This window comes from Apilactobacillus sp. EABW-1NA, from assembly GCF_030398685.1.
GTDB classification, from domain to species: domain Bacteria; phylum Bacillota; class Bacilli; order Lactobacillales; family Lactobacillaceae; genus Apilactobacillus; species Apilactobacillus waqarii.
In genome coordinates this window covers 1-162,220 of the sequence record NZ_JAPDKO010000001.1, presented here as the reverse complement: position 1 = coordinate 162,220, position 162,220 = coordinate 1, and the positions used below count along the sequence as shown (strand labels likewise).

Annotated in this window: 79 protein-coding genes and 1 pseudogene; 49 read left to right on the top strand and 31 right to left on the bottom strand. The window is 39.5% G+C overall.

Annotated elements, in window-relative coordinates:
- Positions 1-3: 3 nt before the first annotated feature.
- A complete protein-coding gene (locus OEZ61_RS08120) occupies positions 4-84 on the top strand; it encodes an IS3 family transposase (protein WP_225349253.1) in 81 nt (26 codons plus the stop codon).
- A gap of 69 nt (positions 85-153) precedes the next feature.
- Here OEZ61_RS08120 and OEZ61_RS00395 read toward each other — a convergent pair whose 3' ends face one another.
- Positions 154-441, bottom strand: a complete 288-nt coding sequence (locus OEZ61_RS00395) for a hypothetical protein (RefSeq protein WP_290046562.1) — start codon at positions 439-441, stop codon at positions 154-156.
- Between the two features lie 69 nt (positions 442-510).
- Positions 511-1,368 (bottom strand): aldo/keto reductase, encoded by an 858-nt coding sequence (locus OEZ61_RS00390; protein ID WP_141000030.1) that lies wholly within the window; start codon positions 1,366-1,368, stop codon positions 511-513.
- Positions 1,369-1,462: 94 nt separating this feature from the next.
- Between OEZ61_RS00390 and OEZ61_RS00385 the strand changes: the two genes are divergently transcribed.
- Positions 1,463-3,814 carry an HAD-IC family P-type ATPase gene (locus tag OEZ61_RS00385; RefSeq protein WP_290046559.1) on the top strand — a complete coding sequence of 784 codons (2,352 nt, stop codon included), beginning with the start codon at positions 1,463-1,465 and terminating at the stop codon, positions 3,812-3,814.
- Positions 3,815-3,867: 53 nt separating this feature from the next.
- Entirely contained in the window at positions 3,868-4,365 is a 498-nt protein-coding gene (locus OEZ61_RS00380) for a DUF1836 domain-containing protein (protein WP_034530989.1), read from the top strand.
- Positions 4,366-4,409: 44 nt separating this feature from the next.
- On the opposite strand, the gene OEZ61_RS00375 is transcribed toward OEZ61_RS00380, so the two are convergent.
- Complete coding sequence (locus OEZ61_RS00375; protein ID WP_290046557.1) at positions 4,410-4,982, bottom strand: hypothetical protein; 573 nt, start codon at positions 4,980-4,982, stop codon at positions 4,410-4,412.
- Positions 4,983-4,994: 12 nt separating this feature from the next.
- Positions 4,995-5,627: a hypothetical protein gene (locus OEZ61_RS00370; protein WP_290046555.1), complete on the bottom strand. Its 633-nt coding sequence runs from the start codon at positions 5,625-5,627 to the stop codon at positions 4,995-4,997.
- Between the two features lie 142 nt (positions 5,628-5,769).
- Between OEZ61_RS00370 and OEZ61_RS00365 the strand changes: the two genes are divergently transcribed.
- Complete coding sequence (locus OEZ61_RS00365) at positions 5,770-6,411, top strand: HD domain-containing protein (RefSeq protein WP_290046553.1); 642 nt, start codon at positions 5,770-5,772, stop codon at positions 6,409-6,411.
- Positions 6,412-6,423: 12 nt separating this feature from the next.
- On the opposite strand, the gene OEZ61_RS00360 is transcribed toward OEZ61_RS00365, so the two are convergent.
- Positions 6,424-6,921 carry an aminoacyl-tRNA deacylase gene (locus OEZ61_RS00360; protein ID WP_034530987.1) on the bottom strand — a complete coding sequence of 166 codons (498 nt, stop codon included), beginning with the start codon at positions 6,919-6,921 and terminating at the stop codon, positions 6,424-6,426.
- 118 nt (positions 6,922-7,039) lie between these two features.
- On the opposite strand from OEZ61_RS00360, the gene OEZ61_RS00355 reads away from it, so the two are divergent.
- From OEZ61_RS00355 to OEZ61_RS00340, 4 genes are all read left to right on the top strand, one after another.
- On the top strand, positions 7,040-7,603 hold the full coding sequence (locus OEZ61_RS00355; RefSeq protein ID WP_290046551.1) for a cadmium resistance transporter: 564 nt from the start codon (positions 7,040-7,042) through the stop codon (positions 7,601-7,603).
- Between the two features lie 11 nt (positions 7,604-7,614).
- A complete protein-coding gene (locus tag OEZ61_RS00350; protein ID WP_034534118.1) occupies positions 7,615-7,944 on the top strand; it encodes a metalloregulator ArsR/SmtB family transcription factor in 330 nt (109 codons plus the stop codon).
- A 67-nt stretch (positions 7,945-8,011) separates the two neighbouring features.
- Positions 8,012-8,731: a GntR family transcriptional regulator gene (locus OEZ61_RS00345; RefSeq protein ID WP_041152844.1), complete on the top strand. Its 720-nt coding sequence runs from the start codon at positions 8,012-8,014 to the stop codon at positions 8,729-8,731.
- Positions 8,732-8,972: 241 nt separating this feature from the next.
- Positions 8,973-11,363 carry a phosphoketolase family protein gene (locus OEZ61_RS00340; RefSeq protein ID WP_041152843.1) on the top strand — a complete coding sequence of 797 codons (2,391 nt, stop codon included), beginning with the start codon at positions 8,973-8,975 and terminating at the stop codon, positions 11,361-11,363.
- Between the two features lie 76 nt (positions 11,364-11,439).
- Here the strand turns inward: OEZ61_RS00340 and OEZ61_RS00335 are convergent, their stop codons facing one another.
- Positions 11,440-12,330, bottom strand: coding sequence for an RluA family pseudouridine synthase (locus OEZ61_RS00335; RefSeq protein WP_290046549.1), 891 nt, complete (start codon positions 12,328-12,330; stop codon positions 11,440-11,442).
- An 86-nt stretch (positions 12,331-12,416) separates the two neighbouring features.
- Between OEZ61_RS00335 and OEZ61_RS00330 the strand changes: the two genes are divergently transcribed.
- Positions 12,417-12,797, top strand: a complete 381-nt coding sequence (locus OEZ61_RS00330) for a hypothetical protein (RefSeq protein WP_290046548.1) — start codon at positions 12,417-12,419, stop codon at positions 12,795-12,797.
- Between the two features lie 18 nt (positions 12,798-12,815).
- Complete coding sequence (locus tag OEZ61_RS00325) at positions 12,816-13,349, top strand: hypothetical protein (protein WP_290046546.1); 534 nt, start codon at positions 12,816-12,818, stop codon at positions 13,347-13,349.
- 222 nt (positions 13,350-13,571) lie between these two features.
- Here OEZ61_RS00325 and OEZ61_RS00320 read toward each other — a convergent pair whose 3' ends face one another.
- Complete coding sequence (locus OEZ61_RS00320; protein ID WP_290046544.1) at positions 13,572-14,414, bottom strand: SAM-dependent methyltransferase; 843 nt, start codon at positions 14,412-14,414, stop codon at positions 13,572-13,574.
- A gap of 210 nt (positions 14,415-14,624) precedes the next feature.
- On the opposite strand from OEZ61_RS00320, the gene OEZ61_RS00315 reads away from it, so the two are divergent.
- Positions 14,625-15,953, top strand: coding sequence for an ammonium transporter (locus OEZ61_RS00315; RefSeq protein WP_034530975.1), 1,329 nt, complete (start codon positions 14,625-14,627; stop codon positions 15,951-15,953).
- Positions 15,954-15,998: 45 nt separating this feature from the next.
- Here OEZ61_RS00315 and OEZ61_RS00310 read toward each other — a convergent pair whose 3' ends face one another.
- Positions 15,999-16,430, bottom strand: coding sequence for a helix-turn-helix transcriptional regulator (locus OEZ61_RS00310; protein WP_034530974.1), 432 nt, complete (start codon positions 16,428-16,430; stop codon positions 15,999-16,001).
- A 116-nt stretch (positions 16,431-16,546) separates the two neighbouring features.
- Here OEZ61_RS00310 and OEZ61_RS00305 point away from each other — a divergent pair, with 116 nt between their 5' ends.
- Both OEZ61_RS00305 and rny read left to right on the top strand, forming a co-directional pair.
- On the top strand, positions 16,547-17,500 hold the full coding sequence (locus tag OEZ61_RS00305) for an alpha/beta hydrolase (RefSeq protein WP_232347952.1): 954 nt from the start codon (positions 16,547-16,549) through the stop codon (positions 17,498-17,500).
- Between the two features lie 172 nt (positions 17,501-17,672).
- Positions 17,673-19,265, top strand: coding sequence for a ribonuclease Y (gene rny / locus OEZ61_RS00300; RefSeq protein WP_057197372.1), 1,593 nt, complete (start codon positions 17,673-17,675; stop codon positions 19,263-19,265).
- Between the two features lie 57 nt (positions 19,266-19,322).
- Here the strand turns inward: rny and OEZ61_RS00295 are convergent, their stop codons facing one another.
- The gene (locus OEZ61_RS00295; protein ID WP_290046537.1) at positions 19,323-20,882 is read right to left on the bottom strand and encodes a bifunctional UDP-sugar hydrolase/5'-nucleotidase; all 1,560 of its coding nucleotides are present in this window, start codon (positions 20,880-20,882) and stop codon (positions 19,323-19,325) included.
- 245 nt (positions 20,883-21,127) lie between these two features.
- Here OEZ61_RS00295 and spx point away from each other — a divergent pair, with 245 nt between their 5' ends.
- Positions 21,128-21,526 carry a transcriptional regulator Spx gene (gene spx, locus OEZ61_RS00290; protein ID WP_034534086.1) on the top strand — a complete coding sequence of 133 codons (399 nt, stop codon included), beginning with the start codon at positions 21,128-21,130 and terminating at the stop codon, positions 21,524-21,526.
- 64 nt (positions 21,527-21,590) lie between these two features.
- Positions 21,591-22,394 (top strand): Cof-type HAD-IIB family hydrolase, encoded by an 804-nt coding sequence (locus OEZ61_RS00285; protein WP_290046532.1) that lies wholly within the window; start codon positions 21,591-21,593, stop codon positions 22,392-22,394.
- Positions 22,395-22,434: 40 nt separating this feature from the next.
- Here OEZ61_RS00285 and OEZ61_RS00280 read toward each other — a convergent pair whose 3' ends face one another.
- Positions 22,435-23,397: a nucleoside hydrolase gene (locus OEZ61_RS00280; protein ID WP_290046530.1), complete on the bottom strand. Its 963-nt coding sequence runs from the start codon at positions 23,395-23,397 to the stop codon at positions 22,435-22,437.
- 212 nt (positions 23,398-23,609) lie between these two features.
- Entirely contained in the window at positions 23,610-24,389 is a 780-nt protein-coding gene (locus tag OEZ61_RS00275) for an alpha/beta hydrolase (protein WP_051592184.1), read from the bottom strand.
- 81 nt (positions 24,390-24,470) lie between these two features.
- On the opposite strand from OEZ61_RS00275, the gene OEZ61_RS00270 reads away from it, so the two are divergent.
- Positions 24,471-25,460, top strand: coding sequence for an NAD(P)/FAD-dependent oxidoreductase (locus OEZ61_RS00270; RefSeq protein WP_041152830.1), 990 nt, complete (start codon positions 24,471-24,473; stop codon positions 25,458-25,460).
- Positions 25,461-25,464: 4 nt separating this feature from the next.
- Here OEZ61_RS00270 and OEZ61_RS00265 read toward each other — a convergent pair whose 3' ends face one another.
- Complete coding sequence (locus OEZ61_RS00265; protein ID WP_053791421.1) at positions 25,465-26,226, bottom strand: potassium channel family protein; 762 nt, start codon at positions 26,224-26,226, stop codon at positions 25,465-25,467.
- Positions 26,227-26,335: 109 nt separating this feature from the next.
- Positions 26,336-28,429 (bottom strand): LTA synthase family protein, encoded by a 2,094-nt coding sequence (locus OEZ61_RS00260; RefSeq protein WP_171823641.1) that lies wholly within the window; start codon positions 28,427-28,429, stop codon positions 26,336-26,338.
- Between the two features lie 219 nt (positions 28,430-28,648).
- Between OEZ61_RS00260 and OEZ61_RS00255 the strand changes: the two genes are divergently transcribed.
- Positions 28,649-28,915, top strand: a complete 267-nt coding sequence (locus tag OEZ61_RS00255) for a hypothetical protein (RefSeq protein WP_290046519.1) — start codon at positions 28,649-28,651, stop codon at positions 28,913-28,915.
- A gap of 61 nt (positions 28,916-28,976) precedes the next feature.
- Entirely contained in the window at positions 28,977-29,642 is a 666-nt protein-coding gene (locus OEZ61_RS00250; protein WP_034534072.1) for a histidine phosphatase family protein, read from the top strand.
- Positions 29,643-29,705: 63 nt separating this feature from the next.
- On the opposite strand, the gene OEZ61_RS00245 is transcribed toward OEZ61_RS00250, so the two are convergent.
- A complete protein-coding gene (locus tag OEZ61_RS00245; protein WP_034534070.1) occupies positions 29,706-30,173 on the bottom strand; it encodes an NlpC/P60 family protein in 468 nt (155 codons plus the stop codon).
- Between the two features lie 248 nt (positions 30,174-30,421).
- On the opposite strand from OEZ61_RS00245, the gene OEZ61_RS00240 reads away from it, so the two are divergent.
- The 7 genes from OEZ61_RS00240 to OEZ61_RS00210 all read left to right on the top strand — a co-directional run bounded on the left by OEZ61_RS00240 (position 30,422) and on the right by OEZ61_RS00210 (position 36,505).
- On the top strand, positions 30,422-30,874 hold the full coding sequence (locus tag OEZ61_RS00240) for a MerR family transcriptional regulator (protein ID WP_290046518.1): 453 nt from the start codon (positions 30,422-30,424) through the stop codon (positions 30,872-30,874).
- Positions 30,874-31,551, top strand: a complete 678-nt coding sequence (locus tag OEZ61_RS00235; protein WP_290046516.1) for a glucosaminidase domain-containing protein — start codon at positions 30,874-30,876, stop codon at positions 31,549-31,551. Before OEZ61_RS00240 ends, OEZ61_RS00235 begins: the two co-directional genes overlap by 1 nt.
- A gap of 80 nt (positions 31,552-31,631) precedes the next feature.
- Positions 31,632-32,366 (top strand): TerC family protein, encoded by a 735-nt coding sequence (locus OEZ61_RS00230; protein WP_034531009.1) that lies wholly within the window; start codon positions 31,632-31,634, stop codon positions 32,364-32,366.
- A 4-nt stretch (positions 32,367-32,370) separates the two neighbouring features.
- Positions 32,371-32,691 carry a thioredoxin gene (gene trxA, locus OEZ61_RS00225; protein WP_054449632.1) on the top strand — a complete coding sequence of 107 codons (321 nt, stop codon included), beginning with the start codon at positions 32,371-32,373 and terminating at the stop codon, positions 32,689-32,691.
- Between the two features lie 415 nt (positions 32,692-33,106).
- Complete coding sequence (gene nhaC / locus OEZ61_RS00220) at positions 33,107-34,489, top strand: Na+/H+ antiporter NhaC (protein ID WP_290046514.1); 1,383 nt, start codon at positions 33,107-33,109, stop codon at positions 34,487-34,489.
- 507 nt (positions 34,490-34,996) lie between these two features.
- Positions 34,997-35,479, top strand: a complete 483-nt coding sequence (locus tag OEZ61_RS00215) for a LysM peptidoglycan-binding domain-containing protein (RefSeq protein ID WP_051592183.1) — start codon at positions 34,997-34,999, stop codon at positions 35,477-35,479.
- Between the two features lie 378 nt (positions 35,480-35,857).
- Positions 35,858-36,505, top strand: a complete 648-nt coding sequence (locus OEZ61_RS00210) for a LysM domain-containing protein (protein ID WP_239642218.1) — start codon at positions 35,858-35,860, stop codon at positions 36,503-36,505.
- Positions 36,506-36,598: 93 nt separating this feature from the next.
- Here the strand turns inward: OEZ61_RS00210 and OEZ61_RS00205 are convergent.
- A pseudogene (locus OEZ61_RS00205) lies at positions 36,599-36,748 on the bottom strand (IS3 family transposase); the annotation flags it as partial.
- A 62-nt stretch (positions 36,749-36,810) separates the two neighbouring features.
- Complete coding sequence (locus tag OEZ61_RS00200) at positions 36,811-37,248, bottom strand: hypothetical protein (RefSeq protein ID WP_290046513.1); 438 nt, start codon at positions 37,246-37,248, stop codon at positions 36,811-36,813.
- A 592-nt stretch (positions 37,249-37,840) separates the two neighbouring features.
- Between OEZ61_RS00200 and OEZ61_RS00195 the strand changes: the two genes are divergently transcribed.
- The 6 genes from OEZ61_RS00195 to OEZ61_RS00170 all read left to right on the top strand — a co-directional run bounded on the left by OEZ61_RS00195 (position 37,841) and on the right by OEZ61_RS00170 (position 46,027).
- Positions 37,841-38,779 (top strand): aspartate carbamoyltransferase catalytic subunit, encoded by a 939-nt coding sequence (locus OEZ61_RS00195; RefSeq protein ID WP_248595913.1) that lies wholly within the window; start codon positions 37,841-37,843, stop codon positions 38,777-38,779.
- The gene (locus OEZ61_RS00190; RefSeq protein ID WP_034534052.1) at positions 38,763-40,031 is read left to right on the top strand and encodes a dihydroorotase; all 1,269 of its coding nucleotides are present in this window, start codon (positions 38,763-38,765) and stop codon (positions 40,029-40,031) included. Before OEZ61_RS00195 ends, OEZ61_RS00190 begins: the two co-directional genes overlap by 17 nt.
- Positions 40,032-41,111 (top strand): carbamoyl phosphate synthase small subunit, encoded by a 1,080-nt coding sequence (locus OEZ61_RS00185; protein ID WP_034534050.1) that lies wholly within the window; start codon positions 40,032-40,034, stop codon positions 41,109-41,111.
- 1 nt (position 41,112) lies between these two features.
- Entirely contained in the window at positions 41,113-44,289 is a 3,177-nt protein-coding gene (gene carB / locus OEZ61_RS00180) for a carbamoyl-phosphate synthase large subunit (RefSeq protein ID WP_290046509.1), read from the top strand.
- Positions 44,290-44,300: 11 nt separating this feature from the next.
- The gene (locus OEZ61_RS00175) at positions 44,301-45,245 is read left to right on the top strand and encodes a dihydroorotate oxidase (protein WP_034534047.1); all 945 of its coding nucleotides are present in this window, start codon (positions 44,301-44,303) and stop codon (positions 45,243-45,245) included.
- 122 nt (positions 45,246-45,367) lie between these two features.
- Positions 45,368-46,027 carry a class A sortase gene (locus OEZ61_RS00170; protein ID WP_034534045.1) on the top strand — a complete coding sequence of 220 codons (660 nt, stop codon included), beginning with the start codon at positions 45,368-45,370 and terminating at the stop codon, positions 46,025-46,027.
- Between the two features lie 42 nt (positions 46,028-46,069).
- Here OEZ61_RS00170 and OEZ61_RS00165 read toward each other — a convergent pair whose 3' ends face one another.
- A complete protein-coding gene (locus OEZ61_RS00165; RefSeq protein ID WP_034535337.1) occupies positions 46,070-47,035 on the bottom strand; it encodes a GMP reductase in 966 nt (321 codons plus the stop codon).
- Positions 47,036-47,050: 15 nt separating this feature from the next.
- On the bottom strand, positions 47,051-48,343 hold the full coding sequence (locus OEZ61_RS00160; RefSeq protein ID WP_034530947.1) for an adenylosuccinate synthase: 1,293 nt from the start codon (positions 48,341-48,343) through the stop codon (positions 47,051-47,053).
- A gap of 230 nt (positions 48,344-48,573) precedes the next feature.
- Here OEZ61_RS00160 and purB point away from each other — a divergent pair, with 230 nt between their 5' ends.
- From purB to OEZ61_RS00145, 3 genes are all read left to right on the top strand, one after another.
- Positions 48,574-49,869, top strand: coding sequence for an adenylosuccinate lyase (gene purB / locus OEZ61_RS00155; RefSeq protein ID WP_034530946.1), 1,296 nt, complete (start codon positions 48,574-48,576; stop codon positions 49,867-49,869).
- A gap of 82 nt (positions 49,870-49,951) precedes the next feature.
- Positions 49,952-50,500, top strand: a complete 549-nt coding sequence (locus tag OEZ61_RS00150) for a hypothetical protein (RefSeq protein WP_290046502.1) — start codon at positions 49,952-49,954, stop codon at positions 50,498-50,500.
- Between the two features lie 95 nt (positions 50,501-50,595).
- The gene (locus OEZ61_RS00145) at positions 50,596-51,288 is read left to right on the top strand and encodes a hypothetical protein (protein WP_041152805.1); all 693 of its coding nucleotides are present in this window, start codon (positions 50,596-50,598) and stop codon (positions 51,286-51,288) included.
- Positions 51,289-51,333: 45 nt separating this feature from the next.
- Here the strand turns inward: OEZ61_RS00145 and OEZ61_RS00140 are convergent, their stop codons facing one another.
- Both OEZ61_RS00140 and OEZ61_RS00135 read right to left on the bottom strand, forming a co-directional pair.
- Positions 51,334-52,272 (bottom strand): alpha/beta hydrolase, encoded by a 939-nt coding sequence (locus OEZ61_RS00140; RefSeq protein ID WP_094750589.1) that lies wholly within the window; start codon positions 52,270-52,272, stop codon positions 51,334-51,336.
- 20 nt (positions 52,273-52,292) lie between these two features.
- Entirely contained in the window at positions 52,293-53,075 is a 783-nt protein-coding gene (locus OEZ61_RS00135; protein ID WP_217304404.1) for a tyrosine-protein phosphatase, read from the bottom strand.
- A 463-nt stretch (positions 53,076-53,538) separates the two neighbouring features.
- Between OEZ61_RS00135 and OEZ61_RS00130 the strand changes: the two genes are divergently transcribed.
- The 5 genes from OEZ61_RS00130 to OEZ61_RS00110 all read left to right on the top strand — a co-directional run bounded on the left by OEZ61_RS00130 (position 53,539) and on the right by OEZ61_RS00110 (position 142,260).
- A complete protein-coding gene (locus OEZ61_RS00130; RefSeq protein ID WP_290046500.1) occupies positions 53,539-76,116 on the top strand; it encodes a DUF5776 domain-containing protein in 22,578 nt (7,525 codons plus the stop codon).
- 211 nt (positions 76,117-76,327) lie between these two features.
- A complete protein-coding gene (locus tag OEZ61_RS00125) occupies positions 76,328-90,067 on the top strand; it encodes a DUF5776 domain-containing protein (protein WP_290046499.1) in 13,740 nt (4,579 codons plus the stop codon).
- A 208-nt stretch (positions 90,068-90,275) separates the two neighbouring features.
- Entirely contained in the window at positions 90,276-115,304 is a 25,029-nt protein-coding gene (locus OEZ61_RS00120) for a DUF5776 domain-containing protein (RefSeq protein WP_290046498.1), read from the top strand.
- Between the two features lie 327 nt (positions 115,305-115,631).
- Positions 115,632-132,620, top strand: coding sequence for a DUF5776 domain-containing protein (locus tag OEZ61_RS00115; protein WP_290046497.1), 16,989 nt, complete (start codon positions 115,632-115,634; stop codon positions 132,618-132,620).
- 250 nt (positions 132,621-132,870) lie between these two features.
- Positions 132,871-142,260 carry a DUF5776 domain-containing protein gene (locus OEZ61_RS00110; protein WP_290046496.1) on the top strand — a complete coding sequence of 3,130 codons (9,390 nt, stop codon included), beginning with the start codon at positions 132,871-132,873 and terminating at the stop codon, positions 142,258-142,260.
- A gap of 42 nt (positions 142,261-142,302) precedes the next feature.
- Here OEZ61_RS00110 and OEZ61_RS00105 read toward each other — a convergent pair whose 3' ends face one another.
- Together OEZ61_RS00105 and OEZ61_RS00100 are read right to left on the bottom strand one after the other, a co-directional pair.
- Positions 142,303-143,817, bottom strand: coding sequence for a glycosyltransferase (locus tag OEZ61_RS00105; protein WP_290046495.1), 1,515 nt, complete (start codon positions 143,815-143,817; stop codon positions 142,303-142,305).
- A 2-nt stretch (positions 143,818-143,819) separates the two neighbouring features.
- A complete protein-coding gene (locus tag OEZ61_RS00100; RefSeq protein ID WP_290046493.1) occupies positions 143,820-145,454 on the bottom strand; it encodes a glycosyltransferase in 1,635 nt (544 codons plus the stop codon).
- Positions 145,455-145,609: 155 nt separating this feature from the next.
- Between OEZ61_RS00100 and OEZ61_RS00095 the strand changes: the two genes are divergently transcribed.
- Complete coding sequence (locus tag OEZ61_RS00095) at positions 145,610-145,840, top strand: hypothetical protein (RefSeq protein ID WP_290046491.1); 231 nt, start codon at positions 145,610-145,612, stop codon at positions 145,838-145,840.
- Between the two features lie 57 nt (positions 145,841-145,897).
- Here the strand turns inward: OEZ61_RS00095 and OEZ61_RS00090 are convergent, their stop codons facing one another.
- The gene (locus tag OEZ61_RS00090) at positions 145,898-146,335 is read right to left on the bottom strand and encodes a hypothetical protein (protein WP_053791454.1); all 438 of its coding nucleotides are present in this window, start codon (positions 146,333-146,335) and stop codon (positions 145,898-145,900) included.
- Between the two features lie 22 nt (positions 146,336-146,357).
- Positions 146,358-147,761: a 23S rRNA (uracil(1939)-C(5))-methyltransferase RlmD gene (rlmD, locus tag OEZ61_RS00085; RefSeq protein ID WP_143444120.1), complete on the bottom strand. Its 1,404-nt coding sequence runs from the start codon at positions 147,759-147,761 to the stop codon at positions 146,358-146,360.
- Between the two features lie 162 nt (positions 147,762-147,923).
- Between rlmD and OEZ61_RS00080 the strand changes: the two genes are divergently transcribed.
- Complete coding sequence (locus tag OEZ61_RS00080) at positions 147,924-149,693, top strand: hypothetical protein (protein ID WP_198178101.1); 1,770 nt, start codon at positions 147,924-147,926, stop codon at positions 149,691-149,693.
- Positions 149,694-149,729: 36 nt separating this feature from the next.
- Here OEZ61_RS00080 and OEZ61_RS00075 read toward each other — a convergent pair whose 3' ends face one another.
- Positions 149,730-150,236: a hypothetical protein gene (locus tag OEZ61_RS00075; RefSeq protein WP_041152792.1), complete on the bottom strand. Its 507-nt coding sequence runs from the start codon at positions 150,234-150,236 to the stop codon at positions 149,730-149,732.
- 149 nt (positions 150,237-150,385) lie between these two features.
- Between OEZ61_RS00075 and OEZ61_RS00070 the strand changes: the two genes are divergently transcribed.
- Positions 150,386-150,949 (top strand): hypothetical protein, encoded by a 564-nt coding sequence (locus tag OEZ61_RS00070; RefSeq protein ID WP_198178100.1) that lies wholly within the window; start codon positions 150,386-150,388, stop codon positions 150,947-150,949.
- Between the two features lie 38 nt (positions 150,950-150,987).
- On the opposite strand, the gene OEZ61_RS00065 is transcribed toward OEZ61_RS00070, so the two are convergent.
- A complete protein-coding gene (locus tag OEZ61_RS00065) occupies positions 150,988-151,422 on the bottom strand; it encodes a GNAT family N-acetyltransferase (protein ID WP_290046481.1) in 435 nt (144 codons plus the stop codon).
- Between the two features lie 166 nt (positions 151,423-151,588).
- Here OEZ61_RS00065 and OEZ61_RS00060 point away from each other — a divergent pair, with 166 nt between their 5' ends.
- The 3 genes from OEZ61_RS00060 (at position 151,589) to OEZ61_RS00050 (ending at position 152,643) form a co-directional block, all read left to right on the top strand.
- Positions 151,589-152,092, top strand: coding sequence for a sigma-70 family RNA polymerase sigma factor (locus tag OEZ61_RS00060; protein ID WP_198178098.1), 504 nt, complete (start codon positions 151,589-151,591; stop codon positions 152,090-152,092).
- Positions 152,093-152,175: 83 nt separating this feature from the next.
- On the top strand, positions 152,176-152,376 hold the full coding sequence (locus OEZ61_RS00055) for a hypothetical protein (RefSeq protein WP_198178097.1): 201 nt from the start codon (positions 152,176-152,178) through the stop codon (positions 152,374-152,376).
- Positions 152,377-152,397: 21 nt separating this feature from the next.
- Positions 152,398-152,643 carry a DUF2922 domain-containing protein gene (locus OEZ61_RS00050; protein WP_198178096.1) on the top strand — a complete coding sequence of 82 codons (246 nt, stop codon included), beginning with the start codon at positions 152,398-152,400 and terminating at the stop codon, positions 152,641-152,643.
- A gap of 35 nt (positions 152,644-152,678) precedes the next feature.
- Here OEZ61_RS00050 and OEZ61_RS00045 read toward each other — a convergent pair whose 3' ends face one another.
- The 3 genes from OEZ61_RS00045 to OEZ61_RS00035 form a co-directional block, all read right to left on the bottom strand.
- On the bottom strand, positions 152,679-153,572 hold the full coding sequence (locus OEZ61_RS00045; protein WP_034531417.1) for a LysR family transcriptional regulator: 894 nt from the start codon (positions 153,570-153,572) through the stop codon (positions 152,679-152,681).
- Positions 153,573-153,730: 158 nt separating this feature from the next.
- On the bottom strand, positions 153,731-154,036 hold the full coding sequence (locus OEZ61_RS00040; protein WP_053792429.1) for a hypothetical protein: 306 nt from the start codon (positions 154,034-154,036) through the stop codon (positions 153,731-153,733).
- A 72-nt stretch (positions 154,037-154,108) separates the two neighbouring features.
- Positions 154,109-154,366: a hypothetical protein gene (locus OEZ61_RS00035; protein WP_053792430.1), complete on the bottom strand. Its 258-nt coding sequence runs from the start codon at positions 154,364-154,366 to the stop codon at positions 154,109-154,111.
- Between the two features lie 173 nt (positions 154,367-154,539).
- On the opposite strand from OEZ61_RS00035, the gene OEZ61_RS00030 reads away from it, so the two are divergent.
- The 4 genes from OEZ61_RS00030 (at position 154,540) to OEZ61_RS00015 (ending at position 160,534) form a co-directional block, all read left to right on the top strand.
- Positions 154,540-155,901 (top strand): hypothetical protein, encoded by a 1,362-nt coding sequence (locus OEZ61_RS00030; protein WP_290046473.1) that lies wholly within the window; start codon positions 154,540-154,542, stop codon positions 155,899-155,901.
- Positions 155,902-156,017: 116 nt separating this feature from the next.
- The gene (locus OEZ61_RS00025; RefSeq protein ID WP_290046472.1) at positions 156,018-156,884 is read left to right on the top strand and encodes a DNA/RNA non-specific endonuclease; all 867 of its coding nucleotides are present in this window, start codon (positions 156,018-156,020) and stop codon (positions 156,882-156,884) included.
- A gap of 15 nt (positions 156,885-156,899) precedes the next feature.
- The gene (locus OEZ61_RS00020) at positions 156,900-158,666 is read left to right on the top strand and encodes a hypothetical protein (protein WP_290046470.1); all 1,767 of its coding nucleotides are present in this window, start codon (positions 156,900-156,902) and stop codon (positions 158,664-158,666) included.
- A gap of 65 nt (positions 158,667-158,731) precedes the next feature.
- Positions 158,732-160,534 (top strand): hypothetical protein, encoded by a 1,803-nt coding sequence (locus tag OEZ61_RS00015; protein WP_290046469.1) that lies wholly within the window; start codon positions 158,732-158,734, stop codon positions 160,532-160,534.
- A 3-nt stretch (positions 160,535-160,537) separates the two neighbouring features.
- Here the strand turns inward: OEZ61_RS00015 and OEZ61_RS00010 are convergent, their stop codons facing one another.
- Positions 160,538-161,260 (bottom strand): hypothetical protein, encoded by a 723-nt coding sequence (locus tag OEZ61_RS00010; protein WP_290046468.1) that lies wholly within the window; start codon positions 161,258-161,260, stop codon positions 160,538-160,540.
- 87 nt (positions 161,261-161,347) lie between these two features.
- Positions 161,348-161,947 carry an SGNH/GDSL hydrolase family protein gene (locus OEZ61_RS00005; protein ID WP_290046467.1) on the bottom strand — a complete coding sequence of 200 codons (600 nt, stop codon included), beginning with the start codon at positions 161,945-161,947 and terminating at the stop codon, positions 161,348-161,350.
- Between the last annotated feature and the right edge of the window lie 273 nt (positions 161,948-162,220).

The following is a 162,220-nucleotide window of genomic DNA, read 5'->3' as shown; positions in this document are numbered from 1 at the left end:
TGGATTGATTATTACAATAATCATCGTATTAAAACAAAACTAGGCGGAAAGTCACCGGTTCAATACCGGAAACTTTCCGCCTAGGAAAAACAATATAATAATGTACAACTTTTGGGGTGCACATCATGGGCGTCTTTTTTGTGGATGTGTTGGTTATTGATTTTTATTTTGACTGCGAGCAATTTCTTCTCGTTTGCGTTGGTTTTCTGCTTTTAGTAGTTCCGTTCTTTGTCGCATTTCTTCGTTTTCAGCTTTAAGTTGTTGAGTCATTTGCCGAAATCTTTCAGTGCTTCTTTTTGTTTCTTCATTTGCTCTTCTTCGTTCATCACGATCGAAGAACAAACTGATTAACCAAACGATGAATAGACAACCATAGACAATCACGTAACCAAATCCGAGGAAAATCCCCATTGCTAGCAAAGCGACAATTATATAACCCATAACCAAAACTCCTTAATATGTATTGTTAGTAAGTAATTATACACTTAGTACAATTACTTACTAATTTTTTTACTTGTGACGAGGGTATTGGTGTTCAATTTCGTAAACAACTTCTGGATCGTCACCAGTACGGAAGTCTTGATTTAAGTCGTCAATTAGCTTCATTTCGTGGTCTGATAATTCAAAATCATACAAATCAGCATTTTCGGCAACTCTTTGTGGAGTGCTGGACTTAGGAATGATTGTGACACCGTTTTGTAAGTGCCATCTTAAGATGATTTGTGCACTGGACTTACCATGAGCCTTAGCAATTTCTTGGATGGTGTCATCGTTTAGAGTAGCACCACGACCCATTGGACTCCATGCTTGGGTTATGATTCCTTCGTCTTCATTGGCCTTTAGCATTGATTTTTGGCTTAGGTAAGGGTGCACTTCGATTTGGTTTACGACTGGCATTTCGTTAGCCTTAGTCTTTAGTAAATCCAAATGAGTTTGGTGGTAGTTACTTACCCCAATTGACTTGACCTTACCGGCTTTCTTGGCGTCTTCAAAAGCTCGCCAAGTTTCAAAGAAGTGTGAACGAACTGGCCAGTGAACTAGTAATAAGTCGATGTAGTCAGTTTGTAGTTTGGCAAGTGATTCATCAATCGCGTCTAAAGTTGATTGGTAACCTTGCTTTGGTTCTGGGATTTTAGTGGTAATAAATATTTCATTTCTGTTAATTTGTAGCTTTTTAATTGAATTACCTAGTAGTTCTTCATTATTATAGAATTGTGCAGTATCGAATAATCGATATCCAGCTTCATATGCGGACTTAATTGCTGCATCCATGCTATCTTGATCAGCTAGTTTGTAGGTTCCAAAGCCTTCTACAGGCATTTGGTTTCCATCTCTTAGCTTGACGGTATCTTTAATTGAGTTAGGCATAATAACGGCCTCCTTTGATTATTTAAGTACCACAATTAATGATAGTCCATAAAAACCAGATAAATCAAATTTTTTACATGTTAGGGGTGTCTTTTTGCAATCACGAATTGACAGTCAAAGGGGACTGACTACCAAACAAGCCAAACGTCTATATGATCAAGGCTTGCATAACACCAAACGGAAGGGTTTTACCAAGACCATTCCACAAATTTTACAGGGAAATGCATTCACATTATTTAACTTTATCAATATCGTTTTGGCAGCAATGGTTTTTTACACTGGCGACTACAAAAACCTATTGTTCTTAGTGATTGCGGTTTCTAACACCATTATCGGAAGTATCCAAGAAATCAGATCCAAACGCCAATTAGATAAGATGGCCATCTTGTCTCAAGGTTTGATTAGAGTCGTGCGCGACGGCCAAATCAAAGAAGTCGAAGATGACCATATCGTCTTAGGGGACGTCTTGTTAATCGGACACGGGGACCAAATTCCAATCGATGGAAAGGTCTTAACCTCAGACTCCCTTCAAGTTGACGAATCACAAATCACCGGTGAAACCAACTCAATTGAAAAGAATCATGGTGACGCCGTTACTTCTGGTAGTGTCGTTTTAAGCGGGAGTGCCAGAATTGTGGCGACCGAAGTCGGTGAGGATACATTCGTTAATAGAATGGAATTTGAAGTTAGTCGTACCAAGAAGGATTCCGACAGCAGGATGTTAAAGACCATCAACAAGATTATTAAGTGGCTAACATTTGTGATTGTGCCACTGGGTGCTTTGTTGTTGTACACCAAGATTATGCGTGGGGATGACATCGACCAAGCGATGCTGGGAACTGTTGCTGCGATGATTGGAATGATTCCAGAAGGACTGGTTCTATTGTCATCAGTTACACTGGCGGTTTCGGCTGCCAAGTTGGCGCGCCACAAGGTCTTAGTGCGTGAACTACCAGCGATTGAAACGTTGGCGCGTGTTGACACCATCTGTTTGGATAAGACTGGGACGATTACATCTGGCAAACTCAAGTTTGAGGATGTACTACCTTTTAACAATCATTCCAGGGATGAATTAAAACACGTCTTAGGTAGCTTGGTATATGCGTTTGAAGACGATAACGAAACATCTTCAGCTATCAAGCAAGCAATCGCAAATCCTAACGTGAATGTCGTAAAGAGTTTTCCATTTTCTTCCGACAAGAAGTGGAGTGGGGTCGATACCGATGAAGGTAACTTCATCATGGGTGCACCTCAGTTCATTATCGAAAACATGAGTAAAGAAGTTTCAGACACCATTAGCGACTATGCTAACCAAGGATACCGTGTCTTGGCATTGCTACAAAGTCACAAGGATTTAACCGAAGATTTAGACGATGCAGAATTACTAGGGTTAATTCTAATCAGTGATGAAATCAGATCGGACGCGAAGAGCACTCTTCAATACTTCGTTGAACAGGGAGTTAGTCTAAAGGTGATTTCAGGTGATGATCCTAAGACCGTTAGTGCGATTGCTAAACGAGTGGGGCTAAAGGACAGCGACAAGATTGTCGACATGACTGAAGTTCCGTTTGACGCTGATTACCAAGAATTGGTAAAGGATAACGCGGTCTTTGGCCGTGTGACCCCACAACAAAAGAAGCGCTTAATCCGTTCATATCAATTAAACGGTAATACCGTCGCCATGACTGGAGACGGGGTTAACGATATGTTGGCGATGAAACAAGCCAACTGTGGAATTGCGATGGCTTCCGGTAGTGAAAGCACCAAGGGAATTGCCGACTTCGTTTTGATTAACTCGAACTTCTCAGCAATGATCGATGTCCTAGCCGAAGGACGCCGTGTTATCAATAACATCGGAAGTGTGGCCTCGCTATACTTGATTAAGACGATGTTCTCATTGTCATTAACCATCTTGTTTATGTTTAGCATTCACAGCTACCCATTCCAACCAATCCAATTGACACCAATCAACACCTTTATGGTTGGACTACCATCCTTCCTATTGGCGTTGGCACCTAACTATCAAAGAGTTACCAACCAGTTTAGTACCAAGATATATAACATTGCGTTGCCAGCAGCGATGACGATTGTCGGCTACGTCGTGTTGATTATCTACATTGGAAAGGCATTCCACTTTGGTTTCGTTCAAAGAGCGACAATCAGTGTCTTGGTTACCGGATTCATCTACTGGATTGCCTTGTTTAAGGCATCACGTCCACTTAATAAGGTGAAGTTATCCATCATTGTGCCATCAATCGTGATATTTGCGGCCATCTTCTTATTCTTCCCATCGTTATTTTCACTGGTGGATGTATTTACGATGCCAATCTTCATTCCAGCTGCACTTGTCGTTGTGACTGCAGTACCAGTATTTATCGTGATGTCATCAGTCGTTCGTCGCATCTTGATTAAGATTAACCCAGAAAAATTTGACGACTCCATTTAAGCTAGTATATAAAACTACTTGATGTGGTATAATAATGACATTGAGGTGATCTAATGAACAGCAAATATACCAAGTGGCAGGACCAAATGAAAGAAGTTACTTTGCCAAAATGGGAAGAACTTCCTAAGTTTGATTTATACATGGATCAGCTAGTGGCCGTTGTCAACGAGGCGATTGGACCACTAGGGATGGATACTGTAACTAAGTCCATGGTCAATAATTACGTAAAAAACAAGGCGACATTTGCGCCGGTTAAAAAGAAATATCAAACTGTCCACGTGGCAGACATTATAATTATCAGTCTATTGAAACCAGTCTTTTCAATTAAGGACATCAGACGTGGAATTGACGAAATTACTAAGCAACAATTTCCTAAACAAGCCTATGATGAATTCATTGAAATGTTGGTTCAAAAGCTACACCATATCGCAGACGGCAAGTCAGTCGCTAACAATGATTCAGAAATTGAACAACTATTAAGTTCAATTGCGGATACAATTGTTAACCGTTTGATTGCTAATGAAATCTTTGAAGATATGATTTATGAATAATAAAAAAGGCATCCTACGTTTGTAGGATGCTTTTTGTTTAGATTTTATTGTAAGTATCCGTAGTTGAAGTGCGGAAATTTCTTATGAGCATATTTCTTTGCTAATTTATCTGTTCTGAAGTAATGGTATGATTGTCTAGGTCCACCAGCGGCAGAGGTCAGAACTACATTGTGATTAAATTTATGAACATTTAAAAATCCAGGTGCACTATCACCATCCATGTTAAGAGTAACCATTTTTAACCATTTGTAATGTAAGGCATGTGTATATGTTCCTACATAGTAATTTGAATATCTTGCGCCATCATTTGCATCAAGAGCAGCTTTGATTTGTTTCTTAGTTAAAGGCTTATGCAGTGTGCTTTTAACTGTATATGTGCCACCATAATCAGAGATGGTTGATTTAATAGAATGTTTAGTGATGACTAGCTTAGATTTAAATTTACCATAAAAGTTCGTTCTAGAATACCAAGTACCACGCATGTTTTTTGGGATTGTAAGAATGATCTTTTCTTTATTTCGAGCTTTCGCATTAGCGCTAGTTGAATTGCTAAAGTTAAATGCGGTGAATGCCAGAACTGCAACTAATGATACTAAAACGTATTTAAATTTTTTCATATCAATTCTCCTTTAGAATACTTCATAGGTGAAATAGTAACCATTGCTACTATTGAAATCTTTGTGATATTTAAATCCTTTGAATTTCTTACCTTGAATTTGTTTAGCTAATTTTTTTGTTTTTGTGAAATGCAATGGTCCTAAAAATGGATCATGTTCTGATCTAACCTTTTGAATGTATGAAAGAACTGTGTGACCATTCACTTTAGATACATTTACCATTCCCATATGTTGCCCGCTTTGATAGAGCCTTTGAATTATGTATAGCCATTTATGACCATCTTTTTTGATATAGTGTCCATGAACTGAATCAATAGCGGAGGTGTATTTTTTAAATCTCTTTTCAGAATTACCGTAGTTTGAAACGTAACCCAACTGCTTATTAGTAAGTGGCTTCCTTAATTTGAAAATCAAATGTTTGTTATATTTTTCACCATGGTTTAATTCCTCAAAACCATCTTTAGTGATAAAGATTCTAGATAAACCGTACTTCTTGGTATATGCATACCAAGTACCGCGCATAGATTTAGGAAAGGCTGTTACGTACTTTGTCTTGGCACTGGCAGTGTGATTTTGGTTTGCACCATAGATTGCGAATGTCATGACTGCTAATGTAGCAATCAAGGCTAAGCGTATTTTTTTCATATTATCCCCCCAGATAAAATATAAATTAATAATAAAATAATTATGATTTAATTATACATAAAGATTTATAAAAAACGTTTTTGAAGAAAAATATTCTTAAATAATATAAAATGAACTATAAATAAACAGTGGGGTAAATAGAATGATGAAAATTAATCATTTAAAGCAATATGTAAGTGAACAACTAGTCAACGACACTACCGGACACGACTACACCCACATTCAACGAGTGGTTGCATTGGCCAAGACAATTTGTGAAAAAACAGAAAACGCTGATTTATTAATTGTCTTAACTGCTGCATACTTACACGACGTGATTGACGACAAGTTAGTCGACGATACATATGACAAACAAAAAGAGGTGCAATCCAAGTTAGTACAACTGGATTACACCTCAGCACAAATTGATGAAGTGATGGATATTATCACGCACATGTCTTACAGTGCGAACCTAAAACATCACTATGAATTATCGATTAATGGGCAAATCGTCCAAGACGCCGATCGACTAGATGCGATTGGCGCAATTGGCGTTGCCAGGGCTATGTACTTCGGAGGTCATTTTGGTGATACCATCTATGACCCCGAACAAATGCCTCGCAATGATATGGACAAAAGTCAATATCGTGAGCATACAACGGTCATTAATCATTTTTATGAAAAGTTATTCAAATTACCTGATTTAATGAATACGCCGGCTGCCAAAGAAATGGCGGACAGACGTAATCAATATATGCACGATTTTGTGAGGGAATTTAAGGATGAATGGCAAGGCATTCACTAATTAGATACGTAATTACTTTACGATATCAACGAAGTGACCGTGAACTAAGTTAACTAAGTCAGTTGCATCTAGTTCAACGGAGCGACCAACTTGTCCGGATGATACCAGAATTTGCCCTTGGCGCTTAGCTTCGTTATCAATGTAGATAGGGTAGTGGAACTTTTCATAGATTCCAACAGGTGTGTTTGCACCATGGACATACCCAGTGGTCTTCAATAGGTCCTTTAGTGGAACCATGTTGACCTTCTTATTGCCAGATTCTTTGGCAAGTCTCTTTTCGTCTAAATGTTGATCCAAGGGCACCACGCCAACAACTGGACCAGTTTCTTTACCTTCAAGCACTAATGTCTTGTAGATACGATGTTGATCCATGTCTTCTTCGACTTCTAGTTGAGCGACGTTATTTTCGTCGTGTGTTGCGAATTGGTGTTGGATATAAGAAATGTTATTTTTATCAAGAATTTGTTCGACTAATGTCTTATGAACTTTATTTTTCTTCTTTTTTCCCATTTCAAAATCACCTCGGTAATCATTTTAGCATAGAATTGACAACCGATTAACGTTAATGTATTATATACCGAAAATGATATATATCTAAAAAGGTATATTATGAAATGGGGAATATGATATGAATTGGTTATTAATTTTAATTACGTTTTTAGGGGTGAATCTAGATTTCTTTTTCATCCTCCTTCTATTGTTGAAAAAGCATAAACTAGGTTCAGTTATGATGGGGTATTTAATTGGACTATGGGTACTACTAATCATAAGTTTCAGTGTTGGTCAAATCCTAGACCGTTTTCTACCGGAATGGGTATTAGGTTTGCTGGGAATTCTACCTATCTACATGGCGTTGAAGGATGAAGACGAAGATGCAAAAGATGTGAACCACAAGTCACCAGTCGTGATTACATTAGTTACATACCTATCAGTATGTGCGGGATGCAACCTGGCATTATTCTTACCGGTATTATCCACTATTAGTGCGATTCAAATTATGGAAGTGATTGCAGTCCTAACTGCTTTATCAATTCTAGTGATTTTGATTATCAAATGGATAGGTAACATTAAACCAGTCAATGATTTGATGGAAAGATACGGCGAGATTTTGACAAAGGTTGTCTACATCGGTGTCGGAATCTATGTATTGTTTGATAGTGGTTTAATTGCCCACGTAATTTCTTGGGTCTAGGGGATGTTTAAATGCAGGATAAAATGAAAATCATTGAGGAAGTCGCAGCCATCTACAAGGTGTTGAGTAATGAGCGCAGAATTTTAATCATTACTTCCTTGATGGATGCGGACAAATCATTAAGTGTTAATCAGATTTGCGAAGAGACTAAACTCGATCAACCGGTGGTTTCAAAACAACTTGGTATCCTATATAAGTATCAAATTGTTTGTAAGGAAAAAGTTGGGACCAGCGTGTTATACGGTGTCGACGATCCGCACGTCGTAGAGATGATTTCGGACATGATTCAACACGTTAAACATGAGATGGTGGGTAAACCACATCCAAAGAATTTATTTTAATTTTGCAAAGTTAACGTGATAAATCTGTTATACTGATTTTTAGAAAATTAATCGCAAGGAGTAGAAAATGGCTGATTTAGTTTACAGGAGAGTGTCATCCGACTTAAAGCAAAAGATAGTCGATAACAAATTTCCTAACAAGCGCTTGCCCGACGAGCGAACATTAAGTGAGACATACCACGTAAGCCGCAGTTCAGTGAAACGGGCGTTGAAAGTGTTAGCTGATGACGGCATTATTTTCAAAAAACGTGGTTCAGGGACTTTTATTAATCCACTATTTATGAAGAATAAGACTATTTTTCATTATGAAGGTTCTAACCTAGGGATTACTGACAGTATGAAGAGTCAGGGAAAAGTTCCCAAGATTAAGCTATTGAGTTTCAAGGTTGTGCCTGCCAGCAAAGAAATTCAACAAGACTTATTCTTAGCCGACGGAGATTTCGTGTACGAAATTCAACGACTTCGTTTGTTTGATGACAAACCGTTCATGATAGAAACAGGATACATTCCAATTAAGATTGCTCCTGAACTAACACAAGAGATTGTTGAAAAGTCCATCTTTAACTATGTTGAAGACACGATCAACAAGAGTGTCACACGTTCATTCTTATCAATCTTGGCTAGTCCATCGAATGAACAAGATCAAGAACTACTTAATCTAAAACCAACCGAACCAGTTGGTGTCATGGAAGGGATTTTCTTCCTAGATGACGGGACTCCATTTGAGGTCTCAAACATGCGTCTGCACTATCAATATTTGCGTTACAATACTTTCGTTATGGTGTAGAAATTTAATACAAAAAAGTTATGAAAATCATTGGACTATTATCAAAAAATCGTTCATAATAATGACGATGTAATAATGGTTTAATTGCAATGAAGAAATTGGACCGTATCAATTTGCAAAAAGGTTGACTTTTTGTGAAAAGTCTTTATTATATTCATTGTAATTAAAATTATCGGGCGTAGTCTGATGATTTTTCCATTATTAATTTCAATAGTTTTTATTTTAAAAGGAGTGTTAATTAATGGCTCAAGATTTCGATTCCAAGCAATACTTGGAAGAATTAGATAAATACTGGCGTACTGCTAACTACTTATCAGTAGGTCAACTATATCTAAAAGATAACCCATTATTAAAGAGAGAATTAACATCAAGTGATGTTAAAGTTAAGCCTATCGGTCACTGGGGTACTATCGTATCTCAAAACTTTATTTACGCACATTTAAACCGTGTTATTAACAAGTATGACCTAAACATGTTCTACATTGAAGGTTCAGGTCACGGTGGCCAAGTTATGGTATCTAACTCATACATTGATGGTAGTTACTCAGACATTTACCCAAACATCTCACAAGATGAAAAGGGTATGGCTAAATTATTCAAACAATTCTCATTCCCTGGTGGAGTTGCATCACATGCTGCCCCTGAAACTCCAGGTTCAATTCATGAAGGTGGAGAATTAGGTTACTCACTAGCCCACGGTGTTGGTGCTATCTTTGATAACCCTGATGTAATTGCCGCTGTTGAAATTGGTGATGGTGAATTAGAAACTGGTCCTCTAGCTGCAAGTTGGTTCTCAGACAAGTTTATCAACCCAGTTAAAGATGGTGCCGTTCTACCAATCATTAACTTAAACGGTTTCAAGATTTCTAACCCAACTATCATGGCTCGTATGTCAGACCAAGAAATTACTGACTACTTCAAGGGTATGGGCTGGAAAGCTTACTTCGTTGAAAACGAACAAGACTTCGATGATCACATGGCTTACCACGAAAAGATGGCTAAGGTTATGGACGAAGCTGTTCAAGAAATTAAAGACGTACAAAAGAATGCACGTGAAAACGAAACTGCTGACACTGCTAAAGAACCAGTATGGCCAGTTATCGTTGTTAGAACTCCAAAGGGTTGGACTGGTCCTAAGTTTGACTTAGACGGTAACCCAATTGAAAACTCATTCCGTGCTCACCAAATCCCAGTTGATGTTTCATCAGACAAGATGGAACACGCTGACTTAATCGTTAACTGGTTGAAGTCATACAAACCAGAAGAACTATTTAACGATGATGGTACTATCAAGGATGACATTAAGGCTCTAGCACCTAAGGGTGACAGAAGAATGTCAGTTAACCCTATTACTAACGGTGGTATCGATCCTAAGCCACTTATCTTACCAGACGTTAAAGAATTTGCTGTTGACGTTAAGACTCCAGGTGAAACTGTAGCCCAAGATATGGCTGTATGGAGTAACTGGTTAGGTGCCGTTATGAAGGCTAACCCAGATAACTTCCGTGCATTTGGTCCTGATGAATCAATGTCAAACCGTCTATTCGGTGTGTTTGCTGAAACTAACCGTCAATGGATGGAAGACATCATGGAACCAAATGACCAATACGTAGCACCAGAAGGTCGTTTAATCGATTCACAACTTTCAGAACACCAAGCTGAAGGTTGGCTAGAAGGTTACGTATTAACTGGTCGTCATGGTTTCTTCGCAACTTACGAATCATTCGGTCGTGTTGTTGACTCAATGTTAACTCAACACTTCAAGTGGTTACGTAAAGCTGCTGACCAACCATGGAGAAAGAAGTACCCATCATTGAACTTTGTTGATACTTCAACTGTATTCCAACAAGATCACAATGGTTACACTCACCAAGATCCAGGTATGTTAACTCACTTAGCTGAAAAGAAACCAGAATTCATTCGTGAATACTTACCAGCTGATGCTAACACATTATTAGCTGTTGGTAACGTTGCTTTCGCCAGCCAAGAAAAGATTAACTTAATCATTACTTCAAAACACCCACGTCCACAATGGTTCTCAATTGAAGAAGCTACTAACCTTGTAAACAATGGTTTAGGTTACATCGACTGGGCTTCAACTGACCAAGGTCAAGAACCTGACGTAGTTATTGCTGCTGCTGGTACTGAACCAACTTGGGAATCACTAGCTGCTATCTCATTACTACACGACGAATTCCCAGAAATGAAGATCAGATTCATCAACGTTGTTGACTTCTTGAAACTACGTTCACCTAAGGTTGACCCTCGTGGTTTAACTGATGAAGAATTTGACCGTCTATTCACTACTGACAAGCCAGTTGTATTCGCATTCCACGGATTCGAAGGTCTTGTTAAGGATGTATTCTTCGATCGTCACAACCACAACGTTCACGTTCACGGTTACCGTGAAAACGGTGATATCACTACACCATTCGACATGCGTGTATTGAACCAACTAGATCGTTACGACCTAGCTAAGGAAGTTGTAAACGACATTCCAGAATACTCTGTTAAGGGTGCATCATTCGTACAACGTATGAACGACATGGTTGACAAGCACAACGCTTACATCCGTGAAGTTGGTACTGACTTACCAGAAGTTAACGAATGGCAATGGAAACCATTAAAGTAATTAGATAATTTATCTGATTTACTTATGGTCAAACCATAAAGAAAAGAACCGTATCTTTTGATACGGTTCTTTTTGCTTACATAAATTTTCTAAACGAATCGGGAAGTGGCGACTCAATCTCGATTTGATCCATATAATAAGGTCTAATTAGCGTTAACTTCCAGGAATGAAGTAGCATATCATCATTGTCTGAATTAGGGTTATACAAAGGGTCGCCCACAATTGGGTGACCAATGGATGCTAAATGGACCCTAAGTTGATGGGTGCGCCCAGTATGCAGCGATAATTCGACCAAAGATTGGTTGTCAGTGGTAGATTGCACCATGTAGTCGGTTTTTGCCTGAAGCGGTTTGATACCATCAATTTTTCGTTTGCGTTTATCATCTGGGTCAAAACCAATTGGTTTATCAATTGTTCCAGTGGGTGGAGTGATGATGCCATCTGTCCATGCCAGGTAGTTTCGATGGATAATCTTATCCTTGATTAGACGAACCAGAATTGGGACAACCGCAGGATTCTTACCGACGATGATTGCGCCTGATGTGAATTGATCCAAACGGTGAATCATAAACGCGTGTTGGTTGGTTTCATTAAGGTAGGCCTCACAGAAGTTCAATAGTGTGTTGGTTTCACCGGGTTGATTAGGGTGGGTCTTGAACCCACGTGGTTTATTGATCACCAATAAATCTGCATCTTCGTATAAAATGTCTAGTTTGATTGAATCGTCAGGGATTAGGTTTTGTACCGGTAGTGAAAAATCATCCTCAATAAATGTGAGGTGAATTTTATCGCCGTTTTTAATCGCGAAATTCATGGGTAGATACTTGTTGTTGACCAAGACACGTTCATTGGTCCTCAAAGAGAAGATGAGGTGCTTAGGGATTAATAATTGCTTCTGTAGGTATTCTCGCAAAGATATTTCCTCTTTACTGCTTGAAACGGTTAGTTTATATTCCCATTTTTGCATTTTTTCACCTCTTTTAGTCAAATGTGTTACTATATTTAGTCGAGTTGTGATAAGGTGTAAATAGTAATTTTAAACCGGAGGGCATTATGGATAAAAAGATTATCAGCCTTTGGAGTCTCTTATCACTAGTAATGTTTATTATATGTGATTTTTTAATGGGTGAAAATGCCCAAGAGCTAATCAAGACAATTATCGTTGCCACAGTATTATATCTACTTCTAATTATAGGTGGTTTACTTAAGTGGCGTCTAGCTTACCACTTCCTATTATTCGTTGTGGGTATCTATACTTTAGCAATGATTAGAATTGTATTTATTTTTGCGACCCAAAGCCATAGTGGTGTTTCAGTACTGGCAGTTGTATTTGCGGTACTAGGAATTATTGTGAACTTATTGTGGTATCGAATCGCCGCAAAACAAATTAAAAGCGACTACGTAAGAATCGTGAAAAAGAATGTAAAAAAATAAGATAGGTGTTTTAATAATATGGAAATGGATGCACAAAAATTTATTGATGATGTAACTGCTGAAAACTTTGAAACATACTCAGCTGAAGTATCTTTAGCAGATTTGAAGAAGGATACTGCAAAGGCATTTCAACCATTGATGGAATTCATGGAAGAACAAGTAAACAGCGGCCGTTTGGCTTCTGCATTACTACAAGTGAAGGGCGAAGACATTAGTTTTTACCTACAAAACAACATCGTGAACTTACCATTTAGATACATCAAGAATATCTCAAAGATGATGAGTGATGAAACTAACTGCCCACTAAACGTCTACATGTTCGTAGAATCACCTGATGTGAACCGTTCAAAGATGCGTATTGATGAATTATCATCACAAGACGACTTTGCGGTTAACGCAGATTTAAGCGCTAAATTGGGTGCATGGGCTAACGACCAACTTGCTGCAATCGAAGAAAATCAAAAGATTGAACAAGAAGATGCCGAAAAGACAGATAAGAAAAAGTCAGCTGCTAAGAAGAAAACTACTAAAAAGACTACCAAGAAAAAATAGTCTAAATTAATCTTATGTGTTATACTACTTGTTGCGATGAGTCGAGGAGATCGCGCAACTACGGTTGTATTCACAAGATGTGATTAAGCGATATTTTCGAAGGGGACACATTATGCGGACGTAATTCGCGTGTCTGATATGTTGGTGATGTGAACACCACTTATCCGTCTACTTAGTAGATGCCAAAAAGAGCGTAACTTCATTTGAAGTTACGCTCTTTTTTTATTTAACTAAGTATAGTTCATCTTCAATTAAATCAAATGGTTTGTGGTGACGGTTTAAGTTTTTAACGTCATCGTTTTCGATGAATTCAGCGCTGTCCCAGAATTGTTTAGAATCTGTGGCACCATATTTTTCACCAATGGCGATTAGTGGAATATCCTTACCTGATTCACGGATGGCTGATAGTAACTTCCAGTCGATATCGACACCATCAGGTGACCAGCACATGATGATGTAGTCGATGTCGTTCTTGTACTTATTGAAGGCATCGATTGCGTCTAAGGATTCAACATCGGTAACTAGGTGCTTACCGGTTTCATTTTCCTTTTTCCATGCCAGGTTGTCGGTACAAATAACATCAGCGCCGTTTTCACGTAATCCCTTTGAGATGTATCCATTTCCGGCCATTACTTCCAATGCCTTTTTACCCTTTAAGAACTTGGCGATGTCATTGGTGAATGGGGCAGAGATGTATGCCCACATACCGTATTGTTCTTCTAGGTAGTCGCGGAATTCACGCAGGTCTTGATCTAGTTTAGGTAATTGATCGACGAATTGGTTCCAGACGGCATCTCCCTTAGGATCGCCCATTGGGTATTTTTCGTTCACGTAGGAGAAGATGGTGTCTTGGATGTCGTCTGGTAATAATAATACCGGTAAGTCCTGTGGCAATTGGTTTTGTTGCAATAAACGGTCCGCTTCTAAAACGTTATTGATTAAATATTTAATATCAGAAAAATCACTGAATAGGTCATAGTACTTCTTCATTCTTTCGATGTATGAAGGTTTACGGGTGATTTTTTTATTTTTCTTCATTTTCTTGAGTAGTTTCTTTTTATCCATTGTCTAACTCCCTTGAGATGGTTAATTATTATTTTATGGGAAAACCGATATGAATGCAAAAAGCGGGTATTATGTTATATCATGTAACATAATACGCCGTTATTTTGGATTTGAATTCAAATTAAAGACAATTAACCCTGTACTTATTTAATTTTAATGCTATAATATGTTACATGATATAACATTATAAGGAAATGAAGGTAGATATTGATGGATTTAGCAAGTACTGGATTTGTTTTTATTTCAAGTATTTTAGTTCTGTTTATGACACCGGGTCTAGCATTCTTCTATGGGGGCCTAGTTTCAAAGAAAAACGTTGTTAACACTACCATGTCAGTATTCATTATGACAGGTTTAGCGGTTATTCTTTGGGTTGTATTTGGTTACAGTCTTTCATTCTCAGGTGATATAGGTGGATTTATTGGAAACCTAGCCCATCCATTTATGAATGGAATTGATCTTACATCACTAACACCAACTAAGATTCCAGTAAGCATTTACTCAATCTTTGAAATGATGTTTGCGGTTATCACTCCAGCGCTATTCGTTGGTGCGATTGTTGGTCGTATTCGTTTCAAGTTCTTATTATGGTTTGTAATCCTATGGTCAATTATCATTTACTACCCAATGGTACACATGGTATGGTCACCAACTGGATTCTTAGCAAAGCTAGGTACTTTAGACTTTGCTGGTGGAACTGTCGTACATATTAATGCAGGGGTTACTGCGTTGGTATTATCAATTTACCTAGGTAAGCGTCTAAACTTCGGTAAAGAAACTAAGCACTACAACCTTTCATGGGTATTGCTAGGTACTACCATTCTTTGGATTGGTTGGTATGGTTTCAACGCTGGATCAGCTCTAGGTGTCAACAATGTCGCAATGCAAGCTACCATGACATCAACTGTTGCTGCCGCAACTTCAATGATGGTATGGATGCTATTAGACATGCACTTTGTTGGAAAGCCACAATTAGGTGGTATCTGTACTGGTACACTTTGTGGACTTGTTGGTATCACTCCAGCAGCTGGTTTCGTAACTATCGCCGGTGCTTTTGCAATCGGAATTGTTGCTACTCTAGTAAGTTACTTCTACGTAAACGTGCTAAAGGCTAAAGTAGGTGCCGATGACACACTTGATGCATTCGGTTGTCACGGTGTTTCAGGAATGGTCGGAAGTATCATGACTGGTTTATTTGCTACTAAGGCGGTAAACAGCTCAGTTGTAGACAACGGTCTATTCTACGGTGGTGGTTTCAAGTTATTCCTAACTCAAATTATCGCTACTTTAGTAACAATCATCTTCGTTGCAGTGGCTTGCGCAATTATTATTTCACTACTAAAACTAGTAATGCCAATGCGTGTAACTGAAGAAGAAGAAAGAGCCGGACTAGATATCGTAGAACACGGTGAAGCTGCCGATTACATGGTTTCATACGGTGAAACTGGTAAGGATCATAGCAAGGATATCGAAGTTAACGCCGACGAGTTTAAGGGGCAAATTAACCACTTAGACAATCCAAATCTACCAAAAGATTAAAAATATTAATTACGAAAAAAACTCCAGAAAATATTCTGGGGTTTTTTACATTTTATAATCATCAAAATTTAAATTAAGTTCTTCTTGGTATGCTTCTGGTTGTTCACCGTCTTCTAAGTATTGACGGTCCTTGCCATGAAGATAACCATTGATAAGTTGATATACTTCGTATCGATCTTGTTGATCCAAAGTGTGGTTACCAAAGGTTAGTTCATTTTTTTCCATCAAGACGCTACCTAGATTAAAATGTTCAACAGAAGTTCTTCCTGTCAAATAATCCATGCTGACGTTGAAGTACAATGCCAGTTTTTTGATTTCGACATAGGAAGGTGAACGAATCCCGCGTTCCCAATTACCAATTTGTGAAGGGGTATTTTTGTGTTCATCTTCTGGAAATCTTTCGTTTAGATTGTTTGCAAGTTGGTTCATACTGATATGTTGCCCTTTACGAAGAGCTCTTAATCGAATCGGAAACATTTACAACACCTCTACGCATATTATAACCGAAAAAGCGTCAAATTGGCGGGTAGTTGCTTTTTATTTATTGAAACTCTATACTCGAATTATTAAATACCGAAATGGAGAGCACTATCTTGAAAAAGAAAACCAAAATTTTATTAGCGACCGTGATTACTTTAATCGTATTAACGGTCGTTGGTTTTGTGAGTGCGGGGATGTACTTCTACAACGTTGCCGTGGTTCCTTCACACAAGACCTTTTTAAGTAACGATAAAATTAAGAAGAATTCACCACTATATGCGGGTACCAAGTGGTACTACAACGTCAAAAAGATTCACTGGACCCAAAAGTCTGCGACCGGTAACTTAAAGCTGGTAGCTAACTACATTCCAGCCGATAAGAAGACCAACAAGACCGTAGTCATTGCTCACGGTTACATGGGAAGTAAGGAAAAGATGGCTCCTTATGCCTACATCTTCCATCAAATGGGTTACAACGTTTTAACTCCCGATGATAGAGGCCAAGGCCAAAGTGAGGGTAACTACGTTGGTTACGGTTGGCCTGATCGTTTAGATTACATTAAATGGATGAAAAAAGTCATCAAGTACCAAGGGCCAAAGACCGAGATTGTGATGTTTGGTGTCAGCATGGGGGGAGCTACTACCATGATGGTATCAGGTGAAAAAGACGTTCCACACCAAGTTAAGGCATTTATTGAAGACTGTGGTTACACCAGTGTTTCTGATGAAATTAATTATGAAGCCGGTCAACTTTACCACATGCCAGCATTTCCACGTTGGCCATTGGTTCCAATTCTAAGTGGAATTACCCACGTTAGAGCCGGATACAGCATGTACGAAGCTTCGTCACTAAATCAAGTGAAGAAGAACCATCGTCCAATGTTATTCATCCACGGAGCTGACGATAAGTTTGTACCAACTCGCATGGTTTACCCACTATACAAGGCTAGCAAGGGTCCCAAACAATTACTAGTTGTTAAAAATGCAGCCCATGCAGCTTCATATGAAACCAATCCAAAGTTGTATGTTGATACAATTAAGGGATTTTTGAACAAATATTTTAAATAATATTAAGGGCGTTAGATGTTGAATCTAGCGTCTTTTTCGTAATTTTAAAAACTTTCAGTGTATCAAATAGGGGGTTAAATGTTATTATAGATAGTGTGTAATAACACCATCAAACAATACGTTTAATATTCGTTAAAAAAATAACTAAAAAAATCAGAAAGGAGGACGCTTTTTGATTGAACTAGCCGCATTAGTATTTTTAATTGCTGGTGCTTTATTAGGGTTTTGGGTTAGTGATATGCGCATCAAGGGTCAAGTTGACGCCGCCAAAAGCAAGGCCGAACAACATCTTCAAAAGACCGCTGATGATACTGCCATTAAGGCTAAGCAAATTATTGCCGATGACAAAGAAGACATTATGCAATACCAAAAGATTGCAGACGATGAAATCGAATCTCAAAAAGAAGAAAACATCACTCGTGAAAACCGTTTGAACCAACACGAAAAGTACTTGGAACAAATGAAGAACCGCCTAACTAAATATACTAATGATTTAAATGAACGCAGCGATGAACAAGCTAAGGTCCAAGATGATATCGATGACGTCATGCACCAAGCCGAAGACATTTGGCAACAACGTGAATTGACGCTTCAATCAATCAGTCATATCGACAAGAACTATGCTCGTCACGCTGTGTTGAATCATACCGAAAACGCTCTTCGTCGTGAAAAAGACATCGAAGTTAAGTACAACTTGTCCGAAAGCAAGGTTGCCGCTAACAAGATTGCTAATGACTTAGTAATCGAAGCCATTCAAAGAGGCCCTAGGGATGAACCTAGAAGTCACATTGAAAGAAACATTGCCTTGCCAAGTAGCGACATCAAATCCAAGTTAATTGGTAAGGATGAACAACATGTTCGTCTACTACAAACCCTAACTGGAACTGATTTAATCTTTGATGAAGACTACCCATTACTACTTCACATTGTTACTCATGATCCAATTAGAAGAGAAATTGCTCGTACAACTATTGAAAGTCTAATTATTTCTCGTCACTTTACCAACAGCAACATCGAGTATCTGGTTAATACCACTACCCAAAAGGTAAACGCAGCTTTACGTGAAACCGGTGAAACAGTTGTTCACTCACTACACGTTGGACGTGTTCATCCTGACTTGATGAAGATTATTGGTAAGTTGAAGTTTAGAACTAGTTATGGTCAAAACGTTTTATACCACTCAATTGAAACTGCTCAATTGACCGGTGCTTTGGCTGCTGAATTAGGTTTGAATACCCAATTAGCCAAGCGTGCTGGATTACTTCACGATATTGGTAAAGCCATTGACCACGAAGTTGGTGGTACCCACGTTGAACTAGGGGTAAAACTAACTGAGGCCTTTGGTGAAAATGAAGTTGTAGTTAACTCAATTGCTTCTCACCACGGTGACGTTGAACCAACTGACCCAATCGCCATTCTAGTTGCCACTGCCGACGCCATTTCCGGTGCACGTCCAGGAGCTAGAAGTGAATCAATTGAAGAATACGTCAGTCGTTTACGTAACCTAGAAAACATTGCTAACCAACACAAGGGTGTACGTGATAGTTATGCAATCCAAGCTGGACGTGAAATCAGAATTATTGTAAATCCTGAAATGCTAAATGATGATAACAGTAAGTTATTGACTAAGCACGTTAAGGATCAAATTCAAGATGAATTGACTTATCCAGGTAAGATTAAGGTTACTACCATTCGTGAACTAAAAGCTGTTCAATACGTTGGTAAGAATAAGAAACGCAATCATAATACAGTTAAAGAAGCTTAATGCTATTATTGTTAAACTAAAAAGAGTCCCAAAACATGAAGTTTTGGAACTCTTTTTTTATGGTCTGTAGATGACCTTGAAGTTATGATTGTTTTCTGCCTTAATGGTCTTGTGTTCTCTTAAGTAATCAGCAATTAATTGGCTCATCATGCGATCATCAGATTTGATAATCTTGTCTTGAGAAAACATTTGGTAGTTTCCACCACCGACGGCACGATAGATGTTTAACACGATTTTTAATTCGGCGTCGTCATCGATTGGCTTGCCATGGTAGGTTAAGTCTTCGATGCGATGACCAACTGGTTTAGCGACGTTAATCACGTAGTCGACACCTTCATACATATCGTAGTTATAGTGTTTTAGCTTAGGGAAGATGTAGTCATGGTTCACCCCAATCTTACCGTTTTGATAATCAAAGTACTTCGCGCTAGTTTCCATGGCGGCCTTTAATTCGGCACCGGTAATCTTTAGCACGGATAGACTGTTAGGGTAAACGTAGTTAGTGATGATATTTCTCATTGTAATCGGATTTTCAAAACCGTGAGCTTCATCATTAAATAGGGCGGTTGCCGAAATATCGACTCCCATAGTTTGCATCTGAATGTTTTGAATGAACTGGATGAAACTAGTCTTGTGTAGACGGGCTTCAAAGGCGTTATCAAAGTCCATTGAACCTTCGATATGAGCCATTGGTTCATCTAACCACTTGTTGATTTGTTCTTGAATGTCGTTCAACTTATCGGCGATTTCATGATCAACAGGGTACTTCTTAGTCGGAATTAATTCAGATTCACTTGATTGCACAAAGTATTTACCGTTGTCATCTTGTTGAACATCTAATTCAATGTGACCGATGTATTGGCCTCGATGACCTGGTTGAATGATTGGCACACCCAATAGGTGACCGGCAATCTTTCTGTGTTGGTGACCGGTGATAATGGCATCGACACCTTTAACGTGCGCTAGGATGTCGTATGTTTCGTTTTCACCGTTTAAGACTTCGGTTGGGACACCTTCTTCATCTCGTTCGATTCCGCCATGATAAACGATGACGTTTAAATCGGTTTTTTCGGCCATTTCAGGGATGTATTTGGCTGCGGTGTCCTTGGCAGAAAGAAAGGTTAGACCGGCTAAATGGGAGTTCTTTTCCCATTTAGTGGTGCCTTGGGTGGTTAGACCTAAGAATCCGACTTTCACACCATTAATATCTTTAATTTCATATGGGTTACCAAATGGGTGGTTACCGTCTTGATCGATAATGTTGGCACAAAGAAAATGGCGAGTGCTCTCATTTATGGTGTTGTGTAAGTATGATAGTCCGTAATTAAACTCATGATTTCCTAATACTCCAAAATCATAATCAACAGCATTAAATGTGTCGTTAATTTGTTTCGGTGCGGATTGTTTTTTGATTTCGGCAATGTAATAAGCTAGTGCTGAACCTTGCAAGAAATCTCCATTATCGATGGCTACGACGTTATCCAGCCTGGTTCTGAGATCCTTAATTGCTGTAGCACAACGAAGCATCCCAAAGGGTTTATCGTCCTTTAAGTTTACATAGTTAGTTGGGAACAAAAAGCCGTGTGTATCACTTGTCTCTAAAAGATTTATTTTCATCGAGCCACCCCCATCTTAAATTGTTATGATTCTTCCGTTTCTTTTGTTGTGTATATTTTATCACTTTTTTTAAAATGAAAAATTAAGATTTGATTAACATTTACCTATTCTTAATAAAAATTTAAATTGATTTATCTTATAGGTATGTTAAGATAATTACAGTTAATTGTATTTACATTTAGTAAGTACTACTAACCTAACCATAATTGTTTTTATAAAAATTAAGCGATTAAGGGGTGATATAAATGTTGAATCTTTACGTAGCACCAAGTAGTGCATCCAGTCGTAAAGCCAGAGCCTGGTTAAAGGGCCACGATATTGCTTTCCGCGAAAGAAATATCAATTCTAACCCATTGAATGCGGACGAAGTAAAACAAATCTTACGTCTTACTGAAAATGGGAGCGAAGACATCATTTCAACAAGATCCAAAATTTTCAAGAAGCTAAACATCGATTTTGATAGCTTGTCACTATCAGATTTGGTAGATTTAGTTGTCAAGTATCCAGACCTTATCAAACGTCCTATTGTGTTTGATGACAAACGTTTGGAAGTTGGGTACAATGAGGAAGAAATTCGTCGTTTCTTACCCCGTTCCATTCGTGAAACTGAACTAAAAGAATTAGAATCACAGTTGGAAGCTTAATATTTTAGAGTGACGGCATTACTTTGTAATGTCGTTTTTTTATTCACTCAAAAGGAGTCACATTATGATAAAAATGATTGCACTGGACTTAGACAATACACTATTGAATTCAGCAAAAGAAATTAGTGATGAAAATGTTTCAACACTACAAAAATTACATAAAAAAGGAATCGCCGTTGTCCTATGTACCGGTCGTCCGATTAATGCGGTTTGGCCATATGTAAAACAACTGGAGCTAACTGAAGAAAATGATTACACCATCACTTTCAACGGTGGCATGGTAATTCGAAACCATGATCAAAAGGTGCTAAATCAAAAGGGACTAACCTTAGATGACTTTTCATTGATTCACCAATACGCATTGGATAACGATTTACCATTGGACATCTTAGACTTTGAAAAGGTTTATGAATTAACCGACTTGGTCAAATCAACCTATAAGGAAGTCTTGAATTCACCACTTGAATTCGTTCCAATTGATTTCAAGAAATTAGATGATAAACCATACAGTAAGGCTATCATGTCAGAACAAATTGCGACATTGGATAATGCGCGTGCTAATTTCCCTTCAGAAATTACTGACCATTATAAAATCGTCCGTTCTCAGCCCAAAATCATGGAATTTTTGCCATTAAACATGAGTAAGGCTTACGGTTTAAATATCTTGTTAAAGCACTTAGAAATGGATTTTTCCAATCTGATGGCATTTGGTGATGCAGAAAATGATTACGAAATGATTGAAGCTGCCAATGTCGGGGTTGCGATGGGCAACGCCTCCGATGAAATTAAGTCAATTGCCACAGATGTGACCGTCGATCACAATGACGATGGAGTCGCAGTATTCTTACACAAATACTTTAATGAATAAATAAAAAAGGACTTAAACCAGAAGTTTAAGTCCTTTTTGTTTACTTGTTGTTTGCGAATAAGTAGTTCAAGTATTCCATAAATGTCTTTAGGTAACGCTTCTCATCTACTTGGATAGCAACACTTGCAGTAGGGTTTGGATCGTCTAGGTGAGCAGTATCACCGGTAGTACGTCCGTAGTTTAATTCACCAGTGTGAACCAATAGGTCTAAGTCCAATGTTTGAACGAAGCTTGGGTCACAAGCAACACCAACGGCTAATGGGTCGTGTAGTGAACAACCACCTAGGTGTGGGTACATTTCATCGTAAATATCGATGTAGTAGTCAACGATATCAGCGAACTTTTCACCAGCAACAGTACCTAAGTCACGCCATTGTTGAGTTTCTTTTTTAGTTAGAAGAGTTCTTAATGTAACGTCTAGACCAACCATAGTATCGTGTAGTGGGCTTCTGAATACTTCGTTTGCAGCAGTTGCATCTTGGTTGATGTTTGCTTCAGCAGCATCAGAAACGTTACCAGGAACAGTCAAAGCACCACCCATTAGAGTAACGTTACCGATTAAGTCGGCAATTGATGGGTCCTTACGTAGTGCTAAGGCTAGGTTGGTAAGTGGACCAGTAGGGATGATTGTTAAATCTTTACCGTACTTGTGAGCGGCTTCGATGATGAAGTCGACACCAGATTGTTCTTCCACTTGGCGGCTACTTGCTGGTAATTCAACTTCACCAACACCGTTAACACCATGAATATGAGCTGAAACTTCCATTACTTCGAAACTGTCAGTTTCTAGTGAATGTGGTTCACCTTCAAATACTGGTACGTCAGTAGCACCTAATAGGTCTAGAATTTCTAGTGAGTTCTTAGCGGCTTGTTCTACCAATACGTTTCCGTATGAGTTAACAACACCTACTAAATCGGCGTTAGGGGCAGCGACAGCGTAGGCGATAGCCATTGCGTCATCGACACCTGTATCAACGTCTAAGATAATTTTTTGCTTTGCCATAATGAAAAACCCTCCCAATATTAATTCCCCTCACGGATCTTTGTCCGTGAACATTTTTCATTAACTTTAATTATATGGGCTTTTCGTCCAAAATAAAAGGGGATACTAAGAAGTTTTTAAGGAAATGATATATAAATACGAACAAATTTAACAAAAATTAGAAATTTGTTAATAAAAAATCTCGACTTATAAACGAAATCGAGATTTGGTTGCTAGTTTCTAAATAGGAATTCAGCAATTGTTTTATCCAATGTTGGGTTTTCGTGTAACATTGAATGTTCAGCAGAAATTGGATCTCCACGGTATAGGTAGAATTGGTAGCTCTTAACGTAAGGCTTAACTAGTTTACCCATTGGTTTAACGATATCAACGGCTTCTTCACCATCGGTACCAACGTTGTAAATTTCACCAGCAATGTTAAAAATCTTTAGGTTACGTGGTAAGTTCTTAGCACGTTTGTCACCAGCTGGGTAGTCGTTGGCGATACTTACGAACTTGTTAATCTTAGGAGCGTTCTTTTGGTTAGGGTTTCTAACCATGTATTCGTAGGCGATTTGACCACCTGATGAATGTCCTAAGAAGTTAACTGATTTAATGTGATAAGTCTTGTATAGGTAAGTCATCACGTTCTTCATTTGTTTAGCTTCTTTGATTGGGTGAGTGTTGTCTTCAAAGATTAATTGAACTAATGGGTTGTCAGCTGAAATCTTCTTGACATATTTCTTCATGGTAGTAACCTTACCCTTACTAGAAATATGAATACGAAGAGCACGCTTAGCAATGCCATGATCGTTGAATTGATTAATGAAGTCATCGGTTGAAACGGCGTTACCACCATAACCGGGGATGAAGATAGTTGCAGTTCTTGTCTTATCTACCTTCACATCATTTAGGACACGACCTCTGAAAATCCATGAGGTAGTGATGAATAGGGCAATTGCTTCAATAATCAAAACAATCCCAATGATAATTTTTCTGCGTTTGCTGTGCATAATTGTTCTTCCTTTGCTAAAGTATAATTATAAGATACATAATATATTAAATAACACCAAAATAAAAGGAGTTAAAATAAAATGTCAGATGAAATCTATGATATTACGATAATTGGAGGAGGTCCCGTTGGAATGTTCGCCGGTTTTTATGCCGGACTACGTACCGCCAAATTCCAAATCATCGAAAGTCTTTCAGAACTAGGGGGACAAGTAAATGCATTATATCCAGAAAAAACGATTCTAGATATCCCAGCCTATCCTGCGATTTCAGGTCGTGATTTAGTGGCTAACTTGAAGAAACAACTTGCCACCATGGATGGTGACATTAAGTTGAATCAAACAGTAGTCAACGTTGAGAAAGACGACGACGTTTTCAAGGTTACCACAAATAAGGGAATTACCAAAACTAAAGCCATCGTTGTGGCGGTTGGTAACGGAGCATTTAACCCACGTAAACTAAGCGCTGATGGTGTCGAAACAATCTCAGACCAACAACTAGTATACACCGCTTCGGACCTAGATGCCTTTAAAAATAAAAAAGTTTTAGTCGCAGGTGGTGGTGATTCAGCAATCGATCAAGCACTAATGCTAGAAGATATTGCCGATGAAGTCTACTTGTTGCACCGTAGAAACGAGTTTAGAGGACTAGAACACACCGTTAACTTATTGAAGCAATCAAGCGTCAAACTAGTTACTCCTTACTTGATTAAGTCATTAGAAAACGTGGACAACAACCAAGTTAGAGTCCACGCTAAGAAGATGAAGACAGATGATGAATTCATCGATATTGATGTTGATAAGATTCTGGTAAATTACGGCTTCATTTCTAATAATAAAGACATGCAAGGCTGGAATGTAGATATCGAAGAAGACCACCATGCCACAAAGGTTGATGGCAATCTTCAAACTAATATCAAAAACATTTATGCCGTGGGTGATCAAGCCAAATACGATGGTAAACAAACTATCATCGCGACTGGATTCGGTGAAGTTCCAATCACAATCAATGCGATTATGAACGACCTATACCCAGGAAATCGAGCACCAATTCACAGTACTCAATTATCATAAAAAACTATTTTTTCTTAGCATCCTTTGATGGGGTGCTATTTTTTTTGACCGTCTTTTCAAGACTTTGAACTTCCTTAGTCAAAGCTTCGATTTGTTTGGTTAATTGATCGATTTTATCGTCTGTTTCGTCCTTATCTCCATGGGTGAAGAAGTCGGTAATAGTAGATGTCAACAAACCAATAAAACCAATTCCACCGAACATTAGGAATGCGGCAATTAGTTTACCACCAGCAGTTTGGGGAGAAATATCACCGTAACCAACGGTAGTGGCGGTTGTAATTGCCCACCATAATGAAGTGGATAAATCATGTTGTTCGAAGTGTGAGTAAATCAAAGCACTGAAGATTAAAATCACGATACTGATTGAGAATAGGTAGATAAAACCAGTGTCGTAAATGAAACGGTGGATTCCACCGGTCACTTTTCCGTCCCAACCAAATTTCCAGAATAGGTTGTAGTGACGGACGATTCTAATCACACGGTATAGACGAAATACCACGAAAATCGGATGGGCTGGAATTAGTGAAATCAAGTCCAACGATGTTTCTAATAAGAATTGCTTGTGGTTCTTGGCCAATAGAAAGCCGGATATGTAATCAATAATGTAAAAGATCCAGATACCATAGTAGATATTTCCTAAAATACCATGATAGATGTTGATAACGCCGAAGTAGTCTAGACCGACCATCGCAACGGATGAAACGGCGATGAAAATAATAAACAGACTATAAATCAATTCGACGGTTTTATTTTTAAATTGTTTCATTATTTCAACTCACTTTTTCTCTATCTCTTAATCCAATTATAATCATTTTACCTTTAAGTTAGTTTAAAGCAAACAAAAAACGACCAATCTTTCGATTGGTCGTTTTCTTTTAGTTATCTTCGTTATTGTTCTTGGAGATCCGAGATGATCCACCTGAATGGTTTAATTCTGGTGCATCAGTCTTGTATAGGGATTGAGTAGATTTCTTCTTAAGTTTGTCGTACAAACTAGTAGACTTTTTACCTAATTCCGTTTCAGCTCCAAGTTCCTTTTGAAATCCATTTTGGTAATTGTAATCCTTAGGATTTACTGGAGTGAAACCGCTAGGGGTGTAAAAACGAAGTAAGTTTTGTTCGTTTAGTTCATCAGAGAATGATAACTCGGTGTTAACGCGAGCTTGCATCTTATTGAAAACTTTTCTTTGATGAGGGGTAGGGTGAATTACCTTACCGGTCTTGTTGCTGTAGATGGTACCACTGATGGATGTGTACTTAGTACTTACCCAATCACGGTTTCTAAATGCAACGACAGTATCATGTTTCTTGGAGAATAAGTCGGTCCCGAATTGAATGTATTGTTTTGTGTTGACACCTAAAAGGTGAAGTAGAGTAGGTAAAACATCAATTTCACCACCGTAGGTATTATCAATGTATCCCTTTTTCATGCCAGGAATGTTAAACATCAATGGAACACGTTGAAGTTGAGCGTTATCAAAGTCGGTCCAGTCATTAGGGTTCTTACCAAGTGCTCTGGCAAGACTTAAGTTTTCAGAGTTAGAAATACCATAGTGATCTCCATATAGCATGATGATTGATTTCTTCAACAAGCCTGATTTTTGTAGGTATGCGTAGAATTCTTGGATGGCTTGATCTAGGTAATGAGCAGTCTTGAAGTAGTTATCAACCTTGGTGTCACCGGTGTTAGTAGTCTTAAAGTTACTATCTTCGCTATCGATTGAGTAAGGGAAGTGGTTAGTAACAGTGATGTACTTAGCGTAGAAAGGTTGTTGTAATCTTTCAAGGTACTTAACGGAATCCCTGAATAATAGTTTATCCTTCAAACCATAACCAAGTGCTTTATCGCCGGAAGTATCATAGTAACTTTCGTCGAAGAAGTATTGGTAACCCATGTTCTTGTAAACATTGTTTCGGTTCCAGAAACTAGCAACGTTTCCGTGGAATACCGCTGAAGTGTATCCCTTATCTTGTTTCAAAATAGCAGGAGCTGCTTGGAAGACGTTGTCACTTCCAAATTGGGTAAACATTGACCCTTGAGGTAATCCATAGGTGCTGGTTTCTAGCATGTTTTCAGCATCAGATGTCTTTCCTTGTCCCACTTGATGGAAGAAGTTAGAAAAGGCAATCGTCGACTTACTATGGTAGAGACTGTTCAAGAATGGAGTTACTTCTTGGCCATTTACCTTCTTATCGATTAGGAATTGTTGGAAACTTTCCAAGTGAATGATGATTACGTTTTTACCCTTGGCTAATCCAAACATGGATCTTTCAGGAGCAGCGTAATGCTTGTTGATGAACTTTCTAACGTCATTCATTTCTGACTTGGTAGCCATTGCACGCAAGTCCTTAGTGTGTTGAGTTGAGATGGCGTCATAGACTGTAAATGAATCGACACCAAGATACTTAACGATGTATGTACGGTCGAAAGTTCTAGTTAGAAGTTGTGGTCTGGCCATTTCACCAAATGATAGGTTGGCGGTGAAGATTAACACAGCAACCGAAGTAATGGCGAATGCACCCTTACCACCGAACTTCTTGTTATCGATGCGAATTACTCTAAATAATAGTAGAAGTAATACTAAAACGATATCTAACCAGTAGAAGACATCATGTGGCATGGTAAGTGCTAGTGATGATCCGCTAAGTCCTTGGTTAACCTTTGAGTAACCGGTCATGGTACTTACTGTCATGAAGTCGGTAAATTCACGGTAATAAATAACGTTTAAATATAGTAGTAAAGTGTTTAACCCATCAATCAATAGAATGATAGGGTAAAATAATCGACTTGATTTAATGTACATTGCAAGTCCAAACAATAGCATGGTCGTTGCGATTGGATTAATGAATGCTATGAAGTATTCAAACGGATTTGCAAGTCCTAATTGGAAATCAGTGAAATATGCGTATATAGTTTTAGCCCAAAATAAAACAACTAGTAGAATGAAGAATCCTAACCTAGTGGACATTTTAGAGCGCAGATAATTTATCGCTTTCAAAATGAAGAGCTCCTTTGATATAATTCATATTTAATATTAACAGACCGAAGTCAAAAAGGCATGTTTTTTTCGTATCATAAAAGCATCACCACAATATGTGGCAAAATAAAAAATAGTAATCACCATATATAGTTGCAAAATTATACAAATGTTGTAAAATAAAGTTAAATCAGTAGGAGGATGACGGCATTGCGAAAAGGTAATACTAAAAAATTAAATGTTCAGTTAAGTGATGGACAAATAATTGAATTCATGCCAGAGATGGTCCATAGCGACTTGCTAGCTTTGACTAGTAACCAAGAGATTATCAATCGTACTGAAAGATTAATCTTAGTCCAATTGAGTTCCTACACTATCATTAAACTACACGAACTACAAATGATAATTTATAAGACGCTAGATAAATTGCGCTACCACAAGATTGCGTCTAAATACTATAATACTGAATTAAGTTAGGCAGAATGTTGTCTAACTTTTTTTATTAGTGATATTCTATTATTACCAGTTTAAAAAGGGGATGAATGTTATCACATTTAATCTATACGTTGTCCGTCACGGACAAACATACTTTAACGTTTACAATCGATTACAAGGGTGGACTGATGCACCTTTAACCGATAAGGGTATATCAGGTGCTGAGAAAACTGCAGAGAAATTAGCTAATATGCATTTCACAGCTGCTTACTGTAGCGATACTACCAGAGCTATGAAAACTGCAAAGATTATTTTAGATAAAAACACCGCTGATTCAGTAAAAGAACCAACTGTATCTAGTTATCTTAGAGGAGAATTTTATGGTTATTATGAAGGAAGCGATTTAGAACAATCATGGTATGCAGCTGGTGCTCCACACGGATTACCAACATTTAAGGATATTGTATCTAAGTATTCTTTGGGGAAGGCTATGGATTTTTTAAAAGAAGCCGATCCTTTCCATCAAGCTGAAAGCAACGAAGAATACTGGAAACGTTGGGACCAAGGACTAGACCTAATCAGAAACGATAAGAACATTCATGATGGCGATAATGTCCTATTAATTAGTCACGCTAATGCGGTATTAAGTTTGGTCGAACGTTTCGGTGAAGGAAAATACGACGTCACTGAACCACCTGCCAATGGTAGTCTAACTAAGCTACAAGTTTCAGATGATCAAGTCAAGATTACAGATTACAACGTTCAATAAGAAAATATTAAAAAAGACGATTACATTTAGTAATCGTCTTTTTTTGGATTTTAAGAGATTAAATTAAGCTACTCGACCGTAAGCTACTACGTGCCACCATGGAGCATGGATGCTTTCACGGATAACGCCACGGTTTTGAGCGTCAATCATCTTACCGCCACCGATGTACATACCAACGTGGTAAATGCTCTTCTTTGATGAACCGATAAATACTAGATCACCTTTTTTAAGGTGCTTCTTACCAACTTTTTTAGAGTAGTGGTATTGTTGTTGTGCAGTTCTAGGTAAGTTAACACCTAGACCGTGTCTGTATATGTATTTTGTAAAACCAGAACAGTCAAAAGTACGTGAACCTTGTGAGCCGTAAACGTAACGGTCACCTAGTTTTGACTTAGCAACACGATATACTGAAGTAAATTGGGTATTAGTATCAGCATGGGCAGTGTTGTTGTTACTTGCAGCGGCACCTGCAAATAGTAGTGAAGTAAACGCGGCTGCGGTTATAGCAATTTTAGTAATCATTTTTTTCATCTCTCAAAATCCTCTCTCTTATAAAAAAATCTCTCTCGTTTTTTCTCTATCTCAATATATTTCATATGATAAGGGATTAATATTTCAAGAATGTAACAAAGTAATTTCAAATTAATTAAAACTTTGCAATTTTAATGTAATCTTTATAATTATAGTGTTTAATATTTACTGTACCCAATTAAAGTAATGAAAGGGTTCCAAATTTGTGGTAAATTTATTATGTAGATTACACGAAAGGAACCGTTGAAATGTCGGGCTTAAAGAAATTATTTCCCCAAAAAATCGACCTTAATCGTCTAATTTTTAAAATCGGGGAAGTCAGCAAGATGATGGACGTGTCAACACGTCAACTTCGTTACTGGGAACAAAAAGGTTACATTACCTCAATTAGGGACGATAAGAGTAGATCTCGCGTTTTTAATATGGAAAACTTAAATAAAGTAACATTAATTAAGCATTACTTAGATAAGGGATTCACCCTTACAGCTGCCAACGAGACAGCTTCTGAAAATATTGCTAAAATGCGCTATCTAAGAAGGTTCATGATGAATGCTTTTGAAGATGTTGAGACAATCGATGGTCAACCAGTTGTTAATCTGGGTTACTTTAATAAGGAAAAAACTTCCATATTATATGCCTCAGTTGATGAGAATGACGAAATAAAATATCGTGTTGTCGATATAAAAAAGAAGGATAAATGATGAGAAAACAGAAAATGAGTTTAACTAAGAAAATTGTCTGGTTAGTTGTTATTGTGATTGTGTTATTTGGTGGATACAAAGTTGCAAAACAAATTCACAGTACAATCAGAGAAAACCAAATTCAAAAATCTGATCAACAAAGAATTGAAGATGCACAAGAAGAAGCAGCAAAGAAACGTCATGAGTTTGCTGAAACAATTGCTAAACCAGCTGTTCAGGTATGGAATAAACAACACGTTGTATTACCAAGTGTTGTGGTTGCCCAAGCTATTCAAGAATCTAACTGGGGACAATCAGAACTATACAAGAAGGCATACAACATCTTCGGTGTGAAGGGAACATACAAGGGACAATCAATCCAATACTACACTGATGAATACGTAAGTAACGATACACCAGTAGGTAAGGGTGTTAAGGTTGTCCGCGAAGGTGACAAGAAGAAGATTTCAATTCCTGCTACCTTCAGAAAGTATCCCAGCGTCTATGATGCGGTTGAAAACCACAGTACTGTTACAGCTCTTAACTTCATTAAGCAAAAGAACGTGATGAGCTATGAAGAACAAGCTAAGATGCTTCAAAAGAATGGGTACGCAACTGATCCTAACTACGCAAAGAACTTAATTGCATTAATCAAACAATATAATTTATCTAAGTACGATGATCAAATTAGTAAATAATAAAATTTAATAGTTAAAACTATATTTTCAAAAATTTATCTTATATAATAGTAGAAAAATAGAAGAGGAGACTTTAGGTGATACCATTATTAAGTAAATTATATGGTCCGTTTTTTGATTTGAATAACTGGCATAACGTAATTTTTTCTGAGGATGCATGGATTGTTATCCTATCCCTAGTGCTAATTGAATGTTTACTGTCAGTTGATAATGCGGTGGTGCTAGCCACGCAAGCTCAAGTTTTACCAACTAAAAAAGAACAGGAAGAATCATTATTTTATGGTCTTTGGGGTTCTTACATCTTTAGATTTATCATTATTGGATTAGGGGTATTCCTAATTCATATTTGGGAATTAAAGGTTGTTGGTGGATTATATCTTTTCTACTTAGTCTATGCGCACTTCGCTCATTCTGACAAACAGAAAAAATCCATGTTCAAGCAATCTGCCAACGAATCCAATCGGAAGCGTTTTTGGATGACAGTATTACAAATTGAATTTATGGATATTGTCTTCTCCGTTGATTCCGTGCTAGCCGCTCTAGCAATTTCTGAGAATCCAGTAATTGTTTTATTGGGTGGGTTAATTGGAATTCTATGTATGAGAGGAATCGCCGAAGTCATCATGTTAGTGATGAAGAAGGTACCAGAGTTAAAGACAATGGCATACTTCTTAATCGCAGTGATTGCTTTGAAGCTAATCCTTTCAATCCCAATGATTGATATTGAAATTGAACCACTTCACTTTGGTTTAATTGTATTGGTTACATTCATCGTAACCTTCATCATTCATTTTATTCGCAAAGCAAAGAGGTAATAAAATGGCAACAACAATTACAAGGGAAAACCTTGCACAAGAAACAGATAACAAAATGACTGTCATCGACTTTTGGGCACCATGGTGTGGTCCATGTAAGATTATGGATCCAGTGCTTGAAGCAATGGAAGAGGAATTCGGGGACCGCATTCACTTTGGTAAGATGGACGTCGACAATAATGAAGACGTGGCAAAACAATACAAGGTGATGGGACTACCAAGCATCGTTTTATTCAAAAATGGTAAGGCAGTCGAAAAGGTGACTGGAGTATATCCAAAGGAAAAGATGGCGCATTATCTAAACCGTAAACTTGAAGAAATATAAATTTTAGTTGACGGATTAAATCTGTAGTGCTAATCTTAATTTAATCAAATAAAGCAAAACAATTATTCCAAATTAAGTAACGAATTAGCTGGGTGTCAGGAAGTCGGTGGTTGCTGCGAACCGATCAGGCTAATCTCGATGAAATACATTGGATAGTGTCTACCCAAGAACGGTAACTAGAGTCGTTATTTCTAGAGAGTGAGTGACCACTATGTGTGGTTACTAATTTGGGTGGTACCACGGTAAAAAATACAAATAAGTCGTCCCTGTTGTTTTAGACAACAGGGACTTTTTTTATGGAAAGAAGACGAAAAGATGATAATTGCTAACTGCGGAGGATTAATCCGATATCAAAATGAATAAAAGACTACATATATTATAGAATAAAAATTACGTTATTTTGAGGAGAGATATTATGCAAGAAGAAAAGAAACCGACAGTCACTCTGGCTGAGGGAATTATTATTTTAATTGTAATGATGGCAATTATGTCATTCGGTGTTATTGGTTTAGGGATTTCACCAGAAGTGCCAATCCTAACAGGAATTATGCTTTTGGTATTCTGGGGTCGTTTTAAAGGTTTCAAATGGGATGACATCGACGAAGGATTCGTCACTGGAATCAAAAATGGAATTGTTCCATTATTTATCTTCCTATTAATTGGTTCATTAATTGGTGTTTGGATCGCCTCAGGGGTTATTCCTTCACTAATGGTTTTTGGTTTCCACTTGATTAATATCAATTGGTTCTTACCATCAATCTTTCTAGTATGTGCCTTAGTTGGTACATTCATCGGTAGTGCGTTTACTGTTATCTCTACTTTAGGGATTGCCTTTATGGGAATCGGTATCACGATGGGGATGAACCCAGCAATGATTGCCGGTGCCGTTATCTCAGGTGCGGTCTTCGGTGATAAGTCATCACCACTATCAGCAACTGTTAACTTAGCCGCTGCTGTATCAGGTGCTGACTTGATTGCTCATATCAAGAATTTGATGTGGTCAACAATTCCTGCCATGATTGGTTCATTCATCATCTTCGTGTTCTTAAACCACAGTGATGGTAAAGCCAACTTAGCAAACGTCGACAAGACAGTAAACGTATTGAACAGTAACTTCCACATTTCATTCTTATCAATTATTCCAATCGCACTACTACTTATCTGTGCATGGAGTCACATTCCAACAATTCCTACATTATTCATTAACATCATGGTTTCAATCGGATTAATGGGAATTCAAGATCATAAGCTTTCACTACTAAAGATTAACGACCTAATCACTAGTGGATTCGTATCAAAGACTGGCAACAAGTCAGTTGACCTTCTTCTATCAAGAGGGGGTATCAGTTCAATGATGGGGACTCTAGCATTAATCATGATTGCCTTAGCCTTTGGTGGACTATTGATGCACCTAGGAATCATCGATGCCGTTGTGCAACCACTTACTAAGCATCTAAACAGCGATGCTAAGTTAATCATCGCCGTAATTTTCACTGCCATCGGGGTAAACGTATTCGTTGGTGAACAATTCCTATCAGAAATTCTACCTGCCAACGCATTTAAGAAGGTCTTCCACCAAGCTGGATTAGCACCAGTAGCACTAAGTCGTGCGATTGAAGATGGTGGTACCGTAATTAACTACTTGATTCCATGGGGTGTTGCCGGAGCATTTATTTCAGCAACATTAGGTGTTCCAGCAAGTCACTTTGCTCCATTCCTATTCCTAAGTATCTTGTCTCCAGTGTTCTCAATTCTAAGTGCAGTCACAGGAGTTGCTATTAAACATAATAAAGATTAACTAATGTTTAGAATAATTTAATGCTATTAAGAAAAAGTTAAAAAGCCTATCATAAAGCGATTTGTAGTAGGCTTTTTGTTTGCGATTTTTACGTTGCACATCACTTTAAATGAAACATATTTGAGTAGTTTTGAAAAAAATTTGAAATTTTTTTGCGAAAATTGATCAAAAATTGCCTATATATTGTACACGATTATTAAAACCAGAAAGCCGATTTATTAGTCATTGTGTTCATTTATATTTCAATAAGTTACATTAATGTTACTATGTTACAAAACGAACGATGAATGTAACGTTTGTGTAATGGTTGTGTAATGTTAAGTGGATAGAATATGCATTCGTTGTTGAATGACAACCAACGCAATTTTTTATTTTTTAATTTTATATAGGAGTGTTTCAGTTATTAGATATAAATTTCATGTTTTATTTTTTGTAATCGCAATCTCGTTCGCGGGATTACTTTCTATTTACCGAAATGCTACTGTAGATACCAATGCGAATACAGTAGTGACTGTGAAGTCTGGCGATACACTAGAAAACTTGTCAGATAAGTACAATGTTTTCATGTCTGTTTTGGAGCATGCTAACGGCAAGTATAGTGATGATGATTTATTAGCTGGTGATCAAATCGTGGTTCCAGATAATAATAATGATGCAAAAGACGACAAGAAGGTTCAAAAGCAACACTCGACTAAGTCAAACAAACATCATTCTACTTCTAAGAAACAAAATCAATCACAATACAATGCTCAATCAGAATGGAACAAAGCAAATGCCGAAGCAAAGGCATGGATTTCTTTCCATGAATCTACCAATTCATACTCGGCTCAAAATGGTCGTTACTATGGTAGATATCAATTAGATAGTAGTTACCTTGATGGTGATTACTCACCAGCTAATCAAGAACGTGTCGCAGAACAATATGTTGCTAATCGATATGGTTCTTGGGTCAACGCCAAACAACATTGGGTTGCCAATAACTGGTATTAAAAAAGAGACGTTGAAAGTTTTACTTTCAACGCTTTTTTTTATAGATTTTTTGATTCATTTGAGCATTGCAAGGCTTATTTTAAATTTTTTAGCACACTTTTTTGCCAAATTAGAAACAATTTTAGAATAATTTAAGCTGTATGTAACGTTTAAAAAGCTTTAACCACGGGGAATGTGGCGTTTTTGATGTCATATTGTTACAGCGTAACGACAATGTTACGAAAAAGCCAAAACTTTTAACGTGCATGATATGGTCATGTAATGGATACGATGTAGTATATATCACAGTTAATCAAATCGATTAACACTTTCGACGATACAGAAATACAGAATTATAGATTTTTATAGGAGTGAATTATTATCGTTAAATTAAATAGTATGAAGTCAATGTTATTTGCTACTGCCGCAGTAGCTGGATTATTTGTAGCTGGTGGCGCAAATGCCAACGCAGATCAAACTGCTAATGCATCTGCACAACAACCACAACAACAAGCTAAAGCATCAGTTAAGAAGACTGTGACTGTTCAAAGTGGTGATACTCTATGGGGATTATCACAAAAATACAACGTTTCATTAAGTTCACTTAGAGCAGTTAACAATCGTGTTAACACAGATTTAATCTATGTAGGTGAAAAGATAACTTTACCTTCAAGTGCAACTGTATCTACTGATCAAAAGACTGTTGCCTCAGCAACAACTGCTCAAAGTACTACTAACCAACAATCAGTAGCACAACCACAACAACAAGCACAAACTCAAAGCACAACTAATTACAGCCAATCACAAAGCTCAAGCTACACTGGATCAAGCAGTTATGCTAAAGAATGGATTGCTAACCGTGAATCTGGTGGTTCATACACTGCCTCAAACGGTCAATACTATGGTAAGTACCAACTAGGTGCTGCTATGCTACACGGTGACTACTCAGCTGCTAACCAGGAAAGAGTTGCTGATCAATATGTTGCTGCCCGTTACGGTTCATGGGATAACGCTAAGTCATTTTGGTTACAACACGGTTGGTACTAAGATCTTAGCCGATTTATTCAATCTATATTTATATCTACAAAAAGACGCCTTTTGATGTGCACCCAAAAGTTGTACATTATTATATTGTTTTTCCTAGGCGGAAAGTTTCCGGTATTGAACCGGTGACTTTCCGCCTAGTTTTGTTTTAATACGATGATTATTGTAATAATCAATCCATATTTTCATTGAAGAAATCAAATCTTCTTTAAAGTCATAATGACAGTCCATGATTTCAGCTTTCATATTTATATTTAGACACAAAAAACACCCCAAAGTTTGTAAAAAACTTTGGGGTGCAGTGCACTTTATTGGCGTCTTTTTTTGTCGGTTATTTCTTCACCAATTTTTACTAATTCATACCACGAAATGATTGTTAAAATAATTAGTGGTAGTTCAATGCAATAAATAAAAGCTAAGATAATATTAGCATTGGTAAAACTAGTATTATCATCCATGATTTTAATTCCACCATATATAATGGAAATGACCGTAAAGGAATTTTTGAGCATTTCTAAAATAACCTTAGGTAAAAAATATTTAGCTCGAAAACTATTTAGATTAGGATTGTTTGTTTGGGTGTGGCGATAATAAAATATGGTTATGATGATTGAAAAAAATAGTAAAAGAATAATGACAAATGATAAAGATGATGTAATGTAATAATCAATAATTGATATTTTTGGATGAAAGAAGCTTAAAAAATTAAATGTTCCTAGACATGCAAGCTGAGCAAAAATAATCATATCTATAGAAATGATTAACATCTGTTCGCCATTTCTCACTCTTACTATGATAAGAAATAATAACGGTACGCATATTGAAGAATAAAAAAGGTTAAACAGTTGTGATATATGGCCAAATAATGCACCTACTATTATTAGGGACGCCACTAAAGATATTTTTAATATAAATATTGTGGTAAATTTTGTTCTGAGAGATGGTTTCATCTAATCACTTCCAAATTATAAAGTTATTTATTTACTGTCATTATACAAACAAAATGTCATGATAATTGAGATATTAGTAATCTTAAGAATGTTTTTAAAATTTGACTTGTTATATTTCACAATTGTGATATATTAGAAACAACATAAAAAGAGATTTGCCTTTAAGTATTGACCAGAGAGTCAGACAAGGCCTATGCGTAGAAACTATACGCCATCAGTGTAAACAACAGACATTGAGGGACTTTTCTGACACGGTCAGGGAAGTCCTTTTTTATTATCTTGGTTTCAATTAAGCAACTCCAGAGAGGGTGCATTGGAATATTACGCAATCAGTCCATTCCAAGCACCCACTCCATCGAGTTGGGTGCTTTTTTAGGAGGATGGATACATGCAAACACATTTTTTAGATCTTAATCTGCTAGACGATGACGAAATCATGGAACTACTCAAGTTAGCCATTGATTACCGAGACGGCAAGGTTGTGCAACTAAAACGTCCGGTATACTTCGCTAACATGTTTTATGAAAACAGTACGCGTACCCACACATCGTTTGAAATGGCTGAACGTAAGTTAGGAATCACCCCAATTAATATCGATCCGAAGAATAGTTCAGTACAAAAAGGTGAAACGCTACCGGATACAATCAAAACGCTACAAGCAATTGGAACCGATGGGGTAATCATCAGACATAAGACGACAGGATGGTATGAACCACTAATCGATGATGAAAGAATTCAGACATCATTGGTAAACGCCGGGGATGGTAGTGGTCAACACCCATCACAGAGCTTGTTAGATTTACTTACCATCTACGATGAATTCAAGAAGTTTAAGGGTTTAAAGATTGCCATCGTCGGAGACTTACTTCACTCAAGAGTCGCAAGGTCGAACGCTGAAATTCTAAAACGACTTGGAACAAAGTTATACTTCGCTGGACCAGATGAATGGTACCCAAGCGATTTTGACCAATTTGGTGAGTTCACCAACATCGACACTATTGTCGGTAAAGTTGATGTCATGATGATGCTGAGGGTGCAACTAGAAAGATTAAATGAAGATGCCCGTGAAAGTTTCACTGCCGTCGAATACGCCAACATCTTTGGCCTAACCGTAGAACGCGGCAACAAGATGAAGGAAAAAGCCATTATTATGCATCCGGCACCGGTTAATCGAAACATTGAAATTGCCGATTCTCTTGTGGAAGCCCCACAATCTAGAATTTTTCGACAGATGCAAAACGGGGTTTTTGCCAGAATGGCTATTCTAACATCAATCCTAAAGAGTAAAGACTTAATTGTGGAGGACGATTATGAAGACATTAATTAAAAACGTATATGTAGACAATCAATTACAATCCATCCTAATTGAAGATAAAAAAATCAAGGCCATCGGAACCAACCTAGGAGAAAAGTTCAATCAAGTGATTGACGGAAACGGAGCGACTGTACTACCCGGACTGGTAGACGTTCACGTCCACTTTAGAGATCCAGGACTAACATACAAGGAAACCACAGAGACCGGAAGTAAGGCCGCTGCACACGGTGGATTTACTAGCGTCTGTGTGATGCCAAACGTCAAACCGGTTGTGGACACTCCACACGAGTTACGAGAACAATTAAGTCTAAACCAACGCGAGAGTGTGGTGCATGCCTACCAATACGCTGCCATCTCCAAACAACTAATCGCATACAAGCCAACTGACTTTACACAAATGGCCAAGATGGGTGCCATTGCATTTACCAACGACGGGCATGGGGTTCAAAACGCTGAAACAATGTATCTTGCAATGAAGGAAGCACAAAAATTAAATAAACCACTAGTTGCCCACGTCGAAGACGACTCGTTAATTAACGGTGGGGTGATGAATGCGGGTGACAAGGCTGACGAACTTGGCTTGCCAGGGATGTCACCACTATCAGAATCATCACAACTAGCTAGAGACCTAGTCTTAGCCAAGGATACTGGAGTGCACTACCATGTTGCTCATATCTCCACTAAGGAATCAGTGGAACTTGTTAGAAGGGCTAAACAACGTGGAATTAACGTGACTGCCGAAGTTTCACCACATCATTTATTATTGGATGATTCAATGATTAACAGTGATAATCCAATGATGAAGATGAACCCACCACTAAGAAGCCCAGAAGATAGACATGCACTAATCGCCGGACTATTGGACGGCACAATCGACATGGTAGCAACCGACCATGCTCCACACAGCGAAAAGGAAAAATCGGGATCGATGAGAGACGCGGCTTTTGGAATTGTTGGAATTGAAACAGCATTCAGCTTAATGTACACCAGCTTTGTTAAGTCAGGATTGGTTGACTTAAAGACATTGGTTAAATGGATGAGCAAGAATCCTGCTGAAATTTTTCATTTACCAGCGGGAAGGTTAGAAGAGGGGCAAACAGCTGACTTAACCTTGATGGCTTTAGATGATGAATATGAAATCGATGCTAATGACTTCTTCTCAAAAGGTAAGAACTCGCCATTCATTGGTAAAAAGGTATATGGCAAGACAAGACTAACATTAGTTGACGGCGACATTGCATATCAAGATGGGAGCGTGGAATAGATGCAATCACGGTACTTAGTATTAAAGAATGGATCAACTTACGAAGGAATTGGCTTTGGTTCCAAGAAGGTAGTTCATGGTGAATTGGTTTTCTCGACGGGAATGACTGGTTACCAAGAAAGTATGACCGATGCAAGTTATGATGGGCAGATGTTAGTGTTTACCTACCCACTAATCGGAAACTATGGTGTTAACAGAGACGACATGGAAAGTTTGCATCCATCCGTTGCAGCTATCATAGTAAATGAAATCGCTAGATTGGTTGGTAACTGGCGTAGCAACATGACGCTAACTCAATACGCTGAACTAGAAGACCTTCCTGGAATTTCACAAATCGATACCAGAGCACTAACCCAAGAATTACGCGACGAAGGTTCGATGGAAGCTGTCATCGTCGATGATTTAAAACCAGAAACCATCAAATCAGCATTCGACCAACCACTAGAAAGCACCTCCGCACAAAACGCTTCAACTAGCAGCGTCTACCAAGCACCTAACACTGGTTTGCGTGTCGCATTAATCGACTTTGGACTAAAGGATTCCATCCTACGTTCACTAGCGAAACGTAATCTAAACGTGACCGTCTTCCCATCCACCAGCACTGCAGAAGAAATTCTATCCAGTCATCCAGATGGCATCCTATTATCAAACGGACCTGGAGACCCAAAAGAACTAGAATACGTTCTACCAGTCATCCGTCAACTAGAAGAACAACTACCCATCCTAGGAATTTGTCTAGGACACCAACTATTTGCCTTGGCAAACGGCGCTAACACCTACAAGATGAAGTTTGGTCACCGTGGTTTCAACCACGCGATTGCAGAAGCGGGGAAGGAACAAACTTACTTCACTTCACAAAACCACGGATACGCGGTCGACGCTAAATCAATTCCATCAACTGACCTAGAAATTACCCAAACAGAAATCAACGACGGAACTGTTGAAGGAGTGCGTTTGAAGAATCGACCGGCATTCTCAGTCCAATATCACCCAGATGCATCACCTGGACCACACGATGCTGAATACGTCTTTGACGACTTTGTAAAAGCAATGCAAGATAACCAGAAAGCGGGGATTTAAGATGGAAAAACGAACTGACATTAATAAGATTTTAGTAATTGGATCCGGCCCAATCATCATCGGGCAAGCTGCTGAATTCGACTACTCAGGCTCACAAGCTTGTCTAGCCTTGAAGGAAGAAGGATACGAAGTTATCCTAATCAACTCCAATCCGGCGACTATCATGACTGACACTACCATCGCCGACAAAATTTTCGTTGAACCAATCACATTGGAATTCATCAGTAAAATCATCCGCCAGGAATTACCCGATGCCATCTTACCAACATTGGGTGGGCAAACTGGTTTGAACATGGCCAAAGAACTAGCCGACAGTAACATCCTAGACGAATACAACGTCGAACTACTGGGTACCAAGCTAGACGCCATCGAAGAAGCTGAAGATAGACTTCTTTTTAAAAACCTAATGAAAGAAATCGGTGAACCAGTTCCCGAATCAAAGACCGTCGAAAACATGGCAGACGCGATTGCTTTCGCCAAAGAAATCGGATTCCCACTAGTCATTCGTCCCGCCTACACACTTGGTGGAACCGGTGGTGGATTCGCACACAACATGGCCGAATTCGAAGAAATCATGGAAAACGGATTACGCCTATCACCAATCAGTCAAGTCCTAGTGGAACGCTCAATCGCTGGATACAAGGAAATCGAAATGGAAGTAATGCGAGACCAAATCGATAACGCCATGATTGTCTGCTCAATGGAAAACGTCGATCCAGTCGGGGTCCACACCGGAGACTCAATCGTCGCCGCGCCGGTCCAAACATTATCTGACCGCGAATACGAAATGCTACGTGACGCCGCATTAAAGATTATCAGAGCCCTTCACATCGAAGGGGGATGTAACGTGCAAATGGCACTAAGTCCAACTTCAATGAAGTACTACATCATCGAAGTGAACCCCCGTGTCTCACGTTCATCTGCGCTAGCTTCAAAAGCGACCGGATACCCAATCGCCAAGATTGCCGCCAAGATTGCAGTTGGTATCAATCTAAACGAAATCAAAAACCCGGTAACACAAATCACACTAGCGCAATTCGAACCAGCATTGGATTACGTTGTAACCAAGATTCCGCGCTGGCCCTTCGATAAGTTCCCACAAGCAGATAACCATCTAGGAACTCAAATGAAAGCTACTGGTGAAGTCATGGCCATCGGTCGAAACTTCGAAGAATCTTTATTAAAGTCAGTTCGTTCTTTGGAAATCGACCAACGCTACTTTGACCCAGCCGAATACGAAAATGTCGACACCGCCGACATGCTTCAAGCGATTGAAGCCCCAACTGACGATCGACTATTCATGATTGCCGAATTAATCAGAAGAGGGGCTACCATTGAACAAATCAACGCCCGCACTCAAATCAATTTATTCTTCCTAGATAAAATCCAACACATTGTTGAAATTGAAACAGAGTTAGCAACCGACCAATCACTTTCAATGTTGAAGATGGCCAAACGTTACGGTTTCTCAGACGAATGGATTGCTAAAATTTGGAATACAGATGAAAATTCAGTTCGTCAAATTCGTAAAGATAACCAAATCACACCAGTTTACAAGATGGTAGATACATCTGCTGGTGAAATAAAAGCCGCAACTCCATATTTCTACAGCACGTGGGGCCAACACAGTGAATCAGAAGTATCTGGTCAGAAGTCAGTCCTAGTACTAGGTTCGGGTCCAATTAGAATCGGTCAAGGAGTCGAATTCGATTACGCTACAGTTCACGGTGTGCAAACCCTACAACAATTGGGTTATGAAGCCATCATTATGAATTCCAATCCAGAAACAGTTTCAACCGACTTCTCAATGTCAGACAAGCTATATTTTGAACCGCTAACTATTGAAGATGTGCTAAATGTTATCGATATTGAAAAACCGGAAGGAGTTATCGTCCAATTCGGGGGTCAAACTGCTATCAACTTGGCGGAACCACTTCAAGAAGCAGGGGTTAAGGTGTTAGGAACAACTGTAGAAGACATTAATCGAGCCGAAGATCGTCATGATTTCGACCAAGTTATCAAGCAATTAAAACTACCGCAACCACAAGGTGATACCGCTACAAACATCGATGAAGCCATAAAAATTGCCAATGAAATTGGTTACCCAGTCATGATTAGACCATCATATGTGTTAGGTGGAAAGGCGATGGAAATCGTCCACGACGATGATGAGCTACATCGCTACATGACCAAAGCGGTTCATGCATCAAATGACCATCCCGTTCTAATTGACCAATACTTATTAGGATCAGAAGCCGAAGTTGATGTCGTATCAGACGGTGAAACTGTTGTTATTCCTGGAATTCTTGAACATATCGAGAGAGCCGGGATTCATTCTGGTGACTCAATGGGGGTATACCCACCACAAATCATGTCTAAAACTGTCCAAGACCAAATTGAAACGGCAGCGGTGGAATTGGCCAAGGCATTAAACACCAAGGGATTAATGAACGTTCAATTCGTTATTAAGGATGACGTGTCCTATGTCATCGAAGTTAATCCAAGAGCATCAAGAACGGTTCCATTCATGTCAAAGGTTGCCCACGTCCCAATGGCTGACCTAGCCACCCGAATCATGGCCGGGGAAAAACTATCAGACCTTGGATACAAGTCAGGGGTGGTTACACCAGCTAGACGTATTAGTGTGAAATTACCTGTGTTTAGTTTCTCCAAACTACCACTAGTCGATAACACGTTAGGACCTGAAATGAAGTCCACAGGTGAAGCAATGGGTTCAGATACAAGTTACGCTAAAGCATTGTACAAGTCATTCATCGCATCTGGAATTACTATTCCAACATCAGGGAATGTCTTATTCACTGTCTGTGATGAAGATAAGCAAGAAGCATTAGATTTAGCCAAGCGTTTCAGAAGATTAGGGTTCCAAATTAAAGCAACTGAAAATACGCATCGCTTTTTCCAAGAAAATGGTTTAGACAACGCCTTAATCCACAAGTTCTCAGAAGACGATGATAATAACCCGGTCAGCGAATTAAATAAGCAACATCTAAAACTAGTCGTTAACACTATCGACTCAACGGAAGCGACTTTCGACGATGAAGCACAAATCAGGGCTGCAGCGATTGAAAATGCAGTGCCTTTGTTCACAGCATTAGACACTGTCGCATCATTGTTAACAGTACTAGAAGATCAAACACTAACCGTCAATGCACTTTAGGAGGAATTCAAATGTCAGTAGACTTATCAGCACAAATCGCCAACATGTCAGTAAAGAACCTATTTTTAAACGCGTCAGGAATTCATTGTCAAACAGAGCAGGAACTAGATGAATTGATGAACGAATCAGTATCAGGAGCAATGGTAACCAAGAGTATGACTCCCAAGAGTCGTTTTGGAAATCCGCTTCCCCGTTACTACCGTATGGAAAATGGCTCTATTAACTCAATGGGGCTACCTAACCAAGGGTTCGATTACTACATTGATTACTTGAAGAATCATGAACAAAAAAAACCAATCATAGTTTCAGTGGCGGGGATGTCAAAGCAAGAAGATTTGGAGATGCTACACCAACTTCAAGATAACGACGACTACCAAGGTTTGACCGAGTTGAACCTATCCTGTCCAAACGTGATTGGCAAACCACAAATGGCCTATGATTTTGCAGCTGCTGATGACTTACTGCATGAGGTATTTAGTTTCTATAAGAAACCATTAGGAATTAAGTTACCGCCATACTTTGACCTAGTTCATTTTGACATGATTTCTGAAGTATTGAACAAGTATCCACTAAGTCACGTTAATACGATCAACTCTGTCGGAAATGGTCTGTGGGTTGATACCAATTCTGAAACGGTTGTATTAAAGCCAAAGGGCGGCTTTGGAGGTGTCGGAGGATCGATGGTATTACCAACAGCTTTAGCCAATGTCCGTGGATTACGACAACGTCTAAACGACGACATTAAGATTATCGGTACCGGTGGAGTTACCAATGGACGAGACGCATTTGCCCACATCTTATGTGGTGCAGAAATGGTTTCAATTGGTACTCAATTATATGAAGAAGGTCTACGAACTTTTGAACGAGTAACAAGAGAGTTAACTGACATTATGGAGGCTAAAGGATATACATCACTAGATGATTTCCGAGGCCAATTAAAGATAATTGAAGACTAAATAAAAAAGGCTGGAAATCCAGTCTTTTTTATTTAAGAATTGGTAATGGTTGCGCCTTATATAACGAAATTTGGATTTTTTGTGGTACGATAAAAATATAAAATAACTAGTGAGGAATCATCATGAAAAAGAAGTTATATACAGCTACATGGGTGTTATTACTTGTGGTTGGAATTTTCTTAGTCAGCCTACCATTTCTAGAAAATTCAGCTATTCAACATTTGACTAACAGTGAAATGAATGGAAAAATCGCTCAACAAGATAAGAGCAAAAATGCTAATTTTGACTTTTCAAAGATTGAAAGTGTTAGTGCTTCATCAATCTCAAAGGCCATCTTTAGTCACAAACACACAATGATTGGAAAAATTTCCATTCCATCTGTTTCAATTAACCTACCTGTTTACTATGGTTTGGATAACGAAGAATTATTGTCTGGTGTCGGTACTATGAAACCTAACCAACAACTGGGTAAGGGTAATTATGCGATTGCAGGACACCACATGAACAATGAAAAGATTTTGTTTGGTCCATTACACAAGGTGGTTGAAGGGGATGCTATTTACATCACCAACGGGAAAAAGGTATACAAGTATGAAGTCAGCTCAGTCTCTGTGATTGATCAATACGATACCCAATACATCACTAAGAAGTACAAGAAACCAACATTAACTTTGATTACCTGTGCTAGTGGTACACCGAATGAACCAAACCGTACAATGGTAAGGGCTAAACTAAGCTCAATTACTGATTTAACGGATAAGACAGCTAAATACTTTAAGTAAAAAAAGACCAACTCGGATGAGTTGGTCTTTTTACATATAATCTTATGATTCATCAATGCTGTCTAGTAGGACGTAGTTAACTTTACGTAGTGACATTAAGTCTTTTCCACCAGCATATGAGATTGATGATTGTAGATCTTCTTTCATTTCTAGAAGGGTGTCTTCAATGTTTCCCTTAAATGGGATTAACAATTGACGACCTTCAACGTTGTGGTGTTCACCTTTTTGTTTGGCAGAAGCTGAACCCCAGTATTGTTTGAATTTCTTACCATTCTTTTCAACGATTTCACCAGGTGATTCAACGTGGCCAGCGAAAACTGAACCAATCATCATCATGGTTGCACCGAAACGAATTGACTTAGCAAGATCACCGTTAGTACGGATACCACCGTCGGCAATCATTGGCTTAGTAGCAGCTTTTGAGCACCACTTAAGTGCTGAAAGTTGCCAACCACCAGTACCGAAACCAGTCTTGTACTTAGTGATGCATGCCTTACCAGGTCCAATTCCAATCTTAGTAGCATCGGCGCCGGCATTTTCGATTTCACGAACAGCGTCAGGTGTACCTAAGTTACCAACTATTAGGAAGGTTTCTGGGATTTCTTTTTTGATGTATTTAATCATCTTGATAACGAAGTCTGAGTGACCATGAGCCACATCAATAGTGGTGTATTCAGGAACGGCGTTAGCAGCTTTTAATTCGTCGATAAATTCGTATTCATCATCTTTGATACCAACACTAATTGAAGCAAATAAACCTTTCTTGTGCATGCTTTGAACAAATTCTAGACGTTGTTCCGGTTGGAATCTGTGCATTACATAAAAGTAATCATGTTGAGCCATCCAAGTAGCTAAGTTTTCGTCCATGACTGTTTCCATGTTTGCGGGAACAACGGGTAATTGGAATTTATGTGGGCCGAATTGAACTGAAGTATCAGCTTCACTACGGCTCTTAATGATACATTTTTCAGGTAATAGTTGAACATTGTGGTAATCAAAAGTTCTCATTATAATGACCTCACTTTATTTATGATCTTCCCATACGTTTTTCAAAATGTTTGTAGATTCACGGTCTGGACCGACAGCGAAGGTGCATAGTTCAACGTCAGTTAGTTCAGCAACGCGGTTTAGATAATTTTGTGCATTGGCGGGTAGTTCTTCGACAGTTTTGCACTTTGTGATATCTTCTGACCAACCAGGTAGGTCTTCAAAGACAGGTTCGCACTTGTCTAAGAAGTCTAGGTTAGCAGGGTAGTATTTGATTAATTCACCATTGTATTTGTAGCCAGTACAGATACGAACGGTTTCAAAACCAGATAATACATCTAAACAGTTAAGTGATAGATGGGTGATACCAGAAGTACGAACGGCGTGTTGTAGGACAACGGCATCTAACCAACCAATACGGCGAGGACGCTTAGTAACAACACCATATTCATGAGCAACTTCACGAATACGATCAGCACGTTCATCAAATAATTCAGTTGGGAAAGGACCGTCACCAACACGTGAGGTGTATGCCTTACATACACCAACAACAGAGTTGATACGGTTAGGGCCAATTCCTGTACCAGTAGCCGCATTTCCGGCGGTAGGGTTAGATGAAGTAACGTATGGATAAGTTCCATGGTCGATATCTAACATTGCGCCCTGTGCACCTTCAAATAGTACTTTTTTGTCGTTATCTAACGCTTCGTTAATTAGTAGAGAAGTGTCAGTAACGAATGGTGCAATCTTTTTAGCGTATGCGCTGTACTTAGTGAATATTTCATCGAAGTCAAAACCAGGTTGGTAATATAGTTTTTCTAGGATGTTATTTTTAATGCTTAATGCTTGGTGTAACTTGTCAGCAAAGGTATGTTCGTCAATTAAGTCGGCGATACGAATACCAATACGTTCTAGTTTATCCATGTAAGCCGGTCCGATTCCCTTATGGGTGGTACCTAATTTATGTTCTTTTTGTTCTTCTTGTAATTTATCAAACAAGATGTGGTATGGCATGATTACTTGGGCTCTGTTTGAGATACGTAGTCCAGAATAATCAAAACCATTTTCTTCTAAGTAGTCCATTTCAGAAATTAAGGTTTCTGGATTAACTACAACTCCGTTTCCGATGATGCTTAGTTTATCGGAATAAAAGATTCCAGATGGAATTAAACGGCAGTGAAATTCCTTGTTGTCAATAACGATGGTATGGCCGGCGTTGTCTCCGCCAGAATATCTTACGATCATATCAGCATCTTGACTTAGAAAGTCGGTAATTTTACCCTTTCCTTCGTCGCCCCATTGGCTACCTATAATAACGATTGATGACATCAAGTTCACCTCATATATTTCATTAAGTATTGAGGAGCGTGTTTCAACACTCCACGAAAGATTTTACCATGATGGAAAAATTAATCAAGAACTATTTGTACAAATGAGAAAATAATGTTCGGAAAAAAGATGAAAAACGAACAATAAGTATAATTAATTTTAATATAATAGTGAAAAAACGAATTTTGTATGTTAATATTAAAGCAAGATATTCGAAAGGATGGATTGTGATGATTGATCGTTATACCAGACCGGAAATGGGCAATGTATGGTCTAAATATAATCAATACGCCTCATGGCTAGCTGTGGAGGTTGCTGTTGACGAAGCTTGGGCGAAGTTAGGAGAAATTCCAGCAGAAGATTTAGCTAAGATTCAAAAGAATGCTACATTCGATGAAAAGGAAATTGAAGAAATTGAAAAGACTACCCATCATGATGTCGTAGCATTTACTCGTGATGTTTCAAGATACTTGGGCGATGAAAGTAAATGGATTCACTTTGGTATGACCAGTACAGATATCGTGGATACTGCGCAAGGTTATCGCTTGAAACAGGCCAATGCGATTATTCGAAAGGATATCGAAGAAATTATCGAAACTATCGGTAACAAAGCACTTAAGTACAAGGATACTGTTATCATGGGTAGAACCCACGGTGTTCAAGCTGAACCAACTACATTTGGTTTGAAGTTACTTCGTTGGTATGAAGAAATGAAACGTAACTTGGAACGTTTTAACATTGCATCTAAGGATGTTGAAGCTGGTAAGATTTCCGGTGCCGTTGGTACTTTTGCGAATGTCGATCCATACGTTGAACAATATGTGTGTGATAAATTAGGTATTCGTGCTCAATCAGTTGCCAGTCAAGTCCTACCTCGTGATTTACATGCAAATTACATTGCATGTTTGGGTGTAATTGCAACTAGTCTAGAAGAATTTGCAACCGAAGTTCGTGGTTTACAACGTTCAGAAATTCATGAAGTTGAAGAACATTTTGCTAAAGGCCAAAAGGGTTCTTCAGCAATGCCACATAAGAGAAATCCGATTGGATCAGAAAATATCTGTGGTTTAGCACGTGTTATGAGAGGCCACGTTGTGACAGCGATGGAAAACGTCGCATTATGGCATGAACGAGACATCTCTCACTCATCAGCAGAACGTGTTATTTTGCCAGATTCTACTATCTTAATTGATTATATGTTGCATCGTTTTAACAACATTGTTCGTGACTTAGATGTATTCGAAGACAGAATGTTAAGTAATCTAAATATCACAAATGGTCTAATCTACTCACAACGTGTGATGTTGAAATTAGTTGAAGCGGGAATGACTAGAGAAGCTGCTTATGACACAGTTCAACCACTTACTGCAATTGCTTGGGATGAAAACAAGCAGTTCAAGCCATTAGTTGAAGCAAGCGAAACAATTAACGAAAAACTTTCAAAAGAAGACATTGATGATGCCTTTGATTATCACTATCACATCCGCCACGTCGATGAAATTTTCAAACGTTGTGGTTTAATGTAAAACAAAAAGAGTTGGCAATCCGTCAGCTCTTTTTTTGTGTAATTTTTTAAAATCAGTTAGAATGAAATATAGGTGATATATAATGAATAAAAAATTTCAAATGACAAAAGAAGGATGGATATTTGCTGTCCTATTCTTCTTATTTACGGTTTATTACAGTTTCAGTAAAGCCCACTTTGCTCACTGGGGCAGTGTGAAAGTGACATTCTTTTTAGTTAATTGGTCAACATTATTGAGTTCATTAATTTATGCAGTGATCTTGGTATTGTTCTATCTAGTATGTACTTTGCTACCATCACGTCGCATTGTGGCCTTGCCAACAATTATTACATTATTACTAGCTGGACAAGAATTAGCACTTGCTTACTACACACTTCCAGTTGGTGATATTTTAGGTGGACTAGTACTATTGATTGGTACTTTGACCATCCTATACATGGCATACATCAACGCCAAGATTAGTTTTAACATCATCGATTCAATCGTCGATGCGGATGAAGGAAATTACTTCAAGCGTTGGTTTAACCGTGTGAAAGTGAGTCTAGCATACGATTGGAAACCACTAGTGATTTCAATTGTTATCTACATGATTATTAACGCGTCAATGCTAATGACATTAACATTTAAGTAAGAGTCAGCCAGGTCGGCTGACTTTTTTATTTTACATATACGTACCCATTAGATGTTTTTAATGGTAATATTAAATGAATAAAGGGGGAGTTTCAAATGTTCAAGAAAACATTATACATAATCGGATTGGCTGCGCTGGTCTCATTAGTATTAGTGGGGTGTGGTAAGAGCCAAGATTCAAGCCAATCAAGCAAGACAAACGGCGCAGGTCCAACTTCAAAGAAGGTTGCTGCTTCATCAACTACTTCTACCAGTTCAAGTAGTATGAGCAGTACATCAGGTAGCAATCAAACTAATGCACAAAGTTTAGACGATAAGACAATCGGATTATTAGCTTATGAATGGGTTCAAGATGAACAAGCAAAAGCTGAAGGCAAAAAGACTAATACCGACTTATATTCTCGCTATACAACCGTTATAAAGAGTAAGGTTAATGGTAATGATGATGGAAATGAGGAGGATTATTTCCTTAGCAGAATGTGCTACAACGGTCAAAATTCACAAAGTTCCAAATATAATCCCAAGAATTACAGTAGCCTAAACTTTAACGGTGATGGAGTAGCTGATATTTCATACAGTGTTCAAGGTTCAAATGTTAACATTAAATATACTGATTCAGCTCATCTAGGCAATAGATCTGAAGCTGAAGCTCCAAAAGCAAATAGTACTGTAAGCATTGACTCTTTAGTTAAGACCTACTACAGTACTCCCGCTCAAAAACAACATGTTAATAATTTTGGTAACTCGATCTTAACTGAAGATGAATGGAACAAACAATATAATAAATAAAATGACTAAATAAAAAAGACCCAGCGAAAGCTGAGTCTTTTTTATTTAGTCAAAGTATGTGTGCAAGAAGTCTTTGACGCGCTTCTTGTATGCGACTGGGTTGACCCAGAAGCTTTCTTCATGACCTGCACCGGGCACAATCCATAGTTGCTTTGGACCGTTTGATGCGGCGTAGTTTTCATAAGACATGTAAGTTGGCACGTAGATGTCGCTGTCCCCGTGAATGAATAGGGTAGGCAAATCGTTTTTCTTCAATGCTTCAGTACATGAGGCATTGTGCAAACGATATCCAACTTTGTACCAGTTAATCGCGCTAACCAATGGTTCGATTGGGTAAGGAGGTAAGTGGTATAAATCCTTTAGTAAGTAGTTGAATTCGTCACCAACATTGGTGTATCCGCAATCAGCGATGATTGCCTTTACTTGTTTTGGTAAGTCCTCACCACTTAGCATTGTGACAATTCCGGCTCCCATACTGATACCAAACATTAGGATTTCAGCATCGTCACCGACTTTTTCGAGGACTAGCTTAATCCAACGAAGGTAGTCGATGCGGTCCTTCCATCCATAGCTTACGTATTTACCATCACTATCACCGTGGGCACGATCGTCAGGAGCTAGGACGTTAAAACCTAGTTCGTGGTACATCTTAATGAAGTTTGCCATTGTCTCACGGTTACATCCAACTCCGTGGGCCATGATGATTGTTTTCTTTGTTTCTTCCTTTGCAGGAACATATGAAGCAATCATTTTTTCGCCTGTGTCGACTTCGTTTAACACCCATTCTTCCTTTGGAATAGCGTGGAACCAATCGACATAACGGTAGTATGCGTATGCAAAACGTAATTGGCTAGTTTGTGGGACAGGTTCGTCGTCCTTTCTGCTCATACCTAGTTTAAATAGGTAGTTACTGAACATAAAAGCTCCTGCCCCAACTGCAGTAGACATTACACCTAAAGCAGCAGCAGCTTTTTTAAATCCCATAAAAATCACTCCAATGTTATTTAGTCTGTAAGATAAATATCCTTTAATTTAGCAATATCTGCGTCAGATAGGCCAATAAATTCGTGCAAGAAGTTATTGATATTACCATATTTTTCTTTAATGGTAGCCATCGCAGCATCGAAGTATGATTCATCAACAGTGTATAAGTCGTGTAGGTTTTGACGAAGTTCGTCAGTCATACCGTACTTGCTGTATTGATCAATTTTTACTTGAATGAATGGTTTCATTGCTTCTTTTGATAATAGGTAATCTTTTTTGATGGTTTCTTCATCAACGCCTAAAGCGAATAAGAAGAACGCAGCAGATAGACCAGTACGGTCCTTTCCTTGCGCGCAATGGAATAGTACGGCACCGTCGCCAGTGTTAGCTAATAAGGTCTTGAAAAGATTTTTAAAAGCCTTTTGTGCGGATGGACTAGTTACCATTGATTGGTATGAATTAATCATATTTTGTTTGCCACGATTGGCATCATCCATGTACTGTTCAGCGTATTGCTGTTCAGTCTTGTCGTGACCGCTGTTGAAGACAGGGTTAGCGATAAGCTTAATCTTGCTTGATTTTTTATCAGGTGCCTTTGTTCTTTCTGTGTCAGATCTTAAGTCGACATCGAAATTAATGCCATAGTCTTCTAAAAAGGCTAAATCTGAATCTGATAGTTCAGCAAGATCACCTGAGCGCAGGACTTTATTCCATTTTACAAAACGGCCATCTTTGGTTTGGTATCCACCAAGTTCACGGAAGTTATAGCCGTTTTTAATGTCTAATAATCGTTGTTGTGACAAAATTCATACCTCCCATATTAACGCAAATATTATTTATTATATTGTAAAAGAAAATAGCCAATAATGAAAGCTAGAAGAAATAATATTTTCATTGATATTACAAATGTTAAATAAACATTTCTTTTATCTTTTTAATTATAGTTACGGTAATTTTTGTGTTATGATGTTTCGAATTAAAATTATAAAAAGATTAAAAATAAGACAATCTAAATGCATTGAAAAATTCTTTTAAAATATGAATTTTAAGCCATTTATTAGACAATATGTATTGTTTAATCGATAAATATTAAATGATTCTTCAAAACGTTTTAAATTTCTTTAAGAAGATGATAATATAGTGATTATATAAAATTACCCTCAATGCGCGCTTTTTAATGAAATAACAGCGCAAAATAATAAATTTTTAGAAAAAGTTTTAAATTAAAGTATTAAAACCTCGATTGAATTTGAAAGGACCATTACTATGCAATACAACAAGCAACAATTTAACAAAGTAAAAGATAAGAAAGTGATGAAGAAAGTTAAGAAACAATGGGTCGTAGTATCCGTTGCGACATTAGCTTTTTTGGGAACCACTGCGTACACCATGGGTGGAACAGAAGCTCATGCGGATGGTACTAGTGGAGGCACTACTAATAACAGTAATACTACTAACGGCAATACTACTAGTGGTACACAAAATAATAATCAAAGTGCTGGTAGTGGAAATGCCGCAACTAACACTAACACTGCTGCCACTAACACTAACACTAACACTGCCTCAACTAACGGGACCAGTGCGTCTTCAGGAGCCAGTGCGTCTGCTCCAGTTGTTACTGTAGGAACTACTAATGGTCAAGCTCCTAGCTTTAACAACAATGATGATTCAGCTACTTATGCCCAACAAATTCAACAAGGTTATCAAGATGCTTACAATGGTAAGGCAAACAACTCGGGTACTTTAACCGGACAAGCAATTAACTACTACAATGCTGGTTATGCAGCCGCAGCTGCAGTAATGAACGATTACAACCAAAAGACTCAAGGAATTGGTGCCGGTACTCAAGATTACACTTACTATGGAAACACACCTAATAGAAAAGATGATGCTGGAAACGTTAAAGTTGCCAGCTTAAGTTCAAGTGGAGCCAGTCTAGCAAACAATACTGCGGCAAATACAACTGCATCTAACAATTCTTCATCTGGTGCTGCGTCTAGTAACGGAAGTGGATTTACTGGTGCATCAACTACCAATCCACAAACTGCATTAACAGATGGAACTCCACAAAACTACAACAGTCCGGATTCTCCATACCGTGGTGGTGCCGATACTCCATATTCAGCATACACTTCAACACAAAACTACGAACAACAATTACTATCTAAGTTCTCAAATGTTAATAACGTCAGTGTGCAATCATCTAATCAAATTGGGGCTTCAATCATTCCTCAAGCTAGCGATGCAATTATCCAACAAGCACGCCAGCAATATGCTAACTACGCCGGTTTGGCGAAGGCTTTTGATACTGCCACAAACATGACATTGGCAATGCAAGGTTACAACGATGCCGAATCAGGTAAGTGGGTCGGTATTGCTCCTGGACAAGCAAGCAAAGGAAATCAAGATTTCTACATGAATTCATTCGCAGGAATCAGAAACTCATCTAACCCATATGATCAAGCATACTTGGGTGCCAAAGACTCAATTGCGAACTCTTTTGACAGCTCTAACAACTTTAAGGTTAATACTGCGTTTAACCCAGTAAATACATCTAATCAATACTACAACATGGGTTACAACGATGTTGTTAACCAAGAAACCGCCAAGGGATCTGGTGTGGTCTTTGTTTCTAATGGTGGCCAATTCTTCAATGTTTTGACAGGTCAAACTGGTGCAATGAATGCCGGTGGTGGTAATGTTGCTAACAATGTTATTAAAATTAAGATTGTCGGTGATATCGATTTAACAGCACTTACTGGTACTGGTGGTGAATACGCAAATATTAATGCAACCGGTTCATCTATCACAATTGATGGACAAAACCACATGATGGATTTCCATGACATGGATTACACATTCACTAACAGTAACTTTACTGATTTGTATCTTCAAAATTTCCAAACACTTTATGCTGCCAACTATTATGGTCCATTCCGTGTCGGTTCTAATGATAATATTCATTACTCCAATATTAACTACATTGGTGGACAATTGCTTAGTGCGACCTCACAAAACGTATACTTCTCCGGAAATGTTAACGTTTTAAATCCGGTTAACTACAACAATCTTGGAAAATCAGCTTACTACAACTCTCCATTCACCCAAAATGTCCTAACTGTTGGTGGTGGGAACCAACAAAACCTTGAAGTGCAAAACTTCGTTCTAGAAAATAATTCTCATTACTTCGGAAATACTTCACCAGTATATGGTGGTAACGCTATTGAATTGTACGGGAACATGACACTTGGTCAAAATTCCAAGATGACCCTTGCCAGTCGTGATACTGGTGGACAAGGTGAAAACGGAATTAACAGCTCTAACATGGCAATTTACTTTCGTAGTTCATCAGCCAACTTGAACGTGGCTAAGGATGCGGTCTTAAATATTATTCCATTAGCTTCACAAACTGCTAACCGTCTATCAGGTGGTATCTTCATGAGTGGGGGTAACATCACTGTCGATGGTGGTACCATCAACTTCCAAGCATATAACGGTACTGCTGGTTACTATAACCAAGCAATCGATATGCAAGGGGCATCCACAATTAAAGTTATCAACGGTGGATTAGTTAAGGCACTTGAAGCTGGTTTGCCACAAACAACTGGAACTTATTACACTTCTGATGGTCGTCAAGCTACTTTATATGGTTTGATTGCCAACGAAAATAACAATGGTAACTTCTATGTTGGCAATGGAGGTAACTTGATTGTTGGACTTACCGACCAAAATGGTGGATATGTAACTCCATACTACGGTAACTTAACTATTAATGGTGTTGGTAGTGATCACGTCATCTTCTACAATAACAACACTACCAATAATACTTTCCAAACTGGTGGTAACCAAAAAGGAATTAATGCATACAACGTCGGAATAAAGGATTCATCCAACCGTATCACTCCTCTTTACTACTTTAACCTTCCATCAGGTAGTGTTAACTACACTGGTGTCGATGGTTCTGGTAACCCAGTCAGTGGAAGTGTAAATACAACCCAACTAGAAATTCAAAGTATTCCTGCCGTTCAATTCGTAGGAACTAGTGGGGTTTCTGTTGATAATAACGGAAACACTGTTATTACTTCATACGCAAAATTGACCAACTACAACTCAATTTTAGGGCAAAAACTTTACTACCAAGTTGGATACTCTGGAACTGATCCACAAGGTAATTTCAATAATTTAACAACTTATCCAAACTCATCGACACAAGATTTATATTCAAATGCCGATCCTAACCTCTACACTGGGGCAATTAACGTTCCAACCAACTACGCTGGTGAAATTATCCCAGTTACTTTTGTATTACAAAAGAGTGCAATCGGAAACGTTAACCCTCAATTTGTAGGGATGCGTTTCAAGTATGGTTTGACCAGTGTTAACAACATCGTTAACACTAGTCCATCGGCAGGAACTAATAACTACACAATCACAATTGAAGGTTACAACACCGGTAGTAACGGAAAAGTAACTGAAAATGGTGATATGGGAATTACTGCCGGTAGTACAGCTGTTCAACAAAATGGTATCGTTGATGGTTTAGCCGATGCCTCTGCTGGTAACACCAATGCCAAGAATGCAGAAAGTTTCGCTACCAGAACAAGTACCGACTACACAGGTGCTTACAATGATGCCCAAAGTGGATATGCAGCATTTAATAAGAATTCACCATTATCATTGGATGATTTAAAACAAACTACTGGATTTAACGCTGCTGTTAACCCGGTTGCCTACATCCAAGGTTACCAAAAGGCCGCTTATGATGCCGGTGTTAGTGATGCCCATTTCGGTATTACTAGTCCGCAATTACAAAATATTCCTGGTTATCAAGATGGTGTAAACCAATATAACCAAGCATATCTAGTTGGACTAGATCCAAGTAAGGCATCACTACCATTATCAACTCTTCAATCACAATACGGACTTGCTTCAACATACTTGGGTATTCCAGCATCAGCTACAACAACTGGTTTATCCGATGCCCAAGGTGCTCTTTCATTCGTTCAAGATGAAAGAAACGCGATTATTAACAGTACATCCGGTGGATACGGAACTGTTCTATCAAACCCAACGCAAAAGAATGCTTATTTGGATGCGGAAGCGGGTTATTTCAATGCGGTTAAAAACGTATCAAACCCAACCGCTGCTAATCCAAATCCTAACGCAAGTAAGGCCGAACAAGCCGGTTTCCAATATGGACAATCATTGATTAACGGTGCACTAGCTAAGCAAAGACCAACAGTTGTAAACCCATCTGCTGGTATCTACAACTTGTCTGCCGCTCAATCAGCATACGATGCTGTTCAAGCAGCATTGATTCATGCGGTTTCTAACATTTCATCAGAATCAAGTACTACAAGTCACGGTGCCTTATCTGACGATTCATATGTAGGGGACAAGACTGTCTACAAGAGTATCAAGTATGGATACTACAAGGCGGCTCAAGGTCAAACCGACATTAATCTAACATCTCAAACAGAATCAAAACTAGACTTGCTTGAAGAAGTTGGATACATCTTATACGTTCAACCAAAGGCTTACGAACAAGGGGCGCAAACTTTCAACAACAAGCAAGCTAACACAGCCGCTAACAACCCATACAACAACTCAACAATTGGTCAACAATCATTTAACAGTGGTTTCTCAGATGCCCAAACTGCCTTCAACCAAGGTCAATCTGATGGTCTTAACACTGTTAAGAATAGCGCTAATCCACAAGGGGTTCAGTATCCAAATTCTGTAATTCCAGCCAACTATCAAAAAGATGAAAACCTATCTTCTTCATACTACACTGGTTATAAGGGTGCTGTTGATGGTTACAAAGACGGGGTGTCATCCACTACTGGATCAAACACCAACAACAATCCTACAAATCAAACGACTGCTAACTATGAAACTTCATACCAAAATGGTAATGCACAAGGTAGACAACAAGCAGGGGCTAATGACTATGTTAACAACACTGTTAGCCAAACTGTTGCCAATAGTGATACCAACTATGCTACTGGTGTAAATACTGCTGCTCAAGGACATTCAGATGGATATTCTCAAGCACAAAGCCAACCAGGAAACTCAAATATTACCACTAATAACACTGATAAAACCTATGTAACTGGATTTAACACTGGGGTTAGTGATGAACGTTTAGATGCAACCAAGAACATCGATGCTAGTGCATTCAACCAAGGTGCACAGGATTACATTAATAACTTGCCTATTTCTGTCAGTGGTCATGAGAAATACTACATCGCATACTACAGTCAAGGTTACGATGCCGCTAGACAAGGTCTATTGGATGCTCGTGATGGTAAAAGCCAAAGCTTACCAACTTTTACACCTTCAGCTAACAAGGCTGATCCAACATACGTAAACAGTAGTACAATTGTTGCTCAATTCACTACTAACCTACAAAACGCATACAAGTTGGGATATAATTCATTCAAAAATGATGTGACAACTGGATTCAGTGATTCAAATAATGCACTAGCTAATAACCAAGCTGCACTAACTGCTAACGATGGTAATAAATTGGTTGCTTACAATGTTGCAGCTGATATCTTTAACACTCAACTAGCATCATTGGAAAATACTAAATACAATAACCAACAAAGTCCTAGTGGTACTTTGTACACAGATTTGCAAAGTTGGTTCAACACCCAAGCTCAAGCTGATTACCAAAATGGTGAAAGCATTGCCAAGAAGACAACTGTTCCACCAACTGCAGGTAACACTCAACCACAAATTTCATTTGGATTCCTACAAGCTGGTTTTAACGACCTAACTAATGGATACAATGGAACAACTGGAAACACTGTTAACACCAAATCTCAAGGTTACGTTGATGGTGTAAAGCAACAACAAAACTTAAATACAGGGATTAATACAGCTAAGACATCAGTTCAAAACAACACACCAAGCGATCCAGATCAATTGGATGCCTACAATGGTACCAAGGCTGGATACATGGATGTGGCTACTGGTTCTAAGACAATTACTTCCCAATATGACAAGGTCTTCGTTGATGCATATAACAAGGCTTATTCAGATGGCGCTAGTTTAGCCAACGAAGCATTGCAACAATTGAGTCAAAACCAATCAGCAACTGATGCAACACTAAACGCTGATGGCGCTAAGAACGTTGCTTACACAGCAGCATACAAACAAGTAATGGATGGATACCATTCAGTTCTTCGCATGACTACTGGATCAACTCCTGATTCAAACGCTAACTACCAACAAGGTCAAACAGTTGGTCATACCTTCATGAATGACTACAATGCTGCCGAAGCTAAGAGTAATCCAAAGGTATCTGACTCACCATCACAAACTTACCATGGTGTTGTTGATGCATTGAACAATGCTTCTGCAAACGGAACTATCCAACCAATCACAAGTAGTCCGAATGGAACACTTTACATTGATGGATACAACCGTGCCGTCGCAGATATCAACAAGGCTTCTGCAGATGCTGTCAGAGACTTTGACAACGGGGTTCAACCAAACCCAAGTCAAGAATCAACAGCAGCTATTCAAGCTGGTTACACTCAAGCTTACCAAGCATTAACTACTGGATTTAAGCAAGGATTGAGTAATCCAAACTCATCTGCTCCAGCTAACACCAACGCTGCCGCTGGTTTTGTAAATGGACAAGCTACCGCTAAAGGATATGCTGATGCCATTAAGGACTTTAACAATGGTAGTAACAACCCTAACGCCAACACAGAACCTGGTTACGCAGATACTATGAACGCTTTGCTTGATGCACAAAAGAAACAACGTAATAACAACAACACAACCACGGTTTATGGATTAGCTTACTCACAAGCCTTAGGTGCTAACGATGGTTTGGCTGCCGTTAAGAATAATTCTTCAACTAACGATATCCCAACCAACGTTCCAAGCACTGTTAACCCATTTGCATACCAAGATGGTTACCAAGGATCTGTTGATGGTTACAAAGATGGTTCGGCATCTACTGAAGGAACATCTACTAACAACAGTGCTGCGCAAGCAAACAACCCAATTTACCAAAATGCTTACAAGCAAGGTAATACAGCTGGTCGTCTTCAAGCCGGTGCCAATGACTACACTAACGGTACTGTTAGCCAAGCTGAACAACAACAAGATAAGAACTACGCAACCGGTGTATCAATTGCCGAAAATGGTTATCAAGATGGGGCTAGTGGTGTAACTAAGCAAGGACAAGATAAACCATATACAACTGGTAATGCTCAAGGTATCCAATCTGCCGATGGGGTAAAACAAGCTCAAGCACTAAATAGTACAGATAATGGACTATCAGGTGACTCCAAGAGTGCTTACTACGGAGTTAAGGATGCTTATGCATATGTTGCTAATCCAAATATTCCAAATACTCAATTGCCTTCATATGGTGTAAGTGGAATTAATACGCAATCAAATGCCTACCAAGCTGCTTTTGTTGCTGCCAAGGCCAAGGCATTATCAGATGAAGCGCAAGGGGTTGCTACATTCCAAGCTAGCCAAGATAACACCTATGACACAACTTCAGCCAACGCAACTGTTGATACTAAGGCAATGAGCAATGGTTACAACCAAGCTCAAAAGGGTTACAATGCATCAACCACAAATACTTTTGATACTACCAACAAGAGTGCTTCATACATTGCTGGTAACACTATGTACAACGATATTCAATCAGGTATTAACGATGCCAAGACTAACCCAACTCTAGGCGCTAACTACACTGGTTCAGCAGTAAGAGTTGCTGCTTACGATGGTACTGCTGGAGCATTTAATGATGTTTTGAAGAACACACCAAATGCTTCTGCAACACCACTAAGTCGTGATGCTAACCAATCTAAGGCATACGTTGACGCATATAACAGATCAAGAGATATCGCAATTCAAGATGGTGCTAATGGTGCTTTGGCATACGTCAGAGGACAAAACCAAGCTACTGGTAGCGATGCCGATTCACAAGCGTTTAACTATGGTTATGGTCGTGCCCAAACTGGATTTAGCGATTCAAAGAACATTGGATCAGCTCAAGCATCTGATGCAGCATACATGACAGGTTACAATGCATACCAATCTGAAAATGCAGGTAATAGTGATGCTGTTAATGGAAATACTTCTAGCCAAAATTCAGTTTCTGATAAACAATCTTATACTGATGCCATTAATGCATATAGAGATGCTTATGGTCAGCTACTCCAAAATCCTGATGCGACAACACTTCCAGATATGACCGGGAAATCCCCAGCATATAAAGATGCGTATAATGTGGCAGTAGGTGAATTAAAACTTGATTATCAAACTGGATACCAAGCTTTAGCTAATAATGAGGTTAATGGGGTTTCAGTACCTGCTGGATCAAATCAATATTCAACAGCTATGAGAGCTCAAGGATTAAGTGAAGCGCAAAAAGGTTTCAGATTTGGATATTTATCTCAACCACTAACACTAAAAACTACGGCTGCTAAGTATGGACAGTCAGAAGGTCAACAAATTTTAGCGGCTATTAGAGACGTATCAAGTACAGGTGAGTATAATACTCAATCTACAGACCTTATTTATATTACTGCTGGTGCTGCTGCAACCGATGCTAAAAATGCTGTTGATAATAATCCAGATGTATCTAACCAACCTTCACAAAATAATGCTAATAATAATAATCCGGTATATCCTATTGCATACACCAATGCGGTTAATACAATGCAAGCTAACTACCAAAACGGTGCTCAACAATACCTAAGTAGTCAAGCTGCTCCTGCTAACGCAACTTATGAATACACCATGGGTTACAACGATGCGCAAAATGGATTTGCTGCAGGATTTAATGGAACATCCATGCAAAATAATCATAGTCAAACACAAGTTGCTCAAACGGCCGGTCAAAAGGCATTACAAGGTTACAACGATGCCGTTTCAACTGGTCAAATCAACTACCCAGCTGGAACTGATCAAAACCAAATCGATGCTAACAATGGTGCGTCTCAAGCACTTACTGACATTAGTAACGGTCTTTCAAACAACGATTCTGCATACACTTCATACAGTAATGCATTCAAGTTGGCTTACGCCAAGGTAAAACAAGCAGCACAAACTGCTTATGACAAGGGTGCAAGCGGATATGTAAATGGTGACAGCAACACTACTGCTACCGATCCAATTTCCAAGGTTCAAAGTGCAGGTTACAATGCTGCTAAACAAGGTCATGATTTACAACAAGCTGGTCAAACCTTAACTGAAGCGCAAAAGAATAATTCAGCTCTAAACACTGGTTTCAATGATTCTAAGTCAGGAAACGAAGGATTAGCCGCAGCTGGTAGCAATACCACTCCAAACATGACTAACTGGACTCAACCACAAAAAGATGGTTACCAAGGTACTGTCGATGCTTACGCTAACGGTCAATCAGACGGTCAAATGCCTGATTTAACTGGTAAGAGTCAAGCATACAAGGATGCATACACTACTTCTTATAATGATGCTAAGCAAAAGGCTACCCAAGGGGCCAACGCTGCATTGACTGGCCAACCAGTGGATCAAACTGGATGGACTCAAAAGCAAAAGGATGCATATGCAACTGGTGTTACTAACGCCAACAATGCGTACAAGCAAAACCAAGACAACGTGAATGCAACCAACCCATACTCTGCAGGTAGTGATGGTTCAGAATCATTCGATGGAGCCAAAGCTGGTTTTGCTGACGGTACTAATGGTGGACAAACTTCACTAGACGGTAAGTCAGACGTATTCAAGGCTGCCTACAACAAGGCTCAACAAGAAGCTAGACAAAATGCTCAAGCCGGTATCGATGAATTTACTGCTAACAAGAGTAATACTGCCAACGCAACCGCAACCGACGCTAAGAACGTAGCTCACAATGATGGTTATACCCAAGCTCAAGCCGGATACAACGGTCAAACTGGTCCTGGTATCAATACCAATGATCCAGCATACAAGGCAGGTCAACAACTACGTACTGATGAAAACACCGGTGTTTCAGCAGCTCAACAAGCAACTGGCAGTGATGACAAGTCATTCACTCCAGTCAATGCTTCTCAAAAGGCTGCTTACGATGCCGCTTTAGCTGGTATCACAGCTGGTGCTAATAACAACAATAACGGTCAAAGTGTCTCTGAAGGAGACTCTGCTCAAGCTAAGGCATACACAGATGCGTACACCCAAGCTCATGCACTAGGTATGCAAAAGGCTGCTGACGGTGCGAACGCATTTAATGCAGGTCAAGCAGATAATTCCGATAAGAGTTTGGCTGGTCAAGCTCAAAGCCAAGGGTACAAGGATGCTCAAAGTGGTCACGATGCCGCCGTTAATAAACAAACACCAACTGAAGCACAAAGAAACAATCCATCATTCATGGCTGGATACAATGCTGCTCAATCTGCTCGTACAGGTCTATCTGACATTGAAAAGGGTGCCACAACCCCAACTAGCCACGCTGATAACAGTGCGTACACCCAAGCTCAACAAGCTTACAAGGATGCAAGTGATTCAATTGCTGCTAACCCAGACAACCCAGCAGCAACTACTAATACTTCACCTGCATATCAAGAAATCTACAAGCAAGCCCAAGCTGACTTGAAGAATAACTACGATTCAGGTAAGCAACAATTCATGGATGCTCAATCAAGTGCTAACACTAGTGGCGCTTCATCCGACCAAGGTAAGGGTAGAATTAGCCAAGGTTACGCTGATGCTCAAGCTGGTTTCAATGCTGCGATTAACGGTCAAACCATTACTAATCCAAACGATGCTCAAAAAGCAGGGATGGACGCTGCTAAGACAGTAACTGACACTGTTAAGGCTTCAGTGGGTGGTTCATACAAGAACAGTAGTGACCCAGTTGCTCAAGCAGCCAACAACGCAACTCAATCGGCACACAATGATATACTAAGCGACCCAGATCACGCTGATGTATCAACTGATCCAAGCATCGCTAATAACCCTGTAAAGGCGGCTGCTTACAAGCAAGCGCAAGAACAATACAAGGCTAACTACGATGCCGGAACTAATTCATACTTGAATAACACTACTGAACCTAGTGATGATCTAGGTAAGAAGGGTTACCAAGAAGCAAATGAAGGATTCACTGCTGGTTTCAGCGGTCAAACATCAATTGCTAACCAACACAGTGCAGCCCAAAGCGGACTATCCGCTGGTGAACAAGCACTTGCTGGTTACAACAATGCATTATCTCTAAAGGATGAAAATGCGAATGCACCACAAGTCGAAAAAGATGGTAACAACGGTGCCAAACAAGCATTTGCTGATGCTAAGAACAATACTTCAATGAGTGCCAGCGACCTTGCTAAAGAACCGGTAGCCTTCCAAGCTGCCTACAACAAGGCCAAAGAAATTGCTAAACAAGCCATCACAGACGGTGCGACCGCATTCGCAAGTGGTCAAGTTCGTCCAACAGTGACTGACGCCATCACAGATGCCCAAGCTAAGGCTTACGATGATGCACGTTCTGGATACGATGCTGCCAAGACTGGTGCAACGTTGACCCAAGAACAAAAGAACAACCCATCATTCATGGCTGGGGTAAAGGCATATCAAGATGCACAAACCGGTCGTACTTTATTTAATGAAGGAAAATCATTACCAGGTGATGCAACTACAGCTGAAAATCTAGCTTACAACGCCACTAAGGACGCTTATACAGCTGGTGCAAGTGATCAACCACAAAGAAGTGATTTGAATCAGCAACCTGGTATTTACCAAGATGAATATTCAGATTCTTATGCAGATGCTCAACAAAAGGCCCAATCAGGTGCTAGTGAAGCATTTGGGAACTCAACTTCTAAGGTAGATCAAAGCACTTGGACCCAAGCTCAAAAGGATGCTTACAACACTGGTAAGGCGAACGCCGAAGCTGGTTTCGATAAGACTAAGCAAGATGTTACCGCTCAAAATAACTACCCAACTGGTAGTAACTCCGGTGAAGCATTCGATGGTGCTAAGGCTGGTTTCTCAGACGGTAAGTCTGGTGCAACCACTGACCTAACTAACAAGACTCAAACATTCATTAACGCATACAATGCTGCTAAGCAAGAAGCACAACAAGCTGCAAAAGCGGGTGCTGATCAATTCAACGCTCAACAAAGTGACTCCGCTGATGCTAATGCTAAGGATGCGCTAAGTGTTGCTCACGTTAATGGCTACACCCAAGCTCAAAACGGTTACAACGCCCAAAACAATAACACTGTTGATAATGGTAACAAGGACACTTCTTACCAATCAGGTGTGCAAACTGCCAAGGACGTTGCCAAGGGTTCTGCCGACGCTTTAACTGATCCAAGTAAGAAGGATTCATACAACTCTGGTTCAGCTGCTCAAGATGCTGCCTACAAGGCGACCGTTAATGGTTACCTAGACGGTAGTAACGGCAATAACGATAACGCAACAACTACTGACCCTAGTCAAGCTAAGGCTTACAACGATGCATACCAAGCTGCTAAGCAAAAGGGTGAACAATCCGCAACCACTGGAGCTATCTCATACATTGCTGGTAATACTAAACCAACTGGTAATTCAGCCGAAAGTCTTGCTCAACAAAAGGGTTACCAAGATGCAACAGATGGATACAATGCTGCAACCAACAAAGATGCAACAATTCCAACTAACGCAACTGATGCCTACAAGACTGGTTTCAATGCCAATAAGTCTGGTCAAGCCGGAATCAACGACATCGAAAATGGTACAACTACTGCAAACGTTGTCGATTCTGCTTCATATAACAAGGCTCAAAAGGCATACGATGATGCTTCTAAGGCAATCAGTTCCAACCCAGATTCACCAGCAACTGCTAGTGATAGTTCACCTGTATACAAAACTGCTTATACTAAGGCCGTTAACGACTTGAAGCAAAACTACCAAAATGGTACTAACCAATTCGTTAACGGTAGCAAATCTGCTGACACTTCAGGTGCTAAATCAAATCAAGCTAAGACGCAAATTGAACAAGGTTACGCTGATGTTCAACGTGGTTTCAACGACAAGATTGATGGAAAGACAACTAACAACGCCAATGACACTACCCAAAAGGGTGCCGACATGGCACAAAAGGTTATCGATTCCGTCAACGGTGTCGCAACCGACAACGTCTCAAGCAGCAATGATCCAATTGTTCAAACCGCCAACAGTGCAGCTGGACAAGCAAAACAAGATCTACAAAATGATCCAGATCATTCAACTATTTCAGACGACGCAAGCATTCAAAACAACCCAATCAAGGCAGCTGCTTACAAGGTTGCTGTTAACCAAATGCATCAACAATACGCAGATGGTTCAAGCGACTACTTGAACAACCAAACCAAGCCAAGCACTGATTTAGGTAATCAAGGATACAATGACGCCCAAGCTGGTTTTGCTGCCGGATTCAATGGTACAAGCGTTCCTAACGAACACAGTGCTACTAAGGCTGGTCAAACAGCTGGACAATCTGCATTGTCAAGTTACCAAGAAGCACTATCAAACAAGAAGGATACTTCAGGCGATGCAATGCAACAACAAGCTAACTCTGCTGCCCTTCAAGCATTTGATGATGCTAAGAACCTAAAGACAACTGATATCTCTAAAGAACCATTTGTTGCATACCAATTGGCATACCAAAAGGCACAACAAGATGCTGCTGTTGCAACTACTAGTGGTGCGACAGCATTTGCTAACGGTGAAACCAGACCAACTGGTGACGATGCGCTAAGTCAAGTTAAGCAAGCAGCTTACGACTACGCTAAGTCAGGTTATGAAGCTGCTAGAGACGGTAAGATTACCGATGATGATAAGAAGAATCCATCATTTATGGCTGGGGTTGATGCATACAACCAATCAGTTAAGGGACACGATGCATATGTAAATGGTGAAAAATTACCAGATGATGCTAGTTCTGCCGAAAAGGCTGGTTATACTGCTGCCCAAGATGCTTACTCAAGTGGTAAGAATGACAGCGCTAAGCCAAGTGATTTAGGTAGCAAACCAGAAGCATACCAAGACGTTTACAACAATGCTTATGCCGATGCCCAAGCTAAGGCAACAATCGGTGCTTCTGAAGCATTCAATAACACTACTCCAGTTAGCCAGGATGGTTGGACTCAAGCTCAAAAGACTGCTTATGCAGCTGGTAAGCAAAACGCAATTGCGGCATACAACGACACTAAGTCCGATAACACCAAGGCTAATCCAAATGCTACTGGAACAGATGCTGCACAAGCATTTGATGGTGCTAAGGCTGGTTTTGCTGCTGGATCAACAGGAATCACTCCTGATTTATCAGGCAAGTCCAACACATTCCTAAATGCCTTCAACAAGGCTAAGAATGAAGCTAGTGCTGCTGCTAACGATGGTCTTAAGGAATACGAAGCAGGTAACAGTGATTCTGCTACTGCTTCAAACGACTCATTAAACCAAGCTCACAAGGCTGGTTATCAAGCTGTATCAGATGGTTACCAAGCTCAAAAAGCTGGTAACGCTGATAATAATAACCAAAACGTTAATTACCAAGCAGGTATCAACTTAGCTAAGCAATTAGCAAATGGTACTAACGATGCCACAACTAACCCAAGCAACAACGGTAATGAATACAAGAGTACTCCTGCTCAAGAAGCCGCATACCAAGCAACATTGAACGGTTACAAGGATGGTGCCAATGGTAACTCTGATAACCAAACACCAACTGACGCAAGTCAATCAGTGGTTTACAACGATGCTTATGCTGCTGCTAAGCAACAAGCTCAAATGGATGCTGCAACTGGTGCTAGTGACTTTAACAAGGGACTAGACAAACCATACGGTGCAGACTCTCATTCAATCGCTCAAGCGAAGGGTTACCAAGATGCTAGTGATGGATATCAATTAGCTAAGAACAATAATGTTGCCTCATTACCAAGTGGTGCAACTACTGCTTACGTATCCGGATACAACGCATACAAGTCAAGTCAAGCTGGTCTAAACGATGTTGAAAACAACACCACTACCGACCATGTCGACAACGACGCATATGCTAAGGCGCAAAAGGCATACACAGATGCAAGTAATGCAATTGCCGCTAACCCTGACAAACCACAAACATCTCAATACAAAGACCCAGCTTACGTTGATGCTTACAACAAGGCCGTATCTGATTTACAAGCTAACTACCAAACTGGTCAACAACAATTTGATAGTGGGAAGAACGTTGCAGATACTACTGGCGTAACTTCACAACAAGCTAAGGATCGTTTGGCTCAAGGTTATGCTGATACCAAGTCAGGATTCGATTCAGTTGTTAACAACACACCAATCAGTAATCCAAACGCTGCTCAAAAAGATGGTATTAAGTCAGCTAAGACTGTTCAAGATGCCGTTAGTGGAATCGTAAACAGTAATACTGACAGCAATAACCAAGACCCTGTCTACACTAGTGCTACTCAAGCAGCACAACAGGCTAAGACAGACTTGGTTGATAATCCAGGACACAGTACCAACTCTGATGATTCAACAATCCAAAACAATCCAATTAAGAAGGCTGCTTACAAGCAAGCCATCCAAGCAATGCAAGTTCAATACAATGAAGGTGCAAATGCGTTTGTATCTAACCAACCAGAACCAAGCGACAAGCTAGGTCAAGATGGTTACCAAGATGCACAACAAGGATTTAACACTGGATTTGCTGGTACTAAGGTTTCAGATAACGCCGATAGTGGAATCCAAACTGGTAACAAGTACGGACTATCCGCATTGAATGGTTACCAAGATGCCTACAACGGTGTTTCAAACAGCAATACTGACGATGCTCCAAGAAATGATGCTAACAAGGCTGCTCTACAAGCTTTCGACGATGCCAAGACTGGTAATGTCACTGATCTATCTGACAAGTCATTGGCTTACCAAAGTGCATACAAGAAGGCACAAGGTGATGCTAAACAAGCACTTATCCAAGGTGCTCAAACATTTGCTGATGGAAACGCTAGTCCAGCCGTAACCAACGCCCCAAGTGGTGTTGCTGCTAAAGCATATGCCGACGCGGTGGCTGGTTACAAGGCTGCACAAGCCGGTGGTAATTACACTGATGAACAAAAGGCTAACCCACAATTTATGGTTGGGGTTAATGCTTATAACGACATGGTTTCAGGTCGTCAATTGTTCACCAGCGGTGGTCAACTAACTGGTAACGAATCAGCATCTGAAAAAGCTGGATACCTTGCCGCACAAGCTGCGTTTGCTGCTGGTAAGAACGACGAACCAAAGGATTCAACTTTGGCTAACAAGTCAGTTCAATACCAAGATGCATACAACAATGCTTACGACAACGCTAAACAAATTGCTACAAGTGGTGCCAACGATGCATATGCAACTAATCCATCAACAGATACTTCAAAACTATCTTCAACTGAATTAGATGCTTACAATGCCGGTAAGCAAAATGCTAAAACTGCATACAATGCAATCAAGGGTGACATTACAACTGCTAACAACAACATTGTAGACAGTGACGCTTACAACTCATTTGAAGGTGCTAAGGCTGGATTTGCTGCTGGTAAGACTGGTAACGACACTTCATTAGATGGTAAGTCAACTGCATACATCAACGCATACAAGAGTGCGAAGAACGAAGCTGCTCAAGCTGCAGCTGCAGGACTTGCAGAATTTGCTGCCGGAAAACCTGACACAGCTACCAATTCAAATGATGCACTAAATGTGGCTCACAAGAATGCGTTTGATCAAGCAACTGCTGGATACAATGCTCAAGTTAATGGTCAAATTAACCAAAACAACAACGATAAGTCATACCTAGCTGGTGTGCAAACTGCTAGTGATATGCAAACTGGATACAACGATGCTTTGACTAATCCAAATCGTTCAGTTTACAACGGTACTGCTGCTCAAGAGGCTGCATACCATGCCACTGCAAATGGTTTCCATGATGGAAGTTACGGTACTAACAACTCAACACCTACTGATGCAACTCAAGCTAAGGCTTATGCTGATGCATATAACAAGGCATTGAGTGCTGGTCAAGCAGCTGCATTAGCTGGTGCAACTACTTACAACAGTGGAAGTGCTAAGACTGATGACAACAGTGCGACTGGTCAAGCAGCTCAAAAGGGGTATGATGATGCTAAACAAGGTCATGATGACGCAATGAACAATGTTCAAGCGCCAAGCAACCCTAGTGCTGCATATCAATCAGGTGCACAAGCTGTTGCAGATGGTAAGAGTGGTGCCAACGACTTTAACGGTCAAAAGGATGCCAACGCTAACTACACATCAGGTAACATTAATGTGCAAACTGGTCATGATGGTGCTAAGGATGGTTACCTAGACGCAGTTCAAGGCAACACCAAGAAGAGTTTTGACACTAGTTCTAACAAGACTCAAGCATACCAAGACCAATACAGTGCCGAATACGACAAGGCATTGGCTAAGGCATCACTTGGTGCTCAAAACCAATTCACTAACAATAACCAAGACATGACTAACTGGACTCAAGCTGATAAGAATGCTTACCAAGCTGGTCAAGCTAGTGCATCACAAGGTTACAATGAAGCACGTCAAAATCCAGATGACACCACCCACACTGGTAACACTAATGTGGATGAAAGTTTCAAGGGTGCGGCTGCCGCATTTAACGACGTGAAGAATGGTGAAGAAGGACAAAATGGTACTTCTGATGCCAGTCCTGTCTACCAAGACGCTTACCAAGTTGCATTGAATGCTGCTAAACAAGTAGCTAACAATGGGGCAACTAGTTTTGGTAATGGCCAAGACTTAGCCACTCAAGTTGCTAAACTAGGTAACAACCAATCTGACAAGAACGCCTTTACTAAGGGATACAACGATGCTCAAGCAGCTTATGGTCAAGCTCAACAAACTCCTAGTCAAGCTAGTCCATACGCAACCGGAACTAACAGTAACTTGGTATTCGAAGCCGCTCAAAACGCATTTAGCGATGTGAAGAACGGCGAAGCGGGTGCCCAAGCTAACAAGAGTTCTGATCCTGCATACGTTGCTGCTTACCAACGTGCTTTAAACGAAGCTCAACCGGTAGCAACCAACGGTGCTAGCGGATTCAGTAATGGTGTCAACCTACAACAACAACTTGAATCATTTGGTAACAACCAAGCTCAAAAGGACGCTTACACCAAGGGTTACAACGATGCACAAACTGCTTACGGCCAAGCATTGCAAAATGCTAACGACAACGCCGACCACAAAACATCATCAAATGGTGATGAAACTTATCGTGGTGCATCTGCTGCATTATTAGATGTTAAGAACGGAACTGCTGGTCAACATGCAAACGCAGAACAATCAGCACCATACCAAGCTGCATACGCTAAGGCATTGGCTCAAGCCCAAGCTCAATCTAATGCCGGTGCTACTGCATTTGGTAACAATGCTGACCTTAACAGTGCACTTGGTCAATTTGGTAATAACCAAGCATTAAGCGATACCTTTGCCAAAGGTTACAACGATGCGAGTGCTGGATACACCGACGCACAAAAGGATGCTAATATGAGTTCAACTCATAGCACTAATGGTGATAAGGATGAAGTTTACCGTGGAGCTGCCGATGCATTTAACGCGGTATCTCGTGGTGAAAACCCAACTCCTGATGCATCACAAACTAATGCGGCTTACCTTGCTTCATTCAGTCGTGCGAAGGATCAAGCACTACAAATCGCTAAAGATGCTGCAGTTGGTTTCAACAAGGGAACTGCTCAACAAGACTTGCTAAGTGCACAAGGCGACAACAAGGCATTACAAAATGCTGTCAGTCGTGGTTACGTTGATGCACAAACTGCATACAGTCAAGCTGAAGCACAACCTGACACAACTACTCATCAAACTGATAGTAATGCTGACAAGACATTCCATGGTGCTTCATTAGCATTCAGCGATGTTAAGAATGGTACTGACGGCAATAGTCGTCCTGATGACAGTGATGCCGTTGCTCAAAGTGCTTACGACAAGGCCTTAAGTTACGCTCAAGGTGTTGCTAAGAACGGAAGTGACGCATTCATCAAGGGTGCTACTCTTGATAACACTGTTAACAGTGCGGGTGCTAACCAATCAGATAAGGATGCAATCGCTAAGGGTTACAATGATGCACAAACTGCTTACGCAGAAGCTCAACAAAACCCAACTGAAAACAACCCATATGCTGCTAACACTAACAGCAACCTAGTCTTTGCCGCCGTTGCGAACGCAATTGCTGACGTGAAGGCTAACAACGTTGGTGCTCAAGCAAATGCTTCAACCGACAAGGTATATGTAGATGCATATCAACGTGCATTGAACGAAGCACAACCTCAAGCAACCAATGGTGCGACTGGATTCGGTCAAGGTGTTAACCTTGCCGATGAACTTGCTAAGTTTGGTAACAACCAAGTTCAAAAGGATGCATACTCAAGAGGTTACAACGATGCGCAAACTGCTTACGCTCAAGCACTTCAAAATGCTAATGATGGTAGTGATCATGCAAGTTCAAGCAATGGTGACGAAGTCTACCGTGGGGCAGCTGCCGCATTGCAAGATGTTAAGAATGGTCATGCTGGTCAAAATGCAAACGCAGAACAATCAGCACCATTCAGAGCTGCTTACGCTAAAGCATTACAAGAAGCACAATCTCAAGCTAATGCCGGTGCTACAGCATTTGGTAACAGTGCCGACCTTAACAGTTCACTAGGTCAATTCGGTAACAACCAAGCATTGAAGGATGTCTTCACTACTGGTTATACTGATGCCAATAACGGTTTCAACGCCGCTCAACAAGATGCATCTAAGGCTGACGATCATAAGACATCAAGCAATGAAGACGTGGCATACGTCGGAGCTGCTGACGCGTTTAACGCTGTTGCCCAAGATAAGAATGCTACTCCTGATGCATCACAAACTAACCCAGCATACATTTCAGCATTCAACCGTGCTAAAGCATTGGCTAACCAACTTGCCCAAACCGGAGCCGTTGGATTTAACCAAGGTAAATCACAAGCTGACTTGCTTACTTCTCAAGGTGATAACAACACTCTTAAGAATGAAATTAGCCGTGGTTACACTGATGCCCAAACTGCATACGGTCAAGCCAAGAGCAAACCAGATACTGAAAGCAGACAAACTGACACTAATGCTGATCAAACCTTCCATGGTTCATCACTTGCATTTAACGATGTTAAGTTAGGTCAACTAGGTAGCAGTCGTCCAGCTGACAGTGATGTCGTAGCACAAAGTGCTTACGATAAGGCTTTAGCTGAAGCAATTGAAATCCTAAGAACAGGTATCACTGGTTACCTAAGTGATAGTCAATTGAGTGACCTATTAGACCGTGTTGGTGACAACCAATCTGATAGGGATGCAATTACTAAGGGTTACAACGATGCTCAAAAGGCATACGCTCAAGCTCAACAAAACCCAGATCAAAACAGTCCATACACTGCAAACAGTACAAACGACTTGGTATTCAAGGCTGTTGTTAATGCAATTAACGACGTTAAGAGCGGAAATGATGGAGCACAAGCTAAAGCTTCTAACGATATCGTTTACATCGACGCATATCAAAAGGCTCTACAAACTGCTCAACCAGAAACTACCAACGGTGCGACTGGATTTGGTAATGATGTCAACTTGAATGATCAATTGGCAACGTTTGGAGATAACCAATCTCAACGTGCTGCTTACTCTAAGGGTTACAGCGATGCACAAAATGGTTACAACCTTGCATTGCAAAATGCAAACGATGGGGTCAACCATACAACTAACTCCAATGAAGACACAGTCTACCGTGGAGCAGCCGCTGCTCTTAATGACATTAAGAATGGAAATCCTGGTCAATATGCAAATGCTGAACAAGGTGCTCCATACAAGGCTGCTTACGCTAAGGCATTGGCTTACGCAAGTCAAATTGCTAAGAACGCAGGTGTTACTTACCTACAAAATGGCTCATTGAATGATTCCTTAGGTCAATTTGGTGGTAACCAATCCGTTAAGGATGTCTTCACCAAGGGTTACAACGACGCCAAGGTTGGTATCGAATTAGTACAATTAGGTACTGATCAATTGGCAAGTCACACTAACGGCAACAATGTGGACAACACTTACCGTGGTTCTGTATTGGCATTGATTGATATTAATTCAAACCGTCCAAACAACCATCTAAGTGATAGTAACGACCCAGTCTTCATTGCTGCTTACCAACGTGAAGCACAAATTGCTCAACAAGCTGCTAACAATGGTGCTAAGGCATACACCGAAGGATTGACTGAATCTGCTGCGATTAACAAGTACTCAGCAACACCTGAAGATGCTGCCGCAATTAAGATGGGTTACGAACAATCACAATCTGGTTACAATGACGGAAATCAGGCTAATGCACAATCCAAGTCAGATAATCCATATTACCAAGTTGGTTTCACTTACGCTGATTCTGCTTACAAGGGTTACCAAGCTGCTCAAAGTAATGGTAAGCAAAGCACAACTGGTAACGTTGCTACTGACGATGCATATCAAGCAACGATTGCTGCTAGTGCGGATGCCAATAAGGGAATTAAGCAAGATGTTAGCGGTAAGTCATTGGCTTACCAAGTTACTTACCAACGTGCTTATGATTACTTCTTGGCTAAGAAGAAAGCCGCACAAGAAAGCGACTTCTCTAAGGTATCTAAGAAGTACTACAAGAAGAATTACAAGTTGTACAGAGTTTCTAACAAACATGGTGCAAGAATGTACATGAGTCCTAAGTTTACCAAGCATAACTGGATTACTACATTGCAACATGGTGATCTAATCAAGGTTATCAAGATTGTTAGATACGGTAAGACAACTAGACTATACGTTGGTCACGGTGAATACGTCACTGGTAACAAGGATTACGTTGTTGCAACTCAATTAGCCAAGGCCGATAAGAAGAAGACTACTAAGAAGGTTAAAAAGACAACCAAGAAGAAGGTTGTTAAGAAGGTAACTCCAGTAATTAAGACAAAACCAGCTAAGAAGAAGGTAGTCAAGAAGACTGAAACAACCAAGAAACCAACTGTAGTTAAGAAGCATAAGACCAAGGCAAAACAAACATCAATTAAGCAAATTCATAAGAAGACTGTCCAAACAAATGTTAAGAAGACCCATAAGAAGGTAGTTACACCAGTTATTAAGAAACAACAAACTATTAACAACCCAGGCTACTCTGTAACAGTGACTCCAACGAAGGTAAGTCGTTACTACAGAAAGAACTACACTGAATTCAGACTTCAAAAGGATGCTTTGATTCATACAAGTAAGAACTTTACTGACCGCAACTGGGTATCAACGCTTCGTCGTGGCGATATCATTAGAGTTGAAAAGGTTGTTAAGTTCCATGGAATCACCAGATTCTACATTGGAAAAGGTCGTTACGTAACAAGTAACAAGTCATTTGTGATTGATGAGAAGACTTACGAACAACGTAAGGCCACTCAAGATGTCAAGAAGTACAAGGCATCACACAAGTCACTTCCAAAGAACTTGTCTGATCATAGTGATGCTTATGTCGACGCTTACTTGAAGGAATTCTATCGTGGCAGCAATGCTAAGGTTACATTCCGCCGTAAGAAGACTGATACTAATTCAAAGACTACTTCAAACAAGCAAGAAAGTCGTTATTACCGTAAGAACCATAATAAGTTCAGAGTGATAGCTAAGAATGGTATTAGAATTCACACCGATTTGAAATTTAACGATAAGAACTGGACTGTGAAATTACAACGTGGAAATGTATTCAAAGTTCAAAAAATAGTTAAATATTATGGAATTACCAGACTATATATTGGTCAAAATGAATATGTAACAGGTAATACATCATTTGTTAGAGAAATTACGGATTAAGTATTTCTTTAAAATATTCATAGAAAAAACCCCCTCATATAATTTATGAGGGGGTTTTTACGTATATATTTCATAAATATTAAGAAAATATAAAGAAAATATTAAGACTTCACTTCTATAATTAAAACAGTTTTTAATTTAAATTAAGAGTGGTATCATAATCAAGACGATAGGTATAAATATATAAATTGCATTTTTAGGGGATGATATATTGCAATATAATAAAAATGAATTTAATAAAGTAAATGACAAAAAAGTCATGAAAAAGGTTAAGAAACAATGGGTTGTTGTATCCATTGCGACCTTAGCTATTTTAGGTGCGTCTGCATACGGTATGACAAACACTTCCCAAGTGGTTGTTCATGCTGATACAACAGGTGCATCAGGTACATCAAGTAGTGATAATGGTAATGAAAACCAAGCTGAACAACAATCTTCAGCTACGAGTCTAGGTACTGCAGATGGTTCTGCTGGAAGATCAAAAGCCACATTATCAGCTTTCCAATCAGATTATGATGCGGCGTATAGTTCAGCTTCAACTTCAGCAAGTTTAGCTGCTTCTAACGCAGGTTCAAGTGATTTTACCGCTAATAAGTCAAAGGCTTCTTATGCAAACCACCAAGACGCATACGATACAGCATACTCAGCTGCATCAACTGCTGCTAGTGTAGCTGCATCACAAAAAGCACATGATGACAGTGTGGCTGCATCATCAAGTGCCGTAAGTGCAGGTATTAGTGATTACGCTAAAGGCAGGTCAGCTGCTTCAAATGTAGGAGATGTAAACCAATCTACATATAACAGCGCATACAGCCAAGCAAGTAGCGGATTTTATGCTGCTTTGAACAGTAGTACAGCTAGTGGTGCTAACACTTCAGACGCTAACTACCAAGCTGGATCATCATATGAAGCTAAATACTCAGCTGCGATTTCAGCTGCCATTAATGATGTTGTTATGAGTAATGGTAACAACATGGCTTCTTACTCAACCGATCAAGGTGCTTACTACAGTGCTGCTTATGCTGGTGCTCAAGTTGCCATTAATGCATACTCAAATGCTACTCAAGGTAATGGTACTGGTACTCAAGATTACAACTACTACAACAACACCGCTAACACTTCCTACACTTCAGGAAATGGATCAACAGCTGCAGTTAAACCAAACATTAACACATCAAATTGGGGCCAAGGTTCAAGCGCTACATATAACGCTTCAGCAGCCGCTTCATACACTGGTTCATACAATGACAGTTACCAAGCAAATAAGGGGGGAGCTGATAACCCTAACGATGCTTATAACTCAGTAATTAGCTATGAAAATGACTTAGGTCTAAAATTCAATAATGCACAAAACACTTCAGTTAAGATTAATGGTCAAAATGCAACATCTGGTACAGCTAACATTAAGGTAGCTTCACAATCAGATGTTAATACCAATAATTCTGCATTCTATGGTGCGTTATCTGACGTTTACAAGTACGCAACTTCTGCAGCTCTTGCTAAACAAGGTATGGTAGATGCCGAAAAAGGTAAGTGGACAGGGGTTATTGGTGATGGATCTGCTAAGGGTAAAACCCAAGATTTCTATCTAACAAATAATCCAAACGTTAACACTAGTTCTACTAACCCATACGATCAAGGATACTTAGGGGCAAAGGCCGCTATCGCTGCTCAATTCAATGGTGGTAACTCTGTTCAATCGATTTCTGCCATTGATGCCTCAAGTAAACAAGACAAGAACTACATCGCTGCATACAATGACGTTGTAAGTCAAGCAGCACAAAACGTTGTGTTCGTATCTACTGGTAAGCAATTTGACGGTATTATGAATAACTCAACATTGTTAAGCAAAGGTTTCACAATTAAGTTGGTAAATGATATTGACTTACATCCTGTTAGTACAGCTCAAGAAAATGATGTTAATGTAAATTCTACAGATGGTAAAACTTTTGTGATTGATGGTCAAAATCATATTGCTGATATGTCTGGTCAACAGTATAAATTTAATACAAACTCAACTAGTAATACTCAATTATATGTACAAAACTTCCAAACTCTATATGGAACTAACTATTTTGGACCATTCTCATTATCTAATGGTGGTGCAATTTACTACAAGAATGTTAACTACGTTGGTTCACAAATCTTGTCAGCCAAAGGTAACTACGTTTATGTTGATGGTAATGTGAACGTCTTCCAACGTGATGATGTTTACGATTCACCGTTCTTAAAGGGACAAGGTGCCCAAGGATCAGGTAACCAAAATAACCTATCAATTGCCAACATGGTGTTAAACAAGGGTGCTCACTACTTTGGTTCAGTTGGTTCAAATACTGGTTCTAACGTTGTTTACATTTCTGGTGGTGGTAATCTTACCTTAGGTGAAGACTCGAGTATGACATTGATTCCTAGAGGTAACGCAACTGGTGGAGACGACGGTGCTGACCAAGGACCTATGGGTGTCGATATTCAAAATGGTAGTTTGACTGTGAACAAGAACGCCAACTTGAACATCATGCCAGATTACTCCAACACCTACCCAGCATATGGTGCCGGTGGTGGTATCTATGTAGGTAGTAATGGTGGTGTTCGTGTTGATGGAGGTCGTATTAACATTGAATCTAACCAATCACCTAAGATGTATGGACAAACAAATGCACTACTTTATGTAAATAGTGGTTCAAATGTTTTAGCAACCAATGGTGGTACCATTCAAGTTAAGGTTGCTCATATCAGTGACAATCGTGCTCCAAGTGCTCCAGCGTCTGGTGGTGGATTAGTTTACCTAAATGGTGGTACTGTTCAAGTCGCTAATCGTGGTAACTTAATCTCAGCTATTTCTGATGGTTCTGGTGCAGGTGTTCCTTTAGTTTACGGTAACTTGATTGTCAACAACTCTGGTGATAGTCACGTTATCCTAGATGCTGGTTCAGCTAGAAACAGTAATGGAAACAACACCAACCCATTTGTTAGTGGTGGAAATATTAACGCCTACACTGGTAAGGTTAATGGTAAGATTTACTACAACTACCAAATGAACCCATCAAGTCAATACACTTCAACTGATCAATATTTGAAGACAACAAATAACACACCTTATTCTGGTGGACAAATCTTAGACATTAGTAGTATTCCTTCTGTATATTTCGCTAACCCAATCAGTGCTAAGACTAACAGCGATGGTTCAATCACTGTTTCTGGTATTGCTAAGGTTGCTGGTTACGATGGTTCTGACTATGCTAAGCAAAACGTTTACCTACAATTTGGTATTGATAAGAATTCAACAACTAACTACAATGATTCCGGTATGACCACATTCCTAACTACTGATTCAACCGGGAAGACTGTTCAATACTCAAACCCAGCTAAAGATGATAATGGAAATATTGTTGATAACAACGTATACTCTGCAACATCATCATCAAATGTTAATCAAATTCCAATTAACTTCACAATTCCAGCTAATCAAGCTAATGGAATTAAGACTGTTGGTATTTACATGAGATATGGTGTTAATGGTATCTACATGACTGCAACACCAAGTGCTAATGGTGGTAGTGACTATAGTTCATCCATCGTTGGTTACTCAGCCGGTTCAAACGGTGTATTATCTCAAGATTCAGCCGCAACTGTTCAAGTTAATAGTGGTAAAGGTCAAGATATTACTGATGGTTTAAACAATGCGATTGCTGATGCCACAAACGGTACCAACTCAAAAGATCCATTAAGATATCAAAAGAACAACGATTATACTGGTGTTTACGATAGTGTAATGAGTGGTTACAAAGCTGCAACTCCTCAATTGCTACAACAATTAGGAATTACGGACCCAACCAAGGCCCCTACTACACTTACACCTGACCTTTTGGCTAAGATTCAACAACTACCAGAATATCAAAAGGCTTCTAACCCAAGCGCCTTCATGCAAGGTTTACAACAAGCATATCAAGATTACTTAGCAAACTCACAAGCCGCAAACGACATTGCAAATGCAAGTCCAGCTGCAGCTGCTTCGATTGCTAACGGTAGTCAAGATTCTGCTTATAAGAAGAACTATGCTGCTAGTTACAACACAGCACAACAAGCTCTTAACGATGCAGTTGCTGGTACCAAGACTAACAGACCTGCTGACACAGACCCAACTGGTCAACAAGTTTACGATAAAGCTCAACAACAATATAAAGATGCTCAACAAGCCATGGTTGAAGCTGCCCAAGGTACTACAAACAATCCAAACAACTTAGACCCATCAGCTTACCAAGCAGGTCAAACTGCTTACAACCAAATTGTCAATGACGTAAGAAGTGGTAAGAAAGAATCATCAAACGATTCTCCTTTCAACCAAATGTCACCATTGCAACAAACCTTATATAACCAACAATATGATGCCATTAAAGCAAAATACGATGCTGGTCAACAAGCTGCATTGAGTGGTCAAGCTGCTCCATCAGATCCACAAGCACTTGCTGGTTACAATGATGCAAAAGATGGTTTCAACAATGCCCAAGTGTCTGATACAGAAAAGAATTCACCTGCATACAAGGCAGGTCAAGCTGCCAAGACTGATGAACAAGCTGGACAACAAGCAGCAATGAGCGATTCAAATGCACAACCTACTGATAAAGATTCACAAGCTAAGAAAGATGGTCTACAAGCAACAAAGGATGCATATGCTGCTGCAAGTGGTCAACAAGCTCCACTAACAGCCGATCAACTAGCACAAAAATCATTACCTTACCAAGACGCTTATAAGGCCGCTCAAAATAATGCAAACAACACTGTTGCTCAAGCGGAAGCTGACTATAAGAATGGTACAACAGCTAACAAGCCCCAAGGTAATGGTGTAGATGCTGCGGCTTACAAGAAGGTTCAAAATGATGCTGCTGCCGGTGCTAATGCTGCTAGTCAACCAGGTAGTGCAGACACACCTGATGCAAACCAAACACCTGCATACAAGATGGGTTACAACGTTGCTAAGGGTTCAGCTGACGCTTTAAATGGTGCTACAAAGAATCCTAACAACACTAATCCAGAATATGGTAAAGCATACGATGAAGCGACTGACGGTTTTAATGGTGCAAACAACACTGCCCCTGAAAACCAAACAGCTGCATACAAGGCAGGTCAACAAGCTAAGGAAGATTCGCAAACAGGTGCTGATTTAGCAACTAAGGGTCAAGGCCTACCAACTACCCCAGCTCCATCACAAGCTGAACAAGATGGTTATCAAGCTACTAAGGATGCTTATGATGCTGCTGCTGGTAAGAAGGCACCTATTTCAGACACTGATCTAGCTAAGAAGTCATTAGCTTACCAAGACGCCTACAAGAAGGCACTTGCTGCTGCTCAACCTGTAGTAAACAACGCACTTGCTGATTACAAGAACGGTTCAACTGCTAACCAACCAAATGATCCAAACAGTGCTGCTGGTCAAGCATACAAGGCCGTTAAAGATGATGCCGCTGCCGGTGCTAATGCTGCTAACCAACCAAATAGTGCAGATACACCTGCTTCTGACAAGACACCTGCTTACAAAGAAGGTTACAACATTGCCAAGGGTGTAAGTGATGCTGAAAATGCTAAACAACCTTCATCAACTAACCAAGACCCTGATTACACTAATGCTTACAACAACTTTAATAGTGGAAAAGCGCAAGGTGAAAGTGCTAAACCAACTGATTCTGCTCCAGCTAACGCAGATCAAGCAACCAAAGATGGTTTCGCTTATGGTCAAGGAATCGCTGCTCTTAAGAATGCCAAGAACCCAGAAGATCCAAATGCTTCTCAAGGTTTAACTGGTAAACAATTAGATGGTTTCAATGCTGCTAAAGTTGGTTACGAAGCTGCAATGAAGGGCCAACCTGCTCCAACTGCTCCAGCCGCTGCTGTTGAAGGTTACAACTACGCAAAAGCGTTAACTGATGGTTCTACTGCAGATAAGAGACCTGATACTGCTACTGGTAACGATGACCTACCAACTGAACAAAAAGCTTACGATGACACTCAAGCTGCCGTTGCACAAGCAAAGGCCGATATTAAGGCTGGAAAGACTGGAAGCCAATTAGCTCCTAGTGATGGTAACGCCAACAATAAGGATGTATACGATAAGGCTTACGCCGCTGCTGTTAAGGCTTACCAAAACACTGATCCAACTGCTACTGCCGCTTCTGCTGGTATCAAGGATGATGTTGTCGGTGCCGCTGCATTCGAAGCTGCCAAAGCTGACGGTCTAAAGGTTCAAGGTGCTAAGGCATTCACAGATGGTAAGGCAAACAACCAAAGTGATTCTAACTTTACCAAGGGTTACAACGATGCTAAACAAGGATACGCCGACGCATTACATGACAAGAGTGCGCCATCTAATGCCACAGATGAGTACAACACAGGTGCTGCTGCCGCTGCTAACGATAAGGCTGGATTCCTAAGCGCTGAAAACGGTAAACCTGATGACTCAGATGCCGCTAAGGGTGCTGCTGCTGCTATTGCTGCAGTTAAGGCTGCCAAGGGTAAAGACTTAGATTCATTACCTGAAAGCAATGATTCAACCAAGCCTGCATCATACAACAACGCTTACAACGCTGCGTTAGAAGATGCTAAGCAAGCTGCTAAACAAGGTATTGCTTCACAATTAACTCCAGATAGCACAAACACTCAAACCCCAGTTCCTGGTGCATTAGCCGATGTTTACAAGGCTGCTGCAAGTGACGCTCAAAAGGGTTACGCTGAAGGATTAACTGGTAAACCAGTATCGGACAGCAATAATGCTAGCGAGACTCAAGGTAACCAAAAGGGTGCTTCTGATAAACAAAAATATGAAGATGCTTTAGCTGACTTTGCTAAGGGCATTACTGACCCAGCAAATGCTTCAACTGACCCATCATTGAAGTCAGATCCTGTTTACAGATCAGCTATTTTCGCTTTAGTTGATGCTTCTAAGGGAACAACTGGTAGTGATAACTCACCTGTATACACAGTTGCAAACTCACAAGCATTAGGTGCCAAGGATGCTCAAGCAGAAATCGCTAAGGATGCTGCTAAGGGTACTGATCCACAACCAATCACTGACCCAAGTGATCAAAGACTAGCTCAAACCCCAGCTAAGGATAAGCAATCATACATGAACGCATATAACGATGCTATCAAGGGTTACAATGCTGGTAAGAACAACACATCTGACACAGCTACTAACAACGACCCAGCTGATCAAAACGCATTTAATGCTGGTAAGACAGCTGGTGAAGCTGCACGTGGTGCAAATGATGCATTGAACGGTAAGAAGTCAAACGATGATGTTGCTGCTGATTTAACTAGCAATGATCCAGCTAAAAAGTCATACGCGCAAGGTGTTACTGATGCTAACAATGGTTACGCACAAGGTCTAAACGACGCAACTCCAATGAGTAGTGACGAATTAGCTAAGAAGACCCCAGCTTACCAAAAAGCATACGCTCAAGGACAAGCTGATAAGGCCGGTGTTGATGCTGCTAAGTCACAACCAACTCCAGATGCTAACAACGTGCCACAAAGTATCGCTAACAATAAACAAGCTACTGATGCTTACAAGGGTTACGCTGCTGCCATTGCTGCAGTTAAAGCTGCAAAGGGTGACGCTACTAAGGCTGATCGTCCAACTGACTTTGATTCACAAACTCCAGACTTCAAGGCTGCTTACCAAAAGGCAATGCAAGATGCTGTAGATGCTAACAAGGCTGGTCAAGATTCCGTTGCTAACCCAAGTTCAGCTGCTGCTCGTCCAAGTGACCCAGCTCAAGCCGCTGTATACGATGCTGCTAGAAATGATGCAAGCAAGGGTTATGCAGAAGGATTAACTGGCAAACCAGTTTCAGATGCTAATAATGGCAACGAACAAGCTGGTCAACAAGCTGGTCAAAACGACAAGGCTAAGTACGAAGCTGCTGTTAAGGATTATGCTAATGGCATTACTAAACCAGAAAATGCTTCAAACCCAGCTAACGCAAATGACCCAGTATACCAAGAAGCATTGAAGGCAATTGCCGACGGAGCTCAAGGTAGAACTGATGCTAATGATAAATCACCTGTATATGCGGTTGCTAACTCACAAGCATTAGCTAAGAAGGATGCAATGGATGCAATCAAAGCAGCTAACGCTTCTGCTAATGGTACTGACCCACAACCAATTACTAGTGACAGTGACCCAAGACTTGCAAATACTCCTGCAACTGATAAGGAATCATACAAGAATGCATTTAACGATGCTATCAAGGGTTACAACGCTGGTAAGGCTGATGATTCAAGTGTTACACCAACTAATTCTGACCCAGCTGACCAACAAGCATTTAACGATGCTAAGGCCGCCGGTGAATCTGCTCGCGGTGCAAATGATGCATTGAACGGTAAGAAGGAAAATGCAGATGTTGCTTCTGATTTAAACAGCACTGATCCAGCTAAGAAGGCTTACGCTCAAGGTGTTACTGATGCTAACAATGGTTACGCACAAGGCCTAAACGACGCAACTCCAATGAGTAGTGACCAATTAGCTAAGAAGACTCCTGCTTTCCAAAAGGCCTATGCTCAAGGACAAGCTGACAAGGCCGGTGTTGATGCTGCTAAGTCACAATCAACTCCAGATGCTAACAACGTGCCAGATAACATCAAGAATAACCAACAAGCTGCTGATGCTTACAAGGGTTATGCTGCTGCCGTTGCTGCCGTTAAAGCTGCAAAGGGTGACGCTACTAAGGCTTACCGTCCAAGTGACTTTGACTCACAAACCCCAGACTTCAAGGCTGCTTACCAAAAGGCAATCCAAGATGCTGTAGATGCTAACAAGGCTGGTCAAGATTCAATTGCTAACCCAAGTTCAGCTGCTGCTCGTCCAAGTGACCCAGCATTAGCTGCTGTATATGATGCTGCTAAGCACGATACTAACAAGGGGATGGCTGAAGTATTAAGTGGTAAGCAAGGTAATTCAGATTCTTCAAATCAAAACGAACAAGCCGGTATTCAAGCTGGTACCCAACTACAAGCTGCATACCAAGCTGCCGCTAAGGACTTTGCTGCTGGAATTACTGACCCAACTAATGCAACTCAAAAATTCAGTGATCCTGATCAAGTTCAAGCTTACAAGGATGCATTAGCTGGTATGAAGGATGGTTCACAAACACCTGCTTCAGACCAAAATGATCCTAAGAGCAATTCACCAATTTATGCTATTGCTAAACAACAAGCACAAAACGTTCAAAACGCTGTCGCTGCTGCTCAAGGTAGTCAAAATGTTGCTGACGGTCATCCTAACCAGGATGCTGACCTAGCAAAAGCAACTGGTTACGACAACGATGACAATAAGCCTGACATGAATGATGCATACACTGCTGCAGCTAACGCATACAGCGATGCAATCAACCATACAAATGGTGACAATCCTACAGATCAAAGCAAGTACAGTCCTGCTGATCAAATGGCTTATGCTCAAGCTTACAAGGCTGCTAAGGATGCTGCTGCTAAGGGATTAACTGACTTTGGTAATGGTAACAAGGATCAACAACCAAATAACCCAGCTGATAAGGCTGCTTACAACAAGGCTCAAAGTGATGCTCTTGATGGTTTGAATGATGGATTAGCAAACAATGTCGATACTAATAAACAAGGTAACAACCCTGCATACAAGCAAGGTGTTGACGATGCTGCCGCAATCAAGAAAGCCGCTGAAGATGCCGTAAATGGTACTCCAGATGCTGGTAAGTCAAGCTTAGTTTCAGATGCTCAAAAGGCTGCTTACGATGCCATCAAACCTGCTGCTGACGCTGGTCAATCTGAATACACAAATAACCCAGATAAGTACGCTGGTAAGACTGGTGACGCCTTGAAGACCGCCGCTAACCAAGCAGCACAAGATAAGTATCCAAACGATCCATTGAAGCAAGCTGCATTTGCTCAAGCAATTGAATCTGCTGGTGACGCATTTGGTAACGGTGCTAGCGCATTCGGTAATGGTGAACAACAACCAACTGGTATTGCTGCTGCTGGTTACCAAGCTGCTCAACAAGCATACAATGCTGCAACTGACGGTACTGGTAAACCTGAAAAGGTAAACGGTCACTACCCAACTCCACAAGGTGTTACTCCTTCTGATCAATACGACAAGACATTTGATGCCGCATACGACAAGTACAAGGCAGCTGTAGATAACGCTGCTCAAGATACTGCTGCAAACGGTGGTACTGCTACTAAGGCTGATGACTCAAATGTTTACAAGAACGCTACACCTAAGGAACAAGCTGCTTACAACGATGCTGCTACTAAGGCTGCTAAAGGTATTGCAGATGCTAAGTTAGACGACCCAACCAAGGATGCCCAATACGGTACTACCAAGGATGGTAAGTTCGTTCCTAACGATGACACTGCTGCTCAAGCATACGCTGGTGCTAAGGCAGGTTATGCTGACGGTAAGACTGGTGCTACTAACGAACCAACCAACGTAAGTCCTGCTTACAAGGCTGCTTACGACAAGGCTAATGCAGATGCTAAGGCTGCTGCACATGCTGGTGTTGAAGACTTTGCACAAGGTTTACCTGCAGCTAAACCAACTGAAGATTCTCAAGCTGCTAGTGATGCTCACAGCAATGGTTTCAACCAAGCTGCTGCTGGTTACCAAGCTGCTATTAATAACCCATCAGGTGACTTCTCAAGTAACCCAGATGCAAGTTACCAAAAGGGTGTTGATATGGCTAAGGCTGCTGCCGCTGCTCGTGACAACGTTCTAAACAATGGTGACAACGCTCAACCTACTCAAGGTGAAACATCAACTGATCCAGATGTACAAGGAGCCGCTAAAGCTGCTGCTGCTGCCGCTAAGGCTGCATTAGCAGATGGTAAGAATGGTTTAGATAAGGTTACAAATACTGATCAAGTTCCTGATGAATTCAAACCATATGCTAAAATTTATGCGGATGCCTACGCAACCGTTCAAGATGCTGCTACAAAGGCTGCTCAAAATGGTGCTTTAAACTTTGCTTCAGATGGTAAAGAAGGTAGTCATAACACTGATAATAACGATAAGTCAGTTGATGCTGTTGCTAACCAAAAAGGTTACGATGACGCTAATAAAGGTTACCAAACTGCACAATCTAACCCAGATGAAGCTGCAAGTTCAAATTCAGGTTCTGTAAATGAAGATGAAGCTGCCAAGGGTGCTGCCGCCGCATTTAACGATGTTGCCGGTAAGGACAATGCTAAGCCAGGAGATCATGCAACTTCTGATAACAACCCTGTATACAAAGCTGCTTACCAAAAGGCATTAGCTGAAGGTAAGGAAAATGCTTCTGATGGTGCTGAAGCATTGTTCAACAATAACCCTAATAACTCAACTGCAAACGCTTCAACATTAGCTAAGCCAAACGCAACTACTGCTGCAGATAAGGCATTTAACAAGGGTCTAGAAAATGCTAAGAACGCTCTAGCTGATGCTCAAGCAAACGATCCTTCTAAGGATGCTCAATACGCTGGTAACAATGCTGATACAGATGCTGGTAACGTATACCACGCAACTCAAGATGCATACAACGCTGTATTGAATGGTCAACAACCATTAACAGCAAGTCAACTAGCTTCTAAGGATCCTGTATATGCTGCCGCATACAAGAACGCATTATCACATGCTCAAAATGCTTCAACTAATGGTGCTACTGACACTAACGATAACGGTTCATCATATGATCCAAATGTTTTTGCTAAAGCTGTTTACGAAAAGGCAAGAACTGACGCAAACAAGGCATATAACGATGCTCTTGCAAACAAGGATCCAGAATTAAAGGATCACAATGGTATTGATAAGGGTTCAGTTGCTTACCAAGCCACTCAAAACGCTATCAATGACTACTTGAAGAACAACGGTAATGCTAAGGAGGATCCAACCGCTGCAGGCATGGATCCAGCTAATGCTCAAGCTTACAAAGCTTACTATGAAAAAGCTAAGGCTGCAGTTGCCCAAGCTGCAACTGATGGTGTTAATGCTTACCTTGGGGGTAAAGCTATTGACGACGTTCCATCTGTTGAAGGTGACAATACTGGTTTAGGTCAAGTTGCTAAGGAAGCTGCAGAACGTGCTGAAAAGGGTCATGAAGATGCTGTTAACAACGATGGTCGTGTCAGCGATGCTAACCAACCAATCGCAACAGACCCATCTTACCTAACTGGTTTGAAGGGTGCCCAAGATGCTGCTAAAGGTGTTGCAGAAGCTAAGGCTGACGCAACTAAACAACCTGATGTAGCTGCTCCTCAAGCTGAAAAGGACGGATTCAACGGTACTGTCGATGGATACAACAAGGCTGCAACTGATGGAAGTATCAAGCCTCAAGATATCGATGCATATATCGCTGCTAACCTAGGTAACAAGTCAATTGCTTACCGTGACGCCTTCAAGAACGCATACCTAGATGGTCTAAAAGTTGCTAAGGCTGGTGCTGACGCTGCAAACGCAAACGAACCAGACGCAACTAACGGTCAAAATGGTGCAGCTCAAAAGGCTCAATCACAAGGTTACAAGGATGCAACTAACGCATTCCTAGACAAGCTACATGGTGTCGACGACAAGGACGCAACTTCAAATACTCCATCTTCTGTTGCTGGACGTCAAAGAGCTAGCCAATATCTACTAGCCCTACAAGATGTTGCTGAAGGTCATCCAAATACTGGTAGCACTGATCCTGATTACCAAAAGGGACTAGCTACTGCTCAAGCTGCTGTTGCTCAAGCTGTTGCTGATGCAAAGGCTAACAAGCAATTACCAGCTGACCTAAGTCAAATCCCAGTTCCAGATGGTTCAGACCCCGTTGCTTACCGTGATGCTTACGCTGGAATTCTAAGTGGTTTCTACAACGGTTACAACAGTAAGTCAACTGATTCTGGTTCAACTGATGCTTACTACAACATCGCATTTGGTATCGGATATGCTAAGGGTAAAGCAAGTATCCCAACTGATACTTCAGCTCCTAGCGACTTCTTGAACAACAGAAAGATGCCAACAATCACGGATCCAGCTATTGCTAAAGCATACAAGCAACAATATGAAGAAGCTAAGTCTGGTTTCTATGATGCTCTATACAAGAGAGGTTCTAAGTCAAATAATGCATACTACAAGGCAAGTTACAAGCTTGCTCAAGATGGTTTAGCTGGTATGAGACTTGCTGCTAAGGGTAATACTAAGGCAAATAGAGATATTCTTAAGACTAAGGATGCTTCATTCGTCGATGGTTACAACGGATATCTAAAAGGTATCGCTGCAGCTAAGAGAACACTTAAGAAGAACAAGAAACTTTCTGCTAAGGATCTTCTAAACAAGGATAAGCTATACAGCTACACCTTCAAGGAAGGTTTGAAACATGAAATCAAGATTCAAAGAGCTCATGGTAAGAAGTTCGGAACTAGAAGAGCGCTAGAACGCTTCGCAATTCCTAAGAACATCTACACTCATCATTCTGAAAGCTATGCTCGCACATACGTTGCAACATACAAGAAGGAAATGAAGAGACATATGCCAAGATACATCTACAATGTAGGTACTATCTTTACGCATAACCATGTTAAATTCACTCGTCATACTCGAATCAGAAAATATGCTTACTCAGCAAGATACAATTCAACTGTATTCAGAGTAGTCGGTGTGAAGTACTACAAGAACCGTATCCCAAGATACCGTTTAAGCAATGGCGCTGTAGTAACTGCAAGTCCAGCAGTACAAAACGCTTACTACAAGAAACACTTTAAGAAGTATCGTGTAATCAAGCCTACGGGTGTATTGATCCATACTGGTAAGACTTTCACTAAACGTAATTCAGTAAGAAGATTGTACAGAGGAGAAGTATTCCATGTACGTAAAGTGGTTAAATTCCATGGTATTACTCGTCTATATGTTGGTAAGAGTGCTTACATTACTTCTAACAAGACATTTGTCAAAGCGATTATCAAATAATTGCTAATAAAAAGAGCTACTGGATAATTTCAGTGGCTCTTTTTTTATATACTCATATTAAAAAAGGGAATAAAGTTTAAGATTTTTTTAAAAATAAGTTTATTAAGTCTTTTTGATTAATAATAGAGTAGAATAATGTTAAATTAAGATTATAGTAATTAGACACTTTGTATAGTTATATAAAATCGTGACAAAAGGGGCGATATGTATGCAATATAACAAAAATCAATTCATAAAATCTAACGATAAAAAGATCATGAAAAAGGTAAAGAAACAATGGGTAGTAGTATCTATTGCGACTTTGTCTGTTTTGGGTGCATCAGCATATGGCATGAATAGTATTTCTGCTAAAGCTGATGACAATACACAACAAGTGGTGCAATCACCTAATAACATTTCTAATGATTCAGGGGATAAGTCTACCCAAAATAAGGATAATTCTAATAATGATCAACAATCTGATGATAATCAATTAAGTTACCGTGATGGAGATAATTCATCATCAAGTAATGTTGATAATACTGATAACTCAGCACAATTTAGCCAACAAATTAATCAAGGTGCTAATGATGCATACAATAAAAAGGGCGATAATTCAATTAATTATAGTGGCCAAGCAAAAGATTATTACCAAGCTGGATATGCTGGGGCTATTAGCGCAATGAATGCATACAACACCGATACTAAGGGTCAAGGTACAGGTACGCAAGATACAACATACTATGGTAATACACCAAATAAACCACAGGGTTACACTGGTAACACCTCAGATGGTGCTAAAGGTGACAGTGGTGGTGTTAACAATACTACTAATCAGGATACTGGATCTGGCAATAATACATCATCTACCAATTTACCAACTGATGGAACTCCCATTAACTATGGAACCCCAAGTAATCCTAACCAGGGTGGTGCAGATGATACCAAGTCAGGATATGCTTCTTCTCAAAAGTATCAAGACACTCTTTTGGGTAGATTAAATAGTGTTAACAACCATAGTGTGCAATTTACTAATGGATTTACTATTAATGTTCCAACCGCTAACGATGTTTTAATTACCAATGACAGGAACAAGTACGACCAAAAAGCAGGATTAGCTACTGCTTTTGATCAAGGGGTGAACTACGCTTTAACCCAACAAGGTTATGCTGATGCTGAGGCCGGTAAGTGGACTGGTGTCAGAGGAGATGGGACTACTACGTCATATGACTTCTATGATAATGGTAGTACGGATTTACACACATCTAAAAATCCATATGACTTGGCATATATTGGTGCTAAGGATGCTATTAATGCACAATATGATGGCAGTAATAACTACCTAAAGAATAACTTGCCAAAGGCAATCACTTCATCTCAATATGGTTCAGCATATGTAACTGGTTACAATGATGTTGTTTCAAACATTAACCAAGGAGTAGCTTATGTTACTAATTCAAACCAATTTATTGCGGTAATGACAAATGGAAAAGCTAGTTATTCATCTGGTGGTAGTACTCCTGGAAACGTTACTACCGTTAAATTAGCTGCCGATGTTGATTTTACGGGTGCTCCATTCGTAGGTGAATCTAATAACATTTACACAGGTAATAACGGTCCATTCACTGTTGACGGTCAATTCCATATGTTGGATATGCATGGTGTTAGTTATAAAATCACTAACGCAAGCCAAATTAATTTACAAAACTTCCAAGCATTGTATGGATATAATTTCTATGGGCCTTTTGCCCCTGTAAATAGTTCTCAAACGCTTCACTATAAGAACTTAAATTATATTGGGTCTCAATTATTAAGTGCTACTAGCAATGACACATATTTTGCTGGTAATGTTAACGTGCTAGTACCACAAGATTTAGTGACTCCAACTTATTATTCGCCTTTTACAGGATCTAATGGTGTAGCAGTAGAAGGTGGCGGAAATCAAGAAAACCTTGAAATTAACAACTTTATCCTCGAACCAAATGCTAACTATTTCGGTACTGTTGCAAGATCAATTGGTGCTACTATAATTAACGCAAACGGGAACGTTACCTTAGGACAAGGTTCTAAGATGACTTTAATTCCACGAGGCCAAAATAATGGTAATAGTACTTTTGATGGTGGAGACTGGGGTATCTATTTCTCCGGTGGAGGTCAATTAAATGTTAATAAAGATGCCACTTTGAATATTATTCCAAGTTATTCACAATATGGTGGTAGTAATTTCGCCGGTGGGGGTATCTCAACAGCTGCACCTACAACAATTAATGTTAATGGTGGTGCCATTAATTATATTGTTGATTCCATGCAACCAAACATCTATAACCAAGTACTTGATTTTAAGTCTCGTACAGTAGTTAATGTCTTAAATGGTGGATTAATCCAAATTAAGTTAACTAATAACCCTGGTCAAGCACCTTCGTACAACGGTATTATCAACTTTGCTGCTGGTGGAGGAATGAATGTTGGAAACCGTGGTAATTTAATCGTTGAAACCGATAGTACTGGTCAAAAAATGACACCATTCTTTGGTACTCTAAACATCAATAACGTTGGTGCGAGTCATGTTGTTTTAGCAAAGAACCCTAATACAGGTTCATTTAGTAATAACGCAATTAGTGCATATACAGTTTCTGTAGATAATAAATTATTCTATTATTTCAACTTACCTTCTGGTTCTACTAACTATACAGGTATTGATAGCACTGGTAAAAGTGTCTCTGGAAAAATTACAGACCCTAATAGACTTGAAATTGGGGATGTTCCCTCAGTTTCGTTTGTTGGTCCTATTAGTAAAACCATTAATAGTGATGGAACTGGCACGGTGACCGCTTACGCTAAAGTTGCAAAATATGACCCATCAAATGGTCCAATCTATGTTGGTGTCTACACTGGCTTTAGTTCTTCGGTTGTAACAGTACCAAATAGAATGCTTAATAATCCAAGTAGTGGATCTACCATTACTAATGGTAATGCTCCTGCTGATCCAAATAGTTATTCAGATACTAAGGCACTACCTTCTAATTATCAAGATGGACAAGTTGTTCCTATTACATTTACTATTCCTAAATCATTGGTAAATAATCCATTTACTGGAATTAGACTTACTTATGGAATTAGTACTGTTACACAAACCACCGATGGTAAGACCTATACAAATGTTACCGAAGGGTATAACAAGGGATCTAACGGTAAAGTTCAATATGATAGTAATGGAACTATGCAAACCGACCAAGGTAGTGTGGCTCAAATGAATCAAGGTATTGTTGATGGAATAAACGATTCTATCAATGGAAATGGAAACGCTAAGGCAGCACAAAACTTTAACGTACAGACCAGCCCTGACTACTTAGGTGGATATGATAGTGCTGTAGCTGGCTACAAGGCTTTTGATTCATCTAATCCAGATGCAGACTATACTCAATTAGATAGTTATAATAACTCATCTAATCCAGCAGCGTTCATTAGAGGATATCAAGAAGCTTCGTATCGTGCTGGCCTTAACGATTCAAGAAATCAAAAAGATTTTTCTAAATATACTAATGCTAGCTATCAACAAGGAGCTACTGATTACATTTTTACACTTTCTGGACAAAATAAAAAAACATCTTTTGATCCTAAAAAAGATTTGAATTTAGATGGATTTCCTGCTATCGGTATTCAAATTGGTCTTGCTGATAAAAATGCTATTGAGGCATTTAAGAAAGATGAAAAAGCTGGTACTTCCTTTACTATCGGTAGTTTTAACGGTGATGGGTGGAACAGTATTAAAAATGATCCGAATGCAGCTGCTGCATATCTATCAGCTGTAATTGGTTTTAATAATGCTATTAATATGCCTGATTCTACTGCTGATAATCCGGATGCTAATTCTAATCGTCCAGAGACTAATGGTTTCCTAATCGGTAAATCATTAGTTAATGGTGCTAAGTCTAAGACTTTACCACCATTGCAACCATCATCTGACATTCCAATTCCTCCAGCAGGAATTGCAGGATATTACTCAGCACAAGCAGGTTTTGCTGCCGTTCATGCTGCGGTGGATGCTGTATCTGGTAAAGATGTTACCAAGATTAAGGAATCCCAATATAGTGATCCAAGTCAATTGAGTGGAACTACTCAAAAGAACCCGGATGGGTCTAATATTGACCAAATGGTTTATAAACAAGCTAAGTATGGTGCATATCAAGCACTTTTAGGTAAACCAGAAACGGGTCTGAACCAACTTCAGTTGGCCGGTTATGTTAATACGATAGGACCAATTGCAAGTGCCAACGGAATTAGTGATTTTAAGAATGGCTTACCACAAGCATATGCACAGAATGATAATTCTATTCGTGCAACTGCATACCGCAATGCATATAACCAAGCGCAATCTGCATTTATTAAAGGGCAACAAGATGGTCTTGCTGCTGTTTTAGCGAACGTTAATGTCAGTCATACTGCCAGTGATAGTGCCGCTAATCAAAGTGGAGAAGCTAGTTCATATAAGATTGGTTATCAAGCAGCAGTGGATGGATATAAAGATGGTTCCACAGGAACCAAACCATCAACAACTAATAATGACAACAGCCAACCAGCCAGTTACAATTCTGGCTATCAATACGGTATGAATGAAGGACGTCGTACAGCTGGTGCCAATGACTATGTAGCTAAGTCAATTAATTCTAGTATGCAAACTAGTGATGCTAAGTACGCTGATGGTATTGCAGCAGCTGCACATGGTTTCAATGATGCATACAACCAAGCACAAGTTATACAAAATCCAACTACGACAAGTACTGATCACTCATACGTAATTGGTTTTAATGCTGGTCTTCAAAAATATGCAGCAGACGTTCAGGCTCAAAAGGATGCTCAAGGATACATTGATGGTGCTAATGCATTTATTAATAATCAACAACTAACGGTTCCGGCTGGACAAACAGCTGCTTATCAAAATAATTACTCAACAGGATTTCAATCTGCTCAGGTGGGATTAGCGCTTGCATTAAATAATTTAGGTAGTAGTAATCAAGATTTAGATATTGAAGATTATGGTAACTATACGGCTGACGTATCTGGTGCGACAGCCATTGGTTACTATGCATTTAATGCTCCTAATACAGGTGCAAAACAAGCCTTTTTAGTCCTAGATGCACAAGGGCAAAATATTTCTTCACAAAATAATCCAACAGTTGCATATGGAACTGCCGTAGATGCCTTCTACGGTTCTTTAGCAAACCTTCAACAAGCCACTTATAATGCTACAAATGATACAACTGCGCCACTTTATATAGCACTACGTCAATTTATTGATAATCGTGGTAGCAAAGAATATTCAGACGGATACAATGCTTACCTTAAAGGAAATGCTACACCAACTAATGGATTTGGAATTGCTGGATACAATGATGCCAGTGATGGTTTCAATCAAAAATCTGCACAAAATGGTGCTAACGTTAACTCAGCTGGTTACAAGGCTGGTTTGACTCAATACCAAAACTTCCAAGCAGGGGTTAATGCAGCCAATTCTGATGCAAGTACAGAACCATCAAACGTTAAAAATAGCCAAGATGCTGATGATGCATTTAATGCGACTATTCAAGGATACAGTGACGGTGCATACAACCCTAAGTCACAACAACAAACTACTACTCTTACTAATAAGAGCAAGATTTATAAACTGGCCTACAACCAAGCATTAACCATTGGTCAACAACTTGGTAACCAAGCCTATAATGACTTAGTTTATGGCAAAGTTACTGCGTCAACCACGCCACAAGATAAAGGTGGGAAAACCTTAGTATACTATGCTGTTATTAACGCCATTATTCAAGGTTTCAACGATGGTCTTGGAGGAACAGATAAGAATTATTCTCCTCAATATGAAAATGGTTATCAATTAGGTCAGATCACTTACCAATCAGCGATTAACACAGCTGCTAGTCTTTCAACAGCTTCCCGTGTTAACAATGATAAAAATTTACCAACTAACACTTATGCCTCTAACGATGCAAATAATGCTGTTATTGATGCATATAACGATATGTTACGTGGAACAGGCCAAAACCAAAGTGATTTGGATAAAGATAGTCTTGTCTATAACACCTTCTACAATATATTGTTTAGCCAACTACAAACTGAATATAACAATGGTCAAAATGATTTCAATAATCAGACCACTTATACTGGTAGTTTTAAATATGATCATACTCCAGCATATAGTGAAGGTTATTTGAATCGCGCAATGGGATTCCAAGCTGGGATTACAGGAGCTACTTCAGATACAGACATGACCAATTACAAGAACCAAGGTTTTATTACTAATGGTCCTGCATTCCAAGCTGGTCTAGCAGTTGGTAGTGCTCAAGCGAAAACTTTCCAAAATGCTAATAATCAATCATCTCCTGCAAACACAGCAAGTGACGATGTTACACAGGCCGTTTTCGATGCCTTTAACGATGTTAAGAGTAGTGGTGTAACTAAGGAACCAGCTGGTGACAAATCTAGCTTGTACAAGAAGACATACTACATTGCGGCGCAAGACGCAGTAACTTCTTATACCAACGGAGCAGTTGGATACGTTAATGGAACGGCTAGAACAGACACTAACAATCCTAATAACCTTGATGGATTTGCCTTTGCTAATGGTTGGGACAAAGCAAGATTAGGTCTATTAACTGCATTTAAATCTAGTAACGCTAAGCCAAGCGAAAATGCACAAAGTACAGGATATATATATGGTCAAAGCATATACGCGGGAGTAATGTCCTCAAGTGAACCTTCTGATAAATCAACTAATATTTATAAAGGATATGTTGCTGCACAAGCGGCGTTGGTTCAAGCTAAAAAGGATTTTGATGACTCAACGCAGGTAGATATTAATAACCTAACAATTCCTGCTGGTTATGATAATGGTCAAACAGAAGCATATAAAGCTGTATATCAAGGTGCTTACTATCAATACAAACAACAACCTATTCCAACTAATCTAGATAATGATTTAAGTGAAAATGCTTATAAACTTTCAAGAGAAAGTAATCAAAGTAATATTGGTGCAAATGACTTTGTCAATGGTAAGGCTCAACAAAGTGATAACAGCGAATATGTGGACGGTTATAACATTGCTAAGGCTGGTTACAAGGATGGTTTGATTAATGGAACTAGTCAACAAGTGCAAATGGAAAGTGGAAAGTCTAATGCATATAAGACTGGATACACAGCAGGAGCTAATAACCATGATAGTTATGTCAAAGCAGTAAATGATGAAAACTCCGATGGAAGTCAAACTTATGCTGGTGCTAAACAAGCATTAGATGATTACAATGCGGCAACAAGTGATGCTGCTAAAAATGCCATCGCTGATAAACAAATTGGTAGTGGAATTAACGCTGAGTACGCTAATGCATACAACACTGCATTAGGTCAAGCTCGAAGCAGCGCCACACAAGGTGCTAATGATTTTGTTAGTTCACAAGGCCATGCAACCCTTGCATTTAAAGAGACACAAAAGATATATGATCAAGCATACAAGGACGCTCAAATTGGTTTCCAAGCAGGATTGACTAATCCAAATGCTGTTGGTGCTAATGCCAGTCAAACAGTAGGGATTCAAGCTGCCCAAACTTATGCAGCGGGTTATCAACAAGCAGTAGCAGATGCTAAAAATAACACATTGAATCCATCTGCTCACCCTGAATTAGTAGGTTATAAGGACACAATTCAGGCGATTATTGATGCTAATAAGAATCAAGTAAACAAGCAAAGCACATCACCAATTTATGCAATTGTTGCTTCTCAACAATTGGGGATTAATGATGCCTTGGCACAATTGAGTCAATCAGCATCTAATGCTAAAAAATTAGGACCAACTGATGCCGTTAATAATGGACAATCTATCAGTGATAGTTCCTACAAGACGGGATACAACGCTGTATTAGATGGATACCTTGATGGTAAGTCAAGTACACAAGGTTCTAACACAAACTTTAACGCATCTTCAGAAAACAGTAATCCAGCATATAAATCTGGATACGCACAAGGTAACGTAATTGGTAGAAGAGAAATTGGTGCTACTGATTTCTTAAATGGGATGCCAATGGGCGCTAGCGATAATAATTACGAAGATGGATATGGTGACGCTCAAACTGGATATGCTGATGGAATTAGTGGATTAACAAACGCTAATATTTCGAAAGAATACAATCGTGGTTATGAAGTGGGTCAACAAGCTAAAGCTGATTATCAAGCAGCAGAAGCCAAAGCATCCCCAAGCGCCAGTGATTCTAATTCTGACACTTATAAAGGTGTTGCTGATGCAATCGCTTCAGTAAAACAAAATGGTAGTGTCTCAACACTAATTGCAGTCGATTCCACTCATACAGCCGCATACGTTATGGCTTATAACAAGGCGGTAGAAGATGCTAATGCTGCTAGTGAAGCTGGTTTATCAGACTTTAAAGCTGGATTAGTCGCTAACCCAAATAGTCAATCAACAGTCGCTAATCAAGCAGTATATGACCAAGCATATAACGATGCCACCGCTGGATTTAAGCAAGGACTAAGTGCTAATCCTTCATCAGAACCTACTAATCAAAACGCTAAGGCCGGGTATGATATGGCTAAAGCGGTGCAAAAAGGTTACCAAGATGCGATGAATGACTTCTTAGCCGGCAAGAGAGATATAAATGCCAATACCGAAGCTGGATATCAGGATACAATGGGCGCATTAGTCGATGCTCAGACTAATACAAGAAACGTAACTAATACGTCACCACTTTATGCTGTTACTTATTCACAAGAAGTAGGTGCTAATGATGGGATTAACGCTGTTAAGCAAGATCCAAATACTTCTAGTGATACATCTGTTCCTGCTTCACGTCAAAATAGTGTTAATTCCAATGCTTACCAATCTGGTTATAAAGGTGCCGTTGATGGTTATAAGGATGGTGCTGCAAGCACTAAAGGTGATTCAACTAACAAGAATGCTAACCAATCTACAGAAGGAAACAATGCAGTTTACCAAAATGCATATAACCAAGGAAATGCTTCAGGTCGGCAACAAGCAGGTGCTAATGACTACACCAAGGGAACTGTTGATCAACAAGTCAAAAAAGATGATAACAACTATGCAACGGGTGTAAACACAGCTGCTAGTGGTTTCTCTGATGGTAAACAAGCTGGTCAAACTTCTAGTACGGTTAAGCCAACTAATACTGATAAGCCTTATGTAACAGGATTTAATCAAGGGGTTGCAACTGCTAGTGGTTCAAATGCGGCAGTTCAACCTGGTAACAAGGATGACTCAGGACTAACTGGCGATGCTAAAAACGCTTATTACGGTACCAAAGATGGATACCTACAAGGTGCTAATGCTGGTAATACAATAACTAATAAGCCTTCTGATAATAAGGGAGCAGATACCCAATCTAATTCTTACACAACGGCTCAACGAGATGCTTACAATGATGCGGTTGCTAAAGCAAACTTAGGTGCACAAAATGCATTTAGTGGTAACAAGCCAGCTGCATACTCAACTTGGAACCCTGAACAACAAATGGCTTACGACACTGGTGTTCAAAATGCCCAAAACGGTTACAATGAAGCCCAAGATAATATCAACGCAACTAGTCCAAGCAATAATGGGACTAATATGCTTAACACCTTTAATGGTGCAAAAGCTGGTTTTGCAGATGGGACTATTGGTGCCATTCGTAATATTGCTAATCAACCAGCTGAATATCAAGCTTCATACAATAAGGCTAGAGCAGCTGCAATTTTAGCCGCACAACAAGGTGTTGCTGACTTTGCTTCTGATAGTGGAAACAAGCAACAAGGTTCAACTGATGCTTTAGGTAATGCTGAAAGTCATGGATACCAAACAGCATCTCAAGGTTACAGTGATGAAGATAGTGGATCAACAACTTCTAACAACGATCCTTCATACATTGCAGGAATTAAGTTATCTACCGATAAAGCTCAAGGTGTAAACGACGCTATTAATTCACCAAACCAAGGTAGTTCTTATAATGGTAGAGATGCTGCTCAAAAAGCTGCATATGCTGCCACTGTTAGTGGTTACAAAGATGGTGCAAATGCGGTAAATGATAATAGTCAACCAACAGATTCAACTCAAGCCAAAGTCTACGCAGATGCATATAGAGATGCATACAAACAAGGTAGATTGCAATCAAGTCTGGGTGCTAGATCTTACACTCGTAACAGACCAATGAATTCAGATGATGCATTGAGTGCTGAAGCACAACAAATTGGTTACAACAAAGCGCAAGATGGATTTAGCGATGGACTAAAGGGTCAAACTAATAGTGATAATCCATCTTACGTAACTGGTAATGATGCTGCCAAATCAGCTCAAACTGGTTTATCAGAAGCAGAAGCCGGTAACAAGAATTCACAAAATTCAGTTGCTGATACCGCATCATATGCAGATGCTCAAACTGCTTACAATGACGCAAGCACAGCTCTTGCAAGTAACCCAGATGATGTTTCTGTTAGTCAAACTAACAACACTCCAGCTTACCAATACGCATACAACCAAGCTAAGCAAGATCTAAACGCTCAATACAACGCTGGTAAGCAACAATTCTTGAACAAGTACGCATTAGGTACATCTAAGGCTGATACAAGTTCTGCTAAGTCAAACCAAGGAATTAATGCAATTAATCAAGGTTTCAATGAAGCTGTTAAAGGTTTCAAAGATGGCATGAATGGGGCAAATACTCCGACATTATCAACAAGTGCTGCCGCTGCAGGATTTGCTGAAGGACAACAAGCTCTAAATGCTGTTAATGAAGTAACTGGTGGCCAAACTACTCCAGATTCTGGTAATAATGATTCAGCATATCAAAAAGCATTTGCTGCAGCTGTTGCTGCAAAGACTGCATTTGATATGAACCCAGACATCCTAAGTATGGTTCCATCAACTGATGCTAACGCAAACAACCCAGTATATTCACAAGCATACAGTGCAACTGTTTACACACTTTCAACAGCTTACTCAAATGGGGTACAACAACTTCTAAGTGGTCAACCACTTCCAGCTAACTCCTCAACTGAATACACTGCAGGTTTCAACGATGCCAACAATGGTTTCGATAACGCATTAAATGGTCCTAACTATCCAGATACTAATGCATATGGATACGTTACTTCCGGTGCTCAACAAGGTCTAGCAGTAGGTCAAAGAGCATTGTCTGGTTACAACGCCGCAATGCAAAACAACACCACACCAACAGCAGATTCAGTTCAAAATGACGCTAACAGTGGTGCTACTGCCGGATATAAGGATGCAATTTCAGGTTCTAAGCAAACTGATGCACAATTAGCACAAACTAGTTTGGCATACAGAAAGTCATACGCTAAGGCTTACGATGACGTTAAGAATGCTGTTCTAACAGGTTCAACTAACTTCGTAAGAGGACAAACTCCTGATAAGTCAAACAGTCAATACTCCAAGATCATGGAAGGATATAACTATGCTTCCCAAGGTTTTGAATACGCTAAGAGTCATCAAAGCAAGGACACAACCGGTTTAACAGATGATCAAAAGAACAACTCTTCATACATGAGAGGGTTCTATGCTTATGTTGACGCTGTAATTGGTTACAACGATGCACAAAATGCAACATCAGATACTGCTCCATACAACGCTGCCTACAAGGAACAACAACGTGGTTACGAAGGGGCAATTGATGGTTACAGAGATGGTAAGAACGGAACTGCTCAATACACTAACAATGAAGTCTTCCCATCCTCACGTGTTGCATACGACCTTGCGTACCAAGATGCCAAAGCTAAGGCAACTCAAGGTGCAATTGATGCAATGTCAACCAATCCAACAACTGATACTTCTCAATTCAAAGCAAAACAATTAGATGCATATCAAACAGGTAAGAACAATGCGGTTACTGGATATAACCAAGCTAAGTCAGACCTATCCGTTTCAAATACAAACCCATACAGTGCTGGAACCGACTCATACAACACCTTCAACGGTGCTCACGATGGTTTCGTAGCCGGAATCAGTGGAAATGCTACACCAGAATCAACCAATTCAGTCTACACAGCCGCTTACAACAAGGCTCAATCAGAAGCTAGTGCCAATGTGACAAATGGTGTGGCGGACTTCGCAAAGAATGCTGACGATACCAGCAAGCAAAGTCAAACTGACGCTACTAACCAAGCAATATACACTGGTTACAACAACGCTAGTGAAGGTTATGATGCACAAATTAGTGGAACTGCTGATAGCACTAACACCAACGTCGCATACGTTGCTGGTGTTCAAATGGCAGTCGACAGAGCTAACGGTATTGCTGCAGCAATCGCAAATCCTAATGCAACTGCATCAGGATCAGCCGCTGAAGTTGCCGCATTTAACGCAACTATCGCAGGATACAAGGATGTTATTAACGGTACAACTACTGGCCAAACTCCAGATTCCAACGATACAGCTCAAACTAAGGTTTACTTGGATTCATACGGTCAAGCTCAATCAACTGCTTTAACTAGTGCTTCAAACGGTGCGCAAGCATTCGTTCAAAACACTGGTAAACCAGCAAGTGGTAGTGACTACAATTCAATCGCTACACTAGCCGGTTACAACCAAGCTAAGAGTGGTCATGATGACTTTGTCGCAAACAAGGCAGCTCAATCATCAACCGCTGCTTACATGACTGGTTACAATGCTGCCAAGTCAGCAGCTAGTGGTTTAGCCGATGCACAAAACGCAACTAACAGTGGTCAAGGGGACGCAATAGACGTAACTGCATATGGGGATGCTCAAACAGCTTATATTGATGCATTCAACTATGTAACTGCTCACCCACAAGATACTGCAGCTCAATCATTTGCTAACAAGTCAACTGCATACAACGATTCATACAATGCAGCTAAGACATACCTACAAGGTCAATATGTTGCAGGCCAAGACCAATTTGTAAATCAATACGCAAATGGTAATGGTTCTGCTAGTCTAAATGGTGTGGCATCAACTCAAGCCCAAGCACTGGTTAACCAAGGATTTAATGACATGTTAAGTGGATATAACGAATCCATTAATGGAAATAATCTAAACGGTACTGCTAGTTCATCAGATAACCCAGTCCAACAAGCTGGATTTGCTGAAGGGCAATTAGTATTGAAAGCAGCAAATCAAGTTGCTAACGGTAATACAACAGGTGATCAGAATAGCGATGCAATTTATCAAAAAGCATTAGCTGCAGCAAATGCGGCTAAAATAGCTTTTGATGCTAATCCTGATGTATCAGATGTCGTTGTTGCTAGTGACAGTAACGCTTCTGTTGTTCCATATGTTAATGCTTACAAGTCGGCTGTGGATCAAATGAAGTCTAATTATCAATTAGGTGGTTCACAATATCTAAGTGGGCAAAAAGCTTCATCTACTGCACCTAGTGAATTAATCCAAGGCTATAATGATGCTAAGTCAGGATATACCTCTGCAATGAGTGGTTCTCTTATCGCTGCTAATTCCACAAGTGGAGTTCAAAGCGGTTTCAATCAAGGACAGCTTGTTTATGCGGGATATCAAAATGCGATGAATAGTCAAGGAAGCGCAGGAAGTCAAAATCAACATCAAATTGATGGATACGATGGGGCAAATGCTGGTGTTGAAGCTGTAATGACAGCCAGTGGAAGTGTTCAAAATGATGATCAATTAAGAGCAGCCGGTAAGTCGTTTGACTATATTCAAGCTTATGATAAAGCAGTGAATGAAGCTCAAAATTCCAGATCTATCGGTGCTAGTGAATATCTAGCTGGTCAAAGTAAGCCAACTGGAACCACACAAATTGAACAATCTAAAGCAAATGGTTTTACTGATGCAAACAATGGTCATGATGCAGCTGCCAACGGAACTACAAATGATCAATTAACTCCAGCACAAAAGGCTAATAAAGAATTTATGCTTGGATTCAATTCCTACTCAGATAGTATGAGTGGATATAACACCTATGAACAAGGTGGTAATTTAGGTTCCAGTGCAACGCAAGGTCAAAAGGACTCCTTTGACGGTGCAAAAGATGGATATTTGGCTGGCCCTAACGGTGGATCGATTCCTGACATGACAGGGAAATCACCTGCTTATATTGATGCTTATAAGAAGGCGTTTGAAAAAGCTAAAGAAATTGCTAACCAAGGTGCACAAGATGCAATGACTGGTCAAAATAACAGTCAAAGCAATTGGAGTGCCCCACAAAAGGCGGCATATGATGCTGGAAAGAAAAATGCTACAAATGCTTACAGTGCGATTAAGAGTAATGTTAAGGCAGATAATAAATATGCTACATCAACAGATGCCTCTGAAGCTTTTGAGGGTGCTAAAGCTGGATTCAGTGCAGGAACTATTGGTTCTAATGATGACAGTATCTTAAACGGAAAATCAGAAGTCTTTAAAGATGCATATAAAAAGGCTAAAGCTGAAGCTCTTAATGCTGTAAATCAAGGTCAAGCTGATTTCCAAGCTGGAAATATTAACAACGCACCATCTGGTAAGGATGCACTAAGTGTCGCTAGAGCTAATGCTTTCAATCAAATGCAAAAAGGTTTTAATGATGCTAATGCTAACCCTCAAACTATTGATGCTAATAATCATGATGCCTCATATCTAGCTGGAAAGAACATGTCTGACCAAGTAAAACAAGGGATTGCCGATGCTAATACCAATGGTTCAATTACTGACTATGGTAAAGACGGTTCAAAAACACCAGCTCAAGTTGCTGCATACAATGCTGCCGTTAATGGATACTATGCATCAGTTAATGGCTACAAAGATGGTGCTAATGGTGACAAAGAACACAGTAATCCAATTAATCCATCCCAAGCTGCTGCCTATAACTATGTATATCAATTAGCATGGAATAATGGTGGTCGACAAGCTATGACGGGTGCTAATAACTATGAGAATGGTATTGCACGATCAAGTGATGAAGGAATTAAATCACTTGCTCAAAACATTGGTTATGATGATGCCAAACGTGGTCATGATGACTTCTTAAATAATCGTCAACCAACTGGTAATGTTACTCAGGCTTATACTATGGGTCGTGACATGGCCAAGGCTGCTCGAGATGGATTAACAGATGCTATCAATGGTCAAAACAATGCAAGTGCTTCTAGCCAACCAGGTGCATATAATGATGCACAGCAGGCTTATAAGGATGCTGCTAACGCTGTTTCATCCAACCCAGATAATCCGGCAGGACTACCAGCAGGTAAGCCTGTTTCATATCAAGACGTATACAACAAGGCTGTCTCAGCTCTACAAAATCAATACCAAAACGGTGCTAACCAATTTGGTTCTCAATACTCCAATGGTAATAGTACAGCTGATGAAACTTCAGTAAATTCAGATCAAGACAAACAACTATTGCAACAAGGATTTGACGAAGCTAAAGCTGGTTATCAAGAAGCCATTAAATCAGCTACAAATCCAGATGGTACTTTGAACCTTAACGTTCAACCAAGTGCTAATGATAGTAGTGCAAAGAAGATTGGATTTAATCAAGCAATAACAGCGTTGACCGCGGCACAAAATGTTGCTAATGGTGAAATTCAACAATCACAAACTGGTCCAATGTATAATACAGCGTTTGAAGCAGCAATGGCTGCCAAACAAGCATTGCATAACAATCCTGATGCACCTAATACACTTTCACCATCAGATCCTAATAATAATAATCAAGTTTACAAGGATGCTTATAGTGCGGCTATAACACTAATTAAACAACATTATGTCGAAGGATTTAATGATTATATGACTGGTAAGTCTGTACCGACAGGTGACACTCAAGCCGACATTGATGGTTACAACAATGCTAAAGCTGCTTATGCTCAAGCAGTGAATGGTCAATATTTCAGTGGTTTGACTTACCAAGATGCTAAGAGTCAAGAAGCATTTTCTGCAGGACAAAAGGTTGTGAATGGATACAACGATGCTTTCAACAAGCGAAGCGAAGATACCACTAATGATTCAAGCGATGCTTACCAAGCAACCAAGGATGCTTACAATGACGCAAATGCGAATACCAAACGTGATTTAAGCACTTCATCATTAGACTATGTTACTGCTTACAACTACGCTATGAAGATGGCAAAAGATGCAAGAAATGATGGTGCTTCTCAATTCGTATCCCATGGAACTACTGATTTTGGCAGTCAAACATTGGCCAATGATGCTCAAAGCAATGGTGCTGCTGCAGCTGAAAATGGTAAGAATGACGCTAAGAACAATAAGTCAACTAATGATTCAACTGATAGTGCTTATCTAATTGGTTTCAATTCACTTTCAGGTGCTAGTGATGGTTCTGAAGATGCCAAAAATGGTAATGGAATTAAGAGTGCTGATGAACTATCTAAGGATGGCAAGGATCAAAACTACATCAATGCTTACACTGATGGTTATAACGGTACTAAAGCCGGATACATTGATGGCCAAGATGACAAGCAAAAAGCTGACTTGAGTAAACAAAGTCAATCCTACAAGGATGCTTACAACAACGCTTACAATGATGCTAAGTCAATCGCTAACCAGGGTGCATTGAATCAACTTGCTGGAAAGAATAACCCAAGTGGTTACAACACTTTACAACAAGCTGCTTACAATACAGGTCAAACCAATGCTCAAAATGCTTATGCATGGGCACATGACGACGTTAATAACAAGAACAAGTTTATCAATAACTCCGATGCTTCAGACATCTTTAACGGTGCTCAAGCCGGATTCTCTGATGGAAAACTAGGAAATGTTGCTAATGTTACTTCACAAACCGCTGTTTACCAAGCTGCATACAACAACGCTAGAAGCCAAGCGGGAGCTCAAACAGTTCAAGCTATTAAGGACTTCAAAGCAGTTAAGGATACAATTTACAATGCAGACCAAGGTAAAAATGATGCAGAATCAATTGCTTACACTAACGCATATGATCATATCAAGGCTGGTTTCAATGACCAAATCAACCAAAATGCATTAGTTGACACTACTGGTAAGGATTCGTCATACAAGGCTGGTATCCTTATGGCTAAGAATGTTCAACTTGGAATCTCAGATGCTTCTAACAACCCAAGTCGTACAGATTACGTTGGTACTGATACCCAAAAGGCTGCCTACGCAGCAACCCGTGATGGATACCATGACGGTAGTTACAACAGCAATACCACAATGGACTCATCATTAGCTCCACAAAAGTACGCATACGATTATGCTTACAAGTTGGCTAAGGCTAGTGGTTTGAATTCAGCAATTAACGGTGCCAATGTTTACATCCAAGCAGATGCTCAAGTTCCCGCTGTTAGCGCAGATGGCATAGCACAACAAAAAGGTTATAATGATGCGCAATCTGGATATCAAGCATACTTGGATAATCCAAGTGGTAGTCTTGATAATAGTCAAACACAAGCATATAAATTAGGTTATGCTGCCGCTAAAGAATCGAGACAAGGTATTACAACATTTAATGGTTTAACTAGTCCAAATTCGGCAACTACTGATCCAAATACTAGTGCAACGGCTAATGAACAAGATGGTTTCAACGGTACCCGTGATGGTTATTTTGCTGGAATATCACGTTTGCCTAAGCAAGTATTTGATACAAGTTCTAGCCAGTCTCGTGCTTATCAAGATGCATATAATGCATCATATGATGCAGCAAGAAGTAAAGCTCAGTCTGGTGCCATTGATCAATTGAGCGGTGCAAATAATGTACAAACTAGTTGGGTTCAAGCTGATCAAAACGCATATGCTTATGGACAACAAATTGCATCTAAAGCGTACACTGATGCAAATAGCAATCCTAACAACACTAACTACACAATTGTCAATGATGCCAGCGATGCATTTAGTGGTGCGAATGCCGGATTTGCGGATGGTACATTAGGAAACAACAATTATCCAAGTGATACATCTGCTAAACCAGTATACTGGGCAGCTTATAAGAAGGCCCAACAAGCTGCAATTAATGCGGCAATTAAGGGTGTTCAACAATTTGCAGCCGGCAATTCTCAACCTGATAGTTCAGGTCAAAGTGATCAAGTATCTAACGCTGAAAACTATGGATTTAATCAAGCTCAATCTGGATACCAAGACTTCTTTAATGATGGAACAGCTAATAGTACAAATGTTTCATATATGTCAGGATATAAGTTAGCTAATGATCAACAAAATGGTATGAATGATGCTTTATCTTCAAACCCAACATATGATGATTCTAAAGCTCAATACAGTAAGGATGCTTATAAAGCAGCCTTTGATGGAACTAAGAATGGTTTTGTTGATGGGAGTCAAGGTAATACAGCACACATCAATCCTGAAAATTCAGGCCAAAGTTTAATTTATAATTCAACTTATGGACTTGCTATTACTAGCGGTAAGAATTGGTCTCAACAAGGGGTAAGCGGCTTTATTAATGGATCTCCTGATGATCTAAATAATAATGTTCAATCTAATGCATACCATCAAGGTTTTGTTGATGCATCTAATGCTAAACGCGATGCATTTGCCAACTACCCAGGCACTAGTTCCTCTGGAAATACCAATTACCAACAAGTATATGCTGGATACCATGATGCAATTGATGATGTTGTAAATGGTAGAGCACAAAAGCAAATCTCTTCACTAGATATGTATTACCCAGCGTACGTAAATGGTTATAGATATGCTACTAAGTTAGCTACTCAAGGGGCAAAAGACTTCTTGACTACTGGAACACAAAGTAATCAAGCTTCTGCTGCTGAAAATGCGGTATATCAAAAGGGATATCAAGATGCATCCAATGCTTACACAGCTGCGGTAACTGATCCTAACCAAACTGAACTTGCATCATATGTTGCAGGTGGTAACGCTGATAATACATTCAATGGTGCGGCTCTAGCATTCAATGAAATAGCTGTCGGAAGTACTGACTTAGGTACAAATGGCAACACAAATCCAATATTCATCGCTGCTTATAATAAGGCATTGAGTGAGGCTAAAACTTATTCAGATAAAGGTGCGATTGCGTTTGGTAATTTGACTAGACTAAATGATGTAGTTAATACAGTTCATAATCAAATTGCATTTAGTAATGCTTTAGTAAGTGGATATATCACTGCTCAAAGTGCATATGCTGAAGCTCAAGCTAACTTGAATGAAAATCACAGCACTGATAGTACTTATGATCAAACCTATCAGGGTGCTACAGCAGCATTTAAAGCCGTCATTGATGGCAATGAAAGTGACTCGCATGCTAAAGATAACAAATCTGCAGTATTTAGTGCCATTTATGATCGAGCACTTAGTCATGGTATTTCCCAATCTAAGAAGGGTGCCATTGCATTTGCTAAAGACAAGAAACAATCGGATAACGATGCTGCTAACGCAGCAATGTATAACAAGGGATACACCGATGCACAATCAGCTTATGCATCTGCGCAAACTAATCCTAACCAAGCTGCACAACATACTAATAACACTAATGTGGACAATGCATACAACGGTGCCGCTGCAGCATTTAATGATGTAGCAAAAGATACGCCAAATGCTCACCGAGATAATGATAGTGCTGTTTACAAAGCTGTTTATGATAAGGCAATAGTTGAAGCGCAACAAAATGCCCTTGCCGGAGCTAATGCTAGACTAACTGGCGTAAACCTTAATGATGGAATTAAGAACATGAGTACTGCTTCTGCTCAAAACGCTTATACCACCGGTTTCCAGGATGCTGATAAAGGTTATGTAGCTGCTCAAAATGATATGACACAGGCTAATGCTCATGGAACTACAAGTAATGTTGATAGTTCATACCGTGGATCTGCAGCAGCATTTAATGATGTTGTTAATAACACCATTAATGCTGGTAAGAATGCCGACAGTAGTTCGGTATATCAAAACGCTTACAAGATGGCTTTATCTGAAGCGGTTTCTCACGCTAACGATGGTGCTCAAGCCTTCTCTAAAGGCCATGTTTTAACTGATGATTTGAAGAACCTACCAAACGATTCTGCTAAACGAGCATATACTACTGGCTTTAAAGATGCTAAGAATGCTTATGCCGCAGCAACTACTAATCCTACAGATACCACCCATACTAGTCAAAGCAACTTTGACGAAACATTCCGTGGAACTGTTGATGCATATAAAGCTGTAGTAGGTCATAAGTCGTCAGACGCTGGTAAGGCATCTGATAATAATAATGCCTATACTGCTGCATATGATAAGGCATTCGCTGAAGCTACTCAGTTTGCTCAAGCTGGTGCAATTGACTTTGGTAAAAATGTTGATGCAACTCTTGGACGTACACAGTTTGGTAACAATCAATCTGCTAAGACAGCCTACACGACAGGATACAACGACGCAAAGGTAAGTTATGCCAAAGCACAAGCTAACCCAAGTGACCAAGGTAACCACACTAGTCAAAGTAATGCTGATGAAGCATATAAGGGTGCTGCCGCTGCATTTAACGATGTTACTAATAATCAAGCAGGCAAGAATGCGACTGATGGTAATCCAGTTTATGCATCAACATATAGTCGAGCATTAAATGAAGGACAGGCCATCGCAAGTAAGGGTGCTCAAACAGCACCACTAGGAACGGATGCTGTCAACCAAGCATTGGCTATTTACAAGAACAATCCTGCGGCTCAAAAGATGTTTAACACTGGTGTAAGTAATGCTAATGCTGCTTACGCCGCTGCAAGAATTAACCCTAATAATTCAATTGATCATACATCAACAAGTGATTACGATGAAGCTTACAAGGGTGCTGCTGCTGGATTCAATGATGTCGCAAGTGATCAATTCAACAGTCAATTTGCTAACGATACCAATCCTGTTTACCAAAACGCTTACACTAAGGCTGCAAACGAAGCAACTGCTTATGCAACTCAAGGTGCAATCCTAGGTAACACTGGTAAGCAAATATCTGATGGTTGGAATGGTTCAACTGACCAAGCTGTAATCAACGCTGTAACATCTGGTTACAATGATTCTTACACTGGTTACGTTGCGGCTATTCAAGATCCAAGTAAGAACTTCAACCATACTTCAAACAGTAATATCGATAAATCATACAACGGTGCTGCCGCTGCATTTAACGATATTGCCGGAAATAATGGTAAGGCTAGTCGTTCAATTAGTTCGGATACTGTATATACCACTGCATACGACAAGGCATACGCAGTTGGTTTACATTACCAAAACCAAGGTGCTGCGGATGCTGCTAACAATGTCGATGAACAAACTGGTATCAACGCATTGAACGGTTACCAAGGTTTGATTGACGTATATGACCGTGGTTACAAGGATTCTGGCGATGGTTACAAGCTTGCTCAACAAAATAGAAACGACCATGCTAACCACACTTCAGACAGTAATTCCGATGTATCATACAACGGTGCTGCTGCCGGATTCACCGACACAATCAACGGTGAAGTGGGTAAACATCAAAACGATAACCAAACACCAACTTATCAAAACGCATACACTCGTGCCGTTAAGGAAGCCCAAGCACAAATCCATCAAGCAACACTTGATTTCAATAACAACTTGAATAGAGATACTCAAGCTCAACAAATCAGTGCTGGTTCTGACAAGGATGCTTACGTAACTGGTTACAACAACGCTAGTGACGTATACAAGAGCGTCCAAGACTCAGGTGAGAACGATGGTAAACACACATCAGACAGTGTCAACGATGAACAATACCGTGGTGCAATGAATGCATTCACAGATGTCATTAACGGCACTCCTGGAGCAAACGCTTCAACTGATAGTGTGGCTGTTTCTGAAAAGGAAAACACAAGTGACGTCTACACTAGTGCTTACGCTAAGGCTCAAGTCGAAGCCACTCAAGATGCCTTGAATGGTGCAACTAACTTCATTTCACCAAACACCTCTGGTAATACGCCAACAGCTACTGGAAAGTTAAAGGCTTATAACAAGGGTGCGATTGATGCACAAGGTGCTTATGAATTAGCTCAAGACGATAGAACTCAAGGTTCGACTCATTCAACTAATAGTAACTTTGATGTTGTTTACACCAGTGCTATTGCTGGTTTCAATGATGCAATCGATAACCCATTAGCACCTGCTAAAGAAGGAAACGACCTAGCTACATTGGCCTACAATAAGGCATTGGCACAAGCTAAGCAATCAGCACTAAACGGTGTATTGGCATTCAATAACGATAACCATGATGATGCATTTGCTAAGGAAGCTAAGCCAAGTGATAGGGATGCATTCAATATTGGTTACAACCAAGCACAAAGTGGTTTCACTGCTGCTGAAATCAACTACTTGGATGCTGCTCATCACGACACAAACTCCTATTCTGATCAAGTCTACACCAATGCTGCAAAGGCATTTAAGGATGTAAACGACAGAACTGGTCAAGTTAAGGATAATGTCACAAATGATGTTGCGGGTTCTGCTTACAACAAGGCCTTCAACGAAGTATTCAACATCGCAAACAATGGTGCTGATGATTCAGTTAAGGGTGCATCACAATCTACCAACGTTGCTCAATACGCTGGCAAGAAGGCATTAACCGATGCTTACAATGCTGGATACGTTGATGCAACTAAGGCTTACTCAGATGCTGAAAACGACCACAGCAAGGCAAATGACCATACTAGTGATAGTAACTACGACCGTGTCTACCGTGGTGCCGCACTTGGATTTGCTGATATTATCAACCATCAACCTGGTCAAAATGCTAAGGGTGATTCCAATAAGGCGTTCGTTGATGCTTACAGCAGAGCATCACAACAGGCATTTGCACAAGCTCATGATGGTGCTATTGATGCCAATGGTCCAAAGCAAGTTCGTCAATTGAACACCAATGCTGACAAGCAAGCTTACCAAGTTGGTTTCAATGATGCTACAAACGGATACAGTGAAGCTCAAGGTAATCCTGATGACAAAGCCAAAACTAATCAAACAACTAATGCAGGGTTAGCATATGCTGGTGCTGCTGCAGCATTTAACGATGTTGCAGATGGTAAACCAGGTGAACATGGTCAAACAATTGCGGATCTTGTTTACCAAAATGCTTACAACAAGGCATTGCTTGAAGGTAAAGCTAACGCAAATCAAGGAGCAACAGCATTTGGCCAAGGGAACGCACTAAGTGATGATATTAAGCAATTTGCAACTTCTGGTGCTAAGGTTAAGGACTACACCAAGGGTTACAATGATGCCCAAGCTGCATTTGCCGCAGCGCAAAGTGATGCTAGTCAAGCCGACCAACACAGAAGTGGCAGTGATTACGATGAAGTTTACTCCGGTGCTGCAAACGCCTTTAACGACGTTTCAAACCATACAGTTGGTCAACACAGAAATGACTCAAATAATCCTGCATATGTTGCCGCATACGACAAGGCATTAACTTCTGGTCAATCAAACACCCAAGATGGTGCTTTGACATACTTGACTGACAGCCAAGACTACGACAAGAAGATGGATTCATTCTCCACTCAAGCTGAAAAGAACTCATTTGCAACTGGATTTAATGATGCTAAGAAGGGTTATGAATTAGCACAACAAAATCCAATGCTTCAAAGTCATATCGATCAAAATGATCTAGATAACACTTACCGTGGAGCAGCTTCTGCATTTAACGATGTTAAGAATGGCACTGCTGGACAACACGCTAAGACTGAAGATAATCCAATTTACCAAAAGGCATACGATAAGGCATTAACCGAAGCCATGAATTCATTCACCGATGGTGCTAACGAATTTAATGACAACAAGCCAAACTCGGCAAGTGGTGTTGACGCAAACAGTCTAGACCACAATAAGGGTTACCAAGATGCTAAGGAACAATATGAAAAAGTCTTGGTAAACGGTGATGATAACCTACCTGACGATGCAAACCCTGCACAAAAGATTGGTTACCAAAAGGCTAAGTTAGTTGTTGCCGGCATTATCGACGCAACTAGTGGCAACAAGCAACAATCAAATGATCCAAACTATGTATTGGGTTACAATTCTGCTCAAGCTGCATTGCGTGATGGTCAAGCTTTTGCTCAAGCAAACGGTAAGATTGATAATGTAAATGACATTCCTGTTCCTGATGGATTAGATCCAGATGCATATCGTCAAGTATTTGCTGGTGCTTACGAAGGTTACAAGACTGGTGCTGGACTACATCCTAAGAACCCAAGTCAAACTAACCCAGCATTCGTAAATGCATACAATAATGGTTACAACAAGGCAGCAAACGATATTCCAGCCCAAGAAGATTACCTATACAACGGCAAGAAGACTAACTTCAACAGTAGAACCGACAAGAACTCGTATGAACAAGCATACAAGAAAACTGGTGATGGTTTCACTGATGGAATTAAGAATATCGCAATGCAAAATCCTGATTCTGGTTACTACGTAAATGGTTACAAGGCTGCTAAGATTGCACTTGCTGCAATGAAGAAGGCTAAGACTAAGGCACAATTAACCAATGCACAACTAAATGCATTAGGTGGTCAGACCTACGTCAACGCATTTAACGGATACCGTCAAGGTGTTAAGGCAGCTCAAGCAAGTGCTCGTACTCACAAGAAGTTAACTGCTAAGCAATTGGCTGCTAAGGGTCAAGTATTTGCATACACTTACAACCAAGGATTCAAGATTGAAACTGCTCATCAAACTAAGATTGGTAAGAAATACGGAAGTGCTCGCGCAATTAAGCGTAGTCCAATTCCAATGAGTATTACCAAGAACCACTCAGCAGCATATGCTAAGGCATATATTGCAGAGTACAAACGTCAATTCAAGGCTCACATGCCAAGATATATTTACAACGTTAAGACTATCTATACTCACAGAAGAACTAAGTTCTCTCATGGTTCAAGAGTTGTTAAGTACAAGTACTCAAGAAGATATAACGCACATGTCTTTAAGGTTATCGGTATCAAGTACTACAAGAACCGTGTACCAAGATATGTTGTATCCGGTGGTCGTCTAGTAACTGCTGGTCAAATGGTCCAAGATGCATATTACCGTGGTAATACTGCTAAGACCGCTAAGAATAGTAGTAATAAGAAGACTAAGAATAAACCAATGGTATTCCGTGTAATTAAACCTACCGGTGCATTGATCCATACAAGTAAGAAATATACTAAGCACAATGTAATCAGAAGAGTTCGTCAAGGACAGTTGATTCACGTTGTTAAGGTTGTTAAATACTATGGATTAACAAGACTATACCTAGGACACAACAGATACTTTACTTCAAACAAGACCTTTGTTAAGAAGGTAAGATAGTCGAAAAAAGACCTAGCTATTTGCTAGGTCTTTTTTTGTACTTTTGTTTTATCGTTTTTTAAGTTTTCATTAAGGTTGAGTTGGACAGATTAACTAAAACTTATAGTGGTAGTAGAATGAAGTTGTGAAGCTTAATATTGTTGTTTTAATAGGCATTTAATCAAATTTATCGATAATAACCTTTGTCGTTGGAAAGATATTTAAGTGAATATTATGTTCAAATTAAAAGAGCTTCAACTTTTAAAATTGGTTAATTTAGTTGTCCTGTTTGTATAAAACACTAAATTAAAAATCCAGAGAGTCAAAATAACGGGGGAGGGCTTTCTTTTGCAATACAATAAGAATGAAATTCAAAAGACCAATGATAAAAAGATTCTACGTAAAGTAAAGAAACAATGGGTTGTAGTCTCATTGGCTTCTTTTGCTTTCTTAGGTGGAACTTCTTTGGCATTAATGTCACACGGAGTCTCTGCGTACGCTGATGATAATGGTAAGAACACATCGGTTGTTCAAACCAATAACAATCAGCAATCATCGACCAATAAGTCTGATGATAATAACCAAAATGCATCAAGCAATGATCAACAAAATCAAATCAACCAAAATGATGCTAACAATGATAATGGTCAAAGTACTACTAACAATAGCACTCAAAACCAAAGCCAAAACGATATCAGTAACAACAGTAATGATGATCAACAACTATCAAATCGTTTAGGTTCTAGTGACCAATCCAACAATCAAAATCAAACTACCGACATTGTTAACAACCAATCTGCAGATGCTGCTGCTAATTATCAAAAGCATCTACAAGGTAACACTCAAGATGCTAATGATAACAATGCCCAGTATACTCAAGCAATTAACCAAGGGGTTAATGACGCCTACAGTAACCGTAATGCCAATAACGATGACATAACTGATAACAACAGCAAAGCATTATACAGTGCTGCTTACCAAGGGGTTAATGCCGACCAATCAAAGAGTATTTCTGATAACATGGCTAGTTCATCAATTGATGATATCAAGAAGGCAGCTGCCAACACTTCATCAATGTTATACATTGCTTACAAGTATGGTGTTGATTTCAAGAGGATTGCGGATGCTGCATTTAACGATGCTACCACGTCAGGATCAGATGATTACACTCAAGGAAGCAATCGTCCAGGTTCTGCTTCTGGGTTACAAGCTATGTACGATAACGCATACATGGGTGTTAGAAACGCTTTAAATCAACAATTCGATTCAAATAACAAGTTCAATACCTCTGGATACGATGCCAATCCAGAAGATAAGAATATACCACACAACAACACTAATACCAGTTCTTTTCAATATAAAGAAACCTTCAACAAGATGGTTAACGACTTTAACAACGGAATTGTTTACGCCAATAACAATGCCCAATTTAATAGTGCCATGGTTGCTTCAGGAACTGCCAACATTCAAAAGATTGTATTGACTAACAACATTAACTCAAGTGGAACTGTTACCAATCTTGGTAATTTGACTATTGATGGTCAAAACAAGTTCTCACTAAGTGGCACTTACACTTTCAATAAGTCTGATAGTGGTTCGGTTGTTAAAATCCAGAACGTTACCAGTTTAGGAAGCCCATATGTTGTAAACGGTAATGGATTCGTTGAATACGATAACGTTAGATACAACAGCACTTTTGATAACCTATTCAATCCAAGTAACGGAAATGGTAACTATGTATTAGGTGCCAATGTATACACTTCAGACGCAACTAACAACAACGGCATGATTACCTACAACGAAACCTACAAGAACTTAAACACTCAAGGTGGTAAGTTCGTTGTTGGTGCCAATGGTCAATACGCATTCAATTCATTGATTGCCAACTATATTGTGTTTCAAGAAGGTTCAACCGTTAACTTGAACCCAGTGGAAATTGATAATCACGTTTACCAAAAGAGCTGGGGTAAAACAGTTCAAACTGATAATTTAGATTCAACCATTATGCCTAGCTACGGTATTATAGCCAATAACAATATTAATGTGCATACCGGTGCCACTGTTAACATAACATTGAGTAACAACACTAACGGTATCCGTGTTGGCAACATTAATGATCCTTCTGATACCGGATCAGGAGATAGCGGAAACGTAGTTATCAAGGGGGCTATTAACCTAGTTGTTCCAGATGGTGTTACACCAACTGCATTGGATCCTAAGTTAGTTAATAGTTCAAAGAACACATCATCCGTTGCCAGTGGATGGAATAATAAGCGTACAGATGCCGTTGTTTGGTTAGGTCATGGCATGCAAATCCTAAGTGGCGGTACTTTCAAGGTTGATGCCAAGATTCCTACTACTGCTAATGGGGGATTGTACAACGCCTTTATCTACGGACCATACTCAACAATGAAGAACGGTGGTCGTAGAAATCAATCAACTAGTAAGATTATCGTCCAACAAAATGGGACATTGGACATTAATATGAACACTGGATCAAAGGATCACCCACTTCGTGTTGCCTTTCTGCCAATCGTTGCATTCAATCCAAGGAAGTTTAATTTAACATTGAACGTTACACCAGGAACCCCATTAACCGGTGCAGCTGGTCCAAAGCTAAGTCTATCTTCCATTGATGTCTTTGGCGCCATTTTGGATAATGGAAATATTGATAGTATTAGAACTAGCAGTGGTTACCAACTAAACCCATACATTTATCACTACCGTCGTAATGGTACTGCGTTGGGTGAAAATGATGATAATTTTAATAGTAGTGAAATTTTCCAAGATATTAACGGGGTAACTAACGGATACAAGCCAGCAGGATCTGAAAGTAGTAAGAAACGATTTAGTTTCAGTTATCCATACACATGGTCAACAGTTCCATCAACTGGCGTTACAGACAATGGAGTCAACTTTGATACCGCTTTTGATTACCTACAATACTTCGTTCAATTGTACGAAGACATTCTTGCAAATAAGCAAGATTACAATGATCAAGTTCAAAACGGTAACATTGTAACCAATGATACTAGCCGTTCAGGTGCATACAATCCTGATAAAGCTAAAAATGGTGACAATCCAACTCAAGCTGAAATTAATACAGCAATTTCTAATGTCTGGAAGAACGATGTTAACAGGGTAAATAATCAAACAGGTATCTTAAATGATACTACCTGGGCAAGTAGCCTTAATAGTCAAAGGGCTTACTTGAACGGTCAAACATTCCAAGAAGTTGCTGGAATGAGTAAGAAGGACTTCATTAATAAACTTAAGAACATCAATGACCCTCAACTACCTGACATTATCATTAATATTGCCAACGCACTAGGTAAGACTGTTGCAAGCATGTCCAATAATCCAAAGGTTATTAGCAGGTTCAATGAAGCTTTCAATGGCAATAATCCAAAGGTTATTTCAGGTCAAAACGCCAGAAACGATACTTCCATCGACTTCTCTGGTTCTCCTTCAATTGAATTCGACCACAATATCGAAGTTTACCAAGATAATAATGGTCACTATCATGCCAAGTTTGACGCCACATTAAACAACCCTGGGGATGATGCTAAAGAACATCAAGTCGAGGTTCACTACGTTACTGGTTCATTTGATGCGAAGTCAAACAATGGTGACGTCTACCGCAATATGTACAAGGCTAATAACAATAGTGAAGCGTTAGCCCAAACAATCACGCTTGATTCAAGTAATTCTACTACGCAAAGTGATGGTAGCATCAAGTTTAATGGTGATATTGATTTAGGAACTAAACCAGTCGACACTGTTGGTATTCGTTTGAATACCTTCATGGGAACTAATTTAGCTAACTGGCAAGGATCTGCATATCAACCAATTGCCAGTGTAACTAGTTCAATTCGTCCAGGTAACAACAGTTATCAAACCAACGTTGAAGGTTTTAACAGTGTATGGACTCGTCTAGATGATGGACAAGAACTTAAGTTAAAGGGTAACTACGGTCCTGACAATGACATGCACTCAATTGCTGCTATGCCTACAGCACAAGGATTCTTGAACAACATTAGTGGTATTTTGAGTCACTTAAATGATAGTGACCAAAGTCAGTCTCAATACTATACAAACAAGACTTCAAGTAATCCATTAGCAAGTCCTGAATACCGAGAATATTTAATTAATAACCAAAACATCACACCATTTGATGATTCATCATACAGTGGTGCTGATAGTAATAATAAAGATACAAGCTATTCCACAGTCAGAGTTATCGCTTCTAACGGTGCCAAGACTAGGCTAGTTGGTATTACCAAGTTACCAACTTCAACAATCCTAGGAAATGGTACTTTAGATACTTCTAATTACGACGCTAAGACTGCGTTTACCAAGCTATCCAGTGATGTATCTAACAATAACAAGGGTTACGCACTTGATTTATCTAAGACTCCAATGAAGCAATATGATAAGTCAACTTACGACATCTACGTTCCTGATGTTCAATTCATGCAAGATGGTACATTATTACCAATCGATACCCCTTCTGGAAGCAGAATTCCATTTAAGGGGATTGCAAAGGTTGATAAGAATACTGGTAACGTGATTTCAGTAACTCCACAACTACCTGGTTTCGCTGTTGTACAAAATAATACAGGTCTAAACCCTGATAGTTATGGTATGTACACTGTGCAGCCAGCTGTTGGTACTGCCACTATTTATCTAGATGATGCCAATGGTAATCCAACTGGATTAACTGCATCAGTTCAAGTTAAGGGTAACAGTGACGGTTCAGTTAATGCTGTTAAACCAGTAACCATTTCATCAGGTAAGAACGACGGATTACAATATGTCATCGATAACAAGACCAAGATTGGTATTGTTACTGATGCCAACGGGAACCCAACTTATCATGTTCAATTAACAGCAACTAGTGATAAGAAGTACGTTAACGTTGTTACTACTTCAGGAAGCCCAGTTGATCAAGGTGGTTACAGACGCCAAGATGCCGATGGTAGTTTGCACACCGTAACATACCTACCAGGTTTCGATTCATCATCAAGTACTCAAACCACTGGTTCAGGATCTAACCAAAAAGATATTGTTAGTCCTTCTGCTACACCAGTAACCGTTAAGGTACCGGTATATCAACCAAACTCAACAACTCCATTAACTGTTAACGGTCAACCTGTCTACGTTGAGGTTTCCGCTCAAGGGCAAAATGACGGGACTTCTAAGATTACCGATGTGAAGGGTAGAAAAGTGTTCAAAACTGATTCTGGTAAGTACAAGGTTATTGTTGGTGACAATGTGAAGGCATACACTGACAACTCAGGAAACGTTATCACATATATCGAAGGACAAGTCGATAAAGACATCATCACCAAGACTCCAGCCGTTCTAGCTGACGGTACAAGTGTTGATGGTGGTGCTACCGTTACAAATAGTGATGGTACATTGACTATCAAACCAGGGATGCCAGGTTTTGATGGTACTAACCCTGGTCAAATGAAGGGTAACAGTGCTGTTGTGGCACCATCTTCTACCCCAGTAAAGGTTACTGTTCCAGTAATCAGCAGTGTTGATGGTAGTCACGTTGGTGACGTTGATGTGGATGTTCAAGGTAGAACCGATGGTCATTCATACGTTACAAACGTTGACTCACAAAATAGTTTTACAGACAGTAATGGTAATACCTATACCGTCAATACGGGATCAGTATTAACTCCTCAATACAATGGTGGCAAGGTAACTCCAACAATTGTAGTTACTCCAGAAACACCAGCAGATATCGATTTAGGAGCGGTTACTGACAAGGGTAACCCAATCGCTGCAGGTTCAACTATCCATACTGAAAACGGTGTAAAGCAATCAATCTCTAAGATGCCAGGTTTCGATGGCAGCGCTCCAGCTAATATCGATGCAAACAACCACGCTGTATTGACTCCATCAAAGAGTCCAGTTCAAACAACTATCAATGTATATGATGCTCAATCAGGTAATAACATTGGTACCATGACGGTTCATGTCCAAGGTAACTCTGATGGTAATTCATACATTACATCTGTAGATACTCCAAGCAATGCTACATTGACTGATGGACACAACGGATACAACGTAACAACCGGAACTGCAATCAGCGTTGACCCTAATGATTCAAGCAAGTTCAGCGTATCAGTTAACTCAACTTATGTTGGTACTGAACAAGTCAACGCTGTTACCGATTCAGGTAATACAATCAAGGGTGGTGCTACCATCTCAGCTAACGCTTCAGGTGGAAAACAAGCTACTGCTAATATCCCTGGATTTGCTACAGCAACCAATGCGCAATTTGACAATAACGGTAACGCTGTCTTAGTACCGGCTACTGCACCAGTTCAAACTAACGTTGATATTGTCGATCCTGCAACCGGTCAAAAGGTTGGTACAGCGACAGTAAGGGTACAAGGTAACGAAGACGGTAATTCATACATTACCAGTGTCGTTAGTGGTGGCTTCGTTGGAACTAAAGACTCTGATGGTAAGCACTACAGTTACACCGTTACTCCTGGTACTGCACTTGAATTAAATAAGGATAGTCAAGGTAACTACACACCAATTGTTAACGTAACCAAACAAGCATTTAATTATCAAACAGGTGATAAGGTTCCTATCCAACGTGAAGATGGAACAACACTTCCATTCCCAGGAACAATCAGTTATGACAATAATGGTCACATGATTGTAACTCCTGATTTACCTGGATACAGTCCTGCCCAAAATGATCAGGATGACTCATTCAATGTTACAACTAACCAAACACCTCAAACTGTCAATATTCATATTTACAATGCTTTGACTGGTAAGGATACTAACAAGGCTGTTAATGTTTTAATCACTGGTCACAGTAATGCAAGCAAGTTAGATACAAAACCTGTTTACATTGATATTACAGCTCTATCAGACCAACAAGCGGCAGGGGTCACTGCAGATAACAGAGATACAAGTAAACCAGTTGCTCATATTACCGATAATGATGGTAACAAGTACACAATCAGTAATGTTCTAACAGTTAATAAGAATGTCTTAGTTCACGTTGCCGCAAATGGTTCTGATTCAAACTACTACTATCTATCATTGCTACCAGATGGAACTCCAGCTGACCAACAAACAGTTGATGTTGTTACTGCAAACGGTTCAAGCGTAGGTAAGGGTACTTACAACGCCAATACTGGAAACGGTTCACCATTTGTAATTCCGGATAATCCTGGTTTTACATCATCAAATGCTAAGAAGTACAACGGTCAAGATAAATACATCGTTTCACCAACTACAGCTCAAACTAACATCTCTGTTACTGATGGTAACGGAAATATCATTGCGCAAAACGTCAGTATAACAGTAAGTGGTGATAATAACGGTAATACTACAATTACCAAGGTACCAAACAACGGTACTATTATCGGCTCTGACGGTAACACTTACCAAATCAGTACTGGTCAAACCATTCAACCAAACCAACCAAACACTGTTGGTAATGGTTACAACACCACTGGTCAACTAGTGGGAATGGCTAATGTTCTGGTAACTTCTGATGGTCAAAAGACTAACTCAACTATCGGTAATCTTCCAGTGACAACTGATGCTGATGGTAATCAAGTGGTTACAAAGAACACAGCTAGTGCAGATGGTTCATACATTATCCCTGCAGGTACTGTTGTAACTAAGGATGCTAACAACAAACCAAGTGTTGATGGTTTTGCATACAACCCAACCGATCAAACCGTTACAATCAGCAATGTTCACTTCATGCACAGAAAGGAAGACACTGGCCTAACTTCAGATATCAAGGGTGTACTTGGCCCAGATGGTACTATTACTGTTCAAAAAGATACTACATTAGTCGGAAATGACAACAATGCTTACACCGCTAAAGCTAAGACAGTAATCAAAAAGGTTGTTAATGACCAAGGTAAGATTGAATACCTTGTTGAAACTGTTACTCACAAGATTAAGCAAGATGTTCCAGCAACTGCCGGAGCAAACGGTCCAGTTGTTCAAGGTGGTGCAACCGTTAACTACGATCCAAATACAGGTGTAAAGACAGTTACTTCAAACGTTCCTGGATTTGGTTTGGATAACGGTCAAAAGACAGAAACAGTTCCAGCAAACACTGACACTACTCAATTCAAACTAACACCAATCAAGGAAACAATTGATGGTGTTCACAATGACCAAAACGGTACAGATACTGGTTCAACTACCGACCAACTACCAATTCAAGGTCATGATGATGGTACTGTCACTGTTGTATCCAACACCACTTCAAAGGATGGAAAATACGTCGTTCCAGCAGGTGCTAAGGTCACCAAGAACGATGACGGGACTTACCATGCTGAATCATTGTCAAGAAACCCAGACGGCACTGTTACTATCAACAATGCCTCATACGATGGAACTAACGGTACAAGTGTTGTTAAACCAGTTGTGGCTCATCTAAACGATGATGGTTCATTAACTGTTAACAGCGATACTGCTGTTGAAGATGGAAATGGTAATGTTTACGTTGCCAAGAAGGGTAGCAGCATTACTCCAGTAGTTAACCTAGACGGATCAACTACTTACCACATTGCCAGTCAAGTTCAACAACAAGACCAAGTCGTTCCAGCCAAGGCTGGTAAGAACGGTCAAACTGTTCAAGGTGGCGCAACCATCCACACTAATGCTGATGGTACTAAGACAATCACATCAAATGTACCTGGATTTGTTGGTACCCAAAATGTTCCAATGGATACAGATACCGGTCTTCCAGTTCTAACTCCAGGTGTTACTACATTACCAACTACTCATGCTGATGATGACAAGAGTAATGATACTGGAAAGATTATTTCCAACATGAGTGTTCAAGGACACGATGATGGTTCAATTACCGTTGTTAAGAACACCAAGACTGATGATGGTGCTAATGTTGCTATGGCAAATTCACCAGTTACAATCAACAAAGATGGTAGTTATCATGTTCAAACTCTTCCAATGAATCAAAATGGTAACGTAACGATTAGTCAAGCTACAATTACCGATCAAAATGGTAACAAGATTAACAGTCAAGATGTTACTGCTAAGTTAAACGATGATGGTTCATTAACATTGAATCAACCATCAAATGGTGGAATTCACACCATTACTCAAGATGGTTACGCATACCAAGCAAATAATGGTACGCCAGTAGTTAAGACCGGTAATGGTTATCAAGTCAAGAGTGAAGACGATACCGCAAGAATTACCAACGCTACATTGAAAGATGAAAATGGTAATACAATTGACGGAACTGGATTAATCAACGTTGATAAATCAACCGGTAAGATTTTACCAAGTTCTGATTTATCAAATGTTTCTAATCTAGGTGGTAACAATGAAGGGTACCACATTAAGTCTCCTGATACTCAAACCGTTGAATGGAGTGACGGTAAGGGGGGCGTTAACGCTAATGCTACCGTTCAAGTCGTTGAAAACTATCCATATGATTTCGTTCATGATGTTAAGTTGAAAAACTCATACACAGGCGCAATCATTAACTATCATACTGATGGTCAAGGTAAGGATAACTTCATATTGAAGGTCACTCATTCTGATGGATTGCCAGTTAACTCTGGTACTAAGGATGCGGCCAAGGCGGTTATGCAATTACCTGATGGTTATTTATACGATTCCAACAAGAGCATTACTGTTAACAAGAATTCTGACGGTAGTTTTGAATATGTAATTCCAGTTGTTCCAACACAAGCTCAACTACCAACAGCCGTTATTGATGGTAAGGATAAGCAAGAAAAAGCAATTACCAAGTTGCCTGTAAACACTGCTAGTGATGGCTCAATCACCACTTCAGAAGATCACGTTGCTAAGGGAATGAACGATGATCCTAACTACTACTTCGTTCCAAAGGGTTCAAGCGCTCGTCATGAAGCAGACGGCACATACCAGGCTGACGGATACACCATCCCCGCAAATCCCGATGGTACATTTAACATTACCAATGGACAATACGATAAGGATGAAAATACTTCATACCCAGGTAAGATTACCGTAAACGTCGATTCAAATACTGGGAAGATTACCATCGCCAAGGCCTCAGTAACAAAGGCTCCAGATGGCAAAATCTACCAAGTTGATGCCGGCGCAGCAGTAACTCCTAAGTATGAAAACGACGACGTTCAATACCACGTACCCGCACATGCCGTTGACGCTTCTCAAAACATTCCTGCTAAGACTGGTACTAACGGTCAACGCGTCGATAATGCTGCCACAGTCATTATCAATCCAGATAATGGTACTAAGACAATTCAATCTAATATCCCAGGATTTGCTGGCCAAACTAATGTCCCAGTGGATCAAGATACTGGAAACGTTGTCCTAATACCAACTAACGATGTAGCTAAGGGTGTTCACTTTAACGCTGACGGACAAGACACTGGTTCAACCGGTGACGTTCCTGTTAAGGGTAACCAAAACGGTGATATTGTCGTTACTAAGAACACCAAGTCAAGCGATGGCAAGTACATGGTTCCAGCTGGTTCTACTGTAACCAAGGGAACTGATGGTAATTACCACGCTGAATCATTCCCAATAAACCCAGATGGAACTATTAACATTCCAAATGGTAGCTATGATGCTTCCGACAACACATCACAACAAGGTAAGCTAATTGCTAAGGTTGACGACAATGGAAACATGACCGTCGCTAAGGCAACTGTTGCTAAGGATGATAAGGGTAATGTTTACATCGCCCACACCAATGCACCAATTACAAAGGAAGTTGGCCCAGACGGCACCATTTCATACCACGTTAACGCTGAAAAGGTTATTCAAGATCAACCAGTTCCTGCAAAGGCTGGTCAAAATGGAACAATGGCCGATGGTGCCGCTAAGATTCATGTAAATGATGACGGTAGCAAGACTGTGATTTCAAACGTTCCTGGTTTTAAGGGTTACGATATTCCAGAAGGTCAACCAGTACCAAACCCAGTAGTACTAACACCTAGTGCAGGGACTATTAATGGAGTTCACATGGATGACATTAATGGTAACGACACTGGTTCAACCACCGATAATGTTCCAGTTATTGGACAAGACGATGGTTCAATCAAGACTACCAAGTCAATCACAACTCCAGACGGTAAGATTATCCTTGCTAACACAACACTTACTAAGGATAAAGATGGTAACTGGCACGCTCAATCATACCCATACGATGCCGGAAACAGACAGGTAACATTGTCACAACTTCCAATCAAGGATGACAAGGGCAACGTTATCGATCACCAAGACGTAGTCGCAAACGTCGACCTAGCAAGCGGAACACTTTCAGTTGCCAATCCACAAGGAATTCACGCAACCACAAGTACCGACGCATACCAAGCTGATGCTGGAACTCCAATCGTTTCAGATAACAACCACTTGTATGTAAACACCAAAAACGATACTGCCGTTATTCACAACGCTACATTAATTGACGTTCTAAATAACGCTAATGTCGGCAGCGGCGAAGTTAGAGTTGATAAGACTACTGGCAACGTCTTAACCGCAAACCTACCAACTACTGGTGGTAACCAAAACGCAGGATTCCATGTTTATGACCCAACCGGTCAAATCGTTCAATGGAGCGATGCAAGTGGTAACGTTAATGACAACGCAATTGTTAGAGTTACCGACAATGCTCCATACCACGAAAACAACCATGTAAAGTTCCTAAACGTTTACAATAACCAAGTATTTACAGATAGCACTAACAACCCATCAGTTAAGGTTAACGATGATGATTTACTACCAATCTTTGCTGGTAGTTCAAACGCTGCTCAAGCTGTAACTGGTATTCCAAGTGGATACAGCTACGCTAAGGGTAAGCAAATCACCGTTCAACAAACTAATAATGATGATGACAGTGATAAAGACAAGCGTACCTACATTGTTCCAGTTGTCCCAGCACAAGGTGAAATCACCAATGCTAGTGTCTTGGATCAAAAGGGTGATGTTAAGGTCGACCACAGTCAAACATTACCAGTTCAAACCAACGATGATGGTTCAATCAACACTACCAAGGATGTCATTTCTAAGGGTAAGGATGGCAACTACTACGTCATCACTAAGAATACCTCAGTTGTTCCAAATAGTTCTGGCGATGGTAGTTACACCGCTCAGGGTAGCAAGTTAGTTGCTAACCCAGATGGCACTGTTGATATCGATAAAGCTCATCTAGACGACAAGACTGATCCTTCCAAGTCAGTAATTGGAAAGGTTTCAGCAAATGTCGACCCATCAAACGGCACAATGACTGTCAACAAGACCACTGTCGTAACTGATCCAAACGACCCAACTAAGGCATACCAAGTAAATCCGGGTGACCCAATCACTATCACTAAGGACGATAATGGTGAACCTGAATATCACATTCCAGCTACAATTATCGAACAAGATAAGAAGGTTCCTGCCCAAACCGGTCAAAACGGTACAGTTCAAGACAACGCTGCTACAATTCATGTAAATAATGATGGTAGCAAGACAATCATTTCAAACATTCCTGGATTTACTGGTGACACCATTCCAAATGGTGAACAACTAACAACTAACCCTGTATTGAAACCAACTACTGGTACCATCGACAATGTTCATATCCTAGATAACGATGGTAAAGATACGGGAGCAACCATTGATAAACTTCCAATCCAAGGTCAAAGCGATGGCACAATTAAGGTAACTCAACCTGTAACTACTCCAAGCGGTAGAATCATTCTACCTGGTAGTGAAGTCACCAAGGATAGCAATGGTAACTGGACAGTTCCATCATATCCATATGATGCAGGTACTCGTCAGGTAACATTGCCAAACGTTGCTGTAAAGGATGAACAAGGTAACGTTATTGGTGTTCGTGATGTCCACGCCAACATCGATTTGAACAAGGGTACAATGACTCTTGCTGATGAAAACGGTGTTCACATTGTTAAGGGTAAGCAAGCATATCAAGCAAATGCTGGTACAGAAATTAACAATGACAATGGGGCATTCTCATTGACCGCCAAGGATGACACCGCTGTAATCAATAATGCTACATTCATTGATAACAACGATGGTGCACCTAAGGGTAACGGTCAGGTTATCATCGATAAGACCACAGGTCATGTTCTAGACGCTAACTTACCTAGTGGTGGATATAATGAAAAAGGATTCCACGTTTACAACCCAGATTCACAAGTGGTTGATTGGATGGATAACAATGGAAACGTTGATCCAAATGCCAAGGTTGTAATTGCTGATAACTCACCTTACTCAGCAAGAAATAACGTTCAATTCATCAATATCTACACCAACAAGCCAGTTTCAGCTGACACTACTAAGTACTTCATCTACGCAAACGATAAGGATAATACTCCTATCTATGCAGGTGGTACTGACGCCTACAAGGCTGTTTCAGCAATTCCAGATGGCTACAAGTACGCAACTGGTAGACAAATTCGAATGATTACTGATTCAACTGGTAAAACTAAGACTTTATACCAAGTACCAATTTATCCATCCAAGGGTCAAATTGATAACGCTTCGGTATATGACCAAATTGATAATGTTCAAGTTGATCACGGTCAAACACTACCAGTAAACACCGATGACAATGGAAACATCACCACAAACAATAATGTCATTGCTAAGGGTAAGGATGGTAATTACTACATCATTCCTAGTGGTTCCAACGTCAACATGAACTCATCTGACAACTCATATCAAGTTGTTGGTGATAAGTTGAAGTCACCAAGCGATGGAATCGTTAATATTCCAAACGCTCACTTTGATGACAAAGAAGATAAGACAAGGTCAGTGGTTGGACCAGTAACCGCTAAGGTTGATCCTGAAAAGGGCACAATGACAGTTGATAAGACAACCGTTGTCAACGACCCAACCAACCCAAGCAGAGCTTACCAGGTTAATGCCGGAGACCCAATTACCATCAAACCAGATGGCAGGGGTGGCGTTGAATACCACATGGATGCCACTCCAATTGACCAAGATAAGTCAATCGATGCTCAATTAGGTGACAATGGTAAGACTCAATCAAACGGTGCCAAGGTTCATTACAACAGTGATGGTACTAAGGATATCGTTTCAAACGTCCCTGGATACACTGGTCAAACTGGACTACCAAATAATTCTGATACCAGTCATGCTAAGTTAACTCCAGTTAATGATGTTGCTCACGACGTATCATTTGATACCGACAAGAAGGCCACTGGTTCAACTGGTGATGTTCCAGTTAAGGGTGATAACGATGGTAATATCGTTGTAACTCAAAACACTAAGTCAACCGATGGTAAGTACATGATTCCAAAGGGAACCAACATTACGAAGGGTGACGATGGTAAGTACCACGGTGAGTCACTACCAGTTAACGAAGATGGTACCGTAACTATCAATAACGCTAACGTTAACGATAGTAAGGGTGATACTAAGGCTCACAAGGACTTAGTAGCCAAAGTTGACGATCAAGGTAACATCACAACAGCCAAGGATGAAATTGCTAAGGGTGATGATGGCAATGATTACATCATCCCTGCCGGTTCACCTGTAACCAAGAATCCAGTAACTGGACAATATCAAGTAGCCGGAAATCATCTACCAATTAAGGATGGCAAGGTTACAATCGATAATGCCCACTATGATGACAAACTTGAACCAGATAAGGGTGTCATTAACAGTATCGTGGCAAACGTTGATGAAAACACTGGTAAGCTAACCGCAAGTCAAGACACAGTTGTACCTGATCCAAGCGATTCAAGTCGTGTCTACAAAGCAACTGCCGGTGACCCAATTACCATTAAGTCAGATGATAAGGGTGGTGTTGAATACCACGTTGATGCAACTCCAATCGTTCAAGACGAAAAGGTCCCAGCACAACCTGGTAAGAATGGTAAGACGCAACCAGATGGCGCAACAATCCACTACAACAGTGATGGTACTAAGGATGTTATCTCAAACGTCCCTGGCTACGCTGGTCAAACTAACGTACCATTTAGTCAAGACACTACTAAACCAGTATTGACTCCAACTCAAGGTACTGCTTCTGATGTCCACTTCGATAACGATGGTAAGGATACCGGTTCTAAGTCTTACCTACCTGTTAAGGGTGATGACAATGGAAACATCATCGTAACTAAGACTACTAAGTCAACCGATGGGAAGTACGTAATTCCTGCTGGAACTACTATTACAAAGAACGATGACGGAACTTATCATGGTGATTCACTACCAATCGATGCAAACGGTGATGTTGATATCGCCAACGCTAACATCGTTGATGATAGTGGCCATCTACAAGCCCAAGCTGACTTTAAGGCTAGAGTTGATGACGATGGAAACATCGTGACAACGAAGACCAAGGTTGTTAAGGGTAACGATGGTAACTACTACATTGTTTCTGCTGGTTCATCAATCACAAAGAACAAAGACATTGGAGCTTACCAAGTAAGAGGTACTAAGATGTCAACCAATGCTGATGGTACTCTAAACATCGATAATGCATTCTACGATGATAAGAATGACAAGACTAAGTCAGTCATTGGACCATTGGTTGCTAAGGTTGATCCAAATACCGGTGACTTAACAGTTGCTAAGACCTCCGTTGTAAATGATCCAACTATTCCACACCGTGCTTACCAAGCCGATGCTGGTGAACCAATTACAATTGAAGTTGATAAGAACAACAATGTTTCATATCACGTTGCTGCAACTCCAATTCAACAAGATGAACAGAAACCAGCTCGTCTAAGTGACAATGCAAAGCCTGTTGATGATGCGGTAACCATTCACACTAATAACGATGGTTCAAAAACAATTGAATCCAATGTCCCTGGTTACGCTGGAACAACTATTCCAGAAGGTCAACCAGTACCAAGTGATCCGGTATTAACACCTGTTGATGATGAAATTGAACATGTTCACTTCAACCACGGTGGTCAAGATACTCAATCAATTGGTAACATCCCAGTTAAGGGTGACGGTAATGGAGCAATTATCGTAACTAAGTCAACTCGTTCAAATGATAACAGATACTTGGTACCTGCCGGGTCAACAGTTACCAAGAGTCAAGATGGAAGCTACCATGTTGAATCATTCCCAATCAATGCTGACGGCACAATTACAATTGACAATGCGCACCTCGATGCCAGTGATAAAACCTATGCAATTGGAAGAGTGATTGCCAAGCTTGAGGGCAATGGCAACTTGATTGTTCAACACAAATCAGTTGTTAATAATGGTCATGGTTACAACTACACTTCTAATGAAAATACAATCATTAAGGTAGTTGTTAATAGCGATGGTAAAACAACCATGCATGTAGTTGCGGTTAAGACTCGTGTAGGTGAATCACCTGAATCTGCAGGTAGAAACCGTGCTGCTAAGTTATTACCAGTTGAAAACTTGAAGCACAAGGATGCCGACTATGTATCTAGATACATGAAAGCATACAAGGCCGAATTGAAGAGAAAGGCTCCTTCATATGTATACAGTGTGAAGGGACTATACCTACACAGTTCAGCTCACTTCACAATCAAGAATCGTGTGAAGGGTTATGCTAAGAAACCAAGAAGATTAGCACATGTCTTCAAGGTTAGAGACGTTGTTCTAGATCATAACAAGTATCCACGTCTAAAGGTTAATGGTGGTTACATCTACTTCAACAAGAACATTAGGGATGCATACTACCGTACTAATCATCCACTATTCCGTGTCATCAGAAAGACTGGAGTATTGGTTCACACAGACAAGAAGTTCCATTATGGCAAGAGACGTGTAATTAGACTTCGTCGTGGTGCATTAATTCACGTTAAGAAGGTTGTTAAGTACTACAGCATTACTCGTCTATACATTGGTAATGGCCAATATGTAACCTCTAATAAGACTTATGTTGCGCTTGCTAAGAAGAGAGTACCACTTTACGTATACTGGACAAACAGACGTGGAGTTTACGTAAATACTCACTTCACTCGCAAGAATGCCGTTAAGTACTTCTCCAAGAGACCAAGAAATAAAGCTAACGCATACAAGGTATTGAGAATAGTCAAGACTAAGAACGGTACTAAGTACCGCATCAAGCACGGCTACATCAATGCTAAGAGCACAATTCCAGCATATTACGTTCGTCGTACTAAGCTAATTCGTGTTATCAGAAATAGGGGCATTTTAGTACACAATGCTAAGAAGTTCACTAAGCGTAATGCGGTTAAGCATTTCAGAAAGAACGCATTGATCCGAGTACAAAGCGTAGCAAGATTCTACGGAATTACCAGATTCTACATTGGACATGGTGAATACATCACTGCTAATAAGACCTGGGTTAACAGAATTAAATAGAATCTAAAAATACCCGTTAGGAAAAATCCTAACGGGTATTTTTTTATACTTTTGTCTAAAATCAGCAATTTTCTACAGGGAAATAAGAAGGAATCTCAGTGAAATATTAAGAAATAATTTACTTTTTTAAGATTTTTTAAAATCAATGTTTCATTTGAGAAATCGCGATGTTAATAGGATATTATATTCGGTGTATAAAAACGATTTTATAAGTTTATCACTGAAATTTTAAAGAGGAGGTGCCTTTTCATTGAAATACAATAAGAGAAAAATAAGAAAGCTAAACGACAAAAAGATGTTGAAAAAAGTAAAGAAAAACTGGGTTGTAGTCTCTGTTTCTTCTTTTGCACTTTTTGGTGCGGCAGGTCTTACTTTGATGACAACTCAAGTTAGCGCAAATGCTGATGGTACTACTAAAGGACAAGCAGCCACAATTATGGATAAAACTACTTATTCAAGCAGTCAATCAAAGATCCCAGTAGTAACAAGTAACACCAGTTCAACATCTTCATCTCAAGGCAGTTCGAATAGCATTCAAGACAGTAGTTCTGCATTAAGTGAGAATACATCGGAAATTAGTAGTTCAAATGTGCAATCGAATTTGGACACTAATAATAGTCAAAGTAGCAATTCTAATAATTCACTAACAGGGGTTAGTCTGTCTGAGGCTCAAGCCATCATTGATCAAATGGCTTCATCTGCGCAAAGCAACATTGATAGCAATGCTGCTGTGTATCGTGACAACTTAGCTCAGGGACTAAGTTATCGTGATAACTTTAGCGCAAATCCCATCTCTGTATACTTTAATGATGTCAATGGAAATCAACCGCTTGGCGGAGGTGCTTCATATGCATATGTTGCTAATAATACCAATCCAAATAATTTTCAAATTCTTAACTCCGCAACACCAAATGCAAATGGAGTCAACCAATTAAATAATGTCAATAATGTTACTAATCCAGGCTTCACTTACGTTTTAAATGCCAGTATAGCACCTGGGAAGAATTATTTAGGCACTCCACAACTTATCGTTGAAACTAAGGGAACTAATCCAACTTTCCTAACACCAGTCTCTTTTGTTGATGCAAACGGAAACGCAATCACGGGGACAAATGGAAATCCAGCCATTGGGATGGCAATTCTAAATAGTTCCAACAATGCTTTGCAAAAAGTAACAAACTATTACAATATTAACGGTAATAACTACGTAGCAAACGTTGGATCACAATTGAGTATGAACTCAAACTACAACTACGTAGTGACATTGGTACCTGCTGCAAAACCAAAGCCATTGAATTTCTATAACACCAATGGCCAATTGGTAGCAACTGGTACAGTAAACATCAATAATGATGGAAGCATTTCCAACACATACACATTGGGTAACTTGCAAACTCAATACTACTATGTGCCAAATGCTTCAACCCCAAACATTACTGCTGATGCTAACAACAGCGGTCAATATGCAGTTACTGTTAACCAACAAACTGCAACATTGAACTTTGTAACTCCAAATAATCAAATCCTAACAGACAGTAGCAATAACCAATTGACTGGTTCTGTTTACCTAAATTCAGATGGATCAACAACCATCAACGATACTACCAACATTAACGGTAGTGGATACCACGTTGCACCAAATGCTAAAGTGGTAGCTAAAGGTAATGGAACTTACTCAATTGCTGTCCTAAAAAATGCTAGAACATCAACAGTAACATTCACTAGCAAGGGTGTACCGGTAGTCGATAACAGCGGAAACACTGCGATAGGTCAAGTTAACGTTAACGGAAACAACGTGCCACAACTAGTAGACTACGGTAACTTAGCAAATAGTAATTACCACATCAGTCCTAACGGTCAATTGATTAAGGACGCAAATGATGACAACTTCACTATGGAAGTTGTTTTAAACAAACTAAGCAACTTTGCCAACGCAACCTTTGTTGATGGCAATGGAGTCAGTCATGGTCAAGGAACCATTACCTTTGATTCCAACAACAATTCTAAATTAATCGATAATGGTAGCTTAGATATCAACAACTACTACGTCGTAAATGGTCAAGTTACCAATGTTAATGGTCAATACCAAGTACTTGTAAATCCTGACGTTGTTAATAAACAAGCATCATTAACATTCGTTGATGCGAATGGAAACGCACATGGTACTGGATTGGTTGCATTTGATGTTAACAACAATCCAAAGATTGCTAGTGTTGGAACATTCGACAGTAACAACTACTACATGATTAATGGCCAAGTGGTAACAGTAAATGGCCAATACCAAGTAGTCGTTAACCCATACTCAATTAGTAGTACTTTACCTGTATACTTCGTTGATAGTAATGGCGTTAACCATGGACAAGGATCCATCGTTTTAAATGCAAATAACACACCTAGATTGGTTGATAACGGAACATTCGATAGTAATAACTATTACATGACAACCGGTCAAATTATCAACAATAATGGTCAATACCAAATTAATGTTTCACCAACAGTAAATGTTGTCTACTATCCAATTCAATTCATGGATTCCACAGGTAAAAGTATCAATGGACAAGGTCAAGTTGCTGTATTTAACGGTAACACCAACAATCCTGTTATTACATCAGTTACATCGTTAGATAATAACTATTATCTAAATAATCAAAATAGCACTGGACATGTTTTACCCCAATTGTGGAAAGGAACAGCATATGTTTATGTACTTCCTAAACCACAATTTGCTGATTCATTAGCTGCAGCAAGCAGTTCATCAGCTGCTGCTTACATTCAAAGCTCACAAGCTGCACTTAGCCAATCAATCACAAACGCAATTAATTCAGCATCAAGTCAAGCTAATTCAATTGCCAACAGTATTGCAGCATCCAATTCTGCAATCGCCAGTGCCAACTACCAAAAATCACTAACAACACTTCAAAACCAATCATTGCAAGAATCACAACAAGCTTCAAGTTATGCTCAATCTTTGATTGCCTCAGCCAATAGTGCATTGCAAAGTTTGAGTAGTTCAGCTTCAATTGATAAGGATAATGCAATTAGTCAAACATTGACTTCTGTTCAATCATCAGCTCAATCAGTTCAAGATTCATTGAACTCACAAAATGCACAACAATTGGCACAACTACAAAGTCAATACAACAACAGTTTAGCTGCCGCATCAAACCAAGCAGTCATCGATAAAAGTAATGCGGTTCAATCAGCAACCGATTCAATTAATGCTGTTAGCCGTCAAAAGATTAGTGACATTAACGCACAAAATCAACAAATTCTAAACTCATTGAACCAAAAATCCATCGCTGATTCACAAGCTGCCCAAACGCTTGCTGATTCTCTAAAATCAAGCGCAGTCGCAAGTGTTCAACAATCAGCTGCTGATGTAATGACTCAATTAACTAGTCAAAATCAAAGCTTAACTAACAGCTTGAACACCAGCTACCAATCTGCGCTACAAACGTTGAGTGACTCTGCCAACACTGCAATCAACAGTGCCGCTACATCAGCAGCTAACTCAGTTAGCGCATCAGCACAGGGTGTCTTGACTAGCACAATTGCTTCACTACAAGCTCAATATGCGCAAAGTAGTTCAGCACAACAAGCGCAATACCAAGCAGCTTCAACTGCTGCTTCACAAGCTGCCCAAACTGCTCTAAACAATGCGATTACAAGTATCACCAGCTCAGCTAACGATACTTTTGCTAAGCAAAGTGCGGACAATTCTTCAGAAATTCAAAGCTTACTAAACAAGAGTACTGCCGATTCAAAGGCAGCATCACAACAAGCATCCCAAAATCTAGCCGATGCATTGTCTGCAGCTAGTGAGACCGCAAAACAAAACGCTGATAGTTTGGTAAAATCAATTACTGATTCTAACAATGCAGCAATTGCCGCACTTCAACAAAAGGGTGAATCTGACTCAAAGGCAGCAGCTGACAGTGCAACTGCTGTCATCAATAGTGCCGTTAAATCAGCTATTGACGACGCTAACGCTAAATCCATAGCAACATCAATTGCCAATTCACAAGCAGTGGATCAATTGAAGGCAAAGTATAAATCAGACTCAATTCAAGCATCTAATGATGCCCAATCACAAATGAGTAGCGCAGTTAAATCAGCACAAGATTCAGCAAACTCACTTGCGCAATCGAAAGCTCAACAAAATCAAAGTGCAATCGATAGTCTACAATCAAAGGCGACCCAAGATTCAATTAATGCATCTAACAGTGCTGACGCAGCTATTTCTCAAGCTGCTGATAACGCTAAATCATTAGCTGAAAGCAAAGCAGCTGAAGATTCAAAGGCTGTTTCTTTAGCTAATTCCCAAAAGATTAACGACCTTCAAAGTCAATACAACAGCAGTATGCAATCAGCACAAAGTTCTGCTACCGACGCGATGAACAGTGCGGTTAAATCAGCGCAAGACTCAGCCAACTCACTTGCCCAATCTGTTGCCCAACAAAACCAAAGTATAATTGATAGTTTGCAATCAAAGGCTAAACAAGATTCAATTAATGCATCTAGTAGTGCTCAATCAGCAATTGCTCAAGCTGTTCAACAAGCCCAAATCGATGCTCAAGCAAAGGCTGATGCAGATTCAAAGGCCGTTTCTCTAGCTAATTCACAAGCCATTGTTGATCTACAAAGCAAGGCCCAAGACGATTTAAACAATGCATCACAACAAGCAAATAGCGCAATGAGAAGTGCTATCAAGTCAGCTCAAGACTCCGCAAGTAGTGAAGCTGCACAACTATCTTTAGCTAATGCTAAATCAATTGAAGATTTAACAAATAAATCAATTGCTGATTCAAAATCGGCAGCTCAGAAGGCTCAAGACGAATTAAATTCAGCGGTAGCCTCAGCTATTTCATCAGTTCAAAATGATGCTGATTCAAAGACAGCTTCATTATCAGCTGAAAATAGTAAGGCAATTGATGCTATCAATGCTCAAAAGAGCTACGAATTGAATCAAGCCCAAAGCAGTGCCAATACTGCGATTAGTGACGCTGTTTCAAAAGCATCAAGTCAAGCATCAAGTCAAGCTTCAACAGAATTCTCTGCTCAAAGTAGTGCCAACTCTGTTGCCATCGATGACTTAAACAAGAAGAAAGAACAAGATCTTTCAAATGCAGCAGACAGTGCTCAATCAGCAATTTCCAGTGCTGTTAAGTCAGCTCAAGACATTGCATCACAACAAGCTTCTGAACAAATTCAATCAATTGCGGATGATAATGCAAGGACAATTAGTTCATTGAACCAAAAGGTCATTGATGATTCAAACGCTGCCGTTTCACTAATGAACTCAACTGTGAACGCTGCCGTTTCACAAGCTAAGAGCCAAGCTCAATCAATTGCAGCAGCCCAATCAACTGCAACTTCAATTGCTAACTCAAAAGCCATTGAAGATTTGATTGAAAAGTCACAATCGGAATCTTCTGCCGCGTCAGTTAATGCTGAAAACGACAAGAACAGTGCAGTGTCTTCAGCACAACAAGTTCTAAACGATTCATACCAAGCTCAAATTACTAGTTTAAACACTGACTACGATAAGATTATCAATGAATTACGCAATGAAATTAGTAAGGCTAACCAATCACTTGCCGACTTGGAATCAAGTGCAAGTGCGCAAAACAGCTTGAATTCATCAGCAATCACTAGTCTATCTTCGGCTAGTTCAGCTGCATCTAGCCAAGCTACCTACGATAGTTCTGTGGCTGCTAGTTCCTATGGATCAGTTGTAGCATCATACGAAGCAGTCATTAACAGTCTAGAAGCTGATAAGGACAATGCTTCTAATGAAGTAATTAAGTACCAACAACAACTAAGCAGTATGCAAAATAATTTCAATGCGACAATCTCAGCAGCCCAAAGCGCTGCTCAAGAGGCGGCATTGCAATCATCAGCAGCCATTTCACAAGCGGTTTCTAAAGCTTCATCCATTGCTTCAGAACAATCAAAGAACTCATACGAACAAAGTGTTGCTGCTGAAGAAGCCAGAAGTTCAGCAATTGCCGAAAGACAATCAATTGCCGACTCATACAGTGACTACATTAGTAATCTACAAAAAGAATCACAAGCTAGTTCAGCCGCAGCGCAAGCTAAGATTGATAGTGCAACTTCACAAATGCACAGTTACTCAAACAAGATTACTAGTTTGATGGCTGATAGTTTGGCCGCCGCACTTAAGAATAGTTTAGCGATTACTGAAGCTAACCATAAGGCAGATAGCATCGCTAGTTCATATGCTAAAGAAGTAATTGATCTAAATAATAAGTACCAACAAGATTCACAAAATGCTGCTAACAGTATCAGCGCACTTCAAAGTTATGCAAGCAGCTTATCTTCTGCTAACGCTAACTTAATTAGTTCATTGAACAGTTCTTATGCAACTAAGCAAAATCAACTTGCTCAATCATATGAAGCAGCGCAAGCAGATGCAGTTAAGAAGGCTGTCGATGCCGCCAATAGTTTGGCAGCGCAACAATCAACAGCTGCTTCAATTGCTAACTCACAAGCTCTAGATGCTGCCAGAAGCAAGGCATCTGCTGATAGTCAAAATGCTTCATCATCAGCACAAGCAGCTATCCAAAAGGCTGTTGACGATGCAATTGCTCAAGCTCAATCAGTCGCTGCTGCACAATCTAGTGCAACATCAACTGCTAACTCACAAGCAATATCTGCAGCAATCTCAAAGGCAAATGCTGATAGTTTACAAGCATCATCACTTGCTAAGTCCATCATGGATTCAGCAATCGCTTCAGCCCAAAAATCTGCGCAAGATTCAGCCAACTCAGTTTTTGCTCAACAATCATCTGCAAACTCTCAATCATTGTCTGATGCACAATCAAAGGCTGTAGAGGATAGTATTTCTGCTTCAAATTATGCAAACTCACTAATGAGTCAAGCCATTGCTTCAGCACAATCAGCTGCCAAATGGGTGACTGATGCGCAAATTAAGCAAATCGAAGATTCATACGCTAAGATGCTAAATGAACAGACTAATCAATACCAAGAAAATCTAAATGAAGCAAGCAAAGCAGCTGTCTTAGAAAGAGATACAGCGGTATCATCAGCACAATCAGTTGCTAGAAGTATCGCGGAACAACAATCAATTGCGGTTGCAGCTGCAAACTCGCAAGCATTAGTCGATGCCCAAAGTAAGGCTAAACAAGATAGCTTGATGGCTGATAGTCTATACAACATCAAGATAAGTGCCGCTAGCATTGCTGCTCAACAATCAATTGCAGCAGCATTGGATAGTCAATCAGTTGCCAACTCAATAGCATTGAGTTCTGCTCAACAAAAGGCAATCGATGATAGTTCAGCTGCATCGAGTCGTGCCGAATCCGTTAAGAATTCGGCATTGGATTCCGCAAGACAATCAGCGCAAGATTCAGCCAACTCTTTGATTTCTTCACTAAACAGTGCCAACCAAGCTGCAATTTCAGCCGCTCAACAAAAGGCTCAACAAGATAGCTTAGCTGCACTACAAAGTGCACAAAGTGCAATCGATTCTGTTCGTGAAGCACAAGGAAGTTTAGCTGCTTCACAAATCGCTTCACTACAAGCTAAGTATGAAGATGAATTGAGTTCAGCAAGACAACAATCAACTGCTGACAGTATCGCAGCGAAAAAGAAGGCAGAAAGCGATATTGCAGACGCCATTTCAGCTGCCAAGAGTTTAACTTCATCACAAGCTCAAGCAACAATTGATTCAATCAATGCTGAGAACTCACAAGCTAAAAGTGAAGCAAGAGCTAAGTCAGTTGCGGACAGTATTGCAGCATCTAATAGTGCTCAAGATGCCATTTCAGCTGCTAAATCATTGGCAGAAAGTATTGCTAACTCAAACATTGCTTCATTGAATGCTGCCAACTCACAAGCATTGGTCGATGCTCAACAAAAGGCATACAACGACAGCGTTTATGCTTCAAACAATGCTGACTCAATCCGCAGTTCAGCAGTTTCAGTCGCTAAATCAGCTGCAGAAAGTCTAGCAAGTTCACAATCAACTGCAACTTCAATTGTAAACTCACTAGCATTATCAAGTGCTATCTCAAAGGCTAAAGCTGATAGTGAAGCCGCTTCATCAATTGCTCAATCCGTAATGAATTCAACAATTAACTCAGCTTCAAGTCATGCTGATAGCGTTGCTAAGTCCATCGCAGATTCATACGCTGACTCATATGCAAAACAAGTTCAGGCATTGAATGATCAAACTTCATCTCAATCATTAGCTGCTAGTCAAGCAATTGAAGATGTGAGAAATGCGATGAACATTTCAGCCCAGGCTCAATTAGATCGTTTAGCGCAATCAAATGCTTCAGCTCAACAAGCTATCAAGAGCAACTACGATAGCTTAGTTGCAAATGAACGTAGTAAGGCTCAATCAGCAATCGACAGCGCTGCATCAAGTGCAGCCAGTGTTGCTAAGAGTATCGCTGACAATGACATGAACGCTCAAAAGTCTTCACTAGAAAGTCAATACTACGCTTCATCAAATGCTGCTAACTCAACATTTGCTAGTCAAATGGCATCATTGAGTTCACAAGTTGAAAGCGATAAGCAATTAGCAATCTCTCAAGCTAACTCACAAGCAGACAGTATGATGGCTGAAAAGAGGTCTGAATACTCAAGTAGAGTTGCTTCATTGAACGCCCAAAGAGATGCCGAATTGAGTTCTCAAGCTAAAGCTAACGAGGAAGCAATGAGAAGTGCACAAAGTGTTGCAGCTAGTCAAGCTGACTCACAAGCTCAAGTAATTAGAGATTCACTTGCAAACAAGTATGAAAATGCAATTAACATTATCAAGGCACAACAAGAAGCAATGTCCATTGCTGCCATGAATAATGAAGAATCGAAGTTAGGTAGCCAGGCTGCTTCATTGAACGCCCAATATCAAGCTCAATTGGCAGAAGTAACCAAGTCATTAAACGATAAAAATGCTGGTAACGAGTCGTTGATTAACCAATACAAAGCACAAATTGATCAACTAAATGCTCAATTGAATGATGTGAAGGCAAACAACAGTAAGTACTACTCAACTAACGAACCTACAAATGACTACATTGTTTCAGACCATAATGGTGTTTGGGTTTACGGTAGTAAAGAATTCAACAAACACGAACGCAAACGTTTCATGCGCTATGGTTCTGAATTCAAGGTTGAAAATGTAGTTGAATACAATGGAATTACTAGACTATATCTAGGTAATGGTGAATACGTCACTTCAAACAAGAAGTACGTTGCACTAAGAAATGACTTTGATAATGTTCCTAAGTATGTTTATAGCTTAAATGCTGATAGAAGACATACATCAGTCCACAAAGTTTCAGCTTACAGATATGCAAATGGTCATTTGCAATTGAAAATTCGTGGTAAGTACGTGGATAATACCGATTATGCAGATGGGTATTATGGTGTAGATAAGCAAAATGATCGAAAGTATTACCGTATAATTAGGAAAAAAGGTGTAGTTATTTATAACAGTCGCACTTTTGCTAAGAAACATGCGGTAGGTAAGATTAAGTCAGGTAGAAGAGTGAAAGTTCAAAAAGTTGTAAATTACAAAGGTATTACAAGGCTATACATTGGTCATGGTAAGTACATTACTGCTAATAAAACTTGGGTTAATAAAGAATAATAAAAAGCCCCTATCTTTTAAGATAGGGGCTTTTTATTTGGTTTAAATGGTTTCAAAGAATTGATTCCATTGTTTCATGACATTGTCAGCGCTGAACTTATCAGCTTTTTCAATGGCGTGTTCACTTTGTTGCTTGTGTTTTTCATCGTTAGCTAGGATATCGATGACTTGACTAGCAAACCTACCTAGGTCACCTGATTCAACTAGTGATCCGTTCTTGTCGTTATCGATAATTTCGTTTGGACCATAGTTAACATCGTAGGCAATCTCAGGAATTCCGTAAGCTAGACCTTCGATTAGTGCCATACTTAGTCCTTCACCTTTGGATGATTGAACTAGGACACGCGTCTTTTCTAAGATATTTTGTTTGTCTTGACCTGTTTTGTAATCAATCATCGAGACGTTGTCAGCAACATCTAGTTGTTTGATAATTTCATCTAATTCGTTCTTGAATTGACCAGATTCGAAGTATCCCATCATGGTTAAGTGGACATCTGGAATGGTTTGCTTAACGGCGGGGATGATTGAGATTAATTCGGCAACGTTCTTGTCTCTAAAGACACGACCCATATAAGTGATTTCATGGTTGGTTACGTCTGAAGCAGGCTTGTGCATTTCAAAGATGGCGGCATCAAAGATGCTGTAGAAGTTCATCTTTGGATAGCGTTTTGCTAAGTCATTTCTTTGCGCTTCAGTAGGGGTGATAACACCTTCATAACTGTTTTGATAATTATCAAATAGTGGGGTTAAGTTGTCGAATAACTTCGCCTTAGGATTACCAGCCTGTGATGCGTCTTCGGTATGTTCATTGTGCATGATTTGATACTTATGCTTGGTAGCCTTAACTTCTCCTACGGCAACTGTTAATGAAGGACGGTCATTGATAATGACGGTATCCTTATCTGAGATTTCGTTTAGGAAGAATGTGTATAGTTCATCTTCGGTGTTGAAACGTAATGTTTTACCCTTGTAGTTCAATAGCTTGTACATGGTAGGCATTAGTTGTTCGCCAATGTTCATGTGGGTAATTTCCATGACCGGATCCCCAGCCTTGTTTAAGACTAGTTCGTGTCCGATGTTGCCATCCGGATGCATGTAGATGGTTTTGGATTTGAAACCACGGTAGTCAAAGACATCTCGACTGGAGACATTACCGAAGTTGTCATAGTAATCGACATTGCCAATTTCACCAACAGTAAGCGGGAAAATGGAAACCTTGGCCACGCGTTGACCTAATTTTTCAATGTATGACTTGTTGTTGTCGACACCGTTGATCTTATATTCATGCTTGTCGACTAGGTTGGAGTACCTTAGGTATTCATGGTGTTTCTTAGGACCCATTTCACCTTGAAAGTAATCGTACATGTTAATGATATCGTCATCTGCGATACCGTACTTTTGAATTTCTTGATGCAACGAAGGGTTGTAATTTCTGGTCACAATCTTGGCATCAACGTTATTTTGTTTAAACAGTTTGATTCGGTTCATGGCTGAAAATTCAGTTCCCGAATTGAATGTAAAAATGTTTTCATTCACGAATAAAAATTTTTTGCTCATGATTAGTCCTCCTCAGTGTGTTCCATATCACTTAGACCCTTTTTGATGTCGAAGTGGTATGTCTTTAGTTTGTCTTGCCAAGTCTTCTTAGCAGAATCGATTAGTTGTTTCCAATCTTCCCAAACACTGTCTTCTGAGAAACGATTTGATAATTCGTAAGCTTGATCTGACATTTTTTGTAGTAATTCATCATCGGTAAATAGTTTGACCATTCTATCTGATAGGGCCTTGGTGTCGTCGTAATCAACAACATAACCATTTTCGTTATCGACGATTAGTTCGTTTGGACCGTAGTTGGTATCAAAGGTAACACCAACGTCACCTTGTGCTTGAGCTTCCATTAAAGCAAGGTTAAAACCTTCCATGACAGAGGCTAGGGCGTATAGTTGAGCGTTTCTTTGCACACCAGTAACGTCATTGGTGTAGCTGTGTAGGTGCACGGCATCCTTTAAATCATATTCGTCTAATGATGCGTTAATGCGCTTCATTGCGATATCGTCGTTGGAGTGGTCAACATATCCGTAGACATCCATGTTGATGTCAGGGACGTCTTTTTTGGCCATTCCCATTGCGTCAATAATCTTGTTGATTTGTTTTTCAGGAGCGACTCTGGCAGTTACTACGATACTGTGTTTCTTACGATCCTTCATAGGGATGCGTTGACCTTGTAGGTCTTCGTTTTTAATCACACCAACGGGGATGGTAAACATATCGACTGCTGGGTCGAAACGACGTTTAACATCCTTAGTTTGTTTCTCAGTAGCAGAAACAATGGCGTCGTATCTGTTGGCGTCTGTTAGTGAGTATTCGTAGTTGTTGTTCATGATTGAAGTATCAGGTTCTTGAGCATCACCGGCATGTGAGTTATGTAGATGCAAGACGGTGTAGGTAGGAGAACTCAAGTTTTCCAGGATTTCTTCAAAGTAATCAGAACGATCCATCACGTAGATGTTTGGATGGTCTTGGTCCATGGATTCAACGTTGACGTCTTCTAAGAATTCTTGAAGTAATCCCACGATGTTGTTGTGAGTACGAACAGTGCCGTTTTCATCGATGGTCTTAAAACCAGATTTTTCCATTTCACCCTGGGCATTTAATCTGAAGTAGTCTTCGATGGCAGGACGACCTTCAGGGGTGTACCAAGTTTCAGTCGCAATCTTGTTGTCAGGAGTATACCATTGAGCCATTGATAGAAAACCGCGGTAGTCGTAGAAATCAACACGGTAAAGGTTGGCAAATCCATCGAATAGTTCGACAGACTTAACGATTTGATCGTTGGTAACTTCTTTATCGAATAGGTTGATACGAGCAACAATTTGGTTCTTGCTGTAGACAATCACACGGTTGTGATCTCTTTCTTCTTCGTATCTTAGATTAGAGACACCAAAGTTGATGTCTTTTGGACGGATTGTCTTTTTTTGTACATCGGTAGCTTTTTGGAAATAATCGAAAATGCTTAATATATATTTATCCGCAATTCCGTTATTGTTTAAATGGAAGTGTAGTAGTGGGTTCCATTCACGAAAGACTAGGCGGTAGTCTTCGCCGAATTTTTCGAATAGTTTTGCGCGTTTTAACTGGGCGTGTTCAATCCCGGAGTTTTTTGCATTAAAGCTAGAATTTAAGAAAAAATTCATATCGGATACTCCTTTTTATGTAGTTATAATTATTATAACGCAGTGAGAGTTAAATTTGAGTAAAGAAAATCTTAAGAAAAATTCTTCCATGATTTTTTAACAAAAGTCTAAATTAGTTTTACAATAAATAGTGAAGTATTATTGGGAGGATAATTATGACAGAAAGACAATTAATTCAACAAATTCTAAACACAGTGGATGTGGAATACAATTTCGAAAACGTTGACTCAGACAATTCCGCATACGAAGTCAAGGCGTTTCAACAAAAAGAAGATCGCCGTCCACTAAAGAATGTGAATGATGAATTAAAGAAATACTTCAAAGAAGCTGGCTTTAATTACACCGAACACATTGGTGACGATTTAGACTTAAAGATTAGCAAATAATACTAATAAAAAATCTAAAATAAAAAAGACTCAAGAATAATTCTTGAGTCTTTTCTTTTAAAGTGTTGGTCCTTGATGATTGATTTCATCAGGAGTCATGTCAGTTAGTTCACAGTCAATGCGATGTTGCTTTAAAACGTTTTGAGAATCAACATCAATTGGCTTGAATCCTTTATTCACCAAGCGTTTGATGTACATAGTGTTGTAACCCAATCCCCAAATAACAGCACCTACAAAGTAGGTAATGTTAGCGGCATTGCTTGGGTCAATGTTTAGAACTAGTTGTAAGAACATGTGAGTAGCCATGTAGATACAAGCATCAACACCAACGATACAAGCCGTGTTGTAGTAATCAGAACGCAAGATGGAAGGAATCCAATGCAACAAGAATGATAGAATTGAAAATCCAAAACGACCAAACTTGATGCGATCATCGCGCTTAATCATGAAGACGAAGTTTTGCTTGAAATCTGGTGGTTTAGGGAAGTTATTCATTTGAATACCTACTTTCTATCGATTATTTTCTAGTAAATTTAACGACCGCTTCACAACGTGGTGTTTGTGGCATCATGTCGATTGGTTGAATGAAGTCCACCTTGTACTTACGAGTTAGTTGGACTAAATCAGCAGCCATTGTTGAAGGGTTACATGATACATATACGAATTTTTCTGGCGCACTCTTTAAAATAGCGTCAATTAATTTATCGTCTAGACCAGTACGTGGTGGATCGACGATGATGGCATCCGGTTTGAAACCTTCTTCTAACCATTCTGGTAGGAGGTCTTCGGCCTTACCAACTTCGTAGTATGCATTTCTAATCTTGTTGATGATGGCGTTGTGGTTAGCATCTTCAACGGCTTCTGGAATGATATCCATTCCACGAATTTCTTCAGCGTGTTTTGCTAAAGGTAATCCGATGGTACCAACACCAGAATATGCATCAACGATTTTTTCGTTTCCAGTAAGTTCAAGAGCTGAGATGGCTACTTCGTATAGACGAGGAAGCATGATTGAATTCAATTGTAGGAAAGCACGAGCTGATAGTTCGAAGCTTAGTCCTTTAATCTTTTCAACTATGGTATCCTTACCAGCTAAGTGCACTGTCTTGTCACCCCAGATAAGAGGGGAGTCACCAGGATTGATGTTTTGCATAACGGAAGTTACTTCTGGTAATTCCATCATGATCTTCTTTAGCATGAATCCCTTTTTAACGAACTTAGGAGTGTTGGTAACAAAGACGACTTGAACATCGTCGGTGTTTAATGCCGCACGAACGATTACAGTCTTTATGATTCCAGAATTGTTTGATTCGTCAAAAACGGGAATTTCTAGTTCTTGGATGAATTCAACAATCTTTCTCATTACCTTCATGGTTGCAGGGTATTGAACTGAACATTCTGGAAGGTCGACTAGGTCGTGAGTTCCTTCCTTGAATAGTCCGGCAATCACCTTGCCATCCTTCATACGAACTGGGAATTGAGCTTTGTTACGGTATTCGTATGGATCTTCCATTCCCATAGTAGAACGAATCTTGAAGTTCTTGTAACCTTGTGGTTGGAACTTTTCTAGTGCTTGCTTGATTAAATCACGTTTGAAACGAAGTTGTGCAGGATATGATAGTGCTTCAAGTTCGAATCCACCAACACTTCCGGCATAACTATCACGAGGTTCAACGCGGTCTTTAGATACACGGTTAATCTTGACGGCCTTTGCCTTGATGTAATTAGGGTAGACCTTAGTTACTTCAGCGACGACTTTTTCATCGGTAAAAGCACCGGTAACAAACACTAATTTGTGTTCGTAAAAACCAATTCCTTCACCATTAATGCCCATTCTTTTGATGGTCATTTTAAATTGTTGACCAACTTCGACTTCGACGTCGTTATAGTTGGAACGATTATTGCGATTTTGGTATGCCATTAAAAACGTCCTTTTCATTTATACAATATTAATTAACATTATATCATGTTAAAAATGTTTTTAAATTATCAGTGTATTATTTAGCGATTATTTTATTGCAAAACAGCTTGTAAAGGGTTTAAATAGAAGCAGTGATTAAATTTGAGAGGGGCGATTTTTGACATGAAAAAGATAAGAAATCTATTCTTACTTTTGACAATTGTTGCAATGTTAATTTCGTTACCTTCAATTGACTTTGGGATTAAGGTATCCGCAGATGCCAACAGTAGTTCCAACATCATCGATGACAAGGATCCAGAAGCTATCGATGGGGATGCATCAAAGCCAAACGAGGGGACACAAAAGACTGGTGATAAGTTCAACGATAATAAGACAATCAGTGATTCTATCAACACTGATGGGATTGCAACTACCACCAGCGATAATGCTTACGTTGATAACAACACTAAGTACCATATTATCGACACTAAGCTACCAAAGATGACGCCAACATGGGGAAACTACACTCATGTTCGTAACATGGATGTGCCAAGCAACTACACATCAATTGATTCAATTAATACCGGTTCTACCACCTTTAAGACTAAGTGGTTCTTACCAGAAGGATTCCACGTTAGCCCAGAAGAACACGGAAACTACCAAGGTGGAATCATCGCTAACAATAGCATCTACTTTGTAGAATCTGCTGGAACCAACACCAATAAGGGTGCAATCGTAAAGATTGGCCTAGACGCATTAGATAAGTTGGGCATTGATGACAGTACTCAACAAAACATCTTGGCAAAGGTCTTTAACTTCTTTAATAGAAACTCTGCTTACGGTAGTGACCACAGCAAGAGCTTGTCTGACTTCATCATTAATACTGATGTCTACAGAAAAGATAATAGCAATATTCAAACTAAGATTGCCAACATGAAAAAGGCGATTGCTGCTGCTAACCTAAAGGTTAAGACCAATCAAAAGGCCTTTAACAATGCCACTAAGCAAGCTAAGAAGAAGTTAGCTAAGACCATCAAGACTAACCGTAAGACTGTTAAGAAACTAAAGAAGAAACACGTAAAGACTAGAGCGATTAAGAAGCAAATCGTAAAGCTTAACAAGGCTTACAAGAAGTTGAATGCTAAAAAGAAGAACTTAAGTAAGCTAGCTCCGAAGTCATTCAAGACTTACAACCGCGTCAAGAAGGCACAAGCTAAGTTGATTACTAAGGACAACAAACAGATTAATGCATTGAATGCCAAGATTGATCACAATAACCATGAAATTGACCGTATTGGTCAACGTAATGACTTGTTTAGCAAGTACTTTGACTTATCAAAACTACTAACAATCAGTCCAGTTACCAACATTGGTCACGGTCAAACATTGTCATACAATCCAAGCAACAACCACGTCTACTTAGCCCAAGACGATAAGCTAGGGGTCGTTGGAGATGACTTTTACAACCAAGTAACTGAAATGGATGCAGAAAACATGAATCCAGTTCACGTATACCGTTTCAAACTAAACAACAAGGGTCATTACTACGCTATCCATACTTTGACATTCGATAATGACGGAAATGCGTACTTTGGTGTTCGTGGTGGTCCTAAGAAGATGAAGGGTACCTATACACTATTCCACGGAACAATGAACGAAAGCGGAATCCAATTCACTCCAGTGAAGGGACTAGTTAAGTGGCCAGGAAGTTTTAACCAAGGTGTTACTTACAACCGCAATAACAACCGTTTGTACTTACTATCAAACGATATGATTATTTCCATTCCGGTGGATGAGGTCAAAAACGACAACATTCAACCACAAGACGTGCACTACACTACCTTTGGTACTAACCGTGAATTTGAAAGTCTATCATTCGATAGCAGTGGTTATGGTTATCTAGTCGTACTTTGGAGATCCGAAGTATTGAAGTCAACCACACCAATCGATTAATCAAAAAAGCAACCACAAAATGTGGCTGCTTTTTTATTATGGATTATTAGTAAAAATATTAAAGACGTAGAAGATAACGATACTTATAATGAGGATTTTGTTTTCAAAAAAGAAATTTGAGATACTTTGTAGCCATGATTGAAAGTAGTGCTCATGATCAATGTGATTAATAATGTCGTTGACCGACATTGTGAATTGGAATGCTAACCAGATGTATAACAAGAATGCTAAGAAGTTAAGAAAAGCAGACAAGTATAGTCCAGCTAATAGTCCTAAAATGGTTGAAGATAAATGATTAGTTGCAGATACAACATAAAAAGTGAAAACGATGATGTTCACGATTTTATTTTTAAAAAGCGAAGCGATTGTATAGTAAAGCAAAAACATGACGACTGGTAATAAGCCGTGGTATAAGGAGGCTAGACTAAATGATATTCTCTCATCCAATAGGATTGGGAATACGAAGGTGTTAAATAATGTGAATAAAACCAACATGACACCACCGTAAATTAGAATGCCTTTTTTGAATTCTGCGTTATTCATTAAAAGTGCTCCTCGTTGATTTATTTTTTGATAATTATAATACAAAGGATTTCTTAATCAACACAATCATAAATAAAAAATGTTATGATTTGATTAATCAAACCAAATGAGTTTAGACACTAAATTTTTGAAGGAAAGGGGATGCTTGAATGCATTTAGAACCACTAAGTTGGAACGACATCTTCGAGCTAGCAAGTGCGATTGGAACATTTATCACCGCGTACATTGCGTTGTATTTGAATCGCCGCCAGCCCCCAATGAGAATCAGAGTTGATCGTTCATCGGTTAACGGTCAGGGAGTCTTTATCTACTTCTTAGATGAAAAGCTAAACACCAGTGGGTTCATTAAGTTAAACCGCATCTATATGACGCTACACGGTGAGGAGTTAACACACAGTGTGAACCTAGATTTTTTTAGGGAAGGATTGACGAGATGGCGTCCAATTTCGAACGACTATATCGTAACGATTTCCATCAAACGCAGTAGTGATGATGAACAATTGAACCGCATCATTGCCGAGGCGTTCTCGATTGCAAAGCATGAACACGATGATATTTCCCATAACGATATTTCTAAAAAAGATTTCCAGTTAGGCTTTGAGTTTATGGTTAACGACCCAAGGGTTCACTTGAATCCAGTTGAGTTTAATTTGAAGAATCTAGAAGAATCCAGCGTAATTGATATGAATAAAATTAAGGAATTTATGCACTAAAAAATGCATGTAGATAAAAATTATCTGCATGCATTTTTTTATTTGTTCAAAATCATTTTAATGTGTGGAGTTTGGTGGAACTCGTAGACATCACCAACTGATTTGAAACCAAACTTGGCGTAAAAGCTTTCTTTGTCATCTTGTGAATCGATTTCAACTCTTGGATGATCGAAGTGTTCGTCGATTTCCTTTAATACGCGTTCAATTAATTGCTTTCCCAATCCTTTGCCACGTGCGGCAGGGGTGGTAAGAACTCTGCCAAATGAAGTGTGGTCTTCTCCATGAAAGACCCTGGCATAGGCTAGTAGTTTCCCGTCTTCTTCAGCCCAGATATGTAGTGCTTTTTTGTCGACATCGTCGACTTCTTGGTAAGGACGTTTTTGTTCCACCACAAAGGTTTGAACACGAGCGTAGTAGATGGCCCATAGTTCATCACGTGTGATTTCATCAAATGTTTTTACTTTCCATTCCATGACACAACCTCCTAGATTGATTATTTTCATTCTACTATTTTTTATATTGAAAGTGTAAAATTTTGCAGTATTAAACCAAAAAAGACGCGGTGCCTTTTTTATCAATTGTTGTTATCTTTTTAATCGTTCAAGGGCCCTTGATCAATACGCAAAAGGATTGATTAAGATGAATAATTTAGATGCCGGTTTTGAATTTCTAATGAAACAAAACCACGTAGGCATTGTTTATGGAGTATTGAAACGATTAAACATTAGAGTTGATAACCCACAATTTGATGACCTAAAGCAGGAGGGATTTATCCACCTAGCCACCAAGTACAGTCAATACAATGATGAATTAGATGACGATAGGGTCTGTGGATATTTATTTCAGGCGGTCTATTGGCACCTGCTAGACATTTTAAGAAAGCAACAACGCACCAACAACCACGTTATTAGCGTGGAAACAGAAGTTGATGGTGAAGGTTTTTCGCCACACGATGAGATTGATGGCATCGATTTGTTGAACCAACTATGGTTGCACTGCACCACCAACCAAAGGAAGTTTTTATGCTGTGCTTACAACGAGTCGATGACCGTAACAGATATTGCAAGAAAGTATCATGTAAGTCGCAAGACGGTCTATCAATGGAAGAAAGGCGTCCAAGAAGAATTTTACAAACTGGGGTAACACTTTTACGTTTCAACACGTTATTAATAGTGTAAGGGTTGGCGCTAATCACTTATGAAAATTGGAAAAAGAGGTAAATAATAATGGAAAAGCAATGGGACAAGTCAAAGATTACAGTTAATACTTTAGGAAGCGACAATGTTTTGAGAAAACGCAACATTGCCAATGCAATTCAAGAAGTATCACCTGAACAAATGGCTCAACTAATCGCAATCGTTGCCGAATTAACCGGTGGTAAAGTTGATGAAGCAAGAGTAGTACAAGAAAACAAATACGTGGGCTAATTTTAATTGGAGGACAAATTAATGAAAAAACTAGAATTAACATTTAAGAGCGAAAACGGTAAGAACAAAAATCTAGGTTTTAACTATGTAGAAGGTGACCTAAGTGCTGATAAGGTAATGCCTGCTATGCAACGTCTAGCAGAATTGAACCTTTTCCGTGATAAGGATGGTAGCTTATACCAAGAACCAGTGGCAGCCAAGATTGTTGATACCACTAACCAAGTTTTATTCGATAAGCGAATTAAGACTAACACTCCCGCTAAGTAATAAAAAAGTCGTGTTGCATTATGCAACACGACTTTTTATTTTAGGTATCCATCTGGATAGTTTGATTCGATAAATTCACGAATGCATGACACCATCTTTTGAGCGGCAGGGGTCTTCATTTGAACTGAGTTCATTACCATAAAGATTGAACGGTAGAAATCATCGTCAAATGGATATAGTGAAACGTCACCGTTAATTCTTTGGAATGCTAGCTTAGGTAGGATTCCCATACCAAGACCTGATTCAACCATCGCAATGATTGATTGGTCATCGATACTGAATTGAATTGAGTTAGGGGCAACGTTGTATTGATCTAACACCGCCTTGGTATCGCCATCGTAATCTGATTTTTGTAGGATGAAGTGTTGGTTTTCAACGTCCTTCTTGGTAATTGATTTACCATTGGCTGGAACGAAGTCTTTAGGGGTGATGCAGTATATCTTGTCTTTTACCAATAGGGCCTTTACTAATCTTTCATTGATTGGCTGACAGGTGAAACCGAGGTCGATTTTACCTTGGCGGGCTTGTAAGGTGATGTCGTTGAAATCACTTTGAATCAGCTCAACTTTGACGTTTGGAAATTGGCTATGAAAGTTATGTATAATGGTTGGCAACCAGTTTATGCAGACACTACTAAAAGCACCTAATCTAACTGTTCCAGAGGTTAGTCCTTTGATTTTATTGGCTTCTTGTTGAAGACGTTCTTCGTTATTTAAGATATCTTGAATAATCGGAAGAACATCTTTTCCATCTTCGGTTAACTTAACTCCTGATCTATCACGGATAAGTAGTGAGAAACCAAGTTGTTTTTCTAGTTTATCGATTGAATGAGAAATTGCAGAAGGTGTTACTTCTAGCTTTTGAGCTGCGTGGTGAAAGCTCTCTTCACTAACTACGGTTACAAAAGCTTGGTATGAAAAAGAAATCATGTACATCAATCCTCTCGTCTACAATTAAAAACTTATTGTTTTAGATTATATATGTTTTTGTAAAAATATGTAACAACCATTTGAAAAAAATTATATAAACTATCGAAATAAATTCGAATAGAATAAAAGACGCTATCCAAACGATAGCGTCTTTTTTATTATGGATACCAAAAGCCAAACGCTTCTTGCGACCAACGATGATATCTGCGAGCATCCATGTTATTTACACATTTGATAATATATTCCAACGGCTTCGGCCGTGAGCTTGTAATGATTGCTAGCATGTAGTGCATATCGTTGGCACAGTAGATTTTATCTAGTGCCTTATTGCAGAGGTAATAATGTTTATCTCCGACATATTTGATAAGCTTATTTTGGATTTTTTGACGTAGCTTGCGACGGAGATGAAGATTGGCCTGCTCAAACTTGGCATCCAATGTAAGTCCTCTATATAACTGACGCAAATAAATCCCTCCCTTCAAATATCTATATAAAATAGTAGAAGAGTTCGTAGCTTAATTGCGAATGAGACAATATCAGTCTCCTTGCATGATATCAATTAATACGTTTAATAAATCAGCATGATTGCGATATTTGTCTGTTACGATTAGTAGGTAGTTAACAACCTCAAAGTTATTTTGTTTATTTAGAAGTTGTTCGAATTGTGGGTATTTCTCGTCGTCGCTAAATCTTTTAGCGACAATTTGCTTTAAATAACTAGCAAAATAGTTCCTTAATCTAAGTTGAGCCAAAAGGTGGGTACTTGGATTATTCGAACTAAATGTTTCTGCCATTGGCAATACCTCCACTAATCTTTTTCTTTTACTTTAATATTTTTTGGAGTAAATGTCTAAAGTATGACACTAACTTTAAAATTATTTAATAAAACACGACAATTTGTTAATGAAATAGTTAAAAAGTTAAAATGTGTTATAATCTAGATTATAAAATTATTGGAGGAATCAAAATGCAATCATTTTTAAAGAAGACAGTCTATGCTGGACTAACTCTTTTTGCATTAGGTTCATTAGCCGCAGTTAACACAACTACTGCTAATGCCAAGAAGCACGTCACTACTAAGCGTGTTGCCAAAAAGGTAAAAAAAGGGAAGCACACAAAAAAACAAAATAAAGTTACTGTCACATACTACAAAGTTCACTTTGCAGAAAACGCTGCATATGCTAAATCAAACGGGGTAGTTAGCATCATGAACAAACCAGGTAAGTTGGGTAATGCTAAGGTTGTTGCCAACAAGACAACAATGCGTCGTTTAGCTAAATCAAAACTACCTGAAAACGTCTTTCATGTATATGGAATGGCTAAGACTAACACCGGTTTATACTACGCTCACGTTGTCACTCTGGGTGGCAAGTACCGTGGCTGGATCTACGTTGGTAAGAACGATTTCCAATACAACCTTGATAACATCACTAAAAACACTGGAATTTCAGCTACGAAAACATTAAGATATGGTGCTAACCCAAGCAACGTCAACGTTAAAATTCTAGATAAGCTATGGACTTACCCTAAGTTCAGTCGTTACAACGCTCGTGTTGTTAGCCACAAGAAGGCTTCATACATCAACGATGATTTCGTTGTTGAATCAGCTGTCTACAACACACGTGGTTGGTTATACTACTACGTTCAAGACGCCAAGAAGAAGAGTGTTAACGGTTGGATTTACAGCGGTAGCACTACTGCTCGTAATGCTAAGAAGGATACCAAGAAGACTTCTAAGAAGAATCCTGCTAAGACACCAACTGATAACAAACAAACTCAATCTAACCCAACAACTACCACACCAACTCCAAGTACTTACAACCTAGTATTTAAATACAATGGCAACTTTGTAAGCACTAAGATTGTGAACTTATCAGATCTATCAGTAAACGGCACTCCTGTCGTAACTCCTGATTCAATCGCTAAGTTTATCCCAAGTAACTACCAAATCACTACTGATGCTAATGCCATCAATACTGACGGTCCGATTGTTAACGGTGGAACTGCCATCATCAACTTAAACGCTGTTCCAGCCACTCGTTTAACAATTGCCATCAAGCAAAAAGACACTGGCGCACTTTTGACGCCTTCAGCTGATTTAGTAACTACGCTAAACGAAGCTGGTCAAGACTTATTGAACCAAAAACTAGTACTAAATGGTCAAAGTATTAATTCCAATGCTGTTAAGTCAATCTTGACTAACCGCAACTTATTAAGCATTGATCAATCAAAACTATCCACTAGTGGTGCCGGTTCACTTCAATTCGTAGGTGTAGATACAACTGCAATTGATGCAAGCAACCCAACAGTTACTCTTTACTACAAATGATAAATAAAAAAAGCTTCCCAAAAGGGGAGGCTTTTTTACTTTTCTTTAATTTTCAGTGAATATTATATTAATATGTATTATTATTAATGTATAAGATTAAAACGGAGTGATAAAAGTTGAAAAAGTTCTTAGTTTTCTTGTCATTGATAACTGTACTTTTAATGTGTTTTTCAGTTTCTGGACAGACGGTCAATGCACAAACCTACGTATATGTTACAAGAACTGGTAAAAGATACTACTACAACCGAAATGATTGGGGACTAAAGCGGGCACGCCAAGTTTATCGTGTTACCTTAAGTCAGGCGCAATCACGTGGTCTTACTTTGGCCAAAGATGAAAGTGCTCACCGCACCGTCGTTACCAAGGTTACAGCCAAAACGGCCAGAAAGATACATAAACAAGCAGTTAGTCACAGTGGTAAGACTAAGATTGCCAAGAATCAAATTGTGATTATAAATGGTAATAATCCAGCGTTTACCAAGTCTGAAATGTCATTAAAACATGGGGCATGGGCAAGATATGGTAGCTTGGATAAGCTCAATCGTTCAACCACTGCGAATGCAATGTTAAACTATTCATTGATGCCAAAGGTTAAAAGAGAACCTTTATATGTTGATCCGACGGGTTGGCATAATAAGAAAGACGGTGGCACATGGTTATATAACCGTAGCCATCTAATCGGCTATCAGTTTACAGGTCAAAACAACAACTTGCGTAATCTGATGACAGGAACGCGTTCATTAAATGATCCTGCAATGAGTACGTTTGAAAACAAGGTTGCATACTATCTACGTAGTAATCATCACCACTACGTTAGATATCAAATCAAAACGGTCTTTAAGAAGAACAATCTTTTAGCATCTGGTGTGATTATGCGTGCCAAGTCAGTTGGTAGCAACGCAATTTCGTTTAATATTTACATTAAAAATATTCAAGAAGGATTCAAACTTAACTACGCCAATGGAACTAGCGTAGCTGAATAATGAGGAGAATTAATGATGGAAAAATTAAAGCAGTTTTTAAAATGGTTAACACCATTTATTATCTTTTTAGTTTTAGCGTTATTAGTCGTTGCGATTCCACTAATTAAGAAACAAACATTTTTGGGATCAGATTCACTATTTCACTTTAACCGTTTCTACGATGCCGCAATGCAACTAAAGACCCATAAGATTAGTTATTTCCAAACTAACTATGGTTTCTTAGGTACTGGTAGAATGCTAAGTACCTTGTATGGACCAGTGGCAGCATATGCTGGTGGTTTTCTACTACTATTAGCTGGAACCTGGTTTAAGTTCGAAATTCTAACTGATTTAATCGTGCTAATTGTTTCAGCACTTGGAATGTACAAGCTATGTCGTGTTAACAACGTCGACAATTACCCAGCAATCTTCATGGGATTCATTTACATGTACTCATCATTGGTAATGCAATGGGTCACTGCCCAACAATTTACCGGGGTAGGGGCAATGATCGTGCCATTCGTCATGATTTACGCCACTCAAATGGTCAGAAAAAATGACGTTTCATTTGTTGGCTTTGCATTCGTAATGAGTCTATTGGTGCAAACTCACTTGATGAGTGCCATGATTACCGCCGTCGGAATTATTCCATTCTTCGTCGTTGGAATGATTAAGGCAGTTGATAAGAAGCAACGTGTCCGTATGCTACTACATACTATTTACGCTGCTTTGATTACAATGGTATTAACCATTAACGTTTGGTACAACCTAATCTACATTTCTGCTACCAACCACTTACTTCCGGTATACCCAGTTCCACATGTTCGTACCTACGGATACAACTTTAATGTTCAATCATTAGTGAACATTATGAAACCGACTGAGTTTATTTTATTTATTTTTGTATTATACTTTGTTATTAGAAGATTCAAACAAGTTGATATCTTAACTAAGACAACAGCATTTACTGGATTTTTCTTCCTAGTTATTTCATGGAGTCACTTCCCATGGGGAGTTCTTCAATATCTTATTCCACAGTTATCTTACACACTCCAATTTCCAAAACGTTTCTTGGTAATTGCGTTTGTATGTTTATTGGTAACTTTCGGTCGAATTTTAACTTATGAAATTAGAAACAATACTCATAAGAGTAACTATGCCGTGGTAGTAACTATCTTATTATTAATCGTTGGTAGTGCCGGATTGGATTTTTATGCCATTCACCAACGTAGCGTAAACTATGTGGCCTTAAATACTAAGCGTCACAAGAACAACAAGAACGATAACTCAATTTATTACTACATGAGAAAACACCATAGAACAATCCAAAAGGACACCCAAAGCCACAAACTATCTAACTTGCTAGAAGATATTATCAAGGCTACTCCGGACTATGTTCCTTCTTACAAACAAATCAAGGGGCACGATGAATACGAAAAATTGAATCCATACGAATTGTATTACAAGGAATACATTGAAAAGAATCACGATAAGAAGATTCATTTCAAACACGTTGTAAGAAAAGATGGATCATTGAGTATCAAGTTCAAGCTAAAGAAGGCTCAAGAAATTCAAGTTCCATTGGTTAAGTATGCCCAAACAGAAGTAACGGTTAATGGAACCGTTAAGAATGTGAAGACAACTAAACTGGGTGCTGTTATCGTTTCAGCTAAGAAGGGTAACAACCGAGTAAACATTAAATACGTAACATCATTCACCACTCGTTTGATGATGGTACTAACATGGATTAGTTGGATTTCGTTTGGTATTTTTGCAATAACAAAAATTAGACGCAACAAGTAGGTCGAATGCGACCTTTTGGCGCTTTATAAGGAAATGAATCATTTCCGATTACTGGAGGGATAGTTTTGGAACAACTGAGAAATGCGGCTAAAAAAGTACATGAAAGCCGCTTTTTCCCGCTGCTCGTATTTGGATTATTGGGGTTGATTGCGCTTAGCAGCTTGATTTTAAATAACACATTAATCTTAAGCTACGATACGATTTTTCACTTTAATCGATTTTATGACACTGCTGAGCAAATCAGAAATGGAAGTTATAATTACTTCCAAATGAACTACGGTTTCTTACAAACGGGAAGAATTGTTAATGCTTTGTATGGACCGGTAGTTGCATACATTGGTGGATTTGTCCTATTGCTAAGTTACAACTGGATTGTCTTTGAAATTGTAAGTTCAATGCTAGTGATGTTAGTCGCTGCATTTTCAATGTATTGGTTATGTAAGGTTAACGGTGTTAGTCGTGATTACTCCATCTTAATGGGTTCACTTTACATGATTGGATCATCCGTATTCGTATGGGTGATTAACCAACAATTCACCGGAGTCGGTGCTGCCGTCATGCCGGTGTTCTTCATCGGAATTACTTTGATGCTACAAAAGCTAAGAATCCCGGTATTAGGGGTATCCGTTGGAATGGCAGTCCTAATTCAAACCCATGTGGTATCGAGTTTGATTGCCTTCGGGGCATCCCTTCCTATAATCATCGTTTCTTTGGTGCTAACTAAGGAAAAATGGAAGATGATTAAGGATGGTTTAATCGCAATTGTATTAACACTCGCATTGACCTTTAACGTCTGGGGAGTCATGATTTCAATCTTTAGACATAACTTCTTGATTCCAACATTCCCAGAAAACAGCATGCAACTATTCACAGTTTCACTTCACGGCGAATCAATTCAAAGCGTTGTGAAACCAATGGAACTGTTAATCTTCTTGTATGTGATCTACTACGTGATTACTAGATGGAAGAAGCTAAACTACGTTGTAAGAACACTGGGTTGTGTTGCGTTTTCTTTCTTGGTACTGTCTACTAACATCGTGCCATGGACTCGCTTACAAGTTGAATTTCCTAAGCTAACCACATTGGTACAATTCCCTAAACGTTTTGCGGTGGTACCATTCATCCTATTCTTCTTATTACTAGGGATGATTTTGACTAACGACAAGCACGCCTTGACGTTAAAACCATTGCACTACCCAAGTCGAGCATTCACTTACGCAATGCTATTCTTCGTTTTTACGTTAAACATGGAATTAAACTTCCAAGCAATAAACCTAGGGGTATCTCAAACTATTGCGATGAAACAAAACAATGATTCGGTCATCCCAGTTAACCATGCGTTTAGCTACAATAAAAAATATAATCGAACATACTTACAGGACCTAGAAAGTTCAAATAAGTCGTATCTAGTTAACGATATTCTAAAGACAACGCCTGATTACTTACCAGCTACTGAGGCAGTCAACGAGGATAATTATGCTAGTGTGCATCCATATCTAAATAACCACCGTCAGTTGATTAAACACAACTTTAAGATTAAGGGGGGTTACACCAAGAAGGTGAACAAGGATGGATCATTGACCGTCACATGGTATAACCATCACTCAAAGACTAGACGTTTCAGAGTAACTGTCGTTAAGTATTCAGCCACTAAGTTACTCCTAAACGGTAAGAAAATTAAGCCAGCTCGCCTTAGTCAAGTTGGTGCCGTTACCGTTAAGGCTAAGCCAGGTAAGAATGTGCTAACAGTATCTTATCGTACTGGATTAGGAATGGATGTCATCTTCCTAGTTACCACCCTTAGTTGGGTCGGTGTCTTCGGATATGTCATTGTTAAAAGATTTAAAAACAAAAAGAGTAACCAATAGTGGTTACTCTTTTTTATTTGCTAAATAATCCTCATACATGTACTTAGCCGTTTTCAAATAGATGTCATGGTATATTTGGTCGTCGAATAAGATTGAGTTGGCACAGGACAAATTTGGGTTATTAAACCGACTCTGTTTGACGAAATTAATACAGTTAATACTCTTTTGGGTGTAGTAGATGATGAAGTTATGAATCATCATGAGATCCTTGAACTTGTTTTGCAGGTAGTACCCACTGGCGTTGACCTTGAGATGGGTTTCTTTGCCGTGCGTGTATAGATAGGAGAACTTATCGGTGGAATAGGGGATGCAATAGCTCAATAGGTTGGCGTTAAACCAGGAGTAGGACCGTGTTCGGTGACTGGATGGCAGTGGAATCAGGGATGCTTCCGTGGTTAGAATTGGAAACTTATTTTTGATATGGAGTTCCTCACAGATGCTTCGATTGAAGTGTTTGTGCAGCATGCATTCCATTTGTAGCTTTTTATTGATTAAAGCTGTTGTGGACGACTTCAGTAAGTAAAAGTTAAACCCATTTTCAATCACCATGGTCGCATAACGTTTACTTCGATCGTAGACGTCCACTAGCATCAACAGGTCATGCCAGTTGATTTGTTTGAAATTAAAACGGTGGTTGACCATACTAATCGGCAGCTTGTCGACATCGACGAAGGTGGTGCCATCTTTACTTTCAATTGCTTCTTTTTTTAAATTTGTTTCATTCATAAAAAAATCCTCTCGTGTGTTTTGCGTTTAACAAGCTAGCACGAGGGGATTTTTTAGGCTAATTATTTCGGCCAATTTAAGGAAATCTTAACTATTTTTGATGAAGTCACCTATGTAAAAGGCCAGTTTACGATAAGTATATGCGTTAGGGTGGACGTGTTGATCTTGGTACATGTCCTTGTAATTAAAGTCGGTGATAAACTCTGAGTGATATTCACGCCAATCAATGAATGGAATTTGGAATGCTGAATAGACTTCGGTCAATCCATCCAGTAGTTGATTGAAAGTATAGTTAGAATATCTAATCACGTCAGCGGCGTTCTTGTCATCATCAAAACGAGTTAATGGCAGCACGGCATAAATCTTTGCTTCATGATGTTCACTAATAAGTTTGCGAACCAATCTAGTTAGTTTGGAAATAACACGCACCAAAGGAACATCTAGATGACCATAGTCGTTGGTTCCAATCATTAAAACGATAATGTCGTATTGCTTATCTTTGATTTTTTCAATTTCTTTTTCCAATGTTTCATAAATAGTAGCACCGTTGATTCCGTTGTTGCAGACATGGCAATTGTAGTATTTGGCTAAGTATTGTGGATAGTTGTAGCGTAGGTTGACGGTTCCGTCGAATCCGCGGGTAACAGAGTCACCTAAGGCCACGACTGTTTTGTTTGTAAGATCCAATTTAATCAACTCCGATTAATATGTATATATTACCTATTATGATATCAAAAACTTAGTAAAAATTTAATTTTATATACTCATAAATTTTTTTGGTATAATGAAGGTCCTTGGCAGGGGCACATAAGCCGAAAAAGACGCGTATATCCTGCACTGCACCCCAAAGTTTGTACAAAACTTTGGGGTGTTTTTGTGTCTAAATATAAAGTAGAAGATAAATTAAATGTAATTAACGCATACCTAAACGGTATGGGATCTCAAATGGTAGCTAGAAAA

Coding starts and splice junctions, on each gene's coding strand:
- OEZ61_RS00395 (WP_290046562.1), bottom strand. CDS start 441: ATGGGTTATATAATTGTCGCTTTGCTAGCAATGGGGATTTTCCTCGGA.
- OEZ61_RS00390 (WP_141000030.1), bottom strand. CDS start 1,368: ATGCCTAACTCAATTAAAGATACCGTCAAGCTAAGAGATGGAAACCAA.
- OEZ61_RS00380 (WP_034530989.1), top strand. CDS start 3,868: ATGAACAGCAAATATACCAAGTGGCAGGACCAAATGAAAGAAGTTACT.
- OEZ61_RS00375 (WP_290046557.1), bottom strand. CDS start 4,982: ATGAAAAAATTTAAATACGTTTTAGTATCATTAGTTGCAGTTCTGGCA.
- OEZ61_RS00370 (WP_290046555.1), bottom strand. CDS start 5,627: ATGAAAAAAATACGCTTAGCCTTGATTGCTACATTAGCAGTCATGACA.
- OEZ61_RS00365 (WP_290046553.1), top strand. CDS start 5,770: ATGATGAAAATTAATCATTTAAAGCAATATGTAAGTGAACAACTAGTC.
- OEZ61_RS00360 (WP_034530987.1), bottom strand. CDS start 6,921: ATGGGAAAAAAGAAGAAAAATAAAGTTCATAAGACATTAGTCGAACAA.
- OEZ61_RS00355 (WP_290046551.1), top strand. CDS start 7,040: ATGAATTGGTTATTAATTTTAATTACGTTTTTAGGGGTGAATCTAGAT.
- OEZ61_RS00350 (WP_034534118.1), top strand. CDS start 7,615: ATGCAGGATAAAATGAAAATCATTGAGGAAGTCGCAGCCATCTACAAG.
- OEZ61_RS00345 (WP_041152844.1), top strand. CDS start 8,012: ATGGCTGATTTAGTTTACAGGAGAGTGTCATCCGACTTAAAGCAAAAG.
- OEZ61_RS00340 (WP_041152843.1), top strand. CDS start 8,973: ATGGCTCAAGATTTCGATTCCAAGCAATACTTGGAAGAATTAGATAAA.
- OEZ61_RS00335 (WP_290046549.1), bottom strand. CDS start 12,330: ATGCAAAAATGGGAATATAAACTAACCGTTTCAAGCAGTAAAGAGGAA.
- OEZ61_RS00330 (WP_290046548.1), top strand. CDS start 12,417: ATGGATAAAAAGATTATCAGCCTTTGGAGTCTCTTATCACTAGTAATG.
- OEZ61_RS00325 (WP_290046546.1), top strand. CDS start 12,816: ATGGAAATGGATGCACAAAAATTTATTGATGATGTAACTGCTGAAAAC.
- OEZ61_RS00320 (WP_290046544.1), bottom strand. CDS start 14,414: ATGGATAAAAAGAAACTACTCAAGAAAATGAAGAAAAATAAAAAAATC.
- OEZ61_RS00315 (WP_034530975.1), top strand. CDS start 14,625: ATGGATTTAGCAAGTACTGGATTTGTTTTTATTTCAAGTATTTTAGTT.
- OEZ61_RS00310 (WP_034530974.1), bottom strand. CDS start 16,430: ATGTTTCCGATTCGATTAAGAGCTCTTCGTAAAGGGCAACATATCAGT.
- OEZ61_RS00295 (WP_290046537.1), bottom strand. CDS start 20,882: ATGAAAATAAATCTTTTAGAGACAAGTGATACACACGGCTTTTTGTTC.
- spx (WP_034534086.1), top strand. CDS start 21,128: ATGTTGAATCTTTACGTAGCACCAAGTAGTGCATCCAGTCGTAAAGCC.
- OEZ61_RS00285 (WP_290046532.1), top strand. CDS start 21,591: ATGATAAAAATGATTGCACTGGACTTAGACAATACACTATTGAATTCA.
- OEZ61_RS00280 (WP_290046530.1), bottom strand. CDS start 23,397: ATGGCAAAGCAAAAAATTATCTTAGACGTTGATACAGGTGTCGATGAC.
- OEZ61_RS00275 (WP_051592184.1), bottom strand. CDS start 24,389: ATGCACAGCAAACGCAGAAAAATTATCATTGGGATTGTTTTGATTATT.
- OEZ61_RS00270 (WP_041152830.1), top strand. CDS start 24,471: ATGTCAGATGAAATCTATGATATTACGATAATTGGAGGAGGTCCCGTT.
- OEZ61_RS00265 (WP_053791421.1), bottom strand. CDS start 26,226: ATGAAACAATTTAAAAATAAAACCGTCGAATTGATTTATAGTCTGTTT.
- OEZ61_RS00260 (WP_171823641.1), bottom strand. CDS start 28,429: ATGTCCACTAGGTTAGGATTCTTCATTCTACTAGTTGTTTTATTTTGG.
- OEZ61_RS00250 (WP_034534072.1), top strand. CDS start 28,977: ATGAATGTTATCACATTTAATCTATACGTTGTCCGTCACGGACAAACA.
- OEZ61_RS00245 (WP_034534070.1), bottom strand. CDS start 30,173: ATGAAAAAAATGATTACTAAAATTGCTATAACCGCAGCCGCGTTTACT.
- OEZ61_RS00240 (WP_290046518.1), top strand. CDS start 30,422: ATGTCGGGCTTAAAGAAATTATTTCCCCAAAAAATCGACCTTAATCGT.
- OEZ61_RS00235 (WP_290046516.1), top strand. CDS start 30,874: ATGAGAAAACAGAAAATGAGTTTAACTAAGAAAATTGTCTGGTTAGTT.
- trxA (WP_054449632.1), top strand. CDS start 32,371: ATGGCAACAACAATTACAAGGGAAAACCTTGCACAAGAAACAGATAAC.
- nhaC (WP_290046514.1), top strand. CDS start 33,107: ATGCAAGAAGAAAAGAAACCGACAGTCACTCTGGCTGAGGGAATTATT.
- OEZ61_RS00210 (WP_239642218.1), top strand. CDS start 35,858: ATGAAGTCAATGTTATTTGCTACTGCCGCAGTAGCTGGATTATTTGTA.
- OEZ61_RS00200 (WP_290046513.1), bottom strand. CDS start 37,248: ATGATTATTTTTGCTCAGCTTGCATGTCTAGGAACATTTAATTTTTTA.
- OEZ61_RS00195 (WP_248595913.1), top strand. CDS start 37,841: ATGCAAACACATTTTTTAGATCTTAATCTGCTAGACGATGACGAAATC.
- OEZ61_RS00190 (WP_034534052.1), top strand. CDS start 38,763: ATGAAGACATTAATTAAAAACGTATATGTAGACAATCAATTACAATCC.
- OEZ61_RS00185 (WP_034534050.1), top strand. CDS start 40,032: ATGCAATCACGGTACTTAGTATTAAAGAATGGATCAACTTACGAAGGA.
- carB (WP_290046509.1), top strand. CDS start 41,113: ATGGAAAAACGAACTGACATTAATAAGATTTTAGTAATTGGATCCGGC.
- OEZ61_RS00175 (WP_034534047.1), top strand. CDS start 44,301: ATGTCAGTAGACTTATCAGCACAAATCGCCAACATGTCAGTAAAGAAC.
- OEZ61_RS00170 (WP_034534045.1), top strand. CDS start 45,368: ATGAAAAAGAAGTTATATACAGCTACATGGGTGTTATTACTTGTGGTT.
- OEZ61_RS00165 (WP_034535337.1), bottom strand. CDS start 47,035: ATGAGAACTTTTGATTACCACAATGTTCAACTATTACCTGAAAAATGT.
- OEZ61_RS00160 (WP_034530947.1), bottom strand. CDS start 48,343: ATGTCATCAATCGTTATTATAGGTAGCCAATGGGGCGACGAAGGAAAG.
- purB (WP_034530946.1), top strand. CDS start 48,574: ATGATTGATCGTTATACCAGACCGGAAATGGGCAATGTATGGTCTAAA.
- OEZ61_RS00150 (WP_290046502.1), top strand. CDS start 49,952: ATGAATAAAAAATTTCAAATGACAAAAGAAGGATGGATATTTGCTGTC.
- OEZ61_RS00145 (WP_041152805.1), top strand. CDS start 50,596: ATGTTCAAGAAAACATTATACATAATCGGATTGGCTGCGCTGGTCTCA.
- OEZ61_RS00140 (WP_094750589.1), bottom strand. CDS start 52,272: ATGGGATTTAAAAAAGCTGCTGCTGCTTTAGGTGTAATGTCTACTGCA.
- OEZ61_RS00130 (WP_290046500.1), top strand. CDS start 53,539: ATGCAATACAACAAGCAACAATTTAACAAAGTAAAAGATAAGAAAGTG.
- OEZ61_RS00120 (WP_290046498.1), top strand. CDS start 90,276: ATGCAATATAACAAAAATCAATTCATAAAATCTAACGATAAAAAGATC.
- OEZ61_RS00105 (WP_290046495.1), bottom strand. CDS start 143,817: ATGAGCAAAAAATTTTTATTCGTGAATGAAAACATTTTTACATTCAAT.
- OEZ61_RS00100 (WP_290046493.1), bottom strand. CDS start 145,454: ATGAATTTTTTCTTAAATTCTAGCTTTAATGCAAAAAACTCCGGGATT.
- OEZ61_RS00095 (WP_290046491.1), top strand. CDS start 145,610: ATGACAGAAAGACAATTAATTCAACAAATTCTAAACACAGTGGATGTG.
- OEZ61_RS00090 (WP_053791454.1), bottom strand. CDS start 146,335: ATGAATAACTTCCCTAAACCACCAGATTTCAAGCAAAACTTCGTCTTC.
- rlmD (WP_143444120.1), bottom strand. CDS start 147,761: ATGGCATACCAAAATCGCAATAATCGTTCCAACTATAACGACGTCGAA.
- OEZ61_RS00080 (WP_198178101.1), top strand. CDS start 147,924: ATGAAAAAGATAAGAAATCTATTCTTACTTTTGACAATTGTTGCAATG.
- OEZ61_RS00075 (WP_041152792.1), bottom strand. CDS start 150,236: ATGAATAACGCAGAATTCAAAAAAGGCATTCTAATTTACGGTGGTGTC.
- OEZ61_RS00070 (WP_198178100.1), top strand. CDS start 150,386: ATGCATTTAGAACCACTAAGTTGGAACGACATCTTCGAGCTAGCAAGT.
- OEZ61_RS00065 (WP_290046481.1), bottom strand. CDS start 151,422: ATGGAATGGAAAGTAAAAACATTTGATGAAATCACACGTGATGAACTA.
- OEZ61_RS00060 (WP_198178098.1), top strand. CDS start 151,589: ATGAATAATTTAGATGCCGGTTTTGAATTTCTAATGAAACAAAACCAC.
- OEZ61_RS00055 (WP_198178097.1), top strand. CDS start 152,176: ATGGAAAAGCAATGGGACAAGTCAAAGATTACAGTTAATACTTTAGGA.
- OEZ61_RS00050 (WP_198178096.1), top strand. CDS start 152,398: ATGAAAAAACTAGAATTAACATTTAAGAGCGAAAACGGTAAGAACAAA.
- OEZ61_RS00045 (WP_034531417.1), bottom strand. CDS start 153,572: ATGATTTCTTTTTCATACCAAGCTTTTGTAACCGTAGTTAGTGAAGAG.
- OEZ61_RS00035 (WP_053792430.1), bottom strand. CDS start 154,366: ATGGCAGAAACATTTAGTTCGAATAATCCAAGTACCCACCTTTTGGCT.
- OEZ61_RS00030 (WP_290046473.1), top strand. CDS start 154,540: ATGCAATCATTTTTAAAGAAGACAGTCTATGCTGGACTAACTCTTTTT.
- OEZ61_RS00020 (WP_290046470.1), top strand. CDS start 156,900: ATGGAAAAATTAAAGCAGTTTTTAAAATGGTTAACACCATTTATTATC.
- OEZ61_RS00010 (WP_290046468.1), bottom strand. CDS start 161,260: ATGAATGAAACAAATTTAAAAAAAGAAGCAATTGAAAGTAAAGATGGC.